Source organism: Bacillus sp. TE9106W (genome assembly GCF_054062215.1).
Genome location: NZ_JBSSFA010000003.1, coordinates 115344 through 346029, shown reverse-complemented (window position 1 = coordinate 346029; position 230686 = coordinate 115344). Strand labels below are relative to the sequence as shown.

The window sequence follows — 230686 nt, the reverse complement described above, 5'->3', positions numbered from 1 at the left end:
AACCGGTAGAAGGTTCTCCAATTGTAAAAGATACATTGAACTTAAAACCGGGAGAAGAATATGAAGTAGCCTTTGTAGCAGACAATCCGGGTGAGTGGATGTTTCATTGTCATGATTTACATCATGCTTCAGCAGGGATGGTAACGGAAGTGAAATATAAAGATTATAAATCTGATTATGTTCCAAACCCAAACATTCCTAATAAGCCAGAATAATATGAAAAACATGTAGTTTATTAATGATGTAAAGCAGTTATCTTTAATAGGTGGCTGCTTTTATATGTCATGTTGTGAATTAGGAATATTATTTTTATAAAAATTCAGATAATAAGAGGGGACTATCCTGTAGAAAGAGTTTACAAGGAGGGAAGGTTTTTTATTATTTAAGAATTAAAAACATAGTAGTTTTTGATTAGAAGTGAATAAATGTAATGTATTATATTGTAGTTCCACAAGTCGGAATACTTATATTTGACCTTTCTTTTATTTTATACTACAATTCGTAGTGTGAAAGGAGAAATGAGATATTCAAGCGAAAGTATGAGTTAAATGAAGAAGGATTAAATTATGATTTTTTTAGATATTTTTTTGTTAATTAAAACTACAATGTGTAGTGTTTAGTTGAAAGAATGAGATGGTTTTCAAAGTGTAATGAATTTAACTTTCCTTTATCATTAGATATAGATGATGGAAAATAAATAAAAATTCAATATGGATAATAAAAGGATACTTTTGCTGAATAGTTAGAACGAAAAGAAATGAAAGTCAATATAAAAATATAATGATAATCGAATGTTTTTATAGGAAGGTGTTTTGTATTTATGAAAAAGATTTTAGCTAGTGTAGCAGTAGCTTCTGTTACAGGAAGTGTATTTATTAGTACTGCTCAAGCGAAAAATACCGTTATACAAAAAGAAGCAAAGCATGAGAAACCTACTGATGTAGTAAAATATGAAAATCAAGTCACAGTAAATACAAATGCTTTACGTGTCCGCACACAACCAAATACGTCTAGTACAATAATGGGACGCGTGTATGAAGGAGAAGTTTTACAAGTTATTGGAGAAGAAAACAGTTGGCTGAAAATTAATCATAAAGGAAAAACTGGCTATGTAAGTAGTGAATTTGTTTCGGAAAATAGTGTATCAGCGAAGACGAATGTAAGCATGAGTCGTAGTAAAACTGTAATTGCTAATGTATTACGTGTTCGCACACAGCCAAATACGTCTAGTGCAATAATGGGGCGCGTGTATGAAGGGAAAGCTTTACAAGTTATTGGAGAAGAAAACGGTTGGTTGAAAATTAAACATAATGGAAAAGTAGGTTATGTAAGCAGTCAATTTGTAATAGACGGTACCTCAAATGGAAGTGACAAGAACAATGGAAAAGTTCAAGTAGCGAGTGGGAATTACAAAGTTAATGTATCTTCCCTCCGCGTGCGTACAGGTCCAAGTACTTCCCATACGATTTTAGGCTCTGTACATAAAGGGCAAATTGTTCAAGTAACTGGTGAAGTTCAAGATTGGGTCAAAATTAACTATAGTGGACAAACTGCTTATATTAGTAAAGATTACATTTCAAAGAATGATTTTAATGCAAATGTAGACCAAACGAATGAACAACAAAAGAATATTACGGTTCAAACTGACGGTACATATATTGTAGACGCTACTTCTTTACGTGTGCGTACAGGCCCTGCTACTTACCATAGTGTAATTGGTGGTGTATTAAACGGACGAATATTGCAAGTAACTGGCGTTGAAAATGGTTGGTTGAAAATTAATCATAATGGAAGAACTGGTTATGTAAGTAGTGAATATGTAAAATTCGTAAAAGGAAATACGCCATCAAAACCTGAAACTAGTAATCCGTCTACTGGAGCAACAGTTGGTGACTACTATGTTAACGTAAACGTGTTAAATGTAAGAAGCGGCGCTGGTACAAATCATGGTGTAATCGGTGCATTATCAAAAGGAATAAAAGTACAGGTTCTATTTGAACAAAATGGCTGGGGGAAAATTAATTACAACGGTAAAAATGGTTATGTATCAAGTAAATTTTTATCAAAAACAAGTGAGACTGATGCAGAGAAGCAGCGGCAATCCCAGGAGGTAAATAAAACAAATGACTTTATTCAACCAGCTGCAGGAAGATATACTTCTAGATTTGAAAAACGTGGTGGGAAAATGCATCACGGATTAGATATTGCTGCTTCAGGTACAGTGCCGGTTGTTGCTGCTGCAGAGGGTGTAATCACTCGCTCTTATTATTCTACAAGCTATGGTAATGTTGTGTTTATTTCTCACAATATTAATGGACAAACATATACGACTGTATATGCTCATTTAAAGAGCCGTTCTGTTTCTGCTGGTCAAAAAGTGAAGCAAGGGCAACAACTTGGCATAATGGGGAATACAGGACAATCTGAAGGACAGCACTTACATTTTGAAATTCATAAAGGTGAATGGAATGCACAGAAGAGCAATGCTATGGATCCAAAAATATATATTGGTTAATTGAAAATTTATTATTTCAACATGAAATTGTATATCTTCTTAAGCAAAGAGAATTTCATAGATTTAGAAGTTTTGGACTAACGATTCATTATTTTTTTATCTTCGTCTGTTAAGAAATAAAAATAATGAAATCGATCCCCTCTAGTATGATGAAATAGTAGAGGGGATCGATTATAGTTGCTAATGTTTATGTTGCTCCTCTGTAGAAGAGGTTGGCGGGATATGCTCTGGGAATGTTACAAATATAGTTAGGATAATTACTACCCCAATTGAAAGTAATAATAAAAAACGTCGCTGAATAACAGCAGAAAAACTTTCTGATAAAAGCTGAATGATACATGACATAGTTATCGTTATAGTAAGTAAAAGACTAATGAACAGTATACTATGAGCTTGTTGAGCATTTAGCATTTCTGTAATCATTGCTCCCATCATACTTGCCATTAATCCAGAGAACATTCCTTCTAAAGCAGTGTACAGATGAAAACGTAGACCGATAAAAAAGCCGATAAATCCACTAATTAAAATAGCAAGCAAAGTAGAATATAGCAATTCTCCTTTAAATAGAATACCTAAATAAAAACCTATACTTAAACCGATACTCATACTAAAAGACATAATAAATACCATATACTCCATTAGGGTACCACTACGTTTCGAAATATATGATGTAATAATAATTGAGATACAGCAAAGCATTAAGGCAGTTAATGTATAAGCAAACATCATGATACCTCCCTGTCCTATCATTCACTTCATCATATGTTCATATAGAGAGTACTTATGCTTATTTATATCTGCATATTATCTGCACAATTTCATAAATGAAAGCAAGGTGGCGTTTGATTTTTTTACGTCTTTTTTTACGTGTGAACATGTGAAAGAAAGTGTTATATAATGAGTTTCTATTGTGAAGCAATAAAGAATAAGCGTATAATATTATAGTTATCCTATTACTCGGGATAACCCGCGAATGATAAATAAGATTGTTGTTTTATCATCGCTTCTAAACAGATAGACAATGAAAGTAACACTGGAATACAGATAGGGAGTTATACAATGAAATTAATTATTGCCGAGAAACCAGATCAAGGTTTGGCTCTTGTTTCACAATTTAAATATCGCCGGAAAGATGGATATTTAGAAGTAGAAGCGAATGAGTTATTTCCAAATGGAGCGTACTGTACATGGGCAATTGGTCATTTGACGCAGTTATGTAATCCAGAACATTATCATGCAGAGTGGAAAAAATGGTCACTTGATACGTTACCGATGATTCCAGAGCGCTTTCAATTTGAAGTAACAAAGTCAAAGTATAAGCAATTTAACGTTGTGAAACAGCTGTTACATAATCCTCAGGTAACAGAAATTATTCATGCGGGCGATGCTGGGCGTGAAGGGGAATTGATTGTACGAAATATTATTAACCTTTGTAACGTGCAAAAGCCGATGAAACGTCTTTGGATTTCATCTTTAACGAAACAAGCTATTTATCAAGGGTTTAAAAACTTACTCGATGAATCAGATACAATCAATACGTACTATGAGGCGTATACAAGGTCGTGTGCGGACTGGGTCGTTGGGATGAATGCATCGCGTGTGTTTAGTATTTTGCTAAAGAAAAAAGGAATGAACGATGTATTTTCAGCTGGTCGTGTACAAACACCGACACTCGCGTTAATCGTAAAGCGTGAGAAAGAAATTGAAAACTTTAAGTCAGAGCCGTTTTGGGAAGTGTTCGCAACCTTTAATATAGAAGGAAAGAAATATGATGGGAAATGGGAAAAGGATAATGAATCCCGCTTACAAGACCCTGATATGGCAAATAAAATTGCGGCATTTTGCCAAGGAAAACCGGCGGTAGTAAAGGAAATGAAAACGGAGCGTAAAGAGTTTCAGCCTCCGCTTTTATTTAACTTATCATCACTACAAGCAACGGCAAATAAAGCATTTAAATTCTCACCGAAAAAGACGCTTGATATAACGCAAGCACTATATCAAAAAGGAATTGTTTCTTATCCTCGTTCAGATTCCAACTATGTTACACAAGGTGAAGCGGCAACATTCCCTGATATTTTACAGAAGTTAAGTCAGTTTGATGAATATAAAGGTTTATTACCAGCTCCGGTTGAATCGATTATGAATAATAAGCGTTATGTGAATGAAAAGAAAGTAACAGATCACTACGCCATTATTCCGACAGAGCAAGTTACAAACCCAAGCAGATTATCAGGTGATGAAAAGAAAATTTACGATATGATCGTAAGAAGACTTATAGCAGCTCACTATGAAGTTGCAATCTTTGACTATACAACGATTGTAACGCTTGTAGATGAACGTGCTGAATTCATTTCAAAAGGAAAACAGCAAATTCAAGAAGGATGGCGTAAAGTTATTTTCCAAGACGATAAAGATGATGAAACCATTCTTCCAATTGTAGCTGAAGGTGAAGAAGGAAAAGTTGTAAAGGTGAAAGTGAAAGAAGGAAAAACACAACCACCGAAGCGTTACACAGAAGGACAACTTATTACGTTAATGAAAACAGCTGGTAAGTATTTAGAGAATGAAGAGCTGGAGAAAGTATTAAAGAAAACAGAAGGTTTAGGTACAGAAGCAACTCGTGCAGGTATTATTACGATGCTAAAAGACCGTAAATATATAGATGTGAAAAAAAACCAAGTGTATGCGACTGATAAAGGAAAAGTATTAATTACCGCAATCGGTGACAAAATACTAGCTTCACCAGAAATGACCGCAAAATGGGAGCAACGTCTTGCGGAAATTGGGGAAGGTACAGCATCACCAGCAACTTTTATGGAACAAACGAAAAAGTTATCAGCTAAAATTATTGAAGATGCGGTTGAAATGTCTGAGAAGTGGGATTTCACCGGATTACATGTTGAATCGATTGAGCGAAAAGGATCGAAATTTACAACGGGTAAAAAGGTTGGTAGCTGTAAAAAATGTGATGGCGATGTAATTGATAAGTCAACGTTTTACGGCTGTTCTAATTACAACACGACACAATGTGACTTTACCATCTCGAAGAAGATATTAAGTAAAACAATTTCGCAAAAGAATATGACAAAGCTCTTAAAAGGTGAAAAGACCGATTTAATTAAAGGCTTTAAAAAGGGCGAGAAAACATTTGATGCGAAGTTAGAGTGGAAAGATAATAAGATTAATTTTGTGTTTGAGAATTAAGTTGTTTTAACAAATAAAAATATGATAATTAAATTATATCCTATAGAATAGACGCTTAAAAAAAGTCTATTCTATAGGATATTTTTTTGAATAAGTAGTACTATATATTTTTGTTCGAAATAAAATGTACAATAAAAAAATCTTTATAATTGATAATTTTTTATTGTAAAACAATAAATTGTGTATTAAAATCATTATCATAATAAATCAGTGAGATGCTTTTTATAGAAAGGTAACAAAGCTGTTTTTTATTAGAGGAGGAAATAACAGTAAATAAGAATCTATAAAAAACTATAAAAATTTACAATTACAGGTTTTATATTTTACAGAATTCAACCTATAATATTTTCAGGTGATGAAAAGGGGGAAAAGGATGAAAACAACACGTGCTTGTAAAATCAATTCTATTACAAAAGAACAAACGGAAGCTTTAATTACTTTGATCTGTACGTTCGAAAGTGCAAAACGATATAGTTTTAATCGTTTAATTGAAGGAGAAAACGAGAAAGAATTGATTAAAAAACTACAACTTAAATATTTGTTAAACAAACGCTTTTGTGAAGATGCAGTTTTGCAAGCACAAACCATCCTTTCCTCCCAAAAAGAACTTCTTCCTGTTTACCTAGAAAACAATCAAAAAAAAATAGAAAAAACATTACAAAAAAAAGATGATTATGAAAGTGGCAGGAAAAACCCGAAAAAAGTTTCATTAGAAATTTGTCTAATTGGATTAAGAAAAAGACAACAAAAATTAGAACAAAAAATTGAAATGTATGAAACACATATTAAAAATGGAACATTACCTCCTATTATTTTTGGTGGACGGAAAAATTTCTATGAAAGAATGAAAGATAAGATATCCAATCAAGAATGGAAAGATTTACGTACAAGGCAATTATATTCTCGCGGAGATAAAAGTAAAAAAGGGAATTTGAACATGCGCATTACAGTTGATGATTGTGGGCAAGGATGGTTAGAAATTGCAAATCCATTGGGACGAACAAATGGAAAAACAAAGAGCCCCCGAATCAAAGTTCCGATTATGATTCCATATCGTTTTTATCATCAAATTACAAATGTCGTTATGGGAAAGCAAATCGGTGTAAATCCAAAAGGAAAACCGATTATAGAGCATCAAAAATATAGTGTAGAAATCATTCGTAAACAAAATGAATTTTATGTAAATATTACGTTTGATGAAACAGAAATAGGTCGTGTACTAGATTTCAAGGAAACACCACAACCAGATGTAATTGCAGGAATTGATGTAAATCCGGACCGCATTGCAGTTAGTTTATGTACAAAACAAGGTAATTTTAAAGGTTCAAAAATTTTTTATCTACACAATCTGAATACATTTTCAACAAACAAACGCGCAACGATAATTGGACAAATCGTACAACAAATTAAAACATGGTTATTGGAAAACAATGTAGGTGGAATTGTTTTAGAAGATTTAAAGTTTCAACAATCTCATGATACTGACAAATACAGTAATCGTAATTTCCATCAATTTACGTATAAAAAGATGTTGAACAGTTTAATTCGTATGGCTCTTCGTAACGGATTTTCTGTTAAAACAGTAAACCCCGCTTATACAAGTGTGATTGGAAAATTAAAATATAGTAAAAAGTTTGGTATTAGTGTTCACGAAACCGCTGCGTTCACAATCGCAAGACGTGGATTAGGTTTCCAAGAAAGATTACCTAAAGAAGTTGTTCTATTATTAAAAAACAAAATTACAACAAAACTCCGTATTCTTGTTGCTTCCATGGAAGAAAGCGAAAAGGATACGAATACGAAAAAAGTATATAAAAAATGGCTACAAACGATTAAAACATGGAAAGATCATCACAATTGGAAATTGTGGAGTATTCTACACAAAACTGTTTATATGAGCAATCAACAATTATTATTTAAAATTTAAATATAGAAGGGAGGTACTGGTTTATTTCTTATAACCTCTTGCATATTGCTGACTTGGATGAATGGTAGTATGCAAGAAAAGACCGCTCCTAACAGGAACCTGCCGTCATTCTTTCACAATAGGTGGATGAAAAGGTCACACCCCTTACGGACAGGAAAAAGGTGAGATTCCTTTTCGGTAGTTGGCATTTGACTTGGTTCGCCAACAATTTATAGATTTTTATAAGAATTTCAAACCAGGTAAAACTATGAACGATCACAATTTGATTATTGAAAATATTGACAACCCTCATGAGTTGGAGAGAATGTATAGAAAAGACCCGAAAGCTTTTAAAAAATCATTCTCACAAGCATGGGCTCAAAAACCTGATTCTCAGGTTCTAGGTGCTTGGTATGAAAGGTTACATTTCAAGGAGACGGCAAATGCGGAAAAAAAGTCGTTGTTTCAAAAAGGTTTTTTATTTATGGGCATGTTAGCTATTCTGGCCGGGATAAGCACCAGAATCATTTTCTACTTTGTCGAACAAGAAGTAATTGCTCCAATTAACCTAGCTTTTGGTGTAATTCCCTTTATCGCTGCTTATTTTGTTTACCATAATACCCCGAAAAAAAGTATTATTTATTTCCTTGCAGCGTTGTTCCTAATTGCCGGGTTGTATCTTAATATGTTGCCATTAAATTATAAAGACAGCAGTATCCTTGCGTATTTACATCTTCCTATATTGTTATGGGTCTTGGTAGGACTTGCGTTTACAGGAAATGAATATTCAAAAGGTAGTATAAGATTAGCTTATATTAAATTTAATTTAGAATATGCCCTTCTCTACGCGAGCATGGCAGTTAGCGGAGTGATTCTAGCAGTATTCACCATGCGATTATTTAGCTTTGTTGACTTGGATATAGGAGAGTTCTATTTTAGTAATGTTGTTTTATTTGGAGCTGCCGCCCTCGCTGTAGTGGCTGCATACTTAGTATCATTGAATCTTAAACTTGCTAAAAATATTACGCCATACATATCTAAAATTTTTAGTCCGCTTGTCTTGATCACATTGTTTATTTATCTTATAACGGTAATTTGGGTCGGGAAAAATCCATTCTTGGACCGCAATTTCTTAATGGCCTTTAACGGAATACTCCTTGGTGTATTGGCGGTTACTATATTTTCTATCGTTGAGAGTGATTCAGATGAGAAAAAGAACATTTCAGACTATATAAATTTTGCCTTAATTGTTCTGGCGCTTATTATTGATACAGTAGCTTTGTCAGCCATCGTATTTAGACTTTCTTCATACGGGATTACACCTAATAGACTGGCTGTTTTAGGGGTAAACATACTGATCTGGGCAAATTTAATTTGGATTATGTTTTCCTATATGCGTTTCTTGCAAAGCAAATCAGGACCAACAGCTATCCAAGATGCCGTTACGAAGTATTTGCCAATTTACGGACTTTGGGCAGCTTTCGTTATATTTACGTTTCCTTTAATTTTTAATTAGAAAGGAACTGTTAATGTAACGACAAATTAATTCTTCTATAACGTATAAAATGCTTAGAGCCGATAATGATCGTTCATTATATAATTTCTCGACAATAAAAAACGTCCTATAGCAGGACGTTTTTTATTATGTATATTGCTGCTTCTTCTTAATAAGTAACAACACTTGTGAAACACAAGCAAGTACCGGTAACTCAATCAATGGTCCAATAACTAATGCGAGAGCAATAAGAGGCTCATCTGGGAAAGCAGTCACAGCAATAGCGAGTGCTACAGGCGAGTTTCTTGCTAACGTTGTTAAATTTAGACTTACTGTATCTTTATAAGATAAACGCATAACGCGCCCGATAAATTGTCCTAGTACAAAATTAATGATGAAGAACAATAGAACAGGAATGAGTAATAATAAAACGACATTCATATTTTGTAGTAAATATTTACCTTGTGATGCAAACATCGCTACGATTGCTAAACTTAAAAATACAATTTGGGCAGAGCTGAAAAACGGAATGAGTTTATTCTCGAGCGTTTCAGCTTTTTTCAGTTTATTCATAATGAATTTTGTAGCGTGTGCAAGTAAAAATGGTAAGACAATTACGATAACAATACTCTCTATTAAAACAGAAACGGCTACAGTCTTCATGACACCAGCGAATAAAAATAAATAAATGGGAAGGAGTAGTACTTGCAAAATTAAATTTACAGGTAAAATTGCAGTAGAAAGTGCTACATTTCCTTTCGCTATTTCAGTAAAGATTAAGTACCAATCTGTACATGGAGTAACCATTAACATAATAAATCCAACCCAAAGCGCAGGGTGATCTGAAAGAAATAGTGCTCCTAATCCCCAAGCGAGTAAAGGTGTCCATAAAAAGTTAATAGTAAGGCTTGTTCCAGCAAATTTTAAATTACGAAATCCATTTTTTATTTCTTTCAATGGGATGCTGAGGAATAATCCATATAGCATGAAAAATAAGAAGGGAACAATAAATTTGTCTGAATACATATGTATAACATTAAATTGTCCAAGTATGATGCCGCATGTAACAGCAAAAAGAATAATAAAAGTTTGAATCTTTTCTATCGTGCTCATGAATGAATCCTTTCTAAATATGAATTTTCCTCTCTAAGTTTATTATACAAGTAATAAGGTTGTAATTTGGTGTTCAATTGTATTTTAGTTAATGTTTTTAATCCGAGATTTATTTTTTTATTAAAAGCTACTTGACTAAAGTAAGTGACTATATTACAATCACTTACATAAGGTAATTAAATAACAAAAAGTTTTTTGTATCTGTACTTAAGATATCTATTGGAACTTTTTATTAGAATAAGAATTTTTGTGATGATGAATAATGAATATGATAAGAAAGTTTAGGTGAAGAAAATGGGATTATTTAGCTCGTTATTTGGTAAAAAAGAAGAAAATCAAAAAGTAGAGGAGAATAAAACAATGTCAAAAGTATTATTTGTAAAAGCAAACGATCGCCCAGCGGAGCAAGCAGTTAGTTCAAAAATGTATGAAACATTTGTAACTACTTATAAAGAAGCAAATCCGAATACAGAAATTACAGAGTTAGATTTATTTGCATTAGATCTTCCTTATTACGGAAATATTGCTATTTCAGGTGGATACAAACGTAGTCAAGGTATGGAATTAACAGCAGAAGAGGAGAAGGCAGTTGCTACAGTAAATCAATATTTAAATCAGTTTTTAGAAGCTGATAAAGTTGTATTTGCATTCCCATTATGGAACTTTACTGTACCAGCACCATTAATCACATATATTTCATATTTATCTCAAGCTGGAAAAACGTTTAAATATACAGCTAATGGTCCAGAAGGTTTAGCTGGTGGTAAAAAAGTAGTTGTGTTAGGTGCTCGTGGTTCAGATTACTCTTCAGAACAAATGGCTCCTATGGAAATGGCAGTTAATTACGTAACAACTGTACTTGGATTCTGGGGAATTACAAATCCAAAAACTGTTGTAATTGAAGGACACAACCAATATCCAGATCGCTCACAACAAATTGTTGAAGAAGGTTTAGAGAACGTTAAGAAAGTAGCGGCGAAATTTTAATTAATTGATAGTAAAAATGGAAAAACCAACAGGGATGACCATGTTGGTTTTTTAGTCTATTTCTATGTTAAAAAATGTATATTTATAAAATGAATGAAAAGTTTGAAAATAGTATTGCAAAATATTATATATCAAACTATAATGAGTTCAAGAATAGTTGATACTTAAGTTAAAAATTCAGAAAATTCAATTAGTTAAAAATGGAAATGACATAGGTTATTTTGAATGGAGGTTATATTATGACGAATAAAGTACCGTTTTCGTTCATAGTTGTTATTGGTTTAATGTTATTTGCACTATTTTTTGGGGCAGGAAATTTAATATTCCCAGCAATGCTTGGTCAATCGGCAGGAGAGAATGTGTGGATTGCTAACGCTGGATTTTTAGTAACAGGTGTAGGTTTACCGTTGCTAGGGGTATTAGCATTTGGAATTTCAGGTAAAGAAGATTTACAATCGTTAGCAAGTCGTGTACATCCAGTGTTCGGCATTGTATTTACGACAGTTTTATATTTAGCGATTGGTCCACTATTCGCTATTCCGAGAACAGGCAGCGTTTCTTATGAAATTGGTATGAAGCCTTTTGTACCAGAAGCTATGGGTTCTTCAGCACTCATTCTTTTTACAATTATATTCTTTAGCATTACTTGTTTTTTTTCGCTAAATCCCGCGAAAATTGTCGATATTGTAGGAAAAATCTTAACGCCAATTAAGTTAACGTTTATTGGGATTTTAGTAGTATTTGCTTTTATTCATCCAATGGGAGAAATGCAAGCACCTGCAGAGGCATATACATCACATGCGTTCTTTAAAGGGTTCCAAGAAGGTTACTTAACAATGGATACGTTAGCATCATTCGTATTCGGTATTATTATCATCAATGCGATTAAAGAAAAGGGCGCAAAAACAAAAAAAGACATTATGATTGTTTGTGCAAAAGCAACATTAATTGCTGCATCTATTTTAGCAATGATCTATTCAGCACTTTCATTTATGGGAGCTTCAAGTGTTGCAAAACTTGGTCATTTAGATAATGGTGGTGCAGTATTAGCAAAAGTTTCAAACTATTATTTTGGGTCATACGGCGGGATTATATTAGGGGTTATGGTTACAGCAGCATGTTTAACGACTAGTGTAGGACTTGTTTCAGCGTGTTCTTCATTCTTCCATAAACTATTCCCGAATGTTTCGTATAAAAAGATAGCAATCATCTTATCAGTGTTCAGTGCAGTTGTTGCGAATGTAGGTTTAACGCAATTAATCGCAATTTCTGTTCCTGTATTAATCGCGATTTATCCATTAGCAATCGTCTTAATTTTCCTAACGCTCCTTCATCCATTGTTTAAAGGACGAGCAGAAGTGTATCAAGGTAGCTTATTAATTACATTTATTGTAAGTGTGTTCGATGGATTGAATGCAGCTGGTATGAAGTTAGCAGTAGTGAACGATTTTCTTACTAAAATACTCCCAATGCATGAAGTTGGATTAGGATGGATTTTACCAGCACTTATTGGTGGATTGATCGGGTACGTCATTAGCATTGTGAAAGCAAAAAATCAAGTTCAACCAGCAGTTAGTACGAATAAGAAAATAGGTTAAATAAAAAAGTTATAGAACTTGTTTCTATAACTTTTTTTGTTACTATTAATAATGAGAGAAAATAAAGTAGTAGGGGAAATAAAATGAAAAAAACAATTGATCACATCGGCATCGCAGTGCGCGATATAGATAGTACGATAAGCTTTTATGAAAAGGTATTGTTAGGAACATTAATAGATCGTTACGTAAGTGAGGCACCTGGTGTTGAAAGCGAAGTAGCCATTCTTGAAGTGAATGGAGATAGAATTGAATTACTTGCACCGACGAATAATACGACGTCGCCAATTGTCAGATTCATTAAACAAAAAGGTAAAGGTGTACATCATGTTGCATATCGAGTAGATGATTTAGATGTAGCTTTAGAAGAATTGAAAGAACAAGGTATTCGAACGTTAGAGCATACACTTCGGATTAATAAGCACGGTAGAAGGTTAATTTATCTTAACCCAGCAGATACAGAGGGAACAATCATTGAGTATTGTGATTATCCGGAAGAGAAATAAAGAAATTTTAAGATGGAAGAAGGGTATTACGTAATAACGTAATACCCTTTTTTTATTTATCCCGCTTTATGGGCAGTGAGACCCCCACCTCAAAATGCAGCGAAAGCAAAGAAGTAAGGTGGGGGTCGGGCTGCCCATAAAAGTCCGATTGGTGATGGCTAATAATCAGTAGGGGATGAAGAAAACCCCCACTGATTAAAGTTTCACTTTATGTATTTCACACTTTCTTCACAAATGATTCACGATAACTTTTCTTCTTCAGGAACTTACATAAATATATTTTATGATATAATAACAATCGACTTTAAAAATGTAAGTTGTATCTATACAGATAGTTACTATTTTATTGGGAGTTTAGAGGTGAGAGAGAAATAAATAGTTATACTGTGTAGAAGTTTATATTTAATTAGGTTAATATTTCACCCGAGAATTAAACTTAGGAAGTTAAAGTTATGAAAATAGAGCGATGAGTAAGAAAGAAGTGAAATGAGTATGAAAGTAATGAGAAGGGTAGGGACATGGCTATTACTTGCATGTGTGCTTATTATATTGATACCGAAAAGTGCATCTGCTCATGCGTACGTTGTGAAATCAAATCCTACTGAAAATGAAACATTGAAGAAAGCACCATCTGTTGTGAAAATTGAATTTGATGAGGACATACAAGTTTCAAGTTTTAATACATTGTACGTGAGAGATACATCAGGTAAAAGGGTCGATTTAAAAGATGCTCATATTGATACAAAAAATAAAAAGCTACTAGAAGTCGGATTAAAAGAGAACCTCAAAAACGGTCTGTACTCTATTCAGTGGAAAGTGATTTCAGCTGATGGCCATCCAATTCAAGGAGTTATTCCATTCCGTATTGGATTAGCAGAAGTGAAAGCAGACGATATACAAGTGGAAGAGATGGGTTACGTCCCACAAATCGATATGATTATGGAACGTGGAATTTTATATACAAGTTTCTCATTATTTATAGGCGTGCTATTCTTTAATCTTATTATGTATAAAGGGAACGTAATAGAAGTTCAATTAAGAAGTAAAAAAATAATATGGATCTCCTTATTTGGGATATTGATTAGCTTGTTATTCAATCTACCATTGCAAGCGAAAATAAATGCGGATGTTTCATGGCTAGAAGCATTCAATCCTTTACTATTAAAAGAAACATTACAGCTTTCTGTTTTTGGTTATGTATGGATTACTCAAATGACTCTTATTAGTTTGCTTATAATCGTTACGTATTTTGCGATGAAGCGTGGGAAGCTTTCGTCGTTTAAAGTATGGAGCATTCCAATAGTATTGTTTATTGGGATACTTGTTATGAAAGCATGTAATAGTCACGCATATGGTTTAAAGTTTAAAGACATTGCTGTCGTTATGGATTTTCTACATTTATTCGCAGCTTCATTATGGATTGGTGGTCTATCATCTATTATTCTCCTTTTACGTAATGAGGATAACAAGTGGAGTATGTATTGGGATATGATTAAGCGTTTTTCACCGTGGGCAACATGCGCTGTCATTGTGATTTTAATAACAGGTCTTTTTAACAGTACATTTTTATTCCAACAATCCACTCGTTATTTGATACGAAGTATGGATTAGCTTTATTAGCAAAGATACTTTTATTCATTTTCATGGGGATATTGGGAATTATTCATTATGTGAAAGGGAAAATGAGAGCGGAGCAAGGATTAGGTGCTACGGTGAAAGTAGAGTTTATCATTGGAATTATCATTTTCGTAATCGTAGCTTTTATGACAAATGTACAAACACCACCGATGCCTCCTACTGGACCTTTTACAGAGAGTAAACAATTAGATAATGGATATGAAATGACGCTAAATGTAAGTCCTAATAAAGTAGGACAAAATATATTCCATATTACTTTAAAGGATGAGAACGGACAACCTGTTACTGATATGGAACAAATTATATTAACGACTCAATCGTTAGATATGAATATGGGAAAAGGATCATTTAAAGTTTCGGCAGTTTCACCGGGAGAATATGAAGCGGAAGGTATGTATATTAACATGACAGGTAACTGGAATATACAAGTACATGGATTAACAAAATCACTTGATAGCTTCGATACGGATTATAAGTTTATTGTAGGTGGCAGATAAAGTGAAACTTTAATCAGTGGGGGTATCCCCCACTGATTATTAGCCCGATTCCGCCTAACTTCTTTGCTTTGCGGGGTAAAGAGATGTTATAGATGAAAAGGAGTTAATAGAAAATGAAACGTATAAAAAAATTAGGTACAACAATGATCGCAACAATTATTGCAATGGGAATTTTTTCATTACCTGTTAGTGCGCACGTCACTGTGAAACCAGAAGCTTCGGACGTTAATTCTTGGGAGACTTACACGATAAAAGTACCAGTTGAAAAGAATATAGCAACGACAAAAGTTACATTAAAAATACCGTCTGGAGTGGAGTTCCAACAGTATGAACCAGTGCCAGGATGGAAAGTGGAAGAGCAGAAAGATAATTCCGGAAAAGTGAAAACTGTAGTATGGGAAGCAACAGGAGAAGGGATTTTACCCGGTCAGTTCCAGCGATTTACTTTCGTCGCTAAAAATCCGGATAAAGAACAAAAAATAGCTTGGGATGCATATCAACAATATAAAGAAGGAGAAATTGTTGAATGGACAGGCGATGAAAAAGCTGAAAAACCACATTCACTTACTACAATTGCAAAAGGTACGTCATTAACAGGGGAACATGGTGAAGTGTCTAATGTAGAAAAGAATGAAGGTACTAGTAATCTGCAATTGATAGCGATTGTTTTATCTATTTTGGCGATTGTATCGTCGGCAGGTGCGTGTGTTTTTGTAGTACGCCGTAAAAGGTAAGTAAGATTGAAAGGTCTCATCGAAAATAATGAGACCTTTTTTATTAGGTCTATGGATTAGAAAGAATGAAGATAGTGGTACTATTATAGCCACTCTATAATGAAATTTATTGATGTATGGAAATCAATTGACGATTATTAAGTCTTCCGGCAGGATATCATGTTCGAGCCAGTTTTCAATTAAAGTATTAAATAGTATGGGATTTGCTAAAGAGATTCCATGACCCATTTCAGGAATGATAATACCTGTGCAATTCGTATTACTTTCAAGGATTTCAGTCATTGAGTCTTTCATAATTCTTTTTTCTTTGTTTCCAACAGTTACTAATATATTACTATTAGCATCCTGGAAACCTTTTGGTATTGTAAACGACATATTTTCTTCTAATATCCTTACAAATGTATTTTTATTTATTTGACAACTGTCATGATAATAGTTATCAAAATGTGTTTCATCTATGTACATTGATGTTGCTTGTATTTTGGAAAATGTCTTACTCTTTATTAGGAAGTAGGTTAAGCTAAGGGAGCTTATTAATGTTTTAGCGAAAGGGATTGGTTTAACTAATGCGCTATTGATCATAGCATATTGAATTAAGTTTGGCTTCATGCTGAGCATGGAAATTAATACTTGAGCGCCTAATGAAAACCCAATTACTATAACAGTTTTACCCTGACTTTTTTCTTCAATTAGGTCTATGATTTTTTCAGCACTAAAGTTTATTGAGAAAGGATCTTTACTTTTATTTTTTCCTTGCTCAAGTAAATCAGGAACAAGGCAGTGATAGTTAGTAAAATGTTTAATTTGTTTGTCCCACATCCAACCACTGACTCCACCCCCATGAATAAAAACCATAAGTGGTGAGCTTGAATCTCCAAATTCTTTATACTGTAAAACCATATAATGCCCCCTTATGATTAGAATTGTTAGTCCATCCATATATAGTAGAGGTAATATTCTTACTACTTAAGTATAATCATACAATAAAAAAGAAAAAAATTCCCTTTAATACAACTCTCCGTATCTGAACTGTACTGTACTGATAAAAGGGTGAAAAAGAGCCTACAAACAGCAGGCTCTTTTTCACCCTTTTATTTCACTTCAACCTGCTGCCTTACAGTAAGTGTTTTCGGCTTTATATTTACGAAACAAATACTCACCACAATAAATAATAGTCCGATGAATAAGCTAATAGTAATGGCCTCATGTAAGAAAATTGAACTTACAATAATAGCGATTAGTGGAATGAGGAATGTATAAGCCCCAACTTTACTTGCTTCACCGGCTCCAACAAGAGTGAAGTATGCAAGCCATCCCATTGCAATAACAAAGAATGAAATAAAGAGAAGTACGCTAACAAATGGTATACTCCAAGCGATACTAGACCAGCTTTCAAACTCTGAACCAAATCCAATTAAGCAAAGTCCGCCAATAATGAGCTGCAGTGTTACCATCCAAATGGCATTAACGCGGTGACCAGTTTTCTTAATAAATACTGTTCCAAGTGCCCAGCCAATAGCGCATCCTATCGCGAGAAGGATTCCGATAATAGAAATATGTCCAGTTAAACTACTAGAGCTAATGACACCTACGCCAATAAATCCAAGAACAAGACCGAAAATTTTTAAGCCGTACATAGATTCTTCAAGCCAAATCCATGAGAAAATGCCGAGTAAAACAGGTTGTAGAAATACAATAGCGGAAAATAGCCCAGCAGGCATATATTGAAGGCCAACAGTTTGTAATCCGTAAAATATAATGATGTTAAGCAAAGAAGAAATTACGTATAAATGCCAAGTTTCTTTTAAATGTAATTCTTTGTATTTTGGTAAAGCGAAAAGGAGTAAAATGAATCCCCCAATTAAAGTTCGAACGCCTGCAAATAAAACAGGTGGTGTAAAATGCAGGGCAAACTTAGATAAAGGCCAATTGATTCCCCACATGAAAACGAGAAAGGTAAGGATTATGGCCGTCTTAGTTCGAGAAAGCTGTGTCACTGAAAGACCTCCTTGTTGTTATTCATTTCACTATGATATGATATCGACTGTAATAAATAAAATGAATCTTTTTTATGAGGAGTATAAGTGAATAGTTATGACCATTACACAACTACAAGTATTAATAAAAACTGTTGAGTTAGGTAGTTTTACGAAGGCTGCTCGGGTGTTAAATATGACGCAACCAGCTGTAAGTCATGCCATTTCAAGTGTTGAGTCAGAATTAGGAGTTACGATTCTTATACGTGATAAACGAAAAGGATTAATCGTTACGGATGTAGGAAACAGAATTCTTGTACATATTAGAGAGATTTTGAACGGTGTAGAGAAGATCGAACAAGAAGTTGCGATGGAGAAAGGGCACGAAGTTGGGACGATTCGAATTGGGAGTTTTCCGAGTGCTTCTGCACATTTCTTACCAAAAATGATAAACCTTTTTAAGGAGAAGTATCCGAACTTAGAAGTCGTTCTTTGTGAAGGAACGATTAAAGAAGTTGAAGAGTGGTTAGTATCGAGGGTTGTTGATATAGGAATTGTAATTTTGCCTAATAAAGAGATGGAGATTGTCCCATTAACGAAGGGGAAAATGGTTGTTATTTTAAGGGAGGATCATCCTCTTTGTAAGAAGGACGCTATTACAATTAGTGATCTAGAGAATGAACCGATCATATTATGTAAGGGCGGATACGAACCACCCATTATTGATATGTTTAAACAAGCAAACGTACCACTTCGGGCTGAGTATATAATTTCGACAGTTACTACAGCTTTAAATATGATTCAAGAAGGATTAGGGCTCGCAATTTTGGCTGAGTTATCTTTGACGAGTTTACCAAAGAATATACAAACGAGAGAATTGGAACCACAAGTATGGAGAGAAATTGCTTTAGCTGTACCTTCATTAAAGGATTCTTCAATCGCTGTGCAGCTATTTATTGAAGAATTCCAATCGCTATTTGCAGAATGAAAATAGGTGTCTCATATATCATAATGGGACACTTTTTAATTTGTTTATAAAAAATCTATGAAAAGGATTGACTTATCTTCTTGTTGTAACTATAATGATTACATCGAGGTGGTGATTACGATGAAAATTAGTAGCCGCTTTTCCATAGCTGTTCATATTTTATCAATTTTGAAAAACAATCCATCTTCACTTTGTACTTCAGACTATATGGCTGAGAGTGTCAATACAAATCCAGTAGTCATTCGTAAAATTATGTCGTACTTGAAACAAGCTGGCTTTGTTTACGTAAATCGTGGACCGGGTGGCGCGGGATTACTAAAGGATTTACATGGAATCACATTGTTAGATGTGTATCATGCAGTGAACGTAGTCGAAGAAGACAAGCTATTTCATATTCACGAGCAACCGAATCCAGATTGTCCAATTGGGGCGAATATTCAAGCGGTGTTAGAAATTATTTTAATTCAAGCACAATCCGCGATGGAAGAAGTTTTGAGAAATATTACGATGGGGCAGTTGTTTGAAACTTTGCAAGAAAAAATGAATGCTTAAATCATATTTATATTTTTTTATCATTAATGTAACTGATTTGATTACAACGATAAAGGTAAGGTGTAAAAGTTATGACTGTAAAAATGAAAGTATACTCAGATTTTATATGTCCATTTTGTTTTTTAGCAAAAGGTCCATTAGATGAGGTAGCGAAAGAGAAAGATGTAGAGATTGAATGGATGCCATTTGAATTACGTCCAAGTCCATATTCAAAAATAGATCCATGGAATGAGCCAGAAAAATTAGGTTCATGGGATGCTTTCATTCTTCCGACAGCGAAGAAGTTAGGAATTGATATGCGTTTGCCGCGTGTTTCTCCGCATCCATATACACATTTAGCTTTCGAAGGGTGTCAATTTGCGAAAGAACGTGGACTAGGTAATGAGTATCATCACCGCGTATTCACAGCATTTTTCCAAGAAGAGCAAAACATTGAAGATATTGATGTGTTAACAAAATTAGCGGTAGAAGTAGGACTTCCTGAGGCGGAATTTAAAGATGCTTTAGTAACTCGTAAATATAAAGAAAAACATCAAGAAGCAATTCAGCACGCATATGATGAAGCGAATATTATGGCTGTTCCAACTGTCATGATTGGAGATGAAGTCATTCAAGGGCTTGCTAGTAAAGAAACACTAGAAAGGGTCATTGATAAAGAAATTGAAAAGGATAAAACAAATTCATTTGAAGGTATGCAATGTAATACCGATGGATATTGCTAATTCGCTTGTTATGAAATAACAAAATAAATTATAAAACAAACATTTGGAGGAATTAAAATGTCAGCAACTACAACAAACTTAAAAGAAGCAATCGTGAACCGCCGTTCCATTCGTAAAGTAACAAAAAACGATGCAATTACGAAAGAAAGAATTGAAGAATTGTTAAAAACAGCTTTACACGCACCAACATCTTTCAATATGCAAAGTGGTCGTATGGTTGTATTAATGGATGGAGAGCATGAAAAGTTTTGGGATATCGTTAAAGAAACACTAAGAGCCCGCGTACCAGCAGAAAACTTTGAAGCGACTGTAGAAAGACTAAAAGGTTTTCATGCAGGTGTAGGAACAGTTCTATTCTTTGAAGATCAAGCAACTGTAGAAAAAATGCAAGAAAATGCCCCATTATACAAAGATCAGTTCCCATTCTGGTCTCATCAAGGAAATGCGATGTTACAACATACTGTGTGGATGCTATTATCTGCTGAAGGAATTGGGGCGTCATTACAACATTACAACCCAATCGTAGATGTTGAAGTGAAAGAAACTTGGAACATTCCAGCAGAGTGGAGCTTAGTAGGTCAAATGCCATTTGGTGAACCAAACGAACAACCAGCAGAAAGAACGTTCTTGCCTACTGAAGATGTAGTGAAATTTTATTAAGAAATACAATATGTAACGAGAAGGAAGCTGTGCTTAAGAACAGCTTCCTTTTTTGTAGTGGTGTTAATTTATGCGCATTTAGGGAAGAAATATAAGAAATAATCCGGTGAGAAGGGAAGTAGAAAAATGAATGATGAGAAAAAATATACAGTGGTAGGTACTGATGTTGAGGAAGTAAAGCGTTTAAATAAAAATTCAGGGTTAACGTATAATCAAGTGAAAGAAATGTTAGCAAAGCAAATGCAAAAAAAGAAGTAATTAGATTGAAATCTTTCATTTTTTCATTTAGCATTTTGATTGGAGAGAGTTAAGTAAAAGGTAACTCTCTTTTTCGTATAAAGAAGCACCTTATAGAGTGGAGGAAGCAACATGAAGAAATGGGTGAAGGTAACGCTGTCTATCGCTGGAGGTATAGTCTTAGTAGCATGTGCCGGCGGATATTACGTGTATAAAAATTATTTTCCAAAGGAACCTGAGCGTATTGTATATGATAAAGAAAGAGTGCTACAACCAATACATAATCAGCTTAAAGGGGTCAATATAGAAAATGTAAAGATAAAAGAAAAAGAAGTTGTAAATGCGACTGTAGATGAGCTTCAAAAAATGATTGATGATGGAAAATTATCATATGAAGAATTAACGAGTATTTATCTCTTTAGAATACAAGAACATGATCAAAATGGAATAACATTAAATTCTGTTACAGAGATAAATCCTAATGCGATGGAAGAAGCAAGAAAGTTAGATCAAGAGCGAGGTAGAAATAAAAAGTCGAATTTATATGGTATTCCTGTCGTTGTAAAAGATAATGTGCAAACGGAAAAAGTGATGCCGACTAGTGCAGGAACTTATGTATTAAAAGATTGGATTGCAGATCAAGACGCAACAATTGTGAAGCTGTTGAAAGAAGAAGGGGCATTTGTTTTAGGAAAAGCGAATATGTCTGAGTGGGCAAATTATTTATCTTTTACAATGCCAAGCGGGTATAGCGGGAAGAAAGGACAAAATTTAAATCCGTACGATCCGATTACATTCGATACTTCAGGATCAAGTTCAGGATCTGCTACAGTAGTTGCAGCAGATTTTGCACCGCTTGCAGTCGGAACAGAAACGACAGGATCGATTGTAGCACCCGCAGCGCAGCAATCAGTAGTTGGGTTACGTCCATCTTTAGGTAGGGTAAGTAGAACAGGAATTATTCCGTTAGCTGAAACTCTTGATACAGCAGGACCTATGGCAAGAACGGTAAAAGATGCAGCAACGTTATTTAATGCAATGATAGGTTATGACGAAAAAGATGTTATGACAGAAAAAGTGAAAGATAAAGAAAGAATTGATTATACAAAGGATTTATCAATAGATGGATTAAAAGGGAAAAAGATAGGGCTTCTTTTTTCTGTAGACCAACAAGATGAAAATAGAAAAGAAGTAGCAGAAAAGATTAGAAAAGACCTTCAAGATGCAGGTGCGATATTAACTGATTATATTCAGTTAAACAATGGGGGTGTAGATAATTTACAAACATTAGAATATGAGTTCAAGCATAATGTAAACGACTATTTTTCACAGCAAAAGAATGTACCGGTAAAATCGTTAAAAGAGATTATAGCGTTTAATAAAAGAGATAGTAATAGACGAATAAAATATGGACAAACATTAATTGAGGCGTCTGAAAAATCTACTATAACGAAAGATGAGTTTAAAAAAGTAGTGCAAACGAGTCAAGAAAATGCAAAAAAAGAGCTGAATAAATATTTAGTAGAAAAGGGTTTAGACGCTTTAGTTATGATTAACAACGAGGAAGTTCTTCTATCCGCTGTAGCTGGCTATCCAGAATTAGCGGTGCCAGCAGGATATGATAACAATGGAGAGCCAGTAGGTGCAGTATTTGTCGGGAAACAATTCGGTGAGAAGGAACTGTTCAATATTGGATATGCGTATGAACAGCAGTCTAAAAATAGAAAACCACCTAAACTGTAAAAGGTTAAACGAAAAAAAGAGCTCAACTGAAGTAAGTAGGTGGGCTAATATAAATAGAATCTAACAATATAAAAAGAAAAAAAGGATTCTTTCTAATTAGTAAGAAAGATTGTCTATAGAAGTTCATAAAATGTAATATATTCAATTTCCATCCATTGAAGGGGGAGGTTAAATCTTAATGAATGAAGTGAAAAATTTTTTTCGAAGTAGAGGGTTTCAACGGTTTCTCGTTTTAATAATATTAGCGCTTGTATTATATGGATTAAAAAGTATGATCAACTTAATATTAATTACGTTTATACTGACATTTTTAATGGATCGATTTCAACGTTTTATTTCAAAGAAATTGAAAGTGAACCGGAAAATTGTTATCGCCTGTTTGTATATCATATTAGTTTCCTTTATTGGCACGACATTGTATAAATATTTACCTGTGTTAACGATACAAATTTCGCAATTGATTTATCAATTTAAATTGTTTTTTCAAAACCCGCCTGATAATGAAATCATTAAATATGCACTTTCGACAATTAACGGAATGGAAGTATCAAAGTATATAGAACAGGGTGTAGATGTCATCTATCAATCGATAGCAAATATAGGGAAGGTAAGTTTACAAATATTATTGTCTCTCATATTAAGTCTCTTTTTCTTATTAGAAAAAGAGCGTATTATTACCTTTACTTCTAAATTTAAAGAGAGTAAGCTAAAGATTTTTTATGAGGAGATTGCATATTTTGGCGAAAGGTTTGCAAGATCGTTCGGTAAAGTAATTGAAGCACAGTTTTTAATTGCGGTTGTAAATTGTATTCTTACTGTTATTGCATTAATTGTTTTAGGATTTCCGCAGCTTCTCGTATTAGCTGTTATGATTTTTCTACTAGGGTTGATTCCAGTTGCAGGTGTGATTATTTCTTTATTTCCACTTTGTATCATTGCTTATAACGTAGGCGGAGTTATATACGTTGTGTACATACTTGTGTTCATTACAGTCATCCATGCTCTTGAAAGTTATTTTTTAAACCCGAAGTTTATGTCTGCGAAAACAAATTTACCAATCTTTTATACATTTATGATTCTCATTTTTTCAGAACATTTCCTTGGAATATGGGGGCTTATTATCGGGATACCAATCTTCATCTTTTTATTAGATGTACTTGATGTAAATAATGAGGAATCAATTAAAAAGTAATAGGAAACAACCGATGTTTTCAAGGGACGAATAGATCGGTTGTTTGTATCCTGAAAAATCTTAATTGACAGTAGTTAATCAATAGTAAGGGTGGAAAGCGACTGATTAAAGGATTCACTTTATTCTTTCTTAGTGGGTGGAACTTTAATGAATTTATTTACAATTAAAGCTATAATAACAGCGATAAAAAGAAATAATGCGATTATGCCAATTCCCATACCTGCCCATCCACCGATAAGGAAGATACTTATCGGTATTGTTAATAAGCATATAATAAGTAGTATGAATCCAAGGTTTTTATCATATTTTTGAGTCGGAAATAGAGTCCTGATAATTAAGAAGAGGAAAAGTATTAAGAAGGAAGCAGCCAATAAGAGGATTATAATTGTCCAAGAGTCATTCATAAAATCACTCCTTTCTATTATGGATAATATTAACATTTATCGTAAGGAAGGGATAGTCAAAATAAAAAGCAATCCAAAAAATTTTGGATTGCTTTTTCACATATATGATTAAAGAACAGGAGCCATTGTTTCTTTCAACACTTGAACTGAGTGATCGAATTTTAATTCTTCGTCTTCACTTAATTCTACTTCTAAAATTTCACGCACACCGCCGCGATTTAAAACAGCAGGTACACCGATATACACATCTTTTTGACCGTATTGCCCTTCTAAATATGCCGAAACAGTTAATACACTATTTTCGTCGTTTAAAATTGCCTTAGTAACGCGTAGAAGTGACATACCAATACCATAGTATGTTGCACCTTTTCGTTCAATAATATGGTAAGCTGCATCACGAACGTTTATGAAGATTTTGTCTAAATCTTCTTGATTATACGTATTGTCTTTTTCAAGCAGTGTTTGTAGTTTTTGAATACCAACTGATACGTGACTCCAAACAGGAAGTTCCGTATCACCATGTTCTCCGATAATATAAGCATGAATATTGTGTGGACCAATATTGAAGTACTCACCTAACATATAGCGGAAACGAGCAGAATCAAGTGTTGTACCAGAACCAATTACGCGTTCTTTCGGTAAACCAGATTCTTTCCAAGTTACGTAAGTTAAAATATCGACAGGGTTAGTTGCGATTAAGAAGATACCATCAAATCCGCTATCCATAATACTGCGCACGATTTGTTTAAAGATTTTTGCATTTTTCTCAACTAAATCTAAACGTGTTTCGCCTGGCTTTTGTGGTAATCCAGCCGTAATGACTACAAGGTCAGCATCTTTACAATCTTCGTAGCTACCTTTCCATACTCTAGTTGGAGCTGGAGCAAATGGAACGGCATGACTTAAATCCATCGCTTCTCCTTCAGCTTTTGCTTCGTTTACATCAACTAAAACAAATTCTTCAGCTACAGCTTGGTTAATCATGCAGTAAGCATAACTACATCCAACTGCTCCTGTTCCTACTAATACAACACGGTTAATACCTTTTTTCATTTCAAAATTCCTCGCAATTTCATTGATTTTATTATGTAAGATAATACGTCTTACTTCTATAGATTCATATCTAGTTTATTACATTTTATAAAAGATATTCAAGGATTTGAAAATGTATCCGTGCAATTTCTTGCATAAAACATAGGAAGTAAGTTAACCGAATATAATGCAATAAAATCCTTTATTGAAGGGGAAAAGGCCATGATGCAGCCATTAACGATGGAAAGAATGCTTCATATTATTAATATGGGGCTCGTTAAAACGAAAAATCCAAAGCAGATTATTATTGTTGGTGCAGGGATTTCAGGGTTAGTTGCAGCATCGTTATTGAAAGAAGCAGGACATAATATAACAATTTTAGAAGCAAATAATCGAATAGGCGGAAGAATATATACGATCCGTGAACCGTTTAGCAGAGGTTTATATTTTAATGCAGGGCCAATGCGAATTCCTGATACACACGAGTTAACTTTAGCTTACATTCGTAAATTTAAATTACCGTTAAATCTTTTTATAAATAAAACCGCTTCAGATATTATTTATACGAATAATATTAAAACGAGATTGAGCATATTCGAAAAAAATCCAAGTATACTTGGATATCCAATTTTGGAGAGCGAAAAAGGTAAAACAGCAGAAGAATTAATGTTAGTAGTATTAGAACCCATACTAAATTTTATAAAAAAAGATCCTAATAAAAACTGGATTATCGTTGAAAAAAAGTATAAAACATATTCGCTTGGCTCATTTTTAACTGAATATTATTCAGACGGTGCAATAGATATGATCGGTGTGCTTCTTGATATGGAAGCGTATATGGGAATGTCTTTAATTGAAGTATTACGAGAAATGGTCTTCTTTACTTCAACGACGAAATATTATGAGATAACGGGTGGGATGGATGCATTACCAAAGGCATTTTTATCGCAGTTAAATGAGAATATATTTATGTGGTATAAGGTTGAAAAAATTATACAAGAAAATAGCAAAGTGATGATGCAAGTAAACTATGAACAAACTATAGAAAGATTTATAGTTACAGGTGATGTTGCAATTGTTACCATCCCATTTTCAGCTTTACGTTTTGTTGAAATTCAGCCTTACAATCTATTCTCTTATTATAAAAGACGAGCAATTCGTGAATTAAATTATATTGCTGCAACGAAAATTGCGATAGAGTTTAAAAGTAGATTTTGGGAGAAAGCGGGACAGTGTGGCGGTAAATCTATTACCGATTTACCTATACGGTTTACATATTATCCGAGTTATGGTATTCATACACCAGGGGCAGCTACCGTTTTAGCAAGTTATACGTGGGCAGATGAGGCGTTAACATGGGATAGTTTACCGGATAGAGAACGCATTCGTTACGCATTAAAAAATTTAGCAGAAATATACGGTGACATCGTCTATAGTGAGTTTGTTACGGGAACATCTTTTAGCTGGAGTCAAAATCCGTATTCTTGCGGTGCATTTACAGCTTTTGAACCAGGTCAAGAGCTCGAGTTATTTCCTTATATTACACCACCATCTGGAAAAGTGCACTTTGCAGGAGAGCATACGACATTAACACATGGGTGGATGCAAGGAGCGATTGAGTCTGGGATTAAAGTTGCTCATGAAGTAAACGAAAAGTGAACATATATTTACAAATCACGACTCTTTTAATAAAATAATAAATATAAATCGTAATTATTACGCTTTGAATACGCTTGAAATAAAGAAATGGATGGTCGATCAAATGAATAAAGTAGAAATTCATATATTAGGTGGTTTTTTAGGTAGTGGAAAATCAACATTATTACAAAATTTATTGTTAGCAGAAAAAAAGAAGAATAGAAAAGTTGCAGTATTAATGAATGAAATTGGTGAATACTCGGTAGATACCGATATTATTGGAAAAGAGAATGTTTTAAGGGAACTTCTGAAAGGATGTATTTGTTGTACGCTAAAAGAAGAGCTTGAAATACAGTTGCATTCGTTATATCAACAAGAAAGACCAGATGTCATTTATATAGAAACGACAGGTGTTGCGCACCCAATTGAAGTGTTAGATGCATGTGTATCACCAATTTTAGCACCTTTCTTAGAAGTGAAATCAATAGTAGTCGTTTTAGATGCAGTAAGGTGGTTAAATCGAAGAGTATTAAGTGCAAACGTTCAGCAATTATTACATGAGCAATTGAAGTTTGGTAGCCACATTTTAATTAATAAATCAGATTTACTAACATTTGCGGATAAGAACAAAGTAATTGAAGAAGTGAAAGCAATAAATAATCATGCCAAATTGTTTGAAACACAATATTGTAATATTTCTTTAGAAGACATAGAAGAAGCTGAATTTACGAATGATGGGGAACATGAAACACTACATGTAAAACAGCATTTACATATACAAACGATGACATATCAATTTACGAAATCGATTGAGCAAGATAAATTATACGAATGGCTTTCGAATTTACCAGATAGTATTTATCGTGTGAAAGGTTTTGTGAAATTTCATGGAAATAAATACCCGCACCTATTCCAATATTCATTTGGCGTACCAACTTTATTGGAACAAGACTTCGGTTTCCCGACGAACTTGGTAGTGATAGGGGAAGGGCTAGATAAGAAACAATTGGCTGAAGGGTTAGGGAAAGTAGAACTTAACTCGAATTAAGGTGAAAAGACTAACTTAAAAAATAAGTTAGTCTTTTTGTATGGTCATTACTGAAATGAAACAGTATTTTCAATTGGATTGCAGAATATATATTGATTGTATGTCCGTTTCCATTACATAGGAAGGTGATTATATATTTGTGCCGAATGTAGAGGGTACTACAAGAGTTTTCCATTATCTATCGAATTAGTTAGTCATGATTACGGACAGGGGATTTTGGCGTGTTTGATTCTATCAGAAAGTAAAGTATGGGGAGGATCACAATGTCGATGAAAAAACGTAAATGGCTAAGAGTGATGGCTACTGGTTGTGTTTTAGGTTCACTATTAATAACGGCAGCTTGTTCAGGAAAGAAAACAAGTACAGAGGATGAGAAAACGATTAAGGTAGGTGTTCTTGCATCATTAACAGGTCCATTAGAATCATATGGAAAACAAACAGTGAACGGATTTGAATTAGGATTAGACTATGCGACGGATGGAACTGGGAAAGTGGAAGGGAAGAAGATTAAATTTGTTGTAGAAGATACGGAAACGAAAGCTGATGTAGCAGTTAAAAAAGCTACGAAATTATTAGAAGAAGAGAAAGTTGATTTTTTAGTCGGATCGTCTAGTTCAAGTGATACATTAGCGGTTTTACCACTAGCTGAAGAGTACGAAAAAATAATGGTTGTAGAACCAGCAGTGGCGGATAGTATTACCGGAAATAATTGGAATAAGTATGTTTTTAGAACAGGAAGAAGCTCTTCGCAAGATGCGATTGCAGGAGCAGCTGCAATCGCAAAAAAAGGTGTAAAGATTGCGACATTTGCCCCAGATAACGCTTTTGGTCGTGAAGGGATTGCTGCATTTAAAGCTGGAGCGAAGAAATTAGGTGCAAATATTGTAAACGAGCAATATGCAGATACAAATTCGACTGACTTCACTGCAAATATTCAAAATATCATTAGTTCAAAACCAGATTATTTATTTATCGTTTGGGCAGGGGCAAATTCACCTTGGAAACAGTTGAAAGATATGAATGTGGAAGCACAAGGTATTAAAATTTCTACGGGTGCACCAGATATACCGGCATTAAAAACGATGGATGCATTAGTAGGAATGCAAGGCTTTTCTGTTTATTATCATACACTCCCGAAAAATAAGGTGAATGATTGGTTAGTGGAAGAACATAAAAAACGATTTAATGGTACGGTGCCAGATTTATTTACAGCAGGTGGAATGTCAGCGGCAATTTCTATTGTAGAAGCTTTAAAGAAATCAAAAGGAGATACAGATGTAGATACGTTGATTAAGAAAATGGAAGGAATGGAATTTGATACACCGAAAGGAAAGATGAAGTTTAGAGAAAAGGATCACCAAGCGATGCAGACGCTGTATTCTATCACGTTGAAAAAGCAAGATGGTGTTGACTATCCAGTGCCAGTGTTAGAGCGAGAATTAACGATGAAAGAGACAGAGCCACCAGTTCAAAATAAATAGACTGAATTTTCTGTTGTTTTTGTATAAAGAGGGGATTCCCTCTTTATACGTATTTTTTTCATACTTAAAGCTTTAAAGGGGGGGTTTCATGACGCATTTGCTTGAAACGAAAAATCTTAGCGTATCTTTTGGTGAACATCACGTTATTAAGGATGTGAATGTAACAGTACAAAAAGGAAAGCTTATTTCCATTATTGGACCAAACGGTGCAGGAAAGACAACATTATTTAATTTACTTAGTGGACAAATTCCTCCAACGAAGGGTGAAGTATATTTTAAAGGACAAGACATTACAAAGTTATCAATTTCAGATCGAACACGCTTAGGAATCGGTCGCTCTTTTCAGCTTACAAACATATTCCCAGAATTAACGGTACTTGAAAATGTCCGTTTAAGTGTTCAATCATTCGTACAAGATTACTATAGTTTTTTCCCGAGTCCAGCAAAATTAAAGCAACAAGTTGGAGAGGCGAGACGTTTCTTAAAAACAGTATTACTTCATGAGAAAGAGAACGTATTAGCGAAAGATTTGGCACATGGAGAGAAAAGAAAGCTAGAACTTGCGATGTTATTAGCTTTAAAAACGGATGTGTTATTACTTGATGAGCCGACTGCAGGTATATCGGTTGAGGAGGTACCGGCTATTTTACAAGTGATTGAAAATATTAAAAAACATCCAGAGAGTACGATTGTACTGATTGAACACAAAATGGATATGGTACTAGGTTTGTCAGACCATCTTATCGTTTTATTCCATGGAGAACTATTGGCTGAAGGATTACCCGAAGAGATTATGAAAGATGAGCGTGTACAAAGTGCTTATTTAGGGGGATTATATAGTGGCACTATTACAAGTGAATAATATAGAGACGTATTTAGATCAGTTTCATATTTTACAAGGGGTATCGCTTACTGTTGAGAAAGGGACGATTACTGTACTGTTTGGGAGAAATGGGGCAGGAAAGACTACGACATTACGTTCGGTTATGGGATTTCACCATATCGCACATGGTGAAATTTATTATGATCGTACACAAGTAAATGGATTATCTACACATTTAATTTCAAGAAAAGGAATAGGGTATGTACCAGAAAATCAGGGTATTTTTCACGATCTGACAGTAGAAGAAACATTCGCTCTTGCTAGAGGTAAGGGTGAAGAAGCGGAAGAAAAAATAGAATGGATGCTTGAACTATTTCCAGATTTAAAGCAATTTTGGCACAAAAAAAGCGGACTCTTAAGCGGGGGACAGAAGCAAATGTTAGCAATTTCAAGAGCATTTATTAATAGTGATGGTTTACTACTTATTGATGAGCCGAGTAAAGGCTTGTCTCCTATTATGATAGAAAAATTAATGATAGCTATTTTGAAAATGAAGGAGAAAACAACAGTTTTACTCGTTGAACAAAATTTTATGATGGCTAGTCAAATTGGTGATTACTTTTATATTATGGATAATGGAAAAATTGTTCATAACGGTTTTATGCATGAATTAAAAGAGGATAAGGAAATGTGTCAAAAATATTTAGGAATCTCTTAACATGAATCCGGGGTGAGAAGGATGGATGTGTTAATCAATTTATTTGTAAATGGGATTTCAACAGGGATGCTCATTTTTTTATTAGCGTCAGGTCTTTCGCTTATTTTCGGTTTAATGAGTGTTCTAAACTTTGCACATGGTGGTTTATTTGCGTGGGGAGCCTTTACAGGTGTTTGGTTATTTAATATGACAGGTAGTTACGTATTAGCGTTAACTGGAGCAATAGCTATGGGGATGTTTCTTGGCTTCATTTTAGAAAGATTCCTTATTAGACCGGTGTATGGAAATCATGTTCGCCAGCTTCTTGTGACACTTGGAGGAATGCTTGTACTAAGTGAATGCATTAAAGTATTTTGGGGCCCTAATCCAATTGGTGCAAAATTACCGTTATGGCTACAGGGAAGTTTTACATTCGGAGGCGTTATATTAATTAAATATCGTCTATTTGTTATTTTAATTGGGATTATCATTTACGTTGCCTTACTAGTATTGCTCAAAAAAACAAAGATAGGTCTTATGATACGAGCTGGTGTAATGGATAAAGAGATGGTTCAAGCGCTCGGTATTAATGTAAAAGCGATATTTTCTTTCGTCTTTTTATTAGGAGCAGGGATGGCTGCCTTAGGTGGCTTCTTATTAGCACCATACTCAGGTGTTATTTTTGCCGAGATGGGTATGCAGTATGCAATTTTAGCGTTCATAGTAGTAATTATTGGAGGGTTAGGGAGCGTACAAGGTTCAGCAATCGCGTCTTTAATTGTCGGATTAGCTGGTGCTTTTACAGCGTATTTTATACCGGATTTATCACTTGCAATCAATATGTTAATGCTACTGTTTTTCTTAATCGTGAAGCCAAATGGACTTGTTGGTGAAAAGGGGTGAAATGGTGAACAGCACATCAAATCGAATTAAAGTATACTTCGGAGTATGCATGCTCATTTGTTTAAGTGTATTTCCATTCGTAAATGATTCACGGAGCTTGTTAATTTTGTTCACTCAAATCTTCATCTTTGCTATTTTTGCAATGAGTTTTGATGTATTGCTTGGGTATACAGGGATTGTATCGTTTGGTCATTGTATGTTCTTTGGAATAGGAGCATATGGCGTAGCGCTTTTATTTGATCGGCAAGGAGTATCCATAACGAACTTTTTAATAGGGATAATAGCTGCAATTATCATTTCAGCAATGGTTAGTTATATAATCGGTTTGCTTTCTTTACGGCTGAAAAGTCATTTTTATGCAATGTTAACACTTGCTATTTCACAGTTGTTTTTCGTACTTGCTGAAAAATGGCGTGGGCTCACTCACGGAGGGGATGGTTTTACATTTGGTGTACCAGACGTATTCCGTGATCGCTTTACGTTTTATTATGTAACACTTATATGTTTACTTATCATTTTTGTTCTGTTACGTCTTTTCACAAAATCTTCTATTGGAAAAGTATTAAAGGCAATTTCACAAAATGAGCAACGTGTTGAAGCACTAGGATATAAAGTTCTTCACTATAAAATTATTGCTAGTGTTGTTGCAGGAGTAGTAGCTGCGATAAGCGGTGGTTTATTTGTTATTACTTTACGATTTGTTAATACAACTGTATTTTCAATTGAAATGACATTAAATGCATTATTGATGACGATGATTGGAGGCGTTGGAACGTTAATTGGAGCAATTGCTGGAGCTGGAATTATTGAATCCCTAAAATATTATTTATCAGAACTAGCTACAGAGTATCCGATTTTTGAACGATGGACAATTATTCTTGGTTTACTGTACATTATCGTATTGCTAGTTTTCCCGAAAGGATTAGTTGGCACGGTAAAGGGTTTGAAGAATATGAAACGGAATAAGAAGGAGAAAAGTGCAGAAGTGGAGCAAAACGTGTGAAAAATCGATTGTATAAAATATGAAAATCCCTCTTTTAGATTCGTAAAGGAGGGATTTTTTATTAATTAAATAATTCATCAGGGATGTGTTTTAAAGAGTTTTGATTTGTGAAAAAATGGACAGTTAATTTCTCAATTTGAACATCTTCAATTGGTACCAATTTATCATTATTAATCGGTAAAAAGGCTATGCCTTTTCCGTCCTGAATATACTCTTCCATAAGCGAATAAGAATCTAGTTGTTGAAGTTGACGCTGAGATAAATTATTTTCTTTTAGAAATTGAATGGTCTTATTTCTAAAAGGGCACTTTTTGTCATTGCTAACGAAGAAGAGTTCCTTTGAATAGTCAACAGTACACTTTTCTATCGCTTTTAATAAACCGATAGAAATTGAAGTGGAAAATACTTTTTTAAACGCTGTGTCCGGGTAATCCTCATAAGTAATGACCATATCAACTTTTTGTTGCTGCAGTAATTTTTGCAAATGACTACTATTTTCTACATATATTTGATAATTCCTGAAATTTTCTTTAATGCGCTTACTTACATAATTAGTCAAAATCGATTGTGACGTCGCGATTATATAAGAAGAACCACACATTTTAATTTTATCTTTCGCTTCTTCTACTAGCGTTAATATTTGATTTGTGTAGTCTAGTAAAATGTCACCAGAAGGTAACAACGAAACGCCTTTGTTATCTCTATGTAGTAAAGGTGTTTCTAATTCTAGTTCTAATTTTTTGATTCGCTCAGTTACGTTTGGTTGAACATATCCTAACTCTTTCGCAGCTTTACTAATAGAACCTTCGCTAGCTACAGTTTTGAATATAATAAGATCATTTATTTCCATTTATCACAGCTCCTTATACGATATCATTATAAATGATACCAAGCATAAGTTATACCTATTTTACGTTAGTCAGTCATCGCTTTATCATTATGTATATAGGATAGAAAGTGAGTGATAAACATGATTGGAATGCAATATAAGGTCATTTTGCCAAAGGATTATGACATGGAGATTATAAAAAAAAGGGTAAAGGATAATGGGCATAAAACGGATGGCTTTCAAGACCTAAATTTTAAAGCTTATTTAATTACTGAGGCAAGTAAAGACGGAAATTTCTGTAACTGTTATGCGCCTTTATATATTTGGAATGGTCATGAAGGAATGAACAAATTTATCTTTGAAGGGTATTACGATAATATTTTACAATCGTTTGGGTGGCAACAAATAAATATAGGTGTTCCATTAGTTGTTAATTTAAGTGATGATTTTAAAAAGAGTAGATATGTTGTTGAATATGAAGGAAGTATTTTACAAAGCGAATCGTTGGTTGGTACGCAATTAAATATAAGAAATGAAAATGTACAAAACATAGAGAAATCTGTAGGAAATGTAATGGTTTATAATCCGGATAAATGGGGATATAGTAGGTTTAGTTTTTATAATGAAAAGCCTGAAATAGTAAAGGACAATGTTAGTATTTATGAGATTTTGCACATTTCACAATGATATCTTGTTGAATGCTAAATTAAGTAAAGGGGTGAAAATATATGCCTTTTGTGAATGTTTATTATCATGAAAATATATTAAATGAAGAAGAGTTGAAAAAGATAGGTGAATGTATTCATCTTTCATTAATTGAACATTTTAACATCCCTGAAAATGATTATTTTCAAATGTTTTTACCTTATCAACAAAATCAATTTTTATATGATCCATATTATTTATTAGAAAGAGGAGAAAAGAGAACAGAGAATATGATGTATGTTTCTATTACATGTGGACCGGGAAGAACGATAAAACAGAAAAGTGATCTGTATCAATCGATATCCTCGAAGGTTTCTGAATGTTCTAGTATAAAAAGTGCAAATATTTTTATTACGGTAAATGAGACATCTGCAGAAAATTGGTCATTTGGTCAAGGAATGGCACAATTGGTAAAAGTGAAGGGGGAGTGAAATGATGAATGAATCCATTGAATATTGTATTCAAGAGAAAATGAGAGAAAAGGCACCTGCATTTGCTCATTATAGTGAAAAAATATTGTTCGAGAAAGTGTGGCGGGATGACACTTTAACATTAAGAGGAAGGAGTTTATGTACAGTGTCGGTATTAATCAGTCTTGGTAATACAGAACAATTACCATTTCATTTGCGACTGGCAAAACAAAATGGAATTAAAGAAAATGAAATGATTGCATTAATAACACATATGGCTTTTTATGTTGGTTGGCCCAAAGCAGTAGGCGCTTTACATATAGCAATGAATGAAATGAAAAGTTAAGAATAACGATAAGAAAGAATTCATTTAAACATGAATTCTTTCTTATCGTTATGTATGCAATACTCTATCTAATGAGATATTTTTCACTTTTTCTCTTGCTTTTTTATCACTTGCGTAGTAAAGTGATAGTAAGATTCACGATAGGAAGTGATCAAACATGCGTGATAATACGATTGGATCATTAATATGGTTACGTTTAATACGATTTACGAATCAAAGTAATCAGATGTCAAATGAGTTTTTAAAACGTTTTGATTTAACGACTGCTCAATTTGATGTGCTGTTGCAAATACGTACGTATCAGCCACTAACACAAATGGAGTTAGCTGAAAAGGTAACTGTTACACAAGGCGGTATTTCTCGAATGTTAACTCGTCTTGAAAAAGAAGGATATATTGTACGAAAACAAGATTGGAAGACGAAAACAATTAGTCTTACAGAGCAAGGAGAAGCAGCTTTAGAGAGAGCATTGCCAGAGCAACTTGCATTTCAATCATCTTTTTTTGATGATGTATTAAATGAAGAAGAACAGAAAATATTATACGAGCTAATGACGAAAGTTCATAAGCATAGTGAAAAAAAAGAATTACCGAAAGAGTAATTTTTTTTACACCATCAATTGACTAATCAAGTGAAGTTATAGACAATAGGAAAATACATTTGACTTACAAACGTTTTTAAAAGAGAAACTAATAACACTTTATTAAAGGAGAGAGTAATGATGGAAAAATACCGTATGGATACAAGTAAAGGGATGGAGTTTGGATTATATTCGATTGGGGATCATGTTTTAAATCCGCATAATGGAGAGAAAATTAGTGCGGAACAAAGAATTCATGAATTAATTGAAACAGCTAAGTTAGCAGATGAAGCTGGACTTGATGTATTTGCTGTCGGTGAAAGTCATCAAACGCATTTTACAACGCAAGCTCATACAGTTATTTTAGGAGCTGTTGCACAAGCAACGAAAAATATAAAAATTGCAAATTCAGCAACGATAATAAGTACATCTGATCCGGTACGAGTATATGAGGACTTTGCTACAATTGACTTAATTTCTAATGGACGTGCAGAAATTGTGGCTGGTCGTGGATCACGTATTGGAGGATATAGTTTACTTGGTTATGACGTAAATGATTATGAAGAGTTATTTGAAGAGAAGATGGATCTTTTATTAAAAATTAATAAAGAGGAACATGTAACATGGAATGGACAGTTTAGAGCACCGCTTGCACATGCATCGGTTATTCCAAGAGCTAAAAATAATAATTTACCAATTTGGCGTGCAGTTGGTGGCCCACCAGCTAGTGCGATTAAAGCGGGACGCGCGGGTGTACCAATGATGATAACAACACTAGGTGGTCCAGCTATTAACTTTAAAGGATCAGTAGATGCTTATCGTGAGGCTGCTGCGCAAAGTGGATTTAATCCAGCAAGCTTACCAGTTGCAACAACGAGTTTATTTTATACAGCAAAAAATTCACAAGATGCATTTAATGAATACTATCCTCACATTAATGCTGGTATGCTTACACTGCGCGGTGGTGGATATCCGAAACAACAATTTACAAATGCAGTAGATTATCGTGATGCATTAATGGTTGGTAGTCCGCAACAAATTATTGAAAAAATGCTTTACCAATATGAATTGTTTGGACAACAACGTTTTATGGCACAAATTGATTTTGGTGGTGTACCACTTAATAAAATTGAGAAAAATATCGAACTAATTGCTACTGAAATTTTACCGGCTATTAGAAAACATACAGCAAAATAATTTGAAAAATACCGAGAGTCTAATCGATTCTCGGTATTTTTTTATGTATTGATTTAGTTTGAAAAAATGACAAAAAAACGAATTTTCAGTATAGAGAGAGGGTGTTTTCTATTTTTGAATAACATTATTTTGTGTTTGAATTTTAAAAATACATTTTTCTCTTGACAAAAAAACAACTAAAATCTCTGTTGATTTAGAGGACATTTTTTCAAGAAAAAGTCAAGTGTATAAAGAGAAAAACGATTGTTTTATTGATATGAAAGTAAGTCTTATATTTACAAAATACATTTTATTAATGAGAGGAATTTAATTCAAAAAAATGACAAAAGACATATTTCAGACAAAATGATGTCAATAATACGTCAAAAATCAGCTGAATTTACTATGCAGGTATATTATACAATTCGATTAACGGATAAAACACTACTGAAATAGTGAAAAGGTAAATTTTATGAGAAAGTTCTTTTGAAATTATCTTGAAAACTGAAAATTTATATTTTCTAAAAGTACATAAACAAATTTATCTTTCTATATTTCTAAGGATTGAGTTGTTTTATGAATACAACTCAATTGAAATTACGATATCAAAAATTATGAAGGAAGTGATTGTAGTATGGAAACGCTCGAATTGGCACGAATACAATTCGCATCAACAACGATTTTCCATTACTTTTTTGTTCCGCTGTCTATTGGTTTAGCTTTTATCATTGCGTTAATGCAAACGTTATATGTAGTAAAGGGACAAGAAATTTATAAGAAGATGACGAAGTTTTGGACGCAAATATTCCTTGTTAACTTTGCGGTAGGTGTAGTAACTGGTATTTTACAAGAATTCCAGTTTGGTATGAACTGGTCAACCTATTCACGCTTTGTAGGTGATGTGTTTGGTCCATCACTTGCGATCGAAGGTTTATTAGCATTTTTCATTGAGTCTACATTCTTAGGTTTATGGGTATTCGGTGAGGATAAATTACCGAAGCGCATTCACCTTTTATGTATTTGGCTCCTTTCAATTGGAACAATGCTATCAGCGTTTTGGATTTTAACTGCAAGTGCATTTATGCAATCGCCAGTAGGATATGAAATGGCAGCAGATGGACGTGCACAAATGAATGATTTCTTAGCAATTATTCAAAACCCACAATTATGGGTACAATTCCCGCATACAATTACAGCGGCAATTGCAACTGGTGCATTCTTTATTGCAGGTGTGAGTGCATGGAAAATAACGAAAGCGCAAGAAACTGAAGTGTTTAAAAAATCATTCCGCATTTCTATCATTGTTGGAACACTTACAACTGCGCTAGTATTATTCTTCGGTCATGCGCAAGCGCAACAATTAATTAAGACACACCCAATGAAAATGGCAGCAGCTGAAGCGTTATGGAATACGAGTGAGGATCCAGCGCCATTTACAGTATTTGCGAAAATTGATGCAGAGAAGCAAGAAAACTCGTTTGAAATTCAAATCCCTTATATGCTAAGTCTATTATCATATGATAAATTTAGCGGTCAAGTAGAAGGAATGAATCAAATTCAAAAGCAATATGAAGAAAAATATGGGCCTGGAGACTATATTCCACCAGTACACACTATGTTCTGGAGTTTTAGAGCGATGGTAATGAGTGGAACATTTATGCTTCTTCTAGGAGCATACGGATGGTTCTTATCAAGAAAAGATCGTTTAGTTGAAAAAAATTGGTATTTAAAAGTAATGGTGTATGCAATTGCACTACCGTTTATCGGTAATACAGTAGGATGGATTATGACTGAAATGGGACGTCAGCCTTGGGTAGTTTTCGGTGTTATGAAAACGGAAGATGCTGTATCTCCAAATGTTACGTTCGGAGAAGTATTATTCTCTTTAGTTTCATTCACATCACTATATTTAATTATAGGTGGAATTACTATTTATTTATTCGTTCGTACTATTAAAGGACATGAGAATAAGAAAGCGAAACAGGATTCTCAAAGCCATGATCCATTTGATAAGGAGGATGAGTATGTTATCTCTTAATGAGTTGTGGTTTATCATTATTGCAGTTTTATTCGTAGGCTTCTTTGTACTTGAAGGTTTCGATTTCGGTGTAGGTATAGTTTCAAGGTTTTTAGGGGAAAACGATTTAGAGAAAAGAATTTACTTAAATACAATTGGTCCATTTTGGCACGCGAATGAAGTATGGCTTGTTTGTGCAGGTGGAGCTATGTTCGCAGCATTCCCGCACTGGTATGCAACTTTATTTAGCGGGTTTTACATTCCGTTTGTATTTATGCTTCTCGCTTTAATTATTAGAGGTGTTTCCTTTAAATTCCGTGCGAAAATAGATAATCATAAATGGAAAGGTTTTTGGGATTGGGGTATGTTTTTAGGAAGTTTACTACCGCCTATCCTTTGGGGAGTTGCCATTGCTAACTTTATGGTAGGTATTCCAATTGATGAGACGAAAAATGCTGTAGGTGGATTCTTACAATTACTACATCCATTTGCATTACTTGGAGGAGTTATGTTCCTTCTGCTATGTATTGTTCACGGATTGCAATTCCTTACTATACGTACAACTGGTAAGTTAAGAGAACGTGCACGTATTGCTGCGTTGAAAATTGCACCGCTTGCAATTATAGCACTTCTAATTTTTGCCGGTGTAGGGTTATGGAAAACAGATATATTCACTGGTCATGGTACAGAGTGGATTATGGTTCCAATCGGAGCTTTTGTAGCATTATGTGCGTCAACATTATTAAATAAAAGAAGAAGAGATGGTTGGGCTTTCGTTATGACGAGTTTAACAATCATTTTACTAAGTGCGAGTGTGTTTGCTGGCATGTTCCCACGTGTCTTAATTAGCTCGTTAGGGTCAATATACGATTTAACAATTTATAATGCAGCATCGGGAGATTATGCACTAAAACTGATGACGTATTTTTCAATTGCTATATTGCCATTTGTTTTGGGAAGTCAAATATGGAGTTTCTATGTGTTTAGACAACCTGTTAAGTCAGATAAAGATTTGGAGTACTAATGAAAAGAAAAAGAGGACTTCCGTCGTACCCTGGTAGCCGAGTTTTATACGTAGTGTTAACAATCATTAGCATTTTAGAAGCTTTTAGTATTATTGCACAAACAGTGTTTTTAGCGCGGGCTATTACGTTTTTATTTCAGGGAGAAACAGTGCAATCTGTGTTAAATGAAACGGTTTATTTTGGAGTCGCGTTTGCAGTACGTCACATGCTAGTTCGAGTATCGCAAATATTAGTGGAACGTTTCGCTGAAAAAACAGGATCGCTACTGCGAAAACAATTAATAGAGGCGTATTTCACATTAGGTCCACGGTATGTTCAAACTGCTGGAACAGGTCATCTGGTTACCTTATCGATAGAAGGTATTGAGAAATTTAAAACATATATTGAATTAACAATTCCTAAAATGATTAGAAGTAGTATCGTACCGGGACTAATTGTACTATATGTTTTTACGCTAGATATTGAGTCTGGAATCATTTTAGTTGTAACGATTCCTATCGTAATTATATTTATGATTCTACTCGGATTAGCAGCGCAGAAAATGGCGGATAGTCAGTATGAGACATATCGTGTACTTTCTAATCACTTTGTAGATACGTTAAAAGGGTTAGAAACATTAAAGTATTTAGGTAAAAGTAAACAGCACGAAGGAAAGATTGAAAAGGTAAGTAAAAGATACAGAAAAGCAACGATGCGTACTTTGCGAGTTGCTTTTCTTTCTTCTTTTGCATTAGATTTCTTTACGAGTTTATCAATCGCATTTGTGGCAGTCGGATTAGGGATACGTTTAATAGATGGGACAATTGTACTATTGCCAGCCCTTACAATTTTAATTTTAGCTCCGGAATATTTTCTGCCAATTAAACAAGTTGGAGCAAATTATCATGCTACGTTAGATGGACAACTTGCAATGGAGCAAATAGAAAAGATTTTACAGCAACAAAAAGAAATAGGAAAGAAAGAATCTAATGTAGATTTAATATGGAATTCATCTAGTAACTTGAAATTACAAGATGTAAAAGTAAAGAGTGATGAATCTGAAAAAGCTATATTAGAGGGAATTGATTTTACTTGGAAAGGCACCGGCGCTATAGGTATAATTGGTGAAAGTGGGGCAGGGAAATCGACGTTAATTGACGTATTAGCAGGATTTTTAACTCCTTCGGGTGGAAAGCTGATCGTAAATGGTGTGAAAATTGACGGGTCTACTCGAGAAGATTGGCAAAAGAATATTGCTTATATTCCGCAGCAACCTTATATTTTTCCGCTTTCATTAAAAGATAACATTTCTTTCTATGAAACAAATACAACTGATGAAGAAGTGGAAAGCGTTATTAATGAAGTTGGTCTTCGTTCGCTTGTTACATCGCTTCCGAACGGGATGCACGAAAGAATTGGAGAAGGCGGACGTATGCTTAGTGGCGGACAAGAACAACGTGTCGCTATGGCGCGTGCACTTTTAAGTAAAAAGCCAATTATTTTATTAGACGAGCCTACGGCACATCTTGATATTGAAACAGAGTTTGAAATAAAGCAAGCGATGTTACGTCTGTTTGAAGGTAAGTTAGTATTTCTTGCAACGCATCGTCTTCACTGGATGAAACAGATGGATCATATTCTTATTTTAAATAAAGGGAAAATGATAGAAAGTGGAACGTATGAAGAGCTTTTAAAGAATGAGGCATTACATTTTCATAGGAAAGAGAGGGGATAGAGATGAGTAACTGGATTAAACCTTATATACAGCAAAATAAAGGTAGAATGACTGTAACTATTTTCCTTGGTCTTCTTGGAGTTAGTTCAGGTGCGATGTTACTTTTCATTTCAGGTTATTTAATCTCTAAATCTGCTCTTAGACCAGAAAATGTAATGGCTGTATATGTTCCTATCGTTGCAACACGTGCGTTTAGTATAGGACAAGCGGTATTTCATTATTTAGAGCGTTTAGTTGGACACGATGTCGTACTACGCATATTAGAAAAAATGAGAACGAAACTATATAGAATAGTAGAACCACAGGCGTTATTTTTCCGTTCGCGATTCCAAACGGGTGATATGTTAGGGGTATTATCCGAAGATATAGAGCATTTACAAAACCTATATTTACGTACAATATTTCCTAGCATATTAGCATTAGTTGTATATAGCATATTCGTACTTGTTATTGGTGCATTTGACGTAGTGTTTGCACTTATTGCAGGGTGTATGCTAGCGATTATCGTTTTTCTTCTTCCATTTATATCATTACTTTTAATGAAGAAACATCATGTTACTTTAAAGCAAGGAAGAAACCGTTTGTACCAACAACTAACAGATGCTGTTTTTGGATTATCTGATTGGCAAGCAAGTGGTAGAAAAGATGAATTCATTGATAAGTATGTAGAACAAAATGATCAGTTGTTAAAAATCGAGAAAAGAATGAAGCGCTGGAATCATATTCGGGACAGTATCATTCAATTAGTAGTAGGGATTGTAGTCATTTCAATGATCATATGGACTGGAAATGAGGCGGCAAGTGAACTGATTGCACCTACTATTATTGCGGCTTTCGTCTTAATGACGTTATCTGTCACAAACGCGCTTATTCCTCTTTCAGATGCCATCGATCGCATTCCATCGTATGTAGAATCTGCTCATCGTCTAAATCAAGTAGAAGGTAAAGATACTTTACAGTATGAAGAGGAATTACATGGAGATAAAGAGTATGTTGCATCAAAACATATAGATATTGAATTAAATCATGTATCGTATAGTTATCCAGATAGCAATGAATTTGTATTGAAAGATGTATCATTACAAATAAAAGCAGGGAAGAAAATCGCCATTTTAGGAAGAAGCGGAACAGGAAAATCAACTTTATTAAAACTGTTAACAGGTGCGCTAAGCCCATTACATGGTGAAGTTTTATTGAATAGTGAACATGCTCACACGAATCTTTTATCAAAATGTATTTCTGTATTGAATCAAAAGCCGCATTTATTCGATACGACAATTGGAAATAATGTGAGGATAGGCAAACCAGAGGCAACAGATGAAGAGATATGGAAAGCTTTAGAGAAAGCACAATTAGCTGCGCATATTGCTTCTCTTCCAGATGGATTACAAACGAAAATGCATGAGATGGGAAAAAGATTTTCTGGCGGGGAAAGACAACGAGTTGCTTTTGCAAGAACGCTAATGCAAGAAGCACCAATCATTGTACTAGATGAACCTACAATCGGTTTAGATCCAAAGACAGAATTATCTTTAATAGAAACAATGTTTTCTGCAACGGAAGAAAAGACAGTAATTTGGATTACGCACCATCTTGTAGGCATTGAGCATGTTGATGAAGTAATATTCCTTGATCGTGGTCAAATTGTGATGCAAGGTAGTCATGAACAACTTCTGAAAGAAAATGAGAAGTATCGACAGCTTTATGAACTTGATAAAGGAATATAGTTTCATTTAGTAGTTGATTTTTTAAAAGTATTCATTCTTCATAAAAAAGAATGAATGCTTTTTATTTATATCCCGCTATTTGCCGGGCAGTAAAACCACACCTCAAAATTCAGGGAAAGCAAAGAAGTTAGGTTAGGGCCTCGCTGTCAGTAAAAAAACAATTGAGAATGACTGATTAAAGCTTCATTTTATGATAGAACAGAGTGTATCTTAACTTGTTATGTTTTAAATTTTGCTGACCAAGGCAATACTGAGCCATAGTGAATGTAAAGTTGGAGGGCGAGCGTATATGTTTGATGAGGATGGGATAGTTTTAATTATGGAACCAGCTGATGAAAGGAACTTGAGGAGATTTATTTTTTCAGTGCCAAAATCAGTGTATGAAAAGAAGGGGCTTACATTACACTACGGAACAGCTATAGGACAAGGATATATGGATATAATTGAAGATATTATTAGCGTACATATAGAAATAGATGTGGTAACTGTAATCGGGCATGTAAGCGGATAAATAGCTATTTGAAAAAAGGTTTTAAGTAATTTAGATAGAAGTTATAATAGAGAAAATTGCAGACAATTATAAGAATGAAGGGAGCCTAAAATGAAAATAAAATCAATTTTATTAGCGTGTATAGTCTCAATTGGATTAATGGGATGTTCACTAGTAGAGGAAGGAAAGAACTCCCTAGATTATGCGCAAAAAGCGACAGACTATGTAAATGAAATAAGTGCATTTGCAAATGATGCACCAGCATTAGCAGAAAAGGCCGTTAATGATAGCGAAGCTCGAAAACAATTAGAAACGAAACTTAGTGAAATTAAACAAGACATACCCGCATTCAATGAATTAACGCCACCTGATGTAGCAAAGGATCTTCATCAGCAAATTGTCGGATATAACGAAAAGTTAAATACGTTAATTGATACGGCGATGACAAAAATAGAAGAAGGAAAAGTGGATGTAGAGCAATTTAAAAACTCTGAGCTTATGCAGACGATAGATCAAGTTCGTGATTTGAAAGAGAAGGTTCAAAATTTAGGACAATAATAAAAAGCTCCGTTTGTGATGAACGGAGCTTTTTTATGTTTTCTAATGGAAAAGTTCAGTATATTTCTTTCCTATAATATAAGAGTTTTTATCACACTGCTTGCCGGGCAGCCCAATTGGTGATGGCTGATTAAAGTTTTATTTTATATCTTCCATTTTTCTAAAATATGTATCGACTTATTGGTTGCATCCATGTTCACTTGAACACCTATAGGCATAGTGATCATCGGATGGGTATGACAACAATCAAAGTCAGCTAGTAAAGGGATTCTTTGATTTTGGAAGTGGCATTTGTATGAATCCCTTCTATTAAATAGTTTAGCCCCGTGAATTTATTGTTGAATATTCTTATATTTCAGTATCATTGTAACATAAATATATTGAAATATAATTGTTATAGATGAATAAATAGACTTTTTATCTTGACGATATAAAGGGAAAGTTGTTATGGTTGAATGTGAGTGTATAAAAGGTTTGCTAAAGGAGTTTTGAAATGAAGCGGTTAAAATGGGGAAGGATAACGATCCTATTAGTAATTATTTTAGGGATATGTTGGTTCTTATTCCAAGGAACTCAAAAGAGTGTAACAAATGTAGAGGGACAACCTTTACAAGTGGCAGAACTACCTAAAACAGGATTAACTGAAAAAGTAGTGCCACCAAAGTATATACCACCGGAAGTTGATGCAAAAGCAGCTATGATTATTGATGCGAGTAATGGAGATATTATTTATCAACATAATGAAAATGAGGCTTTTGCGCCAGCAAGTATGTCTAAGATGATGACAGCATATCTTCTATTAGAAAATGTACATAATGGGAAAGTTCGCTGGGAAGATCCGGTGAAAATGAGTGCGAAAGCGGCACAAACAGAAGGGGCAAGAATCCCAGTCCAAGTGAATGACACATTGACTGTTAAAGATTTGTTCCATGCATTAATGATTGAATCAGCAAATAATTCGGCTGTAGCTTTAGCAGAACATATGGCAAAGACGGAGAAAGATTTCGTTCAGCTTATGAATGCAAAAGCAAAGCAATTAAAAATGTCGGATTATGCAAAATTCGCAAATGCATCAGGACTACAGGAGCCCGATGGAAGTGAGACGAAGATGACAGCTGCTGATGTAGCAAACTTGGCGTATCATCTTATAAAAGATTACCCAGAAATATTAGAAGTGACTCACTTACGTCAAAGTCAGTTAGCATTTAATAATATTAATGTTATAAGTACAAATGATATGTTAAACAAAAATAATAAAGCTTTATATATAGAAGGAATAGACGGATTAAAAACAGGATTCACAGATAGCGCAGGGTATTGTTTTACGGGTACAGCAAAACAAGGTGATACTCGTATTATTACGGTTGTAATGGGAACGAAAGGTAAAACGAAACGTTTTACAGAGACAAATAAGCTAATGACTTATGCATTTGGCTTAGTTAATTAAGTGAAATACTGAGTTGGATCATCATTATATGAAAGGCGATTTATTGTTACGTATTATCAGTAACAATAAATCGCCTTTTTATTTTTAATAGTAGGAAATAAAAAGGTAAAATATGTGAGTGCTATTATTTGAGTTTAGTATTATTTGTTGATAGTATAAAGTTAGAAACTTATTAATGATAAGTTTTGGGGCAGAATATGATGTATACATATGAAAAAGCCTTAAATAACAATTGGAGGGAATTATGATGGCAAAAGATTTTTACTCAGCAATTGAAGACCGAAGATCTATTTATGCGATTAGTAAAGAGCAAGTAGTTTCTGATGAGAAAATTCAAGAAGTGATTTATCATGCTGTAAAACATACACCTTCAGCTTTTAACTCTCAAAGCGCTCGCGTTGTTGTCTTGTTAGGAGAACAACATGATAAGTTATGGGATATTACAAAAGAGACGTTACGAAAAATTGTACCTGAAAATAACTTTGCATCTACTGAAGAAAAAATGAATGCATTTAAAAGTGGTTATGGAACGGTTTTATACTTCGAAGATAATCAAGTAGTGGAAGAACTACAAGAAAACTTTGCGTTATATAAAGATAATTTTCCAATTTGGTCTCAACAATCCTCAGGAATGTTACAATTTGCAATTTGGACAGCTTTAGAAATCGAAGGATTTGGTGCTACATTGCAGCATTACAATCCACTAATTGATGAAGAAGTGAGAAAAGAATGGGAAGTTCCAGAAAGCTGGAAACTCATTGCGCAAATGCCGTTTGGTAAACCAGTGGTACCTGCAGGGGAAAAAGAATTCCAACCATTAGAAAACCGTGTGAAATTTTATAAATAATATAGAAACGATAAAAGGTGAACAGAAATATAATCTGTTCACCTTTTTTATACGTAATAAGGGTTTTTTTGCTCGTTATTTTTCATCTGATGTTTTAATTCGTTTTTACGTGTTTCAATAGTCGATATTTTTTGTAAGGTGATACATGAAACGAATTGAAAAAAAGCATAGTACAGTTCTATATTTTTATCTATAGTATTATCTATTATGTTTTTCATAAATATACCCCCTTTTTTAATCCCACTATTTGCGGTCACTAAGACTTCCATCTTAAAATTCAATATCGATCTGTAAAAGTTCAATTGGCTTCCGTGTAGGATAAATAGAACTTGATTAGATTAAAATGCCAATATATATATGATAATATAAATATCCTGGAAATTCCATAGATAGTGAAAAGTAGGTAATAAAATGTGTATTTTCGCCAAATTAGAACACGATTTTTGAAGTTAAATCTTACAAAACGTCAAATCTTTTAAAAATGATAAATAGTATCGAAAATAGTTTTCTAAAAATATTATACTATTGATAAAAAAGGTGTTTTTTGTCATGATAAGAGTATGCTTCATGGGAGGAACTATACTAAGCAATACATTCTTTGCATTGTGTTAGATGAATAGAATTTTTCAAAGTGGATAGAAAAATATTTACTAAGATAATGAATGGTATGTCGAATTTTCAATGAAATACATAAGAAATATGAAAAAAGCATTGCAAAAACAGTAAGTTTAATGGTAAAGTTCACATGAAGTTCACACGGATTTCACTTCATTCATTTAAAATGAACTCTGTGTGAAAAATAAAACTCTTGCTAAAAAATGGAACTTAATGAATATTTTACTTTGATAATATTGTAAAGTATTAAGTTTATAAGTTTTTTTAAAGAGGATAGTAGGGAAAGGAAGTAAAGACAACTTATGAAAAAAGTAATTGCAGGTTTAGCAGCAGCTTCTGTAGTAGGTGTTGCAGTTCCAGGTATGGATTCTGCTCAAGCACAAGTTTCAAACGAAGCGCTAAAAGAAATTAATGGACAAACTCAAACTCAAACGACTGTAACTGAAACAAAAACTGTAGAAACAAAATCTGACTTAAAATACACAGTAACTGCTGATGTATTAAATGTTCGTTCAGGTGCTGGTACAGGACATAGCGTTATTTCTAAAGTAAAACAAGGTCAAGTACTACAAGTAATTGGACAAGAAAACGGTTGGTTCAAAGTAACTGTAAACGGTCAAACTGGTTATGTAAGTGGTGACTTCGTAACAACTGGTGGTAAAACAGGAACTACTGTTCAACAAGGAACTGGTACTTACACAGTAAACGTTTCTTCACTTAACGTACGTACAGGTCCAAGTACATCTCATACAGTATTAGGCTCTGTAAATAAAGGTAAAACAGTACAAGTTGTTAGTGAAGTACAAGATTGGTTTAAAATCAACTTCAATGGTGGAACTGGATATGTAAGCAAAGACTTCGTAACAAAAGGTGGTTCTGCTGTATCTAACCAAACACAACAACCAACTACAAACAACAATACTACAACAGTTCAAACTGGTGGTTCTTATGTTGTTAACACTGGTGCTCTAAAAGTACGTACAGGCCCAGCTACATACAACGCTGTAATCGGTGGTGTAACAAACGGTACAGTATTAAACGTTACTGGCGCTGAAAATGGTTGGTACAAAATTAACCATAACGGCCGCACAGGTTACGTAAGTGCAGACTTCGTTAAGTTTGTAAAAGGCGGAGTAAACAACGTTACGAATAACGTTCAACAACCAGTTAAAGACGTACAAAAACCAACAACAGGTGGAAATACATCTTCAATCGCTGGATTCGCTAGATCTTTAAATGGTTCACCATACAGAACTGCTGGTACAACACCTGCTGGTTTTGACTGCAGTGGATTCATTCACTACGTATTAAATCAAACTGGTCATAAAGGCGCTCGTCAAACAGTTGCTGGATACTGGAGCTCTAAAACAAAAACTAGCAATCCACAACCAGGTGATTTAGTATACTTCCAAAACACTTATAAATCAGGTCCTTCTCACATGGGTGTTTACTTAGGAAACGGTCAATTCATTAGTGCAGAAACTGATGCAACTGGCGTACGTATTAGTTCAGTAAGCAACTCTTACTGGAGCAAGCACCTTTTAGGTTACACAAAAGCATACTAAGAAAAAGTAGTTTATATACTTTTCGAATAGAGAAAAGGCTTTCCAGGGAAACTTGGGAAGCCTTTTTATAGTTGAATAAATTGGGAGTATAGTAGTTTTTACTTTAACTTCCCGTTTAAAAATCGATCGTATAAGTCATGGAAATAGTTAGGGCGAAATAAATTTGCTGCATGTCCTGCTAACGGTATTTCTTTATATAAAACGTTAGGAAGAATGGACTTTAAATCAAAAAGACAAGATTTATAGAGATGATCATGTTCACCCATTACCCATAGTATAGGGTGGGGAAGTGATTTTAATTTAGATTTTAAATCGAATTCTAACCGATGTCGTAATGATTGGGCAATAATTGATGAATGTAATTGCAATCCGAAACGATAATAAATATTTCTTGAAATGACTGCGAATGGATTTGCTTTTAGTATGCCACTTGGAAAAATGGTATTTGCGTATTGAGAGAGCCATTTAGAGTAATCCTCTCCTCGTTTCTCCCAAAATTTTTGAAATACGCTATATAAAAGAGAAGGATTATTATAATGTCCACCAATATGACAAATGCTTAATACTTTTTCTGGGTGCATTTGTGCAAAAATGGTAGAGATATAACAGCCGTAGCTTAAAGCGCAAATATGAGCTTTTTGAATGCCTTCTTTTTCGTATAAATTCAATAATTGATCAACGAGGCGCTGTAATGAAAATTCGATAGCTTCACCTTTATCATCGCCGTGACCTAATAAATCATACGTAATAATGTTGTAGGAGGTTGAAAATCGTTTATGCTCTTTTTTGAAGGCACGACGATTACCAACTAATCCATGAATAAAAATGATTGTTTCCTTTTCGGAATGTATATTTGTTTGCAAAAAGGATACTCCTTTCAATAACTGGAGATTTATATAGTATTTTAAATTAGTTATTTATAATTCACATAGAATAATATTAAGTACCAGGTAATAATATCAGATGTTTATATCTGTTGTAAAGATGAGTTTTTATGTATATTTTGTAAAAATACAAAATGTGTGTTTACATTCAGTTTACATTTGTATTGTATTCTATTTTTAGAAAGAACAGTTTTGTTTAACACGAGGAGATGAACATGAATGGAAGTTAGAGATGAAATAAAGAAAAAGGGGAATTGGAGGCAGTTTTTACGCCTTATTCAAGATACAAAACCTCCGAAAGGGATTCTTGTTTTTGCGTTATTAATGAGTTTGCTTTCTACGGGAGCAAGTTTATTTATTCCGATGTTAACAAAAGGGTTAGTAGATAATTTTTCGCTTTCCTCAATTAGTACAGGACAAATTGTTGGATTAGTTGCATTCTTTATTATGCAAACTATAGCTGCAGGATTGTCTATATATTTATTAAATTATATAGGACAGAAGATTGTAGCTGGACTGAGAGAACGTTTGTGGAAAAAGGTACTTATATTGCCAGTATCTTATTATGATCAAAATAGAACAGGCGATACAATTAGCCGCATGACAAATGATACAGGTGTTGTGAAGACATTAATTTCTGAGCATTTGTCAAACTTACTAACAGGTGGTATTTCAATCGTCGGATCATTAATTGTATTATTTGTTTTAGATTGGAAAATGACACTTTTACTTTTAACGGTTATTCCATTATCAGTACTGATTTTAGTTCCACTAGGCAGAAAAATGTATAAGATTTCAAAAGCGCTTCAAGATGAAACAGCTTCTTTTACAAGTGTGCTAACACAAGTATTATCAGAAATTCGTTTAGTGAAATCTTCAAACACAGAAAAAAGAGAATATGAAACTGGAAATAAAGGTATTGAGAAGTTATTGCAATTTGGTTTGAAAGAGGGAAAAGTGCAAGCATTAATTTCACCAGTTATGTCGTTTGTTTTAATGGCATTACTTGTTATTATCGTAGGATATGGTGGAATGCGAGTTTCTAGCGGTGCATTAACAACTGGAGAACTTGTAGCGTTTATTTTATATTTAGTTCAAATTATAATGCCGATGAGTCAATTATCTATGTTCTTTACACAATTCCAAAAGGCGATTGGTGCAACGGAAAGAATTTATACCATTTTAGAATATGAAGTAGAAGATCATGAAACTGGTGTGAACGTCACAAATGCTAAGCAGCCAATCGTTCTTGAAAATGTATATTTCGAGTATAACGAAGAAGAGCAAGTGTTAAAGAATATTGATTTCACAATTGAATCAGGTAAAGTAACAGCGATTGTAGGACCGAGTGGTAGCGGGAAAACGACGTTATTTTCATTATTAGAACGTTTTTATGAGCCGACAACTGGTGCAATCAAATTAGGAGAAGAACCTATTACAGCTTATTCACTACCGTCATGGCGACGTCAAATCGGTTACGTATCACAAGATAGTCCGTTAATCGATGGAACGATTCGTGATAATATTTGTTACGGTGTTGAGGGTGAAGTAACAGATGAAGAAATTGAAAAAGTAGCAGCGATGGCATATGTTGATGCATTTATTCATGACTTACCAAACGGATATGCAACAGAAGTGGGAGAACGGGGTGTAAAACTTTCTGGAGGACAAAGGCAGCGAATTGCGATTGCACGAGCTCTACTTCGAAACCCACAAATTCTTATGTTAGATGAGGCAACTTCAAGTTTAGATAGTAAGTCCGAGTCCGTCGTTCAAAAGGCATTAAATAACTTAATGAAAGGCAGAACAACGTTAGTTATTGCACATAGACTTTCTACTGTTGTAGATGCAGATAAAATTATCTTTATAGAAAAAGGGAATCTTACAGGAAGTGGTACACATGATGAATTATTACGCACACATGACATGTATCGTGAATTTGCAACGCAACAATTGAAAATTAAAGAGGCGGCATTATAAAATGAATAATCAGTGGGGATTGTACTCCACTGATTATTCATTTTTAAAAGTTTTGTTAAGGATGCTAATTAGGAAGGAAATGGTTTCTTTGATACCTAACATTTTAATAGTAGACGATGATCCGCATATTAGAGAACTCGTTTCTGTATTTTTAGAGCGTGAAGGTTTTCAAACATATGAGGCAATTGATGGTCTAGATGCACTTCAAAAAATAAATGAAGTGAAAGTTGATATGGTTATTCTTGATATCATGATGCCGAATATGGATGGATTTGATGTATGTTTTGAATTAAGAAAATACTATGATATTCCGATTTTGATGTTAACTGCTAAAGGGGAAACGTCTCAAAAAGTAAAAGGATTTCATCTTGGTACGGATGATTATCTTGTAAAACCATTTGATCCGATAGAACTAGTAGTGAGGGTTAAGGCGTTATTGAAACGTTACCAAATTACAGTGTCGCAATCAATTCAAGTTGGAACTGTACTGTTAAATCGTAAAACATTTGAAGTTACAATTGGAGAACAAACGGTTACGTTACCGTTAAAAGAATTCGAATTGCTCTTTACTTTAGGCTCTAAAGCGGGGAGAACTTGTTCGAGAGAGCAATTAATTGAAGATGTATGGGGATATGATTTTGAAGGGAATGAACGCACACTAGACGTTCATATAAATCGGTTACGTGAGAAGTTTCAAGAAGAGAAGTCGAAATTTAGTATTAAAACAATAAGGGGTTTAGGATATCGCTTAGAGGTAAGTAAATGAGAAAGAGAGAACGAATGAGTAAATTCAAGATGCTGAAAGTAACGGGAGCGATAATAGCACTCTTTTCTTTTCTTACTATTATTTGGTCTACAGCATTTTATGTATCATCTAGTATATTGGATGCCCTTGCAATACATTTATCTTCTTTTGTTATTTACCTCATTAGTGACATACTCAGTTTTATATTTATGATTCTTCTTTGGATATTAATTGCAGTATTAATGAGACCGAAGCGAGAGGCGATGATTTGGACTATTATTGAACCGATACAAAAAATTGCAAAAGGGGACTTCTCGGTAAAAATACGAAATGAAGAGAAATATGATGGGGAAATTGGTGTGCTCGTAAAAAGTATAAACGATATGACAGATGAACTGAATGCGATGGAGAAAATGCGCCAGGAATTTGTTTCGAATGTTTCTCATGAAATACAGTCACCATTAACTTCTATAAAAGGGTTTGCTAGAGCACTACAAGATACTAATCTTCCTGAGGAAAAAAGAGAGCATTATCTTACCATTATTGAAACAGAAACGACGAGATTATCTAAACTAAGTCAAAATTTAATGAAACTCACCCTATTAGAGTCGGAAGAATATACACCAGAAAGAGTAACTTATCGATTAGATCAACAGTTAAAACAAATTGTATTAAATAGTGAACCGCTTTGGGCTGAGAAAGAAATTGAATTAGACCTTGATTTAGAAAAAGTGCATATAACTGCTGACCAAGAAAGTATGAGTCAAGTTTGGATTAATTTAATTCATAATAGTATTAAATTTACTCCAAGTAGCGGTACGATTTCAATCAAGCTAAAAGAATATGAGACATTAGTGGAAGTGCGTATTCGCGATTCGGGAATTGGTATATCCGAAGAACAGAAGCAACATATTTTTGAGCGTTTTTATAAAGCGGACTCTTCACGAAATCGTGCTTATGGAGGAAGTGGTTTAGGTTTAGCGATTGTGAAAAAAGTACTCGATCTTCATCAGGGGGAAATAAAAGTTGAGAGTGAGGAAGGGAATGGGACGGAATTTATTGTTTGTATTCCAAATCATGAAGAGAAATAGTGTTAGGAGGGAATCCTTCTAACACTATTTCTCTTTAAAAATACATTTCCCATTACTGCAGCTATACTGATAAGCTTTTCCTTCGTTATTCATACGGTATGAATAATCAGATTCTTTATCTTTTTTAAAGTCAACGTATGCTTCTGCACCGTTTTTATCATCATCTATATCAATGAAATGAACGTGTCGTATAGAATAATCCCTTTTTTCACTTAAACCTCTTTCTTGTAAGTTTGTATGAATCCCTTGTATTAGTTAATCGAACAGTGACCAATTTAAATTAAGATGCTCAAATGATTCAGTATGTCTTCCTAAAATGCCATTGTCTTGTATTATTTTTTTATTATTATCGTATGTATAAGAGTATGTAAAATAAGGTTCGTCTTTATATACGACTTCTGCATAATAGCCGATATTATAAAGGGGAGTATATTTTCCGGCTATACTTTGTATTTCTTTTTGCTTATATCCTTTTATAGTATGGAGATATTCGTTAGTATCTTTTTCTATTACTTTATAATGTAATGGATTACCAAATATAAAGTACATAGCCAAAAATATGCTAAATAGTCCGACTGCAGATAGTAACAAGTACCATTTTTTTCTTTTCATACACAAACACTCTCCTATGTGGAATTTATTTCTATTTTACATGAATTATGGAAAAACATGAGAGTTATAAATAAAAAATTTCTATAGTTACCTACAAGTAACCTACGCACATGAAAGTGCATCATTGCCTTTTTACATAAACATAGATACAATTTTAATATAATACATAACTGAGATGATTAAGGAGTGTTATACTTGGCAGAATTATTACAAGGCAAAAATGCTTTAATTACAGGAGCAGGTAGAGGGATTGGTCGCGCTGTAGCGATCGCATTAGCGAAAGAGGGCGTAAATGTAGGTCTTTTAGCTCGCTCAGAAGAAAACTTAAAAGCTGTAGCGAAAGAAGTAGAAGCAGAAGGCGTAAAAGCTGTTATTGCAACTGCTGATGTTTCTTCATACGAAGAAGTGACTACTGCGATTGAGACATTAAAAAACGGTTTAGGATCTATCGATATTTTAATTAATAACGCTGGTATTTCTAAGTTCGGTAAGTTTTTAGAATTAGACGTTGCTGATTGGGAAAAAATCATTCAAGTAAACTTAATGGGTGTATACTATGCAACTCGTGCAGCTTTACCAAGCATGATTGAACAACAATCTGGTGATATCATTAACATTTCATCTACAGCAGGACAAAAAGGTGCACCTGTAACAAGTGCATATAGTGCTTCTAAATTTGGTGTTCTTGGCTTAACAGAATCGTTAGCGATGGAAGTTCGTAAACATAACATTCGCGTAACTGCTTTAACTCCAAGTACAGTAGCAACTGACATGGCTGTAGATTTAGGATTAACTGATGGAAATCCTGATAAAGTAATGCAAGCAGAAGATATTGCAGAGTTTATCGTAGCGCAGCTGAAATTAAATAAACGTACATTTATTAAATCAGCTGGACTTTGGTCTACTAATCCGTAAGGGATACATGTATAAACAAACGAAGGGATATCTATTTTGTAATGAAGTAGATGTCCCTTTTTATTTTTTGTATATGAGACAGAATTTTCGGTATAATCGAAAGTGAATAGTTGAAATGCATTGGAAAATTGAAGGGATGGTATTTTCATGAGTATGGTTGAGAAATGGACGGCCGTTGATCAATATGTGAGTGACATATTAATACCGAAAGATTCTACATTAGAAGAAGTACTTCAAACTAATGCTACAGCTAATTTACCAGCACATGATGTATCGCCAACGCAAGGGATGTTTTTACAACTATTAGTACAAATTCAAGGGGCTCGTAACATTTTAGAAATTGGTACTCTAGGTGGGTATAGCACGATATGGCTTGCAAGAGGATTGTCATCTGAAGGACGAGTTGTTACATTGGAAGCGAGTGAAAAACATGCAGAAATTGCACGTAATAATATTGAGCGTGCTAATTTGACTGATAAAATTGAAATACGATTAGGATTTGCTTTAGATTCTTTAAAGCAAATCGAAAATGAGAAGTATGAACCCTTTGATTTTATTTTTATAGACGCTGATAAACAAAATAACCCCGCTTATTTTGAATGGGCACTGAAACTATCACGTCCGGGGACTGTAATTATTGGAGATAACGTAGTACGTGAAGGAGAAGTTATTGACAATACGAGTAATGACCCTCGCGTACAAGGGATACGTCGTTTCTATGAATTAATAGCTACAGAGCCACGTGTAAGTGCTACTGCGCTTCAAACGGTGGGTAGTAAAGGGTACGATGGATTTATAATGGCGGTCGTAAAAGAATAACGAAAGGAGATAAATAGAATGAAAAAGATGTTTGAAAAATTATAACATGTATCGTGTATAACGAGATTAGCTCGTGGACCTCCAGTTATACATAGCACTATATTATATATTAAAAAATTGGAGGCTATAAGTAGATGAGAACAGAAAAAGAAATGATAGACTTAATTATGAATACAGCAAAAGAGGATGAAAGAATCCGAGCAGTTATTATGAACGGATCACGTGTAAATCCGAATGTGAAAAAAGATTGTTTTCAAGACTTTGATATTATTTACGCTGTAAAAGATATACGATCTTTTACGTCTAATCATAATTGGATTTATAGATTTGGAGAAATAATGATTGTACAAATGCCGGAAGAAATGTCATTAATTCCAGCAGATGAAGACGGGAAGTTTCCGTATTTAATGCAGTTCATGGATGGAAATCGGATTGATTTAACACTAGTCCCAGTTGAATTAATAAATAATTTCGTTAGACAAGATAGTTTAAGTAAATTACTTCTTGATAAAGATAATTGTATGGAAGGATTTCCGCCAGCAAGCGATAAGGATTACTTAATAAAAAAGCCTACAGAAAAAGAGTTTTTGGATTGCTGTAATGAATTTTGGTGGTGTAGTACGAATGTGGCAAAAGGGTTATGGCGAGAGGAACTTTCTTATGTGAAAGGGATGCTTGATGGCCCAGTGCGAGATATGTTAATTGTAATGCTAGAATGGCATATTGGTATGAAAACAGATTTTATAGTTAATGCAGGGAAGTTTGGAAAGCATTTCGAGAAATATATTGAAAAAGATATGTGGGTGCAATTTAAGAGGACATTTTCTAATGCAGAATATGAAAACATATGGGAATCATTCTTTGTCATGGGTAATTTATTTAGGGAAGTGGCGAACGAAATTGCTAACGCTTATGGATATCCGTACCCGCAAGGTGATGATGACAGAGTGACAAGTTATTTAAAACATGTGAAAGCTTTACCGAAAGATAGTACATCAATTTATTAATAATAGTCAGCAGTAAGACTGTCCAAATGACGGACAGTCTTATTTTTGTTTATGAATAACAATTTCTCTAACAAAGTGCAGATGAATCACATATGAAACTTTAGGGAGGTTTTTATTATGTATTATTTTTATTCACCAGAAGGGTTTGCTCCATATCAATGGGGGCTAGAACGAGATGTTTCGTATGCCTATATGCCATATAACTTATTTTATTACGGAGATTATATAAGAACATTACCATACACATATATCCCTCAAAGCTATGAAGTACAAATGAAAGCAGATGAACGTGGATCGTGGACACCATTTTCTTGGGTCGAAAAATATGCGTACGCATTTTCAGGACCGTACAATAAAGCGGAAGTCGCACTTACATTTGATGACGGGCCGGATTTAGAATTTACGCCAAAAATATTAGATAAGTTAAAACAACATAATGTAAAAGCTACTTTTTTCTTACTTGGTGAAAACGCAGAAAAGTTTCCGAATGTCGTAAAGCGTATTGCGAATGAAGGGCATGTAATTGGCAATCATACGTATAGTCATCCAAATTTAGCGAAAGTAAATGATGCTGAGTACCGTAATCAAATTATAAAAACAGAAGAAATATTAAATCGTTTAGCTGGGTATGCACCGAAATTTATTCGCCCACCGTATGGTGAAATACTTGAAGATCAATTGAAGTGGGCAACTGAGCAAAATTTTATGATTGTACAGTGGAGTGTTGACACGGTTGATTGGAAAGGTGTAAGTGCTGATACAATTACAAATAACGTGTTAGGGAACTCATTTCCTGGTAGTGTCATACTTCAGCATTCAACTCCAGGTGGGCATTTGCAAGGGTCCGTAGAGGCGCTAGACAAAATTATTCCGCAGTTAAAAACGAAAGGGGCGCGCTTTGTAACACTTCCAAGTATGTTCCAGACATCAAAAGAAAGAAAATGAATGTGTTATAAATTGGGGAAAACAGGATTATGTCGTATAATGAAGGTGTAGGTTAGGAGGGGATATAATTGATATATGCACTAATAAACATAGGAATGAGTATTTTAATAGGTATTATATTTATATTTGCGGCAATTATCCTTCAAAAAAATCCACCGACAGATATTAATGCGGCATATGGTTATCGTACGAAACGATCTATGAAAAATAAAAAATTATGGGATGCAGGTAATAGGTATAGTGCAGACGTGATGAAGCAAAACGGATTCATCATGATGTTCATTGGAAGTGTTATTAGTATACTGTTTAGATATCCACATACAATGATAGCGATTATGATAGTTATGCTGTTATTAATCGTTCGTTTATTTATACAAGTAGAGAGTAGATTGAAAATACTTGAACAATAATGAAAAAATAGGACTCCACGCAATATTATGTGGGAGTCCTATTTTATTTACAAACTATTATTTTTTATTAACTCTTTTCCTTTTTCTATAACAAATTCATAGTATGCAATATCATATGGATAAATATCTTCAAATGTTATCGTTATCGGCTTATTGTTTAAAACAGAAATAGCTGTAAAAGATGAAATCTCTCTTTTTAATAGTTGTAGAAAAGAAGTTGTATGTACTTTCATCACATCGTCTACTTCTTCACCTGGTGCGAATGGAAGTGAATCGATGACATTGTGAAAATACATATGGCAAAATTCGCGATCCGTAAGATTTGAAATTTCATAATCTATTGTAAAGATTCCTTTGTATGCTAAATCAGTCGTTTGAAAGGAAAGGCCTAATTCTTCTTCAATTTCACGAAGACCGCCAATTTGTACATCTTCATCATGCATTATATGTCCAGCTGAAGTAATATCCCATATAAGTGGAGCTTCTTTCTTATTTTTAGAGCGTAATTGAAAATATAAAAACATATCTTCAGCATCTTTTTCTACAAACCAACAATGAAATGTTTCGTGCCAATCACCGTCACGATGCACTTCATCACGTAATTTCTTCCCAAGTGTATTTCTTTCAGAATCAAATATCGTTAACCACTCTGTCATTTTAATTCCCCTTTCTGCAAACTTTATTATACAATATTTATATTGAATTTTGGGAAAATAAAGAAAAAAGGGGTCGGTATTAGTGGGAATAGAGAGTAAGGAAATAAAATCGATTATTTCAACTGAGGTAGAATTACGGAAAATATTAGGGGAACCAAGTGAGCGAGCTTTGAAAAAGGTTATTTCATCATTAGACCACCATTGCGTGGATTTTCTGTCTAAATCTCCTTTTCTAGTACTATCTACTGCAAATAAATTAGGAGAGTGTGACGCTTCGCCGAGAGGAGATGCACCTGGATTTGTATTCGTATTTAATAATAATAAAATTATCATTCCAGAAAGACCAGGCAATCGTCGTATAGACTCCATTTTGAATATTATTTCCAATCCACGTGTAGGATTAATCTTTTTTATCCCAGGCCTTGGGGAGACACTCAGAATAAATGGCCGAGCGTATATAACAAACGACGAAGAAATTTTGCAAGAAATGCAGGTAAATGGACGCAATCCGTTACTTGGAATTGTGGTTGAGGTAGAGGAATGCTATATCCATTGTGCAAAAGCTTTTATTCGTTCAAAAATGTGGGATCCAGAATCTTGGTTAAATAAAAAAGAGTTACCTTCAGCAGCAAAAATGTTGCTGGAGCATGCAAAAGTGAATGCTTCAGAAGAAGATGTTGCACGTTCTTTAGAAGAAAGTTATACGAAAAGATTGTATTAACAAAATTATATTAATATATTTTTTGGTGAGTATCTATGTGTTTTAAAATGGGATATTTATATATAAACTGTTAATTTATAAGTAGAGAAAATTACAAGTAGGTAAATCGATCTGTAGATGAATAACGCTATTGTAAAATATAATAAAAGAAGTTTTTGAAAATAGTTAGTAAAAATAGGCTTGCTTTTTAAAAAGTTGATAACTATAATAAATTAACAAATAGACATGAACGAAAAAGTAATGATAAGGACACGAAATCATTTTTACGGTTTACAGAGAGGGAAGCCAAGGGTGTGAGCTTCCTAACACGAGAAATGGTTTTACCACCTTTGAACTTCAATAGTGAACGAGCAATCTAGTAATTATTGACGGAATCAGCCGTTATCTGAACTTGAGCAATCTAGAGAGAAGTACGTCTAGATTGGAACAAGGGTGGAACCACGAAAACACATTCGTCCCTTTCTTAGGGATGAGTGTGTTTTTTTATAGTTTTAGAGATTGAAAATTTAAAATAATTTAAAAATAGTATTGATTTTGTTTTTTATGCGAGTATAATGAGTTAACAAATAAACATGAACGAAAAAGTAACGATAAGGACACGAAATCATTTTTACGGTTTACAGAGAGGGAAGCCAAGGGTGTGAGCTTCCTAACACGAGAAATGATTTTACCACCTTTGAACTTCAATAGTGAACGAGCAATCTAGTAATTATTGACGGAATCAGCCGTTATCTGAACTTGAGCAATCTAGGGAGAAATATGTCTAGGTTGGAACAAGGGTGGAACCACGAAAACACATTCGTCCCTTTCCTAGGGATGGGTGTGTTTTTTTATTACTTTGAAAGGAGGTGCAGTAACATGAAACGATTTGTACGTACGGAAATAACCACCACCTGCATGATTAAAAAGCAGAGCAAGGTGATTGGTAAAGATAAATAATAAAATTGTAGGAGGAGATTAGAAGATGAATAACGTTATTCATGTAGGGGTGTTAGGATTAGGTACGGTCGGAAGTGGTGTTGTCCATATTTTGAAAGAACATTATAAAAAAATTGCACTTGATACAGGGTATGAAGTGAAGGTGAAGACAGTCGTTGTACGTGATTTAGAAAAAGAACGTGATGTTTGTATCGATGGAATCGTAGTAACAAGTCATGTTGATGAAGTTCTAAATGATTCAAATATTGATATTGTAGTAGAGGTAATGGGCGGAATTGAAGAAGCGAAGCAGCATATTGTTAAGGCTTTACGAAATAAGAAACATGTCGTGACAGCAAATAAAGATTTAATGGCTGTATACGGTGCAGAGCTTTTGCAACTGGCGAACGATAATGATTGTGATTTATGTTATGAAGCAAGTGTAGCCGGTGGTATTCCAGTGTTAAGAGGACTAACAGACGGATTAGCTTCAGATCAAATTGAAAAAATAATGGGAATCGTAAATGGAACAACAAATTATATGTTAACAAAGATGAGTCAAAAGGGATGGTCGTATGAAGAGGCCTTACAAGAAGCGCAAAAATTAGGTTTCGCAGAATCAGATCCGACAGCGGATGTAGATGGATTAGATGCAGCGAGAAAAGTAGCAATCCTTGCAAATTTAGGTTTTTCGATGAATGTTTCTTTGGATGATGTGCAAGTAAGAGGGATTCGAAAGGTAGAAAAAGAAGATTTACAAATGGCTGAAAAGTTAGGGTTTACTATGAAGTTAATTGGTAAAGCAGAGAAACAGGGATCAGCTATTCATTTAAGTGTAGAACCGACACTTTTACCAAGTCATCATCCATTGTCAAATGTAAATAATGAATTTAATGCAGTGTATGTTCACGGGCAAGCGGTAGGAGAAGTGATGTTTTACGGACCTGGAGCAGGTAAATTGCCGACTGGTTCTGCAATAGTAAGTGATATTATTTCAATCGTTAAAAATATGAATCAAGTTCCGAAAAATAAAAGTGTGTTAAAAGAACCAGAGCCATACGAATTACAAGGGGATGAAGAAGTCGTTTCGAAATACTTCTTACGTATTTCATTACGAGATGAGCCAGGGATGTTACAAAAAATAACAGAATGTTTCGTTAATTATTCTGTAAGTTTAAAAGAAGTAATTCAATTACCTTTAAATCGTGAACTTGCAGAAGTCGTTGTTGTGACACATCAAACTTCAAAGTATCAATTCGAACGAGTTTTAGGGGCAATAGAAGATGTCGCAAGTGAAATAAACAGTTACTACATTATTGAGGAGGAAAAACAATATGTATAAAGGGCTATTAAACCAATATGCTTCTTATTTACCGGTAAATGAAAACACACCAGATGTGAGCTTAATGGAAGGAAATACACCCCTTATTCCGTTATTAAACATATCAAAACAATTAGGGATTCAGTTATACGGGAAGTATGAAGGAGCGAATCCGACAGGTTCTTTTAAAGATCGAGGCATGGTAATGGCTGTTGCGAAGGCGAAAGAAGAAGGTTCGGAGGCAATCATTTGTGCATCGACAGGTAATACATCAGCATCGGCTGCCGCATACGCGGCACGCCTTGGAATGAAATGTATTATCGTAATACCGGAAGGAAAGATTGCACATGGAAAATTAGCGCAAGCAGTTGCGTATGGAGCTGAAATTATTTCAATAGAAGGGAATTTTGACGATGCACTTAAGGCTGTAAGAAATATTGCTGCGGAAGAGCCGATTACATTAGTAAACTCAGTGAATCCTTATCGAATTGAAGGGCAAAAAACAGCAGCGTTTGAAATTTGTGACCAGTTGCAAAGTGCACCAGATGTTTTAGCGATTCCTGTTGGGAATGCCGGAAATATTACAGCGTACTGGAAAGGTTTCTGTGAATATGAGAAAGAAAAAGGTTATAAAAAGCCAAGAATTCACGGATTTGAAGCGGAAGGAGCAGCTGCAATTGTAAAAGGGCATGTAATTGACGAGCCAGAAACAATTGCAACTGCGATTCGCATCGGTAACCCAGCAAGTTGGTCATATGCGGTAGAGGCTGCTGAGCAATCTCACGGCGAAATAGATATGGTATCAGATGAAGAAATTTTACATGCGTATAGATTATTAGCAAAATCGGAAGGGGTTTTCGCTGAGCCAGGATCAAATGCTTCATTAGCTGGTGTAATGAAACATGTTCAATCTGGAAAAATCAAAAAGGGAGAAACAGTTGTTGCAGTTTTAACTGGAAATGGGTTGAAAGATCCTGATATCGCAATCTCTTCTAATACATTAGATATTGCAAGTGTTTCAAATAATATAGAACAAATTAAAGAGCATATTAAAGGGGTGATTATGTCGTGATACCATTAAGTATTCGTGTTCCTGCTAGTACAGCGAATGTTGGACCTGGATTTGATTCAGTAGGAATAGCTTTGTCATTGTATTTACATGTAGTAGTAAAAGAGAAGTCTGATAAATGGCAAGTGATCCATTCCTTTGTAGATTCAATTCCGACAGACGATAAAAATTTAATTGTTAGCACGGCATGTAAAGTATGTCCTTCTTTATCACCCCATATAATAGAAGTTACTAGTAACATCCCGCTAACAAGAGGTCTAGGAAGTAGCGCATCAGCAATTGTGGCTGGGATAGAGCTTGCGAATCAACTAGGAAAATTGAACTTAACGACTGATCAAAAAGTTCAAATTGCTACAAATTTTGAAGGACATCCCGATAATGTTGCTGCTTCTATTTTAGGAGGAACTGTAATCGGAGCACTTGATGGAAAGAATGTATCGGTTGTGAGAATTGAAAGTAAGGAATTAGGCGTAATTTCTCTTATTCCAAATGAAGAGCTAAATACAGATGAAAGTCGTTCTGTATTACCAGATGTATTTCCGTTTCATGAAGCTGTTAAGGCTAGTGCAATAAGTAATGTATTAGTAGCTGCTTTATGTCAAAAGAAATGGGAAGTTGTAGGGGAAATGATGGAAAGGGATCATTTTCACGAACCGTATCGTTTAGAGCTCGTACCGTTATTACCATCTATTCGTAAATGTGCAAAAGAATTCGGTGCATACGGTACAGCGCTTAGCGGTGCAGGACCATCTATTTTTATATTAACGCCGTATGAGAAACGTCAAGAAATTGCTGAGCAATTAGCGAGAGTATTTACGTCTATGAAAGTGTGTGAGCTAGAAATTGATCATAGAGGGATTACTGTAAATAAGAAAGAACATATTGGATTATAAAGAGAGCTAGCATCGCTAGCTTTCTTTATGTTGTAAATATTTTTTAAGTTTGCATATAAAAGAAAAATATGAATGTATAATTTAGTAAAGAGTGTATTAACTTGGAGGTGAACGGATCATATGAAGAAAGAGTCACCGGAAGAAAAAAGAGAACGTATAAGGCAAAGTGAATTGAAAAACAATCCTACCGGTTCTTTACATGATGGGCTCAACAGAGCTGAAACGGGTAGTCCAGTTGATATGACGGGTGGTATGAATTGGAAAGGTACAGCGCTAGTAATTTTAGTGCTAGTTTTAGCGTATATTATATACACTTATTTTTTTAGTTAAGAAATGCATGTTAAAGCTTTGAATGATTTGCTTTTATAATTAGTGAGGATGAAAAAAATACGGTTATTGTACTGCATATATATTAAGTAGACTATATAGTTGTCCATATATATACATTTATTTTTAATACCCAAAACAGAGCTAGCGTTATGCTGGTTCTATTTTTTTGCCACATTCCTGTAACAAAGCCCTTGTATATTCAGTAGTGGAGGTGCAGAAGATGAAAAAAATGATAGCAATATGTCTTCTTACAACGATGTCATTTTCGACTTTAGTTGGGTGTGATATAAAAGGTAGTAATGCTGTACAAGAGTCTAAAATAAAGAAAGCGACGTATAAAGATTTTACGTACGATGTAAATCCAGAGACGTTCACATTAACGGTAGAACATGATGGTGTAAAAGAACAGGCGTCACAACCGTTACCGAAAATGAAAGTATCGAATGTGAAAAAAGAAAAGAATCGCACATCTTGGGAATATCCAGATGAAAAAGTAAAGGTGAACTTAGAAAAGAAAAACGACCACTTAAGTATTGAAGTGGAATCGAACGGTGCAGAAAGTTTTACATGGCCAAAAATACAAGCTGAAAATTATACACTCCCGCTATGGGAAGGGAAGCAAATTCCGAGTAATGATGAGAATTGGAAGAAGTTTTTAAAGGATGATGCATATTCATTTGCTGAATCATTTTCTATGAAGTTTTTTGCATTAAATGGTTCGAAATATTCGATTGTATATATTGCGAACAATATGTTTAATAATGAATTGAAATTTCATTCGGATCCGAAAATAGGATTTGAGTTTATACATGAATTCCCCAGTATAAATAAAAAGAAAACATATGGATTTCAATTATATGTGACAAATAATGATGCAGTCAGTATTGCTAAACTGTATAAAGAACATATCGCTCGAAAAGGTGAATTTAAAACATTACAAGAAAAGGCTAGAAAAAATAAAGAAATCGAAAAACTTTATGGTGCGGCTCATTTTTATTTTTGGAATCAAAATGGTTTGTCTGACAGTAACATAAATTGGCCAAAGTTAAGAGAACAAATAAATAGTCCTGTGTTCAGTCATATAAAAGCGCTTATTCAAAAGAATAGTTCAGAACCTGGGGAGCTGAATGTATTTGAGCAAGTAAGTAAACAAGATTTTGTTGATAAGTATCAAAAAAATGTTATTTTGCGTTATGTAAATGAAGTATTATCAATGAAAGAATTGTATAAAGAGGACATTTTTCTAAAAGTTGATCAGAAAGCTAGTGAGTTATTAAACGAAGGTGTAGATCAATTATCAAAGATGGAGTTATATAACTTAAATAAGCATGTATTAAAGTCGGTGCTCGGTGATGCGGTTGAAGAAGTAAGCAAATGGGGGAAGGCAGATGGAACGGATATTATAAAGGAAATGAAAACGGCAGGAATAGACAATGCATGGATTGGGTTACCTAACTGGGAGCAAGGGTATATGCAGCCTGATTTCGTGACAGAAGCTAAGAAAATGGGATATTTAGTTGGTCCGTATGATTCTTACCATTCTATTCACGAAAAAGCTGATAAAAACTGGAACACAGCTTCTTTTACTGATCCATCGTTATATGAAGAGGCAACTGTGACGAAGAGAAATGGAGAAAAGGTGCAAGGTTTTTTAGGTAGAGGGCGAAAATTAAATCCAACTTTATCTCTTCCTAGTGTAAAAGAACGAATGAACAATATATTACAAAATGGACCTAAATACAATTCATGGTTTATTGATTGTGATGCAACAGGTGAAATTTACGATGATTATTCGGCTAAACATATAACAACACAAGAACAAGATTTAAAAGCAAGATTACAACGAATGGATTATATTGCGCAAGAAAAAGGTATGGTAGTTGGCTCTGAAGGCGGAAATGATTTTGCAAGTAGCACGATTGCATTTGCTCACGGTATTGAAACGCCAGTTATTAAATGGGGCGATGAAGATATGAGGAAGAACAAAACAAGTCCGTATTATGTGGGTGGATATTGGTCACCGAATCAAAATGTTCCAGAAAAATATGCGAAACAAGTACCGTTAAAAGAAGAGTATAAACAAGTATATTTAAATCCTGTATATTCAGTACCATTATATAAATTAGTATACAATGATGCTGTAATTACAACGCACCACTGGGAATGGGGAAGTTTGAAAATAAAAGATGAGGTTGGAAACCGTATGTTATACGAATTATTGTATAACGTTCCTCCGTTGTACCATTTAGATGAAGTAGAGTGGAATAAGCATAAGCAAGAAATTACACAGCATCTGAAAGTTTGGAATAAATTTCATAAAAAGGCAGTAAAAGAAGAGATGACGAACTTCGCATATTTGTCAGAAGATAAGTTAGTGCAATCTGCTTCGTATGGAAAAGATATTGAAATTATTGTGAATTTCTCAAATGAAGATATAGAAATAGAAAAGACTAAAATAAAAGCAAAATCAGCTTTTATTATTAACAATGGAAAGCAAACTATGTATACACCAAACCAATAAAATTATAATATACAGATTTTATTATGTTTTTATGTAAATAGTGACTTGCCAAAAATAAGCACGAGAGTATAATGTGAAATGGGATATATGTTGGATTTATGATGTAACCTTACAAAATTGTAAGGTAATTGAAAGGAAATTCAATATGAAGATTACTAGACATACATTATACTAGGGAAAGAGAAAGAGAGGCGAATGGTTATGAGCTCTGAATTAGAACAAAATACGAGAAGCAGTAAAAAACGTTCTAAAAGAAAATCAATAAAATGGTTCATTATAATTCCATTGTTCTTACTTATTTTTGGAGGAGTAGGATATGGATCGTTAATATATAATAAAGCAAAAGCAGTAGTAAGTGACGCGTATGCGCAAATTGATAAGTCATCGAAGCGTGATAAAGAAGTTGAACCTTTAAAGGATAACATCTCTATTTTAATTATGGGTGTAGACGGTAGTGAAATGAGAAAAAGTCAGTATGGTGAAGCCGTTCGCACAGATGCACTTTTATTAGCAACAATTAATAAAGATGATAAATCAGTTAAATTAGTAAGTATTCCGCGTGATTCCCGTGTATATATTCCATCTAGAAAGAAATTAGATAAAATTACACATGCACACGTATTTGGTGGTGTTGAAAGTACACGCGATACGGTGGAAAGATTTTTAAATGTTCCTGTTGATTATTATGTGAAGTTTAACTTTGAATCATTCGTGCAAATTGTTGATTCACTTGGTGGTATTGATATCGATGTACCAGTTACTTTCACCGAACAAGATAGTAAAGACCAAGCAGGTATGATTCATTTAGAGAAAGGCTACCAACATTTAAATGGAGAACAAGCACTTGCGCTAGCAAGAACGCGTAAAATTGACAGTGATGCAATGCGTGGTCAAAGACAACAACTTGTAATTGAAGCAATTGCTAAAAAAGCGATGTCTGTCCAATCAATTAGCAAAATGGGCTCTTTACTTGATGCAGTTGATAAAAATATGAAAACGAACTTAACTTTCGATGATATGCTTGCTATTACGAAAAATATGGCAGGATCTAATTTAGAAATGGAAAAAATGCAAATAGAAGGTACAGATAAACGTATCGGAGGTATTTATTATTACATTCCAAACGAAAAAAATGTAAAAGACATTTCAAATAAATTGAATCATCATCTAGGTGTAACACCAAAATCAGTTCGAAATGAATAATAAAAAAGATTGGCTTCTGCCAATCTTTTTTTATCGGAATCGATTTGTAACTTTTCTGTAACGATTTTTTATTGTAGAAAAATTATACTCATATGTATGAGAATATTGGAGAAGCAAAAGTAAAGAGAAATAATGAAAATCTGTAATAAGGAAAGATAGTATATGCAGAAATGGATAGGCATTATGGGAATCATTTTTATATTGACTGGATGTAAAATGTCTGAAGCTCCAACAAATTTAATGGAAGCTCCTGCCAATGAGAAATGGATTAATGAACTAAAAGAGCAAATAGATAAAGATTTGCCTGTTAATTATCGATTGCTTACTCCAATGTCTAATAAAGATAAACAGATGATTTGGTCAATGGATTTTAAACAAGATAATAAAAAAGAAGCCATCATATTTTACAAATTGCCGAATAAAGATCACATTGTATATTTAGCTGTATACGAAAAAAACGGAAATAGTTGGAAAATGAAGTCTGAACATAGATTTGATGGTGGAGATGTAGATATTGTTGAAGTTGGTGATTTTACAGGGAACGGGAAACGAGAATTATTAATCGGAATTTCTCTAAATCGTGAATCTTTAGAACATGTTATGTATGTTTTTTCGGAAGAAAATGAAGATATGAAGGAGATTTATAATCGAGGTTATACAAAGCTATTTATAGATGATCTAAATAGAAACGGTCTTAATGATTTAAGCCTTGTTACATATGAAAAAGATGAGAAGTTTACGGTAGAGTTCATAGAACAATTTAAGACTTTATCGGAAGTGTCATTCGATCCATTTATAAATAGCATTCAAAGAATACAAATGGGCCGTATTTCTAAATCACTAAAGGCGATTGTAATTGATGCAGGAGTTGGTGCTCATTCAGGTATAACGTATGTAGCAAAATTTGATGAGAATCATTATGAGGTATTACCTATAGATGGGAAAGAAGATTTGTTCAATGAATATGTTGTAGAAAGTAAAGATGTTAATGAAGACGGCATTATTGAATTTGTTCGTACTGTACGTCCAAAAGGTTGGGAAGATAAACCACATGGTGATAGTCCGCTCTTTGAACGTTACATACAGTGGAGTGAATCGGGAATTAAACCAATTGAAGAAAGATATATCGATATAGAAAAGGGATATTATGTGAAAATCCCTAAAGAGTTAATAGGAAAAATTACGATATCAAATGAGCAAAAGGAATCAAATTCTCAAAAGTTTTTGGAGACAAGTACAAATGAAACATGGCTTGAAGTCCATATATTTAAGCGGAAAGATTGGTTCAAAATAAAAGGATACGAGGCAGCAGTTAAAACAGCTTCTCACGTATATGCTGTACCGAAACAACCACATTTTGAAAAAGTGAAAGCATATGTGAAGCCGCTAGCGGATTATCAACAAGAGTAGGGAGGTGGAAATGATGCCAACAATTTTAGTTTTAGAAGATGAAATGCCTATTCGTAGTTTTATCGTCTTAAATTTGAAACGTGCTGGATTTTATGTATTAGAAGCTAGTACTGGAGAAGAAGCGTTACAGATTTTATGTGAACATACTGTTGATGTAGCATTGCTTGATGTAATGTTACCGGGAATGGATGGTTTTCAAGTTTGTAAAGCAATCCGGGAAGAAAATAAAAAAATAGGTATTATTATGTTAACCGCGCGCGTACAAAATGAAGATAAAGTACAAGGGTTAGGAATTGGTGCAGATGATTATATCGCAAAGCCGTTTAGTCCTGTGGAACTAACTGCACGTATACAATCGTTACTAAGAAGAATAGAAGTACATGATGAAAAAGCACATACCATCACATCTGGTCCGTTTTTATTAAATATAATAGAAGAAAGATTATATAAAAGTGGACAACTAGTCGATTTAACCCCTACAGAGTATATGATATTACAGTATTTAATGAATCAGGCTTCAAAACCGGTTTCACGTGATGAAATTTTAAATATGATTTGGGGAACGAATTATGTAGGTGAGACGAAAGTAGTAGATGTAAATATGAGGCGGTTACGTCAAAAGATAGAATGTAATCCATCAGAACCTGAATTTATTCTGACTGTGTGGGGAAAAGGATATGTGTGGAAGGAAAGTATAAGATGAAAAGAAAAGTGACTTTATATTTTATGACGGTCATTATACTTATGCTTGTATTATTTGAAGTCGTATTTTCAGTCTCCGTTTATCGATATTATTATAACGGTATTGTGCAATATGTAGAATCTCATGCGAGGACAAGTACACGATTTTTCTCTGAATACAATTCATTATACTTTATTCGTTTGCAAGAATATAGCGGGGATATAATTGAGAGTTTTCAGTTAGAAGGAACCGAATTACAATTAATTGATCGACATGGTACGATTATACAATCGTCAAGTGGAGAAAAGACAGAGGGTAAAGTAGTTATTCCGTATTCGTTACTAGAAGGAGAAATGTACCACCAAGTGACTACTACGAAAGACAAAGTGAAACAATTAGAAGTGATTAGTCCGCTGATTCATCAAGGACAAACGATCGGTGTTTTAAAATATACGACTGTATTAACACATGTAAATGCCAAGATTATTGAAATTATTATGTTTACGATTTCTGTAGGTATTGTTATTTCAGGAATTGTATTCTTAATTAGTAGACGGTTAGCGAATTCGTTTGTTAAACCGATCGAATCTATAATTCATGCTTCTTCTCAAATTGCAGAAGGGACATTAAAGAAGAAAATTAAAGAAGATTATCCTGGTGAATTAGGTGAGTTAGCACATAGTTTAAATCATATGTCTGATAAAATAGAAAAAGCGGAACAGATGAAAAATGAATTTATTGCTTCTATTTCTCATGAAATACGGACCCCTTTAACTGGAATTAAAGGTTGGAGTGAAACGTTAAAAACGGTAGATCATTTAACGGAAGAAGAAATAAAGCAAGGCATGGGGATTATTTCAGGTGAGACAGACAGATTAATTCATTTAGTAGAAGAATTGTTGGATTTTTCAAGGTTGCAATCAAATCATTTTAATTTATATAAACAAAAGGTGCAATTATACGATATACTAGAGGAGACGATTTGGCAATTAACTCCTAATGCTGAAGAGAAGCAAATGCAATTCATCAAAACTATAGAACCAATTGAATTGACAGGAGATCGAAATAGGCTAAAGCAAATTTTCTTGAATATTGTTCAAAATGCCATTAAATATTCACATAAAAATGGTAAAGTATATATTGAAGCGACTAAAAATGAAGGACAAGCAATCATAAAGGTGAAAGACGATGGGATTGGAATTGCTAAAGAGCATTTACCGTATATAGAACAGTCATTTTACCAGATTAATAATTATGCTACAGGTGCTGGTCTTGGTTTAGCTATCGTAAAAAAAATGGTGGAGCTTCATGGAGGTACAATAAATATTATAAGTAAAGAAGGAATAGGAACGACCATTTTGATAAAACTCCCATTATAATACATATAAAGTCTGTTTATATAGTGTAATAAAATAAATAGATGTATAATTATATTGGGTGATTTATATATAAGATTAATAGGGAGAGGAATTCGATAGAATGGAAAAAGCTTTTAAAATTAAACGAGTAGTATTCGTTTTAATAGCGATTGCAGCAGTAGCTATTGGGTATTTCATGTTTCAATCCATTACTTCACCAGCAAAGGCTGTTGCAAAACAAGAAAATGTAGTACAACTCGCAAGTGAACAACCAAAAGTAGAAATGAATAAAACGGCACCAAGTCGTTTTAATGGCAAGGAAAGAAAAGTTGCTTATCTTACATTTGATGATGGCCCAGGGAAATATACGGCTGAATTATTAAATACGTTAAAACAACATGATGCGAAAGCGACATTCTTTTTAATTGGAGCGAATGTAAAAGAGTTTCCAGATTTAGTGAAACGAGAAAATGCAGAAGGTCATTACGTAGGAATGCATAGTATGACGCATAATTTTGCAAAGTTATATAAGAATGGCGAGTATGTAAATGAGATGAAAGAGGATCAAAGCTTAATCGCCAATATTATTGGGAAATCACCTAAATTAACACGTCCACCATACGGTTCGATGCCAGGATTAAATGAAGGTCTTCGAAATAAAGTGGTAGAAGGCGGCTTTAAAGTGTGGGATTGGACAATTGATTCATTAGACTGGAAATATAACAAAATGCAAGTTGATGCAGCTGCAGCACAAATTGCTCAAAATGTATTAACAAATGCAACAAAACCACAAGAAGTCATTTTAATGCATGACATTCATCCGCAATCTGTTGCTGCTGTGCCAGCAATTTTAAAAGGGTTAAAAGAAAAGGGTTATGAGTTTGAAGCTTATCATGAAGAAAGTCACTTCCCAGTGAATTTCTGGCATGATAACCGTATGTAATGGAGGAATGAACGTTGAAGTATGGAAAAGTAGCAGTAGTTGGAGCTCTATCAGTAGGACTATTAACAGGTTGCTTCGGTGAAAAACCAGAAGAAAACCTATATACAGCTTTTGAAACAGCGGCGACACAAGAAAAATCATTAGTTGATGAAGCGAAAAAATTAGAGAAGTTAGAGAAGGAAGGCCAAGAACTATATTCTCAAATTTTACAAGAAGGTAAAGATCATAATGACGCTGTTATGAAGAAAATAGAGCAAGCTACTGCAAATGTAGATGACCGTGAAAAAGTATTGAAAAATGAGAAAGAAATGCTAGAAAAAGCTCAGAAAGAAACGAAATCCGTTCAAGGAAATATAGAGAAGCTTGAAGATAAAAAGTTACAAAAACAAGCGAAAGCAGTAGAAGAGTCGTATAAAAATCGTTATGATGCATTCCAAAAGATGAATGAAAATTATACGAAGGCGTTAGCGACTGAAAAAGAATTGTATGAAAAATTAAAAGTAAAAGAAACGAAATTAAAAGAGATTGGTGAAAAAGTTAAGGCTGTTAATGAATTAACTGTGGAAGCACAAAAATCAAAAGAGCAATTTAACAATTTTACAAAAGAGTATAATGACAGTAAATTAGCATTCTACAAAGATGCAGAGATTAAGATTAAAGATAAGAAATAAAGAAGAGTTTTAAGCGTAATAAAAAGCCGGAGAAACATTGTCACAAATGTTTTTTCGGTTTTTTACGTTAAATGAATAGAAAAGACTGGAATTGATATCATAAAAGAGTTATAGTGAATTATTCCAAGGGAAACATTGTAAAGTAAGGAGAATGGAAATATGTCATATGAATTTTTACTCAAATTAGGTTTAGCACTCTTTTTAGGATTATTCATCGGGATAGATAGGCAGCTAAAGAATAAACCGCTTGGTGTGAAAACAAGTATGGTTATTTCTGTAGCAAGTTGTTTAATTACGATGGTTTCAATTGAATCCGTACATGTATATTCTGTTCCAGGGCATACAAATATGGATCCAATGCGTCTAGCTGCTCAAATTGTGAGTGGAATTGGTTTTCTTGGGGCAGGTGTTATTTTACGAAGAAGTAATGATGTTATTTCTGGATTAACGACCGCCTCTATGGTGTGGGCTGCTTCAGCTTTAGGTATTGCGATTGGAGCAGGATTTTATTTACAAGCGACGGTTGCTATGATTTTAATTATTTTAGCAATTAATGTACTTCCGCAACTTGTGAAAATTGCAGGACCGTATTCATTAAGACAAAAAGATTTATCTATAAAAATTACTGTAAAAGAGCATCATGAGTTGGATGGTATATTTAAGCAAATTAAAAATTTAGGTATGCATGTAAAACGAGTGAAGATTAAAGATATAGATAGTGGAGCATTTCAGCAATTGGAGATGGTTATTTTAGCTCCAGAAGATTTATATACAACTGAGCTGTATAGTTCACTAAAAGAGATAGATCGTGTTGTTTCAGTTGAAGTGGAAAGTAGATAATTGTAAGAAAAAAGGGTGAAGTAAATTCACTCTTTTTTCTTTGGTTTTTTAAGGGGAAAATTGATATGATGATGAGTAAACAAGGGGGGAGAGAATGATGGAGGTACGTATTAGAAGAGCGATAAAAGATGATATACCATGTATAGCAAAAGTTCACGCTGATAGTTGGAAAACAACATATAAAGACATATTCCCTAACGAGATTTTAGAAAATATAACATATGAGCAACGAGAAAAACAATGGGAAAACATTTTTCAAAAAGAAAGTAACCATCAATTTAGATTTGTAGCAGAGACGTTAAATGGAGAAATAGTTGGATTCATCGATGGAGGAGTAGAAAGAACTGGTACATACAATTGTGAGGGAGAATTATATGCGATTTACCTTTTACAAGAGTATCAAGGAATGAAAATAGGACAAAAGTTATTTCAAGCTTTCTTATCGGATTGTAAAAACAATAATATGCAATCGCTATTAGTTTGGGTTGTTACGAATAATCCTTCTAAAAAGTTTTATGAAAAATTTAATCCAGAAAAAATGGATACGAAATTTTTAGAGCGAGTACAGGTGGAAGAGACAGCGTATTGTTGGAGGGATTTGAATTTGTTATACAAACAGTTATGCAGATTAGTATAAATAATAATATTATGTAAACAAAAAGTGGAGCAAGGTATACCAAATAATGTATACTTTGCTCCACTTTTTGATGGATTTATAAAAAATAGTAGCTAAATAGTTTGAAAACAAGAATTTTTTTAGTGTATTTTTTAACTAGATTAAAAAAAGAAAGAAAAAAATAAAAATTACATTTCATAAAAAAATTCTGAAATATACTATTGAATTGAATATCGTTATCAATTAGAATCATAATTGATAACGATATTCAATTATCGATTGTAATATGAAATTCCGATAGTGTTTATAGAAAGAGGAGGGCAAGTATGAAGCATGCGAAACAAATCGCGGAACATGCAACAATACAAAGTTTTTTAAATTGTTATTTAAGAGAAACAGGAAGTGGAGAATGGATTACAGAGGATAAAAGGATAGAGGATATTTTCTACCATTCATTTCAAAGAGATACTTGCTCTACTTATTTATGCTGTCGGTTATCGGCACAAAACATTACTTTGTATGGAGAAGTTATATATAAATCACCAACAGATCGCCATTTGTTTGGAGAACAATTTTATTACCAAATGGGAGATAGTAATTCTGTTATGAAAGCAGATTACGTTACAGTTATAACATTCTTAATAAAAGAGATGTCTATCAACTACGGAGAAGGGACGAACCCTGCTGAACTTATGCTTCGAGTTATTCGTAGTTGTCAAAATATTGAGGAATTTACAAAAGAGAGAAAAGAAGATACATCTGCATTATACGGTTTCCATACATCCTTTATAGAGGCGGAGCAATCTTTATTGTTTGGACATTTAACGCATCCAACCCCAAAGAGTAGACAAGGTATTTTGGAATGGAAAAGTGCGATGTATTCTCCAGAATTAAAAGGAGAATGCCAGCTGCATTATTTTCGGGCACATAAAAGTATTGTGAATGAAAAATCATTATTATTAGATTCTACAACAGTAATTTTAAAAGAAGAGTTACGCAATGATGAGATGGTTAGTAAGGAATTTATATCGAAGTATTGTAATGAAGATGAATATTCATTACTTCCAATTCATCCGCTTCAGGCAGAGTGGTTATTACACCAACCTTACGTTCAGGATTGGATAGAGCAAGGAGTACTTGAATATATCGGTCCTACCGGTAAGTGTTATATGGCAACATCATCACTTAGGACGTTATATCATCCTGACGCAAAGTATATGCTTAAGTTTTCATTCCCAGTAAAAGTAACAAATTCAATGCGCATTAATAAATTAAAGGAATTAGAGAGTGGTCTTGAAGGGAAGGCAATGTTAAATACGGCGATTGGTGAAGTGTTAGAAAAGTTTCCAGGCTTTGATTTCATTTGCGATCCAGCCTTTATTACATTAAATTATGGAACACAAGAATCTGGATTTGAAGTGATTATTCGAGAGAATCCTTTTTATAGCGAACATGCCAATGACGCTACATTAATTGCAGGGCTAGTGCAAGACGCTATCCCTGGAGAACGTACTCGTTTATCAAATATTATTCATCGCCTAGCAGATTTAGAAAGTAGAAGCTGTGAAGAAGTAAGTTTAGAGTGGTTTAGACGATATATGAATATTTCTTTAAAGCCGATGGTATGGATGTATTTACAGTATGGTGTTGCATTAGAAGCTCATCAGCAAAATAGCGTTGTTCAGCTAAAGGATGGTTATCCGGTCAAATATTATTTCCGTGATAATCAGGGTTTTTATTTCTGTAATTCAATGAAAGAGATGCTTAATAATGAGTTAGCTGGTATTGGAGAACGTACTGGAAATTTATATGACGACTATATTGTAGATGAAAGATTTCGTTACTACTTAATTTTTAATCATATGTTTGGGCTCATTAACGGATTTGGTACAGCTGGATTAATTAGGGAGGAAATTCTCCTCACGGAATTAAGAACTGTACTTGAATCGTTCCTTCCATATAATCGTGAACCTTCTACCTTTTTAAGAGAATTGTTGGAAGAGGATAAGTTGGCATGTAAAGCAAATTTATTAACGAGATTTTTCGATGTCGACGAGTTAAGTAATCCTTTAGAACAAGCAATTTACGTACAAGTACAGAATCCGCTCGTTAGAGAAGTGGCTGTTCGTTCATAAATAAGGTTAAAATTTCACGTAATACAAATAATGGTATTTTCTGCAAGGTAGAGGGGGTTATGAGAATGGATATGTATCATACGAAAATATTGAAAGCGATTGAGTCAGAAGATTATATTTCAGTACGAAGAAGAGTTTTACGTCAATTAGTAGAGTCGTTAATTTATGAGGGGATCATTACGCCAGTTCGTATAGAAAAAGAAGAACAAATTCTTTTTCTTATACAAGGACTTGATGAGGACAATAAAAGTGTCACGTACGAATGTTACGGAAGAGAACGAATAACATTTGGACGTATCTCTATAGATTCATTAATAGTAAGAGTTCAAGATGGAAAACAAGAAATACAATCAGTGGCGCAATTTTTGGAAGAAGTTTTTCGAGTTGTTAACGTAGAACAAACGAAATTAGATTCTTTTATTCACGAATTAGAACAAACGATATTTAAAGATACGATTGCACAATATGAAAGATGTAATAAGTTGAAATATACTCAAAAATCATACGATGAATTGGAAAACCATTTAATTGACGGTCACCCGTATCATCCTAGCTATAAAGCGCGCATTGGGTTTCAATATCGAGACAATTTTCGATATGGATATGAATTTATGAGGCCAATAAAACTTATATGGATCGCAGCGCATAAGAAAAATGCCACTGTAGGTTATGAAAATGAAGTGATTTATGACAAAATTTTAAAAAGCGAAGTAGGCGAGCGTAAATTAGAAGCGTATAAGGAACGAATTCACAGTATGGGATGTGATCCAAAGCAGTATTTGTTTATACCTGTTCACCCTTGGCAGTGGGAAAATTTTATCATTTCAAATTACGCTGAGGATATACAGGATAAAGGTATTATTTATTTAGGGGAATCAGCGGATGATTATTGTGCGCAACAATCTATGAGAACGTTAAGAAATGTTACGAATCCAAAGAGACCATATGTAAAGGTATCGCTGAACATACTTAACACTTCGACACTCCGTACGCTGAAACCATATTCAGTTGCGAGTGCACCAGCTATATCGAATTGGTTAAGTAATGTCGTAAGTCAAGATTCTTATTTAAGGGATGAATCACGTGTAATTTTGTTAAAGGAATTTTCGAGCGTAATGTATGATACGAATAAGAAAGCCACATATGGTTCATTAGGGTGTATTTGGCGTGAAAGTGTTCATCATTATTTAGGTGAGCAAGAGGATGCAGTTCCTTTTAACGGATTATATGCAAAAGAGAAAGATGGAACACCCATTATTGATGCATGGTTAAACAAATATGGGATAGAGAATTGGCTACGATTACTTATTCAAAAAGCGATTATACCAGTTATACATCTTGTTGTAGAGCATGGGATCGCACTCGAATCACACGGTCAAAATATGATTTTAGTTCATAAAGAAGGATTACCTGTCCGTATTGCATTAAAGGATTTTCATGAAGGACTTGAGTTTTATCGTCCATTCTTAAAAGAAATGAATAAATGTCCGGACTTTACTAAAATGCATAAAACGTATGCGAATGGAAAAATGAATGATTTCTTTGAAATGGATCGTATCGAATGTTTACAAGAGATGGTACTAGATGCACTGTTCTTATTTAATGTAGGAGAGTTAGCTTTCGTACTTGCGGATAAATATGAATGGAAAGAAGAAAGTTTTTGGATGATAGTGGCCGAAGAAATTGAAAATCATTTTAGAAAATATCCACATTTGAAAGATAGATTTGAAAGTATTCAGTTATACACTCCTACATTCTATGCGGAGCAATTAACGAAGCGTCGATTGTATATGGATGTGGAATCGCTAGTTCATGAAGTTCCAAATCCATTGTATAGAGCAAGACAACTTAACATACAAAAATCAGTTGCTACAGGGGGAAATTATGCTAATTGTTAATAGAGAAGAGTATAGCAAAAGTGATTTTGATTTGAGATTACAAGCTTATGAGGAAATGGAACAATTTCAAGAAGCAGCAGGAAATAGATTTGCACTTTGTCTGAAAGATCCATTCGATATTATTACGCTTGTGTTTTTCTTAAAAGAAAAGAAATCATCCGTGTTACTTATACATGAAGATACGCCAAAAGAAACGGCTATTGAAATGGCGAAGCGTGCAAATTGTATCGGAATTTTATATGGAGAAAATAGCGATTTTACGAAATTAGAAGCAGTGAATTATTTAGCAGAAGAGCCTTCTTTATTGCAATATAGTTCTGGAACTACAGGAGAACCGAAACTGATTCGTAGAGCATGGACGGAAGTTGATACAGAAATTAAGGCTTATAATGAAGCTTTAAACTGTGAAATAGATGAAGTACCGATTGTTATGGCTCCTGTTTCACATTCATACGGATTAATATGTGGTACGTTATCTGCAATTACGAGGGGAAGCAAACCTATCATCATTACGAATAAAAACCCTAAATTCGCATTAAATATAGTTCGCAATACAGAAAGACATATCATATATGCAGTACCACTTATGCTACATATTATGGGGAGTTTTCCGCAAGGAACGTTTCAGTTTCATAAAATTATGACATCCGGAGCACCTTTGCCAGAAGCATTATTTTATAAACTAAAAGAAACGACAACATATATGATGCAACAATACGGTTGTTCTGAAGCAGGTTGTATTAGTATATGTCATGATATGAAAAGCCATTTAGATTTAGGAAACCCGCTACCTCATGCGAGTATAAGTATAGGTTCAGATGAAAATGAACCGGAAGAAATCGTAGTGAAAATGAATGATAAGGAAATTTTCACGAAAGATTTAGGGTATAAATCTGAACGTGGCCTTCATTTTATGGGACGTATGGACGATGTGATTAACGTTTCAGGATTAAAAGTGTTTCCTATAGAGGTAGAAGAAACGATGCTTCGATTGGAAGGTGTGCAAGAGGCGATTGTATATCGAGGGAAACATCCTGTCATGGGGGAAATTGTTAAAGCGAAAGTAATCTCTCATATTGATCAAGTTCAAATAAGAGAATGGTGTATGCAGCATTTACCATCTTATAAAGTTCCGCATGAGATTGAAAGTGTAACTGAAATTCCGAAAAATAAAACTGGAAAAGTAAGTAGAAAGTTACTAGAGATGGGAGAGGTTACAATATGAGACGGGAAGCGTTAAAGAATGCTGTATTAAAAATTATGACAGAAAAAATGGAACTGAAAAATGTAACGCATTTAGAAGAAACGATGCGTTTAAATCAAGATTTATATATTGATTCAGTAATGATGTTACAACTCATTGTATATATAGAAATGGATGTAAAGCTATGCGTTCCAGAGGATGAGGTAGACCCAAAAGCATTTCTTACTGTAGGATCTTTGCTTGATTTTATGGAGGAGTTGCAGCCGTTACAGGACGTAAATGTGAATAACTAACCTTTAGGAAAGTGGATGATAGTATGACTTCAATTAAAGTGCACTGTTTAGTTAGTTGTTTTTGTGAAATTATAAAAAGGCGTAGCGACATAGATTTTCGCCCATTTTATTTTGGACTATGGGATGGAGACTTTGATATAACAGAAGGTGGCATTATTTCGTATCACTCCGAAAATATTAACCATGATCATTATTTATTATGGTATGAAAAGTTGTATGGTATGAAAGTGAACGAATGGTATGACCATGCAAAAGATAAAGATAGTAATGTAGAAACATTTTTACAATTAGTAGAAAATAAGCCAGAGAATCGCTATGTCATTGTAATGGTCGATATGTCTCTATTACCAGAGAGGGAAAATAAATTTCATCAAAAACCGTTTCCGCATTATTTAATGATATCGGAGACAGAGAAAGAAGAAGAGTGGTTCATGCTAGATCCTGATTTTCGCTGGGAAGGGAATATGGAAAGAGAAAAAGTACTTTACTCTGTTCAAGATAACCCATTTGGTGGAGGATATTTCATTGATGTAGAAGAAATTCAGGAGCCAACAGCAGAAATGGTAGCGAGTTATTTCATAGAAACTTTTAAAAGAAACGACAATGAACTGACTATGGAGCTGAAAAACTTAATTATAAAAATGGCAAATGAAGAAGAAGGGTATTTGCTTTCTGGTCTTGTAGCGGCAGTAAAACAAATACCAGTACTTGCAATTCGTAAATATAGTTATGAACATGCCTTTGCATACTTCCGTGAAACGTTGCAATATTCGGAGCAAGAATTTGATTATTGGTGTGATCGGGTAGAAGATATTGTACAAGGATTTACAAATGTACAGTATCGTGCAATTAAAATGGCAATGACAAATAATAAAGGTATGTTATCATCAATTGTTGAAAAGCTGGATGAAATGAATGCAATTGAACTACAAATTAAGACTGAATTAGAGAGACAGTTTTTATTATGGAAAGAAATGAAATCAAATGAGTCTGTTTTAGTATTTTAAAAACTTTACTGAATTTAAGATAAGGGAGTTCAAACCTATGAAATATTCACTATGTACCATTTCATTTCGCCATCAATTAATTTCATTTACTGATATTGTTCAATTTGCATATGAAAATGGTTTTGAAGGCATTGAATTATGGGGGACTCATGCACAAAATTTGTATATGCAGGAGTATGAAACGACAGAACGAGAATTGAATTGTTTAAAGGATAAAACCTTGGAAATTACGATGATAAGTGATTACTTAGACATATCATTATCGGCAGATTTTGAAAAAACGATAGAGAAATGTGAACAACTTGCAATACTAGCTAACTGGTTTAAAACGAATAAAATTCGTACGTTTGCTGGACAAAAAGGTAGTGCAGATTTTTCGCAACAAGAGAGACAAGAGTATGTGAATCGTATTCGCATGATTTGTGAATTATTTGCTCAGCATAATATGTATGTACTTTTAGAAACACACCCAAATACGTTAACGGATACGTTGCCTTCTACTTTGGAATTATTAGGCGAAGTAGATCATCCGAATTTGAAAATAAATCTTGATTTTCTTCATATATGGGAGTCTGGTGCAGATCCAGTTGACAGCTTCCAGCAACTAAGACCGTGGATACAACATTACCATTTTAAGAATATATCTTCAGCAGATTATTTACATGTGTTCGAACCGAATAATGTATATGCAGCAGCGGGAAATCGTACTGGTATGGTTCCATTATTTGAAGGCATTGTAAATTATGATGAGATTATTCAGGAAGTGAGAGATACTAATCATTTCGCTTCACTCGAATGGTTTGGACATAATGCGAAAGATATATTAAAAGCAGAAATGAAAGTACTAACAAATAGAAATTTAGAAGTAGTAACTTCTTAATATAAAATGATGAAAGAGTCTCTCATTGTAGAGACTCTTTTTTAAAAATATCAATAACCAAAAATTACCATGTATTTAAATTAAAATTTAACACAATTTATATATAAATAAGGAGGTGATTGGTAATGGCTAGAAATCGTAATTCTAATCAATTAGCATCACATGGAGCACAAGCGGCTTTAGATCAAATGAAATATGAAATTGCACAAGAGTTTGGTGTACAACTTGGCGCTGATACTTCTTCACGTGCAAACGGTTCTGTAGGTGGTGAAATTACAAAACGCCTAGTAGCGATGGCAGAACAACAACTTGGTGGCGGTTATACTCGCTAATTGTAGAAGGTTATAGGAGAAAGGAAGGATTCTTCCTTTCTTTTTTTTCAATTAATTGGTATGGATATATTGTGAACTGGACTCAAAGAATAGGAATAATACTATGTTTTCCCCAATTTCTTTTGTTGTGAATGGGAAGTAGTAAAGATGTAATAGCCCTGGTGGAATGAAAAATTACGTTCCAGCAGGGCTATTACATGGTAAGAAATATATGATGAAAGGTTTCGAAGCCAACATGTTAAAAAAAGAAAACTGTTGTTTAATTGCGCTTGCATCAGTTCCACTTGTTATGACATTAGGGAATTCAATGCTCATTCCAATCCTGCCGACAATTGAAAAAAAATTACATATTTCATCGTTTCAAGTATCCATGATTATTACAATTTACTCTATCGTAGCCATTCTACTTATACCGATTGCTGGTTATTTATCAGATCGATGGGGGAGAAAGATGGTAATGGTTCCGAGTTTGCTGATTGCGGCTATAGGAGGAGCGATAACTGGTTGGGTATCTTGGAAAGTTGATAATCCCTACACTTGGATATTGATTGGTAGAGCGATTCAAGGTATTGGTGCTGCTGGTGCAATGCCAGTTGTTATACCGTGTGTTGGTGATTTATACAAGGATGAAAAACAAGTTAGTACAGGTTTAGGAATCATAGAAACATCCAATACATTTGGGAAAGTGTTGAGCCCTATTTTAGGATCTGCTCTTGCTGCCATTGTATGGTTCTTACCATTTTGGGCGATTCCAGTTTTATGCATAGTATCAATTGTTTTATTACTTGTTCTAGTAAAGGCAAAGAAACAAGAAGGAGAAGTACCGCCACTTAAAGAGTTTATCAAATCTATTGTCGCTACGTTTCGAGAAAAGGGAAGATGGTTGATTGCCATTTTTGCATTAGGTGCAATTATTATGCTTATTTTATTCGGAATTCTCTTTTATTTGTCAACTATATTGGAATCAAAGTATGACATTCATGGTATATGGAAAGGGTGTGTACTTGCGATTCCGTTACTTGTACTGTCACTTAGTTCATATATGGCTGGTAAAAAAATTGGAGATAATCAAAATGTGATGAAGAAGTGTATTTATATTGGTTTTTTAATGGCTGCTGCATCAGTTATCATTCCTTTATTTATAAAAGGGATTTATTTACTACTTCTTTGTCTCGTTATTATGGGGATAGGAATTGGTATGGCACTCCCATGTTTAGATGCTCTCATTACACAAGGGATTGAAAAGGAGCAAAGGGGAACGGTTACGTCATTTTATAGTTCTATGCGATTTATCGGTGTAGCAGCTGGACCGCCTCTATACTCTTTTTTCATGAAAGGTACTGACCATGAAGTGTTTTATTTAACAAGTATTTTCGCTGCTATCGGTGCTGTTATAGCGATCATTTGGATTAAACCAGCAAAAGATGCAAAGAACGTAAAACAGAAACCGGAACCTACTTCATAATTTGAAAGAGAATTGCATGATGTTTTCAGTAACATGCAATTCTCTTTCGTTCACTAAGAATAAATAACTTGTTTTAACATATAAAGTGCGACACCCCATATGATGAGACCAGAGAATTTATTTAATAATACGATTGTCTTTCCGGTTGAGTCTAGTCTTTTTAGAAATTTCCCCGCTACAGCTAAGCTTATAAACCAAATCCAAGAAACGATAATAGTTGCAAGTGTGAAAGCCCATTTTTCATTTCCTATGTATTGAATAGAATTGGTTCCAATTACACCGATTGTATCTAAAATTGCATGTGGATTTAATAAAGAAACCGATGCGGCGAAAAGGATTTGCTTTTTTAAGGGCATACTTTTTTCTTGTTTTACATCGTTGGAAGGGTTACTTCTCCAAATAACAAAGCCCATGTATAGGAGAAAGAAAAATCCAATTATATATAACGAGTTAGTTAGCCAAGAAAAAGTAAGGAGTACAAGGGAGACACCTTGTACCGCTATCAATATGAGTAACGTATCACATATAGAGGCAGTTAATACTACAGGGGCTGCCCTCCAAATATTTGGTTGGCTCGCACCTTGGTTAAAGACGAAAACATTTTGGACGCCTAATGGAATGATAAGACCAAATGCAAGAATGATACCATGAATAATTGCCTCACTCATCATATTACCTCCTATTTAAATTTATTATGATAGTGTATATTGTATAGAAGAAATGAAAATTTGTATCCATCCATATGGTTGGGGAGGTTACCAACCAAAAAGAATATAAGGTGATATGATGGAAAGATTCGTTTGGAAACCGAATATGTCTCTAGCGATTCCTCTATATAAACAAATAGAAACGTATATTAAGGAAAGAATCGTTAATGGTGAATGGACTGTTGGAACGAAATTACCTTCGCAAAGAGATTTGGCACATATATTTGGTGTGAACCGGAGTACAATTGTAATGGCTTTCGATGAACTAGCGGCAAAGGGGTATATTGAAGGGAATGGCAGAAAAGGAACAATTGTTGTAAATAATAATGAGAATGCTTCAATATACGCACCCCCGCCTAATTGGCAGTCTTATGTAGAAACAGGACTTCATTATCCAAATCTGCCTGCTATTCAAGAAATTAATCAAGCTGAATTTTATCCGCATGTAATTCGTTTAGGAACAGGTGAGCTCGCACCAAGTTTTTTACCTGAAAAAAAGATGAAAGATATTATGAATAAGCTTTTAGGAGCAAAGTTGACACTTGGCTATGAAGAGCCGAAAGGAAATCTCTCTTTAAGGGAGAAGATTGCGGACTATTTAAAAGGACATGGTATTTATGTAACTCCTGATTCTATATTAATTGTTTCAGGAGCAATTCAAGCATTGCAACTTATTTCTATGGGGCTGCTTCCAAAAGGGGCATCTATCTTATTAGAAAAACCATCTTATTTATATTCGCTTAATGTTTTTCAATCAGCAGGAATGCGATTAATTGGTATACCGATGGATGAAAACGGTTTACATGCATCATATATTCCAAAATATAAGAAGCAATTTAATGCATCTATTTTATATACAATCCCGTCTTTTCATAATCCGACGAACTTTAGTATGAATGCGAAGAAACGGATAGAAGTAATGGAAATATGTAATGAAATTGGATTGCCTATTATAGAGGACGCGGTATATCAAGACTTATGGTTTGATAAGCCTATTTCAAAGCCTTTAAAGGCATATGATAAAAACGGAATTGTACTACATATTGGGAGTATGTCTAAAGTCATTAGCCCAGGATTAAGAATCGGATGGATTGTTGGATCTGAGCCTGTTATTCAAAGATTGGCAGACATAAAAATGCAAACAGATTATGGTTCGAGTTCTATATCCCAGCAAATTGCAGCGGAATGGTTTACAAATGGATTGTATGATGAACATTTACAGTTTGTAAGAATTCAGTTGAAAAAACGCAGAGATTTTATGTTAAAAATGTTAGAGAAATATTGTTGTGATATAGCAACTTGGTATGAACCAGTAGGTGGTTTTTATATTTGGTTACATATGAATGTACCCGTTTCAAACCGTAGCTTATTTGACAAAGCTTTGAAAGAAAAGATTTTATTAAATCCAGGTACTTTGTATGATAGAAGTGCAAATCAATTTTTGCGCTTATCATATTCATACGCAACATTAGAAGAAATTGAAATAGGTATAAAAAAACTTGCACAATTAATGAAAAAGTAAGAGGAGAAAGTAATGAAACAATATGTAATTTGCCAAATTATCAATGGAGAAAAATATTTAGCTGCTTATGCGGAGACGAAGCAGGAGGCGATTGAAAAAGCAGAATTGTTAGGATTACGAACGGGAAATCGATACACAGTTATTACTGCGGAGGAAGCTGACGGTTTAACGTATCCGTAAGCAACGTATAATAAATTACGCAGGAAGTAAATAAGCCTAGTAATATATAATATTACTAAGCTTATTTTTTTGAAAGCGTTACGTGTGCTCATATGAAAAATAATAGTATTATGAGTCAAGTTGACGGAAATACCGATTTGTTTTTCGGTCCTGATTTCCGTTTCTATATTCATCAATATATTGTCTGAAATTCCATGATTGTAAAAACTTATTTGCAGCGTTAAAACCAGAATTGTATAGCCACTCTTTTTCTTCTATTGTTAACTCAAAGTTTGTACTAGTAATGGACCCAGTTGGAATTGTAATTGTTCTTGCTTTTGATTCTTTGTCTAAATGACGTAAATCATGGGCTTGCATCATTGTTTTAAATAGTCCTTTGAACATGGAGATAGGCTCGTTATAGTGAGCAGGGTCAGCTTGGATATCATCTTTTACGAAATGAAATCCAAAAGTCGGCCAGCGAGGAGAGGTAGGTGAATCGAAAATCCAAATTGGATAATTGCTTAAAATCCCTCCATCAACCATATAACAAGGTTGTTTCCATTTTGGGGTTCGCCATTTTACCGGTTCAAAAAAGAAGGGGATTGTACTACTCATTCTTACAGCCTTCGCAATAGAGAAGCGATAATTTAAAAATCCATAGTTCGGTAAATCATCAGGAAAGATAACCATTTTACCATTGCTTATATCAGAAGCGATAATTTTAAGCTTGTTTAAATCAGGTAAATCTGTAAATAAGTGAACTCCTTTTTTTCGAAGTAATTCTTCGATCCATTCTTCGATAAAAATATTAGAGTAAATACCAAGAGTAGTCCATGCGCTTAATCCTTTTCCAATAAACGGGATTCTGTCAATAAAGGTTCTCTTCGTAAATTTATCATAATCAATATTTGTTATAATCGTTTTTAGCTCTGAGCAAGAGTATCCTGCTGCTAGGAGCGCAGCGATGATTGAACCAGCTGATGTCCCAGCTACACGTTCCCATTCATAGCCTTTTTCAGCTAACGCACAAATTGCCCCTACATGCGCAATTCCGCGTACACCGCCTCCTTCAAAAACACCATCAATTTTCATCAATTCTACTTCCTTTCACATAAAAAATTTGAAAATGGCAAAAAAGCACGTATTGTACGTGCTTTTTTACAATAGTTTTTAAATTTACTAGCAGCCTACAAAGCCGCCCCAACAGCTAGCTCCGATGATGATTAGAAGGATGAATAAAACGATTAATAAAGCGAAACCTCCATAACCACAACCGCCGCCGCCATATCCGTAACCACAGCAACTATATCCGTAACCCATGTGGAATTCCTCCTTAAATTAAAAATAAAAATGAATGAGGGGAAAATGTACTGGAAGAAATAATGAACTATCGTGTTTGTAGGAACAATGTATACTATGCTTTTTTTAACTTGTTCGCGTATGGAGGATGAGCCCGTTTTTTGAAGGCTTGTTGTTTTTGCAAAGAATGGAGTATAATTTTTGTGCGATGATACAAATAAGTATGTAAATATAAGGAGAATGTATGAATAAACAAATTGAAGTATTAATTGATAAATATGGGCTGACACATTTAAAAGAGGAACTTATTAGCACTGTATTTCCTTGTGTGAAAGTTGTGCCAAAGCAGGAGGAAACTGTTGTGATAGGTAGTTCGAAAATGGGAGGAATTCCTGATTTGCCATGTGCATTTGAATACCCAATGCACAAAGGAAATCCGTTACAGTTTATCGCTCAATTTAATTTAAATGATTTACAAAATATTGGTATGAATCACGATCTTCCTAAGACGGGGATGTTATATTTCTTTACCGTGGAAAATTACTTTGAAGAAGATGTGAATCCAACTGAAGCGGGGCTTGTGCTTTATTATGATGTTACTGTAGAGCAATTACGAAGAGCAGATGAATTGCAAACGAATTATAACCAGTGTGCAATTACTTTTGAATTAACGTATAAATTGCCAGAGCTTTTCATTGAAGATGAGGCTGATTCAGACCGTTTCTTGCAATTACTTGAAGAACTAATCCCAGACAACTATGATAACCATCAAATGTTTGGAGAACCATTCTCTGTACAAGATGAGGTATTATACGAGACTGGACAATATATGGACATAGATCCGCAGCAAATGACGCTTTTATTCCAAATTGATTCAGATACTAAAAATTGTAATATGATGTGGGGAGATTTAGGGATGCTTTATTTCTGTATAGGAAATGAAGACTTGAAAAATCGACGTTTTGAAAATGCGTGTTGTGTATTACAAACATGTTAATGAAAAGGGTTGTTCTTGTAAAAAGAACAACCCTTTTACAATGTTAAATATGCATAATCTCATATGACCTATACGAAAAAGTATTGTATACTCTGAAACTATACGATACTTTTTCGTATAGTTATAGAATGTAAGGAGTGACGAGATGGGAAAGACAAGTAAGTATGTGACAGCTGCCGCACTTTGTTCAACTATAGTAATGGGGGGCTTACACGCGTCATCTGTATCTTATGCAGCTACAAATCCGACTGTAGCGACAACACAATCAGATGCAAAGTTATTAAATGATTTCAGAACAGAATTAAAAAAACAGATTGATAATCGAGAAGAAAATATTACAATCACATATAAAACAAAAGATAGAAATGCTAGAAATATTATGGATCAATTGTATGGCGAGTTTAATAAAATTGTAGATGCAGATGAGTATGTAAAATATAATATAGCATCTACTAGATATTCCATTAAAGGGTTACCAGGAAACTATACGTTTACACTGCAAGTGAAGTACCGTGAATCAAAAGAGCAAACACAATATGTAAAATCTCAGGCAAAAGCAATTATCGGCTCGATTGTAAAACCAGGAATGGATGAGCATGAGAAAGTAAAAGCTATTCATGATTACGTTGTAAAACATGTATCGTATGACACGTCGTATCAAGCATATACAGCATATGAAGCGTTAGCGAATCGCTCTGCTGTGTGCCAAGGATATACGTTATTAACATATGAATTACTAAAAGAAGCGGGTATCCAAAACCGCATTGTAACAGGCACAGGAAATGGACAAGCTCACGCATGGAATTTAGTAAACATTGAAAACAAATGGTATCATCTTGATACGACATTCGATGATCCAGTACCAGATAAAGCTGGGCGCGTAACATATTCATATTTTAATATGTCTGACGAACAATTAAGTAAAGATCACGACTGGGATCGTAGTAAATATCCAGCAGCAACTGCAAGCTACTTTAATGAATTAACAAACAAAATAAAAGCTGGTAGTTCAAAAACTGCTACATATGAACAAATGTTAAAAGAAACAAATTTAAAATATTTGTCTGCGCAATACGGGGCAGACAATTACAGTGAATTTAAGAAAAAATTACAGCAACAATTCGCTTCTAAGCCAGAGAAGGTAGAAGTACGTTATAAGCAATCCATGGATGGAACAATGCAAGATATAAAGAAAGTGTTAAATGAAATAAACTGGCCAAAAGGTGCAAAGCGTGTGTCTTATCAAGTAGCGCCTTATAGTGCTATGGCAGGTTATTCATTAGCTACAATTACATTTACGTATTAATCGGTGAAAGAGAGTATCTGTAAAGGATGCTCTTTTTCTTATGTATTACCCTAAAAATCAGAATTGTATGATAAAATAAAAAGAGGAAGGATGTGGAATCTAAATGAATTTTTTCGAGAATGATATTTTTACATTGATATATACTTGTTTAGCAATCGGACTTATCGTTTTGTTTTTCCTATCATTTACTTTGTTCATTAAAAGAGTATTGCAAAGCAGTGCAGCAAAAAAACAACAAGTGATGCATATGAATCAGAAGCTAGATCGAATTATTGAATTGCTTGAAAAAGATAAGGAATAGCGATAAAAGAAGTATGAAAAGGGGAAAGAGAATGGCCAATTATATAAAAGAATTACGCGAAAAAGTAGGGCATGATTATGTTTTCTTAAACTTTGCTGGTGGTTGTGTATTTAATAAAGAAGGAGAAGTATTACTGCAAAAAAGAGGCGACTTTAACGCTTGGGGCTTTCCAGGGGGCGCAATGGAGATAGGAGAATCGGCTGCGGAAACTGCAATTCGAGAAATAAAAGAAGAAACCGGGTATGATGTAGAAATAAATGAACTTATTGGAGTGTATACAAAATATTTTCAATCATATCCAAATGGAGACAAGGCGCAGTCAATTGTGATGTGTTTTTCATGCTCAATAGTTGGAGGCGACAAAAAAATAGATGGTGATGAAACGTTGGATTTGAAGTTTTTCCCGTTAGACGACATGCCACCGTTATTTTGTAAACAGCATGAAGATTGCCTGCAAGATTTATTGGAGAAAAGGGTAGGGGTATATCGTTAACATAAAAAAGAAGCTAAATGAGATTAGCTTCATTTTATATGTTATTTATTTCCACCAATCATCAAACATTGATGCTGGTACTTGTCTTTTATGCTCACTCACTGTGTAACGTTTTTCAATCTTTTCTGCAACGTCAGCTGGAACTGTTTTACCTTCTAAATAGTCATCAAGTTGATCATACGTAATACCTAACTCTGTTTCATCAGCTTGACCTGGTTTTTCATCTAATAAATCAGCTGTTGGCATTTTTAAGTAAAGTCGCTCGTCCGCACCTAATTCTTGTAATAGAGCGCGTCCTTGGCGTTTCGTTAATCCCGTTAATGGTAATAGGTCTGCACCACCATCTCCGAATTTTGTAAAGAATCCTGTTACAGCTTCTGCAGCGTGATCTGTTCCGATAACAAGGAGCCCTTTTTGTCCACCGATTGCATATTGTGTAACCATGCGGATACGTGCTTTCACGTTACCTTTATTGAAATCTGTTAACGATTCATCTAATAAGTTTTCGTATTGATTTGAGAAAGCATCAACGGTTGAAGCGATATCAAATGCAACAGATTGATCAGCTTGAATAAATTGTAATGCTAATTGCGCATCATCTTCGTCTTTTTGCACTTTATAAGGAAGGCGCACGGCGATAAACGTTGCGTTACCACCTTCATTACGAATTTCCTCCACTGCAAGCTGAGCTAAACGTCCAGCTAATGTAGAGTCTTGCCCGCCACTAATTCCAAGTACAAATCCTTTCGCACCTGTTTTTTTTACATAATCTTTTAAGAAATCAACACGTTTACGGATTTCTGCTTTCGGATCAATTACAGGTTGAACATGTAATGCTTTCATAATCTGTTCTTGTAATGTCATTATGTTTTCCTCCTATTCATATTAAAGCGGTAAATAAGTTTATATGTATATTGGTACATACTTCTATCCTTTATTATTTCGCAAAATTAACGAATATACAATAGGATGTGTGTATGAATATGAATGTAGTCATTATAATGAAACTGCATCGTTTAAGCAATTTTTTTGAAACCTTTCAATAATGTAAGGTTTTTGTCATTTGAATCGATGGAAGGTATTTCCGTACTTTACTAATATAAGAACATAGTTAGTAGAAGGGCGGAGAAGTAATATGAATATTAGAGAACTCGCATATCGGAATGTGACGCGAAATAGACGAACATATTCAGCATATTTTTTAAGTAGTGCATTTGCTATTATGGCCTTTTTTGTTTATTCGTTTTTTGCGTTTCATCCGGCATTAAGCGCTGGAGAATTGGGACGATATGTGTTCGTAAGTATGTCTTTTGCACAGTCCATTATTTACTTATTTACATTTTTCTTTATTTTATATTCGATGGGAATGTTTTTAAAAACGAGAAAGCGTGAATTAGGAATTTTAATGATGTTAGGTATGACGAAATATCAATTAAAGCGTCTTATCTTTTTTGAAAATATTATGATTGGAATAGGGGCAATTATTTTTGGGATACTTGCTGGAATGCTATTTTCCGGAATATTAATATTTATAGCTCCAATGATATTAAAGTTAGATATTTCCTTACCCTATTACATTCCAATGAAAGCCATTGTTGTAACGAGTATTATGTTTTTCGTATTATTTATGATCATTTCATTGTTTAGTGCAGGGATGATTCGAAAAAATAAAATTATGAAATTGTTTAGAGGATCAGCAGAAGCGAAGCCAGAACCGAAAGCATCCATTATTTCTTCTATATTAGCAGTTATATTACTTAGTGCCGGATATGCAGGAGCGCTTATGTCACACGGTGCAATGGTATTTTTCATGATGATTCCTGTTACAACGGTAGTCATTATTGGTACGTATTTGCTGTACAAGCAGTTGAGTGTTTGTATTATTAGACTATGTAAAAAAAGTAAACGTTTTTATTGGGCACAGACAAATATTATTACGTTGTCAGATTTAGCTTACCGTATGAGAGATAACGCAAGAATGTTCTTTATTGTAACGATAATTTCAACTGTAGCATTTTCAGCAATAGGTACATTAGTTGGCTTTACATCAATGACAAAGAAGATTATGGAGAAGCCAATTGCGTTTCATTACCACTCCAAGCAAGGAAATAGTAATGAATTACAGCATTTGAAGATGATTGACGAAGGATTAAAGAAACATAGTATAGAGGCTTCAAAAACTAATATTTCAACGAAGAAAACGGAGGAGCAGTCGTTAAGAAGCGCCACTTTTATAAAGGAATCAGACTATAAGAAATATGCAAAGTTAACAGGAGAATCCTTTCATGTAGTATCTAAAAAAGAAGTTTTATTTTTGTCAGTCGATATACCGGGACCACCGATGAAAGAAAGAAAAGAAATTACTTTGCCACATTTGAATGAACCTTTAAAAGTGAAAAAAGTTAATACTTCTTCATTAAGTAAAATAATAAGAGGTAACGTTTATGTAATCTCTAACAAGCAGTATGATGCATTACAAGATGGATTTAAAGAGGAAAAAAATTATGTATACAAAACAGAAGGAACGAAAGATGAAATTGAGGTTGGTAAAGAACTAACACATCAGATGAAACCTTATGAAGAACATGCAACGTTTAGTGCAGAAGAGTACGCACAAAACCAAAGTTTACAAATTGCAGGACCAATTCTATTTGTAGGTTTCTTTATCGGTATTGTATTTTTCGTATGTGCAGGAAGCTTCCTTTATTTCCGTTTGTTTTCTGATTTGGAGGATGATACTCGTTTGTTTGAAATGATTCGAAAAGTAGGCTTAACGAGCGGAGAATTATCGAAAGTAGTTACAATCCGATTGGGACTTTTATTCTTTGTTCCAATATGTGTTGCAACATTACACGGGGCAGTAGCGTTAACTGCACTCGGGCAGATGTTTGAGTACTCACTATTTAAAGAAAATACGATTGTATTAAGTATTTTCGTAGGAATTCAAGTTGTATATTTCTTACTGATTCGATCTCGTTATTTAAAACAATTGAAAGAGAGATTATATATTCGTTAAATGTGTTTTTTTAACTTGAGTACAAAATTTTCTAAAAAGAGGCAGGTATTACCAAAAAGTGATAAAATGGAAAAAGCGAGGTGGAAAATTTAATAAAAAGTAAGGGAGGAAGTAATATGAAAGCAACAGGAGTTATTCGAAAAGTAGACGAATTAGGACGAATTGTTATTCCTAAAGAATTACGTGATGTATTGGGAATACAAATCAAATCACCGCTTGAAATTTTCGTAGAAGAAGACAAAGTCATTTTACAAAAATATCAACCTTACAATGCTTGTCAAATAACAGGTGATGTTTCAAATCAAAACATATCATTAGCAAATGGAAACATTACTGTTAGTATAGATGGAGCGAAATATTTAATAAAAGAAATAGAGCAGTTTTTAAACAAGAGTGAGGTTTAGTCCTAATTTATATTATTTTAAAAATTTCATATCATTCTTTAAAGACAATAAAAGGACCAATTTAGTGGTCCTTTTATTTTGGTTATTGGTTGTACCAATCGGATTTTTGGTGTCTACAAATTACGAGATAAATAAAAGAGTAGTATAAATTTCGTAAGCCTTATTGAGAAATATTTTTAAGGAAGGAAAACGAAACAACTAAAACGAATGTTACATGTAAGCATTTTCAAAAGTGGTCTGAAATGAAAATAATATATTTTCAGGAGGGATTACGATGAACAGTAGTACAGCGAATAAACAAAAAGGTATACAATTGATTCCTTTTACAGTAGATAAGGTAGTTGAACAAGTAAATGAAATTCCACCAGGTGTACAACTCATTCATGCTCCACAAGTATGGGAGAAGAGTGCCAAAGGAAAAGATATTGTTGTTGCCGTATTAGATACAGGGTGTGATATGAATCATATAGATTTAAAGGATCGTATTATCGGTGGAAGAAATTTCACGAAAGATTACGAAGGGGATCCAAATATATATCTTGATAATAACGGACACGGTACTCATGTAGCTGGGACAATTGCAGCGACTGAAAATGGTGTAGGTGTTTTAGGGGTCGCACCACTCGCTAAAATGTTAGTGTTAAAGGTTTTAGCAGGAGATGGTTCTGGAAGTTATGAGCAAATTATTGATGCAATTCATTATGCTGTAAATTGGAGAGGACCTAATAAAGAAAGAGTTAGAGTCATTTCCATGTCACTGGGTGGCCCACAAGACGTTCCAGAATTACATGAGGCAATTCAAAATGCGGTAAAGCAAGATGTTCTTGTCGTATGTGCTGCTGGGAATAATGGAGATTGTAATGATAATACCGAGGAACTAGATTTCCCAGGTGCATACTCAGAAGTAATTGAAGTCGGCGCTGTCAATTTAGAAAGGAAAATCGCGTGTTTTAGTAATTCAAATCAAGAAATTGATTTAGTAGCACCAGGCGATGAAATATTATCTACGTATCCTGAAGGGAAATATGCGGTATTAAGTGGTACTTCTATGGCCACACCGCATGTTGCTGGGGCACTGGCATTGCTCATAAAGCAGTGTGAAAGGGAATATGGTAGAAAGTTATCAGAACCAGAAATATATGCACAGCTTATTAAAAGAACTGTACCTTTAGGGTATGAACGTACATCTGAAGGGAATGGATTAATAGATTTATTGAAAGAATAACAATTACTAAAAAACATCTCATATTTTTATGAGATGTTTTTTAGTATGGTTCTGTCGCATGTATTATGACATCCAATAAACCGGGGAATCTAGCATTTAAGTCATCTTCACGAATTGAAATGAAACGTTGTGTACCTTCAAGGCGTGTATACATAACACCGGATTCGCGTAAAACTTTGAAATGGTGAGATAAAGTCGATTTCGCAATTGGAATGTTTAACGAACCACAAGATTGTTCATTTTTTTCTAGTAGCATAGTTACAATTTGTAAACGAATTTGATCACTAAGTGCATATAAAATAGAAGAGAATTGAATTTCTTCTCGATTTGGATGATAGAGAGTACGCATTTTTTCACCTGCTTGTATAAGTTACTATATTTGCACTATAACATATAAAGTGGTATATTTCTATTGTTCGAATATAATCGAACAATAGAAATATAGGGGGAGAAAAAATGAAGTATACAAAATTGCAAAAGGCAGGACTAAATATTTCAAAGTTGGGGTTAGGAACAAACGCTGTAGGGGGACATAATTTATATGCTGATGTGAATGAGGAAGAAGGAAAACAATTAATAGAAGAAGCTATGGGGCAAGGGATTACCTTTATTGATACAGCAGATTCATACGGTTTCGGCAGATCAGAAGAATTGGTAGGGGAAGTATTGAAGGGAAAACGCCACGAAGTTGTACTTTCTACAAAAGGTGGAATACAGCCGCTATTAAATGGAGAGGTGTATATAAATAATGAACGAAACTATTTAAGAAATGCTGTGGAAAATAGCTTACGAAGATTACAAACTGATTATATTGATTTATATTATTTACATTTTACAAATCCAGAAACAAGTTATATAGATTCAATTGGAGAACTTACTCGCCTAAAAGAAGAAGGTAAAATTCGTTCAATTGGAATATCTAACGTAAACGTAGAGCAATTAAAAGAAGCGAATCAGCACGGACACATAGATGTTGTACAATCACCGTATAATATGTTGGATCGTACTGCAGGGGAAGAACTTTTGCCATATTGTATAGAATCAGGTATTTCATTTATCCCTTACGGGCCTCTTGCTTTTGGGATATTAGGTGGTAAATATACAGAAGATTTTAAATTGAACGAAGGAGATTGGCGTCAAAGTGTAAATCTATTTGAAGAAAATACATATAAGAGTAACTTTAAAAAAGTTGAGAAGTTAAAAGGCGTAGCTAAAGAAGAGGCTGTCGAAGTATCGCATTTAGCATTAGCATGGCTATTAAATAAAAAAGGAATTGATACTGTTATTCCTGGTGGGAAACGAGCGGAGCAAATAAGAGAAAGTGTAAGAGCTGTGGAAGTTTCATTGAATGAAAATGTCATGAAAGAGATTGAATCTATTTTAGAAGATTAGTTGAAGGAGGGATAGTTCCCTCTTTTTATATAAAAGGAGAAGATTTAAATGAAAAGAGTACTAGCTGTATTCTTTACAATCATGTTTATGATCGGTACAGATACTTTCTTAATTTCACCACTTTTGCCCACATTACAACAGGTGTATCATATTTCAACTGAGTTGTCAGGGTGGATGGTGAGCTCATATGCTTTAGGATACGCTGGATTTGCACTTATTGCTGGTCCTATATCAGATGGCTTAAATAGAAAAAAAGTGATGGTAATAGGAATGAGTTTTTTTGCGTTAAGTACATTTTTATGTGGAATGGCACCGAGTTTTCTATGGATGCTAGCATTTAGATTCTTAGCAGGTGTAAGTGCAGCCTTTGTATCTCCACAAGTGTGGGCATCTATGCCGCTCCTTATAGAGAAGGAGCAAATTGTAAAGGCATTTGGAATTGCAACAGCAGGGTTATCAATCTCTCAAGTTTTAGGACTGCCAGTTGGATCGTATTTGGCAATGATACACTATACAACACCATTCTTTGTCGTGGGTATATTATCAGCACTACTTGTCATTCTTATTTATGTAGTATTACCAGAAATACAACCGGTTCATATTAGTGGAAATAAAACAAACATCTTAAAGCGCTATAAACAATTACTTTCAGATTCAAAGGTTTTACTTTCTTATTTTGCATATTTTGTTTTTCAAACTGGTAATTTTGCTGCATTTTCATTTTTGGGTGTATGGCTTTCCATTCAATTTGGCTTACAAGTTCATGAAGTAGGTACAGCTATGCTCGTATTAGGATTAGGAAATTTAACTGGTAATATTTTAGGCCCTAGAATCGTAAATAAAATGGGTTATAACCTTTCTTTCTATGGTGGAATTATATTTACAGCGGTGCTATATGTATTACTTCCTCATGTAAAGAACATCGTATTGGTTGAGTTATTGTTCTTTGTTTTGTTTTTTGTGACAGGAATTTTGTTTGTATTAATGATGAGGCACTTACAAAACATGTCTAATGTAGCAAGAGGAACAGGAGCTGCTCTTGCAAATGCTTCTATGTATATTGGTCAAATGATTGGAGCGGCAATAGCAGGAATGTTATTTGCAACATCTCACAATTTTATATTTGTAGGTAGTTTTACTGCGTTATTATATATTATAGCTTTATTTCTGTTTAGAAAAAGTGAAAAGCTTACTGAAAATAGTGAAACAGGAATTGCGTCATAAAGTCTTTACAAATAAAAAAAGAGCCTAAAAATAAAAATCCCTATAGAGATAGGGATTAATATATCGGCATATAGTTCCTTGGAAAAGGATATACTGAGTATAACATATAGGACTACTTATAATTGTGAAATAGATGTGAAAGTAATGTGAAAAATATCAAAAAGAAAAGCACTGTTTTAGCTAATTGAACTAAAACAGTGCTTTTCTTTTTGATTGAACGGTTGCTGCATTTTCATCATGTATGCCTGCATCTTTAATAATTCGTTGTTTTGCTTTATTTAATAGATGGTTTACTGCTTCACCAAAATAGTTAGCTTCGCTTTTTGTGCGGGCTTCTCGTAAACATTTATAGTTTTCTAGCAGTTCCTCTTTTTCAGTGTTTGTTAAGAAATCTTCTATTTTCTTTTTTGTCATACGAAACACCCTTTCTTCTGACAAACGACGCAATAGAAAATATTTATTGTTTATTATAGCAATAATTTTAAAAAAAAGTATAGACTAACGTCGTAATAATTTGTCAATTTCTTGAATCTTCTCATCAGCTTTCCCAATTTGTGTGTTTTTAGCCTGCTCACCACCAAGCGCTTGATGTAGTAAGAAAGTCTGACCAGAAATAGCAGTCACAATGGATACTTTAATAATTTCTTTTATTAAGGTGACATCGAATAAAACGAGTCCAAGAAGTGCAGCTAGACTGCCAGTGAAAATATCAGTCAAAAACCCAAAGTGAAAAAAAGTTTTCAAACGGCGTGGAAGCAATAACTTACCTTGGTTATTGATTAGATGGGAAACGAAACCGGTAATGCCACCAACGAGAACAGCGGTTAGCCATTGATACATTTCCATCGAATCCACTCCTTTTAGTGAATAAGATTCGATTATTTTATATTGATTCCTTTTAATATTTCATAGAAGCATATTGAGAAAGTTTGTTTGGTGTTTTTCTATATTCAATTTAATTATAGCAGAAAAATCTGATATATATGAGTCTATTATATGAAGCAGTTATTCCTTAATATGAATGTAGAAAGGGGGGCGTGATATGAATATAGATTACCGAATAAGAAGTGTGGATGGTTATACAAAAAATATAGGGGAATTAGTAAGCATGCTGGAGCATACGAGGGCTGTAACATTACAGGAAATAAACAATCTATCAGTTGAGCAATTAGATTCAATTATGCCAAGTGGAGGGAATTCCATCGGAGCTTTATTAAAGCATATAGCAGCTATTGAAAAAGCACATCAGCTTATTTCATTTGAAGAGCGTGACTTTACAAAGGAAGAATTAGAAATATGGGAAGACGCACTGTATTTAGGGGAATCGGGGAGAACGATTCGCGGACATGAAATACAGTATTATGTACAACTTTTGCAAAAAGTTCGAGAAGAATCTCTGAAGTATTTGAGTGAACAAGATGATGCATGGCTAATGTCAGAAAGAGAGTGGCCTAACGGTGTAGCGCATAACCAGTACTATTTGTGGTTTCACGTGCTAGAAGATGAGATTAGTCACCGTGGGCAAATTAGAATGATGAAAAATAAATTATTTGAAAATTACGTTAAATGAGGTAGCTTTTTAAATAAATATTCCATATAATGAGAGTAATTAAAATGAGAACGGGGTGATGTATTATGGCGAAAATAACTTATATGAATCATAAACCAAATACAAAGGTGGATGGAAAGGGCGATACTATATAAGTGAGCGCACGATCCTTCCGCTTATACACTAGGGAGGATATCAATTTGAATCAAAATATTTTAGAATCGTTCGGCTGGGATTCTTTTTTTGAGGAACAAGCTGTAGAGAACTTTGAAGTAGGGCGTATTTTACTCGAGCATAAGCATATATATCGAATTATTTGTAATGATGGTGAATATATGGCAGAGCTGTCTGGTAAGTTTCGGCATGAAGCAGTAACGAAGGGTGATTATCCAGCGGTTGGTGATTGGGTGTATATAAAGAAAATAGAGAATGAAAAGAAGGCAATTATTCATCGTATTTTTCCTAGAAGAAGCTCTTTTTCTAGGCAAGAGGCTGGTACTCGAACGGAAGAACAAGTAATAGCAGCAAATGTAGATTATCTATTTTTAGTGAATGCACTGAACCATGATTTTAACGTAAGAAGAATAGAACGTTATTTACTATTAGCATATGAAAGTGGTGCAATGCCAGTTATTGTTTTAACAAAGAGTAGCTTATGTGAAGACGTGGAACAGAAAATTGTAGAAACAGAAGCTGTAGCAATTGGTGTTCCGATCTTCGTCGTTGATAGTTTAGAGCATACTGGTATTGAATCGTTGCAACAATTTGTTACTTCAGGAAAAACAATTGCTTTAGTCGGTTCATCTGGGGTTGGAAAATCTACTTTATTAAATGCACTCATTGGAATTGAAGTAGCAAAAACGGGTGATATTCGTGAGGAAGATAGTAAAGGAAGACATACGACAACTCATCGTGAATTGTTCCGATTACCGAGTGGTAGTTTAGTTATTGATACTCCTGGTATGAGGGAGCTACAGCTTTGGGAAGGAAGCGATGCGATTCAAACAACATTTTCTGATATTGAAGAACTAGCAAAAACGTGCCGTTTTAGGGACTGCAAGCATGAAAATGAGCCAGGGTGTGCAGTGCATAAGGCAATTGATAACGGAATTATTACGATAAATCGTTTGCAAAGTTATAAAAAATTACAAAGAGAACTAGCCTATTTTATGAGAAAACAAGATGCTGTTCTTGCAAGAGCAGAGCGTGATAAGTGGAAAAAGATTTCTAAACAGCATAAAAAAATGTGAAAAGTCAAAGGGTGATTCCCTTTGGCTTTTTGTATTTGTAAATTTTATAATAATATTATTCATATATATGGACAAAGAGAAATTAATTGTTTAAACTTTACAAAGTATTCATCATAATAGGTTATGAAAATAATAATTAGGGAATGGGAAATATTTATAGTTCACTAAATTTAACTTTTGAAATTGAAAAGCAGGAGGTTTGTAATGGGTAGACTATTAAATTCGTTTCGTGATATGAAAGTAGCAAAAAAACTACTAATTTCATTTTTCGTCATTTTAATTGCGGCTGTCTCTATTATCGGAGGCATGTCTTATCAAACAGCTAAAAAGAATTTTGAATCACAAATTACGAGTAGTGCTCACGACAATATAAAAATATTAGATAATTTAATTAATCAAATGATTGAGGCAAAATTTAATGATGTAAATAATTTTGCACGGGTGATTCAAGGTAATATGTATCAAGGGGATAATCAAGATGAATTAAGAAAAATGTTATCTCAATATATCAACTTGAATAAAGATGTTGAACAAGTATATGTTGCTGGAAATGATAAAAAATTTGTACAAGAACCAAATATACAAATGGCAGCAGACTATGATCCAACAGAACGTTCTTGGTATAAAGATGCAGTAGCAAAACAAGGTGGTATTGTAATTACTGAGCCGTATAAAGCAAAGGGAAATGGACATATTGTCGTAACGATTGCAAAACAAGCAGAAGATAAAAACGGTGTTGTTGCGATAGATTTAAGTTTAGATAACCTATTAAAAACAACAAAGTTAATCAATATTGGTAAAAAAGGATATGCTTTCATTTTAGATGGGAAACAAAAAATAATTGCACATCCTCAAGAGAAGTCAGGAGAAAAAGCAGCTGATTCTTGGGCGAAGAAAATTTATGAAGATAATCATGGTGCTTTTTCATATACGTATGACGGTAGCGAAAAGCAAATGGTATTTGCTACAAATGTAAAAACTGGTTGGAAAATTGGCGGGACGATGTACTCAAATGAAGTAATTGAAGCTGCGCAGCCTGTATTTTATAATATGTTAATTGTTATGTTCATTTCATTAGTTATAGGCGGGGCTCTTATTTATTTCGTGACACTTTCTATTACGAAGCCATTAAAAAGATTAGTTGCCACTTCTAAAGAAATAAGTGAGGGAGATTTAACGCAAACAATTGATATTCATTCTAATGATGAAATTGGTCAACTTGCAAAAGGATTTAATGAGATGACTGATGCATTGCGAACGTTAATCGGAAGAATTAATACTTCGGCTGGACATGTTGCAGCAGCATCAGAAGAGCTCACGGCAAGTGTAAGACAGGCGAGTGAAGCGACTGAGCAAATTACGATGGCAATGGATGAAATATCGAGCGGGGCAACAACGCAAACGACAAGTGTAGAAAATGGTGCAATGTTATTATTTGATGTAACAGAAGGAATTCAGCATGTAGCAAATAGTTCATCATCGATTAATACGGCTTCTGCTCATACTCGTGAAAAAGCAGAAGATGGTGGAAAACTAGTAGGAAAAACAGTAAACCAAATGCAGTCTATTGCAGAATCTGTTTCACAATCAGATGAAGTTATACAGTTATTAAATAATAAATCAAAGCAAATTGGTGACATACTAGAAGTCATTCAAAATATTGCAGATCAAACAAACCTTCTAGCTTTGAATGCAGCAATTGAAGCTGCAAGAGCAGGAGAGCATGGAAGAGGATTTGCAATTGTTGCAGATGAAGTACGTAAATTGGCTGAGAAGTCTAGCGTATCTTCTAGTGAAATTAGTAAATTAATATGTGAAATACAAGATGACATGAGTAAGACGGTAAAGTCTATGGGTCATGTAAATGAGGAAGTTCAATCTGGACTTGTTATTGCGAATGAAACGAAGCAAAACTTTACTGAGATTTTACAATCTACAAATGAAATTGCAGATCAAATTAAAACGATGGTTGAAACAGCTAACGGGATGTCAAAAGGTGCAAATGAAGTGTCTATTTCGGTTGGGCAAATTGCAATGACAGCGCAGAATAATGCGACGAGTACTCAAAACGTTGCAGCATCAGCGGAAGAACAATTAGCTTCGATGGAGGAAATTGGTTCTGCAGCTGGTACGCTTTCTCAAATGGCTGAAGAGTTACAAGTATTAATTGAAAGATTTAAAGTTTAATAGAGAACAGACTACTCCAAAATAGCAGTATGCTATTGGAGTAGTCTGTTTTTTTGTAAAATTAAATAGAAATAGACAATACTTTTATGAGGTTTAAATATATATTTTGTATAATATTTGTCGAAAAATAGAGGTATTTGTTAACTTTGTGTATAATTATAATCATATAGAATACAAATAAAAGGAGATTCGTATGGGAGTGTATTGGGGGACAAAAAGACATTCTTGGCTTAGTTATGTCTCATTTTGGTTAAGTATTTCATTTTTTATTGTTTTTCTCATTGAAGTGTTTATTTTTAAAACACTTTCAAATAGTTCAGTGCAAATTGTTAAATATTTTTATTTTATATTTGTACCAGTAAACATCTTTCTTAGTTTAAAGTTACTCTTTAAGAAGAATGAAAAGAAAGCATTACCTATTTTTAGTTTTATAGTATCATTATTATTTACAATTCTAATACTAGTATTAGCGTTAGCAGCTACTGGGAAATTCTTTTAAGGAGAGTGATGTAAATCACTCTCCTTTTTTGGTGTGAGCAAATAATGATTGGGAATAGGTTTAAAATTTAAGGGGGATTAAGTAATAAAGTAAGCCACATAATAATGAAGACTGAATAAAGTGTTTTATATACTTATGAAGCAAATGAATACGGTTAGAACGTTGATATATGGTACAATACATATGGATAGTGATAGAGATAAAGAGTATATAAAATACTCATCGTTTTTTAGTAAGAGAGGGGTTATCTTATGCTATACGAGGATTTGATGACATTATTTCAAGCAGCTCCGAAAGAAGAAGGTAAAGGTGGCTGGAAATATATAATCCAGGAACGAAATGATAAATATGAAATTGTTGATGAAATGTTGAAAAATCAAATGAGTGTTGAATTGTATTTTAATGAATATGATGAGGTGAAAATCACTTTATATAAAGAGGGAATGCCTATTTCTACTATGCAAAGAATTGCGATTTCAAAAGTTGAATTAGACGAAGAGGAAGAAGGGATTCAATTCGTTTTAGAACGTATGCCTAGTCGAATGATTCGGTTGCAATTAAGGCCATATTTGGCATTGGAAATGGGGCCGTACTGGGAAGTATGTGATGATTGTGAATGAATATATATAAAAAGCATCCAATAACATGGATGCTTTTTATGTTTTTTGAAGTTGTTTAAAAGCAATAATCGGAAGTAAAATGATGCTAACCCACCCGATTACTGGATATAGAATATGGAGCAATTCACTGTAACCAACGTAACTAAAGCAATAGCTTATTAGTAAAATGAAGAAAATGATATTGTTATTTTGCCATCCGGTAATCGATTGCATTTGTTTTGTCATGCCGAACACATTGCCAACTAAAGTTGTGAACACTTCACCGAAAATGATAAGAACAAAGAAAAAGTGAAAAGTTGCGTTAAATCTTCTGATGACTTCAGCCATTGGAATGTTATATTGATAAAATTGGTCGACTGATAAGATCGCTAAATGGCTACATAATAAAATTAAAGAAAGTCCTGCACCACCTAAAATACCGCCCCATAAAATGGCTTTTCGATCTTTTACTTCGCTGGCTAACGGGACGAGTACGCTTTGGGCGAGAGAAAGATTTAAGGCGACATATGTAATCGGGCTAGTAATCCACTTCATATTCCAGCTTTCTGCTGGAATAGTATTACTAATAGGAGTTGTACCGTGAAAAAAAGTAGTAATAGCAAGTCCGATAATAAAAATCATCATAATAGGTACGACAAGAGTATTTACCTCAAAGACACCTTGTAATCCGCGACTACCTATAATGAGACAGGCAATGACTGTAATGAGAATACCAAGTTGTCTTGGTAAACGAAGTTGCTCTTCGAATACCGCCCCGGCTCCTGATAACATAACGCTCGTTACACCAAATAATACGAGCAATAATAATGTGTTTACGACATTTCCAAATACATCCCCAAATAAATATTTGTTAAATTCTTGCGCTGAAAATGCACCGATTTGTGAGGAGAGTAACATCATTTTTGTGCCGAGCCAAATAAAAAAAAATCCACTTACACATATGCCAATTGTTCCATAAAAGCCATTCACTGTAAAAAATTCAACAATTTCTCGTCCAGTAGCAAATCCAGCTCCAACGACTGTTCCAATATAAGTAGCAGCGACTTTCTTTGCTACTTGCCATTGTTGATTGTCCATGTTATCCCTCTTTCTACTACGATGAGCTTGATTTACTATTATGCATATGTATGAGCTTGGACAATTAGACGTATGAAGTGTTTGAAAACATACATGAATTAATACATATTAGGGAAATATTAAAGGTGTTAAAACTTTGTTACATATAAGCCAATCGTTCGAAAGGATAGGAAATGTATGGTAACATGTAACTAGGTTATGAAAAGATAATCATTACAAAATGATAAGAGGAGTGGATTGTATGAGTACGAAAACAAATGTTGTTGAAGTATTAAACAAGCAGGTAGCAAACTGGAATGTGTTATATGTGAAACTACATAATTATCACTGGTATGTGACAGGACCACACTTCTTTACATTACATGAGAAATTTGAAGAATTTTACAATGAGGCTGGAACGTATATTGATGAATTAGCAGAACGTATTTTAGCATTGGAAGGTAAGCCGTTAGCGACAATGAAAGAATATCTTGCAACATCTAGTGTGAATGAAGGGACAAGCAAGGAATCTGCAGAAGAAATGGTGCAAACATTAGTAAATGATTACTCAGCACTTATTCAAGAACTAAAAGAAGGCATGGAAGTTGCTGGTGAAGCTGGAGATGAAACATCAGCGGACATGTTGTTAGCAATTCATACAACATTAGAGCAACACGTATGGATGCTAAGTGCGTTCTTAAAATAAATATAAGAATATAAAGAAAAAAGCCATTGAAAAATTGTTTCAATGGCTTTTTTGTGATTTTTCAGTTTTCTTTTATGCTATAATATAGTAAAAAGGAGGCGATGCGATGTTTCGCTTTTTCAAAACTGGAAAAGAAGAGCGTGAAATTACGAAAGATGAATTGGAACAAGCGATGGCTCAGTTTCTAGAAAAGAATGCTAATATCGTTTATACAGTATTAGTAAATGATGATTATACAGTAAATTATGATTTGTTAAAGCCGTATTTACCTGCATTTCCAACAAATATTTTTCTGATTACGAAGGAAACGCTTGAGGTATTTGAACATACAGAAGAAAACTTAAACCTAGTGAAAGAAATTGATATTGTGCAAAAGGCAGTAGACCAATATGTAACAGAAAAAGAAATGTTTCCAATTGTAGAGGGTAGTGAAGATCGCCTCATATGCGGAATGAAACTAGGTCCTTACTTAGATTGTATATTAAAAAGAGACTTATATATTTCAGAAAAACATTATTTAGTTTCAAGTAAACCAGATAGAAAAAAACAAAAAAGTGGGTAGATGTATGGAGAACAACAATAAATATATTGTTGTCTTTTTTTTGAGGTGATTAAAATATTAATTTTTCAGTTTATTTAACTTTATACTAAACTTATTGGACAAAGAGGAGTAACGATTAAGTATCATGCTAAGAATAGAGTATTGTTAGCATGAGTTTTATACAGAGATTACAGAATGGTATAAAGGTTTGAAAAATAAATATTATAAAAGGTTACGGGGGATAGGTGCATGAAAAATAGTATGACTTACATTCAATTATTAAATGAAACGTTACATTGCTATGCAAGTAAAGGAAGTTTGGAAGCGTATACTTATATAATGGAGCATGCTAAAGGTATAGTAGGAAATGAGGCTCAAATATATAATTTTAAATATGCATTAGCGAGTGCAGCAGGACTTGAAGAAGAAGCGTTGCATGTAATGAAGGAAGCTATTATAGAAAAGGGTTTTTGGTATGGATATGAGTATTTAATTTCTGACGACGATTTAAAATTATTACATAAATTTGAAGAGTTTCATAAAATGGTTCAATTATGTAAAGAAAGAGAAGAGTTAGCAAAGAAAACAGAACGAGCAGACGTGAAATATATAGAAGACAAGAAAAAAGAAAAACTATTTATTGCAATGCACGGTGATCAAGAAAATATAGGAATAATAGAACCGTATTGGAAATCTGTTTTGTCACAAGATTATACGTTAGCTTTACCACAGTCTTCGCAAATTCAGTTTTCAGATGGGTTTGTTTGGGATGATATACATAGAGGGAAGGAAGAATTAAAAGAGCATTACGTTAAGTTTATAGAAAATCATACAGTAGAAAGAGTAATAATTGGTGGTTTTTCTGCTGGTGCAGGAGTAGCTTTATACACGGTTTTACAAAAAGATATAGCTGTGGATGGTTTTATTTTTATGGCACCGTGGCTTCCAGAGATTGAAGAATGGAATGAGTTGCTGGAAGTATTACAGGATAAACATATAAAGGGGTATATAGTCTGCGGTGATCAAGATGAAGATTGTTTCGAATGCACACAGCAATTTGTACAATTATTAAGAGATAAGAATATAGAACATAAGTATAAAGTTATACCTAACTTAAATCATGATTATCCTATTCACTTTGATGAGGTATTGAAAGAAGCTATTGAATATATAGGGAATGAAAACAATAAGTAGTAAGAAAAGGAGATGCATCATATGTGATGTATCTCCTTTTTAAAATTATAAATTAAAAGCATTTGCCAATAAGCGATAAGAATTTAATTTATCTTCAAATCGATGAGTAATTGTGACAATCATAAATTCTTCAGTATTGTACGCTTTGCTTAAGTTTATGATTTTTTCTTTTACAGAAGACGGGTCGCCTACTATCATACGTTGACGATTTTCTTTTATACGGAATAAATCATACGCGCTGTATGAATAATTTTGAGCAGTTTCAATAGAAGGAGTACCAGTTGTACGCTTTCCTTGCTCTAGTAATAAGATTGATAAATCTAAACTTGAAGCAATTTTTTCCGCCTCTTCATTTGTTTCTCCGCAAATAACAAAAATAGCGACGATTGATTTTGGTTTATCTCCTAAATAGGAAGGTTGGAATTGTTTTTGATAGGCCTCCATTACCTCGGGTCCACCGTATCCGTTTATGAACTGTGCGAATGCAAAAGAAGCACCTTGTTGTGCAGCGATCTTTGCACTCTCTCCACTAGAGCCAAGCAACCACATGTCGGGAGATGTTGGAATCACAGGAGTAGCTTTTAAATTCGCATAATGATGGTTTTCTGGTACTTGATCATGTAAATACATTGCAACATCTGCAATTTGTTCTGGATATTGATCAAGTGAGACCATTTTTCCTTCTTGAAGTGCGCGAGTTGCAATTGGCATACCGCCAGGTGCTCTGCCGACACCAAGGTCAATACGATTTGGATAAAGCGCTTCTAAAACACGGAAATTCTCAGCAACTTTATACGGGCTATAGTGAGGTAACATAACACCACCCGAACCAACTCTCATGCGCTCCGTTTTTGCTGCAATATGAGAAATAAGTATTTCTGGACTTGAACCAGCAAGGCTTACAGAATTGTGATGCTCTGATACCCAAAAGCGTGTATATCCGAGTTTTTCAACTTCTTGCGCAAGCGTAACTGTATGTGAAAAAGCTTGGGTTGCTGTACTACCATCTGAAATAGGGGATTGGTCTAATACACTTAATTTGATCATAGAATATACCTCTCAATCTTAATGTACATCCTATTATATATTTACTTACGAAAAATGCGTAATGAAATGCTCAAAATTAAAAGTGGATAAATTATATATCCACTTTTAATGTGAAAATCCTCGTTCATAATGATTCATTTCGACTACATTTAAAATATATTCGTAGTTATCAATCTCAAGTTTTATTTGTTCACGCTCTTTTTTAGATAGATGCAAACTATTAAGCTTGTTGCATAGCTGTTGTTTCTTTTCTTCTAAATACTTTTTTGTAGCATTGTAGTCGTAAGTTGGTTTCATTTTTAACCACTCCTTATTTGCTGTTGCTATATTATACGAAGCGTGAAGAGCTGTGAGAGCGATCTCTTATGTATTTTTAGTGAATATTCAACTTGCTCTGTTGTTATGTTTATGGAAATTTATGAATAAAATGCACTAAACGACTAATGCCCATTTGATGAAGTAAGGGGTGGAATTGTGCAGAAAGATATAATGTATAACACTGAGATGGATGAAACGTTAAAAATTATAAATAAAGGATTAAAGAAGACGACGAGCCCGAAGCAAATTATTGTAGTAGGGGCTGGCATGGCTGGATTAGTTTCGGCATCTTTATTAAAAGCTGCGGGACATGAAGTGAAGATTTTTGAAGCAAATAACCGGGTAGGTGGCCGCATAGAGACAGTTAGAATGGAAGATACCGGTTTATATTTGGATGTAGGGGCAATGAGAATTCCGTATTCGCATACATTAACGATGGCATATATAAGAAAATTTGGGCTACAGGTGAGCCCTTTTATTAATAGGAATGAGACTGATATCATTTACGTAAATGGCCGGAAAACGACATTAAAACAATATGAAAAAGATCCAAGTATATTAAAGTATCCTGTAGAAATGAATGAAGTGGGGAAAACGTCTGAGGAGCTATTATTGTTAGCGGTACAGCCTATTATAAATTTTATAAAAAAGAACCCAGAGAAAAATTGGGATGTTGTAGTAAAGGATTTTGGGAGATACTCTACAGGACAATTTTTAAAGTATCATCCGTATCAATATAATACATATTTTTCGCCAGTAACGATTGAGATGATCGGTGTTCTATTAGATTTAGAAGGTTTTTTAGAACGTTCATTTGTTGAGACATTACGTTTTTTATATATTATGCAAGAGGAGAGTGGATTTTGTGAAATAGTAGGTGGGAATGATAGATTACCAAAGTCCTTTTTACCACAATTAGAAGAAAATATTATATATAATCAAAAATTAATGAAGCTACATCAACGTGATAACGGTGTGACAGCTTTCTATCGAAACGAAGAAACGTTTGAATATAGTAGTATTACAGGGGACTTAGTTATTGTTACCATTCCGTTTTCGACAATGCGTTTTGTGGAAGTTGAGCCCTTTGATTCTATATCTCATGAAAAGTGGAAAGCAATTCGCGAATTGCATTATATGCCAGCAACAAAAATAGGAATTCAATTTAAAAGTCGATTTTGGGAAGAACAAGGACAATTAGGTGGCAGAATTATAACGGATTTGCCAATTCGTTACGCTTATTATCCAAGCTATGGAATTGGAGAGAAGGGACCGGCTATGATGCTAGGAAGCTATACATGGTCTTATGATGCGTTGTTATGGGATGGATTGTCAAAGGGTGACCGTATTTATTATACATTACAAAACTTAGCAACGATATTAGGTGGTCAAGTATATGATGAATTCTTGTCTGGTATATCAAAAAGCTGGACATTGGATCCATATGCACTTGGAGGGTTTGCGCTATTTCAGGCAGGTCAAGAATCAGAGTTGCAACCAGCGATTGTCAAACCAGAGGGAAGAATATTCTTCGCTGGAGACCATACGACGTTATATCATGGATGGATTCAAGGGGCAATTGAATCTGGGGTTCGTGTAGCGGAAGAGGTGAATGAATAAAATATGTAAATTTCAGAATTATCTTTACTGTATAGTTTGAGATGGATATTATTATATATAAAAGAATTATAGGGAGTGTTTACAGTGAATCCATTATTATTCGATTTTCCTTCTGAATTTTATACCGAAAGGCTATGTATTCGAATGCCGAAACCGGGTGACGGTAAAGTTGTATACGATGCCATACAAGCATCTATGCAAGAATTAAAACCTTGGATGGTTTTTGCACAGAAAGAGCAAACAGAGGAAGAAGTAGAAGTGAGCATTAGAAAATCGCATATTCAATTTTTGCAGCGTGAGGATTTAAGGTTACTAGTTTTTTCGAAAGAAACAGGTGAGTTTATTGCATCAGCTGGATTGCATCGTATTAATTGGGATATACCTCAATTTGAAATCGGGTATTGGATTGATTCAAGATTTAGTGGACAGGGCTATATGGTAGAGGCTGCAAAGGGGATAACGGATTTCGCCTTTTCTGAACTAAAAGCAAACCGCATAGAAATTCGTTGTGATGCTTTAAATAAGAAGAGTAGAGCGATCCCTGAAAAATTGGGCTTCAAATTAGAAGGTACGTTAGAAAGTGCGAGTGTTGCAGTAGATGGAAATGGATTAAGAGATATGTGTGTCTTTGCTATGACGAGAAATACATATGAAAAAGAAGAGCTGTAAAGAAACGGCTCTTCTTTTTGTGTATTATGGTACAGGATGTCCGTTAGAGCTTTCGAAAATTGTAAACCATTGTTGACGGTCTAAGTTAACTTTTGTAGCAAGAGCGGCCGTTTTAACACGATCTAATTTACCAGAGCCAACGATCGGCATCATATTAGCTGGATGTGCAAGTAACCATGCATACATAACAGTATCGATGCTAGTAACACCTAGTTCAGTAGCGACTTTTTGAACGGTTTCACGTACACGTACAGCGCGTTCTGATTGACCAGTAAAGATTTCTCCGCCAGCAAGAGGTGACCAAATCATTGGGTTGATTCGTTTCTCCTGACATAAATCAATTGTTCCTTTTTCAAAATGCTCAAGTTGCAGTGCAGATACTTCAATTTGGTTCGTAATAAGCGGGAAATCTAAGTATGAACTTAACATATTAAATTGAGAAGGTAAGAAGTTAGATACACCGAAATGACGAACTTTTCCTTCTTGCTTTAAGCGTAAAAACGCTTCTGCCACTTCATTTGGATCCATGAAAGGATCAGGACGATGGATAAGTAATACGTCAATATAATCTGTATGTAAATTTTTAAGTGATGCTTCTGCACTTTGAATAATATGTTTTGCACTAGTGTTGTAGTGAGCAACATATCGCTCTGGAAATTTCGGTGATGGGGGAGCGATTCCACATTTTGTGATGATTTGCATGTTTTCACGTAAAGAAGGCTTTAGTTGTAATGCCTCTCCGAACAGTCCTTCACACGTATAACCGCCATAAATATCAGCATGATCAAAAGTAGTAATTCCCATATCCATACAATCTTCAATGAAAGAAAGTAATTCTTGTTTCGTCATATTCCATTCTGCTAAACGCCAAAAGCCTTGAATAATACGAGAAAATTCGAGTGTTTCGGCCATTTGAACTCGTTCCATTATAGTACCCCCTTGATGAATGATTATTTTTTTGAAAAGGCTTTCTTACTACATATTATTATATAGTTAGAGGGGCGTACAAACAATAAATATGTTTTGCTACAAAAACGATTATTTCTATATGTTATAATGTAAAAACATATAGCTATAAGGAGATGTACGAAATGATTCCAGTAACAATATTAACTGGTTTTCTTGGATCTGGGAAAACAACATTATTAAATCGTATTTTAACAGAGAATCACGGTAAGAAATTGGCGGTAATTGTAAATGAAATAGGGCAAATTGGCATTGATAATCAGTTGATTATGAATGTTGAAGAAGAAATTATGGAAATGACAAACGGTTGTTTATGCTGTACTGTACGGGAAGATTTACTCGTTGCGTTAAAACAATTACTGGATGTAAAAGCAGAAGGGAAAATGGACTTTGATGGATTAGTAATTGAAACAACTGGTCTTGCAAATCCAGGTCCTATTATTCAAACATTCTTTTTAGATCCTGTTATTCAATCTGCATACCAAATTAATGGTGTTGTAACAGTAGTAGATAGTTATCATATACATAAACATTTTGAAAAAGGACTAGAAGCAAAAGAACAAATTGCATTTGCCGATGTTGTATTAGTGAATAAGTTAGATTTAATTGAAGAGAGCGAAAAAGAAAACCTCTTACATGAACTGCAAGGAATAAACCCGACTGCAAAGTTAATTCAGTCGACTCACTGTGATGTAGATATTCCATCGTTATTAAAAATTCAAACGTTTAAAACGAAAGATACGTTACAAATTTATCCTCATAAAGAGCATAATCATCTAGAAGGTGTAAAATCGTTTGTACTACGTGAAGAGCGTCCGTTAGATTTACAAAAACTAAATGAGTGGATGTCAGCTGTCGTTCAAGAACTGGGAGAATACTTATATCGCTACAAAGGAATTTTATCGATTGATGGAGTGGATAAACGTATCGTTTTTCAAGGTGTACATACGTTATTTGCTGCTTCGTATGATAGAGAGTGGCAAGAGGGCGAAGATCGAGTAAGTGAAGTTGTTTTTATCGGAAAAGATATTAATAAAGAATGGTTCCAAGCACATTTCGAGGAGTGTGTGAAATAAGTCTGCGTTTATTGCAGGCTTATTTTTTGGACTTAACTAAGTGTTTTGTAGAAAAATACTAGATTGCCAAAAACGAAGGACTAAAAAAACCTGTTTTCACAGGTTTGTATGTTCATCTAAAAGTAACTCCATTACAACACCTACAACAGGGCCTTCATCATCAATATCGCCATTTAAACGGAAGCCAAATGACTCATATAATCCCATTGCAAGTTTGTTGTCTGGGTGTAAACTTAAATAAATTGTTTTACATTCAAATTTATTTTGTAAGAATTGAATAAGCAAGCGAAGGAAACGTTTTGCGTATCCTTTTCCTTGATATTGTTGGTCAATCATAAAGCGGTCTAACCATACGCTTTTACGTTTTTCACAATACCATCCATACATTGCATATCCTACAAGTGTTTCTCCATCATATAAACCTACTGACGTTCCGTTTCCCTCATATAATGATTCTGCTAAAGAAAACGCATTGCTTTCAATAAATTGCTGCTGGTCTTTTGCGACGTTTAAAGCAGCTACCGAACGCCAATTTTTTTCTGTTACTTCACAAATGTGAAGAGTCATAATTCCAACTCACCTTCTAAATTAATATAGCTTAAAAGCTAATATGGATAATTTTACTTGTTATTTTGGTCAAGTCAAGCAGAAACACATAAAAAAGAAGAGGTTGTCCCCAAAGTAGCTGAATAGCTACTTTGGGGACAACCTCTTTAATGTTTATGCTTCATTATGCTAATAAGAGCATCTCTATTAGTGAGCTCAATATTTCAATTCACTGCACATTGAGCTCGTTGAAGGGCACTTGGTTTTGTATTGTCTGTTGTATGTAATATCCTACAGGAGAAATTCTGGATTGTGTTTTAGTAACAAATTGATCATTCTATTTATCAATTTGGATAGCTAGTTAAAATAAATATGCTGGTTTTGGGTTTGATATTGATACAAAAATAGGTATGGATTATAAAAGCAGAACCCTTATAAGGTTCTGCTTTTATTTGGTGTAATTAATTGTCTATATCTAGTGTAAATCCCCAGATAGGTTCTACTTTTTCAATTAACTCAACATCTTCTAGTCTTACATCTTTTACGAATTCCCCACGACCAGGTGAAGACATTCCTAATTCTTTTCCTACTTTGGGATCAATCGTATATATTGAAACAGTTCCCTTGTCTTTATTTTCTCCAATAATTCGAAACATAATTTCTTTATGCTTGGCAAAAGGTGTAATGTCATACGCTGTTTCTAACTCGGATTTTTCAACTTCTTTTATAAATAAATTGGGATTTCGTTCGTAGGGTGTAAAACCGTTTTGTAAGTCCTTTTGATTTGTAGAAGTTAATATAAACCGATTACCGATTTTGGATATACTATATTCTGTCCCTTTATAAACTGCATACTCATCTCGTCTAATCATTTCCATAATTCCTTTCTTAGTTCTTAGTCACAGCTGGAATAAATTTTTTATCTAGCTCGCTATATATTCCTACCAATCGTTCCTTTCCGTTTACAACTTCATATATTTCTGCTCCATCATGTGGTCTTAATTTCTGTGGAAATTGAGATTCATATTCTGGAATAATACGTCCGTTTTCAGACATTACAAATCCATTTCCTGTTTGAGGATATTGTAAGTAATCGCTAGGTTTTTTATTTATTGGGTCATTAAAATTATCGCCATAAGGAATATATAGTTTTTCCGCATCATCCGATGTAAATCTAATAACACCAAAATCACTTTCGGTAGTAAATTTGGTTTTGTGATAATCTAAACGTAATGAGTGAAATAAGTCATGTGATGATTGAATGTCTGCTACATCTTCAAATTTTGCAACGCATCCCCCGACTTCATTGAATCGCTCATCCATTAAGTATTTTTTTATATCTTCTAACGGAATTGCTTTCTGCATCATTGTAGTAGAAGTTGGTGCGGGAACACTGTCTCTAATCTGTTTCATGGCTACTACTTCTTCTGGACTAAGTTCATGATACATTTTTGTTTTTAGCTCATTAAACTTTTCACGTGATATATCTACATCCCGCAAAACAGAATCTATTTGATTTTCAAAGTTACTTTCAGCTAGATGTTCGATTTGTTCACGTGTATATCTCGGTTTGATTTCTGCCACTGTTCCGCCAGTATTCTCTAAATAACGTTTTACTTGTGCTTCACCTACACTTGTGACAGGTTGGGACCTATCACCTTTAGCAAACTGGTAGGTTGAAAGTTTTTCTTCCGCTTGTCTAAAATTAGCACTATCAAATACAGATCTACCACCATTACCGCCTGCGAAAGCCAAATTATCGCCTTTATTAAATAATTGTCCAGCTTTTGAGATACCTTGAGAGAATTTAGCCCCTTGTGCTAGCTTTGCAGCCTTACTGACCCCTTTATCTCCAAGAAGACCTAATCCAATTTGTGTTAAAGCGTAAGATCCCCATCTTGCACGGGTCTCTGCATCTCCATTTATCACATCTTTGTTAAAGGAATCTGATAACGCATTCCACATAGCAGGTAAAGCTTCATCTAAATGGGTGACAGTGTAGCCCATGCCTTTCCAAGTTTCCCAGTCACCTAATGCTTTTATACCGTCGATTGTATCTCCAACAGCATCTCCCGCACCGTCTACTATACCATCCCATACTTTTCCTAAGAAAGATTTTTCAGGTGCTTTACTAGACTTAGTCGTTTTTGGGGATGTTACATCTTCACTATCTGCAACGCGGAATTTCTCAGCAATTCTCTTTAATTCTTCTTCAACATGCACAAGCGCATTAATAGCTGTGAATGCGGATGGTCTTGCATTGTTAAACATTTGAACGAAATTTTGATTTGATGCGCCTGTCCATTGAAAACACATGTAATCAATTTGATTGCATAAGTTATTATGTATAGATTCTAATGCATGCTTTGTATCGTTTGCCCGTTTTGCAACTCGTTCCAATTCTTCGGGCGTTACTTTTATTTGAACCATTTTTTTCCTCCCTTTCCCGATTAAAATTATGAGGTAAGGAAGGGGAAATGTAAATACTTAATATTAAGAAAAAATAGCTATATTATATGAGAAAATTATGGATGAATCTAATGTAAATGTAAATGTGAAGTGGATATAGAGTTTTTATGAGCATGAAAAGATGTAGTTTCAATTGAAACTACATCTCTAAAATGAACTACTCTTGATTCTTAAAGATTTTCTCATCTATATTAAAGTTAAAATAAAAAACTGTCTCCAAAAGGTCTTATTTAAAGACCTTTTGAGACAGCCTCTTCTTATCAAAAGTTGGTTAGTTAGTAGCTTCTTTCAATGTGTTTACGTTTTCTTCCATTAAAGTGAAGTAATCTTTATTGCTCTTCGCATCATTTTCAGAAATAGTAGCAAGATGATTTAAGCGTAAAACTTTTGTACCCGTTTCTTTTTGAATAACGGATGCTACTTTTGGAGTAGAGAATGTTTCAAATAAAATATATTTTAGATTATGTTCTTTTACTGTTTTTGTAATATCAGCAAGCTGTTTTTGAGAAGGTTCATCAGAAGCTGAAATACCAGCGATAGCAATTTGTTTTAGGCCATAGCGTTGTTCCCAGTATCCATAAGCTGCATGAGAAACTAAAATATCTTTCGTTTTTGCATTCGCAACAACTGCTTTAAATTGATCATCTAAATCAGTAAATTTTGTTTGAAGTGCTGCAAAGTTTTTTTCGAATTCTTGTTTATGGTCAGGTTGTAATGCTACAAGTGCATTTTTAATTTTTTCTGCTTGTTTCATTGCTAGAGTAGGGTCTAACCAAATGTGTGGATCTTTATCGTGATGATGTTCCTCTTCTTTATGGCCGTCTCCGTGATCATGATGCTCTTCTTCAGTAGAAGTACGCAGTTCAATACCTTTTGATGCATTTACAATTTTAACATTTTCTTTTTGTAATGATTTTTCCATTTTTTCAGCAAATGGCTCTAATTCAGCTCCGTTATAAACGAATAAATCGGCTTTTGCAACTTGTACTGTTTGTTTCTGACTTGGCTCAAATGTATGAGAATCTGCACCAGGTGGGTAAATCGCTTCAACAGTTACATAGTCGCCACCAATTTTTTTTGCGAAATCTGCAAGAGGAAAAATAGTTGTATAAACAGTTAGCTTTCCGTCTTTCTTGGCATTACCTTCTTTTGTATTTGAGCAGCCAGTAAAAATTAAAGTGAAAATAAGTAAGAATGAAAATATAGTCAATCTTTTAGGCATGAAGTTCTCCTCTTTTCTTTTTTTACGGATATATTTTCCCCAATTATAGAAGAAAAATATCATTTTAATACAAAACGGAATAATTACGTTTTAGTTTGCGAACTTAGTATAATACATCTTTTATAAAGTTGCAATAAATAATAATCATTCCGATTTGATTTTGTTATAAAGTTGTCAAATATAGATGTGTTATTTTTGCGGATACATGCATATGTGACAACGCTGTGTTCATATATATGAAAGGAGGGTGTAGAGGGGGATGAGTGCTTGGGTTACTTAATGGAAGCTATTTTATTGATATTAGCGGTAGTATTACCGTTAGCCGTAGTCTTAATTTTTTTAAGCAGATTAATAAGTAATTTAGGAGATGCATCAACAGTCACAAAATTACGAGAGAAAGATGAGAAAAAAGAGTGAGTAAAGCACTATGCGTACGCATAGTGCTTTACTTGTGGTAAAATGAGAGAAGGAAACTCCTAAAAGTTGTACGTTACTGAAGGAGAGAAAAGTAAAATAAGAGGTATATGCATATATGAATAAGCGAACAGCGTTAGTACTTGGTGCAAGTGGTTTAGTTGGACAAGAGATAACGCGTCTATTACTTGAATCAGATTACTACGATTCGGTTACTATTTTTGTAAGAGAACCAATCCAATGGCAACATGAAAAGTTACAGCAAAAACAAGTGGATTATTTGGCATTAGAGGAATATAAAGAGTTCTTTGCTGTAGATGACGTATTTAGTTGTCTAGGAACAACAATCAAAAAGGCAAAAACGAAGGCAAATTTCAAAAAGGTAGATTATGAATATACGTTACGAGCGGCTTGTTTAGCTGAAAAACAAGGGGTGCAAAATTTCCTTGTTGTGTCCTCAATGGGAGCAAATCCTAAATCGTTTTTCTTTTATTCACAAGTGAAAGGAAGAATGGAAGAGGAATTACAAAAGTTAGTAATCGGTGGTATTCACATTTTTAGACCATCTTTATTAGTAGGAAATCGACAAGAATTTCGCTTTGGTGAACGAATGGCGGAAAAATTATCTCGTATTATTCCTTTTATATTTAAAGGAGCATTCAAAAAGTATAAACCAATTTCAGCTAAAGATGTGGCGAAAGGGATGTATATAACTGCATTGCGAGAAGAATCAGGTATCCACATTTATAATTCGAATGAAATTACAACGATAGAATAAATAAAACCGAGAAGAAAAGCTTCTCGGTTTTATTTATTTGTACTGATTTTCCCAGGTGCTCGCTCGTATTGATACGGTTCTTCTAACTCAAAGCCAAGTTCATTGGCCGCTATTCTTGGGAAGTAAGGATTGCGAAGTAACTCACGTCCGATAAAAATTAAATCTGCTTCGTTATTAGTTAAAATTTGCTCTGCTTGTGCCCCGGTCGTAATCAATCCAACGGCACCAGTTGCAATGTTAGCATGTTCTTTAATATGTTTAGCGTATTGTACTTGATACCCAGGATAAACATCGATGCGTGCAGGTACAACAGCCCCAGAGCTACAATCGATTAAATCTACTCCTTGTTCTTTCATCCATTTCGTATATTGAATGTAATCTTGAACCGTTAACCCGTCAGGGTGATAATCATTTGCTGAAATACGAACAAATAATGGTCCGTTCCAAACTTCATTTATCGAGTCAATGATTTCGCGTAAGAAACGATAGCGCTTTTCAGGTGAACCACCATATTCATCAGTCCGCTTATTGGAAAGTGGAGAAAGAAATTCATTAATCAGATAACCGTGAGCACCGTGTATTTCAATCACGTCAAATCCAGCTTGTTTTGATCGTACTGCAGCTTGTTGAAACGCTAATATGGTATTTTTTATTTGCTGTATACTCATTTCTACTGGTATTTTCATAGTTTCATTAAACGGAATTGCGGATGGAGCGAGAGCATCCGTTTCTAATTCAGCTTTTCTTCCAGCGTGAGCGAGTTGAATGGCAGCTTTTGCACCGTTATCATGTATAAAAGTTGTCGTTTTATGTAAGCCTTCAATTAGACTGTCATCCCAAATACCTAAGTCTTTATTAGAAATTCGCCCTTCAGGTAATACGGCTGTTGCTTCAATCATAACTAAACCAACTTGACCAGCCGCTCTCGTTCCATAATGAATGAGATGGAAATTCGTTACTTGGCCATCCTCGTTTTCCGATGAATACATGCACATAGGTGACATAACAATTCGGTTTTTTAATGTAACGTCCTTAATTGTATAAGGTGAAAAAAGTTCGGAATTCATCCAATAGCCTCCTAGATTGAATTTTCTTATATTGTATCATTCTCTTTTTTGTTTTCACTAATAAAACGCTTATACGAAAAATTTTGTCTATTCGTGTTACAATAACAAATATGAATTGAATTGGAGGATGACATATGTATCAGGCTTATTATGAAAGTGAATTAGGCTTGCTAGAAATTACAGCGAACGATAAAGGAATTACGTCTGTTATATTTGTTGATGAGAGACAAGAAGAACGTACAAATGAAATGATAGATCAATGTATAAATGAGTTAGATGAATATTTTAAGGGGAAGAGAAAAGAGTTCACAGTTCCGCTGTCTGCTGAGGGAACATCATTTCAAAAAAATGTATGGGATGCGCTCTATACGATTCCTTATGGCGTAAGTGCTTCATATTTAGATATTGCAGAGAAAGTCGGAAATACGAAAGCTGTACGAGCAATAGGAGGAGCAAATAGTCGTAATCCAATTTCAATTATCGTTCCGTGCCATCGTGTAATAGGGAAGAGCGGGAAACTTGTTGGGTATGCGGGTGGTTTATGGAGGAAAGAGTGGTTATTAAAACACGAAGGTATTTTGAAATGACGTATGGATGGGAAGAGGGATTGTTTTGAAATGTATAAATTGTGGGCAACTTTGCGAGGGAAATCAGTTGAATTGTGAAAGTTGCCAGCGGACTTTACATACTGAACAGAGTGAAGGAAGCTCGCTAATAGACAAGGAATTAGAAGTATATGTAGGGAGACAATATCCGTATTACAAAAGGAAATGGAAGCTTGAGGAAAAGCGAATTGCTAGGTGGAGCTGGAATGGCTGGGCAGCTATTTTTAATGTAGGTTGGCTCGGATATCGTAAGTATTATTTACCTGCAGCTTTATTTATATTGTTATTATTAGCTTGTGATGCGTTTTCTTATTATATGGGCTTCAACGTAGCATTGCCGATCATTAATATGGTGCCTCTTACGTTCCTATTACTCGTTTTTATTTTATTTGGAATGGCGATTTTTGCGAATGGATTATATTATCAATTTGCAGAAAGGCGTATATATCGAATAAAAGCACGAGAAATTCAAGATGAATCGGTTGAAAAGTACCTTATTCGTGATAGGGGTGGGACGAGTAAAATGGGAGCAACAATCGTTACGATTTTAGCGGTTGCTAGTATTTTTTTCAGCCATTTCTTTTTCCCGACTGATCGAGATATTATTCAAAAAGTTCGTACAAGCTCGCTATATGAATATCCGTTCTTTTCCATTGGTGAATCGTTTGAAAATTATTTTAGAAATCCGGGTTGGGCATATTATCGTGGCACGGAAGGATTAGAATTGGTAGAGTTCCAAGGGGATAGTCCGGATATGCCAAGGAAAAAGGTTACGATCCAATTTATTGTTGATTATAAATTGGGTGAGATTGAGCCGTACTCACTTATGATTAATGGAGAATCTAAAAATGAAGAAGAGTTTTTGAAGATATTGGACGAAATATTTAAAGTTCAAAACCCATTTGATATAGAGGATGGATTGCAAGTAAAAGCAATAGAGAAAGAAGTGGATGGAAGAACGATCTATCCACTTCTTTTTTGTGTATACGAAAATAATATTTGAAATAATCTGAATCTTTTGTATAATAATATATATTATACTGGCTTTCATTTATACATATAGATTGGGGGAAGGAAGAATGAAGAGAAAGGTAACAACGATTGCTGCAGTTGCATTATCGACTAGTGTATTAGTTGCAGGTTGCGGAAATGGGGAGAAGGCATCTACAACGAAGAAAGAAGCAGGTAAGGGAGCAGCGGATAAGCAAGTATTAAACTTACTAGAAACAGCTGAAATTCCTTCAATGGATACGTCAAAATCAACAGACTCTGTATCATTCCGTGCCTTTGTAAATGCAATGGAAGGATTATATCGTTTAGATAAGGATAATAAACCAACTCCAGGTATGGCAAAAGATGTGAAAATTAGTGAAGATAAAAAAACATATACATTTGAATTACGTGATGCGAAATGGTCTAATGGCGATCCAGTTCGAGCACAAGATTTTGTATATGCATGGCAACGTACATTAGATAAAGCAACGGCAGCTGAGTATGCATTTATTTTATTTGATGTAAAGAATGCACAGAAAGTCAATAAAGGAGAATTACCGTTAGATCAATTAGGGGTGAAAGCGAAGGATGATAAAACATTAGTAGTAGAATTAGAACAACCAGCACCATATTTCCTTGAGCTTACTTCATTCCCAACATTTTTCCCTTTAAATGAAAAATATGTGAAAGAACAAGGGGATAAATATGCATTAGAAGCAGATAAACTATTATACAATGGCCCATTTGTAATGAGTGAATGGAAACATGAACGAAGTTATCAGTTAAAGAAAAATCCTAATTATTGGGATAAAGATACTGTGAAATTAGAAGAAATTAATGTGAATATTGTAAAGGAAACGAGCACGGGAGTAAATTTATATGATAGTGATCAAGCAGACCGAGTTATTTTAAGTTCTGAATTTGTTGATAAATATAAAAAGAATAAACCAGATGAATTTAAAACGAAGTTAGATCCGCGTATGTATTTCTTACGCTTTAACCAGAAAAATGCAACGTTTAAAAACCAAAAAGTTCGTGAAGCGATTGATCTGGCATATGATAAAAAAGGAATTGCAAATGTTATTTTAAATGATGGATCATTGCCAGCATACTTCCTAGTACCTGAAAAATTTACGACAGGACCAGATGGGAAAGATTTCCGTTCTGTAAATAAAAATTTCCGTGACAGTAAAGATAATGCAGCAAAAGCAAAAAAATTATGGGAAGAAGCGAAGAAAGAACTTGGCCAAGATACAATTACAGTAGAATTACTAAATGATGACAACGGTAGTCGGAAAAAAGTAGGAGACTTTATTAAAGAAGAGTTAGAGAAAAACTTACCTGGTATTAAAGTGAATTTGAAACAACAGCCATATAAGCAGAAGCTAGAGTTAGAAAAGAAATTTGAATATGAATTCTCTTTATCTGCATGGAGTCCAGACTATCCAGATCCAATGACTTATATTGATATGTTCGTTACTGGAAGCTCATTTAATGAAATGGAGTATTCTAATCCGAAGTATGATGAGTTAGTAGCAAAATCAAAAGGAGAGCTATTAAAAGATGATAAAGCACGCTGGAATGCACTTGCAGAAGCGGAAAAAATCTTAATTGGTCAAGATGCTGCCATTTCTCCTACGTACCAACAAAGTACCGCATACTTAGAGAAACCATACGTAAAAGGTATTGCAAATCATACGTTTGGTGGGGACTTCAGTTATAAATGGGCATATATTACAAAAAAATAGTATAATAAAAGATGAGTGAATTTTCACTCATCTTTTATTTATATAGGAGGAATTAAAGTTGTTAAAAGGAATCAATCATCTTTGTTTTTCAGTATCTAATTTAGAAGATTCTATTACATTTTACGAAAAAGTATTGGAAGGAGAATTATTAGTTAGAGGAAGAAAACTTGCATATTTTAATATATGTGGAGTATGGATAGCGCTTAATGAAGAAATACATATTCCAAGAAACGAGATTCATCAATCTTATACACATATTGCGTTTTCTGTTGAACAGAAAGACTTTGAACGTCTACTGCAGCGATTAGAAGAAAATGATGTTCATATTTTACAAGGAAGAGAACGGGATGTAAGAGATTGTGAATCTATATATTTTGTTGATCCAGACGGACATAAGTTTGAATTTCATTCAGGGACATTGCAAGAAAGGCTTAATTATTATAGGGAAGATAAACCTCATATGACGTTTTACTGAGGGGGCAAAGAAATTTGCATGCGTTAGTAATTGGTGGAACAGGAATGCTAAAGAGGGTTTCTATGTGGCTTGGTGAGAAAGGGTTTCATGTTTCTATTATTGGAAGAGATGAAGTGAAATTAGAAAATGTTAAACGGGAGAGTACTACACCTGAAAGTATCACATGCCTTCCGTTAGATTATCATCATGATGACGATATAAAGTTAGCTATTAAAAGCACAATTGAGAGGAATGGCGCAATAACATTAGTTGTCGCGTGGATACACGCAAGTGCAAAAGATGCGTTATCACTTATTTGTAGAGAATTGGACTTGTCGTCTGAAGTTTATAACGTTTTCCATATTTTAGGTAGTTAAGCATCAAGAATAGCTTCACAAAAAATAGGCGGTACGCGATGTAGCTATCATAGAATAATATTAGGTTTTATATTAGAAGATACATACGGAAGATGGCTTACTCATGAAGAAATATCGGATGGAGTAATAAAAGGAATTGAAAGTAAATGTGATGAATGGATTGTAGGACAAGTAGAACCGTGGGAATTGCGGCCAACATGGTAAGGGGGAATTGCAGTGAAGACAACAGTATATGTAACAAGGCATGGTGAAACGGAATGGAATGTAGCGAAGCGAATGCAAGGACGGAAAAATTCAGCTTTAACTGAAAACGGTATGTTACAGGCTAAGTAATTAGGAGATAGAATGAAAGATTTATCTATTCATGCGATCTATAGTAGTCCGAGTAAAAGAACCCTTCATACTGCAGAGTTAATAAAGGGCGAACGTGATATACCGATAATCGCGGATGAGCATTTCTATGAAATTAACATGGGTATATGGGAAGGACAGACAATTAATGATATAGAAAGGCAATACCCAGACGAAATACAATTGTTTTGGTATGAGCCACATCTTTTTCAGTCAACATCGGGTGAAAATTTTGAAGCTGTTCATAAAAGGGTAATTGAGGGGATGCAGCTTCTATTAGAAAAGCATAAAGGAGAAAGTATATTAATTGTCTCCCATGCGGCAGCGGCAAAACTACTTGTAGGACATTTTGCAGGTATTGAAATAGAAAATGTGTGGGATGATCCATTTATGCATAGTGCTAGTCTAAGTGTAATAGAATTTGAAGAAGGTAAAGGTGAAGTGAAGCAATTTGCAGATATAAGTCATTTTCAATAAACGTAAAAAAGGCCGCAAAACGGCCTTTTTTGTAGGGATAAAAACTAGCAATTACGTTTTTTATACCAGAAGTGATCGAATTTCTTGTTTTTGCAAGATGGGAATTTATGTCCGCCTTTGCAATCATTCCATTTGTGTCCATCATCGTGACAGTCTTTACCATGATCCCATGAATCATCACAAGAGCCACCGTGTCCATTCGGGAAGAATTCGCATTTTTTACAGTAACATCGTTTTGTCCAGTAAAATTTCTTTTCAAAGCGTACACATTTTGTAACGAATGTACAATGCTTTCTGCGAGTGCGTTTTGTAACTAAAACGCATTCTTTTCTACGTGTTACTTTCGTAACGAATGTCCATTTTTGAACGCGAACACGAGTACATTTCGTAACGAATGTCCACTTTTTAACGTGAGTACATTTTGTGACGAACGTACAATGTTTCACGCGAGTACATCTTGTTCTTGGGCATTTACAATCATCGCTACACTCAATTTTTGAAGAACAGTCGTCATCACATTCGAATGTACTTGGATCTTGGTGTAAGAAATCCTCCATCCCAGCACTTTTGATTTCCTCGACAGCTTTTCTAATATCACGTTTCATAGAAATCCTCCTTATCATGTATTTAATTGAAAAGGTATTCTTTTTCCTTAACAGGATATGTATGTAGGTATATTTCTGAACAGGACAAGAGTGTATTTTTATATAAATGGTTGATAGCGGATGTATGGACAAGGCGAAGTGCATACATTGAATGAAGAGAACTGAGAAGGGATGTGAAAATATGCTACCTTCATATGATTTTTTTATTCATCCAATGTACGTAGTGGAATTGAAAAAAGACATTTGGTCAGACAGTCCAGTGCCAGCAAAATTAACTTATGGAAAAAAGAAGTATGATATTGATATCGTATATCGGGGTGCTCATATTCGTGAATTTGAGAAAAAGTCTTATCATGTTATGTTTTATAAGCCAAAAAAATTTCAAGGTGCGAAAGAGTTTCATTTAAATTCTGAGTTTATGGACCCGTCTCTCATACGAAATAAATTATCTTTAGATTTTTTTCATGATATTGGTGTACTTTCACCAAAATCACAACATGTATTTATAAAAATTAATGGTCAAATTCAAGGAGTATATTTACAGTTAGAATCAGTTGATGAAAACTTTTTGAAAAATAGAGGATTACCTAGTGGTTCTATTTATTATGCGATAGATGATGATGCGAATTTCTCTTTAATGAGTGAAAGAGATAAAGATGTTAAGACTGAGCTTTTTGCGGGTTATGAATTTAAATATTCGAATGAACATAGTGAAGAACAATTGAGTGAATTTGTATTTCAAGCGAACGCTTTGTCGAGGGAAGCGTATGAAAAAGAAATTGGGAAGTTTCTAAATGTTGATAAGTATTTACGATGGTTAGCAGGCGTTATTTTTACACAAAACTTTGATGGTTTTGTTCATAACTATGCATTATACCATAACGATGAAACAAATTTATTTGAAGTGATACCGTGGGATTATGATGCGACTTGGGGGCGTGATGTACAAGGGAGACCGCTTAATCATGAATATATTCGTATTCAAGGTTATAACACGTTAAGTGCAAGATTGTTAGATATACCTGTATTTAGAAAACAATACCGAAGTATTTTGGAAGAAATATTAGAAGAACAATTTACGGTTTCATTTATGATGCCGAAAGTAGAAAGTTTATGTGAAGCAATACGTCCTTATTTACTACAAGATCCATATATGAAAGAAAAATTAGAAATATTTGATCAAGAACCTGGTGTGATTGAGGAATATATAAATAAAAGAAGAAAGTATATACAAGATCATTTACATGAATTGGATTAATTTTGAAAGAGATTGGAACATTATCAATCTCTTTTTTTGTATAATAAAGATGTATGAATAAAATTGACGTAATATTTACTTAATAAAGAATAGGGATGTGGAAACATGAAGGTAAAATGGATTGATTGGGTAAAGCAAATACAATCTATAGCTCAAGCGGGTTTAACGTATTCTAAGGATGTATATGATATAGAGCGCTTCCAACAATTACGGGATATTTCCATTTCGATGATGTCACATTACACAAAGACAGATTGGGAAGTTGTAGAGAAGTTATTTGCAAGTGAGACAGGCTATCAAACACCTAAAGTCGATATAAGAGCAGTCGTTTTTCAAAATGAAAAGTTATTATTTGTGAAAGAAAAAAGTGATGGGAAATGGGCACTGCCAGGTGGATGGGCTGATATCGGCTATACGCCGACAGAAGTAGCAGCAAAAGAAGTTTTAGAGGAGACAGGGTTTGAAGTAGATGATTTTAAGCTACTCGCTATATTTGATAAAGAAAAACATCAACCATCGCCTTCAGCAACGCATGTATATAAAATTTTTATTGGCTGTAAAATTATTGGTGGTGAAAAGAAAACTAGTATTGAAACAGAAGATGTAGAGTTTTTTTGTGAGAATGAATTGCCTAATTTATCGATTGCTAGAAATACAGAAGAGCAAATCAAAGAAATGTTTGCCTACATGAAAGAACCTCAGAAAGAAACATTAATAGATTAATAATGCGTATGTCGGTGATATTGTCGGAATGAAGATATTGGCAGAATGCAACCTTTATGTAATAATGGGATGGTATGTGAAGAAAAAAGGAGATAGAAAATAAAATGTTAGCAAGCATAATAGATCAGTTATTGCAATTTTTTGCAAGTTTAGGTTACTTTGGAGTAGCGCTAGCTTTAATGATTGAAATTATCCCGAGTGAAATTGTACTTTCGTATGCTGGATTTTTAGTCGCAGATGGTAAGATTAGCTTTGTCGGTGCAGTTATTGCTGGAACAATCGGTGGTACATTAGCTCAAATCTTCTTATATTGGCTTGGATACTATGGAGGACGTCCAGTTGTAGAGAAGTACGGGAAATATTTACTTATTAATAAACATCATTTAGATATAGCAGAAAATTGGTTTAAGCGTTACGGAGCAGGAGTAATCTTTTCGGCGCGTTTTATCCCAGTCGTACGTCATGCAATTTCTATTCCAGCAGGATTAGCTAAAATGCCGTTAAAACTGTTTACACTGTATACAGTAGTTGCGATTATTCCATGGTCAATACTATTTATATATTTAGGTGAAAAGCTTGGTGGAAATTGGCGACATATTAAAGAGTATGCATCGGATTACACACATTACATAATTATAGGAGCGATTCTCTTTGTTGCTCTATACTTCGGTTTAAAATATTTCAAAAAGAAAAAAGCAGCGCGTTAAAGTCAATGATTTTTCATTGGCTTTTTTTATTTGTTTCGGTTCGGTTCTAAAAAAAAAGAGTTGTCCATAATGTATAATAATAAAGCGTAGCGGAGGAATGTGATGAAAGGGTCACCGTTTATACGTGGAACGATATTTTTAACGATGGCAACGATGATATCTAAAATGTTAGGGTTTATATATGTTATACCATTTACAGCTATGGTCGGTACGAGTGGGTATGTTTTATACACGTATGCATATCGTCCATATACAATTATGCTCAGCATTGCGACAATGGGACTACCACTTGCGGTTTCAAAGATGGTATCAAAATATGATCAATTAAATGATTATCATACGGTTAAGAGAGTGTTGAAAAGTGGAATTGTGTTTATGTTTATAATGGGAGTTATTTCGTGTTTTACGTTATATATGTTAGCTCCGCATTTGGCTAAACTTGTAATCGATGGAAATGATCAAACGGGGAATAGTGTAGCGGCGGTCACTACTAATATTCAAATTGTAAGTTTTGCGTTAATACTTGTACCAGTAATGAGTTTATTAAGGGGCTTTTTTCAAGGGTTTCAATCGATGGGTCCTTCTGCTCTAAGTGTAGTTGTAGAGCAATTTTTTCGGGTATTAACCATTTTGATAGGAAGCTTTGTCGTTTTATATATTTTAAAAGCTTCTATCTCACTAGCTGTTGGTATTTCAACGTTTGGTGCCTTTATGGGAGCAATAGGTGGACTAACTGTTTTAAGTGCGTATTACATAAGGAGGAGAAAGCACTTAAAGAAAAAAGAAATGGCGAGTATACCGCAAACAACGAAATCTTTTTTCTCACTATATAAGGAGCTCTTCACATATTCAATACCATTTGTTGTAGTTGGTTTAGCAATTCCGTTGTATCAGACAATTGACACATTTACAATTAATAAATTGCTTATACAAATAGGATATATGCAAGGAGAAGCGGAGAAGATTAATGCAATAATTGGACTTGTTCAGATGGTTGTACTTATCCCAGTTTCCGTTGCGACTGCTTTTAGTATGTCACTTGTACCTGAGATGACAAAAGCCTATACAGCAGGAAATGTGAAGTTACTGTACAAACATTTTACAAGGACAAATCTGTTAGTAGTAGGTATTACGGTACCCGCAGCAATTGGAATGATGTTGTTAGCAAAACCAGTATATACTCTTTTATTTGGTGCCGGAAATGATCCAGAGATGGGGAGAGTGATTTTACAGTATTATGCTCCTGCTTGTATACTATTTTCGCTTTTTACAGTAACAGCAGCGATGTTACAAGGAATTAATCAACAACAGAAAACAGTGCTAGGATTAGTAATTGGCATTATTGTGAAGATCGTTTTAAATATTGTATTGCTTCCTTATTTCGATTATGTAAGTTTTATTATTTCAACATACGCTGGTTATACGATTTCAGTTGGCTTTAACTTGTGGATGCTTTCTAAATATGTTATAAAGGCAACATAAGCTTTTTAAGGCAGAGAGCACTCTGTCTTTTTCTTTGTTCCTAATATTTTTCTTATAAAAACGTTTTCAAAATAATTTTTCTATTGAAATTTAAACGTATGTTTCATATGCTGAGAATGGTGGTTCAAAAACTGTTCTGTAAGAGAGGTAGATTCCTACATGTAAAAAGAATCGGGGTGATAGTATGTTAAATATTTATTTAACAGACCGAAACGGAAAACTACAAGAGGTTGAGGAAATGCAAAAGGGTTGCTGGATTAATGTACTTCATCCAACGGAAGAAGAAATTCAATATCTAGTACAAACTTTAAATGTAGACTTAGATTTCATTAAAGACCCTTTAGATGATGAAGAACGCTCTCGTATTGAAAAGGAAGACAATAATACTTTAATAATCGTGGATATTCCAACAGTTAGACATGATGAAGAAGGAAATTCGATTTATGACACGATTCCAATAGGTATGATTGTAATGCCAGATTGTTTTGTGACAATTTGTTTAGAGGAAAATCCAATTTTTGAACGTTTTATTAATCAACGTATCAAAGAATTTTATACGTTTAAAAAGACACGCTTTGCACTTCAGCTCTTATATACGATTTCTACTTATTATTTAAGATATTTAAAGCAAATTAACAGAAAAACAATCGATTTAGAGCATCAATTAAATAAGTCGATGAAAAATAAAGAGATTTTCACATTGCTAGGTCTTGAAAAAAGTTTAGTATACTTTACAACATCATTGAAGGCAAATAAAATTGTAATTCAAAAATTAATGCGTAACAGTACATTTTTAAAAATGTATGAAGACGATCAAGATTTATTAGAAGATGTATTAATTGAAAATAAACAGGCTATTGAAATGGCGGAAATATATAGTCATATTCTAAGTGGAATGATGAATACTTTTAGCTCTGTTATATCGAATAATTTGAACAGTGTTATGAAACTGTTAACGTCTATTACAATCATTTTATCATTACCAACAATGGTCTCTAGTTTCTTCGGAATGAACGTAAAGGTTCCATTTGAAGGTGAGGCTCAAGGTTTTGTAATTGTACTCATAATATGTGCAACATTATCTTGCGCTTTAGCATTTGTATTTTGGAAGAAACGTTACTTTTAACGATAAGAAAGCTGCTCTAGCATAGTTGTGTAACTGCGCTAGAGCAGCTTTTTTGCTATGAAATCCCAAATTTTGAATAGAATATAACTTATAAAATGTAATGTATATGAAAGGGATGAATTCCGTATAAGTCTTGTCCAATTAATAAAATGGGGTTAAAATTACATATTGTTAATGAAAAGTTGGAGGAAATACATCATGGAATTGTTTCAATTACCGAAAGCATTCCTGCAAATGAATACAATCTTTATCTCCATATTGATCGAAGCACTTCCTTTCGTGCTCATTGGTGTATTTATTTCAGGATTCATTCAAATGTTTGTGACAGAAGATATGGTAGCAAAATGGATGCCGAAAAACCGTTTTCTGTCTGTTTTAATGGCTACTTTTTTAGGTATGATGTTTCCTGGATGTGAATGTGGAATCGTTCCGATTGTAAGACGATTAATCGGAAAAGGTGTTCCGCCATATGCGGGGATTGCATTTATGTTAACTGGTCCAATTATTAATCCGGTCGTATTATTTGCAACATACGTTGCCTTTGGAAGTAGTATGCACATGGTATGGTATCGTTCTATTGTAGCGATTATCGTAGCAATCATCGTTGGAATTATCTTATCATTTATGTTTAAAGAACATCAATTACGAGATGATCACTTCCCAGAAGTGAATCATAAGCGTCCGTTACGTAAAAAAATGTGGGATGTATGTACGCATGCTGTTGAGGAATTTTTCTCGATGGGAAAATATTTAGTATTAGGAGCGTTAATTGCAGCTGCAGTTCAAACATTCGTACAAACTTCAACACTTCTTGCTATAGGACAAGGGCCGTTCTCTTCACCAGCTGTTATGATGGGACTTGCATATATCTTATCACTTTGTTCAGAAGCGGATGCGTTTATTGCTTCATCATTCCAAAGTACATTTTCAACAGCGTCACTTGTTGCGTTCCTTGTATATGGACCGATGGTGGATATTAAAAATATGTTTATGATGCTTGCGACATTTAAAACAAAATTTGTAATTGTCGTTACAGTTACAGTTACACTTGTTGTTTATGCAAGCTCACTACTCATTTATGCGATGGGGTGGTAGGTTATGTTTCGAGCATATATATTATTAGGTTTTACAATCTTAATCGCGCAGCTTCATATTTCAGGTAATATTACGAAGTATATCAATATGAAGTATGCCTATTTATCAACAACAGCAGCTATTATTTTAGGTTTCTTAACGATCGTTCAAATTATTATCGTTTTCCAAAAAGAACACGAGAAAGAACAAGGAAAACAGGATTGTAGTTGTGATCATAGCCATTGCGGGCATGACCATTCAAAAGATGAGAATACATGGTGGAAAAAAGCATTCTCGTACACATTGTTCTGTTTTCCAATTGTTTCGGGATTATTTTTCCCAATTGCAACGTTAGATTCAGATATAGTTAAGGCAAAAGGGTTTCATTTTCCTGTTGCACAAGCAGAAAGTACAGATCCATTTATGAGAAGGCAATTTTTAAGACCTGACACGAGTATATATTACGGAAAAGAAGGATACCGTGGTGTAATGGAGAAAGGGAAGAAAGAGTTTGTAACAAAGGATAGTGTTACTTTAAATGATGAAAACTTCCTAAAAGGAATGGAGACGATTTACAATTACCCTGGTGAGTTTACTGGGAAAAAATTATCATTTAAAGGTTTTGTTTTCAAAGATGATTCTTCTAAAAAAGAACAATACTTCTTATTCCGTTTCGGTATTATACATTGTGTAGCGGATTCTGGTGTATATGGTATGTTAGTGAAAAAGCCAGAAGGTGTAGAATGGAAAAACGATGATTGGATTCAAATAGAGGGAGAAATTTCTACTGAATTTTATCAGCCGTTCCATGCGAATATCCCTGTTTTAGAAGTAACGAAATGGAATAAAGTTGAACAACCAAAAGAACAATATGTATTTAGAGGAGCCGATTGATAACATCGGTTCTTTTTTATGGACTAAAGGTTCTGAATGTTGTTAATATTAAATGAGTAGTTGTAATAGGATCATACTGTTCAAGTGTGAATGGGGAAGGGAACTCTTGCCAAACTTCTTTGCTCTAGCCGAATTTTGTGGTGGGATTCTTATTGTCTACAAATAGCGGGTTAAATAATCAAAGAGGTGATAACAATGACTGAAGTAAAGGGAAAAACAGCAAATGAATCCAGAGTGTTTAAAACGAGCCGAGTATTTCCGACAGATTTAAATGATCACAATACGCTATTTGGTGGAAAGATATTAGCCGAGATGGATATGGTTGCTTCTATTTCAGCAACGAGGCATGCAAGAAAAGAATGTGTCACAGCCTCTATGGATTGGGTGGATTTCTTACATCCAGTTCGCTCTTCAGATTGTGTTAGTTATGAATCCTTCGTAATTTGGACGGGTAGAACTTCTATGGAAGTATTTGTGAAGGTAGTAGCGGAAGATTTAATTTCAGGTGAGAAGCGTATCGCAGCAACGTCTTTTGTTACTTTTGTTGCACTGAGTAAGGAAAATAATCCAGTTCCTGTGCCGCGAGTAATCCCTGAAACAGAAGAAGAGAAAGAATTACATCGCATTGCAGTGTTGCGTGCAGAACAACGTCATATACGTAAGGCAGAGAGTAAGAAAGTAGCTACATTACTAACTTTTTGAGTTGAATATTTAGTCGTTAATGGTATTATAACAGACCGAAATGTTTTTCATATGAAAAGCGGACACCTAAAAGTAGGTGTCCGCTTTTATAGTTTTTTCATCCACATATCATGTGACAGTAACTACTTAGCAGAAGCAAGCAGCACCGACGATGATTAAGAGGATAAATAATACGACTAATAGCGCGAATCCATTACCATGTGCGAAGCCCATTGTTATTTCCTCCTTTTATTTTAAGATACAACATACAATATGCAAATGAGCTATCGTTTGATATGGACATATATCATGCAATGACATATTTTCTTGAATGATATTGTATTAAAAAAGGGAAGATATAGAAATAACAGTAAGTGGAGAAAGGAAAATATCCATGAAACACTTTTTCGTTGTAATCCTTTGTTTAATAGGTGTATTCATTTGGATGAACATCGATGTGGAAATGGGGAAAAAAATGGCTAGTGAATATGAATTAGGACAAGTTAGATTGGGTGAATTTCAACTGTATACGAACGGTGAAGAATTATATACGAAATTATTTGATGATATACGCAATGCAGAAAAGTACATATATATCCATTTTTATATTGTAGGTAAAGACGAAATAAGCAAAGAGTTTTTGCAGTTGCTCGAGAAAAAGGCATCGGTTGGAGTAGAAGTGAAATTGTCAGTCGATCGAATAGGTGGATATCAGCTGAAGAAAAAGATAATTCGTCAACTAAAAAGCAATGGTGTCCAGTTTACATTTAGTAAAAAACCTAAACTGAAACATATATTCTACTCGTTGCATCAACGGAACCATAGACGCATTGTTACGATAGATGGAAAAGTATCATACGTCGGCGGCTTTAACATTGGAAAGGAATACCTTGGACAAAATCCGAAATTTGGTCCGTGGCGTGATTATCATGTACGAGTCAAGGGGAATGGTGCCACGGATATGGAAAGAAAATTCTCTGCTGACTGGAAAGAAGATACGGGAGAAAAAATGCCTGTACATGAAAGTTTACCTGCAATAGGGAATGTAAAGTATCAATATTTATTTTCAGACGGAAAAGGTTTATGGGAAAAATATGGAGCGCTTATAAAGCAGGCTAAAACGTCTTTAATTATTGCTACACCATATTTTGTACCAAGTAAAGAAATGATAAAAGCGTTAAAAGATACATTAAACCGCGGTGTCAATGTGAAAATTCTCGTACCATTTAAAAGTGATGCAGTATTGTTAAAACAAGCTGCCTATCCGTATTTGAAAGACATGTTACATGCTGGAGCAGAGATTTATCAATATCAGAATGGTTTTTTTCATGGGAAAGTAACAATCATTGATGGGGAAATTGTTGATATTGGTACCGCAAACTTTGATAATAGAAGTTTTTATTTAAATATGGAATCCAATTGTGTTATCTATGATAAGGGAGTAACAGCGGACGTATGGAGTCGATTAAAAGAAGACTTTCATAAATCAAAAAGATTTTCGGAAGAAGATTTTGAGAAAATTAGTAAATGGGATTGGTTTTTAGCAAGAATAGCAAATGTTATAGCATCATATTTATAGCATATAGACAAAAAGAAGGGAGGCACTTTCATGGATTGTATGAAAGAATTAATGAGGTATAGTTATATGCTTATATATAAGGTTGGGGAGTATACAGGAGAGGTAAGAGACGGAGAATTAAAGGAGCTATTACAGCATCATTTACCATATATGTTACAAGCATATAATGAACAAGTGAATTTTCAAGAAGGAGAGAATGTACAGCATATAACTTGTGAACCGATCGCATTTCATTTTCATGAAATGGAGAAGGAAACCGATAGTAAATATACAGGAGATATGTATATTGCAACTTGTTATATTTCGCATTTAAAACGGTTAGCGTTAAAGTTTGCTCAAGTGGCAGTTGAAGTTGCAAATCCAGAATTCCGCTCGTTTTTAGAAAACTGTTTCCTGAAAATGAATCGATATGCCTATAGTGTATGGCAATATGTCGTCAAGAAAGAGTATAAGATTAAACATGTATATGAAAATGAGAAATTTGCATAAGAAACTAAGGCGGAAAGATAGGCGCCTTAGTTTTTTATTTTTCGTGGAGAAAAATGATTTAGTCTATATATTTATTATCAGAAAATTTACAAAGATTTACTGTTTATTTACTATTTATCAATCTCTACTTTAAAAACAGAGAGTAATATAAGGTTGTACATATTCTATCACAAGGAGGAAACGCAAATGAACAAATGGGTTAAATCATTAACTGCTATGGCACTTGCAAGTTCTTTATTAATGGTAGGTTGTAGTAAAGGTGAGGATAAGAATAAAGAAGAGGATACAACAACACAACAAGAGGACAAAAAGGATAAAGAAACAAGTGGAACTGAGAAGTCTACGGATTCTAAAGAAAAGAAATAATGTAATAATAGAGCTTCCTCTTATATATGAGGAAGCTTTTTTGTTGTAAATTGATTGAGATTATTGAAAAATAGAGAAAGAATGAAAGAGGGGGAAAACAAATGAAAGTATGTATATTGGGAGCAACAGGGAGAGTAGGTTCAAACATAATAAAATTAGCATTAAAGGATTCAGCTGAAGTGACTGCATTAGCGCGTGATTTAAATAGAATAGAAATACATCATGAAAGGTTACGAGTTATAGAAGGGAATGTATTGAACGAAAATGATATAAAGAAAGCCATAGAAGGAAGTGATATAGTAATTAGTGCACTTGGAACGGATCAAAATGGGACGTTAGCGAAGAGTATGCCACAAATTATAAAGAAAATGGAAGAAGAAGGCGTTCATAAAATCATTACAATAGGAACAGCTGGTATTTTACAAGCAAGAACAAATCTAAATTTATATCGTTTCCAATCAACGGAATCAAAAAGGAAGTCAACAACAGCAGCAGAAGATCATTTAGCTGCATACGAGGCACTTAATAATAGTAATCTATGTTGGACCGTCGTTTGTCCGACGCATTTAATTGACGGTGATGTGACAGGGGTATATCGAACTGAAAAAGATGTATTACCAGAAGGAGGAGCAAAAATAACAGTTGGTGATACAGCGCAATTTACATGGAATCTGTGTAGTGAAAACAAATATGAGAATAGTCGAGTAGGTATTTCATATTAAAAAACCATCCCGCAATTGGGATGGTTAAAAGATAATATAACAAACAAATATGATAATCATAATGATTTGGAGAATGGCTTTCGCTACTGTACTGCTTAAAAAACCAACTACAGTAGCAACTCCTACTAGAAAAGCGTCTTTTGGCGCTTTTTTATGCATTAATTCGGTTATAAATACCGCTAAAAACGGTATGATAATAAGTCCGAATGGTGGGAAGAAGAAAGATCCGGCAATGATCGAAATCATTCCGACACGTTCGCCCCATTTAGAACTCCCGTATTTCTTTAAGAAATATCCATTTGCAATAAAATCAGCAACGAAAATGAATAGTGTGAAAATAGCTTGAATAATCCAAAAAGAAATCGTTAGTTCTCCGCCATTTATACCAAAATGGTAAATGAAATATCCAGCCCAGACAGCTAAGATGCCTGGGATAATAGGATAAATAAAAGCTAGAAATGAAATAATGAAACAGGCAATGATACAGATTGTTAAGAAAACAGTCACTTTATAACTCCTTTTTTATATCTAATTTATGTACAGCAATTTTTTTCACTTGATGTCCATCAAGTTCTAATGCCTTAAATTGAAAACCGGCATATTCGATGGAGTAGCCAGCTTCAATATTTACGTCAACTGCTTGCGATAATAGCCAGCCTCCAATTGTATCTAAGTCGCTCTCATCAATATGTAAGCCAAACATATCATTTACTTCAGAAATAAGTACTTTTCCATCTAGAACAGTAAGTTTAGGCGTACGTTTTTCAATCATAGGTGATTCATCTGCATCAAACTCATCTTGAATTTCTCCAATGATTTCTTCAAGAATATCTTCCATTGTTAAAAGTCCAGCAGTACCACCATATTCATCCATAACGATTGCCATCTGAACGCGATTCTTTTGTAGATGTACCAGTGTTTTACGAATTGGAACAGTTTCAAATACAGTTAGTAATGGATGTATGTAAGATTCAAGTGGCTTATGAATGCCTTTCGTTTGATCGTGAAATACTTCTTTCGTATTGATCATACCGATAATATCATCTTTATCTTTTTCGATGATAGGATAGCGTGTATACTTTTCAGTTGCGACGATATCCATATTTTCTTCTAACGTATTTTCAGTAGATAAGCAAATCATTTCTGTACGAGGAACCATAATTTCTTTCGCAACTCGGTCGTCAAATTCAAAAATATTATTTACATATTTATATTCGGTTTGATTGATTTCGCCGCTTTTGAAACTTTCACCTAAAATGAGTCGTAGTTCTTCTTCAGAATGGGCAAGTTCATTTTCTTTCGCAGGTTCTAAACCGAGTAGTTTTGTGAAAAAGATAGCAGTACTATTAAGTAACCAAATGAATGGGTACATAATTTTATCAAATAAAATAAGTGGTCGTGCAAACTTAAGTGTAATCGCTTCTGCTTTTTGAATTGCGAATGACTTTGGAACTAATTCACCTAATACAACATGGAAAAATGTAATCACACTAAAAGCAATAATAAAGGATAAAGTATTTGCCATTGTTCCAGTAATATTAACCTTCTCAAAGAGCGGTCGTAGTAAATGTTCCACAGTCGGTTCACCAAGCCAACCAAGCCCTAAAGAAGTAATCGTAATCCCGAGCTGACAAGCTGATAAATAAACATCTAAATTAGATATGACACTTCTTGCAGCTAAGGCTTGTTTATTTCCTTCGTTTGCAAGCTGGTCAATTCGACTTTTTCGTACTTTTACAACAGCAAATTCTGATGCAACGAAAAAGCCGGAAATAAGGATAAGAACAAAGATGAGAAAAATATTTAATATGTCCAAGTGTATTCTCTATTCCGTCGTTTGGAATAAAGATGTCACCTCCTGCAATTATGTTATACTTTTATAATAAATCCAAATGAAAAGAATAGTCAAAGAAAAAGGGTAAATATTGGTATGTTTCTGCAATGGTTTTTGAATTTGCTGTTATTTTGTCCGCTATACAAAAGGAATAACCCCCTACTTTCAGATTCTAGAGGGTTATTTCAAATTAAGGTTTTGGAATACTTCTCGTTAAAGTGTATGATTGTTGTTTAAAGTAGTTTGTCGTCCATAGTGTTTGAAGGAATGAGAGTATGCAATACGGGATATATAAAAGCAATAAGCTAATTGTAACAATAATAGGGGCATTTCCGCCGAATTGAACGATGAATTGCAATAGTCCACTTGTGTGAAAAACGCATTCCATAAAAACGAATGAGAGAATGATGGAACCTAAAATAGATTTATGATTCGAAGTAAGTGCTAAAAACAATGTATCTACAAGGAAAGAAGATTGTTTTATTTCATATTCATTTGTATTACTTAAGAAAGGAAGCCATTTTTTTATTGCTTGCATAACGATAATCATGGAAGTACTACAAACGATAATAAAAGATGAGTAATAAGGAAGCTTCATAAATTTTGTGATGTATAGGAGTAATAATAAGACTGAGCATTGTAATAATACAGTACATAAAGAGTAAGGTATCCATCTTAATAAAGAAGTGAACTTTTTAACCGATTGAGGTGCTTTAAAAAATAAATGGCCGATTCCTAAGCTGATGAAGAATCCGATCGCAAGAGTAAAGGTAAAACGTACAATCGATAAAAAATATATCTCCCATATGTAAGGGAATAACGGTGTTGATTGATTAGCAGTGTGAACCACCTCATTTGCTGAGAATAAGATAGATTCGTGCATCCAATCAATCGTTGGAATTGTCATCGAAGAAAGTTGTGCGAAGTTATGGAAAATGCTTATAAATCCGGTTATGTATGAGTATTTATGTGTAATGAATAAAGCTGGAATAGGACTAATGATAAATATAATGAGAACACCAACGATAAATTTACATATATGTGAGCGCAATAAAGACATGTAACCACCTACTCTTAGAATATTCAGAAAATTCTTATTCTTATTTTAGCTTTTTTCGTTGTAAGTTACAATATATTTTCTTAAAGAAGTTTAGAGAGAATATTTCATATTGTAGGAGATATCAGTGAATGAAACGTGAATAAATTATGACAAGAAAATGAAAAGTTTTCAGAAAAGTAAAATAAATTATTTATTTTTTTCTGAAAATATAATATAGTTATGGCACAGAAAGTATTTTAACATAAGGAGGCTGTTTATGAGGATTAAAGGGAATTATGTGCCGAAAAGAGAAGTTTTATTTTGTTCAAGTTCAATTACAATAGGGGAAGCACTGGAGCATTTAAATAAAACTGGCTATCGTTGTGTACCAGTTTTAGATGAAAAAAAAGAGAAGTATTTAGGGAATATATATAAAGTAGATATTTTAGAATATAAAGGTTCGCTGGAAGAAAGTGTATTACAATTATTAAATGATAAAGAAGGATATGTCAGAGAAGATTCTTCGTTCTTTAAAGTATTTTTTACAATAAAAAAGTTACCTTATTTATCAGTAGTTGATGAAAAAGGAGTCTTTCTTGGGATTTTAACGCATAAAAAAGTTTTTGAGTTATTAGAAGACGCTTGGGGCGTTCATTCTAGTAAATATTCTGTCATGATTGGGACACAGGATTATAATGGCGCAATTCAAAAATTATCGACAGTATTAAAAAAATATACAGGTATCCAAAGTTTAATGACTTTTGATAATGATGCCTTATTAGTTCGTAGAATTATGTTTACATTAGGAGAAGAGTTTAACGATGGTGAATTAGAGGTGTTATTGAAAGATTTAGAAGATCACGGATTTAGAGTTGTGTATGTGGAAGAGATGAAAAATCCACGTGAAGTTGAAACGATAGAGTAACATAACAAAATCCGTCTAATTATGTTAGACGGATTTTGTTATGTTACGTGTATAAAATTATTTGAAAATAATGATAGCGTAATAGGTGAGATTGTAACAATATTTGTGCAAAAGAATGAAAAATGTAGATAATTTTGATTTTCAAAAAAATCAATTTGAAAATATGTTTTTATTTTTCAACTAAATATGTTACTATATGTGTGATAAAAACAAAGAGGTCTGACAACTATACTCCACATAATAACACTCTAATGAGTTAAATATTCAAAAAAATCAAAAATTAATAATTAGAGTAAGAATAAGGGGAATGGAGAAATTATGGAGAAAGACACTGCTTTGTAAGGGGCATATTTTATCATCTTGAGCAGAGAGGAGGATGCATAGCATATTGTGAAAATAGAGATAAACAATGAAAAAGTGCTATGCAAATGAAAAGCATGAAGGGACGTTTAAGGCCAGGTGATACGGTAGCAATTGGTTTAATGTTATTTGCACTATTTTTAGGAGCAGGAAATTTAATTTTCCCACCAGTTTTAGGGCAACAAGCTGGAGAGAATGTTTGGGTTGCTACAATTGGATTCCTTGTAACGGGAGTCGGATTACCCCTATTAGCTGTTACAGCTGTCGCGTTTGTAGAGGGGGACTTGAAAGCGCTATCTTCTAGAGTTCACCCTATATTTGCATTTGTTTTCCCGTTAATTAGTTATTTAGCGATTGGACCATTTTTCGCGATTCCGCGTACTGGAGCCGTTTCATTTGAAATGGGTATGAAGCCATTTTTATCAGAGGCATTGGTTTCAGAGTGGTACATGCTATTTCTTTTTACGATAATTTTCTTCGGAATAACGTGGTATTTATCTTTAAATCCATCTAAATTAGTGGATTGGTTCGGGAAATTTCTTACACCAGTATTAGTATTGATTGTTGCTGTTATTGTCGGAAAGGCAATTATTGATCCAATTGGAGAACCAGCTGCGCCGCTAGCGGCATACAAAGAAAATGCTTTCTTTGGTGGGTTTATTCAAGGATATTTAACGATGGATGCAATTAGCGCGCTTGTATTTGGAATTGTCGTTGTACAAGTTATCCGCTCTAAAGGAATAAAAGAGAGTAATCAAATTGCAAAAATAACAGTAATATCAGGTATTATTGCTGTCCTTGGTTTAACATTAATCTATTTATCACTTGCTTATCTTGGTTCAACAAGTACATCACTTGGGATATCAGAGAATGGTGGACTTATTTTAACGAATGTTGTAAATGAGTTATATGGAACAGGTGGTAAAATTTTATTAGGGCTTGTTATTATACTTGCTTGTTTAACAACTTCTGTTGGATTAACATCAGCTTGTGCTGGATTCTTTACAAACTTATTCCCGAAACTCTCGCATAAAACGATTGTAACAATGGTATGTGTTTTTAGTTTAATTGTATCTAACTTAGGTTTAACACAATTAATTGCAGTTACTTTACCAGTGTTAATGATCATTTATCCAGTTGCAATCGTATTAATCATACTTTCTTACTTCCATAAATGGATTGGGAAGCGTAATACCATTTATATTGGAGCTATTTTAGGTGCGTTGTTAATTAGTTTCTTTAACGGTTTAGAAAGTGCGAACATTAAAATTGACGCGATTTCTAACGTGTTACAAATGTTACCATTATATAAAGAAGGAATAGGATGGTTAATCCCATCATGTATCGGCGGCATTCTCGGTTTCTTCTTCTATAAATCAAATGAATCAAGTGAATTACAAAAGAAAGGTGCTTAGGCGCCTTTCTTTTTTTAAAGGGGATTTTTATATTTTGTCTAAGTAATAATTGGGAGGAAATAAGAGTAAATAAAAATTTGTAAATAAATATAAAAAAATATAATTTAAGGTTGTTTATTTTATGGAATTCAACACGTAATATTTTTAGGTGATGAAAATGAAAAATTATATTTCAATTGAGAAAGCTACAAACATATTAGGAAAAACACAACAAACTTTACGGAATTGGGATAAAGAAGGTATTCTTGTTGCTTCTATGGAAGAAAGTAAAAAGAATACGAATACGAAAAAAGTATATAAAAAATGGTTACAAACAATTCAAACGTGGAAAGAACATCATAATTGGAAATTGTGGAGCATTCTTCACAAAACTGTTTATATGAGCAATCAACAATTCGTATTTAAAATTTAAATGAGAAGGGGGGGACTGGTTTCGTTCTTATAACCTCTTGCATACTACTGACTTGGATGAATGGTAGTATGCAAAAACAGACCGATCCTAACAGGAACCTGCCGTCACTCTTTCACAATAGGTGGATGAAAAGGTTACAACCCTTACGGATAGGAAAAAAGGTGAGATTCCTTTTCGGTAGTTGGCATTTGACTTGGTTCGCCAACAATGTATAGATTTTTATAAGAATTTCAAACCAGGAATGATAAAATGGCTAATTTTGAAGATTTTTTAACTTTGGATGTAAGAATTGGAACTGTAACACACGCAGAGGAATTTAAAGAAGCGAGAGTTCCAGCGATTAAACTAGAAATTGATTTTGGGGAACTTGGGATAAAGCAGTCAAGTGCTCAAATTACGAAGAGATATAATCCGGAAGATTTAATTGGTCAGCAAATCGTTGCTGTTGTAAATTTTCCGCCAAAACGTGTAGCTGGATTTAAATCAGAAGTGCTTGTTTTAGGAGGAGTACCTGAAGCTGGTGATGTTGTATTACTGCAGCCTAATATGGAATTACCAAATGGAACAAAAATTAGTTAGTGTAAAGGCGGGAGAACATGGATATTGGACAAGAATATTTACAATGTGCCATTTCAAATTTTAAAGCAACAAAGAAGCAAGGAGAAAGGGTGCTTTCTCAATTATCATATGAACAAATCGAATGGTCTAATCATGAAGAAACAAATAGCATAGCAATCATAATTAAGCATCTACACGGTAATATGCGTTCTAGATGGACGGATTTTCTAACATCTGACGGTGAAAAAATAAATCGTAACCGAGATGCTGAATTTGAAGGTGGTTATTCTTCTAAGGAAGAGGTACTCGCAGCATGGAATGAAGGATGGGAATATGTTTTTAAAACGATGAATGTGTTAACGCCGGAACATTTAATACAGACGGTATATATTCGCGGTGAAGCACATACTGTCATACAAGCAATTGAAAGACAAATTTCTCATTATGCTTTGCATATTGGACAAATGATTTACATCGGTAAAATGTTAAAAGAAAATGAGTGGGAATGTTTAAGTATTCCTAGAGGAAAGTCTAACTTTCATTTAGAGAAAAAACGTTCAACATAATAATATGAAAGAAACCGATATAAAATGGGAAGTAAGAAAATAAGCCAAATGAAAGATGGCTCTGCAGTCATAAGAATGCTACCAACAATCAGCCCATATATAATAAGAAAGAAATTAATAAGTGTATTCACAGGGATAAATCGTGAGATGAAAACTTGCTGTCGTTTAAAACAATCAATATGAAATACATAAAAGCGGAAGTACCATGTGGTAGTAATAAGATCTTTCTTTCGCGTAATTCTTTTTTTGCAGGTATGACAGATGAATGGTGGTCGCATTTCATTACACTCCATTTTTTATATTTGTAATAGTGTAAGATAAAAGTAAGTATAAAGTGTATATCCCTATATATGCTCCTGAAATAAGAAAAAATGGATTTAGTAAAATTCCATGAATGCTTGTCATAAAAACTAAATCTTGCATTAAAACATCATATATATGAATAGAAATAATTGTACCGAGTACATAAAGTGCGAAGTACGCTGAAATATGTAACACAACGCGGACTGTAGAATGCTTAGCGAGCCAATAAAAAATAAATGATAATACAATGGGTAATGTTCCTATTAGTAGCTTCAATTCATTTCACCTCATTAACAATATAGCCGGAATTTAGACGGTCTATTCTCTAGAGCTTGTACATAACTTGAAATAGAGAGGTGATAGTATGAATCGAGGCTTTTTTTATGTGAAGTTCACGAGTGTTCGTAAGTTAGTATTATTTATTATTGCTACAGTACTAGCGACTTTTTTTCTTATTAGTATGATGGTAACCTCTATGAAAGAGACAAAGTCAACGTATTTATATAATTGGTTAAATGAGTTATCGATGAATGGTTACATGTACGTTCTTGGGAAAGAGAATCATTATTTTACACAGGAATATCGAAATTTAAATCAAGATTTTTCAATATCTTCGTTTCTCTTTTCTATGGCTACAAATATTCGTTTTAACGATGTACGCAGTTTTGTCGGCAAAGAGCTACCTGGTTTCGGTAAGTACGATACAGAAATTGTTATTGCGGGTGAAGGAACAAATTATTCTAACTTGCCTATAGAGTCGAGCGTTCCACTTGAAGAAGTAGTAAAAGAACGGACTGGAGAAGGTGGACAGGCTCCAAAGCCGGATACGAATAAAGAGAAAAAGCAACCAGCTCAAACGACAGGAAAACGACAAGTTGCATTTATTTATCATTCGCATAGTTGGGAATCTTATTTGCCGTTATTGAATTTAACAAATGATCCAAATCCGAATAAAGCAACAAGTTCCGTCACGAATATTTCAATAGTCGGTGACCGATTTCGTGAACAATTAGCAAATGAAGGGATCGGAGCAACTAACGACAAGACTGATGTTGGTCAAAAGTTGATTAGTAAAGGGTTAAATAGTAATAGTTCTTATAAAATGTCACGGGAAATTGTACAAGAAGCAATGACTGGTAATAAGGAATTGCAGTACTTTTTTGACTTACATCGTGATAGTGCTCGGAAAAATGTAACGACAAAATCAATTGGAGATAAATCATATGCAAAGCTTGCTTTCGTAATAGGGAAAGGTAATAAAAATTATGAAAAGAATTTACAATTAGCAACGGCTTTACATGAGACAATTAATAAGAAGTATCCAGGAGTTAGCCGCGGTGTCATTCAAAAAGGGTTCCAAACAGGCAATGGAGTCTATAATCAAGATCTGTCAGGGCAAGCAATATTAATTGAAGTTGGTGGCGTAGATAATACAGAGGAAGAACTAAATCGATCGATTGATGTACTTGCTAAAGCGTTTGGGGAATATTTCTGGCAGGCAGAAAAGGTGAATGGATAAAGTGAAACATAAATTAGTGGGAGTCTGAAAAACGTAAGTGTAATACTTACGTTTTTTCTTTGTAATGATGAGACGTCACAAAATAGACATAATTTTCCGTTGTTATAGTGATATCGAAATTTGTCAAATTATACTGGGAGATTTACAAAGGGATTTTCGAGAAAGTAGAGAAAATCTTTTTACAAGGAAAGCTTTTTATTATGAAACTGGTAGGGTGATTGAAGTGATTAGAGAGATCCAAATAGAAGATGCAGCATCATTTTTGCAATTAAGTAAGCAATTAGATGAAGAAACGAAATTTATGTTATACGAACCAGGAGAAAGAAAATTTACAGCCGAGCAACAAGAACAAATGATTCATCGCTTTATAGAAAATAAATATACAACAATATTCGTAGCAGTTGAAGAAGAGAGAATAGTAGGATTTATTTTAGTGAATGGAAATAATATTCAAAGAAAGCGACATGTAGCAAGTATTGTAATTGGTATTTTGCAAGAGTATAGCGGGCGAGGTATTGGGACTAGATTGTTTAAAGAGGTCGAAAAGTGGGCAAGATTACAAGATGTATGGCGTTTAGAATTAACGGTAATGGCCCACAATACAAGAGCTCAGGCACTATATAAAAAAGCTGGATTTGAGAAAGAAGGTGTCAAAAGAGCTTCTCTTATTATCGATGGAAAGAACATTGATGAGTATGAAATGGCCAAATTATTAAAATAAGAGGTCGTTATATGAAAAAAAGATGGATACTACTTGGTATCGTAGCGATGATACTCATTGTTGGAGTAGCAGGAATCAATTATAAAATGTATAAGGATAAGCAGGCGCGCGAGGTAAATGTAAATAACATATTTCCGAAAGCGAAAGAAACGATTGCGAATATGGATGGGGATATTGCGGTAATTAGTAATCCGAATTCGATGCTTGTGCTTGTGAATAAAAATAGGCGTTTACCAGATGGGTATAAACCGCCAGATTTAGTTATTCCGAAAGTGCGCTACTCAAGTGAAGGTGATCAAGAAAAGAAAAAAATGAGGAAAGAGGCAGCCGGTGCGCTTGAGGAAATGTTTCAGCAAGCGGATAAGGAGCGTGTTTTCTTATTTGCAGTTTCTGGATTTAGATCTTTTGATCGACAAAAAGCGTTAAATACAATGTATAAAAAACAAGATGGAGAAGCAAAAACAGCAATGTCGAGTGCAGTTCCTGGAACGAGTGAACATCAAACGGGGCTTGCTATGGATATTACATCGCAATCTGCTAAGTTTCAGTTAGAGACAATTTTTGGTGAAACGAAAGAAGGGCAGTGGCTTTCTGAAAATGCCCATAAATTTGGTTTTGTCATTCGATATACGAAAGAGAAGGAGTCGCTTACTGGTTATCGATATGAACCATGGCATGTGAGGTATGTGGGGAATCCACAAGCTACATATTTATATGAAAATCAACTCACGCTTGAAGAAGTAGCAGAGTGAAAAATTGAGGGGAGAGAAGGGTTATGATGGTGTTATATAATAAAAAAGTACATGCATATGTGACAAGAGAAAAAGAAGGAGTTATGCAACTGCTTGTTTTTAAACATCGTGATATACCTGAAGCTGGTATACAAATACCAGGAGGAACAGTGGAAGAAGGGGAAACATTAGAAGCAGCGATTTTACGTGAAGTACAAGAAGAGACTGGATTACGTCATTTATGCATAGAACGATTCCTAGCTGATTACATCATACATGTGAAAGAAAAAAAGGAATATCAAAAACGCCATTTCTTCCACGTAACATTACTAACAGATGTAAAAGATAGTTGGGAACATATTGTAAGTGCTGGTAAGGAAGATGAAGGATTAGTATTTTGCTACGACTGGGTTGATATTGCAAAATGCCCTGAATTAGCCGGGAAACAAGGTGAGTTTTTACATTTGTTAGATGAAGTATATGTAAAGTAAGAAAAGAGTCTGAAGCGGACGTTCATCTGTTTCAGACTCTTTTTATTTTTCAGGAAATAAAAGGTTTTTATATTGGTAAGTTGAATTCTTATAGAGGGATTGTAGTTGTATATGTGAGGAGCGGAGAAAATGAAAAAGTAATAGAGACATGCTATCAATAAAGGGTTATAGAAGGAGAATGAAAATGGAGATGCAGTTCAATACACTATTACAAAAAGAATTAACAATTCATGATATACAAACAGCGATGGAAGATGAAAAGTTAACTTCAAAAGAATTAGTTATGTATTATCTTCATAGAATTGCAAAGTATGATCAAGACGGACCGAAAATTAATTCTATTTTAGAAATAAATCCGGACGCTATTTTTATTGCAGAAGCGTTAGATCATGAAAGAAAGATTAAAGGTATAAGAGGTCCATTACATGGTATACCTGTTTTACTTAAAGACAATATTGAAACGAACGACTCTATGCATACAAGCGCAGGTACGATTGCGCTAGAACAACATATAAGTAGTGAAGATGCATTTCTCGTTACGAAGCTGAGAGAAGCAGGGGCAGTAATAATAGGAAAAGCAAATATGACAGAATTAGCAAATGGAATGTCTTTTGACATGTGGGCTGGATATAGTGCAAGAGGTGGGCAAACAATCAATCCTTACGGTACAGATGAGGATGACATGTTTGTTGGAGGCTCAAGTACAGGGTCTGCCATAGCGGTTGCTGCTAACTTTACAGTAGTATCTGTTGGAACAGAAACAGATGGTTCTATATTGAGTCCAGCTGTTCAAAACTCTGTAGTAGGTATTAAACCGACTGTTGGTTTAATTAGTCGTAGAGGTATTATTCCGTTCACATATTCGCAAGATACAGCCGGTCCATTTGCTAGAACCGTAACAGATGCAGCAATCTTACTAGGGAGTTTAACTGGGGTAGATGAGAAAGATGTAGCTACTCATAAAAGTGAAGGGATAGGAGAACCTGATTATACGAAATACCTTGATGTTAATGGGTTAAATGGAACAAAGATTGGTGTATATAACAACGCACCAAAAGAATATTATGAAACTGGTGAGTATGATGAAAAATTGTTTAAGGAAACGATTGAAGTATTGCATAGTAAGGGTGCGACAGTCGTAGAGGATATTCATATTCCATCTTTTCATAGAGAATGGAGCTGGGGAGTATCGCTCTATGAACTAAAGCATAGTTTAGATAACTATCTTTCGAAATTACCTTCTACTATTCCAGTACATTCTATTTCAGAGTTAATGGAGTTTAATGAAAATATAGCAGAAAGGGCTTTGAAATATGGACAAACTAAGTTGGAGAGAAGAAAAGATGTTCCTAATACGTTAAGAAATCCTGAATATATAAACGCAAGATTAGAAGATATATATTTTTCTCAAGAACAAGGCATTGATTTTGCACTGGAAAAATATAATCTTGATGCGATTCTGTTCCCTTCTTATATAGGCTCCACTATATGTGCAAAAGCAGGTTATCCGTCTATAGCAATACCTGCGGGATATATGGAAAGCGGGAGACCTTTTGGAATTACTCTTGCAAGTACAGCTTTTAGTGAAGGGACATTAATTAAACTAGCATTTGCTTTTGAACAAGCGACAAACCATAGAAAAATCCCGGGATTGTCATAAGTAAAATATACAAAAAGGACAGGAATTCCTGTCCTTTTTGCTTTATTGATTACATTGAAATATTTTTTTGATTTGTTTTATGATATTTTAATAGACTAAAAGATAAACAAGCAGAACATAAAATAAGAAAAGCAGAAATGATATAAATTGTACGAACACCAAACATATCAGTAATAATGCCAACACTAAGCATAGAAATACCAGAAGCCGTCGAGAGGAGTGCACCATGAGCTGTATACATTTTGGATAATAGAGTAGGCTCGACACTAGATTGTAACACTGTCGTTTGAGAAATATCTCTAATTTGATAACATGGCCCCATTAGAACACATAGGAATAGCGCAATAAAGCCGCTACTTGTCATACCGTATAAAAATGTAAGAATACTAAACATAAGAGAGCCTATCGCCATAGAGCGTATTAAATTGTTTTGAATGTATGTACTCATTTTCCACGCTAATAGCCCGCCAATTAACGTGCCAACGTAATAACTTGTATTAATATATCCCCACCATTCTTCTCCTTTATGAAGGACGGTTGTTACATAAGCCATCGTAATAGCGCCAATCCATATCGTCCCTGCGAAAGTTTCAATTAAGTCCATACATGTAACGGTACGGAGAGCAGGATTTTGAAATAAGAGTTTCCAACCTTCCAATAAAGCAGCAGCTTTTGAAGAAGAAGGCTCTATTACTCGTTCACTATGTATGGAACGTAATGAAAAGTGTAGTGCAACACATCCGAAAATCATCAAAATGTTATTCAGCACGAGTGTAGAAGTAGCGCCGATAAGAAGAACGATAACACTTGTAAATGAATAAGCAACGGTTTGGGCAATTTGTGTGGAAAAGGAAAAAATACTATTTACTTTTACTAAATTTTCTTTTGGTGTAAGGCGCGGTAGAATACCGTATAGTAATGGAGCGCTCCAGCCACTACATAATGAAATGAAAAAAATGAAAATGAATAGTGTTACAATGTTTGTGGAAAGGACCGGAAATAATAGCATTAACAAAATTAGTAGGGCAGTTTTTGACCATTGTAGTGTAAACAGTAATGAATAAGATGAAAAGCGATTCATTATAAGTGGTGCAGATGTATTTGCTATAAGGTTAGTTATGACTTGTAATAATGGAAAAAGAGCAGTTAATGTAGCGGATTTAGTTGTGATATACATATGAGTTGTAATAATCATTATGTATACGATGTCAGCGAGAGTAATGCATATTTTCGATCCTAAATAGTAAGTTAATGAACGTTGTTGCAATAAGCACACCACCTTCCCAAAAAGTAATATTTCAGTAGTTAGAATAATTATAATTTGGAAATTAAATTTTTGAAAGAATTTAATTTTTTGTCACTTTTTGAAAGGGATTTTCATGTATAATGAAGAATATATTAATATAGTATTTTATTAATACTTGTTTTAACAGAGAATATGTACAATAGCTTATAGTAAACGCCCACGTATAAGAAAGGGCGGATAAACCATTCTTTTCTTCATATACATATAGAAAACGAGAAAGAAAGTGAGGGTTGCATATGGCTGCATGGGTAATTTGGTTTATCATAGCTGGTATTTTATTTATTGCAGAAATGTTGTCGATTACATTTTACATGCTTTGGCTTGGAATTGGAGCTGTTGTCGGAGGTCTTATTGCTTTGTTTGTTCCTGAAGCACTACTATTACAAGTTGTTGCTGGTGCGATTGTAAGTTTAACGTTGACTTTCTTTACGAAAAGAATATCAAAAAACTTTCGAGAAGCAAAAGGTTTTACTGATACAGTAGATATGTTAGTCGGTAAAAAAGGGATTGTTATGCAAGCGATTACAAATGAAACGAATGGTATTGTGAAGGTGGATGGAGATACTTGGACAGCTGTTGCAGATGCTCCAATTGATACTGGAGAAAAAGTTGTTGTTATAAAGAGAAATAGTACTATATTACAAGTGAAAAAGGAGAGTGAATAAATATGGTAGCATTAACGTTAACGATTATTTTCGCACTAATTGTTGTTACATTTATCGCATTGACAATCAAAATTATTCCACAGCAAAAAGTTGGAGTCGTTGAAAGGTTTGGTAAGTTTCAGCGTGTGATGCAGCCAGGATTAAATTTATTAATCCCGATTGTAGATCGCGTTCGTGTATATCATGACTTACGTATTCAGCAAACGAATGTACCACCGCAGAAAGTAATTACGAAAGATAATGTACAAGTAGAAATTGATACGATTATTTTCTATCAAGTCGTTGAGCCTGAACTTGCGACATATGGTATTTCGAACTATGAATATGGTGTTCGTAACATTACTTCAGCAACGATGCGTCAAATCATTGGTAAAATGGAACTGGATGAAACGTTATCTGGTCGTGAAAAAATTTCAACTGAAATTCGCTTAGCGCTTGATGAAGCAACAGAAAAATGGGGCGTTCGCATTGAACGTGTTGAAGTTGTCGATATTAACCCGCCAAAAGATGTGCAAGCGTCAATGGAAAAACAAATGAAAGCAGAACGTAATAAACGTGCGATCATATTAGAAGCTGAAGCTGCAAAGCAAGATAAAGTCCTTCGTGCTGAAGGGGAAAAGCAAAGTAAAATCTTAATGGCTGAAGGGGATAAAGAAGCACGTATTCGAGAAGCGGAAGGTATTAAAGAAGCAAAAGAATTAGAAGCACAAGGGGAAGCAAGAGCGATTGAGGAAATTGCGAAAGCAGAACAAAATCGAATTGAATTACTTCGTGAAGCAAATTTAGATGAGCGTATACTTGCTTACAAATCATTTGAATCATTAGCTGAAGTTGCGAAAGGGCCAGCAAATAAAGTCTTTATTCCATCTAATGCAATTGAAACACTCGGCACTCTCGGGGCAATTGGAGAAATCTTTAAAGAAAAACAAGCGAAGAAACTACCTTTAAATAATACAGAAAAAGAACAATAAGAGTGAAAAGAGAAATGGGATGCCATTTCTCTTTTTATTTTTTAATTTATAAATTAAATGAGTAAGGGACGGGGGACCGTTCCTTACTCATTTACACTAAAAAATTTTTAAGATTTCATAATATGAAATAAAGGAGAATCTGTAAGAAATAGAATTGATATAATGATTGAAAATTCAGTCATCTAGTAAAGTTTCTAAACTTTTTAGTATATTATTATTGGAAATTGGAGGGGAAAGAATGGCAATTAGAACAGGGGAACAGTATATTGAAGGGTTGCGAAAAAGAAATCCTGAAATTTGGATTGGAGGAAGAAAAGTAACGGATGTAGTAAATGAAGATGTTTTTCGTGAACCAATTATACAAATTGCGAACTTATATGATATGCAGCACAATTCAGAATATCAAGATAAGATTACTCATATATGCGAAGAGACAGGAGAAAGGGTATCAAATGCATTTTTAGTACCGAGAAATTATGAGGATTTAAAAGTACGCCGCGAATTATTTGAAGTGTGGGCAAAAGCCACTTATGGTTTAATGGGTAGAACGCCTGATTTTTTAAATGTAACGGTTACTTCAATGGCAAGTAATTCGTGGTTTTTTGAGAAGTTTAATCCAGAATGGGGAGCGAATATAAAAAATTATTATAAACATATAAGGGATAATGATTTGTTTTTAACACACGCAATTATTAATCCGCAAAATGATCGGAGTAAGGCCTCTCATCAACAAGAAGATGAAACAATGCATTTAGGGGTAGTAAGTGAAACAGCGGAAGGAATGTATGTTAGTGGTGCTAAAATGTTAGCGACACTGGCGCCGATTACGGATGAGGTAATAATATATTCTTATCCAAGTTTTAAGCCAGGTGATGAACGTCATGCAATTTCTTTTGCAGTTCCAATTGACGCACCAGGTCTAAGAATTCTATGTCGTGAGCCAATGCAAGATGGAAAACGATCTTTATTTGATCATCCACTCGCATCAAGGTTTGAGGAAATGGATGCATTACTAGTATTTCATAATGTGTTTATCCCGTGGGATAAAGTATTTATTTATCAAAGTGTGGAAGCTGGGAATCAATTGTATCCTAAAACCGGAATTGGTCATCAACCAGCACATCAATCTGGGGTAAGAGGGTTAGTAAAACTATCTTTTGCAGCTGAAGTAGCTATGAAATTAGCAGATTCTATTGGAGTAGATGGTTTTTTAAATGTACAAAACCAGTTAGCAGAGCTTATGCAAGATGTCGAAACGATACGTGCTCTCCTGCAAGTAGCTGAATATGAGTATGAAACGAATTCATATGGAGAAGTTATTCCTGCGAGGTTACCACTTGATACGATACGCAGTTTATTACCTAAGATGTATCCGCGGGCTATTGAGATTATTCAAACTATAGGTGCGGGTGGATTATTAATGTCACCGACAGGTGCTGATTTTATGAACCCCGAGATTCATGATGATATGCAAAAGTATTATATCGGGCGTGAAGGAGTATCCTCTGAGGAACGGGTTCGTTTGTTTAAATTAGCATGGGACTTATGTGGTGAGGCTTTTGGACAACGGTTATTACAATATGAGCGTTATTATTCTGGAGATCCGGTGCGTAAAATGGGAATGTTTTATAATGCGTACAAAAAACAACAAACTTTTTCACTTGTGAACAATGCGTTGCAATCGAGTTCATCTGAAGGGGCCTTAAGTTAAATAAAAATGTTTGCGCTTACATTTTTTATTTGGAAAAGGAAGGAGCAATAGATGATAGAAAGAATTTTACTGTTAGGATGTAATTCTTCTTATATTTTTAACAATATCTAGAACGTGAGAACTGTAACTGGAATAGGGGAGGTATATGATTTGATCGCTTCTATCAGTAAAATTTGCAAAATTCTAAATTGTTTCACAAGCGATGAGCCTGTGCTAGGTAATTCGGAAATAGCGGAAAAGCTAAATATGAATGCAAGTACGGTTCACCATCTTGTTCGTACGTTGTGTGCAGAAGGAATGCTCATACAAGATGAGCAAAGAAAATATAGATTAGGTTGGAAATTGTTAGAGTGGGGAAATCAAGTCATGTTTCAGCAAGAGATATATAGTGGAGCGATTCCGCTTGTTGAAGAGCTAGTAAGAAATTTTAGTGGTACTGTGCATATCGGTATGTTTGACCGTGGTGATGTTGTATTTATATTGAAAGTTTCATCGAAGGAGTCCGTTCAAATTTCAACACATGTTGGATCAAGAGAACCTGCATATTGTACAAGCACAGGGAAAATGCTGCTTTCATTTCATTCATCACCCTTAGAATATACTTCAGAAAAAGGGCTTTTACGACGAGCACCCAATACCATTACATGTGTCAAACAATTCCAAACAGAGTTACAGAAAATTCGTAAGCAAGGTTATTCAATTAGTGATAACGAAAATGAGCATGGACTGTATGGAATTGCAGCTCCTATTCGATCTTATACTGGGAGAACTATTGCGGCGCTTAATATTGTTGGACCTATATCGTATATGCAAGGAAGTAACCGTGAAATCATAATTCAAAGTGTGATGAATACGGCAAATTTGATTTCAAAGGAATTTGGTTATTTGGAAATTTAACTTTAGAAGAAAAGAGATGAGTATCATTTATATACATGAGCAGTGTATACCTGAATTAACGGAATCTATTGTTTCAATTGGAGCATTTGATGGTGTGCATAAAGGTCATCAAGCCGTAATTAAAAATGCGGTTGAGAAGGCAAAAGCATTGAAGATATCAAATGTTGTGTACACATTTGATCCACCACCACGCTCATATTTTCAAGGAGCGCAAGTATTAACGACTATTGATGAGAAAGTGAAACGTATTCAAAACCTTGGTGTTGAACATGTGATTGTAATTCGGTTTGATGAGTCTTATATAACAAAAAGTGCGAGTTGCTTTATTCAAGATATAAAAAGGTTAAGCCCTGTAGAAATTTTTATTGGTCAAGATTTTAGGTTTGGAAAAAATCGTGAGGGAAATATTGAGCTGCTAAGAGAACACTTCAACATTTCTATAGTGAAAGATGTTTGCTGTGATGAAGGTGAGCGAATATCTTCAACGAGAATTAGAGATTATGTCTATCATGGGGATTTGCAAAAGTCTAGTTCTTTACTCGGTTGGTCTTTTAAAACGATATAAATAAAAAGGAATTATAAGGAGGAAATAGTATGTCTAAAACATTGCAATCTTTTAATTTACTAAAATGGATTGATGAGAATAAGGAGTTATTGAAGCCACCAGTAAATAACAAAGTTATTTGGCAAGATTCAGAGTTTATCGCCATGATATTAGGTGGTCCAAATAGAAGACGTGATTTCCACGTAGATCCTTCAGATGAATTTTTCTATCAAATTAAAGGTGAATGTTATGTGGAATGTATTACAGAAGAAGGGAAGAGGGAAGTCGTCACAGTAAAAGAAGGGGATGTATTTATGCTACCAGCTATGGTACCGCATTCGCCACATCGCGTTGCTAACACATATGGGCTCGTAATTGAAAGAAAACGTAGCCAAGGAGAACTTGAGGATTTCGTTTGGTTCTGTGATGAGTGTAATCATGAAATGCATCGTGTACGCGTCCAATTAAGTGATATTGAAAAACAAGTAAAAGAAGCGATTCATAGTTTTAATTCAAATAAAGAAATTCGAGCATGTAAAAACTGCGGTCATATTATGCCAGAGGAAGTGGAGGAATGGAAGTGCGAATAGATTTTCATACACATATTATTCCTGAAACTTTTCCAGATTTTGAAGAGAAGTTTGGTGGCGGTCGTTGGCCGATATTAAATCGGACTTGTACATGTGGTGCAAGTATTATGGTTGGAGGTAAAAATTTTCGAGACGTGACAGACCAAGTATGGTGTCCTAAGAAAAGAATTGAAGATATGGATCGTGAAGGTGTTGATATTCAAGTTCTATCACCAATTCCCGTTACATTTTCGTATTGGGCAAAACCAGAGGAAGCCGAAAGTATGGCACGTATTCAAAATGATTTTATTGCAGAAACAGTTTTAGCATATCCAGATCGTTTTGTAGGGTTAGGAACGGTTCCGATGCAAGATGGAGAAACTGCGATTCGTGAAATGGAGCGTTGTATAAAGGAATTAAATTTACATGGTATTGAAATTGGTACAAACGTAAATGGAAAAAATTTAGATGACCCATCGTTTATTGAATTTTTTCGAATGGCTGAAAAATGGCAAGTTCCGATTTTTATTCATCCTTGGGAAACATTAGGGCGTGATAGAATGCCACATCATAATTTTATGTATACAGTTGGGATGCCGAGTGAAACGGCACTTGCGGCAGCTACATTAATATGGAGTGGAATAATGGAGAAGTTTCCACTGCTAAAGGTTTGTTTTGCACATGGTGGCGGATCTTTTCCATACATTTTACCAAGGTTAGATCAAGGCTGGAAAGTATGGCCGCATTTACGATTGACTACACATCCACCTAGTTATTATGCAAAGAAATTTTATTTTGATTCTTTAAATTATGATCCAATTAATTTGAAATATATGATTGAAAGGTTTGGGCATGAAAAGATTTTCATGGGTTCAGATTATCCATTTTTATTGCGAGAAGTTGATCCGGGTAAAGTAATTGATGAAACAGTCGGTTTATCGGAGGAACAAAAAGCAGCAATGCTTGGGGGAAATGCTGCGGAATTTTTAAATATTGATATAAAAAAACGAGGTGTAGCATATGCAGAGAGTACAAACACCTGAGGATAAACTAAGTGAGTTGGAAATTACACTACCAGCTATTCGCCCAGCAGTTGGAAATTATGTTAGTTGTGTAAGAGTAGGTAATTTATTATTTACTGCTGGACAAGGTGTAGATGAGTATCACGGGAAATTAGGAAAAGATATTTCAATTGATGAGGGATATAAAGCGGCAAGGCAATCGATGTTGAATTTGTTAAGTGTTGTGAGAAATGAACTAGGTGATTTAAATAAGGTAAAACGAATTGTAAAAATACTTGGTTTTGTAAATAGTACGGAAGATTTTATTAATCAGCCAAAAGTAATGAACGGTGCATCGGATGTATTAGTAGATATATTTGGAGAAAAGGGGAAACATGCTCGCTCAGCAGTCGGTATGGCTCAGTTACCTAATAATACAACAATTGAAATTGAGATGGTTTTAGAAATTGAGGAGTAGGAGGTAAAGAAGGTGAATAAAGAATTATTAGCGGACAAACTGAAAGTGAAAGATGCGAAATTGTTTATTGATGGACAGTATGTGGATTCTGTATGTGGTGAAACGTTTGATACGTTCAATCCAGCAACGAATAGAAAGCTTGCATCTATTGCAAAGGCAAATGAAGAGGACACCAAAAGAGCAATTGATGTGGCAGAACGTACATTTAAAAGCGGCATTTGGAGTAAAATGCCTGTGGAAGAGCGATCAAATATTTTATGTAAAATGTCGGATTTGATTATGGAAAGAGTGGATGAACTAGCTTATATAGAAACTCTGGATGTAGGAAAGCCAATTAAAGAAAGTAAAGGATTCGATATACCACGTTCGGCTCATAATTTTCGCTTCTTTGCTGAAATGGCTAAATATATGGTGCACGAGCACTATGACAAACATAATTTTATGTCATATGCAAAGTATGCTCCTGCGGGAGTGACAAGTTTAATCATTCCTTGGAATTTGCCATTTATGCAAATGACATGGAAAGCATCAGCGGCACTTGCTTCTGGTAATACTGTTGTTGTCAAACCGGCCTCTTATACTCCATTAAGTGCAGTTATGCTTGGTGAAATTGCAAATGATGCAGGACTACCACCAGGTGTACTTAATATTATTACAGGTCCGGGAAATACTGTTGGGACAAAAATGACAACACATCCAGCTGTTAGAAGAATTTCATTTGTTGGAGAAAGTAATACAGGCAAGACAATTATGCGTAATGCATCAGAGAACTTAATACCTGTTTCATTAGAACTAGGAGGTAAATCAGCGAATATCGTATTTGAAGATGCGGATTTAGATGAAGCAGTACAAGGCTCAATTGAAGCTATTTATCGAAATCAAGGAGAAATTTGTTTAGCTGGTTCAAGATTACTAGTGCAAGAAAGTGTATATGAACAGTTTTTAGAGAAATTTGTAGAGGCTGTAAAAAGAATAAAAGTTGGAGATCCTCTTTCTGAAGAGACAGATATGGGAGCGCTTGTATCAAAATCTCATTTAGAAACAGTTAATCGTTATGTAGAAATAGGAACTTCAGAAGGGGCAAAATTAGCCTATGGTGGAAAAAGAGTAGAGAGTCTAGTAGAAGGAAACTTTTATGAACCTACTATTCTATATGATGTTGATAACAGTATGCGTGTAGCGCAGGAAGAGATATTTGGTCCAGTTCTAGTTGTTATTCCATTTAAAACGGAGGAGGATGCAATTCGCATTGCGAATGATTCCATTTATGGACTAGCTGGAGTTGTTTGGACAAATGATCTTAGACGAGCACAACGAGTGGTTTCACAAATTGATTCAGGTTTACTATGGATTAATTGCTGGTATGTCCGAGATTTACGTACGCCATTTGGCGGTTCGAAGGCAAGTGGAATTGGTAGAGAAGGTGGACGTCATAGTTTCGAATTTTATACGGAAGCTAAAACGGTAACGATGAAATTATAAGGATAATATTTTAACTTAACATACAAAGAGCCCTCATTTAATGTTTATGAAAATAAGTCGATGGGTGGGGGCTAGTTACAATGTAGTGGATTGGACATATATATAAATTTTTAAAAATGAGGTGAGAGCAATTGTTAATTAAAGAATTAGCTGATGAACTATTACAGGCTGAAGATTCACGTGTAGGGATACCGCCTTTTACTGAGAGATATGCTAATTTATCTATTGAGGATGCATATAATATTCAACTTGAAGTAGTAGAAAGAAAGTTGGAGAAAGGGCGTTATGTAATCGGAAAGAAAGTTGGACTTACGAGTGTTGCGATGCAGCAGATGCTAGGGGTAAATGAACCGGATTATGGACATTTGTTAGATGACATGAAAATAGAAAATGGAAGTACAATCTCAATAAGTTCTTTTGTAGCTCCGAAAATAGAAGCAGAAATAGGATTTGTTTTAGAGAAAGATTTAAAAGGGCCTAATATTACATATATTGATGTACTGATGGCAACGAAGTATGTTGTACCTACACTTGAAATAATTGATAGTCGTATTTCCGATTGGAAAATAAAATTGGCCGATACAGTAGCGGATAATGGCTCGTCAGCAAAAGTTGTAATTGGGAACACATTTTCTAGCATCGATAAAGTAGATTTACGTACAACTGGAATGACACTTTATAAAAATAATAGTTTAATTGCAACGGGGGCTGGTGCTGCTGCATTAGGGCATCCTGCACAAGCTATTGCTTGGCTAGCTAATAAACTACATGAATTTAATATTGAATTAAAAGCAGGAGAGTTAATTTTACCAGGTGCGTTATCTGGTGCAGTCTCAGTGAATAGTAAAGATAGCATTCAAGCTGACTTCGGTTCACTAGGATCGGTTTCAGTTACATTCATATAGGTTAAAATGCTATGAAAAGGTGGGATAGATGTGCAGAAAGTAAAGGCGGCCATAATTGGATCAGGTAATATTGGTACGGATTTAATGTATAAATTAAGAAAAAGTGAAGTCATAGACCTCAATGCCATGATTGGAATAGATGTAGAATCGGATGGTTTAAAGAGGGCGAAAGAAGCCGGATACGAGGTTTTTGATAATGGAATACAGGCAATTATTGATAATCCCAGTTTAGCTGATATTGTATTTGATGCAACTTCAGCTAAAGCACATAGATATCATGCGAAAACGTTAGAAGAGCTTGAAAAAATAGTAATTGACTTAACACCGGCTGCATATGGGCCATTTGTTTGTCCTGCTATTCGAAATAATAATTTTTTAGATAAGCAAAACGTTAATATGATTACGTGCGGGGGACAAGCAACAATCCCGATTGTTCATGCTATTAATGGGGTGGCGAATGTTACATATGCAGAGATCGTTGCTACAATTTCCAGTTTAAGTGCAGGTCCAGGTACAAGGGCAAATATTGATGAATTTACAATTACGACAAAGCGTGGAATTGAAGAAGTTGGTGGGGCTGATAAGGGGAAGGCGATAATTATATTAAACCCTGCAGAGCCACCTATATTAATGAGAGATACGATTTATTGTGAAGTTAAGGATATGGATGAGGTTTCTATCTATGAAGCAATTCATAAGATGGTAGAACGGGTTAGGACGTATGTTCCTGGTTACTCTTTGAAACAAGAGCCAATGTTTGATGGGAATCGTGTAACTGTATTTTTAGAAGTTGAAGGAGCTGGAGATTATTTTCCTCCTTATGCCGGTAATTTAGATATTATGACAGCTGCAGCATTAAAAGTAGGTGAAGAATTTGCAACGCAAATCATCTCAGAGAAGAAAAGAGGTGTAATGAATGAGGCGAAATAGTGAAAGACCAGTGAGAATAACGGAAGTTTGTTTACGTGATGGAAGTCATGTAATGAAACATCAATTTACAAAAGAGCAAGTTCGATCTGTAACAAGGGCATTAGATGAGGCAGGTATGCATTATATCGAAGTGAGCCATGGAGATGGTTTAGGTGGTTCTACTTTACAATATGGGAAGTCATTAGTGAATGAAATGAAGCTCATTGAAGCTGCGGTAGATGAGTGTAAGCAAGCTCAAATAGCTGTCTTGTTAATTCCTGGTATTGGAACGATTCATGAATTAAAGCAAGCTGCAAATATTGGTGCGAAACTAGTTCGTGTAGCAACACATGTAACAGAAGCGGATGTTTCCGCTCAGCATATTCAATTTGCGCGTGAGTTAGGTATGGAAGTGTGCGGTTTTTTAATGATGGCACATTCTGCATCGGTTGAAAAGTTAGTAGAACAAGCAAAGCTTATGGAAAGTTATGGTGCAGAAGCAGTTTATGTAACAGATTCTGCAGGAGCTTTATTGCCTCATGAAGTACGTGAACGTATCCGTGCTTTGCGTCAATCTTTAAATATTGAAATTGGTTTCCATGGTCATAATAATCTTTCGGTTGCAGTAGCAAATACAATTACTGCAATTGAAGAAGGAGCGACACGTATTGATGGAAGTGTACGATGTCTTGGCGCAGGAGCTGGAAATGCCCAAACAGAAGTATTGCTCGCTGTTTTGGATCGTATGGGATATAAGCTAGATATAGATTTATATAAGATGATGGATGTCGCAGAGGAGATAGTTGCCCCTTTATTACCAGTACCACAAGAAATTCAAAAAGGTAGTCTAGTAATGGGATATGCAGGGGTATACTCTAGCTTTTTATTACATGCTGAAAGGGCGGCACAACGCTTTAATGTAGACGCACGTGATATTTTAATAGAACTGGGGAAAAGAAAAGTAGTTGGAGGACAAGAGGATATGATTTTAGATGTAGCTGCAGAATTAGCAAAGATAAAAATGGAGGTGTAACATATGGCTTTAGTGAAAGGGGCAGATTTAGAAATTATTGACTATTTACTTCAAGCTGAAAAGGAAAGAAAAGAAGTAGTAAAAGTAACGGATAAGCATCCTGATTTAACAGTAGAGGATGCTTATAAACTGCAAAAACGTTTAATTGAACAAAAAATGAGCGAAGGTTCTAAAAGAGTTGGTGTGAAACTTGGATTAACGAGTAAGGCAAAACAACAAATGATGGAGATTGATGAAGCGATTTACGGATATTTGTTGCACGATATGCTTGCATTCGAATGGGAGCCATTGCAATATGAAACGTTGATTCATCCGAAAGTAGAGCCAGAGATTGCTTTTTTAATAGGTGAGGATTTACAGGGAACGAATGTGACAGCTGATGATGTATTAAAGGCAACAAAATATGTTGCGCCAGCTTTAGAGGTGATTGATAGTAGATATTTGAATTTTAAATTTACATTACCTGATGTAATAGCAGATAATTGTTCCTCTTCAAAATTTTTGTTAGGAAGCAAATGGATTGATGTTAAGAATATAGATTTAGCAAATGTAGGGATGGTTATGTCAAAGAACGGTAAGATTGCTACGACTGGGACAGGAGCAGCTGTGCTGGGACATCCAGCAGAGGCAATCGCTTGGGCGGTAAATAAACTTGGTTTACAAAATGAAGGATTAAAAAAAGGTGATATTGTATTAAGTGGAGCATTATCTGAAGCGATTGCATTTAAATCTGGAGATTCTATCATTGCACAATTTGATGATTTGGGAAGTGTAGCGATGTTTTGTGAATAAATAGTAAAGCGAGAGATAAAAATGCCCATTATACAAATTCAAATAATAGAAGGTAGAAAGCAAGAGCAAATTCAAAATCTAATATTTGATGTTACAGAAGTAGTCGCGAAAAACTTGGATATAGACGTTGGACGCGTCCGTGTTTTAGTGAATGAAATCCCAAGTTCGCATTGGGGAGTAGGAGGAAAGTCTAAAGAGTGTTTAAAAGAAATTTAGTTAGTAATAAAAGCAATTTTCATTCTCTTATGAATGGGGGTTGCTTTTGTTGTTTTGAAAATTTTTAATAATATGTTAAAATTTATTCTTGGTTTTAAGGAGAAAAGAGGAGTGAAGAAACATGCAAATACTACTAATACGCCACGGAGAATCAGAAGCTGATATTTTAAACGTACATGAAGGACGAGCTGACTTTGAATTAACAGAAAAGGGAAGAGAGCAGGTGCAAAGACTTGTACAGAAAGTGAAAGCAGATTTTCCGCCAGATTTCATTTGGGCAAGTACATTAAAACGTGCTCGAGAAACTGGTGAAACGTTAGCAGAGGGAATTGGATGTCCAATTCAATTAGAAGAGGAATTAATGGAGTTCAATAATGGAGTGCAAGCAGGTCTTTCATTTGAAGAAGCTAAGAAATATCCCGAGCCAAAGTTTCTTCATGATCGTTTTGAAAACGGGGAATCATTTATTGAATTTAGAATGAGAATAGAAGGCATCTTTTCTAAAATCGTGACGGAGAATACATATGACCGAATTGCAATTGTTGCACACGGTGGTGTAATAAATAGTCTATTACGTGCGTTTTTCAAAATGCCAATTTCAATGGACTATTATTTTAAAATGGGAGATACGGGAATAAGCTTAATTGAAATTGACGGTGAACAAAAAACGGTACATTTCATTAATGATACAAATCATTTGCACGGGATGTAGAGAATTATGTACAAAGTTGTATTTTTCGATGTTGACGGTACAATTTTAAGTGAGATTGATAGAAGTATGCACGAAAGTACAAAAGAAGCGATACGTAGGTTAATAGATAAAGGGATTCATGTAGTTGTTACGACAGGGAGACCGTATAGTTTATGCTCACAATTTAATGCGCTGGGCATAAATACAATTATTTCTGCAAATGGTGCACATATCAAGTGTGGGGAAACAGTTATACATAAATCAGTACTTTCAAGTGAAATCGTTCATGATATCTCAGAGTTTGCTGCATTACATGGTCACGGTGTTTCTTATTTTACAGAGGATTTTGCAATGAACGGAATAGCCGCGCATAATGGACGTGTAATGCAAGCGCTTAGCGAGACGTTGCATTTAGAGAAGTATCCAGAAAAAAGCAGGGATTTGTCAGAAGAAATCTATTGTTTATGTCTGTATGCAGATGAAATAGAAGCTCAAAAATTTCTTGAAAGATATCCAGCTCTTACGTTTGAGCGTTTTCATAATTACGTTATAAATGTATTAGAAGATAGTAAAGTATCGAAATTAACTGCAATTCAAAAGGTATTAGAACACCTAAACATTTGCAAATCAGAAGCCATTGCTTTTGGTGACGGTAGAAATGATATTGAGATGTTAGAGTATGTAGGATTAGGTATTGCGATGGGGAACGGCGGAGAAGGGTTAAAAATAAGAGCTGATTTTGTTACAAAGAAGGCGAGTGAAGGTGGTATTTTATTTGCCTTAGAAAAGCATTATGTCGTCTAACGTACCTTTATTGAAATAAAGGTACGTTAGGATCTTTAATGTGCTCGCATAATAAAATATGTATTTGTCCACGATGATGATAAAAGTGTGCAACAATTTCAAGCAACCATTCAAAACGTGAATAAGAAACACCCCAATAGGCAGTCTTAATTTCCGCTAATTCTTCTTGGGAATAGGAAAGAAATGTTTTAGAGAGAAGGGTGAATCCTTCAAGCATTATTTGTTGCATGTACGTAATTGTTTCTGGTGTATGTTCTAAATAAAAGGTACGTAACTCTTTTTCCGTACTACCATTTAAAATGAGTAAATCAGCATGGCAAATAAGAGAAAGATGTGCACACATTTCAAATAATGAACGCTTCGATTGAATCGGAGCTATTTTCAAATCAATTTCAGTATATGGATCCAGCATTTGAATAGAAGTATCAACAGCAACTTTAAGTTGATGCAATGCAGATTGTACAAACATTGTAATTCTCCTCTTCTCCGTATATAATAGTTTCTTGAGGGTATTATATCATGCTCAAAATTCCGAAAATTCTAGTAGTTTGACTAGCATATTGAAAAGTATTATATTGTAAAAGGTCATATGAAACGTGAAATAGAATGGAATGCAATTATTGAGTTAGGAGTTAGACCAATGAGTTTGAAATATGGAAGAGATACAATTGTTGAAGTTGACTTAAATGCAGTAAAACATAATGTAAAAGAATTTAAAAAACGTGTGAATGATGAAAATATTGCAATGATGGCTGCTGTAAAAGCGAATGGGTATGGTCATGGGGCAGTTGAAGTTGCAAAAGCTGCTATTGAAGCAGGAATAAATCAGCTTGCAGTTGCATTTGTAGATGAAGCGATAGAGTTAAGAGAAGCAGGAATTAACGTGCCGATTTTAATTTTAGGCTATACATCAGTAGCGGCTGCGGAAGAAGCAATTCAATATGACGTTATGATGACTGTTTATAGAAGTGAAGATTTACAAGGTATAAATGAAATCGCAAAACGTCTTCAAAAGAAAGCGCAAATTCAGGTGAAAATTGATACAGGAATGAGTCGCATTGGTTTACAGGAAGAAGAGGTTAAACCATTTTTAGAGGAATTAAAACGTATGGAGTATGTAGAGGTAGTAGGAATGTTTACACATTACTCTACGGCAGATGAAATCGATAAATCATATACGAATATGCAAACAAGTTTATTTGAGAAAGCTGTCAATACAGCAAAAGAACTAGGAATTCATATTCCATATATTCATAGTTCAAATAGTGCAGGTTCAATGGAACTTAGCAATACATTTCAAAATATGGTTCGTGTAGGTATCGGAATTTATGGAATGTATCCTTCAAAAGAGGTAGATCATTCAGTTGTTTCTCTGCAGCCTGCGTTGTCGTTAAAATCAAAAGTAGCCCATATTAAGCATGCGAAGAAAAATCGCGGTGTAAGTTATGGGAATACGTATGTAACGACTGGTGAAGAATGGATTGCCACTGTACCTATTGGTTATGCTGATGGTTATAATCGTCAGTTATCTAATAAAGGGCATGCATTAATAAATGGAGTTCGAGTACCTGTTATTGGCCGTGTTTGTATGGATCAGCTCATGTTAGACGTTTCAAAAGCAATGCCAGTACAAGTGGGAGACGAAGTAGTATTCTACGGTAAACAAGGCGAAGAAAACATCGCAGTAGAAGAAATAGCGGATATGTTAGGTACAATTAACTATGAAATTACATGTATGTTAGATAGAAGAATTCCACGTGTGTATAAAGAAAATAATGAAACGACTGCTATTGTAAATATACTAAGAAAAAACTGAATCGTTATGATTCAGTTTTTTTATTTTTGACAAATGAAAAATGCTCTGTTTGTACCGTGTGATTGAATGTCCTTAAAACCTACGGATTCTAGCGAAGAAATTATTTCTTCATTGGAATAACAAGCTTCTTCAAATGAAAAGTCACTTCTTGTCCAATTATTATCTATGTCATGCTGAAATAGTATAAAGTTCATTTCTGCTTTTTTATTTTCACTATCATATGTAGAATCAATCGTACAAACATATTCGTCTGCTGAAATATGAAACGAAGCAGTCCAATTTTCAAGAAAGCCTTTTTCCGTATTCATATCAAATACGAATGTACCTTCGCTATGTAATACGGAATAAACATTACGAAAAACACTTTTTAATTCATCTAATTTTAAAATATGGTTTAAGCTATCGCCAGTAGAGATAACATATTGAAATTGCTCATTTATGTTGAAATAGCGAGCATCATCTACGATAAAGGCTGCGTCTGGAGCGTTTTGACGTGCGTATTCAATCATTTGAGCAGAACCATCTATACCAGTTACTACAAAAGAATTATCAATTAATTTCTTAGTAAGGTGACCAGTCCCGCAGCAAAGATCTAAAATATGAGAATGTGGTGGTGCATATTGTAAAACGAGTTTTTCCAAAAGTAGATAAGCGTGTTCAGCATAATGCCCCCAATGTTTATTATAAATGGATGCGAAAATATCATAATCAGAATAAATTAGCTTTTTAGACATATGTATTCACCTCAAAATTCATTACATTATAATAGTCATGCTTCGTTTTCATTTCAAAACCACATTGTGTATATAGTTTTAAAGCATTTTTATTTTTCGTTTCGACGTCTAATTTAATTGTTGAAACTCCTTTTGTAATAAGGGTATGTATCATGGACGTAAGAATATCTTTACCGTATCCTTTCCCTTGATAAGAAGGGTGAACGGCGAATCCTGATAGTGTAGTAGATTGGTCTTCTTTAGAAACTGTAATTGTTCCTATCACTTTTTCATCGATAAGGACGCTGTAAACTTGATGGGAAGATGAATTCATCATCTTTTGTAACCATGTAGCGGTATTTTCTGCTGAATCTCCAAACGCTTTACTAGAAAGCTCAATAAGATCAAGAAGTGATTTTGAAGATGCAAGAGTAAGCTGTATAGCATTCTTCGTTGTTTTTTGAACTTCTTTTCCTTTGAACTCCATACTATATTCACTATGTAAATAAGGCAGCTCCATATGTATTGCAAATTCTTTCCCAGAAGCAGACTCCCCATTCATAATAAGAAGAGCTTCGTCTGCCCCTCTTAATCGTATTTCTTTCATTGCGGTTTGTAAAAGAGTAGTACCTATACGTTGTTTCCTATAGTTCGGATGAACAAAGCCTATTAACTCAAGTTTAGTAGGTCTTTCAAAGTCATACATACTTAATGCACCGACTAATTTTGTATCGTCATAAAATAGAAAATCATTTATCTCTTCTTTATTACGGGCAGTTAAAAAGTTTATATGTAAATCTGACGAATAATCAATTCGATCGTGTTGCCCGCAAATATGAGCTAAATCCTTCATTTGTTGTATTTCACATTCTGTTAAAGAACACTTTTTCTGAATTTCCATTTCATAATCCCTCACATTCGTATTTAAAAATAGGATGGGTGACTTAACCACTTTTCTAATTCCACACTCCCTTGAACAGACAACAGTCGGTATAAATAACGGTAAGGCTGTCTACACTTTTCAAGTTGAGGAATAGGCATAATTGTTTCGTAACCACTTTTAAAGGCACGCGCTTCTTTTTCGGTAAGTACATATTCTAGTCCGATAAACTCAAACTCTCGAGGAGCAATTGCGTAAGCTTCTGTATCTACTAAACCTGTAATAGTTGTACCATCTGATAAAAACTGAGTAGGATCCATATCAATTAAAACGAGCGTTGCTTCCCTTGGTACCGGTAAGGAAGCAAGTTGTTGTTCAAAAGTAGGAAATGCGTTACGGATGCTCGCATTATTGGAATAAAACCTATTTACAAGTTCTTTACTGATTTTTAATATGTGAGACTTAAATTCTTCTAGTGGAACTTGGAAAGTACCTGATGGATTTCCTATAAACTTTGCTTGAAACGAATGAATTTCTGCTAGTCCTTTTCCAAGGCTGAATAAAATTGAATCAGATTGTCCGATAAAGGATTGCAGCGTATTTCCTGTTAGTTTTTCGACACTAACAAACTTCCGGCCATTTAAAACATGTTTTTGCAAAATAGTGGGGATGGGCAAGTTAGTATGCTTTTTCAATAATTCGTGTATAAGTTCTAAATGATGTACGTTCCTTGGATCAATTCCAAATAGGTTTTTACATCCCCACCAAAAATCATTATTTGGCTCTTCATTCATTTTAGAAGTACGAACGATGACTTCTTCATCTTCTGTTTGGACGAGAAACACATCGCTTGCATGGTCTTCATAACCTGGATGTAAAGTTTGAACAGATAAAATAGGTGAAGCGAAGAGTTGTTGTAGCATGAAGTTGCTCCTTTTTTCTGTAAATTCGATAAATTCATTATATAACAGAATGTGTATGAAGTGGATAATGATAGGGACAACATAGAACTTAAATACATTTATGATGAGAAGTTAGTGTGGAAATTATATTTTTCTATTTTTGTATGAATTATCAAAATAATATTTCTAATGATAAATCTGTAAAATGCCCGAATATAAATCTCGTATTTTTCAATAAATGAAGTGTTAAGCGTACTTTCAATAGGGTTATAACATAGGTTATGAAAAATATTTCTCAATAATAAAATGAAGAGAAAAATATGAAGAAGTAGAATAGATTCCTTTATAATAGTTTTAAATTAATTAATATAATTAATTATTAATAATATTAGATAGGAGAGAATATGATGGCAAATGTACTCGTAATAAATTTCCCTGGAGAAGGTCATATAAATCCCACTATAGCTATTGTAAGTGAGTTAATTCGGCGAGGGGAAACAGTTGTTTCGTATTGTATTGAAGATTATAGAAAGAAGGTTGAAGCAACAGGCGCAGAATTCCGAGAGTTTGAGAATTTTCTCTCTCAAATTAATATTATGGAACGAGTAAACGAAGGTGGGAGTCCTTTGACTATGCTATCCCATATGATTGAAGCATCAGAGCGTATTGTTACCCAAATTGTAGAAGAAACAAAAGGAGAAAAGTACGATTACTTACTATACGATAATCATTTTCCAGTAGGACGTATTATAGCGAATGTTTTACAATTACCTAGCGTTTCTTCTTGTACAACGTTTGCTTTTAATCAGTACATTACTTTTAACGATGAACAAGAATCGAGACAAGTAGATGAAACGAATCCGTTATATCAATCTTGTTTAGCGGGAATGGAAAAATGGAATAGACAGTATGGAATGAAATGTAATAGTATGTACGATATTATGAATCACCCTGGTGATATTACCATCGTATACACTTCAAAGGAATATCAACCACGTTCAGGTGTATTCGATGAATCGTATAAGTTTGTCGGTCCATCAATTGCTACTCGAAAAGAAGTAGGTAGCTTTCCTATGGAAGATTTAAAAGGTGAAAAATTGATTTTTATTTCTATGGGAACAGTTTTTAATGAACAACCTGAGTTATATGAAAAATGTTTTGAAGCGTTTAAAGGGGTAGAAGCGACAGTCATATTAGCTGTTGGTAAGAAGATAAATATAAGTCAGTTTGAAAACATTCCGAATAACTTTAAGTTGTATAATTATGTGCCACAATTAGAAGTATTACAGCATGCTGATGTATTCGTGACACACGGTGGTATGAATAGTTCGAGTGAAGCACTATATTACGGTGTCCCGTTAGTTGTAATTCCGGTAACAGGAGATCAGCCTTTAGTTGCGAAACGAGTGAATGAAGTAGGGGCAGGAATAAGGCTTAATCGTAAAGAATTAACTTCTGAATTGTTACGTGAGACTGTAAAGAAAGTAATGTATGATGTAACGTTTAAGGAAAATAGTCGTAAAGTTGGAGAGTCACTTCGCAGTGCTGGTGGATATAATAGGGCAGTTGATGAAATATTTAAAATGAAAATGAATTCCTACTTAAAACTTAAATAAATGTTTGGAACACACTTACTGTACTATGTAAGTGTGTTTCTATAAATAAATTATATAAAAAATCACTGTAAAGGTGAAACTTTTGTGTATATAAACTGATATCTTTGAATTAGTAGTAAAATTACGTTAAAATAATACTAAGAAAATATATAAGTTTTGGGGGTAATGAATGAAGAAAGTATTTGAATACGTATTATTAACAATTGGCTCAATTATTGTAGCGGGTTCATTAGAGCTTATTTTAGCGCCTAATGGATTAGTAGATGGCGGGGTAACAGCCATTGCTATTATGGCGAATAAAGTTGCAGGATTGCCGCTTTATGGAGTGTTCTTAGGAATTAATATCCCGATTTTATTATTTACTGCAAAAGTAATGGGAAAGAAGTTCTTTATCCGTACATCCTATGCAAATGTTGTGACAACACTTGGATTGATTTATTTGAAACCATTTCCAGCAATTACAACTTCTGAATTGTTAATTGTTCTTTATGGAGGAGTTCTATTTGGTGTTGGTGTAGGGATTGTAGTAAAAATGGGCGGAGCAATTGATGGATCAGAAATGTTAGCTGTTTGGATGAATAAACATTTTAAAGTGCCGATTAGTACATTTTTACTTGCAGTAAATGCGGTTATTTTCATCTTTGTTGCCATTTTATTCTCAATTGAACAAGCGATGTTCTCATTAGCAATTTTCTATATTGTTACGAAGATGATTGATTTCATATTAGATGGCATTAATCAAGGAAAGAGTGTTATGATTATTTCTGGTAAAAATAAAGAAATAGGCGATCTACTTATGAAAGAATTGCAATTATCCGTTACGTATCTACATGGAGAAGGTGGTTTTTTAGGAGAACATAAGAGAATCATTTATTGTATTACAAACCGTTTCATTTATCCGAAAATGAAAGATCTCGTTCTCTCTGTAGATCCAACTGCTATTATTGAAGCTTCCTATTCAACAGAAACAACTGGTGTCAAACGTCCGGGAAGGGCAATGAGATCAGAAAAATAGTGCATGAAAATAGCTCCACGTAAGTATAACTTGCGTGGAGCTATTTTTATTTAGGGAACCACGCTTTTTTCAGTAATTTGACAACAGTTTCGATATAATCCTCTGGAATACTGCCAAAACCGAGTAATACATACGATTCCTCCCTTACATTATGAACAGAATCGTATGTCGAGAGAGGGTATAACTTAATACGTTGTTTTGCAGCTGCATGAAGAAGTTCTCGTTCGTTCATCCCATTATGAACGTGAAGTACAATATGAAGTCCGGATTGTTCACCGAGTATATGAACGTTATTTCCCATTTCGTTTGTAATAGATTTAATTAAAGAAATATGTTTTCTTTTATATAACGTACGACTTCGGTTAATATGACGTTCCCAATCCCCATTTTGAATAAAGGTGGCGAAGGTAAGTTGTTGCATTGTAGAGACAGTTTGTTTAAACATACCACCAAGTTCTTTATAGACTTTTAAAAGATGAGGTGGTAAAACGATATATCCCATTCGTAAAGAAGGTAAAAAAGATTTCGAGAAAGTTCCCATATAAATAACACGTTCATTTGAATCTAGCCCTTGTAAAGAAGGAATAGGTTTTCCTATATAGCGAAATTCTCCGTCGTAATCATCTTCAATAATATACCCCTTACAATCATTTGCCCATTTTAATAACTCGAGTCTTCTAGATAACGGCATAATGATTCCGAGTGGGAATTGGTGAGATGGAGTGACATATGCAACATTGGCCCCCGATTCACGTAAAGCGGAAATATGAATCCCTTTATCATCTAAAGGAATCGGGTGAACAGGAAGGCCACAACTTTGAATCATGGCAGGTATACGGTGAAATCCAGGATTTTCGATTCCGTATTCTTTTTTTGAACCAAGTAGTTGAAGGAGTAGCCAAAGAAGAGGTTGCGTACCTGCTCCAACAATAATTTGATCAGGTGAAGAATGTACCCCGCGAGCATGATATAAATACTTTGAAATATGTTCTCGTAGAACGAGCTCACCTTGTGGATCTTCTTTAGCAAATAATTCATCTTCATATTGAAATAAAGTTTCGTGTAATGCTCTTTTCCAGTTTGTTATCGGAAAAGCCTTTTGATCAATAAGCCCTTGACTACAATCATAATCATATTGTTCGCTTTCTTTATTGTTAGCAATGTTTGACGCAATTTGCTGTTTCTTTTGAATGACATCAATATCAACTTCCGCAACAAAAATCCCACGTTTCGGTTTGCTTTCTACATACCCTTCAGCTTGTAATTGTTGATAAGCGGATTCAACTGTAATACGGCTCACATTAAGTTGCATAGCTAAATTTCTATGAGAAGGAAGGCGTGTACCAGCACGTAGTGATCCTAGAGAGATTTCTTGTTTCATATATTTGTAAATTTGTAAGTAAATGGGTTTCTTACTTTGTAATTGTAATGGAATAGTAAAATCCATGTTATGAACGCTCCTTTAAAACTGTCCTTATAAAAAAGAATTGAACTGTCACTTAAACTAAGGGCAGTCGCTTTCTATAATGATGATATAGCATTTAGAAAATTTTATAAATAGTAAGGAGAGAATCATAATGAATATTAAAGAAGTAGTAACAGAAGCAGATTTACATGAAGTATTTCCCGTATTACAGCAGCTGCGAACAAAACTTTCAAGAGAAGAAGCAAGTTGTTTATTTCAAAAAATGAAAGAAGAAAGTTATAAACTATTTTCGCTATGTAATGAAGAGGAAGCAGTGGTTAGTTTAGCAGGTGTAGCGATTTGTACGAATTTTTATAATGAGAAACATGTTTTTGTATATGATCTTGTAACTGCGGAAGCTCACAGATCAAAAGGGTATGGTAATGTTCTGCTGTCATATGTAGAAAAATGGGGGAAAGAAAAAGGGTGCAGTTCTATCGTTCTTACATCTGCGTTTCCAAGAATTGATGCACATCGTTTTTATGAAAGAGAGGGTTTTGATAAGGTAAGCTATTCTTTTTATAAAGAGTTATAATACTAAGTAGGTTCCGTGTGTAAAAATATATGGAACCTATTTTCTTTTTCAGATTTGAGCTAGGGACAGGTCTAGCGATATGATTTGTCGAATATTAGAAATTTAAAATGGAATATTGAATTCAGAGAATGTTAGGAGCGTTTAAACTTGGAAAAAATAAAGGAATTATCTATACCAAATGATGTAAGAGTCATTATTATTTCTGATATTCATGGAGAAATAGATCTTTTTAAGGAATTACTACATAAAGTTAATTTTAAAGATGAAGATTATTTAATTATTAATGGTGATCTTTGTGAGAAAGGAAGAGATAGCATTGGCGTCGTAAACTATGTGATGGATCTAGTAGCTAGTAAGCCAAATGTGTATGTAATAGAAGGGAATTGTGAAGTTGTAGTTGAAGCGCTTGTAAATGAAAATCCTGCATTAATAAATTATTTATGTACGCGAAAGAATACAATTTTCAATGAATGGCTAGCACAATTGGATGTTACCGTTCATGAAGAAAGTGATATTTGTGAAGTGAAAAACATATTGATGGGTCATTTCTCAAAAGAAATAAAGTGGCTAACAGAATTACCAACAGCTATTGAAACGGAAGATTATATCTTTGTACATGCTGGCCTTGAAGATAGAGAGGATTGGAAAGAAACAGAACGAAAAAATGCGATAGCAATGCCGGAGTTTTTCAATCAATCACATAAAGCAAATAAGTATGTAGTTGTTGGTCATTGGCCTGTTGTAAACTACTCAGAGAAGGCACCGTCTAACAATCCAGTTATTGATAAGAAGAAAAAGATTATAGCAATTGACGGCGGAAATGCGATTAAAGAGGCAGGACAATTAAATGCATTTATCATTCAGAGGACAAGTGCAAGTGATAAGTTTTCTTATACATATGTAGACTATTTTCCAGAATATGAAGTAATAGCAGATTTTCATGCCGATGCAACAATGCAGGGCGGGGTTACCTATCCACATTATTACATAGAGCTTATTGAGAAGAAGCAAGATTACACAATATGCAGGCAAAAGGAAACGAATACACTACTTTCTGTGAAAGATGAATACATTAAGCAACTAGATTCAGGTGAATACACAGTGAAAACCGATATTTCTTGTGCACAAATAAGCGTAAGAAAAGGGGATATTGTTTCTCTCATTGATGGTAGCTGCTCAGGCTATGATTTAATTAAAAAAGATGGAGTAGAAGGCTGGATAGAGAAAGGGATTTTAGTTGAGATAGAAAAGGTGAAAAAGAAAATATTTAGTTGAAATAGGAGGGAGGCAACCTCCTATTTTTTTATTACCTTTTTAAATGAGTAGATTGTTTGCTGTCTTTAATAAGTAAATAAATCGTACTCGGTAAAATGACAAGCGTCATTCCTAAAATAATTGCTAGTATAGCATAACCTCTATACGGAGCAGAAATGATAAATGGGAGCCCCGCTAGGAAAATACCTGCTATTATCATTGAAATACTACAAATATTTGAAGCTCTTTTTTCAAGGTGCTTATCATTCCACTCCAATGAAACGGTTGATTTAGTCGTATCAATTTTGGAACTGAAATAGCCTATTAATGTCAACTACCCCCACTGAGATAAAGCCTTTCAGTGGGGGCTTGAGTTCGAACGCTAGGTCTTTTCGTCTATCGCTAGACAGTTTGACGCTCTAGCATTCATGCCACCTTATGGTAACACCCCAAGTCTGTTTTTGGTTGGTACTGACAACGAACGATTGTTTTCCCACTTGCACCACCCTTTCGAAAAAGAGCAGTTCTCCCTTGTGGAAGAAGCCACCACTCAGATGAATCCGGCGTGTGCTACAAGCCCCGACAAGTCAAGTACACATGGATGGTTGACGCACCCACTAAGCTATGCGCGAAGTAACAGCCTTACGTTTTTGCACTTCTAATAGAATCGGCGTTTTTACTTTCAGATTGTCATCCCATTCTATAACTCCTGATTTTTTCAATGTATTCAGCGCACCATTAATATCAGCATGAATACATGTTCCTGCTTTACTTTGATACATACCACGAGTAATTCGTTTGCCGCTAAAGCGATACTGCGTCCTATCATCCTTAGACCAAACTGGAACCGGATCCTTATCAAGAAAACTAGCTTTTGAAGTATAGCTTTCTTCTTGTTTGAAAAATCGGATGCCTTCTTTTACACATTTATTCTCAATCGCAGCAATCAATTTTTGAAATGGGATTTGAACAAACTTTTGATTATTCTTTTTCCCCATATGAGATTTTTGTTTCCAACCAGCGTTATACCCTATAACAATCGTATCTATATCGAATTCTTTCACTTTTTTGAACAATAGGCCTACCGTTTGTGCAATGTAACCGTTTATTTGTCTTTCTCGTTTATGCCAAAGTGCAGCCATTTTATTCGTTACAATACGTTTTGAAATTCCATTGTCCATATTTTTCTGTTGGAGGTTACATATCATTTTGTTGAAGTACTGGTTTATGGATTTTAGTTTTTTTCCATCAATTAAGAAGGCATCACCTGTATGGGTTACGCAACTTACTAATCTGTCTACACCTAAATCGCAACTCAAAGCGTTACTCGTAGTCGTGGATGGTTTCTTCATTTGAGAAACGTGCATTTCATATGTATAATGCACCTCAAAGAACCGACCTTTTTGCTTCGGTACAATCTCAATGTAGGAGATGTTTTTATTTCTTAAATTTTTTGGCATACGTATTTTAATAGAACCGAATTTTTTTCTGAATGCAACATTCATTGGAATGATCCAATACCCGTTCTCATCCACTTTTGGCACTTGATAGATTTCAATGATTCGTTTGTCAGTGGAACGAGAATAATTTGGAAACTTCGGACGACCTGTGAACTTCTCGGGATTTTTCTTCCACTGTTCCAATGCCTTAAAAAAGCTCTTCACTTCTGTAAATAAGGATCTACGAATCGCTTGAACAGAGTTTGATTGAACTCCTGGGTAGTTCATATTGGCTTGCATGGCAGTGTCCACTTCTTTTACAGTAGCCATCCTGTTATGATTCAAGTAACTTTGTTTCATCGTGTACAAGCCAACATTTCGCAACGCTTTTGAACTATGTGACATGCGTTGCAGTAAGCGGAATTCTTTTGCAGTCAGACAAGCTCGTCCGATATTCTGTTTCTGCGTGAATCGTTGCATCGTTTCTCTTTTCTTTTGTTTACGTAATACTTTCACTGCTTTCTTTCTAGCCATTGTTTTCACCACCTTTCTTAGAGGAATTTTTAAATTTTTTTGACAAATCAACATTTAGAAAGAAATGGAACAAGAACATCTTCTTCATCGTAATTCCTTTTGGATCAAGTAGAGGAATGAGAATCATTATCTAATTTCGTTGTCTTACAATCTATTTCCTCCTTATCTACATGATATCGCAAGAAAAAAAGAAACAAACATTCGCCTTCAAACATTATTATGAGCGAAACAAAAGAGTTCAGCCTACCTTCTACGGCAATTCATCACCACCTGAATTGTTGGGTTTCACCCGTAACACAAATCAGATGGAGTTTTCTTGCCGAAAAGGATAAATAAAAGCCCTAATGCTAAAAATATGAAATGATCAAGAGGAAGTGAAAAGCCAAGAGCGATAAGGGCAATGACAATATCAACAAAAAATAAGAATAGTAACATTGTGTTGCCGATTAAATGGAGAAATTTCTGGTTACTCGCTGCTTTAGATAAAGCTAAAAATAAAAAGAATACGAAGGAACATATAATTATATTTACGATAACAAAAGTGCCTTTATCCATTGTTGATGTAGGTGTTCCATTGAAGTCCCATTTCGTAACAATATTTGATGGTAAGAAGAAATAGAGAATAATATTTGTCGTAACAATAGTGAGAAATAAAGTAATACTAAATCGATTATTCATTGAATCACCAGCTTTCTACATGCATAATTGTTATCTTATAACAAAATTATACAATATAATAAACGATATCTGTTTTGATTTTTCAGAAAAAATATTATAATTATATATGAAATAAAGAGGAGTGTAGGAGGAAATTATGAAAAGCGTAATCATAAAAGGGGATAGAGTAACAATTCGTACAATTGAAGAATCAGATATAAAAACATTATGGAATCTCGTGTTTAAAGAAGAAAATCCAGAATGGAAAAAATGGGATGCACCGTATTTTTCGTTTTCGATGCAAGAATACTCAGCCTATAAGGAAAAGATGCAAACTCGTTTAAAAGAAGAACCGCTATCCAATTTAATTATAGAAAATAACGGTCAAGTTATAGGGACGGTCGGATTTTATTGGGAGTATAAACCGACGCGTTGGTTGGAGATGGGAATTGTCATTTATAATCCGGCTTACTGGAATGGTGGTTATGGTACAGAAGCGTTAACGTTATATCGGGATTTACTATTTGAAAAGATGGAGATTGGTAGAGTAGGGCTCACGACTTGGTCTGGTAATGAACGAATGATGAAAGTAGCGGAGAAAATAGGAATGAGCTTAGAAGGTAGAATGCGCAAATGCCGTTATTATAACGGAACGTACTATGACTCTATTCGAATGGGAATGATTCGTGAAGAATGGGAAGCATTGAAAAATTAAAATTAATTAAGGTGGATTATGAAAATGGTTCTGCCATTTCTTCTAGTATATTAGCAGAATATAATGTAAAGAGAATGGAGACATCGAGATTACATATGTAATTAGAGAAATGAAGCAAGAAGATATTCATGCTGTACAATCAGTAGCGAAAATAGCTTGGCATGATACATACGAAGGCATTATTCCGAGAGAGATTCAAGACAGTTTTTTAGACGAGGCTTATTCTGATGAAAAAATGAAATATCGTCTTGAGAATACACATTTATTCGTTGCAGAAGAAGAGGGAGAAGTAATTGGCTTTGCAAATTTTTCACCTGTTAGACTGCAAAACGAAGCAGAATTAGGTGTGATTTATTTGCTACCAGATCAACAAGGGAAAGGGATAGGAAGTGCTTTATTACAAAAAGGGTTAACAGTATTAAAAGGAATTCGGAAACTATACATTCATGTAGAAGCAGCGAATGAAAAAGGAAAACGTTTTTATGAAGCGAAAGGTTTTGCACAATTAGAGGAATTTGAAGAAGATTTTGAAGGACATATGATGCAGACAGTAAGGATGGTTTTATACATATAAGGAGGACTAGAAGTGAAAATCTTTGATTTTAGTGAAAAAGTAGGAAAGCAAATTACAGCATTTCAATCTAATTTCGTAATGTCGAAAATAGTAAACCATCAAGGGAATATACATATCGGTGCTATGCATGTAAAAGAGAATGGAATAATTGGATATCATGAAGCAGTTGTATCGCAACTGCTTCTTATTGTGGACGGAGAAGGATATGTATGCGGGGCAAATAAAGAAAAAGTGAAGGTGGAAGCGGGACAAGCTGTGTTTTGGGAGAAGGGTGAATTTCATGAAACGAGTACAGAAAAGGGATTGATGGCAATTGTGATTGAGTCGGAGGAACTAGAAAAAGGAATTTTAATGAAAGAAGTAGGAAAGTTTGATGATTAAGGTGTGTAAGGAGGGGGAATATGCGCAAAGTTACACAAATAGTAATATGCGCCACAGCAGTATTATTCATTACATTAGCTATGGTAAATGGAGAAACGTGGAAAGATAAAATTGTTATTTCACTAGCTGTTCTTATATTTACTGGATTTTCTTTAGTATGGAACACATTTGTTATAAATCTTATGGAGAAATTCAATAGAAAAAGGAGTAACTAAATGTTAAAGCAAGGAAGAATTATAATTGTTATTGGCACATTAGTAACGCTCATCGCGAGTTTTATGGTGCCAGTAGACAATAAAACAAGATTAATAAATGTACTCGTAATATTTTTATTCGGTGTAATAGCTGTGTGGTCTTCAGTTTTATTTGAACGAATTTATCAAAAGATACATAAAAAGTGAAATAAATAAAACTTTTGTCGATTGGAGTAGTAGTGAAACTAGAGGGATTAAAACACTTTTGATGATTATTGTTATAATGGTCGAATCGGCACATAAATGTAATTTTGATTATGTAGACAGCCAAACTAGCAATAGAAGTTACGGTTAATAAGTAAGAAGTTGAATGAAATCTTTTCTTATATTAGATTTTACTCTAGTTATAGGAGACCATGGGTTATGTTGTAGGCGATACCATTAAGTTTGAGGATTAAGAGAGGAGCGTATGAATATGCAACCATTTAAGGCTGGAAAATATATTACATATGTTGCAATTGCTATATTTCTTGTAGTTGCTATAATGTCTCCTTATGAATTACCTAAAAAGGTTGCTTTTATTATAGGTGTTCTTATTTTAGGAGCATGTGCACTTGGGACTAATAAATTTTATGAACGAACGCATAGTAAATTTAAACATAAATAAGGCGAATACAATAGGGGGAAATCATCATGATAATAATATCTATTAAGAGCAATTTCGAGGGAGATAACCCATAAAGGTTTCGGAGGAGGTTTTTTCTTGAAAGCTGAAAAAAGGAGTAAGCACACATGTTTAAACAAGGACGTATTTTGATGTGTATTTTTACCGTGGTGCTATTTTTTTCTTCATTCTTTTTTCCACAGCCAATGGGAAAAAGGTTTTTAACAGCTATTGCAGCATTAATTATTGGTGGAATAGGTATTGGAATTTCCTATCTATTAGAAATTTTGAGTAACAAGTCGAAGAATATATCTAAAAAGAATGAAGAATGACGAATGACGATGAAGCTTTTCCCGATTGGTTCAGTTGTAAAGCTAAAAGAATTAAACCAACCTGTTATGGTTATTGGAAGAATGATCATTTCAGCAGATAAACATGATTTTGATTATGTAGGTGTTCCTTATCCAGTGGGCTATTTAGGTGATGAAAAAGTATTACGTTTTAATCATGATAAGATTGTAGAGGAAATGCATAGAGGATATATGACTGAGAGTGAATTAGTAGAATTGTAAAGTGGTTGGAAAATACATATAGATTTTAAAAATACGAAAGGGGAAACAAAATGGGAAAGATAATGAGAACCATTGTAATCATAGGTATACTTATCCCTCCGGTACTACTGTGGAGTGCACCTGATGTTCCTTTAAATGATAAACTGCTGTTTATAGGGTTACAACTAACTGTAGGATTCACCACAGTGGTAGTGTTAGAGATTATGTTTAAAAATCGAAAAAAGAAGAGAGAAAAATAGAGATAGATTGTATGGAATCACAGCTGAAAATATGTAACATGTATAACTAATAGTTTTAATTGGGGGGTGACCTACCAGTTGCCTCTTTTAACGTTATAGTTATAGTTTTAATTTTATCTGAAAAAGAAAAAGGAGCAACGATATGCTTAAGCAAGGCAAATTTATGATTATTATTGGCACAATGGTACTTGTTATTGCAGGGTGGTTTTTCCCATTTAATTTATGGCAGAAACTATTTTTCAGTATTGGTATGATTAGTATTGGGATGTTGGCATATGGAAGTTCAGTATTATTTAATCGTTTAGCTAAAAAAATTACAAATAGAGGTGAATAAACACCTAGGAATTTTTTATTGATTGAGAAATGTTAATAATAAATTTTCCATAAGAGTTGGAGAGAGTCTTACTATAATTAGTAAGTAGGGAATAGTCTCTTATGGTTATGGTGGAGGTTTTTCGTTTGAATTTGAGAAAGAAGAGTGATTATAAAATACGAAAGTTTTCGAAAATAATGATATGTATTGGTGTGTTAATAATGATTATGCTAGGTATGATTGTATATGATACATGAAAGGATAAAATTTATTTTTCTTTAGCAGTACTGTTTGTCACTGCACTTTCTTTATTGTGGAATATAGTTGTTCAAAATCTCATGGAAAAAATCAATGAAAAAAGAGAATAAATAACTATGAAACCGTTCCAATTGGAACAGTTATTAAAATAGAGGATATAGAACACCTAATTATGATAATTGGAAGATAGGTGAAAAATAAAATAAGCCATCCGTTTGGACAGCTCATTTACATAATTCTCGTTATTGAAAGTGAAAATTATTTGATAAAGTAATCCCAATAACTTATTACTACAAGTATTAAAGATAATACTGTATAAACAATAGATCCTATTAAAATAGGATTTACACTTAATTCAAATTTTTCTTCCGCTACTTTAATACCCAATCTAGCTTGAGCTTGAAGGCGAACACTGTTGCTAGCAAATCCGTCTTTACTGCTAAAGTAATATGTAATAATGACAAAACATATTCCAGCGAAGAAAGTTAAATCAACAAAACTCCATTTTAAGATCTTAGATGATTTATATACAATTCCAGCTTCAATCATTATAGTTACAAGTAATCCTAATCCTTTTTTCATGTAATCAATCCTTTTGTATTCTCTAATGATTTCGAAAATTATCACTTATAATCATTTTATCATGTGATAAGAAGAAAAAACGAGGGATTTTTATTATATATTGTGTTCATCCTCAATTAACATAACGTCTCCTGATTGGTAGCAAGCACATGGAGAAATCCTACCCTCAAAAGGAATCTGCCTTTTTCTTTTTATATAATTTTATGCAACTTTATATGTATCCCTATCCTAGCGTAGGTTTTAGGGTTCTCGTATGTTACTGAATTAGCCAAAAACCTGTATGAAATCTTGCATGCTCTTAACGTGGATTTTTCCAATATATTGGTGCTCCCCTAATAGTGTGTATTCCTCAGCAGTTTGATCTTGTAGGAAATTCAATGATGTTACTCCGCAATTGCATAATTCGCTCTACAACATCTAGTGTGGCAAGTTTAATTGTTTCTTGGCCAGGCGTACTAGGTAAGTTGTCGGCATCTAGACATTTATAAAATACATTTCATTTTTAGCACCGAGCTGTATATTTGAAACAGTTTTAAATCGTTCAACAATAGTTGACTTTCCACAGAGTTTTATCAGCTTATATGCGGAAAGAAGTGCCTTATAATGAGAGGTAACAAATTTTTCTTTACTATATGGTATAAATGAATCATGGAAGCCGAGTAAAATTGATTTTAATGTTCCATTCTCTTTAAATACTCCCCACAGATCTTGAAAGTCTGTTTCATAACCGAAAGACCCTATATCTCCAATAATAAATCAGTTATGGGCTGCTTCTTCTTTTGGGTAAGCGGATACTTGTTCATGATCTTTCTTAATTTTCGTATCATCATAAAATGGAATATTTTTTTATTTTTCTGAATTTTATAACTTGAGTTTTTTGAAAGCAATATAAAATTTTATGTTTAGTTCACAAACTTTCGGAAAAACTAGGAAAGATATGACAAAGGAGGTTATGAACGGTGGATCATCCAATTCAAGGGTTAATGAAAGCAGCAATGGAAAATTTAAAAGAAATGGTCGATGTAAATACGATTGTTGGAGAGCCTGTTCAGACGGCTGACGGTGGTGTAGTGTTAACGGTTTCTAAAGTAGCGTTCGGTTTTGGAGCAGGAGGTTCTGATTTCCAAACGAATGATGGACAAAGAGCGAACGGTAACCCTGCATTTGGTGGCGGTAGCGCGGGTGGTGTTTCTATTACACCAGTAGCATTTCTTGTGGTGAATAAAGATGGAGTAAATATTCTGCATCTACAAAATGCGACACATTTAGCGGAAAAAATGATTGAATTAGCTCCACAAACAATTGATAAAATTCAATCGATGTTCCAAAAAGATGAAAAGAAAGAGGGAAATCATCATCCTCAAAACCCAGATGAAATCCTTTAAAAACGCCTGCTCGCGAGCAGGTGTTTTTTCTTGTAATCACTATGTAATAAAACACATGAAATTGTAAATAGTTTTTGAAGTTTTTTCTATGTTTCTAAAATTTTTCATGTTAAAATATGCTATAGAATTGAAACATATAAAACGAAGGTGGCTAGGTGCTTTGTCTGGAGGATCTGACCAAGTAAAGAATATGATATATATTAATGGTAATCGTCGAGGTCATTGTTTTATTACATCAGGAATTACGTTTAAAGAGTTTGCAAGTAACATCCCTTCACCGCTTCATCAAGTGTTGCTTTTAAAGCATAACTTTGAATGGACAGATTTTCATTATCATACTTTATTTGAATATGTTGAGGAAGAAAATATACATAAGTTAATTCAAGCAGAGATTGATGAATTTGATGAATTTTGTTGGGTAGATTTTGATGATGCAAGCGATTTAGATGAACTAGAGCCAAAAGAAATTGCAGAGCTTTTATATTTGGCTCACAAAAAAGAACCACTTGCAAGAACGTTCTTCCCGTTATTGAAAAATAGATTTGTTTATTTTTCACATGATGACGGATGGTACAACAAAGTGTATTATCGTAGAATTGCAGACTTTGTAGGGATGTTAAGTAAAGTCATTCCTTATAAACTCGGTGCTTTCGGTAAGAAACGTTTTTCTTTCTTCCAAAAATCAAAAATTTTCCCAGCAATTTCAAAAGAAGTGATTATGGGGCTTCTTCCATTAATGGAAGATGGTCTTTACATTGATCTGGCAGGGAAAATTGAGTCAAGAAGGGGTCTTGAAATTCCGGTATATGTAGTGGGTTCGTATGAAAGTACGGATGAGGTACTAGACAATATCGATGAATTGAAAGAAGAAGCAACAGAGACTGGCTGGCTTATTTTTGATAAGAAAGAACAAGAGTGGCAATGGGTTGTGGACTAAGAAAACTTGGCGCATGCAGTCAAGTTTTCTTGTCTTTTGAAAGGAGTACAAATGAAGAAATATTATACAATTGTGGGTATTATAAGTATTATTCTTGTGGCAATTTTACTTATAACTTGTCCGAAAGAATCAGATTTTAAATTGTATCTAGAAGATAAGTATGCATTGAAATGTGACGAGAGTAGTTTTGAATGCACACAAAATGTAGATGGTAAAAAAGAAAAACTAAAATTTGAAAGTACAGATGCACGAAATGGTGTATTCTTTATGACTGTAAAGCAAACATTTAAAACAGAAGCTGATGTTACGAAAGAATATAGCGGGGTAGGAATGTTTGGTACATTTCTTTTTGTTTCAGAGAAGACTTTCTAGTAATAGAAGGTCTTTTTCTTATGCTTATGTTCATATAGATGAAGTAAGACAAGCATAGGAGGGATAGTGATGAAGAAGGAATGTATTGTTTGTGGCGGTGAGGAGTTTTTCTCTTCTACATTATATGCACGTACGAAACAAGATTGGGCATATGCGCCAAACATGTACCGTTTTGAAAAGGTGTTTATTGAGCATCGGGATGAAGAAAATTATCCAGTGTTTCAAGAAATTACAGCGAAACATTGCTGTGGATGCGGTCATATTATGTTGTATCACGAATGAACACACCAAGTATAACTTGGTGTGTTTTTTTAAAACGCTGACAAAGCAAGCGGATAAAGTAAAGTAAATAAAACAGAAAAACTACCAAAACCAATTGCTGTATATCCAAGTGTTCTTGCTCCGAAATTGACAGCTAATAAGCCAACTAAAATCGCAAGGGAACCGAGTGTAACTGGATAAAATGCAATGGAGAAAAGCGAAAGAAATAAAGCGACATAGCCTATCATTGCACCGGTATTTGTACCTTCTATTTCATTTGCAATTTCTTTACGCTTATGTCTAATTGGTAAGCCAGCTGGTGATATTTCAGCTGCATACTCTTCGTTTTTTTCACCACTTTTAAAATGATGATTTCTCTTTCTTCGCATGTACATCCCTCTCTTTCAATTGGGTGTACTTATAGTATCTTTCATCAAGAGAAGAACATGAGTATGAGTTAAACCCAAGTAAAGCAAAAATTGGAGAATAAAGATTCCTTCATTAGCATGTACATTTCCTAATGAAGATAAAACAGGAATTTTGGAAAATGATGTAGAATGAAATGAGTGATAAAGCGTGAAGGTAGGGGAATGTATGACGAAATTTAATTGGCATGAATCAGCAGAAAAGAAATGGGATAGTAGTGCAGAGTTTTGGAATCAAAATAGTCAGGAGATGTGGGACAGCGGGAGTAGGAGTACAATTATTCCGTTTTTTGAACAGTACGTAAAGAAAGAAGCCGAGGTGCTCGATGTTGGTTGTGGTGATGGATACGGTACATATAAATTAAGTCGCACGGGCTATAAAGCAGTTGGAGTGGATATATCAGAAGTGATGATTCAAAAAGGGAAGGAGCGCGGAGAAGGACCTGATTTATCTTTTATAAAAGGAGATCTTTCTTCCTTACCATTTGAAAATGAACAATTTGAAGCAATTATGGCAATTAATTCTTTAGAATGGACCGAGGAGCCATTACGAGCATTAAATGAGATAAAGCGTGTTCTAAAAAGTGATGGATATGCATGTATTGCAATTTTAGGACCGACTGCAAAGCCAAGAGAGAACAGTTATCCTCGTTTATACGGCAAAGACGTTGTGTGTAATACGATGATGCCTTGGGAATTTGAACAGTTAGTAAAAGAACAAGGTTTTAAAGTTGTAGATGGTATCGGTGTATATAAGCGCGGAGTAAATGAGAAGATGTTAGGTCAACTATCTACAGAGTTACAACAATCGTTAACGTTCTTATGGATATTTATGTTAAAAAAGCATAAAGAAATGAAAGAATTTTTAGGAGGTAAATAAGTGCAGAAAATACAAAAAACTGATACAATATCATCAGAACCAATTAAAGGGGGACTAGGGTATATGACAACTACTACAACAGTTAAATCCGATATTGAAATCGCACAAGAAGCGAGTATGAAAAAGATTCAAGAAATTGCAGCTGATTTAAATATTTTAGAAGATGAATTAGAGCCATACGGGCATTATAAAGGTAAGTTATCTCTTGATATTTTTAAGCGCTTACAGAATGAGAAAGACGGTAAAGTTGTTTTAGTAACAGCAATTAACCCAACTCCAGCTGGAGAAGGTAAATCAACAGTAACAGTTGGTTTAGGTCAAGCTTTTAATAAAATTGGTAAGAAAACAGTAATTGCACTTCGCGAACCATCTCTTGGACCAACGATGGGGCTAAAAGGCGGAGCAGCAGGTGGTGGTTTTTCACAGGTTGTACCAATGGAAGACATTAACCTTCACTTTACTGGAGATATCCATGCGATCACAACTGCTAATAACGCGTTAGCCGCGTTTATTGATAATCATATCCAACAAGGAAATACACTTGGAATTGATACGCGTAAAATCGTTTGGAAACGTTGTGTTGACTTAAATGATCGTGCCCTTCGTAACGTAGTAATTGGTCTTGGTGGACCGGTTCAAGGTGTACCGCGTGAAGACGGTTTTGATATTACAGTAGCATCTGAAATTATGGCCGTATTCTGCCTTGCGACAGATATTCAAGATTTAAAAGCACGTCTATCACGCATCGTAGTTGCTTATAATTTTGCAAATCAACCTGTAACGGTTAAAGATTTAGGTGTAGAAGGTGCGTTAACATTATTATTAAAAGATGCATTAAAGCCAAACTTAGTGCAAACGTTAGAAAATACACCAGCTATCATTCATGGCGGACCATTTGCGAATATCGCTCATGGTTGTAACAGTGTTATCGCTACAACAATGGCAGCAAAATTAGGTGATTATGTTATTACAGAAGCTGGATTTGGTGCAGATTTAGGTGCTGAGAAGTTTTTAGATATTAAAGCTCGTGCAGCTGGCATTAAACCAGAAGCAGTTGTTATTGTTGCGACGATTCGTGCGCTTAAAATGCATGGTGGCGTAGCAAAAGATCAATTAAAAGAAGAAAATGTAGATGCATTAGCAAAAGGTATGGAGAACTTACAGAAGCACGTTGAAACAATTCAAAGCTTCGGTGTGCCTTTCGTAATTGCAATTAATAAATTCATTACAGATACAGATGCAGAAGTTGCATACTTACAAGAATGGTGTAATGAGCGTGGCTATGCGGTATCCTTAACAGAAGTTTGGGAGAAAGGTGGCCAAGGCGGAGTTGACCTTGCTGAAAAAGTGTTAAAAGAAATTGAAAAAGGTGAAAACAACTACGCACCACTTTATGAATTAGAATTACCATTAGAAGAGAAAATTCGTACAATTGCTCAAAAAGTGTATGGCGCAAAAGACATTGAATTTGCTCCGAAAGCACGTAAGCAATTAGCTCAATATGAAGGCGAAGGTTGGAGTAACCTACCAATTTGTATGGCGAAAACACAATACTCTCTTTCTGACGATGCAACGAAATTAGGTCGTCCATCTGACTTTATCGTTACAATTCGTGAGCTAAAACCATCTATTGGTGCAGGCTTTATCGTTGCGTTAACAGGAACAATGTTAACAATGCCAGGCCTTCCAAAACAACCAGCAGCACTACAAATGGATGTAAATGAAGATGGAAAAGCAGTAGGTTTATTCTAAAAGGTTGTAATTCATCTCGTTTATCTGTAAACTATATATACATCAAGTGGCGCCTTTCCATCGAAAGGCGCCTGTTTTTTGGAGGAAATTATGTTTGATCCAACTGCTTTTGATAATTTAAAAGTAATCGTAGAAGGCGCTGTATATGATTTTGATTTACATGGAGATATTCTTGTAACAGATCGAAAAGATATGATGGACCTTGCTTCATTAAGTCGTATATATCATATTTCATTTCAGTTAACAGAACCATTCGAACCGTTAGTAGAGGCAACATTTTCACTATCTGTAGATGCAAAGAACTTGTCTGGTGAAATATTAGAAGTACCACAATTTACACCAGGATGCGAAATGAAGTTAGCATTTTCATTCCCGATTGAAAAACCAGAAGTAGTGTGCGGTGAAATTGAAACTTTCATGCATTCTATATGGGGAAAAGAAAGAATGATTACGCAAAAACTTTCATACGAATATAATAAGCAAGCGATTTCATATCATAATAAGGTAGAGGTTCTATTTCAAAAAGCGATTACAGAAGACCATGTTGATGATTTAATAGCTGTTATTTCACACATGATAGAAACGGTGCGAACAATACAACATTTTCTTCAAAAATAGAGATAAAGGAGAAAAACAAATGATAAAAGATATGCAACCATTTTTACAACAAGCTTGGGAGAAGGCTGGTTTTAAGGAGTTAACTGAAATTCAAAAACAAGCGATTCCAACTATTTTAGAAGGACAAGACGTTATAGCTGAATCTCCAACTGGAACAGGAAAAACATTAGCGTACTTATTACCCCTTTTACATAAAATCAATCCTGAAGTAAAACAGCCACAAGTTGTTGTTTTAGCGCCAACACGTGAACTTGTCATGCAAATTCATGAGGAGGTTCAAAAGTTTACAGCAGGAACTGAAATTTCAGGTGCATCTTTAATTGGTGGTGCAGATATTAAGCGCCAAGTAGAAAAATTAAAGAAACACCCAAGAGTAATTGTCGGTTCACCAGGTCGTATTTTAGAATTAATTCGTATGAAAAAGCTAAAAATGCATGAAGTGAAAACAATTGTATTTGATGAGTTTGATCAAATTGTAAAACAAAAGATGATGGGCGCTGTGCAAGATGTAATTAAATCTACGATGCGTGATCGTCAATTAGTATTCTTCTCAGCGACAATGACAAAAGCAGCAGAAGATGCGGCGCGTGATTTAGCAGTTGAGCCACATTTAGTACGTGTAACACGTGCAGAGTCAAAAAGCTTAGTTGAGCATACGTATATCATTTGTGAGCGACGTGAGAAAAATGATTACGTAAGAAGAATTATGCATATGGGCGATGTAAAAGCAGTTGCTTTCTTAAACGACCCATTCCGTTTAGATGAAATTACCGAGAAATTGAAATTCCGTAAAATGAAAGCAGCAGCTCTTCATGCAGAAGCAAGTAAACAAGAGCGTGAAGCAACAATGCGTGCATTCCGCGGCGGGAAATTAGAAATTTTACTTGCTACTGATATTGCAGCACGCGGTATCGATATTGACGATTTAACACATGTAATTCACTTAGAATTACCAGACACAGTAGACCAATATATTCACCGCTCTGGACGTACTGGACGTATGGGTAAAGAAGGAACTGTTGTATCTCTTGTAACACCACAAGAAGAGCGTAAATTACTACAATTTGCGAAAAAACTAGGTATTGTATTTACGAAGCAAGAAATGTTCAAAGGATCATTTGTAGAAACAAAACCGAAAGCACCAAAGAAAAAGAAACCAGCATTTACTGGGAAGAAAAAGCCTAGATAAATGCTGGGGAAGGCGTAACTATTTGTAGTTACGTCTTTTTTGTTTGTAATTGAATGACAAAGGAAAAATAACATTACCTGTAGAAAGCTACATAGAATATAAAAACCATTAGGGGGAAATGCAATGATCCATAAAGTAGGACAAATTATGTTATATGTAAATAATCAAGATGAGGCAGTCAATTTTTGGACGGAAAAGGTAGGGTTTCATGTAGTAGCAGAGGAAGATAACAAGCAAGGAATGAGATGGATTGAAATCGCTCCGAAAAGCGGTGCAGAAACGAGCATTATACTACATAATAAAGAAGTGATTTCTAAAATGAGCCCAGAATTGAATCTTGGTACACCATCTTTAATGTTCTTCTCAGAAAATCTTGATCAATTATATACAGATTTAACAAATAAAAATGTTACTGTTGGAGAAATGGTAACTATGCCTTCTGGTAAAGTGTTTAACTTTGCTGATAGTGAAGGGAATTATTTTGCGATTATGGAAAAGAACCAATAATAATATTGTTATGTGAAAATCCCCCCCCCTCAAATATATTGAGGGGGATTACATGTTTGAAGTGGATTTTTCATTTGAGAGTTGATTAATATAAAATACGCCTTTTTCAATAGCTGTCTCAATATAACCAATGATTTGATTAAACGTAAACACCTGTAAGTCTTTATGCAAATGTTGCTCTGGATACAACATATCTTCAAAAAGATATTTTCGGAATTCTAAAACATTTTCTTTAGAAACCTCTTCAATATCGACAATGTGAGCATCTTGATTGAGAAGCGAGAAGAGCTGTTGTTCTTTATCGTAATGATGAAGCAACTTTGCATTTAACAATTTAAAATCGTTATAGTACAGGGGTGCGATCGTCCCGTCATTTTCTATTCTATTTTTTAGCCAAGGTAGAAAAAATCCACTTAGCCAATTATCATCGGCAATGAGGTGAGTGTAATAGCCTAAGAGAAAAGGGGAATCCATTTGAGCTTTATATTTTTGAAAAAAAGAATTGAAAGCTATCCTTCTCGTATAATTTTTCGTTGTGCCAGCGTAAAAGTGTGAAGTTCCTTTTTCTTCTGCTGAATGAACCGCATCAGGGGCTACACCTCCGAGTATGAAAGAAGTTCTATCTTGAATACATAGTTTTTCGGCAATACCGTTAGCGATAATAGCATGCATAATTCGTGATCCCATGAATGACACCTCGGTTTCAAGTATTCATTTCAGGAGGAGGACTGAACAGTTAGTATTACTTTCCCTGTACTTTTTCTACTTTCGACCCATTCATGTGCTTTCCCTGCATCTTGAAGTGGAAAAGATTTCGTAGCCTTGATTTGCAAATGTCCGTCACGCAAATAACGGAAAACTTCATTTGCAGTTTCTTGGAGTAGTTCAGGACGTTTTTTTCGTGTAGTTCCAAAGCTAAAACCGAGTATAGAGCGGCAACTTGCATGTAAATCTTTCGTTTGGAAATTGCCAATTTCACCACTTGCATTACCGAAATGAATGAGGCGGCCGTAATAAGCAAGACATTTTAAACTTCTTTCCGAAACCGTTCCAGAAATAGAGTCTAAAATTACATCAACCCCTTCACCATTTGTCAGCTCATTGACTTTCTCTACAAAATCTTCATCTTGATGACCAATTACATAATCAGCACCGGCATCTAAAGCAATTTCTTTTTTTGCTTCACTTCCGACAGTACCTATAACTGTTCCAGCCCCTAATAGTTTTGCAAGTTGAATAGCAGTAGTGCCAATTCCACCAGCCGCCGCATGAATGAGTACAGATTCACCTTGTTGAAGCCTTGCTACATTTGCGAGTAAATTATAGCTTGTGAAAGATACGATAGGGCATGCTGCTGCAGTTTGAAAATCGACTTCATCAGGTAATACGAAAGTAAGATTTTCATTTGCAACAACATATTCAGCGTAAGATCCATTTTGAGGGAAAGCAATGACACGTTGTCCAGGATAAATATTTTTCACATGAGAACCGACACGTTCTACAATACCAGCGGCATCTATCCCTAGAATAAAAGGTAGCGCTTTATTTCCTTTTTTGCCATAACGTGATTTAATATCAGCGAAATTTACACTCGTAGCAACAACACGAATTAAAACTTGATCTTCTGAAATAGCCGGTATATCTACATCTGTATATTTCATCACTTCAGGTCCTCCGAACGACGTTACAACGATAGCTTTCATCATATATCCTCCTAAATTTGACTATATAAATCATTTTAAGTCTTCATTAGAAATTGGAAAATTATATAATTGTTATGCAAGGTTATAAGCGAAGCTTATGAACGTATTGAATCATTATATTAATTTATATAAAATTTTCTAGAAAAATCGAACGAAATATAAATTACTTGCCAATATATTGTGTAAGACAAAGGAGGGCTGGAATATGAAGGGTGAAATAGATGACACACATTTAATCCAATTAACTTTATCGGGCAATAAAGAAGCGTATAGCGAATTGTATGATAAAACAATCCAAGAAGTATATAAGACAGCACATTTTTTAATAGATGATAAAGCAGATGTAGATGATGTCGTTCAAGAAATATACATACAGCTATATGAATCGCTTCGTAAGTATGATAGCGAGAAGCCATTTCGTCCTTGGCTAATTGGACTTGCAATTAAACAAATTCATTCTTATAGAAGAAAGAGGTGGATGCGACTACGAATTATAAAAAAAGCAGAAGAGCAAAGAAAACCGGTACAAATTGATTTTTCTAACGATCTTATAAGTAAAATATCAAACCAAAAATTAATCGAACTTATTCATAAATTACCGTATAAATTGAAACAAGTTATTATCTTAAGATACTTACACGATTACTCTCAAGAAGAAGTAGCACAAATATTACATATTCCAATTGGTACTGTGAAATCTAGAATTCACGCAGCATTAAAAAAACTACGTCAAAAAGAGCAAATAGAAGAAATCTTTTTAGGAGAGGTAGGGAATGTGAAATGAGTTTAGATTGTAGAGTTAGAGAATCTATACAAGAAGAAGCGAAGGGGATTGTTGCCCCGCCGGAGTTGAAAGAAAAAGTAATCGTTCAAATAAAAATGAATCAAGGGGGGCGTAAGAGGAAGAAACGCCTTATCGCAGGAGTACTTGCGGCGGCTTTTTTAATCCCTACGACTGGTTTTGCGTATCAATCTATTATGGCAGATGGTATATACGGATCTTTTGAGAATTTAAAAAAGCATGCTGGAACGATGACATTAGAGGCGTACATGCGTTTTAGTGCAAAGTTATCAGAAGCGAAAGATGAAATGGGTACGAAAGAATATGAAGTGTTTACAAAAGAACTAAAGAAATTAACGAATGCAAAGCTTGTGTACGGAGATTCGAACGGTAATATTGATTATGATGCATTATCACCAGAAAAAAGAGAAGAAATGAAAAAGGTAAGTATGGGCCTTCAACCATACTTTGATAAATTAAATGGTCATAAATCAAGTAAAGAAGTATTAACGCAAGAAGAGTTTGATTGCTATATGGAAGCTTTAATGACACATGAAATCGTACGAGTGAAGACAAAATCAACTGGTGCAATAAAAGTAGAAGAAATACCTGAGGCGTACAAAGAAAGGTTGATTAAAGCGGAGCAGTTTATGGAGTATGTAGACGAAAAGGTAAGATAAGTAAGAAAGCTCATAGCTTTAGCTTTGAGCTTTCTTTATTGAAACGTAATTATATTAATCACCTATTCCTTTTGCTAGCAATAGGAAATATACAACTACTAGTATTAGTCCATTTAATACTGTACCAACTATTCCGAATAACCAATTTTTTGATGCTATCGCAAAAAAAATCCCCAGTAATGAAAGAATACCTAGTATTGAAATAACTAAAGTTAAATTCGCATTAGGCCCTCCTAAAATAAAGAAAGAACATATGCTTGCGAGAAACATTAAACATGAGATTCCAAAAAATCTATACATAATAATTCTCCCTTGATTGAAATGTAAATTGACTTAGTACGTGATCCCCTTTAGTTTAATATAAATTTCCTTTTCTCATGTGTAGCGACTTTTACAAGTAATATTGCATTTATAAATAAACCGCCGAAACCAATGATATTTAAGTATTGGTCATTAGTTATATTTTTTCATATTTGCAGTGTCTTTTTGTATAAAGGAATCTAACAGTGAATAACCAGCTATTAAACTAATTATCGTAACAAAAGTTGTATTTATAAGAATAATATTAGCTAAATAAGGTAAGTATGAACCAACTGGTGAAAAGAGTAGAGCTGGAGAAAAGGAAATGAATAGCGTAGGCACAGTAATGGCGATAAATTTATCCGGTTGAAAGCGCCAGTTTTGTTTACTTGTTTCACGATTAATAGATTGAAGGAATCGTAATAAAATGCCGACTATAAGAGGGAAGAGTGTAAAGTAGAATAATCTTGGATAAACGTTAAAGTTTACTTGTGCGTCTGTATCTAAATAAAATTGAATTTTCACTCCGACAAATAATAATAAGACGATAAATAATGTAAAGCAGAGGTATAGCATCACTTTTTGCATTATATTCCACCATCCTTTACTCAAAATATATTCAAAAAAAGAAGAGATATACAATAACTACTGTTGTATATCTTTTCTTTTACGGTTATTTAATAGTGGTGTTTGCTTTTTCTTGCTTCGTGAAATAATCTATAATGCCCATCGCACTAATTTCTATATCTAGATGTAAAATGTTATAAACAGAATGATCTGATGGAACGTTTAACTTTGTAAGGTGGGAAGAAATCTTATCCATTAATACAGTTTGTAAAGCTTTAGTCGCTTCATCGAAATCATTATACTGTTCAAAGACCTCTTTTCCAGTATGAACGAAAATAGGTAGCCAATGTTCCAGTTGGTTATATACTTCTGTAACATTAGAGGATGCACCGTAATGGCCGAAATAAATAGTATCTACATTCATACTTTGAATATGATTTTTAGAAGCAATCATCGCATCTGGTTGGAATTGAGAAGGAGACGTTGAAGGAAGGTATAGTTCTACACCAACGTCTGCGAGTTCTCTATAATAAATGCCAATTGTATCGCCAGTAAAAATGCCGTTTGTTAATGAATCGTGAATGCTAATATGGTGCTTTGCATGTCCCGGTGTATCGTAAAATGTAAGGATACGGTCTTCGGCAATTTTTAACGTATCACCATGTTGTACAATACGAACACGTTCTTCTTCTATAGGAAGAATTGGATCAAATAGTTTATCGAAATCTTCTTTGTACACAGCTTTTGCACCTAAAATGAGTTTTGTTGGGTCAATCATATGACGAGCACCGCGAGAATGCACATATAAAGTAGCATTTGGGCATTTTTCCATCATTAAACCAGCAGCACCGGCGTGATCTAAATGAACATGTGTAACGATAATGTTTTTAACTTCGTTTAAATCAATATGTAATTGTTGTAAGCCGTCTAAAATATACGGAAGAGAAGGGGCTGCACAAGTTTCAATTAAAGTAATATCATCACCTAATAAAACGTACGTACCAGTTCGTTCATTATGTTGTAAATCAAAATCATCAATAAGATATAGGTGAGAAGATAATTGTTCTACTTTTTTCATCTTTACCACTCCTTATATACGGTATGTAACTATTATACGCTAAAAATACAAAAAGGCAGAAAACGAAAGTTTCGTCTTCTGCCTTTTTGTAATGTTCTTATTGTCTTTGTTGTTTATTAATAGACATAACGAATAGTCCAACAATGCCGCCAACTAATGGAAGCATAATCTCTCCCGCTAAATTAAAGTAGGAGCTTAAGAATAAACCATTTACATCGATTACCCAGCCAATCACATACAATAACATCATATATAGTACGAAATAAAACTCGCGATTTGAAATCGTTTCATGTTGTGCAGTTTTCATATTGAACACCATCCTTTTCTATAATAATAGAATATAAACTGTCACATTTTGTTCACAATTTAATTGTAAAACTTTCCATCATAAAAGTCTAGTAATTTGTGTCGAATTTTCGAACGGAAATAAAGCGTTTACAATCGTGGGGAGAAAATACGTAATAAGAGCTGTAAATTCACGAATGTAGTATAGTATAAACATAGAATGATAGTGAAGAGAGGGGCAAAGACAATGAAAGTGTATGATTTTTCAGCTAAAACAATAACAGGTGAAGAAAAATCGTTAAAAGATTACGAGGGAAAAGTACTTCTTATTGTAAATGTAGCTAGTAAATGCGGGTTTACACCGCAATATAAAGGATTACAAGAAGTATATGATAAATATAAAGAACAAGGGCTAGAAATACTCGGTTTCCCATGTAACCAATTCGGAGGACAAGAACCAGGTACAGAAGCAGATATTACAAGCTTTTGTGAATTAAACTACGGTGTAAACTTCCCAATGTTTGCAAAAATTGATGTAAAAGGTGATAAGGCTCATCCTCTGTATACATACATGACAGAACAAGCACCAGGTTTACTCGGTATGAAAGCAGTAAAATGGAACTTTACAAAATTTCTAATTGGAAAAGACGGAAAAGTAGTAGGGCGTTTTGCACCGCAAACGAAGCCAGTGGATTTAGAGGTTGAGATTGAGAAGGTACTTGGAGAATAACTAGGAGTTTCACATTATTAAAAAACGCCTCAAAGAACAATGTAGTTCTTTGGGGCGTTTTCTTTAAACTCACATTATCAAGATTAAATCACTGAATGGAAGTCATTTGATTTCGGCGGAGAAGCTGCTTTTTTCATAAGGATTTCCCATAAGTGTACGGATTTTTCCCATTCTGCTGCGGCCTGTCCTTTTTGATACATAGCGTTCTCATAACTGAAAGTAAGGTGTTGCATATCATTCGAGTTGTAAAGTGTATCGATGTGGAGAGCGTATTCTCGAAATGTTTGACTTTCACCTCGTCGTATGCCGATTCGCGCAAATTGTTTTAAAAGTGCACCGTAAGCTTTGCTATAAACAGCATCATCTTTTCGGTATTTGTAGAAAAGAATAATAAAAAATGTAATCCATTTCATTCTAGTGGTGAAGAGAATATATCCGATGATACTAATTGGTATCGTAGAGAGGAATACGTACCACCAAGAAAGTCTATTTTTAGAATTTGTAATCTTTTGAGTAGGAGCTTCTTCTGTATCTTCTAGTAAACTTTTGAGTTTTGCTTCATTGTTTCGCTGGTGTATTTGCACGTTTTGAGAATTAGTTTCTTCGCTATTTTGTATAGTAGGAGCAGGAGTATTATTTGTGAAATTATAGGGATTCGTAAATCCTTTTGTTGGTTCGAATGGAATCCATCCGTACCCAGGAAAATATACTTCGACCCAAGAGTGTGCGTTATCGTTCGCGATTTTATAAACATCCTCACCTTCAGCACCCACAAGTGTATTATCAAGAGTTCCTTCTGTATAACCTTTTACCCAGCGAGCTGGAATTCCGGCAGAACGAAGTAAAACAATCATAGACGTTGAAAAATTATTACAGTAGCCACTTTTTGTATCGAAAAGGAATTGATCTACATAATCTTGGTGTTTGGTAGGGAATGAGACATTCGTTGTTTCATATACAAAAGAATGGTCGGTGAAATAGTTTTCAATAGCTAATACTTTATCATATCGGTTGTTTTTATCCTTTGTTAGACTTACAGCTAAGTCTCTTACTCGCTGCGGTAATGATTCGGGAAGTTGCGTGTACTTTGTCATGAAATAAGGATTTGTTTCTTGACCTTCATTCGTTTTTACAGCTTTCAAGTTTTCTATGGAAAACTCCGGGACCTCATATGTTACTTTATATGAATGTAAAGTAGTGGAAGAGTCTCCGTCCATCGTATAGATTTTTTCTGAAAATGGGTCAACGCTGTATGATATATCAGAAGAAGCCTCAACTGATATTAATCCTGCTGGATAGGTAAGGTGAGTAAGGTGAGGATACCTTTTTTGCATGGTGATTGTTGCCTTAGTTGTTTCTGTTTTTGTATTTTGTTCGTACCAGCTCACGACGTCGTTATTATTTTTAAAAGTAACCTTTTTTTGTTTTTCAGAAACTTCCCAGCCTTTTCCTGTATAAAAATCTTTCGTTTCTACTCTCCAATATTGTTTGTTTTGCGTTTGTGCTGTGAAAATAATTGTAGGATCTGCCGTAAAAGGACCGCCTAATTTTGAGTCATCAAGACCATATCCAATTTTAGAAACTTCTTGTTTTTTACTTGATTCGGATGTGTTGAATTTTAAAAAATCCATTGGGTTTGGCCATTGAGGGCCAAATTTTGGCGCAAAGTATGCGATGGTTGCTGACAATACAATAAATATTGTAAGAGGTTTAAGTAGTTTTGAGATTTCTCTAGCATAATTTTGTAAGTGCTCACTCTCTTTTATATGTTCTATACGAAGAAGACTCAGCATAAAAAAGCCGATGACAACGGTACGAATAATAGCGTAGTTTGCATTGTATAAATGTAAGTTATGAAAAATTGTGATATAAATAATAGTCAATATAAGAAATAACAATCCACGCTTTTTATGAATCATCCAAAAAGAGATGAAAGCACTCAAAAACCAAAATGATAGAAAAAATAAAACGGTTGGAAAAACTGGAGAAATATCTAGCAAATTCCCCTGAAATAACAGAGAGGAATTTCGAGAAATATCAGTAACAAATTTCGTTAGCCAAGATGGATTTATAAAAATATTTTTATAATATAGGAAGTGAATGATGAATAAAATCGTCACGATCTTTATCGGAATCTGCCACTTTGTTTGAAAAAAAGAGAGTGTGAAGCAAATTCCTATAAATATTACAAAAATATCTAATCTACCTACGTTTGTAATACCTATAAGGGGTCGTATCCATTCTAGTAAAAGTAGAAATGCGCATGCATGCATGAAGAATCTGCTCATATCCCATTTGTATTTTGTTTGTAATGTTGTCATTTGCTCACCTCAAAAAACACATTTGTATATCGGTTTTCATAAACCACATTTACAAATATTTTTCGTTTTTGTAGAGTTTCTAAAATATTGAGTTCTCGATGTGAGAGTTGATTCGGTTTTTCTTTTACAATAAAAACTAGTAATTTTCTATTTTGTATAGCGGCATAGTCAGCCGCCTTTTGAATATCGGGAGAAAGATCGCTTGTCACGAGTATAATTGTTACGGGCTCATAAACTTTTCTTAATTCCATTTCTACACTCTGGGAGAGCGGGAATACACTGTCCGCTTGTATTTTTGCTAAATGACAAAAGATTTGCTGCAACTGACTATCTCCATTGTCTAAAGGGAAAAAAGTTCGTTCTTTTCCGACAGACACAAATGACGCTGGTGAATTTTGCTTCAATACAGCCCTGACAATAGAGGCAGTAAATATGACGACTGATTCGAATAGAGGGGACTCAGTTCTGTCTATGAATATCATAATATTATGGCTACGCTGTTGTTCAAACTCTTTCGTCATAATGTTGTTTGTTCTTGCAGTTGCTTTCCAATCAATCCATGAAAAGCGGTCACCAGGTTTATAGTCTCTCACACCGACAGAAATGGTAGAGTCTTTTGTGAAATTTATATTTGCTGAGAGCGCTCCTTGCTCGAAATGGTTTTCCAATTGCTGATACGTTATATCTACATACTGAGGATAGACTAAAAATGTATCCGGAACTGAAAAAGTTACTTCTTTCTCCATCATACTGAATAGATCACCAGTTTTGACTCGTACGCTTGAAAAAGTGTGCTCTCCTCTAGGGATTGTGTCAATTGCATATTGAAACGAAATATTTCGTTTTAATCCTGGAAAGAGTATTGTTTTATTCATCTTTGTTTGTCTACAACTTGTAAAGTGTGGTGGCAGTTCATCTTCTATAACTAAATAAAGTAAGGGGAAAGGAAATTTTCTTTTTATTGTAATCGTGCTTACAAATCGTTCTCCTGCTACATAATCGTTTTGATTTGTTATTCTTTTTAATTCAGCACCCCGTAAAGCATAGAAGGGGAGTAAAAGTGAATAAAGACCAATAGGAACCATACTGTAAAATAAAAACCAACTTACAAATCCTCCTTGAAGCATAGCATACACAAATGTTAACACTAGGCATAAAGGGATTAGTAATAACTTCGTAACGTGATATAGTGCTCGTAGCGTGCGTTTCATTAAAGGTTCATCTTCCTTTGAGTCGGCACGGTAGTTCGTGCAACGATTTTTGAAATAACTTGTTCCCCTGTTATTCCTTCAAATTTTGCTTCCATTTTTAGAATGAGTCTGTGAGCTAACACGTAAGGAGCTAAAAATTTAACATCGTCTGGAATAACATAATTTCTGCCATGGATGAATGCATAAGCTTGTGAAGCTTTCATTAAAGCAATCGAGCCACGCGGACTTGCACCTAGTTGTATAGAACTATAAGAACGAGTCTGACTAACAAGCTTTACAATGTAATGCTTAATTCCTTTGTCCATACTTACTTCCCGTACGCTTTGTTGCAAATAAAGTAATTCTTCTATTGTAGTAATAGCTTGTAAATGGGAGAGGGGATTTGTTTTTTCCATCCGGTTTAAAATTTCAAATTCTTCTTCTGGCGAAGGATATCCCATTTTTAGCTTCAATAAGAAACGATCGAGCTGGGCTTCTGGTAAAGGATATGTTCCCTCATATTCGACCGGATTTTGTGTAGCCATTACAAAGAACGGTTTTGGTAACGGTCTTGTCATACCATCTATTGTAATATTGCCTTCTTCCATACTTTCAAGTAAGGCAGATTGTGTTTTGGGAGATGTACGATTAATTTCATCAGCAAGTATAAAATTCCCCATGATTGGTCCAGGCTTGAACTCGAATTGGAGCTCTTTCGGATTGTAAATAGAAACACCTGTTACATCTGACGGTAGTAAATCAGGTGTGAATTGAATTCGCTTGTAATCAGCATCAATGGAATTAGAAAGAGCGCGTACTAACATTGTTTTCCCAACGCCAGGAACATCTTCTAATAGTACATGACCTTCAGCTAAGAGAGCTGTCAAAGCTAAAATCGTTTCTTTTCTTTTTCCGACCATTAATTTTTCAATATTGTTAATTATTTTTTCTATAATGGGATGTAATGAATCAAACTGGTGCATCGTAATCCTCCTAATGTGTTATTATCGTTTTCTAATCTATTTAGTGGAAAATAGAACTTACCTCTCTATGTGCGAGTATAAAACTATTACCTTTAATTCTAAGAATATTCAGATTATTTATTCTGATTACATCTAGTATAATTGTTTCAGTAACTAAGGGCAATATGGTAAATAATGATTTCTAGTTTTATAAATACATTCAAATGGCTGTTTCATATATTTATAAAGAAAAACGTAGGGGCTTTTCCTACGTTTTTCTTTTGCAAAATAGTCGATACTTCAAAATACTATTCTCTTAATAATCAATATTAACGATAAATCTTCACAATGAAACAAAAAATGTTCTCAAAAACTTTTTCTCTAATAAATTTTTGACAATCTCTTGAACTGTGCGAAATGTCACATCTGTATTTTACAACCTCTCTTATAGTAAGGGTATGTAAGAGAGACGTATTAAAGGAGTGAACAGTATGAAGAAGAAACCTTCAGCACTAATGAGACGTTTAAAATATTTTTCACCAATAGATCGTTATAACGATAATCATACACAAGAAACATATGAAGATCGTGAATGGGAAAATGTGTATAGAAAGCGTTGGCAGCATGATAAAGTAATTCGTTCTACACATGGTGTGAACTGTACTGGTTCATGTAGTTGGAACATTTATGTGAAAGATGGAATTGTAACTTGGGAAGGACAGGAGCTTAACTATCCAACAACAGGTCCAGATATGCCTGACTTTGAACCACGAGGATGTCCACGTGGAGCGAGTTTTTCTTGGTACATTTATAGTCCACTTCGTGTGAAATATCCGTATGTACGTGGTGTTCTTTGGAGTATGTGGCTAGAGGAATTACAAAATAATGAGTCACCATTAGATGCTTGGAAAAGCATTGTGGAAAACCCTGAAAAAGCACGCAAGTATAAGCAGGCACGTGGTAAAGGGGGATTCGTTCGTGCGAATTGGGATGAAGTGTTACAACTCGTTTCAGCTTCATTATTATATACAGTAATGAAATACGGTCCAGACCGAAATGTTGGCTTTTCACCAATTCCAGCTATGTCGATGTTAAGTCATGCTGCAGGCAGCCGCTTTATGCAACTTATGGGTGGACCGATGCTTAGTTTCTATGATTGGTACGCAGATTTACCACCAGCTTCTCCGCAAATTTGGGGTGATCAAACAGATGTACCAGAAAGTAGTGACTGGTATAACTCTGGTTACATTATGACATGGGGTTCAAATGTACCGATGACAAGAACACCAGATGCACACTTTTTAGCGGAGGTTCGATATAAAGGAACGAAAGTCGTTTCTGTCAGTCCTGATTTCGCTGAGTCAACAAAGTTTGCAGATGATTGGATTAGTGTGAAACAAGGTACAGACGGTGCACTTGCGATGGCAATGGGGCACGTGATCTTACAAGAATTTTACGTAGATAATCAAGTGGAATACTTCACAAAGTATGCGAAGCAATATACTGATTTTCCTTTCTTCGTTACATTGAAACAAAAAGGAGACCAATTCGTTGCGGATCGATTCTTAAATGCTTCTGATATTGGACGCGAAACAAAGTTAGGAGAATGGAAACCTGTACTTTGGAACGAGAACACGAATGATTTTGCAACACCTCATGGCACAATGGGGTCACGTTGGGATAACGAAAAGAAATGGAATTTACGTTTAGAAGATGAAGAAACAGGTGAAAAGATTGATCCACGTCTTTCTTTACTTGGAATGGAAGATAGTGTTCAAACGGTGCAAATTCCGTACTTCTCTGATGATGGAAACACAGTGTTAGAACGTACAATTCCAGTGAAAAAGGTTATGACAGAAGAAGGCGAAGTGTTCGTTACAACCGTATACGACTTAACGTTAGCAAATTACGGTGTGAACCGAGGGCTTGGCGGACAAGAGCCGAAAGACTTCAATGATGACGTGCCGTTTACACCTGCATGGCAAGAGAAAATGACAGGAGTAAAACGTGAGCTTATTATTCAAATCGCTCGTGAGTTCGCACAAAATGCTGTTGATACGAACGGTCGCTCAATGATTATTGTCGGAGCTGGTATTAACCATTGGTTTAACTCTGATACAATTTATCGCGCCGTTTTAAATCTTGTTCTTCTTGTCGGAGCGCAAGGTGTAAACGGCGGTGGTTGGGCGCACTATGTTGGGCAAGAAAAATTGCGACCAGCAGAAGGATGGCAAACAATCGCAATGGCAAAAGATTGGCAAGGGCCACCAAAATTACAAAATGGTACATCTTTCTTCTATTTCGTAACAGATCAATGGCGCTATGAAGATACACCAGTTGGACATTTAGCATCACCAGTGGAAGGAAACTCTCGTTATCAACATCACGGTGATTATAACGTTTTAGCGGCGCGACTTGGTTGGTTACCTTCTTATCCTACATTTGAGAAAAATGGAATTGAACTATATAAAGAAGCTGTTGCTGCTGGTGCAACAACACAAGAAGAAATCGGAAAATATGTTGCACAAAAACTAAAAGAAAAAGAACTGAAATTTGCGATTGAAGATCCAGATAACAAAAATAACTTCCCGCGCAACTTATTCGTATGGCGTGCGAACTTAATTTCAAGTTCCGGTAAAGGGCACGAATATTTCTTAAAACATTTACTAGGTACAACAAATGGATTAATGAATGACGATAGTGATTCAATACGCCCAGAAGAAATTAAGTGGCATGAGGGCGCACCAGAAGGGAAGCTGGATCTACTTATTAATTTAGATTTCCGTATGGCTGGAACAGCACTTTATTCTGATATCGTCTTACCAGCTTCAACTTGGTACGAAAAACACGATTTAAGCAGTACAGATATGCATCCATTTGTTCATCCGTTTAATCCAGCAATCGGTTCGCCGTGGGAAGCACGCTCTGATTGGGACATTTTCACTTCTCTTTCTAAAGCTGTGTCAGATTTAGCAGAGAAAATTGATCTTGACCCAATGAAAGAAGTTGTTGCAACACCACTTCTTCACGATACACCGCAAGAATTAGCACAACCACTTGGTAAGATTAAAGATTGGAGCAAAGGTGAGTGTGAACCAATACCAGGTAAAACGATGCCGCAAATTCATGTTGTCGAAAGGGATTATAAAACGATTTATGACAAAATGACGGCACTTGGACCAAATGCCGGGAAACAACCGATTGGTACGAAAGGAATTTCTTGGTCGGCAGAAAAAGAGTATGAGCAATTAAAGAGCCGGTTAGGAGTTGTTCGAACAGATTCTATTGCGAAAGGTTGTCCAGACATAAAAGAAGCAATCAATGCTGCTGAAGCGGTATTAACGCTGTCTTCTACAACAAATGGTCATATGGCTGTAAAAGCATGGGAAGCACTTGAAAAACAAACGGATTTAAAGCTACGTGATTTAGCAGAAGAACGTGAAGAAGAATGCTTCACATTTGAACAAATTACAGCACAGCCAAAAACAGTAATTACTTCTCCAGCCTTTACAGGTTCTGAAAAAGGTGGACGCCGTTACTCACCATTTACAACAAATGTGGAACGTCTTATCCCTTGGAGAACGATAACTGGTCGACAATCTTTCTACTTAGATCATGACATGATGAAAGAATTTGGTGAGACGATGGCAACATTTAAACCAATTCTGCAACATAAACCGTTCCGTAAATCACGACCTGAAGTAGAAGGAAAAGAAATTACATTAAACTATTTAACGCCGCATAATAAGTGGTCCATTCATAGTATGTATTTCGATTCATTACCGATGTTAACGCTATTTAGAGGTGGTCCAACCGTTTGGATGAATAAAGAGGATGCTGAAGAGGCTGGCGTTGCAGATAATGATTGGATCGAGTGCTTTAACCGTAACGGGGTTGTTGTAGCGCGTGCTGTTGTAACGCACCGTATACCGAGAGGAATGGCGTTTATGCACCATGCGCAAGATCGCCACATTAACGTACCTGGAACGAAATTAACAAGTAATCGCGGGGGAACGCATAATAGTCCAACTCGAATTCACGTAAAACCGACACATATGATTGGTGGATATGGTCAATTAAGTTATGGATTTAACTATTATGGTCCAACTGGGAACCAGCGCGATTTAAACGTTGTAATTCGCAAACTGAAGGAGGTAGATTGGCTTGAAGATTAAAGCACAAGTCGGAATGGTAATGAACCTAGATAAATGCATCGGCTGCCATACTTGTAGCGTAACATGCAAAAACACCTGGACAAATCGTCCAGGTGCTGAATATATGTATTTCAATAACGTAGAAACAAAACCTGGTATTGGTTATCCGAAGCAATGGGAAGATCAGGAGAAATATAAAGGCGGTTGGGAATTAAAAAATGGTGAAATTCAGCTGAAATCCGGTTCGAAAATGAAGCGCCTTATGAATATTTTCCACAATCCAGATCAACCAACAATTGATGATTACTTTGAACCGTGGAACTATGATTATGAAACATTAACAAATAGTCCGCAGCGTAAGCATCAGCCAGTTGCTCGTCCGAAATCAGCAATTACAGGCGAATTTATCAACAAAATTGAATGGGGTCCAAACTGGGAAGATGATTTAGCTGGTGGACATATAACAGGATTACAAGATCCGAACGTAAAGAAAATGGAAGAAGAAATTAAAACCGATTTTGAAAATGTCTTTATGATGTATTTACCACGCATATGCGAACATTGTATGAATCCATCTTGCGTATCGTCTTGTCCATCTGGTGCGATGTATAAACGGGAAGAAGATGGGATTGTTCTTGTAGATCAAAATGCATGTCGTGCATGGAGATTCTGCGTATCGTCTTGCCCATATAAAAAAGTGTACTTTAACTGGCAAACGAATAAAGCGGAAAAATGTACAATGTGTTTCCCACGTATTGAAGCTGGTATGCCAACAATTTGTTCGGAAACATGTGTAGGACGTATCAGGTATATTGGGGTAATGCTATATGACGCTGATAAAGTAAAAGAAGCGGCTTCTGTTGAGAATGAAAAAGATTTATATGAATCTCAGCTTACTGTTTTCCTAGATCCAAATGATCCTGAAGTAGCAGCTGAAGCGAAAAAACAAGGCATTCCTGAAGAGTGGATTAAAGCGGCACAACAGTCACCAATCTATAAAATGATTATCGATTGGAAAATTGCTCTACCACTTCACCCAGAGTATCGTACAATGCCAATGGTTTGGTATATCCCGCCACTTAGTCCAATTATGAATATGGTGGAAGGGAAAGGTAGTAACTGGCAAGCAGAAGAGATTTTCCCTGCTATCGATAATATGCGTATTCCAATTCAATATTTAGCGAATCTACTTACTGCAGGAGATGAATCACACATTCGACTTACATTGAAAAAAATGGCTGTTATGCGAACGCATATGAGAGCACTGCAAATTAATAAAGAACCAAATGAAGCTGTATTAAAAGAACTTGGTTTAACGAAACAGGATGTAGAAGATATGTATCGTCTTCTTGCCATTGCAAAATATAAAGATCGCTTCGTCATCCCGACATCTCATCGTGAACAAGTGGCAGATTTATACAGCGAGCAAGGAAGCTGTGGTTTATCATTTGCAGGTGGTCCAGGTTCTTGTATGACAATTTCTTAAATAATGGGGGCGGAAAAATATGAAACAAAGTCTACAAACTGCTTTTTCTTGTTCTTCATTCCTTCTCTCTTACCCGGAACTTGGGTGGAGAGAAGCTTTAACTGAATTACTAGAAGAGATTGAAGCGATTGAACAGGAAGACGTTAAAGCATCACTTACAACATTTATAAAACAAGCGCTACATAAAACGAATGATCAACTCATTGACAGTTACGTATATACATTTGATTTTGGTAAGAAGACAAATATGTATTTAACGTATATGAACACCGGTGAACAAAGAGAAAGAGGTATTGAATTACTAGAGTTAAAACAGCACTATAAAAAATCTGGTTTTGAAGTAACAGATAAAGAACTACCTGATTATTTACCGCTATTACTCGAGTTTTTTGCAAATGCAAATGAGCAAGACAGTGAACCAATTATGAGTAAATACAAGGAGAATATACAAGCATTACACGTTCAGTTAAAAGAAGCAGATAGTATGTATGAACCAATTCTTTCGGCTGTTTTACTTGCTATCGATACATGGGGTGTACAGACAAATTAGAAAGGAGAGTTGTCAAAATGATGGATCAATTTCTATGGGTATTGTTTCCCTATATCATTTTTGCAATCTTTATCGGTGGACATATTTTCAGATACAACTATGATCAATTTGGTTGGACATCAAAATCTAGTGAACTATTAGAAAAGAAAATGCTCCGAATAGGAAGTATATTATTCCACTTTGGGATTATGTTCGTAATTGGCGGGCATGTTATGGGGATTTTAATTCCAGAAGCTGTATACCGTTCCATAGGTATTTCTGAGCATATGTATCATGTAGTAGCAATTAGTTTTGGTCTTCCAGCAGGTATTGCTTCTATCATCGGTTTAATTATATTAACGTACCGCCGCGTAACAATAAAACGTATCATTGCAACGAGTACAAAGGGAGATTATATTGCGCTTATTCTATTACTTATCGTAATGCTAGCAGGACTTTCTTCAACGTTTTTAAATATCGACTCAAAAGGATTTGATTATCGTACAACGATCGGTCCATGGTTCCGAAGCCTCTTTATTTTCCAACCGAAAGTTGAATATATGACGGAAGTACCTGTATGGTTTAAAATTCATATTCTTGCAGGAATGGGGCTTTTCGCAGTATGGCCATTCACTAGACTAGTACATGTATTTAGTGCCCCAATTAAATATATAAGCCGTAGTTATGTAATTTACAGAAGACGTATTCCAAATGAATTGAAAAAATAATTTAGTTTTATATGTTTCGTAATTTATAAGGAAAGCCGAGATCTAATTGGAGACCTCGGCTTTCCTTATAGGTATAAGTACCTAAATAAGACGCTAATCAATACTACAAACAGAAGCAGAGCAATCTTCACAAGCAATTTCACATTTTAAAAATTGTAAATCGTGTATTGTAATCTTTCCTTTATGAATAGAAATTGTACCTTGCTTTTTTAATTCATTTAACATTCTATTTACACTTTCACGTGAAGTTGCACAGAAATTAGCAAGTTCTTGATTCGTTAACGGTAAATCGATGAGAATACCATTTTCCTTTAAAACACCATAACTATTTGTCATTCTTATGAGAGTAGAATATAAGGCACCTTTTTTGCCGTGTAATACTAAATCTCGGAACTTCGTCTGCATTCTTCTTAAATGTTCACTAATCCATTTCATAAATTCAAATACAAGAGCTGGTTTTTGGAGTAATGCTTTTTCTAACGCTTCACGCTTTATAACGCCTACTTCCACATCTTCAAGGCATTTTGAATTTAATAAGTATTTCGCATTGTCCGTGAACAATGTTAATTCTCCAATAATGTCGTATGCCGAACAAATTCGAAGTGTTAATTCTTGCCCGTCGGCACTTAGTTTACTAATTTGTACTTTTCCTGAGTGAACGATATAGAGTTCTGTCGCTTCCATACCTTCTTGAAAAATAAAACTTCCCTTTTTTATCTGCATTTTATATTCAACAGATGCAAGTAATTCCTTTAAATCTTGGGATAATGTCATACTGTTTGCCACAGCAATCACCTTTCTTCTTATAAGCAATACATTTCCTATTTTGAGTGTAAATATGATGAAAATGCAAGAGCTATTTTAAAAATAAAGTGAAATTTCAATGACCGTAAGGAGTATGGCCTGAAGATGTGAACAAAATGCGAACGGATTTGTGAAAAGTTTTTGAATGGGGAAAGTGATGTGAGAAAAGTCACATTGAATATGTAGCTTCTTTTTTATAATAAAGGCAAATAAAAAAATGAAAGCTTACTAAGGATTGCAGCAGAAAAGAAGGGATATAAGATGCACGAGAAAATGAAAGATTCTTTAAAGCGGCCACTTCAAGATTTACGCATTTCAGTTATTGATCGTTGTAATTTTAGGTGCACATATTGTATGCCTGCTGAAGTGTTCGGACCTGATTATGCTTTTTTACAGGAAGAGTGTTTATTAACGTTTGATGAAATAGAAAGGTTAGCAAGATTATTTATAAGTATGGGAGTTAATAAAATTAGGCTTACTGGCGGTGAACCTTTATTGCGTAAAGACTTACCGAAGTTAATTGGAAGACTTGCAAAGCTAGAAGGCTTAAAAGATATTGGGCTCACAACAAACGGAATTCATTTAGCAAAACAAGCTAAGGCGCTAAAAGAAGCAGGATTAAAGCGTGTAAATATTAGTTTAGATGCAATAGAGGATCGTGTCTTCCAAAAAATTAATGGAAGACATGTAAGTACGAAACCTGTACTGAAAGGAATTGAAGCAGCGAAGGAAGCTGGATTAGAAGTAAAGGTAAATATGGTCGTAAAAAAAGGGATGAATGATAGTCAAATTCTTCCTATGGCTCAGTATTTTAAAGAACAAGAAATACAGTTACGTTTCATTGAGTTTATGGATGTAGGCAGTACGAACGGATGGAACTTTGAACAAGTCGTTACGAAGGAACAATTAATAGAGAAAATTAATCGTGTATATCCAATTGAACCTGTTAAACCTCGTTACTTTGGAGAAGTTGCGAAATTGTATCGATATGTAGGAAGCGATGCCGAAGTTGGATTTATTACTTCAGTATCTGAGTCATTTTGTTCTTCTTGTACGAGAGCCCGTATTTCGGCAGACGGCAAGTTTTATACGTGCTTATTTGGAGAAAAAGGAACGGATTTACGATCGCTTCTTCGAGAAAATATTTCTGATGCATCACTATTAAAAATTTTACAACATACATGGCGATATAGAACAGATCGATATTCAGATGAAAGAAAGGCGGAAAGTACAAATAAACGTCAAAAAGTTGAGATGTCTTACATTGGTGGATAGCGAAAGGAGGATTCCTTATGCAAGAGCGATATTCAAGACAAGTATTGTTTTCTGGAATAGGTGAAATGGGACAAAGGAAAATAAGGGAAAAGCATGTGCTCTTAATTGGTGCGGGGGCGCTAGGAGCTGCAAATGCAGAAGCGCTCGTTCGGATGGGAATTGGGAAATTGACAATTGCCGATCGTGACTATGTCGAATGGAGTAATTTACAACGGCAACAGTTATATACAGAAGAAGATGCAAAACAATGCAAACCAAAAGCAATTGCAGCGGCAGAACATGTAAGAAAGATTAATTCTGAGGTGGAAATTGTACCAGTTGTAACGGATGTCACAATGAAAGAAATGGAAGAGTTAACGAAAGAAGTGGATCTCATATTAGATGCGACTGACAACTTTGATACGCGTCTACTTATAAATGATATTTCACAAAAAGAAAATATACCTTGGATATACGGTGGATGCATTGGAAGTTACGGTGTAACGTACACAATTCTTCCAGGAAAAACACCATGTTTTCGCTGCTTAATGGATCATCCGATGGGCGGTGCAACATGTGATACAGCGGGAATTATTCAGCCAGCTGTACAGATGGTTGTTGCTCACCAAGTGACAGAAGCAATGAAAATATTGGTGGATGATTTCGAGACGCTACGAGGAACAATGTTATCATTTGATATTTGGAACAATCAATTTCTCTCATTAAAAGTAAATAAACAGAAAAAAAGTACATGTCCATCTTGCGGAAATACACGTACGTACCCAAGTTTAACATTTGAATCACAGGTGAAAACGGAGGTGCTATGCGGACGGAATACAGTTCAAATCCGTCCAGGAATAAAGAGAGTTCTAAATTTAAACGAAATTAAAAAAAGATTACAAAAAATTGTACATGTCCAAAAAACGCCGTACTTACTATCATTTCTAATTGATGAATATCGTTTCGTTTTATTTACAGACGGTAGGGCATTTGTTCATGGGACAAATGATGTGAAAATAGGAAAACGATTGTACGCAAAATATATAGGATGAACAGAAAGAAAGTTTCTCCTTATTAAAACGAGGTGGAAAAGAATGTTAGCAAAACGTATACCAATTCCAGTGGCGGAAGCAGTTGCACGAGTAATGAAATATGCTTATCAAGGTGAAACAGAAGAGGTTTCTCTTATAGAAAGTTACGGAAGAACGCTTGGAGAAGATGTTATTGCAGATCATGATGTCCCGCATTTTGATCGCTCTCCGTACGACGGATTTGCGATTCGAGCGGAAGATACAAAAGAAGCAAGTAGCAGTAATCCCATTCAGTTTGAAGTGATTGGTGAAATTGGAGCAGGGGTTGCTTTTACAGAAGAAGTGAAAGCATTTCAAGCTGTCCGTATTATGACAGGGGCCGCAATTCCGAGAGGGTGTAATGCGGTTGTTATGTTAGAACTAACGGAAGGATTTGAAAAAAACGAAAAGACTTATATGACATTAAAACGCTGTTTCGCAGCCGGTGATAACATTTCTTTTAAAGGTGAAGATGTAAAACAAAATACTATCCTTGTGAAAGAAGGGACTGTTATTAACCCGGGAGTTGCAGCACTTCTTGCTACGTTTGGTTATAGTTCCGTACATGTTGTAAAACGGCCGATTATTGGAATAGTAACGACGGGTAGTGAACTACTTGAAGTACATGAACAATTAAAACTAGGAAAGATTCGAAATAGTAATTCCTATATGATTGCTGCTCAAATTGAACGAGCGGGCGGAGTTGTACAGTATTATGGGAAATTCGCTGACGATTTTGAGACTTGTTTTAACACTGTAAAAAAAGCAATAAAAGAAGTCGATATTTTAATTACAACTGGTGGTGTTTCGATAGGAGACTATGACTATTTGCCTGCTATTTATGAGAGATTACAAGCTAATGTACTTTTTAACAAAATAGCGATGCGACCAGGAAGTGTGACAACTGTAGCTGAGGTAGAAGGAAAACTACTATTTGGTTTATCTGGTAATCCTTCAGCTTGTTATGTCGGTTGTGAATTATATGTTAGACCAGTCATTGGAACATACTTGCATAGAAAAGATTCGCACGTATTTCGTGCAGAGGCAATTTTACAAAAAGACTTTCCGAAAGCAAATCCGTTTACTCGATTTGTAAGAGGGAGAGTAGAAATTGTAGATGGTCAATTGCAAGTTACACCAGTTGGTTTAGATAAATCTAGCGCAATTTCTTCACTTGCAGAAGCGAATGCATTTATTGTTTTGCCAGGGGGAACGAGAGGATTTAAAGCTGGAATTACTGTTTCGGTACTGTTATTAGAATCAACCAGCGGAAGTGAATGGCCATGGAAAGAATCGCTTCGTTCATACAAATAATAGAAAAATAGGTTGCTAATTTATACAAAGATAAGAGGTGCGAAATGACACATACGTATTATGAAGTAATTGATACACCTATATCAATTGAAGAAGTGACAAACAAAGTAATTCGGCGTGAGTGTGGTGCGGTTACTACTTTTATTGGCACTGTTAGAGAATTTACGAAAGGCCGACGTACGCTTTATTTAGAGTATGTAGCTTATAAGACGATGGCGGAGAAACAGCTTGAGAGAATTGGTACCGAAGTAGGGGAGAAATGGCCTGGAACATATGTGGCAATTACACATCGCATTGGTACGTTACAAATTTCGGATCTTGCTGTTGTTGTCGCTGTTGCTACACCACATCGGAAAGCGGCCTATGAAGCAAATGAATATATTATGGAGCGTATAAAACAAATTGTTCCAATTTGGAAGAAAGAGTATTGGGAAGATGGTGAGTCATGGATAGGTGATCAGTTAGAGCGGGTAACATATGCAAATGGTGAGCCTAGAAAGGAGATGAGAATATGATTGAAGTGCTATTATTTGCACATTTACAGGAAGAAGTAAGGAAGTCGTCCTTGCACATAGATTGTGAAAATATTACGGTTGCGAGGCTGAAGGAAGTTCTCACAAAGAAATACAACGTAGTGATTTCAAGTGAGATAATGGTCGCTATAAATGAAGAGTATGCAAATGAGGATGACATCATTCAAACTGGCGATGTCGTAGCAATGATTCCGCCAGTAAGTGGTGGTTGATTCTTTTCAGCCTAATCATGTAAGGACGTGATTAGGCTGGAGGGAATGAATATAACTACGTATACATAGGAGGGAACAGGATGAAAAGTCCTAATTTTCAATTAAGTTTACAAACTTCTAATCTAATTATCGGTTTTATGGTGTGGGTTATTTTATCATCATTGATGCCCTATATTAAAGTGGATATTCCATTAACTGCGGGACAAATTTCTATGGTAACAGCAGTACCCGTTATTTTAGGTTCTGTTCTTCGCATTCCAATTGGTTATTGGACAAATCGTTTCGGAGCAAGAAAATTATTCTTTATTAGTTTTATTCTATTATTATTTCCTGTTTTTTATATTAGTGTCGCCAATTCTATGATGGATTTAATTATTGGTGGATTATTTGTAGGAATCGGTGGTGCTGTATTCTCTGTAGGAGTAACTTCTTTACCAAAATATTTTCCAAAAGAGAGTCACGGTTTTGTAAATGGTATTTACGGTGTCGGTAACGCCGGGACAGCGATTACTTCGTTCTTAGCACCTGTCATTGCAACTTCAGTTGGCTGGAGAACGACAGTACAGTGTTATTTAATTTTACTTGCAGCGTTTGCACTTATGAACTTTTTATTAGGTGATCGTAAAGAGAAAAAAGTGAATACACCGCTAATGGAACAAATAAAAGGTGTATATAAAAATGAGAAACTTTGGTTTTTATGTATCTTTTACTTTTTAACTTTCGGATCATTTGTTGCATTTACAGTATATTTACCAAACTTTTTAGTATCTCATTTCGGATTAGAGAAAGTAGATGCAGGTATGCGGACAGCCGGATTCATCGTACTCGCAACAATTATGCGTCCGATTGGTGGTTGGCTCGGTGATAAGTTTAATCCATTTAAAATATTAATCTTCGTATTTATCGGTTTAACACTTTCAGGTATTATTTTATCATTTATGCCAAGCATGAACGTATATACATTTGGTTGCCTATTAGTCGCATTTTGCGCAGGTATCGGTAATGGTACAATCTTCAAACTCGTTCCGATGTATTTCTCAGAACAAGCTGGTATTGTAAATGGACTCGTTTCAGCTTTAGGCGGACTTGGAGGATTCTTCCCGCCACTAATTTTAACATTACTGTTCCAACTAACAGGTCATTATGCAATTGGATTTATGGCATTATCAGAAGTCGCACTTGCTTGTTTAATCATTACAGTGTGGATGTATAGCCAAGAAAAGCTGTTAGTGATGTTAAAGAATCATTAATAAAGAAAAAGAGCCGTCCCAAAGTATTTTGGGATGGTTCTTTTCGTAATATAATAGGCTTCGCTATATTTTTTAGGACCAAATTCTATAGTAAGACTAATAGATATTGTAAAATAGTACACTTAAACTAAAAAATACAGTTTAGGTCGATAAGATAAAATTATAAGTTTCTATAAATAATCCATAATTTTCTTTATGGCTCATATTTGTTATGTTAAAGAAAAGAGAGGGGAGGGGAATAAAATAAGTGTTTTTTCTGATTATTGAGAACTGAAGGTGTTCTCCGATGAATTAAATGTGGTACATATGTAGTAAAGCGTGTAATCCAACTAAAATATATTTAGAATGAGGTTGTAAATGTTTGTTTTTATTATATTAGACGTGATATTACCAATATTAATATTGATGCTAATTGGTGCAATCTTACAAAGAAAGTTTCAATTTAACTTAAAGCAGCTATCTACACTTATTACGTATTGCTTGATGCCAGCGGCGGTATTTGTGAATATATATGATATTCGTATAGAAATAGATTTGTTGCTTCAGATAATATACTATTTAATGCTCTATAGTCTGAGTCTGATTATAGTAAGTCATTTCATTTCAAAAATATTAAAGTTAGAAAATGGAGAAAGTGCAGCTCTAAAAAATAGCATTTCGTTAATGAATTCCGGTAATTATGGATTACCAGTAAGTCAATTGATTTTCAGTCAAAATCCAGTGGGGGTTTCCATTCAAATTTTTATTGTTATTTTCCAGAATCTTTTAACTTATTCATATGGGATATATAACTTACTATCAGCAACAAAAACAATCGGAGGTATTATTCAATCATTTCTAAGACTGCCTGTATTTCATGCGCTCGTATTAGGGATTCTCTTTCAATCTTTTACAATTCAATTACCTAATTCTATCTTGCTACCTCTTAATCAGCTCGCGAATAGTTTTGTTGCAATAGCACTCATATTGCTAGGGGCACAATTATCCAACATTAAGCTTAATTTTTTCCATCGAGTCATAACGTGGGCTTTAATTGGAAGGTTACTGATGGGACCATTAGTAGCATTTGCTATGATCTACCTACTAAACATTGATGGTATTGTGGCACAATCATTATTTATTGCAAGTTCTTTTCCTACTTCAAGAAATACATCAACCATTGCTATGGAGTATCAAATAGAGCCTGAATTACATGCACAAATCGTTTTATTTTCAACACTTTTTAGCATTATTACAGTAACTGTCGTTATTTATTTATCATATATTTTGTTTTGAATATACGTTTAAAAACGAATAGATTTGAGGTGGTGAATGATGGATGGAAATCCTATCGATATGAGAAGAAAACAGTCTTTCATATATTAGGTGTCGTTTACAATTGTACTATGTCTGATAATCAAGCGGCTTAATTCAAAAAAGAAACCAAAACCAAAAGAACAAACGCTTCTAAAAAACGTTCGTCCAAAGGTAATTACTATTTTAGCTAAGAAATAGATTATAATTTGTGAGTACGAGAAAGCTTTTTTATAAGAGTAGGAAAAATAGATGTTAGTTCCTGCTTCATACGCTTCGTAAAAGATGGATCTTTACCTGAAGTTGAAATCGTTACAACATATTCACCATTTCGGATGACACCCGGTGTGTGAAACGATGATTCTGTACCGTCACTTACAACGTTAACCCATTGAAAATCATGGGCGGCCTGTTTGACCATCATATTTACAGCATGTTGATTTGTAGCTGCATAAATAAGATGAGCATCTTTAATATCATCATTACTAAAAGTTTTTTGCTTCCAAGTAATATAAGGAAGTTCCTTCATTTCCTTGCAAATTTCTGGGCTGACAACGGTGACAAAAGCGCCTGTATCTTTTAATCCAGACGCTTTTCGATATGCGATTTTACCTCCACCAATGATAACGACCACTTTATTATGTAGATTAAACATAAGAGGGTACATGTTATACATACACATATTCCTCCATTCGTTCTAGTAATGTTAATTTCATATATGTATCAAACTGAAGACAGTTACAAGTTGTAACGTGATCGTATTTTTTTGTATGAAACTTAATTTTTTGAAGCAATAATCCAGTAAAGAGAAGGTACGGCATGACATATACATGAGATGCAGTCGATGTTATAGTCTTGAGCTCAGCAGTAAAAGAGGGCGTTCCTTTCGTTAAAAAGGAACACCATACTCGCATACCGAGTTTTTGTTCGACAGCTACTCCAATTTGCTGTAACTCATGTATCGGCTGGGGGTCACTACTACCTCTTCCTACGAGTAAAATACTACTATTTTGCATTGGCATAGCTTCACGTATTCTTTTCACTACAAGTTCAACCATATGCGGATGCGTACTAAAAGGTGGTACAACTGAAAATGTTATATGTGGATATTGCTTTTGCATTTTTTCTATCTCAAAAGGAATATCACATTTATAGTGAGCTGCTGCAAATAATAAAATAGGTACAATCATTATTTCAGTTGCTCCCTCTAGTATCGTTTCTGTAACTGCATCAGAAATGGTAGGTGTCGTTAGTTCTAGAAAAGCTATTTTTTGAATTCTTTCGTTACGTTCTTTCATAACAGATTGAATAAAGTGAATGAATTGTTCGTTACCCTCTTGCAAGCGACTACCGTGTCCAACATATACAATTCCTTTCATTGTCTTACCATGTCTTTCTGCATAAGAGTTTCTTGTAATTGATGATCAATGTTATGAAACCCGACTTTATTTGCATAGCGTAAAGTTGGAACGTCGGTATACGAGAATGGGAGAGTAACAATATCGATAAAGCCAAGACGTTTTACTTCTGCTAGAAACGTATCAATAGAAGCGCGTCCTTCAAATACAATGCTATCCCATAAGAATTCTGAAAGCATACGAGAATGGACTTCATCGAAACGATGATCAATTGTATACTTATGAGTCATCATATAGGAGCCGGCACCAATTTTCTCTTGAATAAAAGCAATCCGATTAATATTTCTGCCTAAATAAACAGTTGTATCGGAAGAGAACTTTGCTTCTTTACTTAGTAGCCCATATTGCATAAGTTTTTCTTGAGTGGCAACGTTCATGTGTTGTAGCTCTGCCTGTAAGGAACGAATATCTTTCTTGTATTTACTACATGATTGCATCAAAATTTCTACACTTTCAGCTGAACAAAAAACAAGGCGATTAACGTTAAAAATTTCATTGATTTGTTCAAGTGTTAATGTATATTCTTCCTTTTTGAAAGTTGGAATTTGATATATTTCTGCACCAGCTTCTTGCAACCTTTGCTTCATTACACTTGTTTTATTTGTTGCGGATGTAAATAAAACTTTTTTACCATGTAATGGTTTACGTTCTTTCCAAGCGATTTGATTACGTAAGGAAACGACATCACCAACAATTGTCATAGAAGGATTAGAAATATTTTCGTTTTTGACGATAGAAACAATGGTAGATAGTGTCCCTGTAACAACGCGCTGTTTACCAGTTGTACCCCATTCAATGACTGCTACTGGCGTATCTTCTTTTTTTCCTGCTTGTCGTAAGTTTTCACAAATTGTAGGTAAGTTTTTTATACCCATGTAGTAGGCAATCGTATCGCTATTGTGAGATGAATTATATTTTCCATGATCGGTTAAAGAACCTTTTGCATGTCCGGTTAGTAAAGTAACGCTATTACTGTAGTTACGGTGGGTAAGGGGGATACCTGCATAGCTACTAGCGGCGGTGCTAGATGTAATGCCTGGTACAATTTCATATGGAATATTTGCTGCTGCTAAAGTTTCTGCTTCTTCACCAACACGGCCAAAAATAGATGGATCTCCGCCTTTTAATCGGACAACAATTTTTCCCTCTTTTGCAAATTGAAGAAGGTGTGCGTTAATCATTTCTTGTCGCATAATATGATTCTTTGGCATTTTTCCGCAATACATAAGTTCACATGTTTGTTTTGTATAGCTAAGAAAGAAAGGGTTTAGTAAACGGTCATATAAAACAATATCTGCACGCTTTAAACACTCTATCGCTTTCTTTGTAATAAGCCCTTCATCACCTGGTCCTGCACCAACTAAATATACATATCCGTTCATATAATTGCACCTCATCTAGTTTTATTTAAAAGGAAGCCAGGGGGGAGGCTTCCTTTTGTAAATTACATATATATATAAATGTCACCATCAATGACTTCTACTTCGTACGTTTGAATACAACCGTCATCAGGTTTTTGAACTTCACCTGTAAGTAATGAAATCTTCCAATCATGTAGCGGACAAAAGACGAATTCACCAGATACAATTCCTTCGGCTAATGGTCCGTTTTTATGAGGACAACGATTTTCTACAGCTCGAATATCGCCATTTGAAAGGCGGAATAGGGCGATAGACATACCTTTCATTTGGACCTCTTTACCGATTTGAATAGGAAGATCTTCTGCACGCATAACTTTTATTTTATCTTTCGTTTGTATCATATAGATCACAGCTCCTTATTTCACAGTTTCTACTTCATACATCGCTTTTAATGATTTCGTTTCTAGTGCTTGTCCCCAAGCTTCTTTATATGTGCCACGGGCCGTTTGGAAACGTTCATTTAACTTAGTGACCATATTTGCATCTTGCAGTATTTCTTTTATGTGATCGAAGCCTAATCGTTCTGTCCAGTAGGCAGTACGCTCTCCGTAAATACCAGTTTCACGATAATATTGCATGTAAGCTGTAGCGATGTGAAGAACATCATCTTCAGTAGGGACAATCATTACAAAATCAGCTTCACGTACTTCTGTACCACCATTTCCACCAATATAAAGTTGGTATCCATTTTCGACACAAACAACGCCAAAATCTTTCGTAAGTACTTCCGCACAGTTACGCGGACAGCCCGTTACACCCATCTTCATTTTATGAGGTGTATCTACCATTTCTAATGATTGTTCAAGGAGCATACCAAGTCCTAATGAATCTTTCGTACCGAAACGGCAGAAACGAGAGCCAACACATGATTTTACATTACGAAGAGATTTTGAATACGCATATCCAGAAGTCATATGTAAGTCAGCCCATACGTTAGGTAAATCTTGTTTCTTAACACCGTATAAGCCAATTCGACTTGCACCGGTAATTTTCACAAGTGGAACATCATACTTTTTCGCAACTTCAGCAATTTTCATTAAATCATCAGCTGTTGTAACGCCTCCGTACATACGTGGAATAACAGAGAATGTACCATCGTGCTGGATGTTACCATTCATTCTTTCATTAACGAAACGGGAGGCTTTATCATCTTCATATTCTTCTGGAATCGCCATACGTAAATAGTAGTTCAAAGCAGGACGACATTTCGAACAGCCATCTTCATGTACAAAACCAAGAACATTTCGTACTTCTTTTGGAGATTTTAAGCCTTTCTCATGAATGGCCGCTACGACTTCATCACGTGATAGAGTTGTACATCCACACATACCGGTAGATTGCGCTGAGGCATCAAAAGCATCTCCGAGTGTATGAGATAAAACTTGTTCTACAAGCGGACGACATTTACCACAAGACCCTGCGGCTTTCGTACAGCCTTTAACTTCTTCAAAAGTAGTTAACTCTTGTTCTAAAATGGCATGAACGATTGTTCCTTTCGTAACACCATTACATCCACAAATCGTGTCATCCGCACTCATTGTAGCAACATCAAGTTTACTTTCTTCACCAGCTTTGTGAAGAATGGACGCTGGTGTATATTCTTGTATATCTTCTTCTTTCTTTAACATGCTAAAGAGGCGTGTACCATCAGCTGTGTCACCATATAAAACGATACCAACGACTTTATTGTCACGAATTAATACTTTTTTATAGGAACGTTTGCATTCATTAAAGATGGATATTGCTTTCGTTTGATCATCTTCATAAATTTGGCCTGCAGAGAATAAATCACAACCAGCAACTTTTAATTGCGTACCGACGATACTGCCCGAATAGCCATCAGTTTGTAAATTCGATATATGTTTCGCTAATATTGCACCTTGTTCATAAAGAGGGGCAACAAGTCCATATGCGATACCGTCATGTTCTGCACATTCGCCAACTGCATAAATGGACTCATCATTTGTTAGCATATAGTCATTGACTACAATGCCGCGATTGACAATTAAACCAGCATCTCTTGCTATTTGCGTATTTGGTCGGATTCCGACAGCCATTACGATTAAATCACAATCTACAACTTCACCATCTTCAAATTGAATGCCCTCAACATGGTTTGTACCAAGAATTTTTACAGTTTTCTTTTCCATTAGAAACTTCATGCTTTGTGCTTCTAAATCTTCACGCAGTAGAGAAGCTGCTTTCGTATCTAGTTGTTGCTCCATTAAGCTAGGCATTAAATGAACAACATGTACGTCCATTCCTAAGTCAATAAGACCTCTTGCTGCTTCTAAACCAAGTAATCCACCACCAATGACAACGGCCTTTTTCTTTTCTTTAGCAGTATCCATCATAAACTGTGTATCTTCAATGGTTCGAAAACCTGTTACACCAGGAAGAGTGGAACCTTCAACAGGTAAAATAAAAGCACTAGAACCTGTTGCAATAATAAGCTTGTCATATGTAAGAGTACGATTCTTTTCTGTCATAATAACTTTTTCTTCTCGGTCAATACTTTGAACTCTTTCATTTGTATACAAAGTTATTTCGTTTTCTTCATACCAACTGTATTCATTCATAATGATATCTTGTATATTTGTTTTACCTTGTAAAACATGAGAGAGCATAATGCGATTATAGTTTGGGTGTGGTTCATCTCCAAAAATAGTAATCTCATATGAATCACAATCATGTTTTAATATTTCTTCCATACAACGTATGCCAGCCATACCATTTCCGATCATAACTAAACGTTTTTTCATTTTCGTTTCCCCTTTTTTATGTGAAGTATTGAGCAAAGGATTATATTTCTATTATAGAAAATCAAAAAAGGGGGAGATGTGATATTTATCACACTTTTGAAATGATTCACAAATTGTTAAAATTCGGATTTGTGTGAGGGCGGATATGTATATTTTTTGTGAAATGAAAAAGCAGGACATCAGTATGTATACTTATGTCCTGCACTTTATTTACGCTCTCGTAATGGCACGTGGAAATAAAATATTATTTTCTAAATGAATGTGCTCAAATAAATCAGACTCTAACGCTTCAAGGCGATTGTAAACAAGTCGATAAGTGCCGCAAGCTCCTTCTGGGGGAGTAAAGTCATTTGTAACTTTACGAAGCTCTTTAATAATGTTGCCAGCGTGGTTATGTTCATTTTCTAGTTCATCTACTACTTTACGTAACTTTGCATAGTTTTCATCAGTTGGATTTTTTTCAAATTCTAAAATTAATGGGAAATCTTCTGTTTCTTCTTTAATTAAATGCTGTTCTAATTCCATTTTAAGTTCATGAAATAGCTTATGAATTTTAGCTAAATGCGGCTGATTTGCTCCATGAACACGTAATACTTTCGTCACATAAGGACTTAACTGTGGTAACTCTTCATTTAAATAACGATGATGCTTATGAATCACATAATCAATCAATTCACGATAAGAAGCATTTTTCCAATCAATTTCAGATTCATTTAATTGTTTCGTATTATGATAAAGCGTATTTAACTCTGTAATTACTTCAGTAGCTGATAAATTTCTTTCATGAATTGCATCAATAAGTGGCTTATTACCGCCACAACAAAAATCTATTCTATATGATTTAAAAAGATCACTAGCTTTCGGAAATTGTGTAACAATCTCACCGACAATAGAAGTTTCAGTAAATGTATGTTCCATATGAATGCCTCCATAAAGTTTAAATGTAATATCTAAATTAAGAATAGTCATAAATGAAAAACAATGTGGTGATTGAAATCACTTATTATGTGTCAGTTTTGAGAATAATAGGTATGGTATTTAACAGAGGACATTATAGAGCAGATGGCGAAGAATTTTTTGAGTAGGAAATTATCCACAGGGAATTATTATGATTTAGATAGTATACAAATTTATATTCTATCAATCTAAGTTCGCTTTTGGGTAGTTGGAAGTATATCTTTTATAGGAGGTTTTTATGGAATATGTTTATCATATGGTACCAGAAAAACTAAAAGGAGAATATTTAATCCCATTAAATGAGTTGAAAAGATTATATCCTAGTTTATACGGTGATTACATACAAAAATATAAAGACCATCCTCAAAGAGAGAACTTATTAACACGTAAAATACCGAAACTAGAATGTTTATGGAATGATGTTGTGCATTTTTTACCACTGCATCCTTATGAGATTTATAAAGCATTATTGGAAATAGGAGTAAACATCCATACAAATAAGCTATTTTATAAAATTCCTATTAGCGCACTGAAGGGTCAGTGTATGGCAATATACAAGTACTCAAAGCACAATTGGGGTGGACCAAATAGCGAATTAAAAGAATGTGAAATAGAATTCATCAATTTTAATGAATATAAAGAATTAAAGCAATTAAATACCTACACAAAAGAATATTATAGAGATGAATACAAAAATGGTAGGAGATTCGGGATGTTTCACTTAATTCCACATGTTCTTGTCAAAGGGAAAGTGGAGGTGAAACATATTGAAATCATAAATTGGAGTATTGATCCAGTTAATGATTAATGTTACAAGCATTCAAAAATAAGATGCCATTTTGAATTGATATTTGACTTAAAAGAATGGAAGAGTAATTAGATCTTATACGTAACAGTAAAAAAGAAGCTTACTAGAAGCTTCTTTTTTACTACTATTTTTCACATGCAACTCCATCGCCATCACGATCAAGATGTGAGTCATAACCTGGTTGTCCTTTATATAGAGGAGCTTTCCCGGCAGCTCTAACTGCGGCACAATTTTTGTAATATGCATTACTAATATTTCCTGAAGCAGGTTGTGTTTGAGCTTGCTGTGATTTTTTCTGTTCCTCTTGTTGTTTGCGAGCTTGTTCATCAGCCAGACGTTTTTGCTCTTCTTGTTGTTTACGAGCTTGCTCATCAGCTAGGCGTTTTTGTTCTTCTTGTTGTTTACGAGTCTGTTCATCAGCTAGGCGTTTTTGTTCTTCTTGTTGTTTACGAACTTGTTCATCAGCTAGACGTTTTTGCTCCTCTTGTTGTTTACGAGCTTGTTCATCGGCTAGGCGTTTTTCATCCTCTTGCTTACGAGCTTGTTCATCGGCTTGACGTTTCTCATCTTCTTGCTTTTGAGCTTTTTCGTCCGCTTCTTTCTTTTCTAGTTCTTTTTTCTTCTCGCTATCTTTTTGTTCTGCATTGTTAGATGCAACTTGTTTACTAGTTGCTGTCGTTTTTTCAGAAGTAGGGTTTGAAATACTTGATAACGCACCAAAAATAACAAATAAAATAGCAGTGATAATAAATTGTTTTTTTGCTACACCTGTCTTTTTAATTACAGATAAGATTGCTAGTACGAGGAAGAAAACAAATAAAACAAAACTTAAAATAGAAAAAAATTCAACAATTGGGTTATTAGCAGTCTCAGCACTAGTTATTATTAATACAATCGAAATCATAAAAAGAATAACGGCAGGACGACCATACTGTTTTGCTTTTCCATTTTTCTTAAAGAATGAAATGATACATAGAATTAAAAGAATAAAAGCAATTAAAAATAAAGCTGTACCAATATTACTCAAAATCGCCATTTCTATACCTCCATTTGTAAGATTTTCATTGCTAATTATATAGGAATTTATTGAGTATTACACGATTTATATAAAATTAGTAGTTCTAATAGACTAATAAACATTTATTCTAATATATGAGAAAATGGATGTATTTCCTATTACATTTTTGAATAAAATCCATAAAGTATAATATACGGATTGAAAGGAGGAGATTTGAATGGAATTCCAATTGTTGGTGACTTGTATATTACAAGAAGGTAATGCTTTCTTTTTAGTAACGAAAGTAGACGATGTTATTACATTGAAAGTACCAATTACAGCGGGAGTAGCAGGTTTATTCTTAGCTTTAGGTGTACCAAGATGTTCTTAATTTAAATCTCTAGAGTAGAAAGAGGAGGACAAGCCTCTTTCTACTAATACATAATTATTTTATGTAAACTAAAGTATTCTTTTTGTAATAGCACGTTTAAAATGGACATGCATATACTATAATGTTTCATTGGATGTTTGTGATAAAAGGTAGTTTTAAATAGTACATTCAGTGATATTTTTTTAGCTATGAAAATAAAAGAGGTGCTATTATATATGAAAAGAAGAACATTTGATATTCCAGTCACATTACGAAGAGAGTGGTTTTTAATTGAATTGGCCCATTTAACGAAAAAATATGGAATTGAAATTGCAACTAGCAAAATGGAAGCTGCACCGTTTTTAAGAGATCAAGTTACGGAATCAAAAATAGGGTCAGGGCTCCAATACGATAAATATGATGATGAGTATATCATTGAAAATTAAAGGATAAGAGCAAAACAAATTTCTTTATAACAAAATATAAAATAAAGCAGATTCTAAATATGGAATCTGCTTTATTATGAAATACTTTTAGTCAACTAACCTCTTTCTAGTGTTTTTCCTACATATTTCACTTGTGTTATTCCAAAAGATTCACGAAGAATGCGAGCATAATCTTTTGATTCTATTGGACGTTTATTTTTGGTGCCTTTAAAGGTTTCTGTATAATTTTTATTTGTTAATGATATGTGACCATAATTAGTTAATTTACAAGTGATAGCTCCTTTATTAAAAGGAGATTCTTTATGTTCTACAATGACTTTCTGAATGTTATTCACCTTTTTCTCATCTATTGGATCTAAAGTGAAGGCATAGCCTATTTTCCATTCATCTGAAGGTTCAGATTGCAAGAAATTTGTAGATTCCCCGTTAGCTCCTTTTCTCATTTCTAAAATGTGTGTACCTTTTCGGGTAATTCGTTTGCGAATTCGATATTCACCCGTTTGAGAAGAGATGACTTCTCCGTTAAAAGGGACTGGATGTAAAGGTAGATGAGAGGCAAAACCGGCGTCTATAACATAATCTTTATTATTATGATGTAATATGATAATGACATGACCATCATCAGATTTCCATTTATTGTCATAAAGGTCATAAACAGTACCAGCTACTTTATATACTTGAAATCCACAATCCATTAAAAAGTAATACAATAAGGAGTTTAATTCATAACAAAGACCGCCTCGTTTTTGAATAAGTAACTTTTCTATTAAGTTATTTTTTGAGATGTTTTTAATAGTACCAGCCATAATATCGAGATTTTCATAGGGGAGAATCAATCCCATTTTTAAGAGAATTTCATCTAAATCATCAAATGTTATTTCTTTTGCAGGAATTTTTAATCGTTTAAAAAACTCCTTTTGTAAATCGGTCATCATAAAGTATTCTCCTTTCTTTTTACAGAATTTTCTTCTGCTCACCGATAGGTTAGTACTTCTAAAGGTTTAATTCAAGTCTGCGAAAATTATCATAATATATGTTTCTGGAAATCTTATTTTATATTCGGAAATTTCAGTTTAATATTTAGTGGTAGGAAAGTCTTACAAGATAAGCGTCTATTTCGTTTAGTTTGTATTTAATTAAATAAAAGCACATATCTTCATTACCTTTTTTTATAACTGGCTGGTAATAAAGTGTTTTTTTACTAAAGTTTTTTCAAGATTTGTATGCTTTATATAAACAATAATAATTGAGGGATATTTAGATTCAGTAAAGTTAACAATTGTTGAGAAACTTTTTTGTAGCATTCACTCAAAAGGAAGAGATTGAATCAAAGAGAATAACGTGTGTTAAGGAAGAAGGGATACTAGTAATCTCTTGAGAAGAGGGACAAGATCTTGTTTAAATAAAAAGATTATCTAGTATTAAGAGAGAAGATAAAAAATATTACAAAGAGCACCTTCTTTCAAAAAAAGTGGGGGGAGTAACATGAGATTGATGAGAAGATGTGTTGCCTTGCTGATTGTATTTTTTATTATGGCTCCAATGATTAGCACAAATGTGCGAGCAGAAGTTGTAAAAGAGCTTAAAACAGGTTTTCCAGATCAAGAAGTCTTTACACCTGGAGAATGGTTTTTAGGCCAAAAGCCTGCTAATTATGATGAGAATAAGCCTCCAATTCTCTTTGTGCAAGGAAGGAATGGGAATGCTGATAGTTGGTATGGAAAGACAGTGTATCACGATATAAATGATATGTATGACTATGCTTTGAAGGCTGGCTATCAAACAGTATTTATACAATTATATGATGCTGCTGGAAAAGGGTCAGCTAGTCAGTGGGATAACGGAAAATTGTTAGCACAAAAATTAGAAGAAATATATAATCATTTCGGTAAAAAAGTTAATATTGTAGCACATAGTAAAGGTGGTATCGATACACAAGCTGCATTAGTAGGATATGGGGCAAATCGATTTGTCGGAAATGTTATTACACTTGCGACGCCACATCATGGATCAAACTTAGCGGATTTATCATATAGTTGGTGGGCAGGATGGCTTGCTTCTATATTAGGTCAAAAAGATGATGGTACGTATTCATTACAAATGGGCGAAATGGCAAAATTTCGTTCAACGATTGATAATAATCCAGCAGCTAAATTAAACCGCTATTATACAGTTACTGGGACTAGCTGGGGCCCTGTATTTTCGGCGTTATCAATGGGTGGATTATATTTGTCATCATACGGTTCAAATGATGGACTAGTAAATGAGTGGAGTGCTAAGTTGCCGTATGGAACGCATTTATTTACAGATGCTAGATTTGATCATGATAATATACGAAAAGGATCTGCTGTTTTCTCACGAATTGAACCATATTTACGTACAGCAAATGTACCAGCTCCAGCTTTAGTAGCATCCAGCACTAGTTCAAATGAAAATATAGAACAATTAAATACAACTTCAAATCAAAGCATTTTAGGAGGGGAATTGCCACAAAATCAGTGGATAGAGCAAACTGTTACGGTTGATAAAAAGGCAGAAGGAATCGTTTCAATATTAACTGCTTCTTCTGATGTGGAAGTACAAATGATATCTCCAAAAGGAAAAATGTATACAAATAAGGATAGTGTTATAACTACTGGTGAAGATGAATCTTTCTTTGGTAGCGCGACAATTAAAACATTTAAATTTGATAAAATGGATGTAGGAGAATGGAAAGTTAAAATGATGGCGAAGCAGTCGAAAGATGCATATTTAATTGTAAGCGATTACAAGGGCAGCGCGCCATTTGTACTTCAAATGCCTACAAAAGTAAAACCGAATAAATCTGAGTATAAACTGAAAAAATCACCAGTGGCACCTGAAATGAAAGGGGATCTTTCTATAACAGTAAGAGTCGTGAATAAAGAAGGAAAACTAGTCTCTGAATATACTGAATTACAAAATGTGAATAACAATACATTTACTGGTGCTTTGAAGGACATAAAGCAACCAGGAGTATATAACGTTACGATGGATATAAAAGGGATGAATAAAGAAGGGCAACCATACAATCGTACAATTGTTAAGTCCGTTTATGTGGAGAAGTAAGAAAGAATGAGAAAAAAAGTACCGAACTTTTGTAGTAGTAAAGTTCGGTACTTTTCATGTTTATTAGATTAACAAAAAGGTACAAAGGTTAAGTATTTGGTAGAGAATTCTTGAAATGTAGCAGGAATGCTTTTTATATTGTAATTGCACCTACAAAAGTAAAACGAGTATCTTCAGTTACAATGATGTGATTGTTTAAGTGAATTTATGTTTTTTAAATATTTATATATATAAGGTTTGGAGTCGATGACCTTTATTTACGTGGCACGGCAGGAAGAAGAGAAAAAGTATCGAATGAATGTACATATGTAGTATTGTTTGCTTTTGGTGTGAATAGTAGTAAAAGATACGTTGAAATATTTTAAACCGTAACAAAAGAGCGATTAAATAATAGAGGGAGCAACTTACATGGAAAATATATTAAAGGTATCTTCAAAATCAAAACCAAATTCAGTGGCAGGTGCAATTGCAGGTGTACTAAGAACAAGTGGTAATGTAGAAATTCAAGCGATTGGGGCGGGTTCTTTAAATCAGGCAATTAAAGCAATTGCGATCGCAAGAGGGTTTGTTGCTCCAAGTGGTATTGACTTAGCCTTCGTTCCAGCGTTTCAAGAGGTTACTATTAATGATCAAGAAAGAACGGCGATTAAATTGATTATAGGTCCTAGGAAGAAACGTTCTTAAAAAAGAGTATTGATAAGTGGGATTTGAAAAAACTGATAGATAAAGTAATAAAAAGACCACTCTCATTTTGAAGTGGTCTTTTGTATTTTCGTATTTCATATTGTGGATACACCCCACATACTGAATTCGTAGTGGTATTCAGTGCGCTCAATAACGATCCCGAATTCTAAATCATCCCTAGCTAATACAAAATCTGCATATCCAGTTAGAAATCTTGATATGGTTGATAACGCTTCTAAATTCTCAAATACTTCAGCAATGTTCAGTTTAACTGCTTCAAATTTACCACCCTTAGAGAAAAAGAGTCTCCCTTGATCAACTGGAAATTTAGTGGTTTTAGCTGTTTCTTTTAACAGTACTATTGATAGTCTTCTATTTTCTTCATAATTAGTGCTACCAAAGTTTTTTATGTTTGAAGTTTGTGTTAGCGTATTAAATAAGTCTTTACAAAATAAATCATTAGATTCTGGATCCATAAATGAGTCCATAGAAACTGTAACAATATTAGAAAGTTCGTCTACCAATTCTTTTCTACTACCAGTTCTTTTTGCTTTCATTTTTAGAATTTCAATTCGGCTTTTATTCATATTACTCAAAAATTTTCACACCTTTACTCGCGTGGTGGATGAATAAAACCACTTACTTCGACAAAGTAATTATAACATATGGGAGTAATCTTGGTGGGAATTAGAAAAGAAAATCTTGTTGAAATGACAGCTGAAATTGATTTGAAAATAAACGGAATATATATTGTTAAAAATGGTCAGGTTCAGCTAATAGAACCACCTAAAAGTAGATTTGCTGAACAATCATTTGTATATCAAAGTGGAAAAGTAATTCGGATAGAAGAACGGAAGACGAGATTAATTTAATACTATTTTAGAAAAGATATAACGTGAAAAATAAAAAGTGCCACAAATGTTTGCATAGCAAACATTTGTGGCACTTTTATCTTTTTATATAACATAAGATGAATAAAACTAAAACTGCTCATTCTTCTCCCAAGATTCCACAATATAATGTGCAATCGTCGGGTTGAATCCTTTTCCAACTAAAAACATAATGGCAGCAACTTCTGTTAAAGCGTGTTTATGTGATGTATGTTTTGCTTCATTTAAACCGTAATCTACCCAAGGTTTTACGAAATCAAGTACAGGTTTCTTTAAAGGTAAGAACTGTGTACCGACAACTTGTTGAATCTGTTGTTGCGTTGGTTCTGTAATTGGTCCAGGTGGTAAGATTTGAGGCTGTGTAATATCCAGTGTTGGTCCAGGCGGTAAAATTTGTGGTTGTGTAATATCTAATGTTGGCGGTTTAGGTGGTGAGACACGTGCGTCGTAGTTTGGTTGATACATTTGTTGTTGGTATTGAGTTTGTTGTGGCTGAGTTGGGTATGGGTTTTGTTGAAATTGTTGTTCTTGAGTTTGTGGTGTTACATATGGGTTTTGTGGATATTGAAGTTCCTGATTTTGCGGTGCTGCATATGGATTTTGAGGATATTCATAATTTGGACGTGTGTCGTATGAGTTTTGTTGAAATTGTTGTTCTTGAGTTTGCGGCGCTGTATATGGATTGTGTGGATAATCAGCTTCTTGATATTGCGGTGTTGCGTATGGATTTTGTTCATATTGTTGCTCTTGCTGTTGTAACTCTTGTTCTTCATATTGTTCTGTATATCTTTGTTCTTGTTCCTGTTGCTGAGGGTAAAATGGTTGCCTTGGGTAAGGGGGTTGATTATTATAGAACATATTTATTCCTCCTTCATGATGATGCCTACCACCTAGTGTATGGGCGGACAAGAAAATATGTGATGAAAAAATGCGGGCGTGTTACAATAAGTAACTGGGTGAAGATAAAATGACAAAACAAGAAAAGATAGAAAAAACAATTACTTTTGTAAAACATATTTTAGAAAAAGATGCGAGTGGGCATGATTGGTATCATATTGAGCGTGTACATAAACTGGCGATTTCTTTATCTGAGCAAGAAGGAGGAAATCGTTTTATAATTGAAATGGCAGCATTACTTCACGATGTAGCAGATGAAAAGTTAAATGAAAGTGAAGAAGCAGGAATGAAAAAAGTTTCTGATTGGTTAGAAGAGTTACATGTTAAAGAAGAGGAAAGTAAGCATGTTCTTCATATCATCGCCAATATGTCTTATAAAGGTGGTCATGGCGGTAAAGTGGAGTCAATTGAAGGGAAGATTGTTCAAGATGCAGATCGTTTAGACGCTCTTGGTGCAATTGGAATAGCTCGCACATTTGCGTATGGCGGGGCGAAAGGGAGATTAATGTATGATCCAACTATTCCTCCTCGTGAAGTGATGACGAAAGATGAATATAGAAAAAATAATGACCCATCTTTAAATCATTTTTATGAAAAACTTTTAAAACTAAAAGACTTAATGAATACGAATGCAGCAAAACAAGAGGCTGAAGTTCGTCATCGTTATATGGAACAGTTTATGGAACAATTTATGAAAGAGTGGAATGCACAAATATGAAAATGTTAACTGTGGAAAACTTATCAAAATCATATGGAGAAAAACCGTTATTTGATGGATTATCATTTAGTATTGCAGAAGGACAACGTGCCGGAATTATCGGTGTAAACGGAACTGGTAAATCAACTTTATTAAAAATTATTGCAGGGGCAGAAATTCCTGATACAGGTGATATGACTCATTCACGT

At 34.5% G+C, this 230686-nt stretch carries 240 protein-coding genes, 10 pseudogenes and 2 other annotated features (2 of these 252 only partly in view); of the genes and pseudogenes, 183 read left to right on the top strand and 67 right to left on the bottom strand.

Going from position 1 to position 230686, the window contains the following annotated elements; translation table 11 throughout:
- Together ACVWY7_RS08180 and ACVWY7_RS08175 are read left to right on the top strand one after the other, a co-directional pair.
- Positions 1–215, top strand: partial view of a multicopper oxidase family protein gene (locus tag ACVWY7_RS08180; protein ID WP_073522881.1) — the end only. It extends 1441 nt beyond the left edge of the window; the window shows 215 of its 1656 coding nt (coding positions 1442–1656); its start codon lies off the left edge, out of view; the stop codon is at positions 213–215.
- 605 nt (positions 216–820) lie between these two features.
- Complete coding sequence (locus tag ACVWY7_RS08175; RefSeq protein ID WP_073522883.1) at positions 821–2515, top strand: SH3 domain-containing protein; 1695 nt, start codon at positions 821–823, stop codon at positions 2513–2515.
- Positions 2516–2695: 180 nt separating this feature from the next.
- Here the strand turns inward: ACVWY7_RS08175 and ACVWY7_RS08170 are convergent, their stop codons facing one another.
- A complete protein-coding gene (locus ACVWY7_RS08170; protein ID WP_000458506.1) occupies positions 2696–3241 on the bottom strand; it encodes a membrane protein in 546 nt (181 codons plus the stop codon).
- 333 nt (positions 3242–3574) lie between these two features.
- Between ACVWY7_RS08170 and topB the strand changes: the two genes are divergently transcribed.
- The 3 genes from topB to ACVWY7_RS08155 all read left to right on the top strand — a co-directional run bounded on the left by topB (position 3575) and on the right by ACVWY7_RS08155 (position 9141).
- Complete coding sequence (gene topB / locus ACVWY7_RS08165) at positions 3575–5719, top strand: DNA topoisomerase III (protein WP_000766736.1); 2145 nt, start codon at positions 3575–3577, stop codon at positions 5717–5719.
- Between the two features lie 373 nt (positions 5720–6092).
- Positions 6093–7646 carry an IS200/IS605 family accessory protein TnpB-related protein gene (locus tag ACVWY7_RS08160; protein ID WP_080491594.1) on the top strand — a complete coding sequence of 518 codons (1554 nt, stop codon included), beginning with the start codon at positions 6093–6095 and terminating at the stop codon, positions 7644–7646.
- A 247-nt stretch (positions 7647–7893) separates the two neighbouring features.
- On the top strand, positions 7894–9141 hold the full coding sequence (locus ACVWY7_RS08155) for a DUF4153 domain-containing protein (RefSeq protein ID WP_073523106.1): 1248 nt from the start codon (positions 7894–7896) through the stop codon (positions 9139–9141).
- 126 nt (positions 9142–9267) lie between these two features.
- Here the strand turns inward: ACVWY7_RS08155 and ACVWY7_RS08150 are convergent, their stop codons facing one another.
- On the bottom strand, positions 9268–10233 hold the full coding sequence (locus ACVWY7_RS08150) for an arsenic resistance protein (RefSeq protein WP_000103777.1): 966 nt from the start codon (positions 10231–10233) through the stop codon (positions 9268–9270).
- Positions 10234–10527: 294 nt separating this feature from the next.
- Between ACVWY7_RS08150 and ACVWY7_RS08145 the strand changes: the two genes are divergently transcribed.
- The 5 genes and pseudogenes from ACVWY7_RS08145 (at position 10528) to ACVWY7_RS08125 (ending at position 16190) form a co-directional block, all read left to right on the top strand.
- Positions 10528–11220 carry an FMN-dependent NADH-azoreductase gene (locus tag ACVWY7_RS08145; RefSeq protein ID WP_000522511.1) on the top strand — a complete coding sequence of 231 codons (693 nt, stop codon included), beginning with the start codon at positions 10528–10530 and terminating at the stop codon, positions 11218–11220.
- Between the two features lie 239 nt (positions 11221–11459).
- Positions 11460–12818: a branched-chain amino acid transport system II carrier protein gene (brnQ, locus tag ACVWY7_RS08140; protein WP_073522887.1), complete on the top strand. Its 1359-nt coding sequence runs from the start codon at positions 11460–11462 to the stop codon at positions 12816–12818.
- Positions 12819–12901: 83 nt separating this feature from the next.
- Positions 12902–13321 carry a VOC family protein gene (locus tag ACVWY7_RS08135; protein ID WP_073522889.1) on the top strand — a complete coding sequence of 140 codons (420 nt, stop codon included), beginning with the start codon at positions 12902–12904 and terminating at the stop codon, positions 13319–13321.
- 486 nt (positions 13322–13807) lie between these two features.
- A pseudogene (locus ACVWY7_RS08130) lies at positions 13808–15456 on the top strand (copper resistance CopC/CopD family protein).
- 113 nt (positions 15457–15569) lie between these two features.
- Positions 15570–16190, top strand: coding sequence for a YcnI family copper-binding membrane protein (locus ACVWY7_RS08125; protein ID WP_000821386.1), 621 nt, complete (start codon positions 15570–15572; stop codon positions 16188–16190).
- Between the two features lie 123 nt (positions 16191–16313).
- Here the strand turns inward: ACVWY7_RS08125 and ACVWY7_RS08120 are convergent, their stop codons facing one another.
- Both ACVWY7_RS08120 and ACVWY7_RS08115 read right to left on the bottom strand, forming a co-directional pair.
- Positions 16314–17090: an alpha/beta fold hydrolase gene (locus tag ACVWY7_RS08120; protein WP_000244220.1), complete on the bottom strand. Its 777-nt coding sequence runs from the start codon at positions 17088–17090 to the stop codon at positions 16314–16316.
- Positions 17091–17281: 191 nt separating this feature from the next.
- Positions 17282–18187, bottom strand: coding sequence for a DMT family transporter (locus ACVWY7_RS08115; RefSeq protein WP_000192786.1), 906 nt, complete (start codon positions 18185–18187; stop codon positions 17282–17284).
- Between the two features lie 97 nt (positions 18188–18284).
- Between ACVWY7_RS08115 and ACVWY7_RS08110 the strand changes: the two genes are divergently transcribed.
- The 7 genes from ACVWY7_RS08110 to ACVWY7_RS08080 all read left to right on the top strand — a co-directional run bounded on the left by ACVWY7_RS08110 (position 18285) and on the right by ACVWY7_RS08080 (position 24260).
- Positions 18285–19154 carry a LysR family transcriptional regulator gene (locus ACVWY7_RS08110; protein ID WP_000156780.1) on the top strand — a complete coding sequence of 290 codons (870 nt, stop codon included), beginning with the start codon at positions 18285–18287 and terminating at the stop codon, positions 19152–19154.
- A gap of 120 nt (positions 19155–19274) precedes the next feature.
- On the top strand, positions 19275–19706 hold the full coding sequence (locus ACVWY7_RS08105) for an Rrf2 family transcriptional regulator (RefSeq protein WP_088349784.1): 432 nt from the start codon (positions 19275–19277) through the stop codon (positions 19704–19706).
- A gap of 71 nt (positions 19707–19777) precedes the next feature.
- Positions 19778–20428: a DsbA family oxidoreductase gene (locus ACVWY7_RS08100; protein ID WP_000216673.1), complete on the top strand. Its 651-nt coding sequence runs from the start codon at positions 19778–19780 to the stop codon at positions 20426–20428.
- A 57-nt stretch (positions 20429–20485) separates the two neighbouring features.
- A complete protein-coding gene (locus ACVWY7_RS08095) occupies positions 20486–21088 on the top strand; it encodes a nitroreductase family protein (RefSeq protein ID WP_431174629.1) in 603 nt (200 codons plus the stop codon).
- Positions 21089–21214: 126 nt separating this feature from the next.
- Positions 21215–21346 carry a hypothetical protein gene (locus tag ACVWY7_RS08090; RefSeq protein ID WP_000997344.1) on the top strand — a complete coding sequence of 44 codons (132 nt, stop codon included), beginning with the start codon at positions 21215–21217 and terminating at the stop codon, positions 21344–21346.
- Positions 21347–21457: 111 nt separating this feature from the next.
- On the top strand, positions 21458–23068 hold the full coding sequence (locus tag ACVWY7_RS08085; RefSeq protein WP_000759459.1) for an amidase family protein: 1611 nt from the start codon (positions 21458–21460) through the stop codon (positions 23066–23068).
- 178 nt (positions 23069–23246) lie between these two features.
- Complete coding sequence (locus ACVWY7_RS08080; protein WP_001006574.1) at positions 23247–24260, top strand: AI-2E family transporter; 1014 nt, start codon at positions 23247–23249, stop codon at positions 24258–24260.
- Between the two features lie 119 nt (positions 24261–24379).
- Here the strand turns inward: ACVWY7_RS08080 and ACVWY7_RS08075 are convergent, their stop codons facing one another.
- Together ACVWY7_RS08075 and ACVWY7_RS08070 are read right to left on the bottom strand one after the other, a co-directional pair.
- Positions 24380–24664, bottom strand: a complete 285-nt coding sequence (locus ACVWY7_RS08075) for a YesK family protein (protein ID WP_001000117.1) — start codon at positions 24662–24664, stop codon at positions 24380–24382.
- A 108-nt stretch (positions 24665–24772) separates the two neighbouring features.
- On the bottom strand, positions 24773–25717 hold the full coding sequence (locus ACVWY7_RS08070) for an L-lactate dehydrogenase (protein ID WP_000715326.1): 945 nt from the start codon (positions 25715–25717) through the stop codon (positions 24773–24775).
- A 201-nt stretch (positions 25718–25918) separates the two neighbouring features.
- Here ACVWY7_RS08070 and ACVWY7_RS08065 point away from each other — a divergent pair, with 201 nt between their 5' ends.
- The 7 genes from ACVWY7_RS08065 to ACVWY7_RS08035 all read left to right on the top strand — a co-directional run bounded on the left by ACVWY7_RS08065 (position 25919) and on the right by ACVWY7_RS08035 (position 33289).
- Positions 25919–27355 (top strand): flavin monoamine oxidase family protein, encoded by a 1437-nt coding sequence (locus tag ACVWY7_RS08065; protein WP_000983548.1) that lies wholly within the window; start codon positions 25919–25921, stop codon positions 27353–27355.
- Between the two features lie 103 nt (positions 27356–27458).
- A complete protein-coding gene (locus tag ACVWY7_RS08060) occupies positions 27459–28382 on the top strand; it encodes a CobW family GTP-binding protein (protein ID WP_001044929.1) in 924 nt (307 codons plus the stop codon).
- Between the two features lie 263 nt (positions 28383–28645).
- Positions 28646–29863, top strand: coding sequence for a substrate-binding domain-containing protein (locus tag ACVWY7_RS08055; protein WP_000062029.1), 1218 nt, complete (start codon positions 28646–28648; stop codon positions 29861–29863).
- 88 nt (positions 29864–29951) lie between these two features.
- Positions 29952–30725, top strand: a complete 774-nt coding sequence (locus tag ACVWY7_RS08050) for an ABC transporter ATP-binding protein (RefSeq protein ID WP_000149329.1) — start codon at positions 29952–29954, stop codon at positions 30723–30725.
- On the top strand, positions 30703–31404 hold the full coding sequence (locus ACVWY7_RS08045; RefSeq protein ID WP_001196705.1) for a branched-chain amino acid ABC transporter ATP-binding protein: 702 nt from the start codon (positions 30703–30705) through the stop codon (positions 31402–31404). Before ACVWY7_RS08050 ends, ACVWY7_RS08045 begins: the two co-directional genes overlap by 23 nt.
- A gap of 21 nt (positions 31405–31425) precedes the next feature.
- A complete protein-coding gene (locus tag ACVWY7_RS08040) occupies positions 31426–32286 on the top strand; it encodes a branched-chain amino acid ABC transporter permease (RefSeq protein WP_000382802.1) in 861 nt (286 codons plus the stop codon).
- 49 nt (positions 32287–32335) lie between these two features.
- Complete coding sequence (locus tag ACVWY7_RS08035) at positions 32336–33289, top strand: branched-chain amino acid ABC transporter permease (protein ID WP_033681826.1); 954 nt, start codon at positions 32336–32338, stop codon at positions 33287–33289.
- A gap of 61 nt (positions 33290–33350) precedes the next feature.
- On the opposite strand, the gene ACVWY7_RS08030 is transcribed toward ACVWY7_RS08035, so the two are convergent.
- Complete coding sequence (locus ACVWY7_RS08030) at positions 33351–34139, bottom strand: LysR family transcriptional regulator (RefSeq protein ID WP_073522897.1); 789 nt, start codon at positions 34137–34139, stop codon at positions 33351–33353.
- 120 nt (positions 34140–34259) lie between these two features.
- Between ACVWY7_RS08030 and ACVWY7_RS08025 the strand changes: the two genes are divergently transcribed.
- The 11 genes from ACVWY7_RS08025 to ACVWY7_RS07975 all read left to right on the top strand — a co-directional run bounded on the left by ACVWY7_RS08025 (position 34260) and on the right by ACVWY7_RS07975 (position 44866).
- On the top strand, positions 34260–34805 hold the full coding sequence (locus ACVWY7_RS08025) for a DUF4865 family protein (protein WP_073522898.1): 546 nt from the start codon (positions 34260–34262) through the stop codon (positions 34803–34805).
- A gap of 41 nt (positions 34806–34846) precedes the next feature.
- Positions 34847–35254: a tautomerase family protein gene (locus ACVWY7_RS08020; RefSeq protein WP_001117243.1), complete on the top strand. Its 408-nt coding sequence runs from the start codon at positions 34847–34849 to the stop codon at positions 35252–35254.
- Between the two features lies 1 nt (position 35255).
- Positions 35256–35579 carry a carboxymuconolactone decarboxylase family protein gene (locus ACVWY7_RS08015; protein WP_000980849.1) on the top strand — a complete coding sequence of 108 codons (324 nt, stop codon included), beginning with the start codon at positions 35256–35258 and terminating at the stop codon, positions 35577–35579.
- A gap of 157 nt (positions 35580–35736) precedes the next feature.
- Positions 35737–36180, top strand: coding sequence for a MarR family winged helix-turn-helix transcriptional regulator (locus ACVWY7_RS08010; RefSeq protein ID WP_001205522.1), 444 nt, complete (start codon positions 35737–35739; stop codon positions 36178–36180).
- A gap of 120 nt (positions 36181–36300) precedes the next feature.
- Positions 36301–37356: an LLM class flavin-dependent oxidoreductase gene (locus tag ACVWY7_RS08005; protein WP_456523740.1), complete on the top strand. Its 1056-nt coding sequence runs from the start codon at positions 36301–36303 to the stop codon at positions 37354–37356.
- A 613-nt stretch (positions 37357–37969) separates the two neighbouring features.
- Positions 37970–39373: a cytochrome ubiquinol oxidase subunit I gene (gene cydA / locus ACVWY7_RS08000; RefSeq protein ID WP_000448889.1), complete on the top strand. Its 1404-nt coding sequence runs from the start codon at positions 37970–37972 to the stop codon at positions 39371–39373.
- On the top strand, positions 39360–40376 hold the full coding sequence (gene cydB / locus ACVWY7_RS07995) for a cytochrome d ubiquinol oxidase subunit II (RefSeq protein ID WP_016088315.1): 1017 nt from the start codon (positions 39360–39362) through the stop codon (positions 40374–40376). The genes cydA and cydB overlap by 14 nt, the downstream gene beginning before the upstream one ends.
- Positions 40376–42091: a thiol reductant ABC exporter subunit CydD gene (gene cydD / locus ACVWY7_RS07990; protein WP_105989506.1), complete on the top strand. Its 1716-nt coding sequence runs from the start codon at positions 40376–40378 to the stop codon at positions 42089–42091. Before cydB ends, cydD begins: the two co-directional genes overlap by 1 nt.
- Positions 42092–42093: 2 nt before the next feature.
- Positions 42094–43818, top strand: a complete 1725-nt coding sequence (gene cydC, locus ACVWY7_RS07985) for a thiol reductant ABC exporter subunit CydC (RefSeq protein WP_000073475.1) — start codon at positions 42094–42096, stop codon at positions 43816–43818.
- A gap of 289 nt (positions 43819–44107) precedes the next feature.
- Entirely contained in the window at positions 44108–44329 is a 222-nt protein-coding gene (locus ACVWY7_RS07980) for a hypothetical protein (protein WP_000459100.1), read from the top strand.
- Positions 44330–44419: 90 nt separating this feature from the next.
- Positions 44420–44866: a DUF6376 family protein gene (locus ACVWY7_RS07975; RefSeq protein WP_000695190.1), complete on the top strand. Its 447-nt coding sequence runs from the start codon at positions 44420–44422 to the stop codon at positions 44864–44866.
- A gap of 143 nt (positions 44867–45009) precedes the next feature.
- Here the strand turns inward: ACVWY7_RS07975 and ACVWY7_RS07970 are convergent.
- A pseudogene (locus tag ACVWY7_RS07970) lies at positions 45010–45147 on the bottom strand (LD-carboxypeptidase); the annotation flags it as partial.
- Positions 45148–45359: 212 nt separating this feature from the next.
- Between ACVWY7_RS07970 and ACVWY7_RS07965 the strand changes: the two are divergent.
- Entirely contained in the window at positions 45360–46313 is a 954-nt protein-coding gene (locus ACVWY7_RS07965) for a D-alanyl-D-alanine carboxypeptidase family protein (protein WP_000825876.1), read from the top strand.
- 244 nt (positions 46314–46557) lie between these two features.
- A complete protein-coding gene (locus ACVWY7_RS07960; protein ID WP_001991648.1) occupies positions 46558–47160 on the top strand; it encodes a nitroreductase family protein in 603 nt (200 codons plus the stop codon).
- A gap of 47 nt (positions 47161–47207) precedes the next feature.
- Here ACVWY7_RS07960 and ACVWY7_RS07955 read toward each other — a convergent pair whose 3' ends face one another.
- Positions 47208–47429 carry a hypothetical protein gene (locus ACVWY7_RS07955; RefSeq protein ID WP_078387003.1) on the bottom strand — a complete coding sequence of 74 codons (222 nt, stop codon included), beginning with the start codon at positions 47427–47429 and terminating at the stop codon, positions 47208–47210.
- Between the two features lie 648 nt (positions 47430–48077).
- Here ACVWY7_RS07955 and entFM point away from each other — a divergent pair.
- Complete coding sequence (gene entFM, locus ACVWY7_RS07950) at positions 48078–49340, top strand: enterotoxin EntFM (protein WP_000755548.1); 1263 nt, start codon at positions 48078–48080, stop codon at positions 49338–49340.
- Between the two features lie 98 nt (positions 49341–49438).
- Here entFM and ACVWY7_RS07945 read toward each other — a convergent pair whose 3' ends face one another.
- A complete protein-coding gene (locus tag ACVWY7_RS07945; RefSeq protein ID WP_001194300.1) occupies positions 49439–50203 on the bottom strand; it encodes an alpha/beta fold hydrolase in 765 nt (254 codons plus the stop codon).
- A 240-nt stretch (positions 50204–50443) separates the two neighbouring features.
- Here ACVWY7_RS07945 and ACVWY7_RS07940 point away from each other — a divergent pair, with 240 nt between their 5' ends.
- The 3 genes from ACVWY7_RS07940 to hitS all read left to right on the top strand — a co-directional run bounded on the left by ACVWY7_RS07940 (position 50444) and on the right by hitS (position 54040).
- Positions 50444–52204 (top strand): ABC transporter ATP-binding protein, encoded by a 1761-nt coding sequence (locus ACVWY7_RS07940; protein WP_000453764.1) that lies wholly within the window; start codon positions 50444–50446, stop codon positions 52202–52204.
- Between the two features lie 88 nt (positions 52205–52292).
- The gene (hitR, locus tag ACVWY7_RS07935) at positions 52293–52970 is read left to right on the top strand and encodes an envelope stress response regulator transcription factor HitR (protein WP_001995448.1); all 678 of its coding nucleotides are present in this window, start codon (positions 52293–52295) and stop codon (positions 52968–52970) included.
- The gene (gene hitS, locus ACVWY7_RS07930; protein ID WP_001231494.1) at positions 52967–54040 is read left to right on the top strand and encodes an envelope stress sensor histidine kinase HitS; all 1074 of its coding nucleotides are present in this window, start codon (positions 52967–52969) and stop codon (positions 54038–54040) included. Before hitR ends, hitS begins: the two co-directional genes overlap by 4 nt.
- A 24-nt stretch (positions 54041–54064) precedes the next feature.
- Here the strand turns inward: hitS and ACVWY7_RS07925 are convergent.
- Positions 54065–54652, bottom strand: a pseudogene (locus ACVWY7_RS07925) (DUF3139 domain-containing protein).
- A gap of 195 nt (positions 54653–54847) precedes the next feature.
- Between ACVWY7_RS07925 and ACVWY7_RS07920 the strand changes: the two are divergent.
- The 5 genes from ACVWY7_RS07920 to ACVWY7_RS07900 all read left to right on the top strand — a co-directional run bounded on the left by ACVWY7_RS07920 (position 54848) and on the right by ACVWY7_RS07900 (position 58748).
- Positions 54848–55567, top strand: coding sequence for a 3-ketoacyl-ACP reductase (locus ACVWY7_RS07920; protein WP_000818985.1), 720 nt, complete (start codon positions 54848–54850; stop codon positions 55565–55567).
- A 147-nt stretch (positions 55568–55714) separates the two neighbouring features.
- A complete protein-coding gene (locus tag ACVWY7_RS07915) occupies positions 55715–56386 on the top strand; it encodes an O-methyltransferase (protein WP_000063117.1) in 672 nt (223 codons plus the stop codon).
- A 134-nt stretch (positions 56387–56520) separates the two neighbouring features.
- Positions 56521–57393, top strand: a complete 873-nt coding sequence (locus ACVWY7_RS07910; RefSeq protein WP_001258494.1) for an aminoglycoside 6-adenylyltransferase — start codon at positions 56521–56523, stop codon at positions 57391–57393.
- Positions 57394–57510: 117 nt separating this feature from the next.
- Positions 57511–58338 carry a peptidoglycan-N-acetylglucosamine deacetylase gene (locus ACVWY7_RS07905; protein WP_000291190.1) on the top strand — a complete coding sequence of 276 codons (828 nt, stop codon included), beginning with the start codon at positions 57511–57513 and terminating at the stop codon, positions 58336–58338.
- 68 nt (positions 58339–58406) lie between these two features.
- Entirely contained in the window at positions 58407–58748 is a 342-nt protein-coding gene (locus tag ACVWY7_RS07900) for an SdpI family protein (RefSeq protein ID WP_000638558.1), read from the top strand.
- Between the two features lie 47 nt (positions 58749–58795).
- On the opposite strand, the gene ACVWY7_RS07895 is transcribed toward ACVWY7_RS07900, so the two are convergent.
- Positions 58796–59404: an NUDIX hydrolase gene (locus ACVWY7_RS07895; RefSeq protein WP_000141372.1), complete on the bottom strand. Its 609-nt coding sequence runs from the start codon at positions 59402–59404 to the stop codon at positions 58796–58798.
- A gap of 82 nt (positions 59405–59486) precedes the next feature.
- On the opposite strand from ACVWY7_RS07895, the gene ACVWY7_RS07890 reads away from it, so the two are divergent.
- The 22 genes from ACVWY7_RS07890 to ACVWY7_RS07785 all read left to right on the top strand — a co-directional run bounded on the left by ACVWY7_RS07890 (position 59487) and on the right by ACVWY7_RS07785 (position 84114).
- A complete protein-coding gene (locus tag ACVWY7_RS07890; protein ID WP_000510750.1) occupies positions 59487–60125 on the top strand; it encodes a pyridoxamine 5'-phosphate oxidase family protein in 639 nt (212 codons plus the stop codon).
- Positions 60126–60356: 231 nt separating this feature from the next.
- Positions 60357–60588 (top strand) — a binding site (T-box leader).
- 115 nt (positions 60589–60703) lie between these two features.
- Positions 60704–60935 (top strand) — a binding site (T-box leader).
- Between the two features lie 154 nt (positions 60936–61089).
- Positions 61090–62385, top strand: coding sequence for a homoserine dehydrogenase (locus ACVWY7_RS07885; RefSeq protein ID WP_001066839.1), 1296 nt, complete (start codon positions 61090–61092; stop codon positions 62383–62385).
- Positions 62378–63436 carry a threonine synthase gene (thrC, locus tag ACVWY7_RS07880; RefSeq protein ID WP_000276454.1) on the top strand — a complete coding sequence of 353 codons (1059 nt, stop codon included), beginning with the start codon at positions 62378–62380 and terminating at the stop codon, positions 63434–63436. Before ACVWY7_RS07885 ends, thrC begins: the two co-directional genes overlap by 8 nt.
- A complete protein-coding gene (gene thrB, locus ACVWY7_RS07875) occupies positions 63433–64326 on the top strand; it encodes a homoserine kinase (protein WP_000612676.1) in 894 nt (297 codons plus the stop codon). The genes thrC and thrB overlap by 4 nt, the downstream gene beginning before the upstream one ends.
- A 120-nt stretch (positions 64327–64446) precedes the next feature.
- Positions 64447–64656 (top strand): DUF6366 family protein, encoded by a 210-nt coding sequence (locus ACVWY7_RS07870; RefSeq protein WP_000712283.1) that lies wholly within the window; start codon positions 64447–64449, stop codon positions 64654–64656.
- Positions 64657–64876: 220 nt separating this feature from the next.
- Positions 64877–67177 carry a glycoside hydrolase gene (locus ACVWY7_RS07865; protein ID WP_000738128.1) on the top strand — a complete coding sequence of 767 codons (2301 nt, stop codon included), beginning with the start codon at positions 64877–64879 and terminating at the stop codon, positions 67175–67177.
- Between the two features lie 201 nt (positions 67178–67378).
- The gene (locus tag ACVWY7_RS07860; protein WP_073523116.1) at positions 67379–68380 is read left to right on the top strand and encodes an LCP family protein; all 1002 of its coding nucleotides are present in this window, start codon (positions 67379–67381) and stop codon (positions 68378–68380) included.
- A gap of 162 nt (positions 68381–68542) precedes the next feature.
- Entirely contained in the window at positions 68543–69790 is a 1248-nt protein-coding gene (locus tag ACVWY7_RS07855; protein ID WP_001174809.1) for a hypothetical protein, read from the top strand.
- A 13-nt stretch (positions 69791–69803) separates the two neighbouring features.
- Positions 69804–70493 (top strand): response regulator transcription factor, encoded by a 690-nt coding sequence (locus tag ACVWY7_RS07850; protein WP_001142162.1) that lies wholly within the window; start codon positions 69804–69806, stop codon positions 70491–70493.
- Entirely contained in the window at positions 70490–71851 is a 1362-nt protein-coding gene (locus ACVWY7_RS07845) for a sensor histidine kinase (RefSeq protein WP_105989508.1), read from the top strand. The genes ACVWY7_RS07850 and ACVWY7_RS07845 overlap by 4 nt, the downstream gene beginning before the upstream one ends.
- 100 nt (positions 71852–71951) lie before the next feature.
- Positions 71952–72773: a peptidoglycan-N-acetylglucosamine deacetylase gene (locus ACVWY7_RS07840; protein ID WP_000409386.1), complete on the top strand. Its 822-nt coding sequence runs from the start codon at positions 71952–71954 to the stop codon at positions 72771–72773.
- A 14-nt stretch (positions 72774–72787) separates the two neighbouring features.
- Positions 72788–73444: a YkyA family protein gene (locus tag ACVWY7_RS07835; RefSeq protein ID WP_000873555.1), complete on the top strand. Its 657-nt coding sequence runs from the start codon at positions 72788–72790 to the stop codon at positions 73442–73444.
- 159 nt (positions 73445–73603) lie between these two features.
- Positions 73604–74284, top strand: a complete 681-nt coding sequence (locus ACVWY7_RS07830; protein WP_000119508.1) for an MgtC/SapB family protein — start codon at positions 73604–73606, stop codon at positions 74282–74284.
- A gap of 97 nt (positions 74285–74381) precedes the next feature.
- Positions 74382–74921, top strand: a complete 540-nt coding sequence (locus tag ACVWY7_RS07825; protein WP_181188841.1) for a GNAT family N-acetyltransferase — start codon at positions 74382–74384, stop codon at positions 74919–74921.
- Between the two features lie 305 nt (positions 74922–75226).
- A complete protein-coding gene (asbA, locus tag ACVWY7_RS07820; protein ID WP_001990353.1) occupies positions 75227–77035 on the top strand; it encodes a petrobactin biosynthesis protein AsbA in 1809 nt (602 codons plus the stop codon).
- Positions 77036–77094: 59 nt separating this feature from the next.
- Positions 77095–78933 (top strand): petrobactin biosynthesis protein AsbB, encoded by a 1839-nt coding sequence (asbB, locus tag ACVWY7_RS07815; protein ID WP_031302420.1) that lies wholly within the window; start codon positions 77095–77097, stop codon positions 78931–78933.
- Positions 78920–80158: a 3,4-dihydroxybenzoic acid-AMP ligase AsbC gene (gene asbC / locus ACVWY7_RS07810; RefSeq protein ID WP_456523739.1), complete on the top strand. Its 1239-nt coding sequence runs from the start codon at positions 78920–78922 to the stop codon at positions 80156–80158. Before asbB ends, asbC begins: the two co-directional genes overlap by 14 nt.
- Positions 80155–80430, top strand: a complete 276-nt coding sequence (gene asbD / locus ACVWY7_RS07805) for a petrobactin biosynthesis protein AsbD (protein WP_001250565.1) — start codon at positions 80155–80157, stop codon at positions 80428–80430. The genes asbC and asbD overlap by 4 nt, the downstream gene beginning before the upstream one ends.
- A 23-nt stretch (positions 80431–80453) precedes the next feature.
- On the top strand, positions 80454–81437 hold the full coding sequence (gene asbE / locus ACVWY7_RS07800) for a petrobactin biosynthesis protein AsbE (protein WP_000200716.1): 984 nt from the start codon (positions 80454–80456) through the stop codon (positions 81435–81437).
- 37 nt (positions 81438–81474) lie between these two features.
- Positions 81475–82317, top strand: a complete 843-nt coding sequence (gene asbF / locus ACVWY7_RS07795; protein ID WP_017561878.1) for a petrobactin biosynthesis 3-dehydroshikimate dehydratase AsbF — start codon at positions 81475–81477, stop codon at positions 82315–82317.
- 125 nt (positions 82318–82442) lie between these two features.
- Positions 82443–82649 carry an alpha/beta-type small acid-soluble spore protein gene (locus tag ACVWY7_RS07790; RefSeq protein ID WP_000113545.1) on the top strand — a complete coding sequence of 69 codons (207 nt, stop codon included), beginning with the start codon at positions 82443–82445 and terminating at the stop codon, positions 82647–82649.
- 235 nt (positions 82650–82884) lie between these two features.
- A complete protein-coding gene (locus ACVWY7_RS07785) occupies positions 82885–84114 on the top strand; it encodes an MFS transporter (protein WP_033650209.1) in 1230 nt (409 codons plus the stop codon).
- A 53-nt stretch (positions 84115–84167) separates the two neighbouring features.
- Here ACVWY7_RS07785 and ACVWY7_RS07780 read toward each other — a convergent pair whose 3' ends face one another.
- Positions 84168–84782 (bottom strand): LysE/ArgO family amino acid transporter, encoded by a 615-nt coding sequence (locus ACVWY7_RS07780; RefSeq protein WP_001287296.1) that lies wholly within the window; start codon positions 84780–84782, stop codon positions 84168–84170.
- A 115-nt stretch (positions 84783–84897) separates the two neighbouring features.
- Between ACVWY7_RS07780 and ACVWY7_RS07775 the strand changes: the two genes are divergently transcribed.
- Together ACVWY7_RS07775 and ACVWY7_RS07770 are read left to right on the top strand one after the other, a co-directional pair.
- On the top strand, positions 84898–86343 hold the full coding sequence (locus ACVWY7_RS07775) for an aminotransferase-like domain-containing protein (protein ID WP_456523738.1): 1446 nt from the start codon (positions 84898–84900) through the stop codon (positions 86341–86343).
- Between the two features lie 12 nt (positions 86344–86355).
- Positions 86356–86523 carry a DUF3933 family protein gene (locus tag ACVWY7_RS07770; protein ID WP_000816382.1) on the top strand — a complete coding sequence of 56 codons (168 nt, stop codon included), beginning with the start codon at positions 86356–86358 and terminating at the stop codon, positions 86521–86523.
- A gap of 108 nt (positions 86524–86631) precedes the next feature.
- Here ACVWY7_RS07770 and ACVWY7_RS07765 read toward each other — a convergent pair whose 3' ends face one another.
- Entirely contained in the window at positions 86632–87597 is a 966-nt protein-coding gene (locus ACVWY7_RS07765) for a patatin-like phospholipase family protein (protein WP_001990345.1), read from the bottom strand.
- A gap of 87 nt (positions 87598–87684) precedes the next feature.
- Complete coding sequence (locus ACVWY7_RS07760; protein ID WP_000540419.1) at positions 87685–87825, bottom strand: YjcZ family sporulation protein; 141 nt, start codon at positions 87823–87825, stop codon at positions 87685–87687.
- A gap of 223 nt (positions 87826–88048) precedes the next feature.
- On the opposite strand from ACVWY7_RS07760, the gene ACVWY7_RS07755 reads away from it, so the two are divergent.
- The 4 genes from ACVWY7_RS07755 (at position 88049) to ACVWY7_RS07740 (ending at position 90901) form a co-directional block, all read left to right on the top strand.
- Positions 88049–88801: a YwqG family protein gene (locus ACVWY7_RS07755; protein WP_456523737.1), complete on the top strand. Its 753-nt coding sequence runs from the start codon at positions 88049–88051 to the stop codon at positions 88799–88801.
- A 145-nt stretch (positions 88802–88946) separates the two neighbouring features.
- Positions 88947–90107 (top strand): transglutaminase domain-containing protein, encoded by a 1161-nt coding sequence (locus tag ACVWY7_RS07750; RefSeq protein ID WP_000520828.1) that lies wholly within the window; start codon positions 88947–88949, stop codon positions 90105–90107.
- A 103-nt stretch (positions 90108–90210) separates the two neighbouring features.
- Complete coding sequence (locus tag ACVWY7_RS07745; RefSeq protein ID WP_456523736.1) at positions 90211–90408, top strand: DUF4083 domain-containing protein; 198 nt, start codon at positions 90211–90213, stop codon at positions 90406–90408.
- Between the two features lie 31 nt (positions 90409–90439).
- Positions 90440–90901 carry an NUDIX hydrolase gene (locus ACVWY7_RS07740; protein ID WP_000024995.1) on the top strand — a complete coding sequence of 154 codons (462 nt, stop codon included), beginning with the start codon at positions 90440–90442 and terminating at the stop codon, positions 90899–90901.
- Positions 90902–90946: 45 nt separating this feature from the next.
- On the opposite strand, the gene nadE is transcribed toward ACVWY7_RS07740, so the two are convergent.
- On the bottom strand, positions 90947–91765 hold the full coding sequence (gene nadE / locus ACVWY7_RS07735; RefSeq protein ID WP_000174879.1) for an ammonia-dependent NAD(+) synthetase: 819 nt from the start codon (positions 91763–91765) through the stop codon (positions 90947–90949).
- 271 nt (positions 91766–92036) lie between these two features.
- On the opposite strand from nadE, the gene ACVWY7_RS07730 reads away from it, so the two are divergent.
- The 3 genes from ACVWY7_RS07730 to ACVWY7_RS07720 all read left to right on the top strand — a co-directional run bounded on the left by ACVWY7_RS07730 (position 92037) and on the right by ACVWY7_RS07720 (position 95546).
- Positions 92037–93917, top strand: a complete 1881-nt coding sequence (locus ACVWY7_RS07730) for an FtsX-like permease family protein (protein ID WP_456523735.1) — start codon at positions 92037–92039, stop codon at positions 93915–93917.
- A gap of 116 nt (positions 93918–94033) precedes the next feature.
- The gene (locus ACVWY7_RS07725; protein WP_000648333.1) at positions 94034–94321 is read left to right on the top strand and encodes an AbrB/MazE/SpoVT family DNA-binding domain-containing protein; all 288 of its coding nucleotides are present in this window, start codon (positions 94034–94036) and stop codon (positions 94319–94321) included.
- Positions 94322–94595: 274 nt separating this feature from the next.
- Positions 94596–95546: a serine protease gene (locus ACVWY7_RS07720; protein ID WP_078384349.1), complete on the top strand. Its 951-nt coding sequence runs from the start codon at positions 94596–94598 to the stop codon at positions 95544–95546.
- Between the two features lie 40 nt (positions 95547–95586).
- Here the strand turns inward: ACVWY7_RS07720 and ACVWY7_RS07715 are convergent, their stop codons facing one another.
- Positions 95587–95895 (bottom strand): ArsR/SmtB family transcription factor, encoded by a 309-nt coding sequence (locus ACVWY7_RS07715; protein ID WP_001259897.1) that lies wholly within the window; start codon positions 95893–95895, stop codon positions 95587–95589.
- Positions 95896–96002: 107 nt separating this feature from the next.
- Here ACVWY7_RS07715 and ACVWY7_RS07710 point away from each other — a divergent pair, with 107 nt between their 5' ends.
- Both ACVWY7_RS07710 and ACVWY7_RS07705 read left to right on the top strand, forming a co-directional pair.
- Positions 96003–96938: an aldo/keto reductase gene (locus ACVWY7_RS07710; RefSeq protein WP_456523734.1), complete on the top strand. Its 936-nt coding sequence runs from the start codon at positions 96003–96005 to the stop codon at positions 96936–96938.
- Positions 96939–96986: 48 nt separating this feature from the next.
- The gene (locus ACVWY7_RS07705) at positions 96987–98162 is read left to right on the top strand and encodes an MFS transporter (RefSeq protein ID WP_456523733.1); all 1176 of its coding nucleotides are present in this window, start codon (positions 96987–96989) and stop codon (positions 98160–98162) included.
- 189 nt (positions 98163–98351) lie between these two features.
- Here the strand turns inward: ACVWY7_RS07705 and ACVWY7_RS07700 are convergent, their stop codons facing one another.
- Together ACVWY7_RS07700 and ACVWY7_RS07695 are read right to left on the bottom strand one after the other, a co-directional pair.
- Entirely contained in the window at positions 98352–98576 is a 225-nt protein-coding gene (locus ACVWY7_RS07700; RefSeq protein ID WP_000162606.1) for a hypothetical protein, read from the bottom strand.
- Between the two features lie 84 nt (positions 98577–98660).
- Positions 98661–99008: a DUF4257 domain-containing protein gene (locus tag ACVWY7_RS07695; protein WP_000426320.1), complete on the bottom strand. Its 348-nt coding sequence runs from the start codon at positions 99006–99008 to the stop codon at positions 98661–98663.
- Positions 99009–99204: 196 nt separating this feature from the next.
- Between ACVWY7_RS07695 and ACVWY7_RS07690 the strand changes: the two genes are divergently transcribed.
- The 5 genes from ACVWY7_RS07690 (at position 99205) to ACVWY7_RS07670 (ending at position 104267) form a co-directional block, all read left to right on the top strand.
- Positions 99205–99732 (top strand): DinB family protein, encoded by a 528-nt coding sequence (locus ACVWY7_RS07690; RefSeq protein WP_001019115.1) that lies wholly within the window; start codon positions 99205–99207, stop codon positions 99730–99732.
- A 179-nt stretch (positions 99733–99911) separates the two neighbouring features.
- Positions 99912–100961, top strand: coding sequence for a ribosome small subunit-dependent GTPase A (rsgA, locus tag ACVWY7_RS07685; RefSeq protein ID WP_001073056.1), 1050 nt, complete (start codon positions 99912–99914; stop codon positions 100959–100961).
- Between the two features lie 204 nt (positions 100962–101165).
- Entirely contained in the window at positions 101166–103148 is a 1983-nt protein-coding gene (locus tag ACVWY7_RS07680) for a HAMP domain-containing methyl-accepting chemotaxis protein (protein WP_000533101.1), read from the top strand.
- A gap of 193 nt (positions 103149–103341) precedes the next feature.
- Entirely contained in the window at positions 103342–103647 is a 306-nt protein-coding gene (locus ACVWY7_RS07675; protein WP_000539566.1) for a hypothetical protein, read from the top strand.
- Positions 103648–103898: 251 nt separating this feature from the next.
- The gene (locus tag ACVWY7_RS07670) at positions 103899–104267 is read left to right on the top strand and encodes a DUF3979 family protein (protein WP_062921556.1); all 369 of its coding nucleotides are present in this window, start codon (positions 103899–103901) and stop codon (positions 104265–104267) included.
- 36 nt (positions 104268–104303) lie between these two features.
- On the opposite strand, the gene ACVWY7_RS07665 is transcribed toward ACVWY7_RS07670, so the two are convergent.
- The gene (locus ACVWY7_RS07665; protein WP_071736218.1) at positions 104304–105344 is read right to left on the bottom strand and encodes a YkvI family membrane protein; all 1041 of its coding nucleotides are present in this window, start codon (positions 105342–105344) and stop codon (positions 104304–104306) included.
- Positions 105345–105585: 241 nt separating this feature from the next.
- On the opposite strand from ACVWY7_RS07665, the gene ACVWY7_RS07660 reads away from it, so the two are divergent.
- The 3 genes from ACVWY7_RS07660 (at position 105586) to ACVWY7_RS07650 (ending at position 107764) form a co-directional block, all read left to right on the top strand.
- On the top strand, positions 105586–106029 hold the full coding sequence (locus ACVWY7_RS07660) for a Dps family protein (RefSeq protein ID WP_000105198.1): 444 nt from the start codon (positions 105586–105588) through the stop codon (positions 106027–106029).
- Positions 106030–106135: 106 nt separating this feature from the next.
- A complete protein-coding gene (locus tag ACVWY7_RS07655) occupies positions 106136–106591 on the top strand; it encodes a DUF3939 domain-containing protein (RefSeq protein ID WP_000488189.1) in 456 nt (151 codons plus the stop codon).
- Positions 106592–106819: 228 nt separating this feature from the next.
- Positions 106820–107764, top strand: coding sequence for an alpha/beta hydrolase (locus ACVWY7_RS07650; protein WP_456523732.1), 945 nt, complete (start codon positions 106820–106822; stop codon positions 107762–107764).
- Between the two features lie 45 nt (positions 107765–107809).
- Here the strand turns inward: ACVWY7_RS07650 and ACVWY7_RS07645 are convergent, their stop codons facing one another.
- Together ACVWY7_RS07645 and ACVWY7_RS07640 are read right to left on the bottom strand one after the other, a co-directional pair.
- Entirely contained in the window at positions 107810–108811 is a 1002-nt protein-coding gene (locus ACVWY7_RS07645) for an LLM class flavin-dependent oxidoreductase (RefSeq protein WP_071736221.1), read from the bottom strand.
- A 105-nt stretch (positions 108812–108916) separates the two neighbouring features.
- Entirely contained in the window at positions 108917–109108 is a 192-nt protein-coding gene (locus ACVWY7_RS07640; protein WP_000805513.1) for a DUF3896 domain-containing protein, read from the bottom strand.
- Between the two features lie 177 nt (positions 109109–109285).
- On the opposite strand from ACVWY7_RS07640, the gene ACVWY7_RS07635 reads away from it, so the two are divergent.
- Both ACVWY7_RS07635 and ACVWY7_RS07630 read left to right on the top strand, forming a co-directional pair.
- Positions 109286–110749 carry a flavin monoamine oxidase family protein gene (locus ACVWY7_RS07635; RefSeq protein ID WP_001168141.1) on the top strand — a complete coding sequence of 488 codons (1464 nt, stop codon included), beginning with the start codon at positions 109286–109288 and terminating at the stop codon, positions 110747–110749.
- 84 nt (positions 110750–110833) lie between these two features.
- Positions 110834–111418 carry a GNAT family N-acetyltransferase gene (locus tag ACVWY7_RS07630; protein WP_001068756.1) on the top strand — a complete coding sequence of 195 codons (585 nt, stop codon included), beginning with the start codon at positions 110834–110836 and terminating at the stop codon, positions 111416–111418.
- Positions 111419–111442: 24 nt separating this feature from the next.
- Here the strand turns inward: ACVWY7_RS07630 and ACVWY7_RS07625 are convergent, their stop codons facing one another.
- Entirely contained in the window at positions 111443–112345 is a 903-nt protein-coding gene (locus ACVWY7_RS07625; RefSeq protein WP_000442794.1) for an aldo/keto reductase, read from the bottom strand.
- A 164-nt stretch (positions 112346–112509) separates the two neighbouring features.
- Here ACVWY7_RS07625 and ACVWY7_RS07620 point away from each other — a divergent pair, with 164 nt between their 5' ends.
- The gene (locus tag ACVWY7_RS07620) at positions 112510–113460 is read left to right on the top strand and encodes a CobW family GTP-binding protein (protein WP_000613449.1); all 951 of its coding nucleotides are present in this window, start codon (positions 112510–112512) and stop codon (positions 113458–113460) included.
- Positions 113461–113556: 96 nt separating this feature from the next.
- On the opposite strand, the gene ACVWY7_RS07615 is transcribed toward ACVWY7_RS07620, so the two are convergent.
- The 4 genes from ACVWY7_RS07615 to ACVWY7_RS07600 all read right to left on the bottom strand — a co-directional run bounded on the left by ACVWY7_RS07615 (position 113557) and on the right by ACVWY7_RS07600 (position 117697).
- Positions 113557–114027: a GNAT family N-acetyltransferase gene (locus ACVWY7_RS07615; RefSeq protein ID WP_000172423.1), complete on the bottom strand. Its 471-nt coding sequence runs from the start codon at positions 114025–114027 to the stop codon at positions 113557–113559.
- Between the two features lie 440 nt (positions 114028–114467).
- A complete protein-coding gene (locus ACVWY7_RS07610; RefSeq protein ID WP_031302398.1) occupies positions 114468–114878 on the bottom strand; it encodes a hypothetical protein in 411 nt (136 codons plus the stop codon).
- 16 nt (positions 114879–114894) lie between these two features.
- On the bottom strand, positions 114895–116436 hold the full coding sequence (locus tag ACVWY7_RS07605) for a WXG100 family type VII secretion target (RefSeq protein WP_456523731.1): 1542 nt from the start codon (positions 116434–116436) through the stop codon (positions 114895–114897).
- A gap of 310 nt (positions 116437–116746) precedes the next feature.
- Entirely contained in the window at positions 116747–117697 is a 951-nt protein-coding gene (locus ACVWY7_RS07600) for a metal ABC transporter substrate-binding protein (protein ID WP_456523730.1), read from the bottom strand.
- A gap of 267 nt (positions 117698–117964) precedes the next feature.
- Here ACVWY7_RS07600 and ACVWY7_RS07595 point away from each other — a divergent pair, with 267 nt between their 5' ends.
- Positions 117965–118114, top strand: a complete 150-nt coding sequence (locus ACVWY7_RS07595; protein WP_000540929.1) for a hypothetical protein — start codon at positions 117965–117967, stop codon at positions 118112–118114.
- 115 nt (positions 118115–118229) lie between these two features.
- Positions 118230–118889 (top strand): oxidoreductase, encoded by a 660-nt coding sequence (locus tag ACVWY7_RS07590; RefSeq protein WP_001042743.1) that lies wholly within the window; start codon positions 118230–118232, stop codon positions 118887–118889.
- 29 nt (positions 118890–118918) lie between these two features.
- On the opposite strand, the gene namA is transcribed toward ACVWY7_RS07590, so the two are convergent.
- Positions 118919–119956, bottom strand: coding sequence for an NADPH dehydrogenase NamA (gene namA / locus ACVWY7_RS07585; RefSeq protein ID WP_001083631.1), 1038 nt, complete (start codon positions 119954–119956; stop codon positions 118919–118921).
- A gap of 134 nt (positions 119957–120090) precedes the next feature.
- Here namA and ACVWY7_RS07580 point away from each other — a divergent pair, with 134 nt between their 5' ends.
- The 6 genes and pseudogenes from ACVWY7_RS07580 to ACVWY7_RS07555 all read left to right on the top strand — a co-directional run bounded on the left by ACVWY7_RS07580 (position 120091) and on the right by ACVWY7_RS07555 (position 124961).
- A complete protein-coding gene (locus tag ACVWY7_RS07580) occupies positions 120091–120543 on the top strand; it encodes a methylated-DNA--[protein]-cysteine S-methyltransferase (RefSeq protein ID WP_000283897.1) in 453 nt (150 codons plus the stop codon).
- Between the two features lie 7 nt (positions 120544–120550).
- Positions 120551–121564, top strand: a complete 1014-nt coding sequence (locus tag ACVWY7_RS07575) for a DUF2628 domain-containing protein (protein ID WP_002080162.1) — start codon at positions 120551–120553, stop codon at positions 121562–121564.
- Positions 121565–121640: 76 nt separating this feature from the next.
- Complete coding sequence (locus ACVWY7_RS07570; RefSeq protein ID WP_000824545.1) at positions 121641–123302, top strand: peptide ABC transporter substrate-binding protein; 1662 nt, start codon at positions 121641–121643, stop codon at positions 123300–123302.
- A gap of 58 nt (positions 123303–123360) precedes the next feature.
- A complete protein-coding gene (gene fosB / locus ACVWY7_RS07565; protein WP_000911694.1) occupies positions 123361–123777 on the top strand; it encodes a FosBx1 family fosfomycin resistance bacillithiol transferase in 417 nt (138 codons plus the stop codon).
- 14 nt (positions 123778–123791) lie between these two features.
- Positions 123792–124337: pseudogene (locus ACVWY7_RS07560) on the top strand (short-chain dehydrogenase).
- A 12-nt stretch (positions 124338–124349) separates the two neighbouring features.
- Positions 124350–124961, top strand: a pseudogene (locus tag ACVWY7_RS07555) (phosphoserine phosphatase 1).
- A gap of 44 nt (positions 124962–125005) precedes the next feature.
- On the opposite strand, the gene exsB reads toward ACVWY7_RS07555, so the two are convergent.
- Positions 125006–125566 (bottom strand): exosporium protein ExsB, encoded by a 561-nt coding sequence (gene exsB, locus ACVWY7_RS07550; RefSeq protein WP_042511427.1) that lies wholly within the window; start codon positions 125564–125566, stop codon positions 125006–125008.
- A 181-nt stretch (positions 125567–125747) separates the two neighbouring features.
- On the opposite strand from exsB, the gene cotH reads away from it, so the two are divergent.
- From cotH to ACVWY7_RS07510, 8 genes are all read left to right on the top strand, one after another.
- Positions 125748–126824: a spore coat protein CotH gene (cotH, locus tag ACVWY7_RS07545; protein ID WP_000937989.1), complete on the top strand. Its 1077-nt coding sequence runs from the start codon at positions 125748–125750 to the stop codon at positions 126822–126824.
- Positions 126825–126929: 105 nt separating this feature from the next.
- Positions 126930–127547: an NUDIX hydrolase N-terminal domain-containing protein gene (locus tag ACVWY7_RS07540; RefSeq protein ID WP_000865617.1), complete on the top strand. Its 618-nt coding sequence runs from the start codon at positions 126930–126932 to the stop codon at positions 127545–127547.
- Between the two features lie 104 nt (positions 127548–127651).
- Positions 127652–128254 (top strand): DedA family protein, encoded by a 603-nt coding sequence (locus tag ACVWY7_RS07535; protein WP_000881206.1) that lies wholly within the window; start codon positions 127652–127654, stop codon positions 128252–128254.
- A 102-nt stretch (positions 128255–128356) separates the two neighbouring features.
- Positions 128357–129736, top strand: a complete 1380-nt coding sequence (locus ACVWY7_RS07530; RefSeq protein ID WP_431174588.1) for a putative polysaccharide biosynthesis protein — start codon at positions 128357–128359, stop codon at positions 129734–129736.
- Between the two features lie 184 nt (positions 129737–129920).
- Complete coding sequence (locus ACVWY7_RS07525) at positions 129921–130862, top strand: magnesium transporter CorA family protein (protein WP_000932394.1); 942 nt, start codon at positions 129921–129923, stop codon at positions 130860–130862.
- Positions 130863–131060: 198 nt separating this feature from the next.
- The gene (locus ACVWY7_RS07520; protein WP_000418724.1) at positions 131061–131957 is read left to right on the top strand and encodes a permease; all 897 of its coding nucleotides are present in this window, start codon (positions 131061–131063) and stop codon (positions 131955–131957) included.
- A gap of 3 nt (positions 131958–131960) precedes the next feature.
- Positions 131961–132830 carry a TIGR03943 family putative permease subunit gene (locus tag ACVWY7_RS07515; protein WP_000488047.1) on the top strand — a complete coding sequence of 290 codons (870 nt, stop codon included), beginning with the start codon at positions 131961–131963 and terminating at the stop codon, positions 132828–132830.
- Positions 132831–133025: 195 nt separating this feature from the next.
- Positions 133026–133532 (top strand): acyl-CoA thioesterase, encoded by a 507-nt coding sequence (locus ACVWY7_RS07510; RefSeq protein WP_000141167.1) that lies wholly within the window; start codon positions 133026–133028, stop codon positions 133530–133532.
- Positions 133533–133658: 126 nt separating this feature from the next.
- Here ACVWY7_RS07510 and ACVWY7_RS07505 read toward each other — a convergent pair whose 3' ends face one another.
- A complete protein-coding gene (locus ACVWY7_RS07505) occupies positions 133659–133745 on the bottom strand; it encodes a YjcZ family sporulation protein (protein ID WP_000505094.1) in 87 nt (28 codons plus the stop codon).
- A gap of 160 nt (positions 133746–133905) precedes the next feature.
- On the opposite strand from ACVWY7_RS07505, the gene cls reads away from it, so the two are divergent.
- The 4 genes from cls to ACVWY7_RS07485 all read left to right on the top strand — a co-directional run bounded on the left by cls (position 133906) and on the right by ACVWY7_RS07485 (position 136667).
- Positions 133906–135090: a cardiolipin synthase gene (gene cls, locus ACVWY7_RS07500; protein ID WP_456523729.1), complete on the top strand. Its 1185-nt coding sequence runs from the start codon at positions 133906–133908 to the stop codon at positions 135088–135090.
- A 30-nt stretch (positions 135091–135120) separates the two neighbouring features.
- The gene (locus tag ACVWY7_RS07495) at positions 135121–135579 is read left to right on the top strand and encodes a spore coat protein (RefSeq protein ID WP_000340551.1); all 459 of its coding nucleotides are present in this window, start codon (positions 135121–135123) and stop codon (positions 135577–135579) included.
- Positions 135580–135765: 186 nt separating this feature from the next.
- Entirely contained in the window at positions 135766–135945 is a 180-nt protein-coding gene (locus ACVWY7_RS07490) for a hypothetical protein (RefSeq protein WP_001045968.1), read from the top strand.
- Positions 135946–136046: 101 nt separating this feature from the next.
- Positions 136047–136667, top strand: a complete 621-nt coding sequence (locus tag ACVWY7_RS07485) for an NAD(P)-dependent oxidoreductase (RefSeq protein ID WP_000861621.1) — start codon at positions 136047–136049, stop codon at positions 136665–136667.
- Positions 136668–136691: 24 nt separating this feature from the next.
- On the opposite strand, the gene ACVWY7_RS07480 is transcribed toward ACVWY7_RS07485, so the two are convergent.
- The 3 genes from ACVWY7_RS07480 to ACVWY7_RS07470 form a co-directional block, all read right to left on the bottom strand.
- Entirely contained in the window at positions 136692–137174 is a 483-nt protein-coding gene (locus ACVWY7_RS07480) for a DUF456 domain-containing protein (RefSeq protein WP_000215658.1), read from the bottom strand.
- Between the two features lies 1 nt (position 137175).
- Positions 137176–138483, bottom strand: a complete 1308-nt coding sequence (locus ACVWY7_RS07475; RefSeq protein WP_000353732.1) for a hemolysin family protein — start codon at positions 138481–138483, stop codon at positions 137176–137178.
- Positions 138484–138691: 208 nt separating this feature from the next.
- Positions 138692–139561 carry a hypothetical protein gene (locus ACVWY7_RS07470; protein ID WP_000055291.1) on the bottom strand — a complete coding sequence of 290 codons (870 nt, stop codon included), beginning with the start codon at positions 139559–139561 and terminating at the stop codon, positions 138692–138694.
- Between the two features lie 256 nt (positions 139562–139817).
- Here ACVWY7_RS07470 and cbpA point away from each other — a divergent pair, with 256 nt between their 5' ends.
- The 5 genes and pseudogenes from cbpA to ACVWY7_RS07445 all read left to right on the top strand — a co-directional run bounded on the left by cbpA (position 139818) and on the right by ACVWY7_RS07445 (position 143776).
- Entirely contained in the window at positions 139818–140465 is a 648-nt protein-coding gene (gene cbpA / locus ACVWY7_RS07465; protein ID WP_001220509.1) for a cyclic di-AMP binding protein CbpA, read from the top strand.
- A 437-nt stretch (positions 140466–140902) separates the two neighbouring features.
- Positions 140903–142240 (top strand): branched-chain amino acid transport system II carrier protein BrnQ4, encoded by a 1338-nt coding sequence (brnQ4, locus tag ACVWY7_RS07460; protein WP_073523118.1) that lies wholly within the window; start codon positions 140903–140905, stop codon positions 142238–142240.
- Between the two features lie 241 nt (positions 142241–142481).
- Positions 142482–142652 (top strand): annotated as a pseudogene (locus tag ACVWY7_RS07455) (IS200/IS605 family accessory protein TnpB-related protein); the annotation flags it as partial.
- 249 nt (positions 142653–142901) lie between these two features.
- Positions 142902–143231: a chaperone CsaA gene (csaA, locus tag ACVWY7_RS07450; protein ID WP_001263037.1), complete on the top strand. Its 330-nt coding sequence runs from the start codon at positions 142902–142904 to the stop codon at positions 143229–143231.
- Positions 143232–143248: 17 nt separating this feature from the next.
- Positions 143249–143776 (top strand): DUF1572 domain-containing protein, encoded by a 528-nt coding sequence (locus tag ACVWY7_RS07445; RefSeq protein WP_000351070.1) that lies wholly within the window; start codon positions 143249–143251, stop codon positions 143774–143776.
- Here the strand turns inward: ACVWY7_RS07445 and ACVWY7_RS07440 are convergent.
- Positions 143749–144054 carry a hypothetical protein gene (locus ACVWY7_RS07440; protein ID WP_033682220.1) on the bottom strand — a complete coding sequence of 102 codons (306 nt, stop codon included), beginning with the start codon at positions 144052–144054 and terminating at the stop codon, positions 143749–143751. The genes ACVWY7_RS07445 and ACVWY7_RS07440 overlap by 28 nt on opposite strands.
- Before the next feature lie 4 nt (positions 144055–144058).
- Entirely contained in the window at positions 144059–144355 is a 297-nt protein-coding gene (locus ACVWY7_RS07435; protein WP_000770748.1) for a hypothetical protein, read from the bottom strand.
- 88 nt (positions 144356–144443) lie between these two features.
- Between ACVWY7_RS07435 and spoIIP the strand changes: the two genes are divergently transcribed.
- The 5 genes from spoIIP (at position 144444) to ACVWY7_RS07410 (ending at position 149201) form a co-directional block, all read left to right on the top strand.
- On the top strand, positions 144444–145598 hold the full coding sequence (gene spoIIP, locus ACVWY7_RS07430) for a stage II sporulation protein SpoIIP (protein ID WP_001079288.1): 1155 nt from the start codon (positions 144444–144446) through the stop codon (positions 145596–145598).
- A gap of 223 nt (positions 145599–145821) precedes the next feature.
- Positions 145822–146319: a GNAT family N-acetyltransferase gene (locus ACVWY7_RS07425; RefSeq protein WP_000617599.1), complete on the top strand. Its 498-nt coding sequence runs from the start codon at positions 145822–145824 to the stop codon at positions 146317–146319.
- Positions 146320–146330: 11 nt separating this feature from the next.
- A complete protein-coding gene (locus ACVWY7_RS07420; RefSeq protein WP_072192268.1) occupies positions 146331–147071 on the top strand; it encodes a M15 family metallopeptidase in 741 nt (246 codons plus the stop codon).
- 23 nt (positions 147072–147094) lie between these two features.
- Positions 147095–147541 (top strand): NUDIX hydrolase, encoded by a 447-nt coding sequence (locus tag ACVWY7_RS07415; protein ID WP_000989575.1) that lies wholly within the window; start codon positions 147095–147097, stop codon positions 147539–147541.
- 184 nt (positions 147542–147725) lie between these two features.
- Positions 147726–149201 carry an amidase family protein gene (locus tag ACVWY7_RS07410; RefSeq protein WP_456523728.1) on the top strand — a complete coding sequence of 492 codons (1476 nt, stop codon included), beginning with the start codon at positions 147726–147728 and terminating at the stop codon, positions 149199–149201.
- Positions 149202–149250: 49 nt separating this feature from the next.
- Here the strand turns inward: ACVWY7_RS07410 and ACVWY7_RS07405 are convergent, their stop codons facing one another.
- Positions 149251–150468: an MFS transporter gene (locus ACVWY7_RS07405; protein WP_456523727.1), complete on the bottom strand. Its 1218-nt coding sequence runs from the start codon at positions 150466–150468 to the stop codon at positions 149251–149253.
- Between the two features lie 275 nt (positions 150469–150743).
- Between ACVWY7_RS07405 and ACVWY7_RS07400 the strand changes: the two genes are divergently transcribed.
- From ACVWY7_RS07400 to ACVWY7_RS07325, 16 genes are all read left to right on the top strand, one after another.
- Positions 150744–151172, top strand: coding sequence for an NfeD family protein (locus ACVWY7_RS07400; RefSeq protein WP_000741993.1), 429 nt, complete (start codon positions 150744–150746; stop codon positions 151170–151172).
- A 2-nt stretch (positions 151173–151174) separates the two neighbouring features.
- Positions 151175–152143, top strand: a complete 969-nt coding sequence (locus ACVWY7_RS07395; RefSeq protein WP_000226261.1) for an SPFH domain-containing protein — start codon at positions 151175–151177, stop codon at positions 152141–152143.
- 238 nt (positions 152144–152381) lie between these two features.
- On the top strand, positions 152382–153854 hold the full coding sequence (locus ACVWY7_RS07390; RefSeq protein ID WP_001007862.1) for a 4-hydroxyphenylacetate 3-hydroxylase family protein: 1473 nt from the start codon (positions 152382–152384) through the stop codon (positions 153852–153854).
- 150 nt (positions 153855–154004) lie between these two features.
- Positions 154005–154751 carry an IclR family transcriptional regulator gene (locus ACVWY7_RS07385; protein ID WP_000561974.1) on the top strand — a complete coding sequence of 249 codons (747 nt, stop codon included), beginning with the start codon at positions 154005–154007 and terminating at the stop codon, positions 154749–154751.
- 16 nt (positions 154752–154767) lie between these two features.
- Positions 154768–155316 carry an FAD synthetase gene (locus ACVWY7_RS07380; RefSeq protein WP_431174581.1) on the top strand — a complete coding sequence of 183 codons (549 nt, stop codon included), beginning with the start codon at positions 154768–154770 and terminating at the stop codon, positions 155314–155316.
- A 29-nt stretch (positions 155317–155345) separates the two neighbouring features.
- Positions 155346–155885, top strand: a complete 540-nt coding sequence (gene nbaC, locus ACVWY7_RS07375) for a 3-hydroxyanthranilate 3,4-dioxygenase (RefSeq protein ID WP_000047733.1) — start codon at positions 155346–155348, stop codon at positions 155883–155885.
- The gene (locus ACVWY7_RS07370) at positions 155870–156907 is read left to right on the top strand and encodes an amidohydrolase family protein (RefSeq protein WP_000453801.1); all 1038 of its coding nucleotides are present in this window, start codon (positions 155870–155872) and stop codon (positions 156905–156907) included. The genes nbaC and ACVWY7_RS07370 overlap by 16 nt, the downstream gene beginning before the upstream one ends.
- Positions 156885–157343 (top strand): RidA family protein, encoded by a 459-nt coding sequence (locus ACVWY7_RS07365; protein ID WP_001190046.1) that lies wholly within the window; start codon positions 156885–156887, stop codon positions 157341–157343. The genes ACVWY7_RS07370 and ACVWY7_RS07365 overlap by 23 nt, the downstream gene beginning before the upstream one ends.
- A gap of 12 nt (positions 157344–157355) precedes the next feature.
- Positions 157356–158825 (top strand): aldehyde dehydrogenase, encoded by a 1470-nt coding sequence (locus ACVWY7_RS07360; protein WP_001031169.1) that lies wholly within the window; start codon positions 157356–157358, stop codon positions 158823–158825.
- A 131-nt stretch (positions 158826–158956) separates the two neighbouring features.
- Positions 158957–159730 (top strand): 2-keto-4-pentenoate hydratase, encoded by a 774-nt coding sequence (locus ACVWY7_RS07355; RefSeq protein WP_000905636.1) that lies wholly within the window; start codon positions 158957–158959, stop codon positions 159728–159730.
- A 30-nt stretch (positions 159731–159760) separates the two neighbouring features.
- Positions 159761–160660, top strand: a complete 900-nt coding sequence (locus tag ACVWY7_RS07350; RefSeq protein ID WP_001174433.1) for an acetaldehyde dehydrogenase (acetylating) — start codon at positions 159761–159763, stop codon at positions 160658–160660.
- On the top strand, positions 160647–161672 hold the full coding sequence (gene dmpG, locus ACVWY7_RS07345; protein WP_001254094.1) for a 4-hydroxy-2-oxovalerate aldolase: 1026 nt from the start codon (positions 160647–160649) through the stop codon (positions 161670–161672). The genes ACVWY7_RS07350 and dmpG overlap by 14 nt, the downstream gene beginning before the upstream one ends.
- A 3-nt stretch (positions 161673–161675) precedes the next feature.
- Positions 161676–162464, top strand: coding sequence for a 2-keto-4-pentenoate hydratase (locus tag ACVWY7_RS07340; protein WP_001229802.1), 789 nt, complete (start codon positions 161676–161678; stop codon positions 162462–162464).
- Positions 162465–162479: 15 nt separating this feature from the next.
- Positions 162480–162680: a 4-oxalocrotonate tautomerase gene (locus ACVWY7_RS07335; protein WP_256938918.1), complete on the top strand. Its 201-nt coding sequence runs from the start codon at positions 162480–162482 to the stop codon at positions 162678–162680.
- Between the two features lie 121 nt (positions 162681–162801).
- Positions 162802–163392, top strand: coding sequence for a histidine phosphatase family protein (locus tag ACVWY7_RS07330; protein ID WP_001166456.1), 591 nt, complete (start codon positions 162802–162804; stop codon positions 163390–163392).
- 6 nt (positions 163393–163398) lie between these two features.
- Entirely contained in the window at positions 163399–164175 is a 777-nt protein-coding gene (locus ACVWY7_RS07325) for a Cof-type HAD-IIB family hydrolase (protein WP_000278939.1), read from the top strand.
- A 7-nt stretch (positions 164176–164182) separates the two neighbouring features.
- On the opposite strand, the gene ACVWY7_RS07320 is transcribed toward ACVWY7_RS07325, so the two are convergent.
- Complete coding sequence (locus ACVWY7_RS07320; RefSeq protein ID WP_000498013.1) at positions 164183–164644, bottom strand: DinB family protein; 462 nt, start codon at positions 164642–164644, stop codon at positions 164183–164185.
- 171 nt (positions 164645–164815) lie between these two features.
- Between ACVWY7_RS07320 and alr the strand changes: the two genes are divergently transcribed.
- A complete protein-coding gene (gene alr, locus ACVWY7_RS07315; protein WP_073523120.1) occupies positions 164816–165991 on the top strand; it encodes an alanine racemase in 1176 nt (391 codons plus the stop codon).
- A 20-nt stretch (positions 165992–166011) separates the two neighbouring features.
- Here the strand turns inward: alr and ACVWY7_RS07310 are convergent, their stop codons facing one another.
- From ACVWY7_RS07310 to ACVWY7_RS07300, 3 genes are read right to left on the bottom strand one after another with little or no spacing between them, the layout of a single operon-like run.
- A complete protein-coding gene (locus ACVWY7_RS07310; protein ID WP_073522975.1) occupies positions 166012–166725 on the bottom strand; it encodes a class I SAM-dependent DNA methyltransferase in 714 nt (237 codons plus the stop codon).
- The gene (locus ACVWY7_RS07305) at positions 166718–167605 is read right to left on the bottom strand and encodes a GNAT family N-acetyltransferase (RefSeq protein ID WP_073522977.1); all 888 of its coding nucleotides are present in this window, start codon (positions 167603–167605) and stop codon (positions 166718–166720) included. The genes ACVWY7_RS07310 and ACVWY7_RS07305 overlap by 8 nt, the downstream gene beginning before the upstream one ends.
- A gap of 23 nt (positions 167606–167628) precedes the next feature.
- Positions 167629–168507: a protein kinase family protein gene (locus tag ACVWY7_RS07300; RefSeq protein WP_073522978.1), complete on the bottom strand. Its 879-nt coding sequence runs from the start codon at positions 168505–168507 to the stop codon at positions 167629–167631.
- 386 nt (positions 168508–168893) lie between these two features.
- Between ACVWY7_RS07300 and ACVWY7_RS07295 the strand changes: the two genes are divergently transcribed.
- Positions 168894–170102: a macrolide family glycosyltransferase gene (locus ACVWY7_RS07295; RefSeq protein WP_000024444.1), complete on the top strand. Its 1209-nt coding sequence runs from the start codon at positions 168894–168896 to the stop codon at positions 170100–170102.
- Positions 170103–170271: 169 nt separating this feature from the next.
- Positions 170272–171117 carry a YitT family protein gene (locus ACVWY7_RS07290; RefSeq protein ID WP_000755132.1) on the top strand — a complete coding sequence of 282 codons (846 nt, stop codon included), beginning with the start codon at positions 170272–170274 and terminating at the stop codon, positions 171115–171117.
- A gap of 46 nt (positions 171118–171163) precedes the next feature.
- Here the strand turns inward: ACVWY7_RS07290 and pdxR are convergent, their stop codons facing one another.
- The gene (gene pdxR, locus ACVWY7_RS07285; protein ID WP_073522981.1) at positions 171164–172564 is read right to left on the bottom strand and encodes a MocR-like pyridoxine biosynthesis transcription factor PdxR; all 1401 of its coding nucleotides are present in this window, start codon (positions 172562–172564) and stop codon (positions 171164–171166) included.
- 130 nt (positions 172565–172694) lie between these two features.
- Here pdxR and ACVWY7_RS07280 point away from each other — a divergent pair, with 130 nt between their 5' ends.
- Positions 172695–173117, top strand: a complete 423-nt coding sequence (locus ACVWY7_RS07280) for a GNAT family N-acetyltransferase (RefSeq protein WP_001021913.1) — start codon at positions 172695–172697, stop codon at positions 173115–173117.
- Between the two features lie 147 nt (positions 173118–173264).
- A complete protein-coding gene (locus ACVWY7_RS07275; RefSeq protein ID WP_000411288.1) occupies positions 173265–174392 on the top strand; it encodes a metallophosphoesterase in 1128 nt (375 codons plus the stop codon).
- Positions 174393–174423: 31 nt separating this feature from the next.
- On the opposite strand, the pseudogene ACVWY7_RS07270 reads toward ACVWY7_RS07275, so the two are convergent.
- The 3 genes and pseudogenes from ACVWY7_RS07270 to ACVWY7_RS07260 all read right to left on the bottom strand — a co-directional run.
- Positions 174424–174699, bottom strand: a pseudogene (locus ACVWY7_RS07270) (DUF1648 domain-containing protein); the annotation flags it as partial.
- Positions 174700–174988: 289 nt separating this feature from the next.
- A complete protein-coding gene (locus ACVWY7_RS07265; RefSeq protein ID WP_456523726.1) occupies positions 174989–176344 on the bottom strand; it encodes an RNA-guided endonuclease TnpB family protein in 1356 nt (451 codons plus the stop codon).
- A 318-nt stretch (positions 176345–176662) separates the two neighbouring features.
- Positions 176663–177022, bottom strand: a pseudogene (locus tag ACVWY7_RS07260) (DUF1648 domain-containing protein); the annotation flags it as partial.
- Positions 177023–177158: 136 nt separating this feature from the next.
- On the opposite strand from ACVWY7_RS07260, the gene ACVWY7_RS07255 reads away from it, so the two are divergent.
- The 11 genes and pseudogenes from ACVWY7_RS07255 to ACVWY7_RS07205 all read left to right on the top strand — a co-directional run bounded on the left by ACVWY7_RS07255 (position 177159) and on the right by ACVWY7_RS07205 (position 180674).
- Positions 177159–177716, top strand: a complete 558-nt coding sequence (locus ACVWY7_RS07255; protein WP_000843680.1) for a GNAT family N-acetyltransferase — start codon at positions 177159–177161, stop codon at positions 177714–177716.
- Positions 177695–177817, top strand: a pseudogene (locus tag ACVWY7_RS07250) (2'-5' RNA ligase family protein); the annotation flags it as partial. The gene ACVWY7_RS07255 and the pseudogene ACVWY7_RS07250, both read left to right, overlap by 22 nt.
- The gene (locus tag ACVWY7_RS07245; protein WP_456523758.1) at positions 177805–178290 is read left to right on the top strand and encodes an N-acetyltransferase family protein; all 486 of its coding nucleotides are present in this window, start codon (positions 177805–177807) and stop codon (positions 178288–178290) included. The pseudogene ACVWY7_RS07250 and the gene ACVWY7_RS07245, both read left to right, overlap by 13 nt.
- 12 nt (positions 178291–178302) lie before the next feature.
- Positions 178303–178671, top strand: a complete 369-nt coding sequence (locus ACVWY7_RS07240) for a cupin domain-containing protein (protein WP_000688097.1) — start codon at positions 178303–178305, stop codon at positions 178669–178671.
- A 20-nt stretch (positions 178672–178691) separates the two neighbouring features.
- Complete coding sequence (locus tag ACVWY7_RS07235; RefSeq protein ID WP_001233483.1) at positions 178692–178886, top strand: hypothetical protein; 195 nt, start codon at positions 178692–178694, stop codon at positions 178884–178886.
- Positions 178887–179072, top strand: a complete 186-nt coding sequence (locus ACVWY7_RS07230) for a hypothetical protein (RefSeq protein WP_000917621.1) — start codon at positions 178887–178889, stop codon at positions 179070–179072. It abuts the gene before it with no gap.
- A gap of 268 nt (positions 179073–179340) precedes the next feature.
- Positions 179341–179532 carry a hypothetical protein gene (locus ACVWY7_RS07225; RefSeq protein ID WP_001182252.1) on the top strand — a complete coding sequence of 64 codons (192 nt, stop codon included), beginning with the start codon at positions 179341–179343 and terminating at the stop codon, positions 179530–179532.
- A 125-nt stretch (positions 179533–179657) separates the two neighbouring features.
- Positions 179658–179861, top strand: a complete 204-nt coding sequence (locus tag ACVWY7_RS07220; RefSeq protein WP_000476180.1) for a hypothetical protein — start codon at positions 179658–179660, stop codon at positions 179859–179861.
- Positions 179862–179870: 9 nt separating this feature from the next.
- Entirely contained in the window at positions 179871–180101 is a 231-nt protein-coding gene (locus ACVWY7_RS07215) for a DUF4176 domain-containing protein (RefSeq protein ID WP_002002623.1), read from the top strand.
- Between the two features lie 50 nt (positions 180102–180151).
- Positions 180152–180340, top strand: a complete 189-nt coding sequence (locus ACVWY7_RS07210; RefSeq protein WP_000516416.1) for a hypothetical protein — start codon at positions 180152–180154, stop codon at positions 180338–180340.
- A gap of 142 nt (positions 180341–180482) precedes the next feature.
- Complete coding sequence (locus ACVWY7_RS07205) at positions 180483–180674, top strand: hypothetical protein (protein WP_000917614.1); 192 nt, start codon at positions 180483–180485, stop codon at positions 180672–180674.
- Positions 180675–181169: 495 nt separating this feature from the next.
- Here ACVWY7_RS07205 and ACVWY7_RS07200 read toward each other — a convergent pair whose 3' ends face one another.
- Both ACVWY7_RS07200 and ACVWY7_RS07195 read right to left on the bottom strand, forming a co-directional pair.
- On the bottom strand, positions 181170–181493 hold the full coding sequence (locus ACVWY7_RS07200; protein WP_000715530.1) for a hypothetical protein: 324 nt from the start codon (positions 181491–181493) through the stop codon (positions 181170–181172).
- 364 nt (positions 181494–181857) lie between these two features.
- Positions 181858–182246: pseudogene (locus tag ACVWY7_RS07195) on the bottom strand (GNAT family N-acetyltransferase); the annotation flags it as partial.
- A gap of 206 nt (positions 182247–182452) precedes the next feature.
- Between ACVWY7_RS07195 and ytfJ the strand changes: the two are divergent.
- The 4 genes from ytfJ to ACVWY7_RS07175 all read left to right on the top strand — a co-directional run bounded on the left by ytfJ (position 182453) and on the right by ACVWY7_RS07175 (position 184469).
- A complete protein-coding gene (gene ytfJ / locus ACVWY7_RS07190) occupies positions 182453–182878 on the top strand; it encodes a GerW family sporulation protein (RefSeq protein ID WP_000349987.1) in 426 nt (141 codons plus the stop codon).
- A 160-nt stretch (positions 182879–183038) separates the two neighbouring features.
- Positions 183039–183815, top strand: a complete 777-nt coding sequence (locus tag ACVWY7_RS07185; RefSeq protein ID WP_000014091.1) for an oxalate:formate antiporter — start codon at positions 183039–183041, stop codon at positions 183813–183815.
- Between the two features lie 51 nt (positions 183816–183866).
- Positions 183867–184187 carry a hypothetical protein gene (locus tag ACVWY7_RS07180; protein ID WP_000761170.1) on the top strand — a complete coding sequence of 107 codons (321 nt, stop codon included), beginning with the start codon at positions 183867–183869 and terminating at the stop codon, positions 184185–184187.
- 69 nt (positions 184188–184256) lie between these two features.
- Positions 184257–184469: a hypothetical protein gene (locus ACVWY7_RS07175; protein ID WP_000711202.1), complete on the top strand. Its 213-nt coding sequence runs from the start codon at positions 184257–184259 to the stop codon at positions 184467–184469.
- Positions 184470–184498: 29 nt separating this feature from the next.
- Here the strand turns inward: ACVWY7_RS07175 and ACVWY7_RS07170 are convergent, their stop codons facing one another.
- Entirely contained in the window at positions 184499–184837 is a 339-nt protein-coding gene (locus ACVWY7_RS07170) for a hypothetical protein (protein ID WP_001253207.1), read from the bottom strand.
- A 205-nt stretch (positions 184838–185042) separates the two neighbouring features.
- On the opposite strand from ACVWY7_RS07170, the gene ACVWY7_RS07165 reads away from it, so the two are divergent.
- The 5 genes from ACVWY7_RS07165 (at position 185043) to ACVWY7_RS07145 (ending at position 189819) form a co-directional block, all read left to right on the top strand.
- The gene (locus tag ACVWY7_RS07165) at positions 185043–185753 is read left to right on the top strand and encodes a class I SAM-dependent methyltransferase (protein WP_000160032.1); all 711 of its coding nucleotides are present in this window, start codon (positions 185043–185045) and stop codon (positions 185751–185753) included.
- 63 nt (positions 185754–185816) lie between these two features.
- Entirely contained in the window at positions 185817–187505 is a 1689-nt protein-coding gene (locus ACVWY7_RS07160) for a formate--tetrahydrofolate ligase (protein ID WP_001985392.1), read from the top strand.
- Between the two features lie 90 nt (positions 187506–187595).
- The gene (locus ACVWY7_RS07155) at positions 187596–188123 is read left to right on the top strand and encodes a hypothetical protein (protein ID WP_000460210.1); all 528 of its coding nucleotides are present in this window, start codon (positions 187596–187598) and stop codon (positions 188121–188123) included.
- Positions 188124–188142: 19 nt separating this feature from the next.
- Positions 188143–189312: a DEAD/DEAH box helicase gene (locus ACVWY7_RS07150; protein WP_000588612.1), complete on the top strand. Its 1170-nt coding sequence runs from the start codon at positions 188143–188145 to the stop codon at positions 189310–189312.
- A 123-nt stretch (positions 189313–189435) separates the two neighbouring features.
- Complete coding sequence (locus tag ACVWY7_RS07145; RefSeq protein WP_000581466.1) at positions 189436–189819, top strand: VOC family protein; 384 nt, start codon at positions 189436–189438, stop codon at positions 189817–189819.
- A 48-nt stretch (positions 189820–189867) separates the two neighbouring features.
- On the opposite strand, the gene ACVWY7_RS07140 is transcribed toward ACVWY7_RS07145, so the two are convergent.
- Together ACVWY7_RS07140 and ACVWY7_RS07135 are read right to left on the bottom strand one after the other, a co-directional pair.
- Positions 189868–190506 (bottom strand): zinc dependent phospholipase C family protein, encoded by a 639-nt coding sequence (locus tag ACVWY7_RS07140; RefSeq protein WP_000535598.1) that lies wholly within the window; start codon positions 190504–190506, stop codon positions 189868–189870.
- A gap of 29 nt (positions 190507–190535) precedes the next feature.
- The gene (locus ACVWY7_RS07135; RefSeq protein WP_000644641.1) at positions 190536–191522 is read right to left on the bottom strand and encodes a quinone oxidoreductase family protein; all 987 of its coding nucleotides are present in this window, start codon (positions 191520–191522) and stop codon (positions 190536–190538) included.
- Positions 191523–191727: 205 nt separating this feature from the next.
- Between ACVWY7_RS07135 and ACVWY7_RS07130 the strand changes: the two genes are divergently transcribed.
- Positions 191728–192306, top strand: coding sequence for a sigma-70 family RNA polymerase sigma factor (locus ACVWY7_RS07130; protein WP_000675548.1), 579 nt, complete (start codon positions 191728–191730; stop codon positions 192304–192306).
- Positions 192303–192983 (top strand): DUF3600 domain-containing protein, encoded by a 681-nt coding sequence (locus ACVWY7_RS07125; RefSeq protein WP_073522985.1) that lies wholly within the window; start codon positions 192303–192305, stop codon positions 192981–192983. Before ACVWY7_RS07130 ends, ACVWY7_RS07125 begins: the two co-directional genes overlap by 4 nt.
- 54 nt (positions 192984–193037) lie before the next feature.
- Here ACVWY7_RS07125 and ACVWY7_RS07120 read toward each other — a convergent pair whose 3' ends face one another.
- The 4 genes from ACVWY7_RS07120 to ACVWY7_RS07105 form a co-directional block, all read right to left on the bottom strand.
- The gene (locus tag ACVWY7_RS07120; RefSeq protein ID WP_000285543.1) at positions 193038–193283 is read right to left on the bottom strand and encodes a hypothetical protein; all 246 of its coding nucleotides are present in this window, start codon (positions 193281–193283) and stop codon (positions 193038–193040) included.
- 153 nt (positions 193284–193436) lie between these two features.
- On the bottom strand, positions 193437–193871 hold the full coding sequence (locus tag ACVWY7_RS07115; protein WP_149885188.1) for a hypothetical protein: 435 nt from the start codon (positions 193869–193871) through the stop codon (positions 193437–193439).
- Positions 193872–193956: 85 nt separating this feature from the next.
- Complete coding sequence (locus ACVWY7_RS07110) at positions 193957–194928, bottom strand: MBL fold metallo-hydrolase (protein ID WP_000754993.1); 972 nt, start codon at positions 194926–194928, stop codon at positions 193957–193959.
- A gap of 97 nt (positions 194929–195025) precedes the next feature.
- Positions 195026–195235, bottom strand: a complete 210-nt coding sequence (locus ACVWY7_RS07105) for a DUF3925 family protein (protein WP_000844978.1) — start codon at positions 195233–195235, stop codon at positions 195026–195028.
- Positions 195236–195460: 225 nt separating this feature from the next.
- Between ACVWY7_RS07105 and bsaA the strand changes: the two genes are divergently transcribed.
- Positions 195461–195943 (top strand): glutathione peroxidase, encoded by a 483-nt coding sequence (gene bsaA, locus ACVWY7_RS07100; protein WP_000870116.1) that lies wholly within the window; start codon positions 195461–195463, stop codon positions 195941–195943.
- Positions 195944–196026: 83 nt separating this feature from the next.
- On the opposite strand, the gene ACVWY7_RS07095 is transcribed toward bsaA, so the two are convergent.
- From ACVWY7_RS07095 to ACVWY7_RS07085, 3 genes are read right to left on the bottom strand one after another with little or no spacing between them, the layout of a single operon-like run.
- Positions 196027–198264: a transglutaminase TgpA family protein gene (locus ACVWY7_RS07095; protein ID WP_456523725.1), complete on the bottom strand. Its 2238-nt coding sequence runs from the start codon at positions 198262–198264 to the stop codon at positions 196027–196029.
- Positions 198261–199475, bottom strand: a complete 1215-nt coding sequence (locus ACVWY7_RS07090) for a DUF58 domain-containing protein (protein ID WP_456523724.1) — start codon at positions 199473–199475, stop codon at positions 198261–198263. Before ACVWY7_RS07090 ends, ACVWY7_RS07095 begins: the two co-directional genes overlap by 4 nt.
- Positions 199475–200437 (bottom strand): AAA family ATPase, encoded by a 963-nt coding sequence (locus ACVWY7_RS07085; protein WP_000553863.1) that lies wholly within the window; start codon positions 200435–200437, stop codon positions 199475–199477. Before ACVWY7_RS07085 ends, ACVWY7_RS07090 begins: the two co-directional genes overlap by 1 nt.
- A gap of 470 nt (positions 200438–200907) precedes the next feature.
- Here ACVWY7_RS07085 and ACVWY7_RS07080 point away from each other — a divergent pair, with 470 nt between their 5' ends.
- Genes ACVWY7_RS07080 through narI form a run of 4 tightly spaced genes read left to right on the top strand, consistent with a single transcriptional unit; the run spans position 200908 to position 207313 of the window.
- Positions 200908–204591 carry a nitrate reductase subunit alpha gene (locus tag ACVWY7_RS07080; protein WP_000729061.1) on the top strand — a complete coding sequence of 1228 codons (3684 nt, stop codon included), beginning with the start codon at positions 200908–200910 and terminating at the stop codon, positions 204589–204591.
- Positions 204581–206056 (top strand): nitrate reductase subunit beta, encoded by a 1476-nt coding sequence (gene narH / locus ACVWY7_RS07075; protein WP_073523003.1) that lies wholly within the window; start codon positions 204581–204583, stop codon positions 206054–206056. The genes ACVWY7_RS07080 and narH overlap by 11 nt, the downstream gene beginning before the upstream one ends.
- Positions 206057–206075: 19 nt before the next feature.
- Positions 206076–206606: a nitrate reductase molybdenum cofactor assembly chaperone gene (gene narJ, locus ACVWY7_RS07070; RefSeq protein ID WP_000814219.1), complete on the top strand. Its 531-nt coding sequence runs from the start codon at positions 206076–206078 to the stop codon at positions 206604–206606.
- A 17-nt stretch (positions 206607–206623) separates the two neighbouring features.
- Positions 206624–207313, top strand: a complete 690-nt coding sequence (narI, locus tag ACVWY7_RS07065; protein ID WP_000969192.1) for a respiratory nitrate reductase subunit gamma — start codon at positions 206624–206626, stop codon at positions 207311–207313.
- 93 nt (positions 207314–207406) lie between these two features.
- On the opposite strand, the gene ACVWY7_RS07060 is transcribed toward narI, so the two are convergent.
- The gene (locus ACVWY7_RS07060; protein ID WP_000013871.1) at positions 207407–208099 is read right to left on the bottom strand and encodes a Crp/Fnr family transcriptional regulator; all 693 of its coding nucleotides are present in this window, start codon (positions 208097–208099) and stop codon (positions 207407–207409) included.
- A 279-nt stretch (positions 208100–208378) separates the two neighbouring features.
- Between ACVWY7_RS07060 and moaA the strand changes: the two genes are divergently transcribed.
- The 7 genes from moaA to ACVWY7_RS07025 all read left to right on the top strand — a co-directional run bounded on the left by moaA (position 208379) and on the right by ACVWY7_RS07025 (position 215025).
- On the top strand, positions 208379–209392 hold the full coding sequence (gene moaA / locus ACVWY7_RS07055; protein ID WP_456523723.1) for a GTP 3',8-cyclase MoaA: 1014 nt from the start codon (positions 208379–208381) through the stop codon (positions 209390–209392).
- Between the two features lie 17 nt (positions 209393–209409).
- Positions 209410–210423 carry a molybdopterin-synthase adenylyltransferase MoeB gene (locus tag ACVWY7_RS07050; protein ID WP_001158136.1) on the top strand — a complete coding sequence of 338 codons (1014 nt, stop codon included), beginning with the start codon at positions 209410–209412 and terminating at the stop codon, positions 210421–210423.
- 42 nt (positions 210424–210465) lie between these two features.
- The gene (gene moeA / locus ACVWY7_RS07045) at positions 210466–211755 is read left to right on the top strand and encodes a molybdopterin molybdotransferase MoeA (RefSeq protein ID WP_456523722.1); all 1290 of its coding nucleotides are present in this window, start codon (positions 210466–210468) and stop codon (positions 211753–211755) included.
- 44 nt (positions 211756–211799) lie between these two features.
- Positions 211800–212270, top strand: coding sequence for a molybdopterin synthase catalytic subunit MoaE (moaE, locus tag ACVWY7_RS07040; RefSeq protein ID WP_000149976.1), 471 nt, complete (start codon positions 211800–211802; stop codon positions 212268–212270).
- On the top strand, positions 212267–212500 hold the full coding sequence (moaD, locus tag ACVWY7_RS07035; protein ID WP_072191593.1) for a molybdopterin converting factor subunit 1: 234 nt from the start codon (positions 212267–212269) through the stop codon (positions 212498–212500). The genes moaE and moaD overlap by 4 nt, the downstream gene beginning before the upstream one ends.
- An 80-nt stretch (positions 212501–212580) precedes the next feature.
- Positions 212581–213750: a nitrate transporter NarK gene (gene narK / locus ACVWY7_RS07030; RefSeq protein ID WP_000841849.1), complete on the top strand. Its 1170-nt coding sequence runs from the start codon at positions 212581–212583 to the stop codon at positions 213748–213750.
- A 357-nt stretch (positions 213751–214107) separates the two neighbouring features.
- Complete coding sequence (locus tag ACVWY7_RS07025) at positions 214108–215025, top strand: AEC family transporter (RefSeq protein WP_000497491.1); 918 nt, start codon at positions 214108–214110, stop codon at positions 215023–215025.
- Between the two features lie 220 nt (positions 215026–215245).
- On the opposite strand, the gene ACVWY7_RS07020 is transcribed toward ACVWY7_RS07025, so the two are convergent.
- The 6 genes from ACVWY7_RS07020 to ric form a co-directional block, all read right to left on the bottom strand.
- Positions 215246–215719, bottom strand: a complete 474-nt coding sequence (locus ACVWY7_RS07020; protein WP_000282579.1) for a precorrin-2 dehydrogenase — start codon at positions 215717–215719, stop codon at positions 215246–215248.
- Positions 215712–216422 carry a sirohydrochlorin chelatase gene (locus tag ACVWY7_RS07015; RefSeq protein ID WP_000676452.1) on the bottom strand — a complete coding sequence of 237 codons (711 nt, stop codon included), beginning with the start codon at positions 216420–216422 and terminating at the stop codon, positions 215712–215714. The genes ACVWY7_RS07020 and ACVWY7_RS07015 overlap by 8 nt, the downstream gene beginning before the upstream one ends.
- Positions 216419–217843, bottom strand: a complete 1425-nt coding sequence (locus ACVWY7_RS07010; RefSeq protein ID WP_001014957.1) for a uroporphyrin-III C-methyltransferase — start codon at positions 217841–217843, stop codon at positions 216419–216421. The genes ACVWY7_RS07015 and ACVWY7_RS07010 overlap by 4 nt, the downstream gene beginning before the upstream one ends.
- Positions 217844–217905: 62 nt before the next feature.
- Complete coding sequence (nirD, locus tag ACVWY7_RS07005) at positions 217906–218223, bottom strand: nitrite reductase small subunit NirD (protein ID WP_000616671.1); 318 nt, start codon at positions 218221–218223, stop codon at positions 217906–217908.
- Positions 218224–218238: 15 nt separating this feature from the next.
- Complete coding sequence (gene nirB / locus ACVWY7_RS07000; protein WP_000746908.1) at positions 218239–220644, bottom strand: NADPH-nitrite reductase large subunit; 2406 nt, start codon at positions 220642–220644, stop codon at positions 218239–218241.
- A gap of 210 nt (positions 220645–220854) precedes the next feature.
- Positions 220855–221562: an iron-sulfur cluster repair di-iron protein gene (gene ric / locus ACVWY7_RS06995; RefSeq protein ID WP_000401348.1), complete on the bottom strand. Its 708-nt coding sequence runs from the start codon at positions 221560–221562 to the stop codon at positions 220855–220857.
- A 277-nt stretch (positions 221563–221839) separates the two neighbouring features.
- Between ric and ACVWY7_RS06990 the strand changes: the two genes are divergently transcribed.
- On the top strand, positions 221840–222409 hold the full coding sequence (locus ACVWY7_RS06990) for a hypothetical protein (RefSeq protein ID WP_000456974.1): 570 nt from the start codon (positions 221840–221842) through the stop codon (positions 222407–222409).
- Positions 222410–222533: 124 nt separating this feature from the next.
- Here the strand turns inward: ACVWY7_RS06990 and ACVWY7_RS06985 are convergent, their stop codons facing one another.
- A complete protein-coding gene (locus ACVWY7_RS06985) occupies positions 222534–223445 on the bottom strand; it encodes an excalibur calcium-binding domain-containing protein (RefSeq protein ID WP_212805109.1) in 912 nt (303 codons plus the stop codon).
- 199 nt (positions 223446–223644) lie between these two features.
- Between ACVWY7_RS06985 and exsG the strand changes: the two genes are divergently transcribed.
- Both exsG and ACVWY7_RS06975 read left to right on the top strand, forming a co-directional pair.
- Complete coding sequence (gene exsG, locus ACVWY7_RS06980; protein ID WP_000395678.1) at positions 223645–223797, top strand: exosporium protein ExsG; 153 nt, start codon at positions 223645–223647, stop codon at positions 223795–223797.
- Positions 223798–224012: 215 nt separating this feature from the next.
- On the top strand, positions 224013–224222 hold the full coding sequence (locus ACVWY7_RS06975; RefSeq protein WP_000830253.1) for a hypothetical protein: 210 nt from the start codon (positions 224013–224015) through the stop codon (positions 224220–224222).
- Between the two features lie 95 nt (positions 224223–224317).
- Here the strand turns inward: ACVWY7_RS06975 and ACVWY7_RS06970 are convergent, their stop codons facing one another.
- A complete protein-coding gene (locus ACVWY7_RS06970) occupies positions 224318–225157 on the bottom strand; it encodes an arylamine N-acetyltransferase family protein (RefSeq protein WP_456523721.1) in 840 nt (279 codons plus the stop codon).
- 550 nt (positions 225158–225707) lie between these two features.
- Between ACVWY7_RS06970 and ACVWY7_RS06965 the strand changes: the two genes are divergently transcribed.
- Positions 225708–227309, top strand: coding sequence for an esterase/lipase family protein (locus ACVWY7_RS06965; protein WP_456523720.1), 1602 nt, complete (start codon positions 225708–225710; stop codon positions 227307–227309).
- 408 nt (positions 227310–227717) lie between these two features.
- A complete protein-coding gene (gene spoVS, locus ACVWY7_RS06960; protein ID WP_097952820.1) occupies positions 227718–227993 on the top strand; it encodes a stage V sporulation protein SpoVS in 276 nt (91 codons plus the stop codon).
- A gap of 95 nt (positions 227994–228088) precedes the next feature.
- Here the strand turns inward: spoVS and ACVWY7_RS06955 are convergent, their stop codons facing one another.
- Positions 228089–228589: a YxiF family protein gene (locus ACVWY7_RS06955; RefSeq protein WP_000069079.1), complete on the bottom strand. Its 501-nt coding sequence runs from the start codon at positions 228587–228589 to the stop codon at positions 228089–228091.
- An 84-nt stretch (positions 228590–228673) separates the two neighbouring features.
- Here ACVWY7_RS06955 and ACVWY7_RS06950 point away from each other — a divergent pair, with 84 nt between their 5' ends.
- Positions 228674–228865 (top strand): DUF3954 domain-containing protein, encoded by a 192-nt coding sequence (locus ACVWY7_RS06950; protein ID WP_000512849.1) that lies wholly within the window; start codon positions 228674–228676, stop codon positions 228863–228865.
- 108 nt (positions 228866–228973) lie between these two features.
- Here ACVWY7_RS06950 and ACVWY7_RS06945 read toward each other — a convergent pair whose 3' ends face one another.
- Entirely contained in the window at positions 228974–229741 is a 768-nt protein-coding gene (locus tag ACVWY7_RS06945) for a hypothetical protein (RefSeq protein WP_307878867.1), read from the bottom strand.
- A 109-nt stretch (positions 229742–229850) separates the two neighbouring features.
- Here ACVWY7_RS06945 and ACVWY7_RS06940 point away from each other — a divergent pair, with 109 nt between their 5' ends.
- A complete protein-coding gene (locus ACVWY7_RS06940) occupies positions 229851–230498 on the top strand; it encodes an HD domain-containing protein (protein WP_456523719.1) in 648 nt (215 codons plus the stop codon).
- On the top strand, positions 230495–230686 hold the 5' portion of the coding sequence (locus ACVWY7_RS06935) for an ABC-F family ATP-binding cassette domain-containing protein (protein ID WP_000783200.1). It continues 1704 nt past the right edge of the window; the window shows 192 of its 1896 coding nt (coding positions 1–192); its start codon is at positions 230495–230497; the stop codon falls past the right edge of the window. Before ACVWY7_RS06940 ends, ACVWY7_RS06935 begins: the two co-directional genes overlap by 4 nt.

What these genes read in the sequence shown, in the direction of transcription:
- ACVWY7_RS08175 (WP_073522883.1), top strand. Translation starts at nt 821, where the DNA reads ATGAAAAAGATTTTAGCTAGTGTAGCAGTAGCTTCTGTTACAGGAAGT.
- ACVWY7_RS08170 (WP_000458506.1), bottom strand. Translation starts at nt 3,241, where the DNA reads ATGTTTGCTTATACATTAACTGCCTTAATGCTTTGCTGTATCTCAATT.
- topB (WP_000766736.1), top strand. Translation starts at nt 3,575, where the DNA reads ATGAAATTAATTATTGCCGAGAAACCAGATCAAGGTTTGGCTCTTGTT.
- ACVWY7_RS08160 (WP_080491594.1), top strand. Translation starts at nt 6,093, where the DNA reads ATGAAAACAACACGTGCTTGTAAAATCAATTCTATTACAAAAGAACAA.
- ACVWY7_RS08155 (WP_073523106.1), top strand. Translation starts at nt 7,894, where the DNA reads ATGAACGATCACAATTTGATTATTGAAAATATTGACAACCCTCATGAG.
- ACVWY7_RS08150 (WP_000103777.1), bottom strand. Translation starts at nt 10,233, where the DNA reads ATGAGCACGATAGAAAAGATTCAAACTTTTATTATTCTTTTTGCTGTT.
- ACVWY7_RS08145 (WP_000522511.1), top strand. Translation starts at nt 10,528, where the DNA reads ATGGGATTATTTAGCTCGTTATTTGGTAAAAAAGAAGAAAATCAAAAA.
- brnQ (WP_073522887.1), top strand. Translation starts at nt 11,460, where the DNA reads ATGACGAATAAAGTACCGTTTTCGTTCATAGTTGTTATTGGTTTAATG.
- ACVWY7_RS08135 (WP_073522889.1), top strand. Translation starts at nt 12,902, where the DNA reads ATGAAAAAAACAATTGATCACATCGGCATCGCAGTGCGCGATATAGAT.
- ACVWY7_RS08125 (WP_000821386.1), top strand. Translation starts at nt 15,570, where the DNA reads ATGAAACGTATAAAAAAATTAGGTACAACAATGATCGCAACAATTATT.
- ACVWY7_RS08120 (WP_000244220.1), bottom strand. Translation starts at nt 17,090, where the DNA reads ATGGTTTTACAGTATAAAGAATTTGGAGATTCAAGCTCACCACTTATG.
- ACVWY7_RS08110 (WP_000156780.1), top strand. Translation starts at nt 18,285, where the DNA reads ATGACCATTACACAACTACAAGTATTAATAAAAACTGTTGAGTTAGGT.
- ACVWY7_RS08105 (WP_088349784.1), top strand. Translation starts at nt 19,275, where the DNA reads ATGAAAATTAGTAGCCGCTTTTCCATAGCTGTTCATATTTTATCAATT.
- ACVWY7_RS08100 (WP_000216673.1), top strand. Translation starts at nt 19,778, where the DNA reads ATGACTGTAAAAATGAAAGTATACTCAGATTTTATATGTCCATTTTGT.
- ACVWY7_RS08095 (WP_431174629.1), top strand. Translation starts at nt 20,486, where the DNA reads ATGTCAGCAACTACAACAAACTTAAAAGAAGCAATCGTGAACCGCCGT.
- ACVWY7_RS08090 (WP_000997344.1), top strand. Translation starts at nt 21,215, where the DNA reads ATGAATGATGAGAAAAAATATACAGTGGTAGGTACTGATGTTGAGGAA.
- ACVWY7_RS08085 (WP_000759459.1), top strand. Translation starts at nt 21,458, where the DNA reads ATGAAGAAATGGGTGAAGGTAACGCTGTCTATCGCTGGAGGTATAGTC.
- ACVWY7_RS08080 (WP_001006574.1), top strand. Translation starts at nt 23,247, where the DNA reads ATGAATGAAGTGAAAAATTTTTTTCGAAGTAGAGGGTTTCAACGGTTT.
- ACVWY7_RS08075 (WP_001000117.1), bottom strand. Translation starts at nt 24,664, where the DNA reads ATGAATGACTCTTGGACAATTATAATCCTCTTATTGGCTGCTTCCTTC.
- ACVWY7_RS08070 (WP_000715326.1), bottom strand. Translation starts at nt 25,717, where the DNA reads ATGAAAAAAGGTATTAACCGTGTTGTATTAGTAGGAACAGGAGCAGTT.
- ACVWY7_RS08065 (WP_000983548.1), top strand. Translation starts at nt 25,919, where the DNA reads ATGATGCAGCCATTAACGATGGAAAGAATGCTTCATATTATTAATATG.
- ACVWY7_RS08060 (WP_001044929.1), top strand. Translation starts at nt 27,459, where the DNA reads ATGAATAAAGTAGAAATTCATATATTAGGTGGTTTTTTAGGTAGTGGA.
- ACVWY7_RS08055 (WP_000062029.1), top strand. Translation starts at nt 28,646, where the DNA reads ATGTCGATGAAAAAACGTAAATGGCTAAGAGTGATGGCTACTGGTTGT.
- ACVWY7_RS08050 (WP_000149329.1), top strand. Translation starts at nt 29,952, where the DNA reads ATGACGCATTTGCTTGAAACGAAAAATCTTAGCGTATCTTTTGGTGAA.
- ACVWY7_RS08040 (WP_000382802.1), top strand. Translation starts at nt 31,426, where the DNA reads ATGGATGTGTTAATCAATTTATTTGTAAATGGGATTTCAACAGGGATG.
- ACVWY7_RS08035 (WP_033681826.1), top strand. Translation starts at nt 32,336, where the DNA reads ATGCTCATTTGTTTAAGTGTATTTCCATTCGTAAATGATTCACGGAGC.
- ACVWY7_RS08030 (WP_073522897.1), bottom strand. Translation starts at nt 34,139, where the DNA reads ATGGAAATAAATGATCTTATTATATTCAAAACTGTAGCTAGCGAAGGT.
- ACVWY7_RS08025 (WP_073522898.1), top strand. Translation starts at nt 34,260, where the DNA reads ATGATTGGAATGCAATATAAGGTCATTTTGCCAAAGGATTATGACATG.
- ACVWY7_RS08020 (WP_001117243.1), top strand. Translation starts at nt 34,847, where the DNA reads ATGCCTTTTGTGAATGTTTATTATCATGAAAATATATTAAATGAAGAA.
- ACVWY7_RS08015 (WP_000980849.1), top strand. Translation starts at nt 35,256, where the DNA reads ATGATGAATGAATCCATTGAATATTGTATTCAAGAGAAAATGAGAGAA.
- ACVWY7_RS08010 (WP_001205522.1), top strand. Translation starts at nt 35,737, where the DNA reads ATGCGTGATAATACGATTGGATCATTAATATGGTTACGTTTAATACGA.
- ACVWY7_RS08005 (WP_456523740.1), top strand. Translation starts at nt 36,301, where the DNA reads ATGGAAAAATACCGTATGGATACAAGTAAAGGGATGGAGTTTGGATTA.
- cydA (WP_000448889.1), top strand. Translation starts at nt 37,970, where the DNA reads ATGGAAACGCTCGAATTGGCACGAATACAATTCGCATCAACAACGATT.
- cydB (WP_016088315.1), top strand. Translation starts at nt 39,360, where the DNA reads ATGTTATCTCTTAATGAGTTGTGGTTTATCATTATTGCAGTTTTATTC.
- cydD (WP_105989506.1), top strand. Translation starts at nt 40,376, where the DNA reads ATGAAAAGAAAAAGAGGACTTCCGTCGTACCCTGGTAGCCGAGTTTTA.
- cydC (WP_000073475.1), top strand. Translation starts at nt 42,094, where the DNA reads ATGAGTAACTGGATTAAACCTTATATACAGCAAAATAAAGGTAGAATG.
- ACVWY7_RS07980 (WP_000459100.1), top strand. Translation starts at nt 44,108, where the DNA reads ATGTTTGATGAGGATGGGATAGTTTTAATTATGGAACCAGCTGATGAA.
- ACVWY7_RS07975 (WP_000695190.1), top strand. Translation starts at nt 44,420, where the DNA reads ATGAAAATAAAATCAATTTTATTAGCGTGTATAGTCTCAATTGGATTA.
- ACVWY7_RS07965 (WP_000825876.1), top strand. Translation starts at nt 45,360, where the DNA reads ATGAAGCGGTTAAAATGGGGAAGGATAACGATCCTATTAGTAATTATT.
- ACVWY7_RS07960 (WP_001991648.1), top strand. Translation starts at nt 46,558, where the DNA reads ATGATGGCAAAAGATTTTTACTCAGCAATTGAAGACCGAAGATCTATT.
- ACVWY7_RS07955 (WP_078387003.1), bottom strand. Translation starts at nt 47,429, where the DNA reads ATGGAAGTCTTAGTGACCGCAAATAGTGGGATTAAAAAAGGGGGTATA.
- entFM (WP_000755548.1), top strand. Translation starts at nt 48,078, where the DNA reads ATGAAAAAAGTAATTGCAGGTTTAGCAGCAGCTTCTGTAGTAGGTGTT.
- ACVWY7_RS07940 (WP_000453764.1), top strand. Translation starts at nt 50,444, where the DNA reads ATGGAAGTTAGAGATGAAATAAAGAAAAAGGGGAATTGGAGGCAGTTT.
- hitS (WP_001231494.1), top strand. Translation starts at nt 52,967, where the DNA reads ATGAGAAAGAGAGAACGAATGAGTAAATTCAAGATGCTGAAAGTAACG.
- ACVWY7_RS07915 (WP_000063117.1), top strand. Translation starts at nt 55,715, where the DNA reads ATGAGTATGGTTGAGAAATGGACGGCCGTTGATCAATATGTGAGTGAC.
- ACVWY7_RS07910 (WP_001258494.1), top strand. Translation starts at nt 56,521, where the DNA reads ATGAGAACAGAAAAAGAAATGATAGACTTAATTATGAATACAGCAAAA.
- ACVWY7_RS07905 (WP_000291190.1), top strand. Translation starts at nt 57,511, where the DNA reads ATGTATTATTTTTATTCACCAGAAGGGTTTGCTCCATATCAATGGGGG.
- ACVWY7_RS07895 (WP_000141372.1), bottom strand. Translation starts at nt 59,404, where the DNA reads ATGACAGAGTGGTTAACGATATTTGATTCTGAAAGAAATACACTTGGG.
- ACVWY7_RS07885 (WP_001066839.1), top strand. Translation starts at nt 61,090, where the DNA reads ATGAATAACGTTATTCATGTAGGGGTGTTAGGATTAGGTACGGTCGGA.
- thrC (WP_000276454.1), top strand. Translation starts at nt 62,378, where the DNA reads ATGTATAAAGGGCTATTAAACCAATATGCTTCTTATTTACCGGTAAAT.
- ACVWY7_RS07870 (WP_000712283.1), top strand. Translation starts at nt 64,447, where the DNA reads ATGAAGAAAGAGTCACCGGAAGAAAAAAGAGAACGTATAAGGCAAAGT.
- ACVWY7_RS07865 (WP_000738128.1), top strand. Translation starts at nt 64,877, where the DNA reads ATGAAAAAAATGATAGCAATATGTCTTCTTACAACGATGTCATTTTCG.
- ACVWY7_RS07860 (WP_073523116.1), top strand. Translation starts at nt 67,379, where the DNA reads ATGAGCTCTGAATTAGAACAAAATACGAGAAGCAGTAAAAAACGTTCT.
- ACVWY7_RS07855 (WP_001174809.1), top strand. Translation starts at nt 68,543, where the DNA reads ATGCAGAAATGGATAGGCATTATGGGAATCATTTTTATATTGACTGGA.
- ACVWY7_RS07850 (WP_001142162.1), top strand. Translation starts at nt 69,804, where the DNA reads ATGCCAACAATTTTAGTTTTAGAAGATGAAATGCCTATTCGTAGTTTT.
- ACVWY7_RS07845 (WP_105989508.1), top strand. Translation starts at nt 70,490, where the DNA reads ATGAAAAGAAAAGTGACTTTATATTTTATGACGGTCATTATACTTATG.
- ACVWY7_RS07840 (WP_000409386.1), top strand. Translation starts at nt 71,952, where the DNA reads ATGGAAAAAGCTTTTAAAATTAAACGAGTAGTATTCGTTTTAATAGCG.
- ACVWY7_RS07830 (WP_000119508.1), top strand. Translation starts at nt 73,604, where the DNA reads ATGTCATATGAATTTTTACTCAAATTAGGTTTAGCACTCTTTTTAGGA.
- ACVWY7_RS07825 (WP_181188841.1), top strand. Translation starts at nt 74,382, where the DNA reads ATGGAGGTACGTATTAGAAGAGCGATAAAAGATGATATACCATGTATA.
- asbA (WP_001990353.1), top strand. Translation starts at nt 75,227, where the DNA reads ATGAAGCATGCGAAACAAATCGCGGAACATGCAACAATACAAAGTTTT.
- asbB (WP_031302420.1), top strand. Translation starts at nt 77,095, where the DNA reads ATGAGAATGGATATGTATCATACGAAAATATTGAAAGCGATTGAGTCA.
- asbC (WP_456523739.1), top strand. Translation starts at nt 78,920, where the DNA reads ATGCTAATTGTTAATAGAGAAGAGTATAGCAAAAGTGATTTTGATTTG.
- asbD (WP_001250565.1), top strand. Translation starts at nt 80,155, where the DNA reads ATGAGACGGGAAGCGTTAAAGAATGCTGTATTAAAAATTATGACAGAA.
- asbE (WP_000200716.1), top strand. Translation starts at nt 80,454, where the DNA reads ATGACTTCAATTAAAGTGCACTGTTTAGTTAGTTGTTTTTGTGAAATT.
- asbF (WP_017561878.1), top strand. Translation starts at nt 81,475, where the DNA reads ATGAAATATTCACTATGTACCATTTCATTTCGCCATCAATTAATTTCA.
- ACVWY7_RS07790 (WP_000113545.1), top strand. Translation starts at nt 82,443, where the DNA reads ATGGCTAGAAATCGTAATTCTAATCAATTAGCATCACATGGAGCACAA.
- ACVWY7_RS07785 (WP_033650209.1), top strand. Translation starts at nt 82,885, where the DNA reads ATGTTAAAAAAAGAAAACTGTTGTTTAATTGCGCTTGCATCAGTTCCA.
- ACVWY7_RS07780 (WP_001287296.1), bottom strand. Translation starts at nt 84,782, where the DNA reads ATGAGTGAGGCAATTATTCATGGTATCATTCTTGCATTTGGTCTTATC.
- ACVWY7_RS07775 (WP_456523738.1), top strand. Translation starts at nt 84,898, where the DNA reads ATGATGGAAAGATTCGTTTGGAAACCGAATATGTCTCTAGCGATTCCT.
- ACVWY7_RS07770 (WP_000816382.1), top strand. Translation starts at nt 86,356, where the DNA reads ATGAAACAATATGTAATTTGCCAAATTATCAATGGAGAAAAATATTTA.
- ACVWY7_RS07765 (WP_001990345.1), bottom strand. Translation starts at nt 87,597, where the DNA reads ATGAAAATTGATGGTGTTTTTGAAGGAGGCGGTGTACGCGGAATTGCG.
- ACVWY7_RS07760 (WP_000540419.1), bottom strand. Translation starts at nt 87,825, where the DNA reads ATGGGTTACGGATATAGTTGCTGTGGTTACGGATATGGCGGCGGCGGT.
- ACVWY7_RS07755 (WP_456523737.1), top strand. Translation starts at nt 88,049, where the DNA reads ATGAATAAACAAATTGAAGTATTAATTGATAAATATGGGCTGACACAT.
- ACVWY7_RS07750 (WP_000520828.1), top strand. Translation starts at nt 88,947, where the DNA reads ATGGGAAAGACAAGTAAGTATGTGACAGCTGCCGCACTTTGTTCAACT.
- ACVWY7_RS07745 (WP_456523736.1), top strand. Translation starts at nt 90,211, where the DNA reads ATGAATTTTTTCGAGAATGATATTTTTACATTGATATATACTTGTTTA.
- ACVWY7_RS07740 (WP_000024995.1), top strand. Translation starts at nt 90,440, where the DNA reads ATGGCCAATTATATAAAAGAATTACGCGAAAAAGTAGGGCATGATTAT.
- nadE (WP_000174879.1), bottom strand. Translation starts at nt 91,765, where the DNA reads ATGACATTACAAGAACAGATTATGAAAGCATTACATGTTCAACCTGTA.
- ACVWY7_RS07730 (WP_456523735.1), top strand. Translation starts at nt 92,037, where the DNA reads ATGAATATTAGAGAACTCGCATATCGGAATGTGACGCGAAATAGACGA.
- ACVWY7_RS07725 (WP_000648333.1), top strand. Translation starts at nt 94,034, where the DNA reads ATGAAAGCAACAGGAGTTATTCGAAAAGTAGACGAATTAGGACGAATT.
- ACVWY7_RS07720 (WP_078384349.1), top strand. Translation starts at nt 94,596, where the DNA reads ATGAACAGTAGTACAGCGAATAAACAAAAAGGTATACAATTGATTCCT.
- ACVWY7_RS07715 (WP_001259897.1), bottom strand. Translation starts at nt 95,895, where the DNA reads ATGCGTACTCTCTATCATCCAAATCGAGAAGAAATTCAATTCTCTTCT.
- ACVWY7_RS07710 (WP_456523734.1), top strand. Translation starts at nt 96,003, where the DNA reads ATGAAGTATACAAAATTGCAAAAGGCAGGACTAAATATTTCAAAGTTG.
- ACVWY7_RS07705 (WP_456523733.1), top strand. Translation starts at nt 96,987, where the DNA reads ATGAAAAGAGTACTAGCTGTATTCTTTACAATCATGTTTATGATCGGT.
- ACVWY7_RS07700 (WP_000162606.1), bottom strand. Translation starts at nt 98,576, where the DNA reads ATGACAAAAAAGAAAATAGAAGATTTCTTAACAAACACTGAAAAAGAG.
- ACVWY7_RS07695 (WP_000426320.1), bottom strand. Translation starts at nt 99,008, where the DNA reads ATGGAAATGTATCAATGGCTAACCGCTGTTCTCGTTGGTGGCATTACC.
- ACVWY7_RS07690 (WP_001019115.1), top strand. Translation starts at nt 99,205, where the DNA reads ATGAATATAGATTACCGAATAAGAAGTGTGGATGGTTATACAAAAAAT.
- ACVWY7_RS07680 (WP_000533101.1), top strand. Translation starts at nt 101,166, where the DNA reads ATGGGTAGACTATTAAATTCGTTTCGTGATATGAAAGTAGCAAAAAAA.
- ACVWY7_RS07675 (WP_000539566.1), top strand. Translation starts at nt 103,342, where the DNA reads ATGGGAGTGTATTGGGGGACAAAAAGACATTCTTGGCTTAGTTATGTC.
- ACVWY7_RS07670 (WP_062921556.1), top strand. Translation starts at nt 103,899, where the DNA reads ATGCTATACGAGGATTTGATGACATTATTTCAAGCAGCTCCGAAAGAA.
- ACVWY7_RS07665 (WP_071736218.1), bottom strand. Translation starts at nt 105,344, where the DNA reads ATGGACAATCAACAATGGCAAGTAGCAAAGAAAGTCGCTGCTACTTAT.
- ACVWY7_RS07660 (WP_000105198.1), top strand. Translation starts at nt 105,586, where the DNA reads ATGAGTACGAAAACAAATGTTGTTGAAGTATTAAACAAGCAGGTAGCA.
- ACVWY7_RS07655 (WP_000488189.1), top strand. Translation starts at nt 106,136, where the DNA reads ATGTTTCGCTTTTTCAAAACTGGAAAAGAAGAGCGTGAAATTACGAAA.
- ACVWY7_RS07650 (WP_456523732.1), top strand. Translation starts at nt 106,820, where the DNA reads ATGAAAAATAGTATGACTTACATTCAATTATTAAATGAAACGTTACAT.
- ACVWY7_RS07645 (WP_071736221.1), bottom strand. Translation starts at nt 108,811, where the DNA reads ATGATCAAATTAAGTGTATTAGACCAATCCCCTATTTCAGATGGTAGT.
- ACVWY7_RS07640 (WP_000805513.1), bottom strand. Translation starts at nt 109,108, where the DNA reads ATGAAACCAACTTACGACTACAATGCTACAAAAAAGTATTTAGAAGAA.
- ACVWY7_RS07625 (WP_000442794.1), bottom strand. Translation starts at nt 112,345, where the DNA reads ATGGAACGAGTTCAAATGGCCGAAACACTCGAATTTTCTCGTATTATT.
- ACVWY7_RS07620 (WP_000613449.1), top strand. Translation starts at nt 112,510, where the DNA reads ATGATTCCAGTAACAATATTAACTGGTTTTCTTGGATCTGGGAAAACA.
- ACVWY7_RS07615 (WP_000172423.1), bottom strand. Translation starts at nt 114,027, where the DNA reads ATGACTCTTCACATTTGTGAAGTAACAGAAAAAAATTGGCGTTCGGTA.
- ACVWY7_RS07610 (WP_031302398.1), bottom strand. Translation starts at nt 114,878, where the DNA reads ATGATTAGACGAGATGAGTATGCAGTTTATAAAGGGACAGAATATAGT.
- ACVWY7_RS07605 (WP_456523731.1), bottom strand. Translation starts at nt 116,436, where the DNA reads ATGGTTCAAATAAAAGTAACGCCCGAAGAATTGGAACGAGTTGCAAAA.
- ACVWY7_RS07600 (WP_456523730.1), bottom strand. Translation starts at nt 117,697, where the DNA reads ATGCCTAAAAGATTGACTATATTTTCATTCTTACTTATTTTCACTTTA.
- ACVWY7_RS07590 (WP_001042743.1), top strand. Translation starts at nt 118,230, where the DNA reads ATGAATAAGCGAACAGCGTTAGTACTTGGTGCAAGTGGTTTAGTTGGA.
- namA (WP_001083631.1), bottom strand. Translation starts at nt 119,956, where the DNA reads ATGAATTCCGAACTTTTTTCACCTTATACAATTAAGGACGTTACATTA.
- ACVWY7_RS07580 (WP_000283897.1), top strand. Translation starts at nt 120,091, where the DNA reads ATGTATCAGGCTTATTATGAAAGTGAATTAGGCTTGCTAGAAATTACA.
- ACVWY7_RS07575 (WP_002080162.1), top strand. Translation starts at nt 120,551, where the DNA reads ATGGGAAGAGGGATTGTTTTGAAATGTATAAATTGTGGGCAACTTTGC.
- ACVWY7_RS07570 (WP_000824545.1), top strand. Translation starts at nt 121,641, where the DNA reads ATGAAGAGAAAGGTAACAACGATTGCTGCAGTTGCATTATCGACTAGT.
- exsB (WP_042511427.1), bottom strand. Translation starts at nt 125,566, where the DNA reads ATGAAACGTGATATTAGAAAAGCTGTCGAGGAAATCAAAAGTGCTGGG.
- cotH (WP_000937989.1), top strand. Translation starts at nt 125,748, where the DNA reads ATGCTACCTTCATATGATTTTTTTATTCATCCAATGTACGTAGTGGAA.
- ACVWY7_RS07540 (WP_000865617.1), top strand. Translation starts at nt 126,930, where the DNA reads ATGAAGGTAAAATGGATTGATTGGGTAAAGCAAATACAATCTATAGCT.
- ACVWY7_RS07535 (WP_000881206.1), top strand. Translation starts at nt 127,652, where the DNA reads ATGTTAGCAAGCATAATAGATCAGTTATTGCAATTTTTTGCAAGTTTA.
- ACVWY7_RS07530 (WP_431174588.1), top strand. Translation starts at nt 128,357, where the DNA reads ATGAAAGGGTCACCGTTTATACGTGGAACGATATTTTTAACGATGGCA.
- ACVWY7_RS07525 (WP_000932394.1), top strand. Translation starts at nt 129,921, where the DNA reads ATGTTAAATATTTATTTAACAGACCGAAACGGAAAACTACAAGAGGTT.
- ACVWY7_RS07520 (WP_000418724.1), top strand. Translation starts at nt 131,061, where the DNA reads ATGGAATTGTTTCAATTACCGAAAGCATTCCTGCAAATGAATACAATC.
- ACVWY7_RS07515 (WP_000488047.1), top strand. Translation starts at nt 131,961, where the DNA reads ATGTTTCGAGCATATATATTATTAGGTTTTACAATCTTAATCGCGCAG.
- ACVWY7_RS07510 (WP_000141167.1), top strand. Translation starts at nt 133,026, where the DNA reads ATGACTGAAGTAAAGGGAAAAACAGCAAATGAATCCAGAGTGTTTAAA.
- ACVWY7_RS07505 (WP_000505094.1), bottom strand. Translation starts at nt 133,745, where the DNA reads ATGGGCTTCGCACATGGTAATGGATTCGCGCTATTAGTCGTATTATTT.
- cls (WP_456523729.1), top strand. Translation starts at nt 133,906, where the DNA reads ATGAAACACTTTTTCGTTGTAATCCTTTGTTTAATAGGTGTATTCATT.
- ACVWY7_RS07495 (WP_000340551.1), top strand. Translation starts at nt 135,121, where the DNA reads ATGGATTGTATGAAAGAATTAATGAGGTATAGTTATATGCTTATATAT.
- ACVWY7_RS07490 (WP_001045968.1), top strand. Translation starts at nt 135,766, where the DNA reads ATGAACAAATGGGTTAAATCATTAACTGCTATGGCACTTGCAAGTTCT.
- ACVWY7_RS07485 (WP_000861621.1), top strand. Translation starts at nt 136,047, where the DNA reads ATGAAAGTATGTATATTGGGAGCAACAGGGAGAGTAGGTTCAAACATA.
- ACVWY7_RS07470 (WP_000055291.1), bottom strand. Translation starts at nt 139,561, where the DNA reads ATGTCTTTATTGCGCTCACATATATGTAAATTTATCGTTGGTGTTCTC.
- cbpA (WP_001220509.1), top strand. Translation starts at nt 139,818, where the DNA reads ATGAGGATTAAAGGGAATTATGTGCCGAAAAGAGAAGTTTTATTTTGT.
- brnQ4 (WP_073523118.1), top strand. Translation starts at nt 140,903, where the DNA reads ATGAAGGGACGTTTAAGGCCAGGTGATACGGTAGCAATTGGTTTAATG.
- csaA (WP_001263037.1), top strand. Translation starts at nt 142,902, where the DNA reads ATGGCTAATTTTGAAGATTTTTTAACTTTGGATGTAAGAATTGGAACT.
- ACVWY7_RS07445 (WP_000351070.1), top strand. Translation starts at nt 143,249, where the DNA reads ATGGATATTGGACAAGAATATTTACAATGTGCCATTTCAAATTTTAAA.
- ACVWY7_RS07440 (WP_033682220.1), bottom strand. Translation starts at nt 144,054, where the DNA reads ATGCGACCACCATTCATCTGTCATACCTGCAAAAAAAGAATTACGCGA.
- spoIIP (WP_001079288.1), top strand. Translation starts at nt 144,444, where the DNA reads ATGAATCGAGGCTTTTTTTATGTGAAGTTCACGAGTGTTCGTAAGTTA.
- ACVWY7_RS07420 (WP_072192268.1), top strand. Translation starts at nt 146,331, where the DNA reads ATGAAAAAAAGATGGATACTACTTGGTATCGTAGCGATGATACTCATT.
- ACVWY7_RS07415 (WP_000989575.1), top strand. Translation starts at nt 147,095, where the DNA reads ATGATGGTGTTATATAATAAAAAAGTACATGCATATGTGACAAGAGAA.
- ACVWY7_RS07410 (WP_456523728.1), top strand. Translation starts at nt 147,726, where the DNA reads ATGGAGATGCAGTTCAATACACTATTACAAAAAGAATTAACAATTCAT.
- ACVWY7_RS07400 (WP_000741993.1), top strand. Translation starts at nt 150,744, where the DNA reads ATGGCTGCATGGGTAATTTGGTTTATCATAGCTGGTATTTTATTTATT.
- ACVWY7_RS07395 (WP_000226261.1), top strand. Translation starts at nt 151,175, where the DNA reads ATGGTAGCATTAACGTTAACGATTATTTTCGCACTAATTGTTGTTACA.
- ACVWY7_RS07390 (WP_001007862.1), top strand. Translation starts at nt 152,382, where the DNA reads ATGGCAATTAGAACAGGGGAACAGTATATTGAAGGGTTGCGAAAAAGA.
- ACVWY7_RS07380 (WP_431174581.1), top strand. Translation starts at nt 154,768, where the DNA reads ATGAGTATCATTTATATACATGAGCAGTGTATACCTGAATTAACGGAA.
- nbaC (WP_000047733.1), top strand. Translation starts at nt 155,346, where the DNA reads ATGTCTAAAACATTGCAATCTTTTAATTTACTAAAATGGATTGATGAG.
- ACVWY7_RS07370 (WP_000453801.1), top strand. Translation starts at nt 155,870, where the DNA reads ATGGAAGTGCGAATAGATTTTCATACACATATTATTCCTGAAACTTTT.
- ACVWY7_RS07365 (WP_001190046.1), top strand. Translation starts at nt 156,885, where the DNA reads ATGCAGAGAGTACAAACACCTGAGGATAAACTAAGTGAGTTGGAAATT.
- dmpG (WP_001254094.1), top strand. Translation starts at nt 160,647, where the DNA reads ATGAGGCGAAATAGTGAAAGACCAGTGAGAATAACGGAAGTTTGTTTA.
- ACVWY7_RS07340 (WP_001229802.1), top strand. Translation starts at nt 161,676, where the DNA reads ATGGCTTTAGTGAAAGGGGCAGATTTAGAAATTATTGACTATTTACTT.
- ACVWY7_RS07330 (WP_001166456.1), top strand. Translation starts at nt 162,802, where the DNA reads ATGCAAATACTACTAATACGCCACGGAGAATCAGAAGCTGATATTTTA.
- ACVWY7_RS07325 (WP_000278939.1), top strand. Translation starts at nt 163,399, where the DNA reads ATGTACAAAGTTGTATTTTTCGATGTTGACGGTACAATTTTAAGTGAG.
- ACVWY7_RS07320 (WP_000498013.1), bottom strand. Translation starts at nt 164,644, where the DNA reads ATGTTTGTACAATCTGCATTGCATCAACTTAAAGTTGCTGTTGATACT.
- alr (WP_073523120.1), top strand. Translation starts at nt 164,816, where the DNA reads ATGAGTTTGAAATATGGAAGAGATACAATTGTTGAAGTTGACTTAAAT.
- ACVWY7_RS07310 (WP_073522975.1), bottom strand. Translation starts at nt 166,725, where the DNA reads ATGTCTAAAAAGCTAATTTATTCTGATTATGATATTTTCGCATCCATT.
- ACVWY7_RS07305 (WP_073522977.1), bottom strand. Translation starts at nt 167,605, where the DNA reads ATGGAAATTCAGAAAAAGTGTTCTTTAACAGAATGTGAAATACAACAA.
- ACVWY7_RS07300 (WP_073522978.1), bottom strand. Translation starts at nt 168,507, where the DNA reads ATGCTACAACAACTCTTCGCTTCACCTATTTTATCTGTTCAAACTTTA.
- ACVWY7_RS07295 (WP_000024444.1), top strand. Translation starts at nt 168,894, where the DNA reads ATGGCAAATGTACTCGTAATAAATTTCCCTGGAGAAGGTCATATAAAT.
- ACVWY7_RS07290 (WP_000755132.1), top strand. Translation starts at nt 170,272, where the DNA reads ATGAAGAAAGTATTTGAATACGTATTATTAACAATTGGCTCAATTATT.
- pdxR (WP_073522981.1), bottom strand. Translation starts at nt 172,564, where the DNA reads ATGGATTTTACTATTCCATTACAATTACAAAGTAAGAAACCCATTTAC.
- ACVWY7_RS07280 (WP_001021913.1), top strand. Translation starts at nt 172,695, where the DNA reads ATGAATATTAAAGAAGTAGTAACAGAAGCAGATTTACATGAAGTATTT.
- ACVWY7_RS07265 (WP_456523726.1), bottom strand. Translation starts at nt 176,344, where the DNA reads ATGGCTAGAAAGAAAGCAGTGAAAGTATTACGTAAACAAAAGAAAAGA.
- ACVWY7_RS07255 (WP_000843680.1), top strand. Translation starts at nt 177,159, where the DNA reads ATGAAAAGCGTAATCATAAAAGGGGATAGAGTAACAATTCGTACAATT.
- ACVWY7_RS07235 (WP_001233483.1), top strand. Translation starts at nt 178,692, where the DNA reads ATGCGCAAAGTTACACAAATAGTAATATGCGCCACAGCAGTATTATTC.
- ACVWY7_RS07230 (WP_000917621.1), top strand. Translation starts at nt 178,887, where the DNA reads ATGTTAAAGCAAGGAAGAATTATAATTGTTATTGGCACATTAGTAACG.
- ACVWY7_RS07225 (WP_001182252.1), top strand. Translation starts at nt 179,341, where the DNA reads ATGCAACCATTTAAGGCTGGAAAATATATTACATATGTTGCAATTGCT.
- ACVWY7_RS07220 (WP_000476180.1), top strand. Translation starts at nt 179,658, where the DNA reads ATGTTTAAACAAGGACGTATTTTGATGTGTATTTTTACCGTGGTGCTA.
- ACVWY7_RS07215 (WP_002002623.1), top strand. Translation starts at nt 179,871, where the DNA reads ATGAAGCTTTTCCCGATTGGTTCAGTTGTAAAGCTAAAAGAATTAAAC.
- ACVWY7_RS07210 (WP_000516416.1), top strand. Translation starts at nt 180,152, where the DNA reads ATGGGAAAGATAATGAGAACCATTGTAATCATAGGTATACTTATCCCT.
- ACVWY7_RS07205 (WP_000917614.1), top strand. Translation starts at nt 180,483, where the DNA reads ATGCTTAAGCAAGGCAAATTTATGATTATTATTGGCACAATGGTACTT.
- ACVWY7_RS07200 (WP_000715530.1), bottom strand. Translation starts at nt 181,493, where the DNA reads ATGAAAAAAGGATTAGGATTACTTGTAACTATAATGATTGAAGCTGGA.
- ACVWY7_RS07180 (WP_000761170.1), top strand. Translation starts at nt 183,867, where the DNA reads ATGAAGAAATATTATACAATTGTGGGTATTATAAGTATTATTCTTGTG.
- ACVWY7_RS07175 (WP_000711202.1), top strand. Translation starts at nt 184,257, where the DNA reads ATGAAGAAGGAATGTATTGTTTGTGGCGGTGAGGAGTTTTTCTCTTCT.
- ACVWY7_RS07170 (WP_001253207.1), bottom strand. Translation starts at nt 184,837, where the DNA reads ATGCGAAGAAAGAGAAATCATCATTTTAAAAGTGGTGAAAAAAACGAA.
- ACVWY7_RS07165 (WP_000160032.1), top strand. Translation starts at nt 185,043, where the DNA reads ATGACGAAATTTAATTGGCATGAATCAGCAGAAAAGAAATGGGATAGT.
- ACVWY7_RS07160 (WP_001985392.1), top strand. Translation starts at nt 185,817, where the DNA reads ATGACAACTACTACAACAGTTAAATCCGATATTGAAATCGCACAAGAA.
- ACVWY7_RS07155 (WP_000460210.1), top strand. Translation starts at nt 187,596, where the DNA reads ATGTTTGATCCAACTGCTTTTGATAATTTAAAAGTAATCGTAGAAGGC.
- ACVWY7_RS07150 (WP_000588612.1), top strand. Translation starts at nt 188,143, where the DNA reads ATGATAAAAGATATGCAACCATTTTTACAACAAGCTTGGGAGAAGGCT.
- ACVWY7_RS07145 (WP_000581466.1), top strand. Translation starts at nt 189,436, where the DNA reads ATGATCCATAAAGTAGGACAAATTATGTTATATGTAAATAATCAAGAT.
- ACVWY7_RS07140 (WP_000535598.1), bottom strand. Translation starts at nt 190,506, where the DNA reads ATGGGATCACGAATTATGCATGCTATTATCGCTAACGGTATTGCCGAA.
- ACVWY7_RS07135 (WP_000644641.1), bottom strand. Translation starts at nt 191,522, where the DNA reads ATGAAAGCTATCGTTGTAACGTCGTTCGGAGGACCTGAAGTGATGAAA.
- ACVWY7_RS07130 (WP_000675548.1), top strand. Translation starts at nt 191,728, where the DNA reads ATGAAGGGTGAAATAGATGACACACATTTAATCCAATTAACTTTATCG.
- ACVWY7_RS07125 (WP_073522985.1), top strand. Translation starts at nt 192,303, where the DNA reads ATGAGTTTAGATTGTAGAGTTAGAGAATCTATACAAGAAGAAGCGAAG.
- ACVWY7_RS07120 (WP_000285543.1), bottom strand. Translation starts at nt 193,283, where the DNA reads ATGTATAGATTTTTTGGAATCTCATGTTTAATGTTTCTCGCAAGCATA.
- ACVWY7_RS07115 (WP_149885188.1), bottom strand. Translation starts at nt 193,871, where the DNA reads ATGCAAAAAGTGATGCTATACCTCTGCTTTACATTATTTATCGTCTTA.
- ACVWY7_RS07110 (WP_000754993.1), bottom strand. Translation starts at nt 194,928, where the DNA reads ATGAAAAAAGTAGAACAATTATCTTCTCACCTATATCTTATTGATGAT.
- ACVWY7_RS07105 (WP_000844978.1), bottom strand. Translation starts at nt 195,235, where the DNA reads ATGAAAACTGCACAACATGAAACGATTTCAAATCGCGAGTTTTATTTC.
- bsaA (WP_000870116.1), top strand. Translation starts at nt 195,461, where the DNA reads ATGAAAGTGTATGATTTTTCAGCTAAAACAATAACAGGTGAAGAAAAA.
- ACVWY7_RS07095 (WP_456523725.1), bottom strand. Translation starts at nt 198,264, where the DNA reads ATGACAACATTACAAACAAAATACAAATGGGATATGAGCAGATTCTTC.
- ACVWY7_RS07090 (WP_456523724.1), bottom strand. Translation starts at nt 199,475, where the DNA reads ATGAAACGCACGCTACGAGCACTATATCACGTTACGAAGTTATTACTA.
- ACVWY7_RS07085 (WP_000553863.1), bottom strand. Translation starts at nt 200,437, where the DNA reads ATGCACCAGTTTGATTCATTACATCCCATTATAGAAAAAATAATTAAC.
- ACVWY7_RS07080 (WP_000729061.1), top strand. Translation starts at nt 200,908, where the DNA reads ATGAAGAAGAAACCTTCAGCACTAATGAGACGTTTAAAATATTTTTCA.
- narJ (WP_000814219.1), top strand. Translation starts at nt 206,076, where the DNA reads ATGAAACAAAGTCTACAAACTGCTTTTTCTTGTTCTTCATTCCTTCTC.
- narI (WP_000969192.1), top strand. Translation starts at nt 206,624, where the DNA reads ATGATGGATCAATTTCTATGGGTATTGTTTCCCTATATCATTTTTGCA.
- moaA (WP_456523723.1), top strand. Translation starts at nt 208,379, where the DNA reads ATGCACGAGAAAATGAAAGATTCTTTAAAGCGGCCACTTCAAGATTTA.
- ACVWY7_RS07050 (WP_001158136.1), top strand. Translation starts at nt 209,410, where the DNA reads ATGCAAGAGCGATATTCAAGACAAGTATTGTTTTCTGGAATAGGTGAA.
- moeA (WP_456523722.1), top strand. Translation starts at nt 210,466, where the DNA reads ATGTTAGCAAAACGTATACCAATTCCAGTGGCGGAAGCAGTTGCACGA.
- moaE (WP_000149976.1), top strand. Translation starts at nt 211,800, where the DNA reads ATGACACATACGTATTATGAAGTAATTGATACACCTATATCAATTGAA.
- moaD (WP_072191593.1), top strand. Translation starts at nt 212,267, where the DNA reads ATGATTGAAGTGCTATTATTTGCACATTTACAGGAAGAAGTAAGGAAG.
- narK (WP_000841849.1), top strand. Translation starts at nt 212,581, where the DNA reads ATGAAAAGTCCTAATTTTCAATTAAGTTTACAAACTTCTAATCTAATT.
- ACVWY7_RS07025 (WP_000497491.1), top strand. Translation starts at nt 214,108, where the DNA reads ATGTTTGTTTTTATTATATTAGACGTGATATTACCAATATTAATATTG.
- ACVWY7_RS07020 (WP_000282579.1), bottom strand. Translation starts at nt 215,719, where the DNA reads ATGTATAACATGTACCCTCTTATGTTTAATCTACATAATAAAGTGGTC.
- ACVWY7_RS07015 (WP_000676452.1), bottom strand. Translation starts at nt 216,422, where the DNA reads ATGAAAGGAATTGTATATGTTGGACACGGTAGTCGCTTGCAAGAGGGT.
- ACVWY7_RS07010 (WP_001014957.1), bottom strand. Translation starts at nt 217,843, where the DNA reads ATGAACGGATATGTATATTTAGTTGGTGCAGGACCAGGTGATGAAGGG.
- nirD (WP_000616671.1), bottom strand. Translation starts at nt 218,223, where the DNA reads ATGATACAAACGAAAGATAAAATAAAAGTTATGCGTGCAGAAGATCTT.
- nirB (WP_000746908.1), bottom strand. Translation starts at nt 220,644, where the DNA reads ATGAAAAAACGTTTAGTTATGATCGGAAATGGTATGGCTGGCATACGT.
- ric (WP_000401348.1), bottom strand. Translation starts at nt 221,562, where the DNA reads ATGGAACATACATTTACTGAAACTTCTATTGTCGGTGAGATTGTTACA.
- ACVWY7_RS06990 (WP_000456974.1), top strand. Translation starts at nt 221,840, where the DNA reads ATGGAATATGTTTATCATATGGTACCAGAAAAACTAAAAGGAGAATAT.
- ACVWY7_RS06985 (WP_212805109.1), bottom strand. Translation starts at nt 223,445, where the DNA reads ATGGCGATTTTGAGTAATATTGGTACAGCTTTATTTTTAATTGCTTTT.
- exsG (WP_000395678.1), top strand. Translation starts at nt 223,645, where the DNA reads ATGGAATTCCAATTGTTGGTGACTTGTATATTACAAGAAGGTAATGCT.
- ACVWY7_RS06975 (WP_000830253.1), top strand. Translation starts at nt 224,013, where the DNA reads ATGAAAAGAAGAACATTTGATATTCCAGTCACATTACGAAGAGAGTGG.
- ACVWY7_RS06970 (WP_456523721.1), bottom strand. Translation starts at nt 225,157, where the DNA reads ATGATGACCGATTTACAAAAGGAGTTTTTTAAACGATTAAAAATTCCT.
- ACVWY7_RS06965 (WP_456523720.1), top strand. Translation starts at nt 225,708, where the DNA reads ATGAGATTGATGAGAAGATGTGTTGCCTTGCTGATTGTATTTTTTATT.
- spoVS (WP_097952820.1), top strand. Translation starts at nt 227,718, where the DNA reads ATGGAAAATATATTAAAGGTATCTTCAAAATCAAAACCAAATTCAGTG.
- ACVWY7_RS06945 (WP_307878867.1), bottom strand. Translation starts at nt 229,741, where the DNA reads ATGTTCTATAATAATCAACCCCCTTACCCAAGGCAACCATTTTACCCT.
- ACVWY7_RS06940 (WP_456523719.1), top strand. Translation starts at nt 229,851, where the DNA reads ATGACAAAACAAGAAAAGATAGAAAAAACAATTACTTTTGTAAAACAT.